General features: G+C 70.5%; 210 protein-coding genes, 1 tRNA gene and 1 pseudogene (2 of these 212 running past the window's edge). 125 read left to right on the plus strand and 87 right to left on the minus strand.

All coding sequences use genetic code 11. The features are described 5' to 3' along the window. From OG885_RS32930 to OG885_RS32945, 4 genes are all read left to right on the plus strand, one after another. A protein-coding gene (locus OG885_RS32930) for a YggS family pyridoxal phosphate-dependent enzyme (protein ID WP_405737879.1) crosses the window boundary here: on the plus strand, positions 1-50 show its final stretch. Its footprint begins 670 nt before the window's first position; only the last 50 of its 720 coding nucleotides appear in the window; the start codon falls outside the window, past its left edge; the stop codon is at positions 48-50. 129 nt (positions 51-179) lie between these two features. Next, the gene (locus OG885_RS32935) at positions 180-821 is read left to right on the plus strand and encodes a cell division protein SepF (protein WP_329340175.1); all 642 of its coding nucleotides are present in this window, start codon (positions 180-182) and stop codon (positions 819-821) included. A 50-nt stretch (positions 822-871) separates the two neighbouring features. After that, positions 872-1,162 (plus strand): YggT family protein, encoded by a 291-nt coding sequence (locus OG885_RS32940; RefSeq protein WP_004932337.1) that lies wholly within the window; start codon positions 872-874, stop codon positions 1,160-1,162. A gap of 52 nt (positions 1,163-1,214) precedes the next feature. Then, complete coding sequence (locus OG885_RS32945) at positions 1,215-2,438, plus strand: DivIVA domain-containing protein (RefSeq protein WP_405737880.1); 1,224 nt, start codon at positions 1,215-1,217, stop codon at positions 2,436-2,438. 246 nt (positions 2,439-2,684) lie between these two features. Here the strand turns inward: OG885_RS32945 and ileS are convergent, their stop codons facing one another. After that, positions 2,685-5,828, minus strand: a complete 3,144-nt coding sequence (ileS, locus tag OG885_RS32950) for an isoleucine--tRNA ligase (protein ID WP_405737881.1) — start codon at positions 5,826-5,828, stop codon at positions 2,685-2,687. 593 nt (positions 5,829-6,421) lie between these two features. On the opposite strand from ileS, the gene OG885_RS32955 reads away from it, so the two are divergent. The 6 genes from OG885_RS32955 to OG885_RS32980 all read left to right on the plus strand — a co-directional run bounded on the left by OG885_RS32955 (position 6,422) and on the right by OG885_RS32980 (position 11,892). Continuing rightward, positions 6,422-7,294, plus strand: coding sequence for a TraR/DksA family transcriptional regulator (locus OG885_RS32955; protein ID WP_405737882.1), 873 nt, complete (start codon positions 6,422-6,424; stop codon positions 7,292-7,294). 61 nt (positions 7,295-7,355) lie between these two features. After that, the gene (lspA, locus tag OG885_RS32960) at positions 7,356-7,952 is read left to right on the plus strand and encodes a signal peptidase II (protein WP_405737883.1); all 597 of its coding nucleotides are present in this window, start codon (positions 7,356-7,358) and stop codon (positions 7,950-7,952) included. Between the two features lie 58 nt (positions 7,953-8,010). Continuing rightward, a complete protein-coding gene (locus OG885_RS32965; RefSeq protein WP_399959262.1) occupies positions 8,011-8,955 on the plus strand; it encodes an RluA family pseudouridine synthase in 945 nt (314 codons plus the stop codon). Further along, positions 8,952-9,422, plus strand: a complete 471-nt coding sequence (locus tag OG885_RS32970; RefSeq protein ID WP_405737884.1) for a GNAT family N-acetyltransferase — start codon at positions 8,952-8,954, stop codon at positions 9,420-9,422. Before OG885_RS32965 ends, OG885_RS32970 begins: the two co-directional genes overlap by 4 nt. A 73-nt stretch (positions 9,423-9,495) precedes the next feature. Next, positions 9,496-11,082: a Na+/H+ antiporter gene (locus tag OG885_RS32975; RefSeq protein WP_405737885.1), complete on the plus strand. Its 1,587-nt coding sequence runs from the start codon at positions 9,496-9,498 to the stop codon at positions 11,080-11,082. A gap of 69 nt (positions 11,083-11,151) precedes the next feature. After that, entirely contained in the window at positions 11,152-11,892 is a 741-nt protein-coding gene (locus OG885_RS32980; RefSeq protein ID WP_405737886.1) for an SDR family NAD(P)-dependent oxidoreductase, read from the plus strand. Positions 11,893-11,993: 101 nt separating this feature from the next. Here OG885_RS32980 and OG885_RS32985 read toward each other — a convergent pair whose 3' ends face one another. Continuing rightward, complete coding sequence (locus tag OG885_RS32985) at positions 11,994-13,109, minus strand: mechanosensitive ion channel family protein (RefSeq protein ID WP_399959254.1); 1,116 nt, start codon at positions 13,107-13,109, stop codon at positions 11,994-11,996. 30 nt (positions 13,110-13,139) lie between these two features. Between OG885_RS32985 and OG885_RS32990 the strand changes: the two genes are divergently transcribed. Then, positions 13,140-13,709 carry a dienelactone hydrolase family protein gene (locus OG885_RS32990; RefSeq protein WP_405737887.1) on the plus strand — a complete coding sequence of 190 codons (570 nt, stop codon included), beginning with the start codon at positions 13,140-13,142 and terminating at the stop codon, positions 13,707-13,709. 10 nt (positions 13,710-13,719) lie between these two features. Here the strand turns inward: OG885_RS32990 and OG885_RS32995 are convergent, their stop codons facing one another. From OG885_RS32995 to OG885_RS33015, 5 genes are all read right to left on the minus strand, one after another. Continuing rightward, positions 13,720-14,709: a zinc metalloprotease gene (locus tag OG885_RS32995; protein WP_405737888.1), complete on the minus strand. Its 990-nt coding sequence runs from the start codon at positions 14,707-14,709 to the stop codon at positions 13,720-13,722. Positions 14,710-14,885: 176 nt separating this feature from the next. Then, on the minus strand, positions 14,886-16,544 hold the full coding sequence (locus OG885_RS33000; RefSeq protein WP_405737889.1) for an alkaline phosphatase D family protein: 1,659 nt from the start codon (positions 16,542-16,544) through the stop codon (positions 14,886-14,888). 81 nt (positions 16,545-16,625) lie between these two features. Continuing rightward, the gene (locus OG885_RS33005; protein ID WP_405737890.1) at positions 16,626-17,438 is read right to left on the minus strand and encodes a DsbA family protein; all 813 of its coding nucleotides are present in this window, start codon (positions 17,436-17,438) and stop codon (positions 16,626-16,628) included. A gap of 83 nt (positions 17,439-17,521) precedes the next feature. Next, the gene (locus tag OG885_RS33010) at positions 17,522-18,214 is read right to left on the minus strand and encodes a hypothetical protein (protein ID WP_399959244.1); all 693 of its coding nucleotides are present in this window, start codon (positions 18,212-18,214) and stop codon (positions 17,522-17,524) included. Between the two features lie 103 nt (positions 18,215-18,317). Continuing rightward, positions 18,318-19,643: a DUF2252 domain-containing protein gene (locus OG885_RS33015; protein WP_405737891.1), complete on the minus strand. Its 1,326-nt coding sequence runs from the start codon at positions 19,641-19,643 to the stop codon at positions 18,318-18,320. A gap of 202 nt (positions 19,644-19,845) precedes the next feature. Between OG885_RS33015 and dnaE the strand changes: the two genes are divergently transcribed. After that, positions 19,846-23,385: a DNA polymerase III subunit alpha gene (gene dnaE, locus OG885_RS33020; protein ID WP_405737892.1), complete on the plus strand. Its 3,540-nt coding sequence runs from the start codon at positions 19,846-19,848 to the stop codon at positions 23,383-23,385. A 104-nt stretch (positions 23,386-23,489) separates the two neighbouring features. Here dnaE and OG885_RS33025 read toward each other — a convergent pair whose 3' ends face one another. Then, on the minus strand, positions 23,490-23,654 hold the full coding sequence (locus tag OG885_RS33025; protein WP_165951132.1) for a hypothetical protein: 165 nt from the start codon (positions 23,652-23,654) through the stop codon (positions 23,490-23,492). A gap of 224 nt (positions 23,655-23,878) precedes the next feature. On the opposite strand from OG885_RS33025, the gene OG885_RS33030 reads away from it, so the two are divergent. The 4 genes from OG885_RS33030 to OG885_RS33045 all read left to right on the plus strand — a co-directional run bounded on the left by OG885_RS33030 (position 23,879) and on the right by OG885_RS33045 (position 27,836). Further along, positions 23,879-25,087 carry an NYN domain-containing protein gene (locus OG885_RS33030; RefSeq protein ID WP_405737893.1) on the plus strand — a complete coding sequence of 403 codons (1,209 nt, stop codon included), beginning with the start codon at positions 23,879-23,881 and terminating at the stop codon, positions 25,085-25,087. A gap of 107 nt (positions 25,088-25,194) precedes the next feature. Beyond that, positions 25,195-26,169: an ABC transporter ATP-binding protein gene (locus OG885_RS33035; RefSeq protein ID WP_405742982.1), complete on the plus strand. Its 975-nt coding sequence runs from the start codon at positions 25,195-25,197 to the stop codon at positions 26,167-26,169. Positions 26,170-26,314: 145 nt separating this feature from the next. Next, a complete protein-coding gene (locus tag OG885_RS33040; protein ID WP_399959237.1) occupies positions 26,315-27,136 on the plus strand; it encodes an ABC transporter permease in 822 nt (273 codons plus the stop codon). Positions 27,137-27,170: 34 nt separating this feature from the next. Further along, positions 27,171-27,836, plus strand: coding sequence for an AAA family ATPase (locus tag OG885_RS33045; RefSeq protein ID WP_405737894.1), 666 nt, complete (start codon positions 27,171-27,173; stop codon positions 27,834-27,836). Positions 27,837-28,535: 699 nt separating this feature from the next. Here OG885_RS33045 and ybaK read toward each other — a convergent pair. The 4 genes from ybaK to OG885_RS33065 all read right to left on the minus strand — a co-directional run bounded on the left by ybaK (position 28,536) and on the right by OG885_RS33065 (position 32,541). Then, positions 28,536-29,042: a Cys-tRNA(Pro) deacylase gene (gene ybaK / locus OG885_RS33050; protein ID WP_405737895.1), complete on the minus strand. Its 507-nt coding sequence runs from the start codon at positions 29,040-29,042 to the stop codon at positions 28,536-28,538. Between the two features lie 19 nt (positions 29,043-29,061). Continuing rightward, positions 29,062-29,802, minus strand: coding sequence for an LON peptidase substrate-binding domain-containing protein (locus tag OG885_RS33055; protein WP_405737896.1), 741 nt, complete (start codon positions 29,800-29,802; stop codon positions 29,062-29,064). Positions 29,803-29,813: 11 nt separating this feature from the next. After that, positions 29,814-30,836, minus strand: a complete 1,023-nt coding sequence (locus OG885_RS33060) for a hypothetical protein (RefSeq protein WP_405737897.1) — start codon at positions 30,834-30,836, stop codon at positions 29,814-29,816. 142 nt (positions 30,837-30,978) lie between these two features. Beyond that, positions 30,979-32,541, minus strand: a complete 1,563-nt coding sequence (locus OG885_RS33065) for an oxidoreductase (protein ID WP_405737898.1) — start codon at positions 32,539-32,541, stop codon at positions 30,979-30,981. A gap of 140 nt (positions 32,542-32,681) precedes the next feature. Here OG885_RS33065 and hisD point away from each other — a divergent pair, with 140 nt between their 5' ends. The 10 genes from hisD to OG885_RS33115 all read left to right on the plus strand — a co-directional run bounded on the left by hisD (position 32,682) and on the right by OG885_RS33115 (position 40,379). Further along, positions 32,682-34,007, plus strand: coding sequence for a histidinol dehydrogenase (gene hisD, locus OG885_RS33070; RefSeq protein WP_405737899.1), 1,326 nt, complete (start codon positions 32,682-32,684; stop codon positions 34,005-34,007). Then, positions 34,004-35,113 (plus strand): histidinol-phosphate transaminase, encoded by a 1,110-nt coding sequence (locus OG885_RS33075; protein WP_405737900.1) that lies wholly within the window; start codon positions 34,004-34,006, stop codon positions 35,111-35,113. Before hisD ends, OG885_RS33075 begins: the two co-directional genes overlap by 4 nt. After that, complete coding sequence (hisB, locus tag OG885_RS33080) at positions 35,110-35,703, plus strand: imidazoleglycerol-phosphate dehydratase HisB (RefSeq protein WP_405737901.1); 594 nt, start codon at positions 35,110-35,112, stop codon at positions 35,701-35,703. Before OG885_RS33075 ends, hisB begins: the two co-directional genes overlap by 4 nt. Further along, entirely contained in the window at positions 35,700-35,864 is a 165-nt protein-coding gene (locus OG885_RS33085; protein ID WP_399959221.1) for a hypothetical protein, read from the plus strand. Before hisB ends, OG885_RS33085 begins: the two co-directional genes overlap by 4 nt. Then, positions 35,861-36,508, plus strand: a complete 648-nt coding sequence (gene hisH / locus OG885_RS33090; protein WP_405737902.1) for an imidazole glycerol phosphate synthase subunit HisH — start codon at positions 35,861-35,863, stop codon at positions 36,506-36,508. The genes OG885_RS33085 and hisH overlap by 4 nt, the downstream gene beginning before the upstream one ends. Further along, positions 36,508-37,236, plus strand: coding sequence for a bifunctional 1-(5-phosphoribosyl)-5-((5-phosphoribosylamino)methylideneamino)imidazole-4-carboxamide isomerase/phosphoribosylanthranilate isomerase PriA (gene priA, locus OG885_RS33095; RefSeq protein WP_405737903.1), 729 nt, complete (start codon positions 36,508-36,510; stop codon positions 37,234-37,236). Before hisH ends, priA begins: the two co-directional genes overlap by 1 nt. Further along, the gene (locus OG885_RS33100; RefSeq protein WP_405737904.1) at positions 37,233-37,634 is read left to right on the plus strand and encodes a RidA family protein; all 402 of its coding nucleotides are present in this window, start codon (positions 37,233-37,235) and stop codon (positions 37,632-37,634) included. Before priA ends, OG885_RS33100 begins: the two co-directional genes overlap by 4 nt. Then, positions 37,631-38,386, plus strand: a complete 756-nt coding sequence (gene hisF, locus OG885_RS33105; RefSeq protein WP_194080134.1) for an imidazole glycerol phosphate synthase subunit HisF — start codon at positions 37,631-37,633, stop codon at positions 38,384-38,386. Before OG885_RS33100 ends, hisF begins: the two co-directional genes overlap by 4 nt. A gap of 125 nt (positions 38,387-38,511) precedes the next feature. After that, positions 38,512-39,102, plus strand: coding sequence for an ArsR/SmtB family transcription factor (locus tag OG885_RS33110; protein WP_405737905.1), 591 nt, complete (start codon positions 38,512-38,514; stop codon positions 39,100-39,102). A gap of 23 nt (positions 39,103-39,125) precedes the next feature. Further along, positions 39,126-40,379: an MFS transporter gene (locus OG885_RS33115; RefSeq protein ID WP_405737906.1), complete on the plus strand. Its 1,254-nt coding sequence runs from the start codon at positions 39,126-39,128 to the stop codon at positions 40,377-40,379. A 13-nt stretch (positions 40,380-40,392) separates the two neighbouring features. Here the strand turns inward: OG885_RS33115 and OG885_RS33120 are convergent, their stop codons facing one another. Beyond that, positions 40,393-41,028, minus strand: coding sequence for a TIGR03085 family metal-binding protein (locus tag OG885_RS33120; RefSeq protein WP_405737907.1), 636 nt, complete (start codon positions 41,026-41,028; stop codon positions 40,393-40,395). Positions 41,029-41,111: 83 nt separating this feature from the next. On the opposite strand from OG885_RS33120, the gene hisI reads away from it, so the two are divergent. From hisI to lgt, 11 genes are all read left to right on the plus strand, one after another. After that, positions 41,112-41,537 carry a phosphoribosyl-AMP cyclohydrolase gene (hisI, locus tag OG885_RS33125; protein WP_405737908.1) on the plus strand — a complete coding sequence of 142 codons (426 nt, stop codon included), beginning with the start codon at positions 41,112-41,114 and terminating at the stop codon, positions 41,535-41,537. Positions 41,538-41,548: 11 nt separating this feature from the next. Continuing rightward, positions 41,549-43,024 carry an anthranilate synthase component I gene (locus OG885_RS33130; RefSeq protein ID WP_405737909.1) on the plus strand — a complete coding sequence of 492 codons (1,476 nt, stop codon included), beginning with the start codon at positions 41,549-41,551 and terminating at the stop codon, positions 43,022-43,024. A gap of 98 nt (positions 43,025-43,122) precedes the next feature. Continuing rightward, the gene (locus OG885_RS33135) at positions 43,123-43,764 is read left to right on the plus strand and encodes a TIGR02234 family membrane protein (RefSeq protein ID WP_405737910.1); all 642 of its coding nucleotides are present in this window, start codon (positions 43,123-43,125) and stop codon (positions 43,762-43,764) included. Positions 43,765-43,942: 178 nt separating this feature from the next. Then, positions 43,943-44,191 (plus strand): HGxxPAAW family protein, encoded by a 249-nt coding sequence (locus tag OG885_RS33140; RefSeq protein WP_405737911.1) that lies wholly within the window; start codon positions 43,943-43,945, stop codon positions 44,189-44,191. Between the two features lie 89 nt (positions 44,192-44,280). After that, complete coding sequence (locus OG885_RS33145; protein ID WP_405737912.1) at positions 44,281-44,721, plus strand: DUF2752 domain-containing protein; 441 nt, start codon at positions 44,281-44,283, stop codon at positions 44,719-44,721. 138 nt (positions 44,722-44,859) lie between these two features. Further along, complete coding sequence (gene trpC, locus OG885_RS33150) at positions 44,860-45,669, plus strand: indole-3-glycerol phosphate synthase TrpC (protein WP_405737913.1); 810 nt, start codon at positions 44,860-44,862, stop codon at positions 45,667-45,669. A 34-nt stretch (positions 45,670-45,703) separates the two neighbouring features. Beyond that, positions 45,704-45,943 carry a tryptophan biosynthesis modulator TrpM gene (gene trpM / locus OG885_RS33155; RefSeq protein WP_405742984.1) on the plus strand — a complete coding sequence of 80 codons (240 nt, stop codon included), beginning with the start codon at positions 45,704-45,706 and terminating at the stop codon, positions 45,941-45,943. 56 nt (positions 45,944-45,999) lie between these two features. After that, on the plus strand, positions 46,000-47,283 hold the full coding sequence (gene trpB, locus OG885_RS33160) for a tryptophan synthase subunit beta (protein WP_405737914.1): 1,284 nt from the start codon (positions 46,000-46,002) through the stop codon (positions 47,281-47,283). Then, positions 47,280-48,098 (plus strand): tryptophan synthase subunit alpha, encoded by an 819-nt coding sequence (gene trpA / locus OG885_RS33165; RefSeq protein WP_399959194.1) that lies wholly within the window; start codon positions 47,280-47,282, stop codon positions 48,096-48,098. Before trpB ends, trpA begins: the two co-directional genes overlap by 4 nt. A gap of 88 nt (positions 48,099-48,186) precedes the next feature. Beyond that, complete coding sequence (locus OG885_RS33170; protein WP_405737915.1) at positions 48,187-48,963, plus strand: DsbA family protein; 777 nt, start codon at positions 48,187-48,189, stop codon at positions 48,961-48,963. Positions 48,964-49,056: 93 nt separating this feature from the next. Beyond that, complete coding sequence (lgt, locus tag OG885_RS33175; RefSeq protein ID WP_405737916.1) at positions 49,057-50,034, plus strand: prolipoprotein diacylglyceryl transferase; 978 nt, start codon at positions 49,057-49,059, stop codon at positions 50,032-50,034. 64 nt (positions 50,035-50,098) lie between these two features. On the opposite strand, the gene OG885_RS33180 is transcribed toward lgt, so the two are convergent. From OG885_RS33180 to OG885_RS33210, 7 genes are all read right to left on the minus strand, one after another. Next, positions 50,099-50,926, minus strand: a complete 828-nt coding sequence (locus OG885_RS33180) for an HpcH/HpaI aldolase/citrate lyase family protein (protein WP_405737917.1) — start codon at positions 50,924-50,926, stop codon at positions 50,099-50,101. After that, positions 50,923-52,128, minus strand: a complete 1,206-nt coding sequence (locus tag OG885_RS33185) for a CaiB/BaiF CoA transferase family protein (protein WP_405737918.1) — start codon at positions 52,126-52,128, stop codon at positions 50,923-50,925. The genes OG885_RS33180 and OG885_RS33185 overlap by 4 nt, the downstream gene beginning before the upstream one ends. Continuing rightward, positions 52,125-53,021: a ribokinase gene (gene rbsK, locus OG885_RS33190; RefSeq protein WP_405737919.1), complete on the minus strand. Its 897-nt coding sequence runs from the start codon at positions 53,019-53,021 to the stop codon at positions 52,125-52,127. Before rbsK ends, OG885_RS33185 begins: the two co-directional genes overlap by 4 nt. Beyond that, positions 53,018-54,484, minus strand: a complete 1,467-nt coding sequence (locus OG885_RS33195) for an ADP-ribosylglycohydrolase family protein (protein WP_405737920.1) — start codon at positions 54,482-54,484, stop codon at positions 53,018-53,020. Before OG885_RS33195 ends, rbsK begins: the two co-directional genes overlap by 4 nt. Beyond that, positions 54,472-55,671 (minus strand): ADP-ribosylglycohydrolase family protein, encoded by a 1,200-nt coding sequence (locus OG885_RS33200; RefSeq protein ID WP_405742985.1) that lies wholly within the window; start codon positions 55,669-55,671, stop codon positions 54,472-54,474. The genes OG885_RS33195 and OG885_RS33200 overlap by 13 nt, the downstream gene beginning before the upstream one ends. Before the next feature lie 17 nt (positions 55,672-55,688). After that, positions 55,689-56,837: an ADP-ribosylglycohydrolase family protein gene (locus OG885_RS33205; protein WP_405742987.1), complete on the minus strand. Its 1,149-nt coding sequence runs from the start codon at positions 56,835-56,837 to the stop codon at positions 55,689-55,691. A 143-nt stretch (positions 56,838-56,980) separates the two neighbouring features. After that, on the minus strand, positions 56,981-58,021 hold the full coding sequence (locus OG885_RS33210; protein ID WP_405737921.1) for an ADP-ribosylglycohydrolase family protein: 1,041 nt from the start codon (positions 58,019-58,021) through the stop codon (positions 56,981-56,983). A gap of 274 nt (positions 58,022-58,295) precedes the next feature. Between OG885_RS33210 and OG885_RS33215 the strand changes: the two genes are divergently transcribed. From OG885_RS33215 to OG885_RS33225, 3 genes are all read left to right on the plus strand, one after another. Continuing rightward, the gene (locus OG885_RS33215) at positions 58,296-59,027 is read left to right on the plus strand and encodes a VIT1/CCC1 transporter family protein (RefSeq protein ID WP_405737922.1); all 732 of its coding nucleotides are present in this window, start codon (positions 58,296-58,298) and stop codon (positions 59,025-59,027) included. A 371-nt stretch (positions 59,028-59,398) separates the two neighbouring features. Further along, entirely contained in the window at positions 59,399-63,997 is a 4,599-nt protein-coding gene (gene gltB / locus OG885_RS33220; protein ID WP_405737923.1) for a glutamate synthase large subunit, read from the plus strand. After that, positions 63,990-65,450: a glutamate synthase subunit beta gene (locus OG885_RS33225; protein ID WP_329340278.1), complete on the plus strand. Its 1,461-nt coding sequence runs from the start codon at positions 63,990-63,992 to the stop codon at positions 65,448-65,450. The genes gltB and OG885_RS33225 overlap by 8 nt, the downstream gene beginning before the upstream one ends. A 99-nt stretch (positions 65,451-65,549) precedes the next feature. Here OG885_RS33225 and OG885_RS33230 read toward each other — a convergent pair whose 3' ends face one another. The 3 genes from OG885_RS33230 to OG885_RS33240 all read right to left on the minus strand — a co-directional run bounded on the left by OG885_RS33230 (position 65,550) and on the right by OG885_RS33240 (position 68,743). Then, positions 65,550-66,212: a calcium-binding protein gene (locus OG885_RS33230; protein WP_405737924.1), complete on the minus strand. Its 663-nt coding sequence runs from the start codon at positions 66,210-66,212 to the stop codon at positions 65,550-65,552. After that, positions 66,209-67,372 carry a non-hydrolyzing UDP-N-acetylglucosamine 2-epimerase gene (gene wecB, locus OG885_RS33235; protein ID WP_405737925.1) on the minus strand — a complete coding sequence of 388 codons (1,164 nt, stop codon included), beginning with the start codon at positions 67,370-67,372 and terminating at the stop codon, positions 66,209-66,211. The genes OG885_RS33230 and wecB overlap by 4 nt, the downstream gene beginning before the upstream one ends. A 126-nt stretch (positions 67,373-67,498) precedes the next feature. Continuing rightward, positions 67,499-68,743, minus strand: coding sequence for a glycosyltransferase family 2 protein (locus OG885_RS33240; protein ID WP_405737926.1), 1,245 nt, complete (start codon positions 68,741-68,743; stop codon positions 67,499-67,501). Positions 68,744-69,165: 422 nt separating this feature from the next. Here OG885_RS33240 and OG885_RS33245 point away from each other — a divergent pair, with 422 nt between their 5' ends. Both OG885_RS33245 and OG885_RS33250 read left to right on the plus strand, forming a co-directional pair. Next, positions 69,166-70,983 carry a DUF2334 domain-containing protein gene (locus OG885_RS33245; protein WP_405737927.1) on the plus strand — a complete coding sequence of 606 codons (1,818 nt, stop codon included), beginning with the start codon at positions 69,166-69,168 and terminating at the stop codon, positions 70,981-70,983. Between the two features lie 11 nt (positions 70,984-70,994). Continuing rightward, the gene (locus OG885_RS33250) at positions 70,995-72,014 is read left to right on the plus strand and encodes a glycoside hydrolase family 113 (RefSeq protein WP_405737928.1); all 1,020 of its coding nucleotides are present in this window, start codon (positions 70,995-70,997) and stop codon (positions 72,012-72,014) included. A 111-nt stretch (positions 72,015-72,125) separates the two neighbouring features. On the opposite strand, the gene OG885_RS33255 is transcribed toward OG885_RS33250, so the two are convergent. Next, positions 72,126-73,001, minus strand: a complete 876-nt coding sequence (locus OG885_RS33255) for a chitosanase (protein WP_405737929.1) — start codon at positions 72,999-73,001, stop codon at positions 72,126-72,128. Continuing rightward, a complete protein-coding gene (locus tag OG885_RS33260; protein ID WP_405737930.1) occupies positions 72,998-73,921 on the minus strand; it encodes a rhomboid family intramembrane serine protease in 924 nt (307 codons plus the stop codon). Before OG885_RS33260 ends, OG885_RS33255 begins: the two co-directional genes overlap by 4 nt. Before the next feature lie 97 nt (positions 73,922-74,018). Between OG885_RS33260 and OG885_RS33265 the strand changes: the two genes are divergently transcribed. After that, the gene (locus OG885_RS33265; RefSeq protein ID WP_405737931.1) at positions 74,019-74,747 is read left to right on the plus strand and encodes a vWA domain-containing protein; all 729 of its coding nucleotides are present in this window, start codon (positions 74,019-74,021) and stop codon (positions 74,745-74,747) included. Positions 74,748-74,822: 75 nt separating this feature from the next. Beyond that, positions 74,823-76,475 carry a cytochrome bc complex cytochrome b subunit gene (locus OG885_RS33270; protein WP_405737932.1) on the plus strand — a complete coding sequence of 551 codons (1,653 nt, stop codon included), beginning with the start codon at positions 74,823-74,825 and terminating at the stop codon, positions 76,473-76,475. On the opposite strand, the gene OG885_RS33275 is transcribed toward OG885_RS33270, so the two are convergent. Beyond that, a complete protein-coding gene (locus OG885_RS33275) occupies positions 76,447-77,394 on the minus strand; it encodes an acyl-CoA dehydrogenase family protein (RefSeq protein ID WP_405737933.1) in 948 nt (315 codons plus the stop codon). The two genes, OG885_RS33270 and OG885_RS33275, sit on opposite strands and share 29 nt — an antisense overlap. Continuing rightward, positions 77,394-78,533: an acyl-CoA dehydrogenase family protein gene (locus OG885_RS33280; protein WP_405737934.1), complete on the minus strand. Its 1,140-nt coding sequence runs from the start codon at positions 78,531-78,533 to the stop codon at positions 77,394-77,396. The genes OG885_RS33275 and OG885_RS33280 overlap by 1 nt, the downstream gene beginning before the upstream one ends. Before the next feature lie 72 nt (positions 78,534-78,605). On the opposite strand from OG885_RS33280, the gene OG885_RS33285 reads away from it, so the two are divergent. The 3 genes from OG885_RS33285 to OG885_RS33295 are packed head-to-tail and all read left to right on the plus strand — an operon-like array spanning position 78,606 to position 81,202. Beyond that, on the plus strand, positions 78,606-79,391 hold the full coding sequence (locus OG885_RS33285) for an SDR family oxidoreductase (protein WP_405737935.1): 786 nt from the start codon (positions 78,606-78,608) through the stop codon (positions 79,389-79,391). Between the two features lie 15 nt (positions 79,392-79,406). Further along, entirely contained in the window at positions 79,407-80,021 is a 615-nt protein-coding gene (locus OG885_RS33290) for a TetR/AcrR family transcriptional regulator (protein ID WP_405737936.1), read from the plus strand. 23 nt (positions 80,022-80,044) lie between these two features. Next, the gene (locus OG885_RS33295) at positions 80,045-81,202 is read left to right on the plus strand and encodes an acetyl-CoA C-acetyltransferase (protein ID WP_405737937.1); all 1,158 of its coding nucleotides are present in this window, start codon (positions 80,045-80,047) and stop codon (positions 81,200-81,202) included. Here the strand turns inward: OG885_RS33295 and OG885_RS33300 are convergent. From OG885_RS33300 to OG885_RS33315, 4 genes are read right to left on the minus strand one after another with little or no spacing between them, the layout of a single operon-like run. Further along, positions 81,186-82,235, minus strand: coding sequence for an NAD(P)H-dependent flavin oxidoreductase (locus OG885_RS33300; RefSeq protein ID WP_405737938.1), 1,050 nt, complete (start codon positions 82,233-82,235; stop codon positions 81,186-81,188). The two genes, OG885_RS33295 and OG885_RS33300, sit on opposite strands and share 17 nt — an antisense overlap. After that, positions 82,235-82,966 carry a CoA-transferase subunit beta gene (locus tag OG885_RS33305; protein WP_405737939.1) on the minus strand — a complete coding sequence of 244 codons (732 nt, stop codon included), beginning with the start codon at positions 82,964-82,966 and terminating at the stop codon, positions 82,235-82,237. Before OG885_RS33305 ends, OG885_RS33300 begins: the two co-directional genes overlap by 1 nt. Continuing rightward, positions 82,963-83,769, minus strand: a complete 807-nt coding sequence (locus OG885_RS33310) for a CoA transferase subunit A (protein ID WP_405737940.1) — start codon at positions 83,767-83,769, stop codon at positions 82,963-82,965. The genes OG885_RS33305 and OG885_RS33310 overlap by 4 nt, the downstream gene beginning before the upstream one ends. Then, complete coding sequence (locus tag OG885_RS33315) at positions 83,770-84,528, minus strand: enoyl-CoA hydratase family protein (RefSeq protein WP_405737941.1); 759 nt, start codon at positions 84,526-84,528, stop codon at positions 83,770-83,772. A 54-nt stretch (positions 84,529-84,582) separates the two neighbouring features. Between OG885_RS33315 and OG885_RS33320 the strand changes: the two genes are divergently transcribed. Further along, complete coding sequence (locus OG885_RS33320; protein WP_405737942.1) at positions 84,583-85,323, plus strand: SDR family oxidoreductase; 741 nt, start codon at positions 84,583-84,585, stop codon at positions 85,321-85,323. Position 85,324: 1 nt separating this feature from the next. Then, positions 85,325-86,230: an SDR family oxidoreductase gene (locus OG885_RS33325; protein ID WP_405737943.1), complete on the plus strand. Its 906-nt coding sequence runs from the start codon at positions 85,325-85,327 to the stop codon at positions 86,228-86,230. A gap of 49 nt (positions 86,231-86,279) precedes the next feature. Here the strand turns inward: OG885_RS33325 and OG885_RS33330 are convergent, their stop codons facing one another. Both OG885_RS33330 and OG885_RS33335 read right to left on the minus strand, forming a co-directional pair. Then, a complete protein-coding gene (locus tag OG885_RS33330) occupies positions 86,280-87,158 on the minus strand; it encodes a hypothetical protein (RefSeq protein ID WP_405737944.1) in 879 nt (292 codons plus the stop codon). A gap of 45 nt (positions 87,159-87,203) precedes the next feature. Then, complete coding sequence (locus tag OG885_RS33335) at positions 87,204-88,937, minus strand: glycoside hydrolase family 35 protein (protein ID WP_405737945.1); 1,734 nt, start codon at positions 88,935-88,937, stop codon at positions 87,204-87,206. A gap of 125 nt (positions 88,938-89,062) precedes the next feature. Here OG885_RS33335 and OG885_RS33340 point away from each other — a divergent pair, with 125 nt between their 5' ends. The 6 genes from OG885_RS33340 (at position 89,063) to OG885_RS33365 (ending at position 96,545) form a co-directional block, all read left to right on the plus strand. Next, positions 89,063-89,956, plus strand: coding sequence for a helix-turn-helix domain-containing protein (locus tag OG885_RS33340; RefSeq protein ID WP_405737946.1), 894 nt, complete (start codon positions 89,063-89,065; stop codon positions 89,954-89,956). Between the two features lie 11 nt (positions 89,957-89,967). After that, entirely contained in the window at positions 89,968-90,318 is a 351-nt protein-coding gene (locus tag OG885_RS33345) for a chorismate mutase (RefSeq protein WP_405737947.1), read from the plus strand. A gap of 141 nt (positions 90,319-90,459) precedes the next feature. Then, positions 90,460-91,011, plus strand: coding sequence for a two-component system response regulator (locus tag OG885_RS33350; RefSeq protein ID WP_405737948.1), 552 nt, complete (start codon positions 90,460-90,462; stop codon positions 91,009-91,011). 56 nt (positions 91,012-91,067) lie between these two features. Continuing rightward, a complete protein-coding gene (gene pepN, locus OG885_RS33355; RefSeq protein ID WP_405737949.1) occupies positions 91,068-93,563 on the plus strand; it encodes an aminopeptidase N in 2,496 nt (831 codons plus the stop codon). A 145-nt stretch (positions 93,564-93,708) separates the two neighbouring features. Beyond that, positions 93,709-95,115 (plus strand): pyridoxal phosphate-dependent decarboxylase family protein, encoded by a 1,407-nt coding sequence (locus OG885_RS33360; protein WP_405737950.1) that lies wholly within the window; start codon positions 93,709-93,711, stop codon positions 95,113-95,115. Then, positions 95,112-96,545, plus strand: a complete 1,434-nt coding sequence (locus tag OG885_RS33365; protein ID WP_405737951.1) for a lysine N(6)-hydroxylase/L-ornithine N(5)-oxygenase family protein — start codon at positions 95,112-95,114, stop codon at positions 96,543-96,545. Before OG885_RS33360 ends, OG885_RS33365 begins: the two co-directional genes overlap by 4 nt. Before the next feature lie 65 nt (positions 96,546-96,610). On the opposite strand, the gene OG885_RS33370 is transcribed toward OG885_RS33365, so the two are convergent. Beyond that, positions 96,611-98,416, minus strand: a complete 1,806-nt coding sequence (locus OG885_RS33370; RefSeq protein WP_405737952.1) for a bifunctional metallophosphatase/5'-nucleotidase — start codon at positions 98,414-98,416, stop codon at positions 96,611-96,613. Positions 98,417-98,566: 150 nt separating this feature from the next. Between OG885_RS33370 and OG885_RS33375 the strand changes: the two genes are divergently transcribed. Together OG885_RS33375 and pyk are read left to right on the plus strand one after the other, a co-directional pair. Next, positions 98,567-99,283, plus strand: a complete 717-nt coding sequence (locus OG885_RS33375; RefSeq protein WP_405737953.1) for an SIMPL domain-containing protein — start codon at positions 98,567-98,569, stop codon at positions 99,281-99,283. 101 nt (positions 99,284-99,384) lie between these two features. Continuing rightward, a complete protein-coding gene (gene pyk, locus OG885_RS33380; protein ID WP_405737954.1) occupies positions 99,385-100,821 on the plus strand; it encodes a pyruvate kinase in 1,437 nt (478 codons plus the stop codon). Between the two features lie 10 nt (positions 100,822-100,831). Here the strand turns inward: pyk and OG885_RS33385 are convergent, their stop codons facing one another. Together OG885_RS33385 and OG885_RS33390 are read right to left on the minus strand one after the other, a co-directional pair. Continuing rightward, positions 100,832-101,596: a transcriptional regulator gene (locus OG885_RS33385; RefSeq protein WP_405737955.1), complete on the minus strand. Its 765-nt coding sequence runs from the start codon at positions 101,594-101,596 to the stop codon at positions 100,832-100,834. 105 nt (positions 101,597-101,701) lie between these two features. Next, positions 101,702-101,774 (minus strand) — tRNA-Leu (locus tag OG885_RS33390). 103 nt (positions 101,775-101,877) lie between these two features. On the opposite strand from OG885_RS33390, the gene OG885_RS33395 reads away from it, so the two are divergent. After that, positions 101,878-102,534 carry an ANTAR domain-containing response regulator gene (locus OG885_RS33395; protein ID WP_059197437.1) on the plus strand — a complete coding sequence of 219 codons (657 nt, stop codon included), beginning with the start codon at positions 101,878-101,880 and terminating at the stop codon, positions 102,532-102,534. Positions 102,535-102,615: 81 nt separating this feature from the next. Here the strand turns inward: OG885_RS33395 and OG885_RS33400 are convergent, their stop codons facing one another. From OG885_RS33400 to OG885_RS33440, 9 genes are all read right to left on the minus strand, one after another. Next, positions 102,616-103,332, minus strand: a complete 717-nt coding sequence (locus OG885_RS33400; protein ID WP_405737956.1) for an ABC transporter ATP-binding protein — start codon at positions 103,330-103,332, stop codon at positions 102,616-102,618. Then, positions 103,329-104,216, minus strand: coding sequence for an ABC transporter ATP-binding protein (locus tag OG885_RS33405; RefSeq protein ID WP_405737957.1), 888 nt, complete (start codon positions 104,214-104,216; stop codon positions 103,329-103,331). The genes OG885_RS33400 and OG885_RS33405 overlap by 4 nt, the downstream gene beginning before the upstream one ends. A gap of 3 nt (positions 104,217-104,219) precedes the next feature. Continuing rightward, positions 104,220-106,046, minus strand: a complete 1,827-nt coding sequence (locus OG885_RS33410; RefSeq protein ID WP_405737958.1) for a branched-chain amino acid ABC transporter permease — start codon at positions 106,044-106,046, stop codon at positions 104,220-104,222. Between the two features lie 5 nt (positions 106,047-106,051). Then, on the minus strand, positions 106,052-106,984 hold the full coding sequence (locus tag OG885_RS33415; RefSeq protein WP_194080193.1) for a branched-chain amino acid ABC transporter permease: 933 nt from the start codon (positions 106,982-106,984) through the stop codon (positions 106,052-106,054). Positions 106,985-107,114: 130 nt separating this feature from the next. Further along, positions 107,115-108,344, minus strand: a complete 1,230-nt coding sequence (locus tag OG885_RS33420) for a branched-chain amino acid ABC transporter substrate-binding protein (protein WP_405737959.1) — start codon at positions 108,342-108,344, stop codon at positions 107,115-107,117. Positions 108,345-108,631: 287 nt separating this feature from the next. Then, a complete protein-coding gene (locus tag OG885_RS33425; RefSeq protein ID WP_405737960.1) occupies positions 108,632-109,240 on the minus strand; it encodes a Tat pathway signal sequence domain protein in 609 nt (202 codons plus the stop codon). Next, positions 109,237-109,638, minus strand: coding sequence for a hypothetical protein (locus tag OG885_RS33430; protein ID WP_405737961.1), 402 nt, complete (start codon positions 109,636-109,638; stop codon positions 109,237-109,239). The genes OG885_RS33425 and OG885_RS33430 overlap by 4 nt, the downstream gene beginning before the upstream one ends. Before the next feature lie 56 nt (positions 109,639-109,694). Beyond that, positions 109,695-110,183 carry a PaaI family thioesterase gene (locus OG885_RS33435; RefSeq protein WP_399959099.1) on the minus strand — a complete coding sequence of 163 codons (489 nt, stop codon included), beginning with the start codon at positions 110,181-110,183 and terminating at the stop codon, positions 109,695-109,697. Positions 110,184-110,238: 55 nt separating this feature from the next. After that, complete coding sequence (locus tag OG885_RS33440; RefSeq protein WP_405737962.1) at positions 110,239-112,518, minus strand: FdhF/YdeP family oxidoreductase; 2,280 nt, start codon at positions 112,516-112,518, stop codon at positions 110,239-110,241. A 769-nt stretch (positions 112,519-113,287) separates the two neighbouring features. Between OG885_RS33440 and polA the strand changes: the two genes are divergently transcribed. Continuing rightward, positions 113,288-116,014, plus strand: coding sequence for a DNA polymerase I (polA, locus tag OG885_RS33445; RefSeq protein ID WP_405737963.1), 2,727 nt, complete (start codon positions 113,288-113,290; stop codon positions 116,012-116,014). A gap of 179 nt (positions 116,015-116,193) precedes the next feature. Beyond that, positions 116,194-117,003, plus strand: coding sequence for a hypothetical protein (locus tag OG885_RS33450; protein ID WP_405737964.1), 810 nt, complete (start codon positions 116,194-116,196; stop codon positions 117,001-117,003). Here the strand turns inward: OG885_RS33450 and OG885_RS33455 are convergent. Continuing rightward, positions 116,924-117,778 (minus strand): DUF4184 family protein, encoded by an 855-nt coding sequence (locus OG885_RS33455; protein ID WP_405737965.1) that lies wholly within the window; start codon positions 117,776-117,778, stop codon positions 116,924-116,926. The two genes, OG885_RS33450 and OG885_RS33455, sit on opposite strands and share 80 nt — an antisense overlap. 265 nt (positions 117,779-118,043) lie before the next feature. Between OG885_RS33455 and OG885_RS33460 the strand changes: the two genes are divergently transcribed. The 3 genes from OG885_RS33460 to OG885_RS33470 all read left to right on the plus strand — a co-directional run bounded on the left by OG885_RS33460 (position 118,044) and on the right by OG885_RS33470 (position 121,039). After that, on the plus strand, positions 118,044-119,756 hold the full coding sequence (locus tag OG885_RS33460) for a lytic murein transglycosylase (protein ID WP_405737966.1): 1,713 nt from the start codon (positions 118,044-118,046) through the stop codon (positions 119,754-119,756). A gap of 137 nt (positions 119,757-119,893) precedes the next feature. Continuing rightward, on the plus strand, positions 119,894-120,028 hold the full coding sequence (locus tag OG885_RS33465; RefSeq protein ID WP_405737967.1) for an SPW_0924 family protein: 135 nt from the start codon (positions 119,894-119,896) through the stop codon (positions 120,026-120,028). Between the two features lie 21 nt (positions 120,029-120,049). After that, positions 120,050-121,039: a DUF3068 domain-containing protein gene (locus tag OG885_RS33470; protein ID WP_405737968.1), complete on the plus strand. Its 990-nt coding sequence runs from the start codon at positions 120,050-120,052 to the stop codon at positions 121,037-121,039. On the opposite strand, the gene OG885_RS33475 is transcribed toward OG885_RS33470, so the two are convergent. Then, on the minus strand, positions 121,029-123,734 hold the full coding sequence (locus OG885_RS33475) for an ATP-dependent RNA helicase (protein WP_405742989.1): 2,706 nt from the start codon (positions 123,732-123,734) through the stop codon (positions 121,029-121,031). The genes OG885_RS33470 and OG885_RS33475 overlap by 11 nt on opposite strands. Positions 123,735-123,775: 41 nt before the next feature. Between OG885_RS33475 and OG885_RS33480 the strand changes: the two genes are divergently transcribed. Continuing rightward, the gene (locus OG885_RS33480; RefSeq protein ID WP_405737969.1) at positions 123,776-124,252 is read left to right on the plus strand and encodes a hypothetical protein; all 477 of its coding nucleotides are present in this window, start codon (positions 123,776-123,778) and stop codon (positions 124,250-124,252) included. 22 nt (positions 124,253-124,274) lie between these two features. Here OG885_RS33480 and OG885_RS33485 read toward each other — a convergent pair whose 3' ends face one another. Beyond that, positions 124,275-125,108 carry a class I SAM-dependent methyltransferase gene (locus OG885_RS33485; RefSeq protein ID WP_405742991.1) on the minus strand — a complete coding sequence of 278 codons (834 nt, stop codon included), beginning with the start codon at positions 125,106-125,108 and terminating at the stop codon, positions 124,275-124,277. Positions 125,109-125,475: 367 nt separating this feature from the next. Between OG885_RS33485 and rpsA the strand changes: the two genes are divergently transcribed. From rpsA to OG885_RS33505, 4 genes are all read left to right on the plus strand, one after another. Beyond that, positions 125,476-126,981, plus strand: a complete 1,506-nt coding sequence (rpsA, locus tag OG885_RS33490; protein WP_405737970.1) for a 30S ribosomal protein S1 — start codon at positions 125,476-125,478, stop codon at positions 126,979-126,981. Between the two features lie 166 nt (positions 126,982-127,147). After that, positions 127,148-128,086, plus strand: coding sequence for a PAC2 family protein (locus OG885_RS33495; RefSeq protein ID WP_405737971.1), 939 nt, complete (start codon positions 127,148-127,150; stop codon positions 128,084-128,086). Positions 128,087-128,131: 45 nt separating this feature from the next. Then, the gene (gene coaE / locus OG885_RS33500) at positions 128,132-128,770 is read left to right on the plus strand and encodes a dephospho-CoA kinase (RefSeq protein ID WP_405737972.1); all 639 of its coding nucleotides are present in this window, start codon (positions 128,132-128,134) and stop codon (positions 128,768-128,770) included. A gap of 50 nt (positions 128,771-128,820) precedes the next feature. Continuing rightward, entirely contained in the window at positions 128,821-129,201 is a 381-nt protein-coding gene (locus OG885_RS33505; RefSeq protein ID WP_399959078.1) for a tetratricopeptide repeat protein, read from the plus strand. A gap of 6 nt (positions 129,202-129,207) precedes the next feature. On the opposite strand, the gene OG885_RS33510 is transcribed toward OG885_RS33505, so the two are convergent. Continuing rightward, positions 129,208-129,486 (minus strand): DUF6343 family protein, encoded by a 279-nt coding sequence (locus tag OG885_RS33510; protein WP_405737973.1) that lies wholly within the window; start codon positions 129,484-129,486, stop codon positions 129,208-129,210. A 129-nt stretch (positions 129,487-129,615) separates the two neighbouring features. On the opposite strand from OG885_RS33510, the gene OG885_RS33515 reads away from it, so the two are divergent. The 3 genes from OG885_RS33515 (at position 129,616) to OG885_RS33525 (ending at position 131,948) form a co-directional block, all read left to right on the plus strand. Further along, a complete protein-coding gene (locus OG885_RS33515; RefSeq protein WP_405737974.1) occupies positions 129,616-130,590 on the plus strand; it encodes an acyltransferase domain-containing protein in 975 nt (324 codons plus the stop codon). A gap of 61 nt (positions 130,591-130,651) precedes the next feature. Continuing rightward, positions 130,652-131,347 (plus strand): class I SAM-dependent methyltransferase, encoded by a 696-nt coding sequence (locus OG885_RS33520; RefSeq protein ID WP_405737975.1) that lies wholly within the window; start codon positions 130,652-130,654, stop codon positions 131,345-131,347. 124 nt (positions 131,348-131,471) lie between these two features. After that, on the plus strand, positions 131,472-131,948 hold the full coding sequence (locus OG885_RS33525; protein ID WP_405737976.1) for a DoxX family protein: 477 nt from the start codon (positions 131,472-131,474) through the stop codon (positions 131,946-131,948). Between the two features lie 96 nt (positions 131,949-132,044). Here OG885_RS33525 and OG885_RS33530 read toward each other — a convergent pair whose 3' ends face one another. Beyond that, a complete protein-coding gene (locus OG885_RS33530) occupies positions 132,045-132,695 on the minus strand; it encodes an RNA-binding S4 domain-containing protein (protein WP_405737977.1) in 651 nt (216 codons plus the stop codon). Positions 132,696-132,908: 213 nt separating this feature from the next. Here OG885_RS33530 and OG885_RS33535 point away from each other — a divergent pair, with 213 nt between their 5' ends. Next, the gene (locus OG885_RS33535; RefSeq protein ID WP_405737978.1) at positions 132,909-133,586 is read left to right on the plus strand and encodes a uracil-DNA glycosylase; all 678 of its coding nucleotides are present in this window, start codon (positions 132,909-132,911) and stop codon (positions 133,584-133,586) included. A 37-nt stretch (positions 133,587-133,623) separates the two neighbouring features. Then, positions 133,624-134,577 (plus strand): prolyl aminopeptidase, encoded by a 954-nt coding sequence (pip, locus tag OG885_RS33540; protein WP_405737979.1) that lies wholly within the window; start codon positions 133,624-133,626, stop codon positions 134,575-134,577. Here pip and OG885_RS33545 read toward each other — a convergent pair. Then, positions 134,571-135,242, minus strand: a complete 672-nt coding sequence (locus OG885_RS33545; protein WP_405737980.1) for a GntR family transcriptional regulator — start codon at positions 135,240-135,242, stop codon at positions 134,571-134,573. The two genes, pip and OG885_RS33545, sit on opposite strands and share 7 nt — an antisense overlap. Positions 135,243-135,407: 165 nt before the next feature. On the opposite strand from OG885_RS33545, the gene OG885_RS33550 reads away from it, so the two are divergent. Both OG885_RS33550 and OG885_RS33555 read left to right on the plus strand, forming a co-directional pair. Beyond that, on the plus strand, positions 135,408-136,880 hold the full coding sequence (locus tag OG885_RS33550) for an NCS1 family nucleobase:cation symporter-1 (protein ID WP_405737981.1): 1,473 nt from the start codon (positions 135,408-135,410) through the stop codon (positions 136,878-136,880). A gap of 5 nt (positions 136,881-136,885) precedes the next feature. Then, entirely contained in the window at positions 136,886-137,608 is a 723-nt protein-coding gene (locus OG885_RS33555) for an aspartate/glutamate racemase family protein (protein WP_405737982.1), read from the plus strand. Positions 137,609-137,787: 179 nt separating this feature from the next. Here the strand turns inward: OG885_RS33555 and OG885_RS33560 are convergent, their stop codons facing one another. Further along, complete coding sequence (locus OG885_RS33560; protein WP_405737983.1) at positions 137,788-138,258, minus strand: GNAT family N-acetyltransferase; 471 nt, start codon at positions 138,256-138,258, stop codon at positions 137,788-137,790. Further along, positions 138,255-138,665 (minus strand): RidA family protein, encoded by a 411-nt coding sequence (locus OG885_RS33565; RefSeq protein ID WP_405737984.1) that lies wholly within the window; start codon positions 138,663-138,665, stop codon positions 138,255-138,257. The genes OG885_RS33560 and OG885_RS33565 overlap by 4 nt, the downstream gene beginning before the upstream one ends. A gap of 253 nt (positions 138,666-138,918) precedes the next feature. On the opposite strand from OG885_RS33565, the gene OG885_RS33570 reads away from it, so the two are divergent. Further along, positions 138,919-139,362: a hypothetical protein gene (locus OG885_RS33570; protein ID WP_405737985.1), complete on the plus strand. Its 444-nt coding sequence runs from the start codon at positions 138,919-138,921 to the stop codon at positions 139,360-139,362. 34 nt (positions 139,363-139,396) lie between these two features. Here OG885_RS33570 and OG885_RS33575 read toward each other — a convergent pair whose 3' ends face one another. Continuing rightward, a complete protein-coding gene (locus OG885_RS33575; RefSeq protein ID WP_405737986.1) occupies positions 139,397-140,008 on the minus strand; it encodes a hypothetical protein in 612 nt (203 codons plus the stop codon). Positions 140,009-140,197: 189 nt separating this feature from the next. On the opposite strand from OG885_RS33575, the gene OG885_RS33580 reads away from it, so the two are divergent. From OG885_RS33580 to OG885_RS33615, 8 genes are all read left to right on the plus strand, one after another. Continuing rightward, positions 140,198-140,968, plus strand: coding sequence for a nucleotidyltransferase domain-containing protein (locus OG885_RS33580; protein WP_405737987.1), 771 nt, complete (start codon positions 140,198-140,200; stop codon positions 140,966-140,968). A gap of 275 nt (positions 140,969-141,243) precedes the next feature. Then, positions 141,244-141,432: a hypothetical protein gene (locus OG885_RS33585; RefSeq protein ID WP_405737988.1), complete on the plus strand. Its 189-nt coding sequence runs from the start codon at positions 141,244-141,246 to the stop codon at positions 141,430-141,432. A 38-nt stretch (positions 141,433-141,470) separates the two neighbouring features. Then, on the plus strand, positions 141,471-141,707 hold the full coding sequence (locus tag OG885_RS33590; protein WP_405737989.1) for a hypothetical protein: 237 nt from the start codon (positions 141,471-141,473) through the stop codon (positions 141,705-141,707). 196 nt (positions 141,708-141,903) lie between these two features. Beyond that, on the plus strand, positions 141,904-143,334 hold the full coding sequence (locus OG885_RS33595) for a hypothetical protein (RefSeq protein ID WP_405737990.1): 1,431 nt from the start codon (positions 141,904-141,906) through the stop codon (positions 143,332-143,334). A 27-nt stretch (positions 143,335-143,361) separates the two neighbouring features. Continuing rightward, on the plus strand, positions 143,362-144,084 hold the full coding sequence (locus OG885_RS33600) for an ABC transporter ATP-binding protein (protein WP_405737991.1): 723 nt from the start codon (positions 143,362-143,364) through the stop codon (positions 144,082-144,084). Continuing rightward, entirely contained in the window at positions 144,081-145,277 is a 1,197-nt protein-coding gene (locus OG885_RS33605; RefSeq protein WP_405737992.1) for an FtsX-like permease family protein, read from the plus strand. The genes OG885_RS33600 and OG885_RS33605 overlap by 4 nt, the downstream gene beginning before the upstream one ends. A gap of 82 nt (positions 145,278-145,359) precedes the next feature. Further along, on the plus strand, positions 145,360-146,091 hold the full coding sequence (locus tag OG885_RS33610) for a hypothetical protein (RefSeq protein ID WP_405737993.1): 732 nt from the start codon (positions 145,360-145,362) through the stop codon (positions 146,089-146,091). A gap of 589 nt (positions 146,092-146,680) precedes the next feature. After that, positions 146,681-148,561, plus strand: coding sequence for an FUSC family protein (locus OG885_RS33615; protein WP_405737994.1), 1,881 nt, complete (start codon positions 146,681-146,683; stop codon positions 148,559-148,561). Here the strand turns inward: OG885_RS33615 and OG885_RS33620 are convergent. Continuing rightward, entirely contained in the window at positions 148,558-149,535 is a 978-nt protein-coding gene (locus tag OG885_RS33620; RefSeq protein WP_405737995.1) for an endonuclease/exonuclease/phosphatase family protein, read from the minus strand. The two genes, OG885_RS33615 and OG885_RS33620, sit on opposite strands and share 4 nt — an antisense overlap. A 125-nt stretch (positions 149,536-149,660) precedes the next feature. Here OG885_RS33620 and OG885_RS33625 point away from each other — a divergent pair, with 125 nt between their 5' ends. The 3 genes from OG885_RS33625 to OG885_RS33635 all read left to right on the plus strand — a co-directional run bounded on the left by OG885_RS33625 (position 149,661) and on the right by OG885_RS33635 (position 152,174). Beyond that, positions 149,661-151,043, plus strand: coding sequence for an amidohydrolase (locus tag OG885_RS33625; protein ID WP_405737996.1), 1,383 nt, complete (start codon positions 149,661-149,663; stop codon positions 151,041-151,043). Positions 151,044-151,137: 94 nt separating this feature from the next. After that, positions 151,138-151,827 carry a DUF899 domain-containing protein gene (locus OG885_RS33630; RefSeq protein WP_405737997.1) on the plus strand — a complete coding sequence of 230 codons (690 nt, stop codon included), beginning with the start codon at positions 151,138-151,140 and terminating at the stop codon, positions 151,825-151,827. Positions 151,828-151,982: 155 nt separating this feature from the next. Further along, the gene (locus tag OG885_RS33635) at positions 151,983-152,174 is read left to right on the plus strand and encodes a hypothetical protein (protein WP_405737998.1); all 192 of its coding nucleotides are present in this window, start codon (positions 151,983-151,985) and stop codon (positions 152,172-152,174) included. Here OG885_RS33635 and OG885_RS33640 read toward each other — a convergent pair. The 3 genes and pseudogenes from OG885_RS33640 to OG885_RS33650 form a co-directional block, all read right to left on the minus strand. Further along, positions 152,152-154,083 carry an ABC transporter ATP-binding protein gene (locus tag OG885_RS33640; RefSeq protein ID WP_405737999.1) on the minus strand — a complete coding sequence of 644 codons (1,932 nt, stop codon included), beginning with the start codon at positions 154,081-154,083 and terminating at the stop codon, positions 152,152-152,154. The two genes, OG885_RS33635 and OG885_RS33640, sit on opposite strands and share 23 nt — an antisense overlap. 129 nt (positions 154,084-154,212) lie before the next feature. Continuing rightward, positions 154,213-154,653, minus strand: coding sequence for a hypothetical protein (locus tag OG885_RS33645; RefSeq protein ID WP_399959042.1), 441 nt, complete (start codon positions 154,651-154,653; stop codon positions 154,213-154,215). 569 nt (positions 154,654-155,222) lie between these two features. Further along, positions 155,223-155,909 (minus strand): annotated as a pseudogene (locus tag OG885_RS33650) (ATP-binding protein); the annotation flags it as partial. A gap of 227 nt (positions 155,910-156,136) precedes the next feature. Here OG885_RS33650 and OG885_RS33655 point away from each other — a divergent pair. After that, complete coding sequence (locus tag OG885_RS33655) at positions 156,137-156,997, plus strand: helix-turn-helix transcriptional regulator (protein ID WP_329340393.1); 861 nt, start codon at positions 156,137-156,139, stop codon at positions 156,995-156,997. After that, positions 156,998-157,252: a DUF397 domain-containing protein gene (locus tag OG885_RS33660; RefSeq protein WP_266828603.1), complete on the plus strand. Its 255-nt coding sequence runs from the start codon at positions 156,998-157,000 to the stop codon at positions 157,250-157,252. It abuts the gene before it with no gap. Between the two features lie 122 nt (positions 157,253-157,374). Here OG885_RS33660 and OG885_RS33665 read toward each other — a convergent pair whose 3' ends face one another. After that, a complete protein-coding gene (locus OG885_RS33665; RefSeq protein WP_405738000.1) occupies positions 157,375-158,838 on the minus strand; it encodes a PLP-dependent aminotransferase family protein in 1,464 nt (487 codons plus the stop codon). Between the two features lie 47 nt (positions 158,839-158,885). Between OG885_RS33665 and OG885_RS33670 the strand changes: the two genes are divergently transcribed. Beyond that, a complete protein-coding gene (locus tag OG885_RS33670; protein ID WP_405738001.1) occupies positions 158,886-159,365 on the plus strand; it encodes a carboxymuconolactone decarboxylase family protein in 480 nt (159 codons plus the stop codon). Positions 159,366-159,441: 76 nt separating this feature from the next. Here OG885_RS33670 and OG885_RS33675 read toward each other — a convergent pair whose 3' ends face one another. The 4 genes from OG885_RS33675 to OG885_RS33690 form a co-directional block, all read right to left on the minus strand. Further along, on the minus strand, positions 159,442-160,929 hold the full coding sequence (locus OG885_RS33675; RefSeq protein ID WP_405738002.1) for a glutamate synthase subunit beta: 1,488 nt from the start codon (positions 160,927-160,929) through the stop codon (positions 159,442-159,444). A gap of 137 nt (positions 160,930-161,066) precedes the next feature. After that, a complete protein-coding gene (locus tag OG885_RS33680) occupies positions 161,067-161,546 on the minus strand; it encodes a DUF1772 domain-containing protein (protein WP_405738003.1) in 480 nt (159 codons plus the stop codon). 177 nt (positions 161,547-161,723) lie between these two features. Next, positions 161,724-162,425 carry a DUF2293 domain-containing protein gene (locus OG885_RS33685; RefSeq protein WP_405738004.1) on the minus strand — a complete coding sequence of 234 codons (702 nt, stop codon included), beginning with the start codon at positions 162,423-162,425 and terminating at the stop codon, positions 161,724-161,726. 45 nt (positions 162,426-162,470) lie between these two features. Then, positions 162,471-162,767: a hypothetical protein gene (locus tag OG885_RS33690; protein ID WP_405738005.1), complete on the minus strand. Its 297-nt coding sequence runs from the start codon at positions 162,765-162,767 to the stop codon at positions 162,471-162,473. 200 nt (positions 162,768-162,967) lie between these two features. Here OG885_RS33690 and OG885_RS33695 point away from each other — a divergent pair, with 200 nt between their 5' ends. The 3 genes from OG885_RS33695 to OG885_RS33705 all read left to right on the plus strand — a co-directional run bounded on the left by OG885_RS33695 (position 162,968) and on the right by OG885_RS33705 (position 164,710). Next, a complete protein-coding gene (locus tag OG885_RS33695; RefSeq protein WP_405738006.1) occupies positions 162,968-163,609 on the plus strand; it encodes a uridine kinase in 642 nt (213 codons plus the stop codon). 79 nt (positions 163,610-163,688) lie between these two features. Beyond that, positions 163,689-164,102 (plus strand): PPOX class F420-dependent oxidoreductase, encoded by a 414-nt coding sequence (locus tag OG885_RS33700; RefSeq protein ID WP_405738007.1) that lies wholly within the window; start codon positions 163,689-163,691, stop codon positions 164,100-164,102. Positions 164,103-164,281: 179 nt separating this feature from the next. Continuing rightward, positions 164,282-164,710 (plus strand): CBS domain-containing protein, encoded by a 429-nt coding sequence (locus OG885_RS33705; protein WP_399959027.1) that lies wholly within the window; start codon positions 164,282-164,284, stop codon positions 164,708-164,710. Positions 164,711-164,728: 18 nt separating this feature from the next. On the opposite strand, the gene corA is transcribed toward OG885_RS33705, so the two are convergent. Further along, positions 164,729-165,856, minus strand: a complete 1,128-nt coding sequence (gene corA, locus OG885_RS33710; RefSeq protein ID WP_405738008.1) for a magnesium/cobalt transporter CorA — start codon at positions 165,854-165,856, stop codon at positions 164,729-164,731. Between the two features lie 294 nt (positions 165,857-166,150). Between corA and OG885_RS33715 the strand changes: the two genes are divergently transcribed. Then, entirely contained in the window at positions 166,151-166,945 is a 795-nt protein-coding gene (locus tag OG885_RS33715; protein WP_405738009.1) for a methyltransferase domain-containing protein, read from the plus strand. 122 nt (positions 166,946-167,067) lie between these two features. Here OG885_RS33715 and OG885_RS33720 read toward each other — a convergent pair whose 3' ends face one another. Both OG885_RS33720 and OG885_RS33725 read right to left on the minus strand, forming a co-directional pair. Continuing rightward, entirely contained in the window at positions 167,068-168,015 is a 948-nt protein-coding gene (locus tag OG885_RS33720) for a carbohydrate kinase family protein (RefSeq protein WP_405738010.1), read from the minus strand. A gap of 2 nt (positions 168,016-168,017) precedes the next feature. Beyond that, positions 168,018-168,926, minus strand: a complete 909-nt coding sequence (locus tag OG885_RS33725; RefSeq protein ID WP_405738011.1) for a pseudouridine-5'-phosphate glycosidase — start codon at positions 168,924-168,926, stop codon at positions 168,018-168,020. 99 nt (positions 168,927-169,025) lie between these two features. Between OG885_RS33725 and OG885_RS33730 the strand changes: the two genes are divergently transcribed. After that, positions 169,026-169,454, plus strand: coding sequence for a VOC family protein (locus tag OG885_RS33730; RefSeq protein ID WP_405738012.1), 429 nt, complete (start codon positions 169,026-169,028; stop codon positions 169,452-169,454). Positions 169,455-169,478: 24 nt separating this feature from the next. Here the strand turns inward: OG885_RS33730 and OG885_RS33735 are convergent, their stop codons facing one another. Both OG885_RS33735 and OG885_RS33740 read right to left on the minus strand, forming a co-directional pair. Further along, on the minus strand, positions 169,479-170,033 hold the full coding sequence (locus tag OG885_RS33735; protein ID WP_405738013.1) for a methylated-DNA--[protein]-cysteine S-methyltransferase: 555 nt from the start codon (positions 170,031-170,033) through the stop codon (positions 169,479-169,481). Between the two features lie 54 nt (positions 170,034-170,087). Continuing rightward, a complete protein-coding gene (locus OG885_RS33740) occupies positions 170,088-170,963 on the minus strand; it encodes a glycerophosphodiester phosphodiesterase (protein ID WP_405738014.1) in 876 nt (291 codons plus the stop codon). Positions 170,964-171,254: 291 nt separating this feature from the next. Here OG885_RS33740 and OG885_RS33745 point away from each other — a divergent pair, with 291 nt between their 5' ends. The 7 genes from OG885_RS33745 (at position 171,255) to OG885_RS33775 (ending at position 180,016) form a co-directional block, all read left to right on the plus strand. After that, entirely contained in the window at positions 171,255-172,124 is an 870-nt protein-coding gene (locus OG885_RS33745; protein WP_405738015.1) for an MHYT domain-containing protein, read from the plus strand. Positions 172,125-172,164: 40 nt separating this feature from the next. Continuing rightward, positions 172,165-174,300, plus strand: coding sequence for an excinuclease ABC subunit UvrB (gene uvrB / locus OG885_RS33750; protein ID WP_405738016.1), 2,136 nt, complete (start codon positions 172,165-172,167; stop codon positions 174,298-174,300). Positions 174,301-174,451: 151 nt separating this feature from the next. Beyond that, positions 174,452-175,030, plus strand: coding sequence for a TerD family protein (locus tag OG885_RS33755; protein WP_329340429.1), 579 nt, complete (start codon positions 174,452-174,454; stop codon positions 175,028-175,030). A gap of 91 nt (positions 175,031-175,121) precedes the next feature. Then, the gene (locus OG885_RS33760) at positions 175,122-177,176 is read left to right on the plus strand and encodes a TerD family protein (RefSeq protein WP_405738017.1); all 2,055 of its coding nucleotides are present in this window, start codon (positions 175,122-175,124) and stop codon (positions 177,174-177,176) included. 233 nt (positions 177,177-177,409) lie between these two features. Then, positions 177,410-178,411: a TerC/Alx family metal homeostasis membrane protein gene (locus OG885_RS33765; protein ID WP_329340433.1), complete on the plus strand. Its 1,002-nt coding sequence runs from the start codon at positions 177,410-177,412 to the stop codon at positions 178,409-178,411. Between the two features lie 128 nt (positions 178,412-178,539). Beyond that, a complete protein-coding gene (locus OG885_RS33770) occupies positions 178,540-178,854 on the plus strand; it encodes a hypothetical protein (RefSeq protein WP_405738018.1) in 315 nt (104 codons plus the stop codon). Between the two features lie 61 nt (positions 178,855-178,915). Continuing rightward, positions 178,916-180,016 (plus strand): calcium:proton antiporter, encoded by a 1,101-nt coding sequence (locus OG885_RS33775; RefSeq protein WP_405738019.1) that lies wholly within the window; start codon positions 178,916-178,918, stop codon positions 180,014-180,016. Between the two features lie 41 nt (positions 180,017-180,057). On the opposite strand, the gene OG885_RS33780 is transcribed toward OG885_RS33775, so the two are convergent. Continuing rightward, positions 180,058-181,371 carry an MFS transporter gene (locus OG885_RS33780; protein ID WP_405738020.1) on the minus strand — a complete coding sequence of 438 codons (1,314 nt, stop codon included), beginning with the start codon at positions 181,369-181,371 and terminating at the stop codon, positions 180,058-180,060. A gap of 62 nt (positions 181,372-181,433) precedes the next feature. After that, complete coding sequence (locus tag OG885_RS33785; protein ID WP_405738021.1) at positions 181,434-182,480, minus strand: S66 peptidase family protein; 1,047 nt, start codon at positions 182,478-182,480, stop codon at positions 181,434-181,436. 103 nt (positions 182,481-182,583) lie between these two features. Between OG885_RS33785 and aroQ the strand changes: the two genes are divergently transcribed. Then, on the plus strand, positions 182,584-183,039 hold the full coding sequence (aroQ, locus tag OG885_RS33790; protein ID WP_405738022.1) for a type II 3-dehydroquinate dehydratase: 456 nt from the start codon (positions 182,584-182,586) through the stop codon (positions 183,037-183,039). On the opposite strand, the gene OG885_RS33795 is transcribed toward aroQ, so the two are convergent. The 5 genes from OG885_RS33795 to OG885_RS33815 all read right to left on the minus strand — a co-directional run bounded on the left by OG885_RS33795 (position 183,036) and on the right by OG885_RS33815 (position 187,232). Continuing rightward, positions 183,036-183,794, minus strand: coding sequence for an amino acid ABC transporter ATP-binding protein (locus OG885_RS33795; RefSeq protein ID WP_405738023.1), 759 nt, complete (start codon positions 183,792-183,794; stop codon positions 183,036-183,038). The two genes, aroQ and OG885_RS33795, sit on opposite strands and share 4 nt — an antisense overlap. Further along, the gene (locus tag OG885_RS33800) at positions 183,791-184,687 is read right to left on the minus strand and encodes an amino acid ABC transporter permease (protein WP_405738024.1); all 897 of its coding nucleotides are present in this window, start codon (positions 184,685-184,687) and stop codon (positions 183,791-183,793) included. The genes OG885_RS33795 and OG885_RS33800 overlap by 4 nt, the downstream gene beginning before the upstream one ends. Beyond that, positions 184,684-185,571, minus strand: a complete 888-nt coding sequence (locus OG885_RS33805) for an ABC transporter substrate-binding protein (RefSeq protein WP_405738025.1) — start codon at positions 185,569-185,571, stop codon at positions 184,684-184,686. Before OG885_RS33805 ends, OG885_RS33800 begins: the two co-directional genes overlap by 4 nt. Before the next feature lie 296 nt (positions 185,572-185,867). After that, positions 185,868-186,524, minus strand: a complete 657-nt coding sequence (locus tag OG885_RS33810; protein ID WP_405738026.1) for an MBL fold metallo-hydrolase — start codon at positions 186,522-186,524, stop codon at positions 185,868-185,870. 21 nt (positions 186,525-186,545) lie between these two features. Further along, positions 186,546-187,232, minus strand: coding sequence for a maleylpyruvate isomerase family mycothiol-dependent enzyme (locus tag OG885_RS33815; protein WP_405738027.1), 687 nt, complete (start codon positions 187,230-187,232; stop codon positions 186,546-186,548). A gap of 224 nt (positions 187,233-187,456) precedes the next feature. Between OG885_RS33815 and uvrA the strand changes: the two genes are divergently transcribed. Together uvrA and OG885_RS33825 are read left to right on the plus strand one after the other, a co-directional pair. Further along, positions 187,457-190,516: an excinuclease ABC subunit UvrA gene (gene uvrA, locus OG885_RS33820; RefSeq protein WP_405738028.1), complete on the plus strand. Its 3,060-nt coding sequence runs from the start codon at positions 187,457-187,459 to the stop codon at positions 190,514-190,516. Positions 190,517-190,673: 157 nt separating this feature from the next. Then, positions 190,674-191,135 carry a DUF4231 domain-containing protein gene (locus OG885_RS33825; protein ID WP_405738029.1) on the plus strand — a complete coding sequence of 154 codons (462 nt, stop codon included), beginning with the start codon at positions 190,674-190,676 and terminating at the stop codon, positions 191,133-191,135. Between the two features lie 55 nt (positions 191,136-191,190). On the opposite strand, the gene OG885_RS33830 is transcribed toward OG885_RS33825, so the two are convergent. From OG885_RS33830 to OG885_RS33840, 3 genes are all read right to left on the minus strand, one after another. Further along, positions 191,191-192,111, minus strand: coding sequence for a carbohydrate kinase (locus OG885_RS33830; RefSeq protein WP_405738030.1), 921 nt, complete (start codon positions 192,109-192,111; stop codon positions 191,191-191,193). Then, a complete protein-coding gene (locus OG885_RS33835; protein ID WP_405738031.1) occupies positions 192,108-193,208 on the minus strand; it encodes a LacI family DNA-binding transcriptional regulator in 1,101 nt (366 codons plus the stop codon). The genes OG885_RS33830 and OG885_RS33835 overlap by 4 nt, the downstream gene beginning before the upstream one ends. A gap of 164 nt (positions 193,209-193,372) precedes the next feature. Next, the gene (locus tag OG885_RS33840) at positions 193,373-194,332 is read right to left on the minus strand and encodes a hypothetical protein (protein ID WP_405738032.1); all 960 of its coding nucleotides are present in this window, start codon (positions 194,330-194,332) and stop codon (positions 193,373-193,375) included. A gap of 449 nt (positions 194,333-194,781) precedes the next feature. Here OG885_RS33840 and uvrC point away from each other — a divergent pair, with 449 nt between their 5' ends. From uvrC to OG885_RS33905, 13 genes are all read left to right on the plus strand, one after another. Then, positions 194,782-196,872 carry an excinuclease ABC subunit UvrC gene (gene uvrC, locus OG885_RS33845; RefSeq protein ID WP_405738033.1) on the plus strand — a complete coding sequence of 697 codons (2,091 nt, stop codon included), beginning with the start codon at positions 194,782-194,784 and terminating at the stop codon, positions 196,870-196,872. Then, the gene (rapZ, locus tag OG885_RS33850; protein WP_405738034.1) at positions 196,869-197,804 is read left to right on the plus strand and encodes an RNase adapter RapZ; all 936 of its coding nucleotides are present in this window, start codon (positions 196,869-196,871) and stop codon (positions 197,802-197,804) included. Before uvrC ends, rapZ begins: the two co-directional genes overlap by 4 nt. Next, complete coding sequence (gene yvcK, locus OG885_RS33855; RefSeq protein ID WP_405738035.1) at positions 197,801-198,877, plus strand: uridine diphosphate-N-acetylglucosamine-binding protein YvcK; 1,077 nt, start codon at positions 197,801-197,803, stop codon at positions 198,875-198,877. The genes rapZ and yvcK overlap by 4 nt, the downstream gene beginning before the upstream one ends. Beyond that, positions 198,868-199,857 carry a DNA-binding protein WhiA gene (gene whiA / locus OG885_RS33860; RefSeq protein WP_329340465.1) on the plus strand — a complete coding sequence of 330 codons (990 nt, stop codon included), beginning with the start codon at positions 198,868-198,870 and terminating at the stop codon, positions 199,855-199,857. The genes yvcK and whiA overlap by 10 nt, the downstream gene beginning before the upstream one ends. A 146-nt stretch (positions 199,858-200,003) precedes the next feature. Beyond that, positions 200,004-202,955: a M14 family zinc carboxypeptidase gene (locus OG885_RS33865; protein WP_405738036.1), complete on the plus strand. Its 2,952-nt coding sequence runs from the start codon at positions 200,004-200,006 to the stop codon at positions 202,953-202,955. Positions 202,956-203,210: 255 nt separating this feature from the next. Next, entirely contained in the window at positions 203,211-204,221 is a 1,011-nt protein-coding gene (gap, locus tag OG885_RS33870) for a type I glyceraldehyde-3-phosphate dehydrogenase (RefSeq protein WP_361526855.1), read from the plus strand. Positions 204,222-204,343: 122 nt separating this feature from the next. Further along, positions 204,344-205,555, plus strand: a complete 1,212-nt coding sequence (locus OG885_RS33875) for a phosphoglycerate kinase (protein ID WP_405738037.1) — start codon at positions 204,344-204,346, stop codon at positions 205,553-205,555. 6 nt (positions 205,556-205,561) lie between these two features. Continuing rightward, positions 205,562-206,338 (plus strand): triose-phosphate isomerase, encoded by a 777-nt coding sequence (gene tpiA / locus OG885_RS33880; RefSeq protein WP_405738038.1) that lies wholly within the window; start codon positions 205,562-205,564, stop codon positions 206,336-206,338. 102 nt (positions 206,339-206,440) lie between these two features. After that, a complete protein-coding gene (secG, locus tag OG885_RS33885) occupies positions 206,441-206,671 on the plus strand; it encodes a preprotein translocase subunit SecG (RefSeq protein ID WP_059197350.1) in 231 nt (76 codons plus the stop codon). 199 nt (positions 206,672-206,870) lie between these two features. Further along, complete coding sequence (locus tag OG885_RS33890; protein ID WP_003957010.1) at positions 206,871-207,206, plus strand: RNA polymerase-binding protein RbpA; 336 nt, start codon at positions 206,871-206,873, stop codon at positions 207,204-207,206. A gap of 138 nt (positions 207,207-207,344) precedes the next feature. Further along, positions 207,345-208,613, plus strand: a complete 1,269-nt coding sequence (locus OG885_RS33895; protein WP_405742993.1) for an MFS transporter — start codon at positions 207,345-207,347, stop codon at positions 208,611-208,613. A gap of 52 nt (positions 208,614-208,665) precedes the next feature. After that, positions 208,666-210,318, plus strand: coding sequence for a glucose-6-phosphate isomerase (gene pgi, locus OG885_RS33900; protein ID WP_405738039.1), 1,653 nt, complete (start codon positions 208,666-208,668; stop codon positions 210,316-210,318). 103 nt (positions 210,319-210,421) lie between these two features. Continuing rightward, a complete protein-coding gene (locus OG885_RS33905; RefSeq protein WP_405738040.1) occupies positions 210,422-211,405 on the plus strand; it encodes a hypothetical protein in 984 nt (327 codons plus the stop codon). A gap of 30 nt (positions 211,406-211,435) precedes the next feature. Here OG885_RS33905 and pgl read toward each other — a convergent pair whose 3' ends face one another. The 5 genes from pgl to tkt are packed head-to-tail and all read right to left on the minus strand — an operon-like array spanning position 211,436 to position 218,003. Then, on the minus strand, positions 211,436-212,218 hold the full coding sequence (gene pgl / locus OG885_RS33910; RefSeq protein WP_405738041.1) for a 6-phosphogluconolactonase: 783 nt from the start codon (positions 212,216-212,218) through the stop codon (positions 211,436-211,438). Further along, entirely contained in the window at positions 212,215-213,240 is a 1,026-nt protein-coding gene (opcA, locus tag OG885_RS33915) for a glucose-6-phosphate dehydrogenase assembly protein OpcA (protein WP_405738042.1), read from the minus strand. Before opcA ends, pgl begins: the two co-directional genes overlap by 4 nt. Continuing rightward, positions 213,237-214,760 carry a glucose-6-phosphate dehydrogenase gene (zwf, locus tag OG885_RS33920; protein WP_399958958.1) on the minus strand — a complete coding sequence of 508 codons (1,524 nt, stop codon included), beginning with the start codon at positions 214,758-214,760 and terminating at the stop codon, positions 213,237-213,239. Before zwf ends, opcA begins: the two co-directional genes overlap by 4 nt. 3 nt (positions 214,761-214,763) lie before the next feature. Beyond that, entirely contained in the window at positions 214,764-215,882 is a 1,119-nt protein-coding gene (gene tal, locus OG885_RS33925; protein ID WP_405738043.1) for a transaldolase, read from the minus strand. A 33-nt stretch (positions 215,883-215,915) separates the two neighbouring features. Further along, the gene (tkt, locus tag OG885_RS33930) at positions 215,916-218,003 is read right to left on the minus strand and encodes a transketolase (protein ID WP_405738044.1); all 2,088 of its coding nucleotides are present in this window, start codon (positions 218,001-218,003) and stop codon (positions 215,916-215,918) included. 388 nt (positions 218,004-218,391) lie between these two features. Between tkt and OG885_RS33935 the strand changes: the two genes are divergently transcribed. The 4 genes from OG885_RS33935 (at position 218,392) to OG885_RS33950 (ending at position 221,741) form a co-directional block, all read left to right on the plus strand. After that, the gene (locus OG885_RS33935; protein WP_405738045.1) at positions 218,392-219,345 is read left to right on the plus strand and encodes a heme o synthase; all 954 of its coding nucleotides are present in this window, start codon (positions 218,392-218,394) and stop codon (positions 219,343-219,345) included. A 60-nt stretch (positions 219,346-219,405) separates the two neighbouring features. After that, positions 219,406-219,738, plus strand: coding sequence for a hypothetical protein (locus OG885_RS33940; RefSeq protein WP_405738046.1), 333 nt, complete (start codon positions 219,406-219,408; stop codon positions 219,736-219,738). Positions 219,739-219,837: 99 nt separating this feature from the next. Next, complete coding sequence (locus OG885_RS33945; RefSeq protein WP_405738047.1) at positions 219,838-220,944, plus strand: amidohydrolase family protein; 1,107 nt, start codon at positions 219,838-219,840, stop codon at positions 220,942-220,944. A 56-nt stretch (positions 220,945-221,000) separates the two neighbouring features. Further along, entirely contained in the window at positions 221,001-221,741 is a 741-nt protein-coding gene (locus OG885_RS33950) for a nucleotidyltransferase (RefSeq protein WP_405738048.1), read from the plus strand. On the opposite strand, the gene OG885_RS33955 is transcribed toward OG885_RS33950, so the two are convergent. The 4 genes from OG885_RS33955 to OG885_RS33970 are packed head-to-tail and all read right to left on the minus strand — an operon-like array spanning position 221,696 to position 225,285. After that, positions 221,696-222,697 carry a COX15/CtaA family protein gene (locus OG885_RS33955; RefSeq protein ID WP_405742995.1) on the minus strand — a complete coding sequence of 334 codons (1,002 nt, stop codon included), beginning with the start codon at positions 222,695-222,697 and terminating at the stop codon, positions 221,696-221,698. The two genes, OG885_RS33950 and OG885_RS33955, sit on opposite strands and share 46 nt — an antisense overlap. 54 nt (positions 222,698-222,751) lie before the next feature. Next, entirely contained in the window at positions 222,752-223,468 is a 717-nt protein-coding gene (locus OG885_RS33960) for an ABC transporter permease (RefSeq protein WP_405742997.1), read from the minus strand. Between the two features lie 50 nt (positions 223,469-223,518). After that, positions 223,519-224,442, minus strand: a complete 924-nt coding sequence (locus OG885_RS33965) for an ABC transporter ATP-binding protein (protein ID WP_405738049.1) — start codon at positions 224,440-224,442, stop codon at positions 223,519-223,521. A gap of 45 nt (positions 224,443-224,487) precedes the next feature. Continuing rightward, positions 224,488-225,285 (minus strand): aminoglycoside N(3)-acetyltransferase, encoded by a 798-nt coding sequence (locus OG885_RS33970; protein ID WP_405738050.1) that lies wholly within the window; start codon positions 225,283-225,285, stop codon positions 224,488-224,490. A gap of 161 nt (positions 225,286-225,446) precedes the next feature. On the opposite strand from OG885_RS33970, the gene OG885_RS33975 reads away from it, so the two are divergent. The 3 genes in view from OG885_RS33975 to sufD are tightly spaced (at most 60 nt apart) and all read left to right on the plus strand, a layout consistent with a single transcriptional unit that may run on beyond the window. Beyond that, the gene (locus OG885_RS33975) at positions 225,447-226,190 is read left to right on the plus strand and encodes a helix-turn-helix transcriptional regulator (RefSeq protein ID WP_405738051.1); all 744 of its coding nucleotides are present in this window, start codon (positions 225,447-225,449) and stop codon (positions 226,188-226,190) included. Then, positions 226,187-227,611 (plus strand): Fe-S cluster assembly protein SufB, encoded by a 1,425-nt coding sequence (gene sufB, locus OG885_RS33980; protein ID WP_405738052.1) that lies wholly within the window; start codon positions 226,187-226,189, stop codon positions 227,609-227,611. Before OG885_RS33975 ends, sufB begins: the two co-directional genes overlap by 4 nt. A gap of 60 nt (positions 227,612-227,671) precedes the next feature. Further along, positions 227,672-228,744, plus strand: the 5' portion of a protein-coding gene (gene sufD / locus OG885_RS33985) for a Fe-S cluster assembly protein SufD (protein WP_405738053.1). Its footprint extends 109 nt past the window's final position; the window shows 1,073 of its 1,182 coding nt (coding positions 1-1,073); it begins with the start codon at positions 227,672-227,674; its stop codon lies off the right edge, out of view.

A 228,744-nucleotide genomic window follows, 5' to 3' on the forward strand; every position in this document is an offset into this window, starting at 1 on the left:
ATGTACGCGTCGGTACCGCGGTACTCGGAGTCCGCGCGAGGCTCGGGTAACGTCGCCAAGAAGTCGGACCACAGCAGAAAATATGGTCATTACCGCCGGAAGGCGGGCGTAACGACCTCGTGGATCGCAGGCACTTGGCAGTCGTCAGCAGATCCACCACAGAGCGGAGGACTCAGAGCATGGCCGGCGCGATGCGCAAGATGGCGGTCTACCTCGGCCTCGTGGAGGACGATGGGTACGACGGCCGCGGTTTCGACCCCGACGACGACTTCGAACCCGAACTGGACCCGGAGCCCGAGCGGGACCACCGGCGGCACGAGCCGGTGCACCAGTCGCACAGTGCACATCAGTCCCAAAGGGACGAAGAGGTGCGAATCGTACAACCCTCCACCCCTCGTGAGCCGCTCGCCCGTTCCGCTTCGCTAGCCGCGGAATCCGGACGTCCGGCGCGCATCGCGCCCGTGGCGTCCATCACACAAGAACGCCAGAGCCTGGAGAAGAACGCACCGGTGATCATGCCCAAGGTCGTGTCCGAACGAGAGCCTTACCGGATCACCACGCTTCACCCGCGGACCTACAACGAGGCCCGTACCATCGGGGAACACTTCCGTGAGGGCACCCCGGTGATCATGAATCTCACTGAGATGGATGACACAGACGCGAAGCGACTTGTCGACTTTGCGGCCGGTTTGGTGTTTGGTCTTCACGGCAGCATCGAGCGGGTGACGCAGAAGGTGTTCCTGTTGTCGCCTGCTAACGTCGATGTCACGGCGGAGGACAAGGCCCGTATCGCAGAGGGCGGGTTCTTCAACCAGAGCTGAGACAGACAGACCGGCAACAGCACGAAACAGGGGAGAGGGAAAGAAAGACCATGAGCGTGTTCGCGCAGGTGATCTACATCGCGCTGATGGTGTTCCTCATCGTGCTCATCTTCCGGTTGGTCATGGACTACGTCTTCCAGTTCGCCCGCTCGTGGCAACCTGGCAAGGCGATGGTGGTCGTCCTGGAGGCCACCTACACTGTCACCGATCCACCGCTGAAGCTTCTGCGGCGGTTCATTCCGCCGCTGCGTCTCGGGGGCGTGGCGCTCGACCTGTCCTTCTTCGTACTGATGATCATCGTCTACATCTTGATCTCTATCGTGGGCAATCTCGCGAGGTGACAGTGGACGATACGGTCTTGCCGACTGCCGATGACTACGTTGAGGTGAAGAGATGCCGTTGACCCCCGAGGACGTGCGGAACAAGCAGTTCACGACCGTCCGCCTCCGAGAAGGCTATGACGAGGACGAGGTCGATGCCTTCCTCGATGAGGTCGAAGCCGAACTGACGCGCCTGCTGCGCGAGAACGAGGACCTGCGCGCCAAGTTGGCCGCGGCGACGCGTGCCGCTGCTCAGAACCAGCAGAACATGCGCAAGCCCCCCGAGGGTCCTGGTGGTCCCGGTCCGCAGGACCAGCAGCAGGGCATGCCCCAGCAGGGGATGCCCGGGCAGGGCATGCAGCAGCAGGGGATGCCGCAGCAGGGCATGCGTGGGCCCGGCGGCCCCGTGCCCGCCGGCATATCTGGCCCGCCGCAGCAGCAGATGGGTGGCCCCATGGGCGGCCCGCCCCAGCTGCCGAGCGGTGCGCCGCAGCTGCCTGCCGGCCCGAGCGGCGGCCAGGGTGGCCCGCAGGGTCCCGGTCCGATGGGCCAGGGTCCGATGGGCCAGGGCCCCATGGGCCAGGGTCAGATGGGTCAGGGCCCCATGGGTGGTCAGCCGCCCATGCAGCAGCAGATGGGTGGCCCGATGGGCGGCCCCATGGGCGGTCCGATGGGCGGCCCCGGTCAGGGCCCCGGTGGCGACAGCGCCGCCCGTGTCCTCTCGCTGGCCCAGCAGACCGCCGACCAGGCGATCGCCGAGGCCCGTTCCGAGGCCAACAAGATCGTCGGCGAGGCCCGTTCGCGTGCCGAGGGTCTGGAGCGTGACGCCCGTGCCAAGGCCGACGCCCTGGAGCGGGACGCGCAGGAGAAGCACCGCGTCGCGATGGGCTCCCTGGAGTCCGCCCGCGCCACGCTGGAGCGCAAGGTCGAGGACCTGCGCGGCTTCGAGCGCGAGTACCGCACGCGTCTGAAGTCCTACCTGGAGTCGCAGCTGCGTCAGTTGGAGACCCAGGCCGACGACTCGCTGGCTCCGCCGCGTACCCCGGCGACCGCGTCGCTGCCGCCGTCCCCGGCGCCCTCGATGGCTCCGGCCGGTGCGAGCGCCCCGTCGTACGGTGGCAACCCGGGCGGCATGGGCGGTGCTCCGGCGCCGGCCGCTCCGTCCTACGGCGGTCAGCAGCAGATGTCGCCCGCGATGACCCAGCCGATGGCTCCGGTCCGGCCGCAGGGTCCGTCGCCGATGGGGCAGGCTCCCTCGCCGATGCGTGGGTTCCTGATCGACGAGGACGACAACTGACGAGTTGTAGTACGCCTTAGGCGTCGGCAGCGTTCAAAGGGGCGAGCCCTGGACTCCGGTCCGGGGCTCGCCCCTTTTACGCGAGTTGCTCCGCAGGGTGCGGGGTCAGGTCGGCTGGCGGCTGCGGGTTCGATGTGGCTGGTCGCGCAGTTCCCCGCGCCCCTAGGTTGGTGCAGCTGGCGGCCGTTTCATGGCGAAGGCCCGGTCTCCCCACGCGGGGAGACCGGGCCTTCATAAGCCGCGCGCTTACGCCTTGCGCAGGCGGAACGTCAGGGACAGGCCCTCGTCGGTGAAGGTCTCGCCGTATGTGGCGTCTGCCTCGCCCTGGTTGAAGTCCGTCGACAGGACCTCGTCGGCGATCAGGCCTGCGTGTTCCGTCAGGGCCGCGATGACCGCCGGGTCCGTGGACGTCCAGCGCAGCGCGATGCGGTCGGCTACGTCCAGGCCGCTGTTCTTGCGGGCCTCCTGGATCAGGCGGATCGCGTCACGGGCGAGGCCCGCCTGGCGGAGCTCCTCCGTGATCTCCAGGTCCAGGGCGACCGTCGCACCGGAGTCGGAGGCGACCGACCAGCCCTCGCGCGGGGTCTCCGTGATGATGACCTCGTCGGGAGCGAGCGTGATGGTCTCGCCGTCGACCTCGACCGAGGCCGTGCCCTCGCGAAGGGCGAGGGAGAGGACCGCCGCGTCCGCGTTGGCCACCGCCTTCGCCACGTCCTGGACCCGCTTGCCGAACCGCTTGCCCAGGGCGCGGAAGTTGGCCTTGGCGGTGGTGTCGACCAGGCTGCCGCCGACCTCGGAGAGGGACGCCAGGGACTCGACGTTCAGCTCTTCCGTGATCTGTGCGTGCAGTTCGGGGTTGAGAGTGTCGAAGCCGGTCACCGCGACCAGCGCGCGCCTCAGCGGCTGACGGGTCTTCACGCCCGACTCCGCGCGCGTGGCTCGGCCCAGCTCGACGAGCCGGCGGACGAGGACCATCTGCCGCGACAACTCCGGGTCGATGGCGGCGAGATCGGCCTCCGGCCACTCGGCCAGGTGGACCGACTCGGGCGCGCCCGGGGTCACCGGGACGACCAGGTCCTGCCAGACCCGCTCGGTGATGAACGGGGTCAGCGGGGCCATCAGCCTCGTCACCGTCTCGACGACCTCGTGCAGCGTGCGCAGCGCGGCCTTGTCGCCCTGCCAGAAGCGGCGACGCGAGCGGCGGACGTACCAGTTGGACAGGTCGTCGACGAACGCCGAGAGGAGCTTGCCGGCGCGCTGGGTGTCGTACGCCTCCAGAGCCTGCGTCACCTGGTCGGTGAGCGCGTGGAGTTCGGACAGCAGCCAGCGGTCGAGGACCGGGCGGTCGGCCGGGGCCGGGTCGGCCGCGGACGGGGCCCAGTTGGACGTACGGGCGTACAGGGCCTGGAAGGCGACCGTGTTCCAGTACGTGAGGAGCGTCTTGCGGACGACCTCCTGGATGGTGCCGTGGCCCACGCGGCGGGCCGCCCACGGGGAGCCGCCGGCCGCCATGAACCAGCGGACCGCGTCGGCGCCGTGCTGGTCCATCAGCGGGATCGGCTGAAGGATGTTGCCCAGGTGCTTGGACATCTTGCGGCCGTCCTCGGCGAGGATGTGGCCGAGGCAGACGACGTTCTCGTACGACGACTTGTCGAAGACCAGGGTGCCGACGGCCATCAGGGTGTAGAACCAGCCGCGGGTCTGGTCGATGGCCTCGCTGATGAACTGGGCCGGGTAGCGGGACTCGAAGAGTTCCTTGTTCTTGTACGGGTAGCCCCACTGCGCGAACGGCATCGAACCCGAGTCGTACCAGGCGTCGATGACCTCGGGCACGCGCGTGGCCGTCCTGCCGCAGGCGTCCTTGGGGCAGGCGAAGGTGACGTCGTCGATGAACGGGCGGTGCGGGTCCAGGTTCGACTGGTCCGTGCCCGTCAGCTCGGTGAGCTCCGCGCGGGAGCCGACGCAGGTGAGGTGGTCGTCCTCGCAGCGCCAGATCGGCAGCGGGGTGCCCCAGTAGCGGTTGCGGGACAGCGCCCAGTCGATGTTGTTGTTCAGCCAGTCGCCGTACCGGCCGTGCTTGACCGTGTCCGGGAACCAGTTGGTGTTCTCGTTCTCCTGGAGGAGACGGTCCTTGATGGCCGTGGTGCGGATGTACCAGGACGGCTGCGCGTAGTAGAGCAGCGCGGTGTGGCAGCGCCAGCAGTGGGGGTAGCTGTGCTCGTACGGGATGTGCTTGAAGAGGAGGCCGCGGTCGTGGAGGTCTTCCGTGAGCTTCTCGTCGGCCTTCTTGAAGAAGACGCCGCCTACGAGGGGGACGTCCTCCTCGAAGGTGCCGTCGGGGCGGACCGGGTTCACGACCGGGAGGCCGTAGGCGCGGCAGACCTTGAGGTCGTCCTCACCGAAGGCGGGGGACTGGTGGACCAGACCCGTGCCGTCCTCGGTCGTGACGTACTCCGCGTTCACCACGTAGTGGGCGGGCTCGGGGAACTCCACGAGCTCGAACGGACGCTGATACGTCCAGCGCTCCATCTCGGTGCCCGTGAAGGACCGGCCGGTGGTCTCCCAGCCCTCGCCGAGCGCCTTGCCGACGAGCGGCTCGGCGACGACGACCTTCTCCTCGCCGTTCGTGGCGACGACGTAGGTGACGTCGGGGTGGGCGGCGACCGCCGTGTTGGACACCAGCGTCCAGGGGGTCGTCGTCCAGACCAGGAGCGCGGCCTCGCCGGCGAGCGGGCCGGAGGTGAGCGGGAAGCGGACGTACACGGACGGGTCGACGACCGTCTCGTAGCCCTGCGCCAGCTCGTGGTCCGAGAGGCCGGTGCCGCAGCGGGGGCACCACGGGGCGACGCGGTGGTCCTGGACCAGCAGGTCCTTGTTGAAGATCTCCTTGAGCGACCACCAGACCGATTCGATGTACTCGGGGTCCATCGTGACGTAGGCGTCGTCCAGGTCGACCCAGTAGCCCATGCGGGTCGTCAGCTCGGAGAACGCGTCGGTGTGGCGCAAGACGGAGTCGCGGCAGCGGGCGTTGAACTCGGCGATGCCATACGCCTCGATGTCCTGCTTGCCGCTGAAGCCGAGCTCCTTCTCCACCGCGAGCTCGACCGGGAGGCCGTGGCAGTCCCAGCCGGCCTTGCGGGCCACGTGGTAGCCGCGCATGGTGCGGAAGCGGGGGAAGACGTCCTTGAAGACGCGGGCCTCGATGTGGTGGGCGCCGGGCATGCCGTTGGCGGTGGGCGGGCCCTCGTAGAACACCCATTCGGGGCGGCCCTCGGACTGCTCCAGGGACTTGGCGAAGATCTTCTGCTCGCGCCAGAAGTCGAGCACGGCGTGCTCGAGGGCGGGCAGGTCGACCTGGGCGGGCACCTGGCGGTACTGCGGCGTTGTCATCAGCGAGCTTCCTCCGGCGGACTTGCTGCCTTCCGTCCGGAGGGACGAGAGCTTGTCTTTCCGTACGCCGGTGTCGGCGCGCTCCCGCGGTACCACCCTCCTTGGCTCCCCTGTGCGCCGTACACACCGGTGAGCCCCCTCATTGGGGTCGCGATGCCGGGTCTACTGGCCCTGGAGGGCTTTCTTCCGGCGGCTCCGGGGTGATCTTCACGTCGCGCTCGCCCCCGGGCTTCCACCGTCCCCGGGTCGCTCTGGGCTGCGTACGCCGCTACTCGTCCCCATCCACGCTTTTCGCTCCGCCCAGTGTACGGCGCCGCGCGGACAGCGGCCGACCGGATTTTCCGGGCCCGGGAGCGGGGGCGTCGAGGGCCTCGGGGTGACCCGAATGGAGCGGTACGCGTGTTCGGATTCCGGGACGTGCGATCCGGCGGATTACCCGGCGGGGAGCTGGGCACAACGCTTGCATGCCTGGCGTGCTCTCTGCGTGAGGCGGGCGAATCGGGCGGTGCGCCCCGTTGCCGCGGGACTCAAGTCGATTTATCGTCCCAGCACGATTCGCGTGCAAGATCACAATATGTGAAGGGGCCGCGGCCATGGTGGCGAAGAAGACCGCCGATCAGAAGTCGGCGTCGGGCAGATCCACACATGCCTCCGGCGGTGCGGCCAAGGACGTGGACGGGAAGAAGGCGGTGGGGGCGGCCGCCAAGAAGCCGACGGCCAAGAAGGCCGTGAGCAAGAAGGCAACGGCCAGGAAGACCGCCGCGACGAAGGCGGCGGAGACGGCGGAGACGCCGGGGGAGAAGGCGGCGGTGAAGAAGACGGCCGCCAGGAAGACCGCTGCCGCGAAGAGCACCACCTCGAAGACCACGAAGAGCACGAAAAGCACGAAGAGCACCTCCACGAAGAGTGCGGCCGACGAGAGCGCGGCCGGGAAGACGGCCAAGAAGGCGGGCGCGGCGCAGGCCGCGAAGCAGACGGGAGCCACGACAGTGGTTGCGAAGAAGACTCCTGGCACGGCCACGGCGGCGAAGACGGCCGTCCCCAAGGCACGCCTCGCCGCGGCGGAGCCGGGTGAGCTCGCGGTCCGCCCCGGCGAGGACCCCTGGACCCCGGAGGAGGTCGCGGAGGCGCGCGCCGAGCTGCAGTCCGAGGCGCTGCGGCTGGGCGCCGAGATCACGACGTCCGAGGAGTCCCTGGCGGGCCTGATGCGGGACTCCGGGGACGGCGCGGGCGACGACGAGGCCGACACCGGCACCAAGAACATCACGCGCGAGCACGAGATGGCCCTCGCGGCCAACGCGCGCGAGATGCTCGAACAGACCGAGCGGGCACTGGACCGGCTCGACGCGGGTACCTACGGGCTGTGCGAGAACTGCGGCAACCCGATCGGCAAGGCGCGGATGCAGGCGTTCCCGCGCGCGACCCTGTGCGTCGAGTGCAAGCAGAAGCAGGAACGCCGGTACTGAGGGCCCGCAGGGGTGTGCCGTACCCTCGTCCTCAGTCAGGCACCTAGGTTGAGGGACTCACGTGACCGAAGCGGAGCGCATGATCGGTACGCCGGACACCCCTGAGGGGGGCGGGGCCGAGCCGGAGCGGGCAGTCGGGCAGGAGGGCGTCGAGGAGCGGCCCCGGCCCAGGGGCAAGCGCCGGATCGCCGTGCTGTTCGCCGTCGCCGCTTTCGCGTACCTCCTCGACCTCGGCAGCAAGCTGCTCGTCGTGGCCAAGCTGGAGCACCACGCGCCGATCGAGATCATCGGGGACTGGCTGAAGTTCGAGGCGATCCGCAACGCGGGCGCCGCCTTCGGCTTCGGCGAGGCCTTCACCGTGATCTTCACGGTGATCGCGGCGGCCGTGATCGTGGTCATCGCCCGCCTCGCCCGCAAGCTCTACAGCCTGCCCTGGGCGATCGCCCTCGGCCTGCTGCTGGGCGGAGCGCTCGGCAACCTCACCGACCGGATCTTCCGCTCGCCCGGCGTCTTCGAGGGCGCGGTCGTCGACTTCATCGCGCCGAAGCACTTCGCGGTGTTCAACCTGGCCGACTCGGCGATCGTGTGCGGCGGCATCCTGATCGTGCTGCTGTCCTTCAAGGGCCTCGACCCGGACGGCACCGTCCACAAGGACTGAGCCCCGGTTTTCCACAGGCTCGTGCGGGGTGCCGGATCCGGTCCGGCATACTCGACGGGTGAGCACGATTCCCGAGATCCGAACCCTGCCCGTGCCGGACGGCCTGGAGGGCGAGCGCGTCGACGCCGCCATCTCCCGGATGTTCGGCTTCTCCCGCACCAAGGCGGCCGAGCTGGCGGCGGCGGGCAAGGTCCAGGTCGACGGGGCCGTGGTCGGCAAGTCCGAGCGCGTGCACGGCGGTGCCTGGCTGGAGGTCGAGATGCCCGGCGCGCCCGCGCCCGTTCAGATCGTCGCCGAGCCGGTCGAGGGCATGGAGATCATCCATGACGACGACGACGTGGTCGTCATCGTCAAGCCCGTAGGGGTCGCCGCCCATCCGTCGCCCGGCTGGACAGGACCGACCGTCATCGGCGGCCTCGCCGCTGCCGGGTACCGCATCTCGACCTCCGGCGCCGCTGAGCGCCAGGGCATCGTGCACCGCCTCGACGTCGGCACCTCGGGCCTGATGGTGGTCGCCAAGTCCGAGCGCGCGTACACCTCGCTCAAGCGCCAGTTCAAGGAGCGCACGGTCGACAAGCGCTACCACACCCTCGTCCAGGGCCACCCGGACCCGACGAGCGGCACCATCGACGCCCCCATCGGCCGCCACCCGAACCACGACTACAAGTGGGCGGTCACCGCCGAGGGCAAGGCGTCGATCACGCACTACGACCTCATCGAGGCGTTCCGCGCGGCCTCCCTGCTCGACGTGAAGCTGGAGACGGGCCGCACCCACCAGATCCGCGTCCACATGGCCGCCCACCGCCACCCCTGCGTCGGCGACCTCACCTACGGCGCCGACCCGACCCTCGCCAAGCGGCTGCGTCTGACCCGGCAGTGGCTGCACGCGGTCCGCCTGGGCTTCGAGCACCCCGGGGACGGGCAGTGGGTCGAGTTCGCCAGCGACTACCCGGAGGACCTCCAGCAGGCCCTCGACCAGGTCCGCGAGGAGACGTACGCGTGAGCCGGCCGTCGTACACCGTGCGGGTCGCCGAGGACCCCGCCGACCGGGAGATGTGCTTCGCCGTGCGCAAGCAGGTCTTCGTCGTCGAGCAGGGCGTCCCCGAGGACCTGGAGTACGACGCGTACGACGCCGTGGCGGTGCATGTGCTGGCCGTGCGGGACGACGGGATGGCGCTGGGCACCGGGCGGCTGCTGTTCGGTCCCCGGGCCGCCGAGAAGGTCGGCGGCGATCTCACCCTGGGTTCGCTGGGACGGCTCGCGGTCGCCGAGGAGGCGCGCGGTCTCGGCGTCGGCGTGGCGCTCGTACGGGCCATCGAGGACGCGGCACGCGCGCGGGGGCTCGCGGCGGTGGATCTGCACGCGCAGACGCACGCGCTGGGGTTCTACGAGCGGCTCGGGTACGAGGCGTACGGGCCCGAGTACCTGGAGGCGGAGATTCCGCACCAGGGGATGCGGCGCGCGCTGTAACTGATCGGCGTGGCCGTCATGGCAGGCTGGATGGCTGGAGATTCCTGCTCGTCCGACCCGCCGGAGCCTGACCGTGGATCAGTTGGCCCTGCTGTTCATGCTGTTGCTCGGGGCCGTGGTGAGCGTCCCGGTGGGGGACCGGTTCAAATTGCCGGCGCCGGTGCTCATGACGCTCCTCGGCATCGTCCTCGCGCTGCTCGACTTCGTGCCCAACGTCGACGTCGCGCCCGATCTCATCCTGCCGCTCCTGCTGCCGCCGCTGCTCTACGCGGCCGTACGCCGCACCTCCTGGCGGCAGTTCGCGGCCAACGTACGGCCGATCCTGCTGCTGGCCGTGGCGCTGGTGTTCGTCACCACCCTGTGCGTGGCCGCCGTCGCCCAGGCGATCGTGCCGGGGCTGCCGATCGCCGCCGCCGTGGCGCTCGGCGCGCTGGTCGCGCCGCCCGACCCGGTCGCGGCGACCGCCGTAGCCGGACAACTGGGGCTGCCGCGGCGGCTGGTGTCGATCCTGGAGGGCGAGGGGCTCTTCAACGACGTCACGGCGATCGTGCTGTACCACGTGGCGATTGCCGCGGCCGTCAGTGGCTCCTTCCACGTCGGCGAGGCCGCGCTTGAGCTGGTGCTGTCCGCGGTCGTCGCTCTCGTCGTGGGGGTGGTCCTCGGCTGGTGCGCCAACAAGCTGATGGACCTGCTCGACGACACGACCCTCCAGATCGGCCTCACGCTCCTGGTGCCGTACGCCTCCTACGTCATGGCCGAGGAACTGCACGGCTCCGGGGTGCTCGCGGTGCTCACCACCGCGCTGTTCCTCGCCGAGTACGCCACCGACCCCGACGACGTGGCCACCCGGCTGGCCGGGCACACCTTCTGGGACATCGTCGACACGCTCGTCACCGGCGTCGCCTTCGGGCTGATCGGCCTCGAACTGCACAACGCCGTCCGTACCGCGTCCGGGCGGTGGGGCGAGATGCTCGGCTGGGCCGCCACGATCGTCGCGGTCGTCGTCCTCGTACGCCTGCTGTGGCTGCTGCCCGCGACCTGGGTCGCCAAGCGGCTGCACGCGAAGCAGGACTACGACGAGGAGATCCCGATGACCTGGCGGGAGACCGTCGTCATGTGGTGGTCGGGGATGCGGGGAGTGGCGTCCGTGGCCTTGGCGCTGGCGATCCCGCTGAAGACCGACGACGGGGGCGCCTTCCCCGACCGGGACGAGATCGTGTTCATCGCGTTCGGCGTCATCATGGCCACCCTCGTGCTCCAGGGGCTGACCCTGCCGTGGCTGGTCAAGAAGCTCGGCGTGAAGGCTGACACCGCGCGGGAGAAGGAGTTCGAGAAGACCCTCGCCATCCGCGCCGCCAAGGCCGCCAAGCGGCGGCTGAAGGAGATCGAGGACGTCGAGGAGCTGCCGGAGGAGCTGTCCGAGCAGATGCTGCGGCGGGCCTTCGACATCGGCGTGCGGATCAGTCCCGACATGGGGGACGAGGAGCGGCGCGAGGCGCATCAGCAGCGGGTGAAGCGGTTGAAGCGGGTGCGGCGTATCCAGGGCGAGATGATGAGCGCGGCGCGGCACGAGGTGATGGCGGCGCGCAGTGAGCCGGGGGCGGATCCGGAGGTGGTGGACCGGGTGTTGAGGCACCTCGACGTGCGCAGTCTGCGCTGACCTGGCAGTCGTATGACCTTCGTGTGAACACGGATGACGGGAGCCACCGCCCCTTTTTAGGGTGGGTTCATGGCTCGCAACGTGGTGATCAGTGGTGGTGGAACGGGAATCGGGCTCGCCGCGGCCCGTGTCTTCGCGGCGGACGGGGATCGAGTGCTGCTCCTCGGGCGGCGCAAGGAAGTGCTGGAGCAGGCCGGGGTGCCCGGGGCGCTGACGTATGCCGCCGATCTCAGTGACACGGCCGATGTGCGCGGGGTGGCCGAGTTCGTCGGGCGGGAGCTCGGGGCCGTGGATGTCCTGGTCCACAGTGCCGGCGGGACCGGACAGCTCGAACCCGCCGTCACCGGTGACGATCCGCTGGACGCCGTCGCGCACAACTGGACCGTCAACTTCCGGCTCAATCTGCTGACCGCCGCGCTGCTCACCGAGGCCCTCAAGGACCGGCTCGCCTCGCCGGGCGGGCGGGTGCTGTTCGTCAGCTCCATCGCCGCCTACCGGGGGTCGGGGAGCGGGGCGTACGCGGCGGCCAAGGCCGGGCTCCATCCGTACGCCCATGATCTGGCGCGGGATCTCGGCCCGCGCGGCATCACCGTGAACGTCGTCGCGCCCGGCTACATCGAGGACACCGAGTTCTTCGGCGGTGCCATCGACCCCGCCCGGCGCGAGCGGCTCATCGACGACACCGCCAACGGCCGCGCCGGGAACCCCGGGGACATCGCGGAGACGCTGCACTGGCTGGCCTCGCCCGGCGCCGGCCATGTGACCTCGCAGGTCTTGCAGGTCAACGGGGGCGCCGAGCGGGGGCGTTGAGGCGTCTGTTCTGCTGGGGGCCCGGGGGTCGCCCCCCGGGTGGGTGCAGCACGTCGCAGATCTTGCAGGTCAACGGGCGCGCCGAGCGGGGCAATCGATGGTCAGCGGCTCTGCCTCGGGGGCTCGTGCATCCGGCGGGGCGCGCCGTCCGGGGAGGCGGACGGGCGGGCGCCGTTGGAGCCCGGGGGCAGGGCCGAGTCGGCCGTGTTGACGCGGGGCAGGGCGTAGGGGTGGCGGGCGGTCAGCCAGCGGATCATCTGCTCGCGGACCGTGACCCGCACCTTCCAGATGTCGTCGGCGTCCTTGGCGGTCACCAGGGCCCGCACCTGCATGGTGTTGGGCGTCGAGTCCGTGACCGTCAGATCACAGGCGCGGCCGTCCCACGCCGGGCACTCGCGGAGGATGTCGCGGAGCTTCTCGCGCATCGCCTCCATCGGCGCCGAGTGGTCCAGATGCCAGTAGACGATGCCGGTCATCTGGGCCCCGCCGCGCGACCAGTTCTCGAAGGGCTTCGAGGTGAAGTACGACACAGGCATGGTGATCCGGCGCTCGTCCCAGGTCCTGACCGTCAGGAACGTGAGGGTGATCTCCTCGACCGTGCCCCATTCGCCGTCCACCACGACCGTGTCCCCTATGCGGACCATGTCGCCGAACGCGATCTGCAGCCCCGCGAACATGTTGCTCAGCGTGGACTGCGCCGCGACACCGGCGACGATGCCGAGAATGCCGGCCGAGGCCAGCAGTGAGGCACCGGCCGCGCGCATCGCCGGGAACGTCAGCAGCATCGCGGCGGTTGCCACGACGGCGACGACCGCGGTGACCACCCGTGTGATGAGAGTCACCTGGGTACGGACCCGGCGGACCCGCGCGGGATCGCGCTGGGCGCGGGAGTAGCGCGTGTACGTCGTCTCGACGACCGCCGCCGCGATCCGGATCATCAGCCATGCCGTCGCCCCGATGAGGACCAGCGTCAGGGTCCGGCCGATACCGACCCGGTGCTCCACCAGCACCCGTGCCTCGTCGTACGACCCTCTGAGCAGGGCCGCGAAGATGACGAGCTGGTAGGGGATGCGGCCGCGGCGCAGCAGACCCCACAGGGGGGTCTCGCTCTGCCGTTGGTCGGCCTTGCGCATCAGCAGATCGGTGGCCCAGCCGATGAGAAGCGTGAGCACGACCGAGCCACCGACGACGATCAGCGGGCGCAGTACGTTCTCCATGCCTCCGACCGTACTGGCACGATGGGGCTCATGAACATCATGCTCTTTCACTCGACGTACGGTCTGCGGCCCGCGGTGCGCGCGGCGGCGGACCGGCTGCGCGCCGCCGGACACCAGGTCTGGACGCCGGACCTCTTCGAGGGCAGCACGTTCGAGACGGTCGAGGAGGGCATGGAGTTCAAGGACAGCATCGGCAAGGACGAGCTGCTGAAGCGTGCCGTGCTGGCCGCCGCGCCCTATTCGGAGCGGGGGCTCGTCTACGCCGGGTTCTCGTTCGGCGCTTCCGTCGCGCAGACCCTCGCCCTCGGCGACGACAAGGCGCGCGGGCTGCTGCTTCTGCACGGCACCTCGGACATCGCGGCCAACGCGGCCGTGGACGAGCTGCCGGTCCAGCTGCATGTCGCCGAGCCGGACCAGTTCGAGACGGACGACTGGCTGAGTTCCTGGTATCTCCAGATGGGCCGTGCGGGCGCGGACGTGGAGATCTACCGGTACGCCGGGGCCGGCCACCTCTACACCGACCCCGACCTGCCCGACTACGACGAGGAGGCCGCCGAGGCCACCTGGCGGGTGGCGCTCGGCTTCCTGGAGACCCTCTAGGTCAGCCGGCTCAGCCCGCGGCGCGGTAGGCCGCGAAGCTCTGCTGCATGCGCGTCACCTGGCCCGAGGTGAACTGGTACATGCAGTTGTCGTACGTGTAGTCCATGAAGTTGTGGATCGGGTCGACGCCGGTCTTGTTGGTGCAGCTGTCGCGGCCGGTCGGGCACTCGTAGGCCGCGCTCTTCTCGGCCGGGGTGTCGCTGACGTAGTCGCCGTTGCCGTTACAGCCGCCCTGGAAGGTGTGGTACAGCCCCATCCAGTGGCCGACCTCGTGGGTGGCGGTGTCGCCCTCGTTGTAGTTGGTCGCCGAGCCGCCGGGCAGGGACGTGTCGAGGATGACGACACCGTCCATGGACGGGCTGGACTTGTAGGAGCTGGGGAAGGTGGCCCAGCCGAGGAGGCCGCCGCCGAGGTTGGCGGTGTAGATGTTGAGGGCGTTCGCGCCGCCCTTGCGCAGGGCGGTCTTCATCGCCTTCTCCGCCGCGGAGCCGGAACCGACGTTGTACCAGGTGGCGTTGTCGGTGTAGTCCGTGCCGGCCAGCGTGAACTGGTAGCCGGAGTCGACGTTTCCGGTGCCCTGGCCGGCGTAGGCCGCGTTCAGGACGTTCAGCTGGGCGGTGATGGCGGACGAGCTGAGGTTGCCGGCGGCGCCGTCGTGGATGACGTGGAAGTACACCGGGATGCTGGTGGAGGCCGCGGCGGCGAGGCTGCGGCTGCCGGACGAGGGCAGCTTGTCGAGCTTGGCGCGCAGATCGGCGTCCATCGCCTGGGCCTTGGCGGTGCTGACCTCGTTGGGCTCGGCGACGTTCTTGCCGCTGCCCGGGCGGGACTCGCGGGCCGCCGCGTGAGTGTCGGTGTCGGCGCAGTCGGCGGCCGGAGTCTGGGCCGCGGCGATTCCGGTGGGTGCCGACAACGGGGTGAGCATCAGGGTTCCGGCCATCACGGCCGTGCCGAGAAGGCGTCTGCGCATAACAGGGGATATCCGGGCAAGCGCACGCATGCTGACTCCTAGCTGATGCGTTGGGGAGAGCGGACGCAGGGGTCTTCCTGGCCGCCGCCCGGAGATTACGTGTACATGCCCAGCCTGTAAATGCCTCTCGATCACCTTCTGACCGGCCAAGGGGCGCGGCCGTATACGAACGCAGGCCGCGCCCCTCGCCGTTGGCCGGAACCTGACTACACGGGGTCGTAAGTCCGTTCGACCTTCTGGGTGCCGGACTTCGTGCGGTAGGAACGGGCCCAGGACGAGGTCGCGTTGGCCTTCGTCTTGTCGGAGACGACGTAGTAATCCATCTGCGCGCGGTCGGCGGTGATGTCCAGGACGCCGTAGCCGTGGCGGTCGGTGTCGACCCAGTGGACATGCCGGTTGGCCAGCTTGATGATCGGCGCGGCGACCGCGGAGACCGTACCCTCGGGGACCTTCACGAGGTCGTCGAGGTTGTCCGAGGTCACCGAGGTGACGACGAACTCGGTCGCGGCCGAGGCCGACAGCGGGTACGTACCGGCGTCCACCGGCACGTCGTTGGCCCACGCCATGTGGATGTCACCGGTCAGGAACACGGTGTTGCGGATGGCGTTCGCGCGCAGATGGGCCAGGAGTTCACGGCGGTCGTCCGTGTAGCCGTCCCACTGGTCGGTATTGAGGGCGAGGCCCTCCTGCGGCAGGCCCAGCAGCTTGGCGAGCGGCTTGAGCAGGTCGGCGGAGAGCGAACCGATCGCGAACGGCGAGATCATCACCGAGTTGCCGACCAGCCGCCAGGTGGTGTCGGAGGACTTCAGGCCCGCCTTCAGCCAGTCCAGTTGGGCCCGCCCGGTGAGGGTGCGGTCCGGGTCGTCGACCGAGCCGTTCCCGACGGAGACCTGCTGCGAGCGGAAGGACCGCAGGTCGAGAAGGGACAGGTCGACCAACTTGCCGAAGCGCAGCCGACGGTAGGTCGTCCCCGCGATCGCCGGGCGCACCGGCATCCACTCGAAGTACGCCTGCTTGGCGGCCGCCTGGCGCGCGGCCCAGGCGCCCTCCGTGCCCTCGGTGTGGTTCTCGGCCCCGCCCGACCAGGCGTCGTTGGCGAACTCGTGGTCGTCCCAGATCGCGACGACCGGGGCCACCGCGTGCAGCGCCTGAAGGTCGGCGTCGGTCTTGTACTTCCCGTGCCGGACGCGGTAGTCGGCGAGGCTGAGGATCTCGTGGGTCGGCGCGTGCTGCCGTACGACGGTGTCGCGCGTCCCGTACTCGCCGGTGCCGTACTCGTAGATGTAGTCGCCCAGATGGAGCCAGGCGTCCAGGTCGCCGCGGGCCGCGAGATGGCGGTACGACGCGAAGTAGCCGGCTTCCCAGTTGGCGCAGGAGACCACGCCGAAGCGGAGGCCCGTGACGGCCGCGTCCGCCGCCGGCGCGGTGCGGGTACGCGCCGCCGGGGAGTCGGTGCCGCCCGCGGAGAAACGGAACCAGTAGTTCGTGGCGGGGGCGAGGCCGCGCACGTCGGCCTTGACGGTGTGGTCGGAGGCGGCGGTCGCGGTGACCGAGCCCTTGGCGACGATGTTCGTGAACGCCTTGTCCAGGGCGACGATCCAGCTCACCTCGGTGTCCGGGCCGAGCCCGGAGCCGGGTATCGCCGCGGCCACGGGGGTCACCCGGGTCCACAGCAGGATGCCGTCGGGAAGCGGGTCGCCGGAGGCGACGCCGTGCAGGAAGGCGGGGGCCTCGTCGGCGGCGCCGGCGGGGAAGGGGGTCGCGACGAGGACGGCGCCCGCGGTGGCGGCGGCGGCCTTGACGACCGTACGGCGGCGTGGCGCCAGGGAGTTGAGGCGCTCGGATGCTCTGTGTCTACTGGTCACGACCGATCAGGTTACTGATCGGTATGAACGAGAGCGGGCGAACCGGTGAAAGTTCGCCCGCTCTTTGATCGAAGGCCTGGGTCAGGCCTTCAGGGCCGCCTCGATCGCGGTGTTGAACTCGGCCACCGTCATCGGCGCGTTCTCGCCGTCGGAGCCGGTCAGGTTCTTGCCGTCCATCTGCAGGGTCGGGGTGCCGCCCACGCCGGCCTTGTCGAAGAGCTTGGACTCCTCCAGCGCCCACTTGTCGTAGGTGCCGTCCTTCACGTCCTTCTGGAACTGCTTGTTGTTCTTCAGGGCGTCGACCGTGTTGGCAACCTTGATGAGGTAGGCGTCGTCCTTGAACTTGTCGTCGGTCTCCTCGGGGTGCCACTTCGTCGAGTACATCGCGGTCTTGTACTCGAGGAAGGCCTCGGGGCTGACGTTGAGCGCGGCGCCGAGCGCGCTGAGGGCGTTCTTGGAGCCCTCGCCGGTCAGCTTGTCGTCCAGGAAGGTGGCGCCGACGTACTGGATCTTGAACTTGCCGGCGTCGAGGTCCTTCTTCACGGTCGGGCCGACCGTCTGCTCGAACTGGGCGCAGACCGGGCAGCGCGAGTCCTCGTACATGACGAGGGTCTTCTTGGCGCTGCTCTTGCCGATGACGACGGTCGTGCCGTTCGTGCCGGTGGTGTTGGCCGGCTTGACGAGCTTGTCGTTCTTGGCGTCTTCCCAGTAGCCGGGCTTGTTGTTCTGGACGACGGCGTAGCCGATGCCTCCGGCTATCGCGAGGACGCCCACTATGGAGCAGGCGACGATGACCTGCCGCTTGATCTTGTCGCGCTTGGCCTGGCGCTCGCGTTCCTGACGCAGACGCTCGCGCGCCGCCGTCTTCGCCGCCTGGCTGTTCCGCTTGCTCATGGGTGATCTCCGTAAGGGGACGCGCACACGTCGTGTGCGGATACGTAAGAGGGAGTGGTGGTGCTCGGTGCTGTTCGGGTGGGTCAGGCGAAAGCGACCGAGCACGGCGGTCCACGCCGTCCCAGGGAGTGCACGAGGATCCGGTCGCGCGCGGTGGCCGTACGGCGACCGGGGTGTCGCGGGCGGCGCGGCGCCGGGGTGCGGCGGACCGCGACCGCGGCGACCGCCAGCAGCAGCGGGCGGAACGTCGTCGCCGTCACCGCGCCGAGCAGCTGGGCCAGCGCGCGCTCGCCGCGGCGCAGCCAGCCGGCGGCCAGCAGACCGACGCCGATGTGCGCGCCGAGCAGCAGCCAGGCGGCCTGCGGGTCGGCGTGGGCGAGAAGGGTCGCGAGACGGTCGGTGTCGGTGCCCGTGACGCGGGCCAGGGGGCTGCCGACGCTGGTGCCGTCACCGCAGAACACGTCCCAGCCGACCGAGCGCAGCGGTCCGGCGACGGGGCCGCCCGCGGCGCCGTAACAGACGTGCTGCCCGGTGGTGAGGGCCGTGTCCGCGGCCAGCTCCAGCGGGACCAGCAGGGCGGCGATCCGCCCGAAGCTCCGCTCCCGGCCGGCCAGCGCGTACGCCACGGCGAACACGGCGGCCGCGACCAGGGCCACCGTGTTCAGCGGGAGCGGGGCCCGGGACAGCAGCACGTGCGACGCGGTGCTGAGCGTCACGACGAGTGCCGTGAACAGCGCCGCGCGGAGCGCTCGTAGCTGGGTCCCGGATATGTCCATAGCGGAGAGAGTGTGTCACGCGGGCCCGTAAGGGAGCCCTAAAAAGTCCCTGTGAGCCGTCCTATCGTTATCGATCCCACAGGGATGCGGCCGGTGGGCCTTTCTACAGGCCCGGGATCCGGCCGTTGCGGAACAGGTCGACGAAGATCTGGTGGTCGGTACGCGCGCGTGCGCCGTAGTCGTGCGCGAAGGAGACCAGGAGCTCCGCGAAGCCGTCCTCGTCCGCCGCGATCGCCGCGTCGATGGCCCGCTCGGTGGAGAACGGCACCAGGGACTCGCCGGACTGGTCGTCCGCCGCCGCGTGCATGGTGGCCGTCGCCCGGCCGAGGTCGGCGACGACCGCCGCGATCTCCTCCGTGTCGTCGATGTCGCCCCAGTCCAGGTCCACCGCGTACGGCGAGACCTCGGCGACCAGCTGCCCCGCCCCGTCCAGCTCGGTCCAGCCCAGCCACGGGTCGGCGTGCGCCTGGAGGGCGCGCTGGGAGATCACCGTGCGGTGGCCCTCGTGCTGGAAGTAGCCGCGGATCGCCGGGTCGGTGATGTGCCGGGAGACGGCCGGGGTCTGGGCCTGCTTGATGTAGATCACGACGTCGTTCTCCAACGCGTCGCTGTGGCCCTCCAGGAGGATGTTGTACGACGGGAGCCCCGCCGAGCCGATGCCGATCCCGCGCCGGCCGACCACGTCCTTCACCCGGTAGGAGTCCGGGCGGGCCAGCGAGGTCTCCGGCAGGGTCTCCAGGTAGCCGTCGAAGGCCGCCAGCACCTTGTAGCGGGTGGCCGCGTCCAGCTCGATGGAGCCGCCGCCCGGGGCGAAGCGGCGCTCGAAGTCGCGGATCTCCGTCATCGACTCCAGGAGCCCGAAGCGGGTCAGCGAGCGGGCGTCGCGCAGCGCGTCCAGGAGCGGGCCCTCGGCGGTGTCCAGGGTGAAGGGCGGCACCTCGTCGCTCTTGGCGCCGGTCGCCAGCGCGTGGATGCGCTCGCGGTACGCGCCCGCGTACACCCGCACCAGCTCGGTGATCTGCTCGTCGCTGAGGGCCTTCGCGTACCCGATGAGGGCGATGGAGGCGGAGAAGCGCTTGAGGTCCCAGGTAAAGGGGCCGACGTAGGCCTCGTCGAAGTCGTTGACGTTGAAGATCAGCCGGCCGTTGGCGTCCATGTACGTGCCGAAGTTCTCGGCGTGCAGGTCGCCGTGGATCCACACACGCGAGGTGCGCTCGTCCAGGTACGGGCCGCCTCGCTTGTCCGCTTCGAGGTCGTTGTAGAACAGGCACGCCGTACCCCGGTAGAACGCGAACGCCGAGGCCGCCATCTTGCGGAACTTCACGCGGAACGCGGCCGGGTCGGCGGCCAGGAGCTCGCCGAACGCGGTGTCGAAGACGGCGAGGATCTCCTCGCCGCGAGGCTCGTCGTTGAGCTGCGGTACCGACATCGCTGGGTGCCTCCTGGTGCATGTGTACGACAGCGTTTCTGTCGTCTCAACGGGCGGGAGCGGACGAAAGTGCCCACGGAATCCCTCGCTGTGAAGGTACGCGGGGCGGGCCCCGGAGTGTCAGTGCCGAGGCATAGACTTCCGAGCTGTCCCCCGAACTGTGCGCCAGCCGTCGCCGACTGTTTTCCCTGGAGGCCAAACCGTGTCGAAGCCGCCGTTCACGCACCTGCACGTCCACACCCAGTACTCCCTGCTGGACGGTGCCGCGCGGCTGAAGGACATGTTCGACGCGTGCAACGAGATGGGCATGACCCATATCGCCATGTCCGACCACGGCAACCTCCATGGGGCGTACGACTTCTTCCACACCGCGAAGAAGGCCGGGGTCACGCCGATCATCGGCATCGAGGCCTATGTCGCCCCCGAGTCCCGGCGCAACAAGCGCAAGATCCAGTGGGGCCAGCCCCACCAGAAGCGGGACGACGTCTCCGGTTCGGGTGGTTACACCCACAAGACGATCTGGGCGGCGAACGCGACGGGCCTGCACAACCTCTTCAAGCTCTCCTCGGACGCCTACGCCGAGGGCTGGCTCCAGAAGTGGCCCCGGATGGACAAGGAGACCATCTCCCAGTGGTCCGAGGGCCTCATCGCCTCCACCGGCTGCCCCTCCGGCGAGCTCCAGACCCGGCTGCGCCTCGGCCAGTTCGACGAGGCCCTGAAGTCGGCCGCCGAGTACCAGGACATCTTCGGCAAGGACCGCTACTTCCTGGAGCTGATGGACCACGGCATCGAGATCGAGCACCGGGTCCGTGACGGCCTGCTGGAGATCGGCAAGAAGCTCGGCATCCCGCCGCTGGTGACCAACGACTCGCACTACACGTACGCGCACGAGGCGACGGCCCACGACGCGCTGCTGTGCATCCAGACCGGCAAGAACCTCTCCGACCCGGACCGCTTCAAGTTCGACGGCACCGGCTACTACCTGAAGTCCACGGACGAGATGTACGCCGTCGACTCCTCCGACGCCTGGCAGGAGGGCTGCCGCAACACCCTCCTGGTCGCCGAGCAGGTCGACACCGCCGGCATGTTCGAGGCCAAGAACCTCATGCCGAAGTTCGACATCCCCGAGGGCTACACCGAGGTCACCTGGTTCCGCGAGGAGACCATGCGCGGCATGGCCCGCCGCTTCCCGGACGGCATCCCGGACGACCGCATGAGGCAGGTCGAGTACGAGATGGACACCATCATCTCGATGGGCTTCCCGGGCTACTTCCTCGTGGTCGCCGACTTCATCATGTGGGCCAAGAAGCAGGGCATCGCGGTCGGCCCGGGCCGAGGCTCCGCGGCCGGTTCGATCGTCGCCTACGCCATGGGCATCACCGACCTCGACCCGATCCCGCACGGCCTGATCTTCGAGCGGTTCCTCAACCCCGAGCGCATCTCCATGCCCGACGTCGACATCGACTTCGACGAGCGTCGGCGCGTCGAGGTGATCAGGTACGTGACGGAGAAGTACGGCTCCGACAAGGTCGCCATGATCGGCACCTACGGCAAGATCAAGGCCAAGAACGCGATCAAGGACTCCGCGCGCGTACTGGGCTACCCGTACGCGATGGGCGACCGCCTCACCAAGGCCATGCCCGCCGACGTCCTCGGCAAGGGCATCGACCTCGACGGCATCACCAACCCCTCGCACCCGCGCTACAGCGAGGCCGGCGAGATCCGCGCGATGTACGAGAACGAACCGGACGTGAAGAAGGTCATCGACACCGCCAAGGGCGTCGAGGGCCTGGTCCGGCAGATGGGTGTGCACGCGGCCGGCGTGATCATGTCCAGCGAGCCCATCGTCGACCACGCCCCGATCTGGGTGCGGCACACCGACGGCGTGACCATCACACAGTGGGACTATCCGCAGTGCGAGTCGCTCGGCCTGCTGAAGATGGACTTCCTCGGCCTGCGGAACCTGACGATCATGGACGACGCCGTCAAGATGGTGAAGTCCAACAAGGGCATCGACCTCGACCTGCTGGCCCTGCCGCTGGACGACCCCAAGACCTTCGAACTCCTCCAGCGCGGTGAGACGCTCGGCGTCTTCCAGTTCGACGGCGGCCCCATGCGCTCCCTGCTGCGCCTGATGAAGCCCGACAACTTCGAGGACATCTCCGCCGTCTCGGCCCTGTACCGGCCGGGCCCGATGGGCATGGACTCGCACACCAACTACGCGCTGCGCAAGAACAAGCTCCAGGAGATCACCCCGATCCACCCCGAGCTGGAGGAGCCGCTCAGGGAGGTCCTGGACGTCACCTACGGCCTGATCGTCTACCAGGAGCAGGTGCAGAAGGCCGCCCAGATCATCGCCGGTTACTCGCTCGGCGAGGCCGACATCCTGCGCCGCGTGATGGGCAAGAAGAAGCCCGAGGAACTGGCCAAGAACTTCACCATCTTCCAGGCCGGCGCCCAGAAGAACGGCTACAGCGACGAGGCCATCCAGGCCCTGTGGGACGTCCTGGTCCCGTTCGCCGGCTACGCGTTCAACAAGGCGCACTCCGCCGCGTACGGCCTGGTCTCGTACTGGACCGCCTACCTCAAGGCGAACCACCCCGCCGAGTACATGGCCGGACTGCTCACCTCGGTCAAGGACGACAAGGACAAGTCCGCGATCTACCTCAACGAGTGCCGGCGCATGGGCATCAAGGTGCTCCCGCCGAACGTGAACGAGTCGGTGCACAACTTCGCCGCCCAGGGCGACGACGTGATCCTCTTCGGCCTCGAAGCGGTGCGCAACGTCGGTACCAACGTGGTCGAGTCGATCATCAGGAGCCGCAAGGCCAAGGGGAAGTACGCCTCCTTCCCCGACTACCTCGACAAGGTCGAGGCGGTCGCCTGCAACAAGCGCACCACGGAGTCGCTGATCAAGGCGGGCGCCTTCGACACCATGGGGCACACCCGCAAGGGCCTCACCGCGCACTTCGAGCCGATGATCGACAACGTGGTGCAGGTCAAGCGCAAGGAGGCCGAGGGCCAGTTCGACCTCTTCGGCGGCATGGGCGAGGAGGAGACCAGCGAGCCCGGCTTCGGACTCGACGTCGAGTTCACCACCGACGAGTGGGACAAGGCCTATCTGCTCGCCCAGGAGCGGGAGATGCTCGGTCTCTACGTCTCCGACCACCCGCTCTTCGGCCTGGAGCACGTGCTGTCCGACAAGGCCGACGCGGGCATCGCCCAGCTCACCGGAGGTGAGCACGCGGACGGCGCGGTCGTCACCATCGGCGGCATCATCTCGGGCCTCCAGCGCAAGATGACCAAGCAGGGCAACGCCTGGGCGATCGCCACCGTCGAGGACCTCGCCGGCTCCATCGAGTGCATGTTCTTCCCGGCGACCTACCAGCTGGTGTCGACCCAACTCGTCGAGGACGCCGTGGTGTTCGTCAAGGGCCGCCTCGACAAGCGCGAGGACGTCCCCCGCCTCGTCGCGATGGAGCTCCAGGTCCCCGACCTGTCCAACGCGGGCACCAACGCGCCCGTGATCCTCACCATCCCGGCGACCCGGGTCACCCCGCCGATGATCAGCCGCCTCGGCGAGATCCTCACCCACCACAAGGGCGAGAGCGAGGTCCGGATCAAGCTCCAGGGCCCGACCAAGACCACGGTGTTGCGCCTCGACCGGCACCGGGTCAAGCCGGACCCGGCGCTCTTCGGCGACCTGAAGGTCCTGCTCGGCCCGTCCTGCCTGGCCGGTTAGCCGTACGCGTACGTCGAGAGGGCGCATCCGGGGGTCCGGACGCGCCCTCTCTGTGTGCCTGGGTCTCAAGGACCCGTGGGTCTCAACAACCCGTTATGCAGATGTCAGTTGTGACCGAAGCGCTTCTGCTTGCCCTTGCGGGCCATGTCACCCGGAGTCACCTGGGTCATGCGCTGCTCGGCCTGCGCCTCCATCGAGGACTGCTGGGCCTGCTGCTGACCACGCTCGGACTGCGGCTGCTTACGGTCACGGTTCTTGTTCTTGGCCATGGTGATCTGCCTCCTGAGGGGGATCTAGGGGCCAGGGCCGCGACCAGATTCACATAGGCTGACAAAGAACGCATTTCGGATAATTACCGTGTGTGACAAGGGCTGTCGCTCGGCGATGCCTCGAAACGCCACGCCGAAGATCGAGTTCCGGCCGTTAACCTCCGCGCGGTCGGGCAGACTCGAAGGAAGCCCGAAGCAAACCTCCCGGGAAGAGGGTGAGTCGCGTGGACCGCTGCATCGTCCTGGTGGACGCCGGGTATCTGCTGGGGGCGGCGGCCAGTCTCCTCGCCGGAGAGCCCTCCCGCTCCCGCATCACCGTGGATCACGCCGCCCTCATCCAGGGCCTGCGCGAACGCGCGGAGTCGGACACGGAACGGCCGCTGCTGCGCATCTACTGGTTCGACGGCGCCCCCGACCGCGTCCCCCAGCCCGAACACCGCCGCCTGCGGGTCATGCCCCGCGTCACCGTCCGGCTCGGCGCCCTGACCCGCAGCGACGGACGCTGGGCGCAGAAGGGCGTCGACGCGGCCATGCACGCCGAGCTCACCGAGCTGGCCCGCAACCGCGCCTGCTCCGACATCGTCCTCGTCACCGGCGACGGCGACCTGCTGCCCGGCATGATGGCCGCCAAGGAGCACGGCGTCGCCGTACACCTGTGGGCCGTGCAGGCCGCCGACGGCGACTACAACCAGTCCGAGGACCTGGTCGCCGAGGCCGACGAACGGCGCGTCCTGGACCGGATCTGGATCACCAAGGCCGTCCGCGCCAAGGATCTCGGCGGGATCTGCGCACCGCCGCCGGCGCCCCGCCCCGAGATCGCCGCGATCCTGTCCGCGCCGCTGCCCGAGTCCGCGCACGCCGCCGCCGCGGAGCGCTCCGCCGAGGAGGGCGAGCACGCCGCCGCCTCGGAGAACGGCACCCAGGAGCGGGTGCCCGCGCCCAAGGGCGTGCCCACGCCCAAGGACCTCGCCGCCCTGCGCGCCCCCGGCGTCCAGCCCCAGCAGCCCGCCAACGCGACCCTGCGCTGGTCCTCCGACAAGGGCTGGGTCGACCGGCCCGGCGGCGCCGCCGAACCGCCCGAGGTCGCCTCCATGCCCACGCTCGCCCAGCTCACCACCGCCGAGCAGCGCTGGGCCGACCGCGAGGAGGACATCACGACCGTCGGCGGCGACCCCTACGAGGTGGGGCAGGTCTTCGCCCGGCGCTGGATGGAGCGGCTCGGCGACCAGGGCCAGCTACAGAAGCTGTCGGGCATGTACCCGCGCGTCCCGCACCGCATCGACGGTGAGCTGCTGCGCTACGCCGCCCGCTTCGGACTGCTCGCCCACAAGGACGACCAGATCGACGAACACGACCGGTATGCCATCCGGGCCGGGTTCTGGCGCGAGATCGACGTCCGCACCTCCGCCGAGCACGCGCCCGCGGGGGAGTGAAACGGCACATACCCCGCCCCCGAGGGCGGGCGGAGCCTGTCGACCCCGTAGTCTCGTCCCTTGTGAGTACGCGCGCGGGACAGGCACTTCGGCAGGGCGGCGACGTCGTGTGCGCCGTGCGCGGACTGACCAAGACCTATCCCGCGGTACGCGGCAGACGCGGCGTTCCCGCGACCCCCGAGGTGCGGGCCACCGACGACGTACGGCTCGACATCCGCCGCGGTGAGATCTTCGGGCTGCTCGGCCCGAACGGCGCCGGCAAGTCCACCCTCGTACGGCAGCTGACCGGTCTGATGCGGCCCGACAGCGGCAGCGTGGAGATCCTCGGGCACGACATCGTGCGCCACCCGGAGCGGGCCGCGCGCATTCTCGCCTACCTCGGCCAGGAGTCCACCGCCCTCGACGAACTCACCGTGTCGCTGGCCGCCGAGACCACCGGACGGCTGCGCGGCCTGGAAGCGCGCGCGGCGCGCGCCGAGCGGGACGCCGTACTCGACGAACTCGGGCTCACACCGCTCGCCGGGCGGGCGATCAGGAAACTGTCCGGCGGGCAGCGGCGGCTCGCGTGCTTCGCCGCCGCGCTGGTCGGGGAGCGGTCGCTGCTGGTGCTCGACGAGCCGACCACCGGCATGGACCCGGTGGCCCGGCGGGCCGTGTGGGCGGCCGTGGACCGGCGGCGGGCCGAGCGCGGGACGACCGTGCTGCTCGTCACCCACAACGTCATCGAGGCCGAGACCGTGCTCGACCGGGTCGCGGTCCTCGACCGCGGGCGGGTGATCGCCTGTGACACCCCCGTCGGGCTCAAGGAGCAGGTCGCCGGGGAGGTCCGGGTCGACCTCGTGTGGCGCGAGGCCGCCCCGCTGCACGTCCCCGAGGTCGCCGCACTGCACGACCGGGCCGTCGAGGCCGGACGGCGCTGGACGCTCCGGCTCGCCCCCGAGGAGGCCCGTGCGGTCGTCGCCACCGTCACCGGCGGGGCCGCCTTCGCCGCCCTCGACGACTTCACGCTGGCCACGCCCAGCCTGGAGGACGTCTATCTGGCGCTGGGCGGCGCGGCCCGGCAGGGGCTGGTGAAGGCGTGAACGCTTGGAACGCTCTTGAGTCGGGCTTGAGCGAGCGGGCCGTAGCATCCGTACGGAGAGGGAACGGGGCGAACGCGTTCGCCGTCGGATCCCCTTCCGTCGGATCCCCCTCAGTGACCCCGTTGGTGAAAGGGAGCAGCGCCACGTGAGTGTCGTACCCGCCGAGGTGCTGCCGGGCGGCGCCCTGGCCGTCGAGGAGACGGACCGGGACGTGGCCGAGCTCGGGCCGCGTGCGCGGCTGTGGCCGGCGCTCGTGGCCGTCTACCGGGCCCAGCTGTCCCGGGCCCGGGTCGCGCGCATCCCGCTGCTGTTCGTGGCGACCTTCCAGTCCGTCGGGATCATGATCCTGATGCGCGGGGTCGTGGACGGCGGGGCCGAGGCGCAGGCCGTGGTCGCGGGCTCGGCGGTGCTCGTCGTGGCCTTCGTCGCGCTCAACCTGCTCGCCCAGTACTTCGGGCAGCTGCGGGCGAGCGGGGGGCTGGACCACTACGCCACCCTGCCGGTGCCGCCGGCCGCCGTGGTGCTCGGGGCGGCCGGGGCGTACGCCTCTTTCACCGTGCCGGGGACCGTCGTGACGGCCGTGTTCGGCTGCGTGCTGTTCGGGCTGCCGATGGCGCATCTGTGGGTGCTCGTCGCGGTGATCCCGCTCGCCGGGGCCGCGCTGGCCGGGCTCGGGGCGGCCTTCGGGCTGCTCGCGCCGCGGCCGGAACTGGCGACGGTGCTCGGCCAGTTGGGCATGTCCGCGGCGCTGCTGCTGGGTGTGCTGCCGGCCGACCGGATGCCGGAGGGGGTGCGGTTCCTGCGGGATCTGCTGCCCTCGACGTACGGCGTCGAAGCCTTCGCGCGGACCTTCGGGCCGCATCCCGACTGGGCGTTCGTCCTCGGTGACCTGGCCGTCTGCGGGGCGGTCGGGGTCTTCTCGCTGGGCGTCGCCACCTGGGCGTATCGTCGGGCGGCCGTCCGGTGACGCGCCGCACAGACGGGCCTGGCACGATGTCAGGGTGACCGCACCGCTGACTCCTCCTCCGCCGCCGAGCGACCCGTCTCCGCACCAGGCCTGGCAGGCGCCGCCGCCGTACGGTGCCGGTGGGCCCGGAAGCCTGTACGAACAGGACGGCCCTGGAATGAAGACCGAACTGCGGGAAGCCGCCGTGATCGCGGTGGCGTCGGCGCTGGGTGGGCTGCTGCTGGGTGTGCTGTGGTGGTGGCTGGCGCCGCATGTGCCGCTGGTCGGGGACATCGTCGAGAAGCGCTGGGTCGTCTACCTCAAGGACACCGAGGGGGAGCAGGCGATCGGCGTCGACGGAACGTTCACGCTGCTCGGGCTCGCGTTCGGCGTCGTCAGCGCGTTCGCGGTGTTCCTGCTGCGGCGGCGTGGGGGCGTGCCGCTGGTGGTGGCGCTCGGGGTCGGGGGGCTGCTCGGGTCGCTGCTGGCGTGGCGGGTCGGGATCTGGCTCGGGCCCGCGCAGGATGTGCTGGCCCATGCGAAGTCCGTGGGCAAGGGGGTGACGTTCTCGGCGCCGTTGAAGTTGGGCGCGAAGGGGGCGTTGCTGGCGTGGTCGTTGGGTGCGCTGGTCGTGCACCTCGGGCTTACGGGGCTCTTCGGGCCGCGGGACCCTGAGGTGCCGTACGGGTCGGGGCCGTACGGGGCGAAGCCGCAGGCGTAGCTCGTCGGGTGCCCTGGGTTGGGGCCGGCCGGGGGTGGGTCTCGCTCGCCCGCGCTTGCGGGGTGCCGCTGCGCCCACCCGTGCCGCCCCAGCGGCACGACTGCCCGCAGCTACGCAGGGATGCGGGTGCCGCTGCATGGGTGGGCGCCGCCCCGGCGGCACGACTGCCCGCAGTTACGCAGGGATGCGGGTGCCGCTGCATGGGTGGGCGCCGCCCCGGCGGCATGACTGCCCGCAGTTGCGCAGGGATGCGGGTGCCGCTGTATGGGTGGGCGCCGCCCCGGCGGCATGACTGCCCGCAGTTGCGCAGGGATGCGGGTGCCGCTGTATGGGTGGGCGCCGCCCCGGCGGCATGACTGCCCGCAGTTATGCAGGGATGCGGGTGCTGCTGCATGGGTGGGCGCCGTCCCGGCGGCATGACTGTCCGCAGTTGCGCAGGGATGCGGGTGCTGCTGCATGGGTGGGCGCCGTCCCGGCGGCATGACTGTCCGCAGTTATGCAGGGATGCGGGTGACGCTGCATGGGTGGGCGCCGCCCCGGCGGCACGACTGTCCGCAGCTGGGGCGGAAGGGCAGGGAGATACCTACGCCGGGCGCCTGCCGTGATTCGAGCGGCCCTTCTTGATGCGCCACTTTCGCTTTCGCGTTTTTTTCGACATGTTCCTCGTACTTAACCGAGGAACGGACCCGCGTCGAGAGGTCAGGCGCGGCCGATGGGGGCCAGTACCGCTTCCGTGAGCTTCGTCAGGTCCTCGGGGGACAGCTCGACCTCCAGGCCTCTGCGGCCCGCCGAGACACAGATGGTGGGGTGGGCGGAGGCCGAGGCGTCCAGGACCGTGGGGAGCTTCTTGCGCTGGCCGAGGGGGGAGATGCCGCCCCGGACGTAGCCCGTCGTGCGCTCGGCGAGGGTCGGGTCGGCCATCGCCGCCCGCTTGCCGTTGACCGCCGCCGCCAGGGCCTTCAGGTCCAGCTGGCCCGCCACCGGGACCACGGCCACCGTCAGCGTGCCGTCCACGTCCGCCACGAGGGTCTTGAAGACGCGCTCGGGGGACACGCCCATCGCCTCGGCCGCCTCCTCGCCGTAGGAGGGGTGGTTCGGGTCGTGGTCGTAGGCGTGGACGGTGTACTCCACTCCCGCCGCCGTCAGCGCCACCGTCGCGGGTGTGCCGCCCGGCTGCTGTGCCTGCTTCTTCGACTTCTTCGCCATCGGTCGTCGTCCCCCGGCCTCAGTTCAGACTCGTCGGGCCGCGCGTCAGATCGGACGCGGGCAGCGACGGCAGGTTACGGATGATCGCCGTCTCGGTGCGAAGGAGTTTCAGCTCGTCGCGCAGCCGGGACGCGGTGTCCGGGGCCTGGAGCAGGCGCTGTTTGGTGGGGATGTCGAGCATCATCGCCGCCGCCACCAGATAGGAGACGACCGCCGGTTCGTCCGGCAGCTCCGAGCCGGAGGTGAGCGAGCGTTCGCGGGCGCCCGCGAGGCGTTTCTGATACCCGCGGAAGGCCCTCAGGACGCCTTCGGCCAGGGCGCCGGCCTCCTCGCCCCGTTCCTCCGGGAGCTCCTCCAGCTCCGCGACGAGATAGGGGCCCGACGCGTCGACGGACACCAGCTTCACGCGGGTCGTGCCGGTCGCCAGGACCTCGAACGTGCCGTCGGCCCGCTCCCTGATCGTCGCCGCGTCCGCGATGCAGCCGGTGCCGTGGAACGCCTTGAGCGGCTCGGTGCCGAAGCCCGCCGCCGGGCCGCGCTCGGGCACGGACGTGGGATCGGGCATGCCCGGTTCACTCGCCGCCACCTCATGGCCGTCGCGGATGGCGACGACGGCGAAGCGGCGCGGTTCGTCCTCGGGGGTTTTCAGAAGGTCGCGCATCATGGCGCGATAGCGCTCCTCGAAGACATTCAACGGGAGCACCAACCCCGGGAACAGAACCGAGTTCAGGGGGAAGAGCGGGAGCCGGACGGTGGTCACGGCGCAAAAGCCTAATGGTCGCGGGAGTGTGCACGTCCTCGGTGCCCACTCCGTGGATGCCCGGAGGCCGAGCTGAGGCGGATCTCCTCGCGCAGTTCCAGGAACCGGCCCAGCGGGTCGTCGGAGACCAGCTCCCAGGGGAACGAGGTCGCGTACGGGCCGATCCGGCGCAGTTGCTCCAGGGCCTCCGGCCGGCGGTCCAGGAGCGCGAGGACGTACGTCAGCTTGTTGCGCATCTCGGCCGGCCACGGGTCCGCCGCCGGGAACCGCGCCGACAGCGCGATCGCCCGGTCGGCCGCCGCGTCAAGGCGGGCCCGGGGTATGTCCGGGCCGCAGCCGTCGGTCAGATAGGCGAGCACCGCCCGGGTCGGCAGGGCCTGGACGAGGGAGTCGGCGGGGGCGTCCTGCGCGGCGGTCTCCGCGAAGTCGAGGCACTCGTGGTGCGAGCCGTGCCAGGAGTCGGCGAGGTAGCGCAGGGCGGCGGCGTGGCAGCCGTAGTGGTGGGGCGCGCGGCGGATCGCCGCCTCCCACAGCTCCTCGAAGTACTTGTGCCCGGCATTCGAGCCGTGCGCGTGGTCCAGCGCTATCCGCCACGGCACTGGATCCCGGTCGTCCCCGCGGGCCGCGGCCGTGATCAGCGGGCTCACCTCGCGCAGCAGCTCCGCCCGGGCGGGCGAGAGCCAGGCGCGGGTCACGGCGAGCTGGGCGCCGACCACCAGCAGGTCCGGGTCGTGCGGGGCGGCCGTACGCCAGGCGTCGAACCACTCGGAGCGCGCGCACGCGAAGGACGCCAGGCGTACGACGTACCGGTCGCGGTTCTCCCAGGCGCCGCTCGCGCGGGTCGTGGCGAGCAGGGTGGCCGCGACCTCGTACGATCCCTGCCCCGCGGCCACGAGGGCGGGGCCGAGCAGGTCGTCGGGCGCGTCGAGGAGCACCTCGTCGTCGGCCGGCAGCGCGACTGGCGGGTGCTCGACGGTCCTGGCCGTCCGGGAGGCGCGGACGAACGGGGGCAGCAGAGCCATGGTGTCGACCATTGAAAAGCCGCAGGTCGGGGAAGCGCCAGAGGTTCTCGGCAATGTGAGGAAAGTTGTACGCCGTACGGTCAAGAGCCGGTAAAAAGGTTACTGTTCAACAACTGTTCGATCGCTGTGCACCCGCCACTCGCGGCACACCGGCCTAGTTGCGTCTCAGCAGCCTCGTCGCCCCCGCCGCCACGGTCGTCGCGAGGATCCAGCCCAGCAGGATCATCGCCGCCGCCAGCCACTGCCAGCCGCCGCGCAGCTGCCAGAAGCCGACCTGGCCCAGGTCGATGACCGGCAGGAGCAGGTCGAGGGCGAACAGGGTCGCGTTCCAGTGCGGGACCTCGCCGCCCTTGAGCGGCGGATGGGCGGCGTGCGCGAAGGCCAGCGAGCCCGCCGCCCAGAGCAGCGCCATCCACACCAGGGCGCGTCCCGGCCGGTAGCCGTAGGCGACCGTCCAGTCCTGGGCGTACCCCCACAGCTTGGCGGCCGGCGGCAGGGTCTCGCGGCGGCGGCGCTGCTTGGCGAGCAGCACCTCGCGCGCGTCCTCGTCCTCGCCGCCGGCCCGCAGCACGGTCGCGAGGCGCTCGTAGGGCTCCGGGTTGTACTCGGCGGTCGCCGCGGCCACCCACGCCAGTCGCTCCTCCAGCGGGAACGGGCCCCTCGGCACCAGGTTCTCGTAGCCGAAGCCGCCCATGTGGAGACGGCCCGGGCCCGGCCAGCTGTCCGTGCGGTCCATCAGGTTCACCACCCGCGCCCCCGACAGCACGACCATGCCGCGCGCCGGAGCCTTCCCGAGGAAGCGCAGCTCGGGCGTCTGGACGCGGCGCAGCGACACCTCCTGGTCGTCGGTGAGGGTGAACCGGGCCTGCTCGAAGTCGATCGCGTCCCCGAACCGCCCGTCGTCCAGGCGCAGCCCGCCCTCGCAGGTGAAGCGCTGGATGCGGGTGCCCTGCGCCGGGGTCGCCCCGCTCAGCAGCGGGCTGCCGATGCCCGCCGGGGTCAGGTACATCGAGCGCCCGACGGTCAGCTGCGGGGCGTTGAGCGCGAGGCGCGTGTACGGGTTGGCCAGCCTCGCGCCGCGCAGGCTCAGCGAGACGCCGACCTTGGCGCTGCGCAGACTCAGCTCGCCGTGCGACTCGAGGAGCTCGGCCTGGAGGTCCTGGCCCACGGTCATGCCGTCGGCGGCGATCGAACGGCCGCTGCGGTCCCGGTAGACGATCGCCTGGTTGAGCAGCAGATCGGTGCCGATGTGGGCGTCGGTGAGCCGTACGCCGTTGTGGAACCGGCAGCGCGGCAGATGCAGATCGCCCTCGGTGTGGACGCGGGCCGCCTCCAGGCGTGGCACCGAGCAGTCCACCATCCGCATGGTCGTGAAGCGGGCCTCCGGCAGCAGGACGTCCCGCTCGAACCGGCAGCCCTTCAGCTCCACGTACGGCACCACGATGCCGCCCGCCAGGTCCAGCGGGCCGCTGATCTGCACGCCGGCCAGCTTCAGCGACGACACCCGGCCGGCCAGCGCGGGCGGCCCGTCCAGCAGCAGCCAGCACACGATGCGGGCCCGCACGGTCCGCTCGGGCCCCCAGGGGTGCCCGCCGTGCGGATCGTCGACGACCGCGTCGCCGCTGCTCAGGTCGTACACGCTGCCGTTGCGGAACGCCTGCCACATACCGGCCTCGGCGGGCGTCAGATCGTCCGGCAGCTCCCCCTCGGTCACCACTCCTCCAATCGCGTACGCATCCCCGTCATGCCCGCTCAGTGAGGCCCCGAACGCTAGACGTGAAGGCGATCTTCCGGGTTGCGTATCAGCCACTGGAATGCCCGAACGACGCCGAACCGTGGTCTGAGAGAATTGACCCCGTGATCTCCCGAATCGATCTGCGCGGCGACGCCCTCCCCGAGGGTCCCGCCCTGCGCGACCTGCTGCCCCGAGCCGACTTCGACGTTCAGGCCGCCCTGGAGAAGGTGCGTCCGATCTGCGAGGCCGTGCATCATCGGGGCGACGCGGCGCTGATCGACTTCGCGGAGAAGTTCGACGGGGTGCGGCTGGAATCCGTACGGGTGCCGGCGGAGGCGCTGGACAAGGCCCTCGCCGAACTCGACCCGGCCGTGCGCGCGGCCCTGGAGGAGTCCATCCGCCGCGCCCGGCTCGTCCACCGCGCCCAGCGCCGCAGCACCCACACGACCCAGGTCGTGCCCGGCGGCTCCGTCACCGAGAAATGGGTGCCCGTCGACCGTGTCGGGCTCTACGCGCCGGGCGGCCGGTCGGTCTACCCGTCCTCCGTGATCATGAACGTGGTGCCCGCGCAGGAGGCCGGTGTCGCGTCCATCGCGCTCGCCTCGCCCGCCCAGGCCGAGTTCGACGGCCTGCCGCACCCGACGATCCTCGCCGCCTGCGCGCTGCTCGGCGTCGACGAGGTGTACGCGGCCGGTGGCGCCACCGCCGTCGCGATGTTCGCGTACGGCACCGAGTCCTGCCCGCCCGCCAACATGGTCACCGGCCCCGGCAACATCTGGGTCGCCGCCGCCAAGCGCTACTTCACCGGCAAGATCGGCATCGACGCGGAGGCCGGCCCGACCGAGATCGCGGTCCTCGCGGACGCCACCGCCGACCCGGTGCACGTGGCGTCCGACCTGATCAGCCAGGCCGAGCACGACCCGCTGGCCGCCGCCGTCCTGGTCACCGACTCCGTCGAGCTGGCGGACGCGGTGGAGAAGGAGCTGGCCCCGCAGGTCGCCGCCAGCAAGCACGTCGAGGACCGGATCGCCCCGGCCCTCGCAGGCAAGCAGTCCGCGATCGTCCTCGTCGACGGCGTCGAGGAGGGCCTGCGGGTCGTCAACGCGTACGGCGCCGAGCACCTGGAGATCCAGACGGCCGACGCCACCGCGCTCGCCGAGCGGGTGACCAACGCCGGCGCGATCTTCATCGGCCCCTGGGCGCCCGTGTCGCTCGGCGACTACGCCGCCGGGTCCAACCACGTGCTGCCCACCGGCGGGTGCGCCTGCCACTCCTCCGGGCTCTCCGTCCAGTCCTTCCTGCGCGGCATCCACATCGTCGACTACACGAAGGACGCGCTCGCGGACGTGGCGCACCACGTGGTCACGCTGGCGGAGGCGGAGGACCTGCCCGCGCACGGCGCGGCGATCAAGGCAAGGTTCGGTTGGAAGGTGCCTGAGAGCAAGTGAGCTTCGGAATCGACGATCTCCCCGTACGGGACGAGCTGCGCGGCAAGTCCCCCTACGGCGCGCCCCAGTTGGACGTGCCGGTACGGCTGAACACCAACGAGAACCCGTACCAGCTGCCCGAGCCGCTGGTCGAGCGCATCGCCGAGCGGGTCCGTGCGGCCGCCCGCGACCTCAACCGCTACCCGGACCGGGACGCGGTCGAGCTGCGCACCCAGCTCGCCAAGTACCTGACGGACACGTCCGGTCACCAGGTGGGCCTGGCCAACGTGTGGGCGGCGAACGGCTCCAACGAGGTCATCCAGCAGCTGCTCCAGACCTTCGGCGGCCCCGGCCGGACGGCGATCGGCTTCGAGCCGTCGTACTCGATGCACGCTCTCATCGCGCGCGGGACCGGCACGGGCTGGATCTCCGGCCCGCGCAACGAGGACTTCACGATCGACCTCGCGGCGGCCGAGAAGGCCATCGCCGCGCACAAGCCGGACGTCGTCTTCATCACCACCCCCAACAACCCGACGGGCAACGCGGTCCCGCCCGAGACGGTCCTCGCGCTCTACGAGGCCGCGCAGGCGGCGAAGCCGTCGATGGTCGTCGTCGACGAGGCGTACATCGAGTTCAGCCACGGCGACTCGCTGCTGCCGCTCATCGAGGGCCGGCCTCAGCTGGTCGTCTCGCGGACCATGTCGAAGGCCTTCGGCGCGGCGGGCCTGCGCCTCGGCTACCTCGCCGCGCACCCGGCGGTCGTGGACGCCGTACAGCTCGTACGGCTGCCCTACCACCTGTCGGCCGTCACCCAGGCGACCGCCCTGGCCGCCCTGGAGCACACCGACACGCTCCTGAAGTACGTCGAGCAGTTGAAGGCCGAGCGGGACCGGCTGGTCAGCGAGTTGCGGGCGACCGGGTACGAGGTCGTGGAGTCCGACGCGAACTTCGTGCAGTTCGGCCTCTTCGACGATTCCCACGTCGCCTGGCAGAAGATCCTCGACCGGGGTGTCCTGGTCCGGGACAACGGCATTCCGGGGTGGCTGCGGGTGTCCGCCGGAACCCCCGAAGAGAACGACGCGTTCCTCGACGCGGTCCGTGAAGTGAAGAAGGAGCTGAACGCATGAGCCGCGTAGGACGGGTGGAAAGGGTCACCAAGGAGACCTCCGTGCTCGTCGAGATCGATCTCGACGGGTCCGGCAAGGTGGATGTGGCGACCGGGGTCGGTTTCTACGACCACATGCTCGACCAGCTCGGCCGGCACGGTCTGTTCGACCTGACCGTGAAGACCGAGGGCGACCTGCACATCGACTCGCACCACACCATCGAGGACACCGCCCTCGCCCTCGGCGCCGCCTTCAAGCAGGCGCTCGGCGACAAGGTGGGGATCTATCGGTTCGGCAACTGCACGGTTCCCCTGGACGAGTCCCTCGCCCAGGTGACCGTCGACCTGTCCGGCCGCCCCTACCTCGTGCACACCGAGCCCGAGAAGATGGCGCCGATGATCGGCGAGTACGACACCACGATGACCCGGCACATCCTGGAGTCCTTCGTCGCCCAGGCCCAGATCGCCCTGCACGTGCACGTGCCCTACGGGCGCAACGCGCACCACATCGTGGAGTGCCAGTTCAAGGCGCTCGCGCGGGCGCTGCGGTACGCGTCCGAGCGGGACCCGCGCGCGGCCGGCATCCTCCCCTCCACGAAGGGCGCGCTGTGAACGGGCTGTCCACCGTCCTGATCGTCGTCGGCCTCTTCCTGGTCGGCGGGATCATCTCCTTCGCCAAGCAGGAGATGCCGAAGCAGCTCATCGTGCTGCTCTCCGTCGCCGCCGCGATGTGTCTCGTCGCCGGTGTCATGAGGCTGGAGGTGTGGAGTTGAGCGCGGCCACAGGCAAGAAGGTCGTCGTCTTCGACTACGGCTTCGGAAACGTCCGCTCCGCCGAGCGCGCCCTCGCGCGCACCGGGGCCGACGTCGAGATAACGCGTGACTTCGACAAGGCCATGAACGCCGACGGGCTGCTGGTGCCGGGCGTCGGTGCCTTCGAGGCCTGCATGAAGGGCCTCAAGGAGGCGCGCGGCGACTGGATCATCGACCGCCGGCTGTCCGGCGGGCGCCCGGTCATGGGCATCTGCGTCGGCATGCAGATCCTCTTCGCGCGCGGCATCGAGCACGGCGTGGAGACCGAGGGCCTCGACGAGTGGCCCGGCTCGGTCGAGCCGTTGCAGGCCGACATCGTGCCCCACATGGGCTGGAACACCGTGGACCGCCCGGCCGGCTCCCAGCTGTTCGCCGGCCTGGACGCGGACGCGCGCTTCTACTTCGTGCACTCCTACGCCGTCCACGACTGGTCCCTGGAGATCACGAACCCGGCGATGAAGGCTCCCCTGGTCACCTGGTCGACGCACGGCAAGCCCTTCGTGGCCGCCGTGGAGAACGGCGCCCTGTGGGCCACCCAGTTCCACCCCGAGAAGTCCGGCGACGCCGGAGCGCAGCTGCTGAACAACTGGATCGGAACCCTCTGATGCCCGCCAAGCTTGAGCTTCTTCCCGCCGTCGACGTCCGGGACGGCCAGGCCGTGCGCCTCGTGCACGGTGAGTCCGGCACGGAGACCTCCTACGGCTCCCCCCTCGAGGCCGCCCTCGCCTGGCAGGCGGCGGGCGCCGAGTGGCTGCACCTGGTCGACCTGGACGCCGCCTTCGGCACCGGCGACAACCGCGCCCTGGTCCGTCAGGTCACCGAGGCCATGGACATCAAGGTCGAGCTGTCCGGCGGCATCCGGGACGACGCCTCCCTGGCGGCGGCCCTCGCCACCGGCTGCACCCGCGTCAACCTCGGCACGGCCGCCCTGGAGACCCCCGAGTGGGTCGCCAAGGTCATCGCCGAGCACGGCGACAGGATCGCGGTCGGCCTGGACGTGCGCGGCACGACGCTCAAGGGCCGCGGCTGGACCAGCGAGGGCGGCGACCTCTACGAGGCCCTGGAGCGGCTCGACAAGGAGGGCTGCGCCCGGTACGTCGTCACCGACATCGCCAAGGACGGCACCCTCCAGGGCCCCAACCTGGAGCTGCTGCGCAACGTCTGCGCGGCCACCGACCGGCCGGTCGTGGCCTCCGGCGGCGTGTCGTCGCTGGACGACCTCCGTGCCATCGCCGAGCTGGTACCCCTCGGAGTCGAGGGCTCCATCGTCGGGAAGGCCCTGTACGCGAAGGCGTTCACGCTGGAAGAGGCCTTGGAGGCTGTGTCGTCATGACGGATGCCGTACGGCGGGTGCAGAGCGGGAGCCCCTGGGAAGAGTCCTTCGGTTTCGCACGCGCCGTCGCGGCGGGCGACCGGGTGCTGGTCGGCGGCACGACGTCCTTCAAGGGCTCCGTGCTGTACGGCGAGGGCGATCCCTACGAGCAGGCCAAGGTCGCCTTCACCGCGGCGATCGAGGCCCTCGGCGAGTTCGGCCTCGGCGTCGAGTCCGTGATCCGTACGCGGATGTACCTGACCCATGCGCGGGACGTGGACGACGTGGGCCGCGCGCACAAGGAGCTCTTCGACGCGGTGCGTCCGGTCTCGACCCTTCTCGTCGTGGAAGGCTTCGTCGACCCGCGCATCCTGGTCGAAGTCGAAGTAGAGGCATTCAGAGGAGCCGTGAACTCATGACCCTGGCGGTCCGAGTCATCCCCTGCCTGGACGTGGACAACGGCCGGGTCGTCAAGGGCGTCAACTTCCAGAACCTGCGCGACGCGGGCGACCCCGTCGAGATGGCCAAGGTGTACGACGCGGAGGGCGCCGACGAGCTGACGTTCCTGGACATCACCGCGTCGTCCGGCAACCGCGAGACGACGTACGACGTCGTGCGCCGCACGGCGGAGCAGGTCTTCATCCCGCTGACGGTCGGCGGCGGCGTGCGGACCGCCGAGGACGTGGACAAGCTGCTGCGGGCCGGTGCGGACAAGGTCGGCGTGAACACCGCCGCCATCGCGCGCCCGGATCTCATCCGCGAGATCGCCGAGCGGTTCGGGCGGCAGGTGCTGGTGCTCTCGGTGGACGCGCGGCGTACTCCCGAAGGCACCTTCGAGGTCACCACCCATGGTGGCCGCAAGGGCACCGGCATCGACGCCGTCGAGTGGGCGCACCGGGCCGCCGAGCTGGGGGCGGGGGAGATCCTGCTCAACTCGATGGACGCGGACGGGACGAAGGACGGCTACGACCTGGAGATGATCGCCGCCGTCCGCAAGCACGTGACGGTTCCGGTGATCGCCTCGGGTGGCGCCGGCAAGCTGGCCGACTTCGCCCCGGCGATCGAGTCGGGAGCGGACGCGGTGCTTGCGGCCTCGGTGTTCCACTTCGGTGATCTGCGGATCGGTGAGGTGAAGGACGCGCTGCGGGGGGCCGGGCACCCCGTGCGGTGACGGTCCTCAAGGGTTGAAGTAAGCCCCGCCCACCTGGTGGTCGGGGCTTACTTGTGGAGAGATACGAAAGGGAAGTTGCGCAAAATCTATTGCGCAACTTTTCTTTCGTATCTACGGTGGGGCACATGACAGGCAAGGAGAGAGACCGCAGGATCACGGACGTGGGCACGCTCAAGGCACTCGCCCACCCGCTGCGGATGCGGCTGTACCGGAACCTGACCCTGGCCCGTGTCGCCACCGCCTCACAGTTGGCCGAGGCGGTCGACGAGGCCGTCTCTCTGGTCAGCTACCACCTGCGCAAGCTCGCCGAGCACGGGCTGATCGAGGAGGCCGAACCGCAGAGCGCGGACGGCCGGGAGCGGTGGTGGAAGCCGGCCTCCGAGGGCGTCAGCATCCGCGACGAGGACTTCCAGGACGCCCCCCAGGTAGCGGCCGCACACGCGGCGGCCACCAGGATCTTCGCCGACCAGCGCATCGACATGTACCGCCGCTGGCTCGACGAACGGTCCACCTGGAACCCCGAGTGGAACCGGACGGCCACGTCCACCGAGTCGGCGGTCCGCCTGACGGTGGAGGAGACGGCCGAACTGAACAAGGAACTGCTCGCGCTGCTCCATAAGTACGACGAGCTGGGCCGGGACGCCGACGCCGCCGGTGACACCGAGGGCCGCGAGAACGTCGCGGTGCACACGTACACCTTTCCGTTCCGCGCCTGAGACGTCCCGAGAGGACCCCGCCCATGACCGCCACGCTCATAGCCCCGACGGACGTCACCTCCCGCCCCGCTCACCGCGACGGCAACGTCCTGCGCTGGCTCGCCGCCTACACCTCCTCGATGGTCGGCGACAGCGTCTACTACATCGCCCTGTCCTGGGCCGCCGTACAGGCGGGCAGCCCTTCCCAGGCCGGTGTCGTGATGTCCGTGAGCGCGCTGCCGCGGGCGATCCTGATGCTGGGCGGGGGAGTCATCGCCGACCGGCTCGGACCGCGCCGGGTCGTCATCGCGAGCGACGTCGTGCGCTGCGCGGCCGTCCTCGCGGTGGCGGCGCTGCTGTTCCTCACCAGCCCCGGGCTGTGGCCGCTGGCCGCGCTGGCGTTCGTCTTCGGCACCGTCGACGCCGTGTTCATGCCGGCCGTGGGTGCCCTCCCCGCGCGCGTGACGTCACGCGACCAGCTCGCGCGCGTGCAGGGCATGCGGGGGCTCGCGATCCGGTTCGCGAGCGTGGTCGGCGGACCGCTGGGAGGCCTCGGGGTCGCGGTGGGCGGGGCGGCGGCCGCGTTCGGGCTCGCCGGGCTGCTGATCGCGGTGTCGGTGCCGCTGCTGGTCAGCGTGCGCATGGGGGAGCTCCCCGCCGACGACACGTCCGGTGACGCCCCTCGCGGCACCGCCTGGAACGACCTGGTGAGCGGCCTGCGCTACATCCGCCGGCACCGCGTCCTCGCCCCGCTGATGCTGGCCATCGCCCTCGGCGACCTCGGTTTCGTCGGCCCGCTCAACGTCGGTCTGACCCTGCTCGCCGACGAACGCGGCTGGGGCGCCTCCGGCATGGGGGCGGTGCTCGCCGGGTTCGGTGTCGGCGCGGGGCTGGCCTCGCTGCTGCTGACGGTGCGCGGGCGGCTGCCGCACGCCGGGCAGGTCGCGGCGTACGCCATCCTCGCGGGCTCCGTCGCGATCGGGGCGCTGGCCTTCGCGCCGAGTCTGGTCGCCGCCGTCGGCACCGCCCTGTTGGTCGGGCTGCTCGCCGGGCTCAGCGGCGCGATGTGCGGCGCCCTGCTCCAGACCCAGGCCGACGCCGCCTACCTGGGCCGCGTCAGCGCCGTCGCCGGCCTGGTCAGCCTGGGCTTCGCGCCGCTGAGCATGCCACTGTCCGCCGCGGCCGTCGGGGCGTGGGGGACGGGCCCGGTGTTCGTCGTCAGCGCGGCGGTGTGCGGGCTCGGCGGGGTCGTGGCCCTGTGCGTACGGGACCTGCGCCGCGCCGAGCTGCCGAAATAGCTGGAGTCTGCGCTCAGATCCCCAGCTGCTTGCCCTCGTGCAGCTTCGTGATGGCGTCCTTGTCGCCGTCCAGGTCCACCTTGGCGGCGCTCTGGCGGCCGTAGAGGAACAGCAGCAGTTCCGACGGCTCGCCCGTCACCGTCACCACCGGTGTGCCGCGGTGGGCGACCGCCGTCTGGCCGTCGGGGCGGCGCAGCACCAGACCGGTCGGGACACCGCGGCCCATCAGCCGGGCGGTGCGTTCCAGGCGGGACCACAGGGCGTCCTGGAAGACGGAGTCGAGCTCGCGGGGCGTCCAGTCCTCCTGGGCCCGGCGGACGTCCTCGGTGTGGACGTAGAACTCGATCGTGTTGGACGCCTCGTCGAGCTGCTTGAGCTGGAACGGCGAGAAGCGCGGCGGGCCGGTACGGATCAGCTGGATCAGCTCCTCGTACGGCTTGGCCGCGAACTCCTCCATCGCCTTGTCCAGGCGGGCGGAGAGCTGCTTGATGAGGAGGCCGGCCGAGGCGTCGGGGCGGCGCTCGCGCACCACCACGTGCGCGGCGAGGTCCCGGGTCTGCCAGCCCTCGCACAGGGTTGGGGCCTCGGGACCGGCGGTTTCCAGGAGATCGGCGAGCAGAAGTCGTTCACGCTTGGCGAAAGTCGACATGCCGTCAGCCTACGACCGGCCCGGGGGTCCGCACAGTGGACACCACGCCGTCACTGTCAGTGCGGCGCGGCACAATGGCACCCATGACCAGCACGACCGGAGACCCCCGGCCCAGCAGCCTCGACCCCGAGATCGCCGCGCGTCTCAAGCGCAGCGCCGACGGGCTCGTCCCCGCCATCGCCCAGCAGTACGACACCGGTGAGGTGCTGATGCTCGGCTGGATGGACGACGAGGCGCTGCATCGCACGCTGACCACCGGCCGCTGCACCTACTGGTCGCGCAGCCGCCAGGAGTACTGGGTCAAGGGCGACACCTCCGGCCACTTCCAGTGGGTCAGGTCGGTCGCGCTGGACTGCGACGCCGACACCGTGCTGGTCAAGGTCGACCAGGTCGGCGCGGCCTGCCACACCGGAGCGCGTACCTGCTTCGACGTCGACGTGCTCCTCAAGGACGGCGACGGCCCGGACCGGGGCGGCGCCGATTCCGGCTCGCCCGCCTCGGATCAGTAAGGTCAGCCGCCATGGACCTCGAGACCTTCCGCAAGCTCGCCACCGACCGGCGCGTCATCCCGGTCACGCGCAAGCTCCTCGCCGACGGCGACACCCCGGTCGCGCTCTACCGCAAGCTCGCCGCCGAGCGCCCCGGCACCTTCCTGCTGGAGTCCGCCGAGAACGGCCGCTCCTGGTCCCGCTACTCCTTCGTCGGCGTCCGCTCCTCCGCGACGCTCACCGCGCGCGACGGCCAGGCCCACTGGCTCGGCGCCCCGCCGGTCGGCGTCCCCGTCGACGGCGACCCCCTCGCCGCCCTGCGCGCCACCATCGAGGCCCTGCACACCCCGCACCAGGAGGGCCTGCCGCCCTTCACCGGCGGCATGGTCGGCTACCTGGGCTACGACATCGTCCGCCGCCTGGAGAAGATCGGCCCCGGTGAGCGCGACGACCTTCAGCTGCCCGAGCTGACCATGCTCCTCACCAGCGACCTCGCCGTGATGGACCACTGGGAGGGCTCGGTCCTGCTGATCGCCAACGCGATCAACCACAACGACCTCGACACCGGCGTCGACGAGGCGTACGCGGACGCGGTGGCCCGTCTGGACGCCATGCAGGCGGACCTGTCCCGCGCGGTGGCCCAGCCGCCCGCCGTGCTGCCGCCCTCCGAACTCCCCGAGTACACCGCCCTGTGGGGCGGCGAGGACTTCCAGGCGGCCGTCGAGGACATCAAGGAGCGCATCCGCGCGGGCGAGGCCTTCCAGGTCGTCCCCTCCCAGCGCTTCGAAACGCCGTGCACGGCAAGCGCGTTGGACGTCTACCGGGTCCTGCGGGCGACCAACCCCTCCCCGTACATGTACCTGTTCCGCTTCGACGGCTTCGACGTCGTCGGCTCGTCCCCCGAAGCGCTCGTCAAGGTCGAGGACGGGCGGGCCATGGTCCACCCCATCGCCGGCACCCGCTGGCGCGGGGCCACCCCGCAGGAGGACCAGGCCCTCGCCGACGAACTGCTCGCCGACCCCAAGGAGCGCGCCGAGCACCTCATGCTGGTCGACCTCGGCCGCAACGACCTGGGGCGGGTCTGCGAACCGGGCTCGGTCGAGGTCGTCGACTTCATGTCCATCGAGCGGTACTCGCACGTGATGCACATCGTCTCGACGGTCACCGGAAAGGTGGCGGAGGGCCGTACCGCCTTCGACGTCCTCACCGCCTGCTTCCCGGCCGGCACCCTCTCCGGCGCCCCGAAGCCCCGCGCGATGCAGATCATCGACGAACTCGAGCCGTCCCGGCGCGGTCTGTACGGCGGCTGCGTCGGCTACCTCGACTTCGCGGGCGACTCCGACACGGCCATCGCCATCCGAACGGCCCTGCTCAGGGACGGTACGGCGTACGTCCAGGCGGGCGCCGGGGTCGTCGCCGACTCCGACCCGGTCGCCGAGGACCAGGAGTGCCGCAACAAGGCGGCGGCGGTGCTGCGCGCGGTCCACACGGCCAACCGGCTCGGGTGATAGGGCGAGTCAGAGCGAGTCAGGACGGTGCTCGTCCGGAAAGTAGGACGAGGCTCATACGAACCCCGGGTGACGGTTCGCCCGGGGTTCGGGCGATAGTGGAGTACGTGACTGCTGTTCCTCACCCCCGTTCCGAAGCCGCAGGACCCGCCAGGGCCGGCCGCCTCAGCCTCGCCGTGGCCCTGCTGGCCGGCGCCCTCGGCGCGGCACTGGCGCTGCTCGCCACCCGCCAGCAGTGGTCGTCGGGCACCGCCACGGTGGCCGGCGGCGACTTCCCGCTCACCGCGAAGGGCAGCGACGTCACGGGCGTCCCCGCGGCCCTCGCCATAGTGGGCCTCGCCGCGCTCGTCGCCGTCTTCGCCGTCCGCAAGGTCGGCCGCTTCGCGGTCGCCGCGCTGCTCGCGCTCTCCGGGGTCGGCATCGTCGTCTCGGCGCTGCTCGGCGCGTCCGACAGTTCCGCGCTCGATGATCAGGCGGCGTCCGCTTCCGGCGACGCGGCCGCCACCGTTGATGGGCTCAGCCATACCGCGTGGCCGTACCTCGCCGTGGCCGGCGGGGCGTTGATTCTGCTGGCCGGGTTGTTGGCGCTGCGGTACGGGCGGCTGTGGCCTGCGATGTCGGGGCGGTATGAGCGGAACGGGGTGCCTCCGGCGGTTCGGCGGAGGAAGGCCGCCGATCCTGATCGGCCGGAGGAGATGTGGAAGGCGTTGGATCGGGGCGAGGATCCGACGGGGGCGTAGTTTCCTGGCTGCGGGCCGGTGGGGGCTTGTCGCGCAGTTCCCCGCGCCCCTGAAGGTCGGCTGCACCACCCGGCATTGACCCGCTAGGCCTACCCCTGCTCACCGCTCACCTACGCGTGCGGAACAATGGTCTCCGAGCGTCCGGCTCAGACACGTTTACAGCAACGAGGAGCAAGTCATGGCGGGCAGCAGCCACGGTCACACCCCGGCCGCCTGGACCGGTGTCACGATCGCCTTCATCGGTTTCTGCGTCTCGGGCGCCTTCATGGTGATGGCCCAGCCCGCGGGCTTCTGGGCCGGCATGGCGATCGTGGTCATCGGCGGCATCGTCGGCTGGATCATGAGCGCGATGGGCATGGGCCAGCCGAAGGACACCCACAAGGATCTCCTCGCCGCGCAGCCGGAGCCGGCGAGCGCCAAGGGCTGAGAGCAGCACGTACGTACCTCGTGGAGGGGCGGACCGGCGGAGGTGCCGGGGCCGCCCCTCACGCGCGTCCGGGCCCGTGCGGGGGCACAATGCGAGGCGTGAACGCCGACAGCCAGAGGGTGATGACACATACGGCCGTGCTGGGGCGGGTGGCCGTACCGGCCGGCGTCCTCGCGGCCGTGGCCGGGGCCTTCGCCTACGTGGGGGCGGTCGACCCCAACGAGCCAGGGCACTACCCCGTCTGTCCGCTGCTGCGGTACACCGGCCTGTACTGCCCCGGCTGCGGCGGACTGCGCAGCGCGCACGCCTTCGTCCACGGAGACCTCCTGACGGCCCTCCAGGCCAACGCCCCGGCCGTCCTCGGCTATCTGGGCCTCGCCGTGCTGTGGACCGTCTGGGTGGTCCGCTCGGCGCGCGGACGGCCCCTGCGGATCGACCTCGGCCCGGTCCACCTGTGGACGCTGGGGACGTTGCTGCTGGTCTTCACGGTTGTCCGGAACCTGCCGTTCGGTGGCTGGCTGCATCCTTGATCAATCGGTGAACGTCCAGGTAGTGGGACCGGCGTCAACCGGATGCGAGGGCTACGCCCTCCTGCGGATACCATCGCAGTGACCACCTGTTTTCACCGGTCGCTGGAACTGTCAACCGTCTGGAAGGGGGCCGCTCGCGTGAGTGTGCTCGACGAGATCATCGACGGAGTCCGTGCCGACCTCGCGGAGCGGCAGGCGCGCGTCAGCCTCGACGAGCTCAAGGAGCGCGCGGCGCAGGCTCCCGCGGCCAAGGACGGCGTGGCCGCCCTGCGCGGCGACGGCGTCAAGGTCATCTGCGAGGTCAAGCGCTCCAGCCCCTCCAAGGGCGCGCTGGCCGCGATCGCCGACCCGGCGGGCCTCGCCGCCGACTACGAGGCGGGCGGCGCCGCCGTCATCTCCGTCCTCACCGAACAGCGCCGCTTCGGCGGCTCGCTGGCCGACCTGGAGGCCGTCCGCGCGCGCGTGGACATCCCGGTCCTGCGCAAGGACTTCATCGTCACGTCGTACCAGCTGTGGGAGGCCCGGGCCTACGGCGCCGATCTCGCGCTGCTGATCGTGGCCGCCCTGGAGCAGCCCGCCCTGGAGTCCCTCATCGAGCGCGCGGTGTCCATCGGACTCACCCCGCTCGTCGAGGTCCACGACGAGGACGAGGTCGAGCGCGCGGTGGACGCCGGCGCGAAGATCATCGGCGTCAACGCCCGCAACCTCAAGACCCTTGAGGTCGACCGCGGCACCTTCGAGCGCGTCGCCCCCGAGATCCCCGACACCATCGTCAAGATCGCCGAGTCCGGCGTCCGCGGCCCGCACGACCTCATCGCTTACGCCAACGCCGGCGCCGACGCGGTCCTGGTCGGCGAGTCCCTGGTCACGGGCAAGGACCCCAAGACGGCGGTGGCGGACCTGGTGGCAGCGGGCGCACATCCCGCACTCCGCCACGGCCGCGGTTGATCATTCGCTAGGCTTGGGCTCGATGACCGTCCTGATGACCGTGACGACCGCGGACCGCTATGCACGCCTCGCGCGTGGCTGCCGTCCGCGTGGTTGCCGTGCGCCCGCGCGAAGGGTGCACGGTCGCCGGGTCCGGTATGTCATCGGTGACGAGCCGGGTCAGGTCAATGGCATGCGATGGCATCAGCGCCCCTTCAGGGGCGCGGGGCTGTATTTGATCTGCGACTACCGTCGCGTGGGCGCGACCAGCCACGACGGGCCCGCAGCCAACTGACATTCCCCGCCCCCACGGCGATTAGGTATTTCCCCAACTCACCGTGAGGTTTCCGCATGCCCAGCGAGTTCTTCATCCCCGACCCCGAGGGGCAAGTCCCCAGCCCTGAAGGCTACTTCGGGGCGTTCGGCGGCAAGTTCATCCCGGAGGCCCTCGTCGCCGCCGTGGACGAGGTCGCCGTCGAGTACGACAAGGCCAAGCACGACCCCGAGTTCGCCAAGGAACTCGACGACCTGCTGGTCCACTACACCGGCCGCCCCAGCTCCCTCACCGAGGTGCCGAGGTTCGCCGAACACGCCGGTGGCGCCCGGATCTTCCTCAAGCGGGAAGACCTCAACCACACCGGCTCCCACAAGATCAACAACGTGCTCGGCCAGGCCCTGCTCACCAAGCGCATGGGCAAGACGAGGGTCATCGCCGAGACCGGCGCAGGCCAGCACGGTGTCGCCACCGCCACCGCCTGTGCCCTCTTCGGCCTCGAGTGCACGATCTACATGGGCGAGATCGACACCCAGCGCCAGGCCCTCAACGTGGCCCGGATGCGCATGCTCGGCGCCGAGGTCATCGCCGTGAAGTCCGGCAGCCGCACGCTGAAGGACGCGATCAACGAGGCGTTCCGCGACTGGGTCGCCAACGTCGACCACACCCACTACCTCTTCGGCACGGTCGCCGGCCCGCACCCCTTCCCGGCGATGGTCCGCGACTTCCACCGCGTCATCGGCGTCGAGGCCCGCCGCCAGATCCTGGAGCGGGCCGGCCGGCTCCCCGACGCGGCGATCGCCTGCGTCGGCGGCGGCTCCAACGCCATCGGTCTGTTCCACGCCTTCATCCCGGACGCCGACGTACGCCTCATCGGCTGCGAGCCCGCCGGGCACGGCGTGGAGACCGGCGAGCACGCGGCCACCCTGACCGCGGGCGAGCCCGGCATCCTGCACGGCTCCCGCTCCTACGTCCTCCAGGACGAGGAGGGCCAGATCACCGAGCCGTACTCCATCTCCGCCGGTCTGGACTACCCGGGCATCGGCCCCGAGCACTCCTACCTCAAGGACTCCGGCCGCGGCGAGTACCGCGCGGTCACCGACGACGCGGCCATGCAGGCGCTGCGTCTGCTCTCCCGCACCGAGGGGATCATCCCGGCCATCGAGAGCGCCCACGCGCTGGCCGGCGCCCTGGAGGTCGGCAAGGAACTGGGCAAGGACGGGCTGATCATCGTCAACCTGTCCGGGCGCGGTGACAAGGACATGGACACGGCCGCGCGCTACTTCGGCCTGTACGACACCGACGCCGAGGTCGCGGCCGACGCCGCCGACCTGGCCGAGATCGAGGGGGACGCCAAGTGAGCGGGAACATCCAGCTGCTGACCGACACCCTCGCGGCCGCCAAGGCCGAGGGCCGCTCCGCGCTCATCGCCTACCTCCCGGCCGGGTTCCCGACCGTGGACGGTGGCATCGAGGCGATCAAGGCCGTCTTCGACGGCGGTGCCGATGTCGTCGAGGTGGGGCTGCCGCACAGCGACCCGGTCCTCGACGGTCCCGTCATCCAGACCGCCGACGACATCGCCCTGCGCGGCGGAGTCAAGATCGCCGATGTCATGCGGACGGTGAAGGAGGCGTACGAGGCCACCGGGAAGCCGGTGCTCGTGATGACGTACTGGAACCCCATCGACCGCTACGGCGTCGAGCGCTTCACGGCGGAGCTCGCCGAAGCGGGTGGCGCCGGGTGCATCCTGCCCGACCTGCCTGTGCAGGAGTCGGCGCTGTGGAGGGAGCACGCCGAGAAGCACGGTCTCGCGACGGTCTTCGTCGTGGCGCCGAGCAGCAAGGACGAGCGGCTCGCCCGGATCACCGCGGCGGGCAGCGGGTTCGTGTACGCCGCCTCGCTGATGGGCGTCACCGGCACTCGCGCGTCGGTCGGCGCGCAGGCGCAGAACCTGGTCGAGCGCACCCGGGCCGCCGGCGGCGACCTGCCGGTCTGCGTCGGGCTCGGTGTCTCCGACGCGGCGCAGGCCGCCGAGGTGGCCGGCTTCGCCGACGGGGTGATCGTCGGCTCGGCCTTCGTGAAGCGGATGCTGGACGCGCCGGACGACAAGGCCGGCGTCGAGGCCGTCCGCGAGCTCGCCGCTGATCTGGCGAAGGGCGTGCGCGGACAGGCGTAACAAGTCAGGACGTTTCGTACAGGTCACTCGAACGGGTGGACCTGGGGCCGGGGAGGCGCTCAGCGCCTCCCCGGTTCGTTCTGCGGGTGTGAGCGAGAAGAACCGTGAGGGAAAGCGCACCGCCCGCGAGCGGCTGGCGGTCGAGCGTGAGAAGCAGAAGGCCGCGGAGAGGCGACGGCGGACGCTGATCGTGAGCGCGAGCGTCCTGTGCGTCCTGGGCCTCGCGGCGGTGATCGGAATCGTCGCCGCCAACGCGGGCAAGGACGACGACAGCGATGCCGCGGGCCCGGTCGTGGCGCCCTCGGGCGCCAATGGCGACGACAACCTCGCCATCCCGGTGGGCAAGACCGACGCCAAGTCCACGCTCACGGTGTGGGAGGACTTCCGCTGCCCCGCCTGCAAGTCCTTCGAGGACGCCTACCGCTCCACGATCCATGAGCTGACGGACTCGGGCGAGCTGAAGGTCGAGTACCACCTCGCGACGATCATCGACGGAAACATGGGCGGCAGCGGCTCCCGCACCGCGGCCAACGCCGCGGCCTGCGCCCAGGACGCCGGCAAGTTCACCGCGTACCACGACGTGCTGTACGAGAACCAGCCGTCCGAGACGGACGACGCCTTCGCCGAGACCAGCAAGCTCATCGAGCTGGCGAAGAAGGTCGACGGCCTGGACACCGCCACGTTCCGGACGTGTGTCGAGAAGGGCACTCACGACAGCTGGGTCAGCAAGTCCGCGGCGGCCTTCCGCAACGGCGGATTCAGCGGCACTCCGACCGTCATCCTCAACGGCAAGAACATCTACCAGGACCAGACGATGACCCCGGCGAAGCTGAAGGAGCAGGTGCAGAAGGCGGCCAAAGGGTAAGGAGGGACTGGAGAATTCCGACCCTCCCGTTATGGAGCCGTAGCCGGGCTGCCCGCCGTCGGCGGCGCCCGGCACGGTAGCGTCGGTTCTGCCATGGAACTTGCCTACATTCCCAGCCCGTCGCACGGGGTGTACCACCTCGGTCCCATCCCGCTGCGCGGCTACGCGTTCTGCATCATCATCGGCGTCTTCGTCGCGGTCTGGCTCGGCAACAAGCGCTGGCTCGCCCGCGGTGGCCGCGCCGGCACGGTGGCCGACATCGCGGTCTGGGCGGTGCCGTTCGGTCTGATCGGCGGCCGGCTCTACCACGTGATCACGGACTACGAGCTGTACTTCAGCGAGGGTCGTGACTGGGTGGACTCCTTCAAGATCTGGGAGGGCGGCCTCGGTATCTGGGGCGCGATCGCGCTCGGCGCGGTGGGCGCCTGGATCGGCTGCCGCCGCCGGGGCATCCCGTTGCCGGCCTACGCCGACGCCATCGCCCCCGGTATCGCCCTCGCACAGGCGATCGGCCGCTGGGGCAACTGGTTCAACCAGGAGCTGTACGGCCGGGCGACCGACCTCCCCTGGGCCCTGAAGATCACGTCCTCCACGGACGGCCGGGTGCCGGGCACCTACCACCCGACGTTCCTCTACGAGTCCCTGTGGTGCATCGGCGTCGCGCTGCTCGTCATCTGGGCCGACCGCCGCTTCAAGCTCGGCCACGGACGGGCGTTCGCGCTGTACGTCGCGGCGTACTGCGTGGGCCGGTTCTGGATCGAGTACCTCCGGGTCGACGACGCCCACCACATCCTGGGCCTGCGCCTGAACAACTGGACCGCGCTCATCGTGTTCCTGCTGGCGGTCGTCTACATCGTGCTCTCGGCGAAGAAGCGCCCGGGCCGCGAAGAGGTCGTCGAGCCGGGTGCCGCCGACGGTGACGCCGAGGCCGGTGAGACCGAGGCGGATGAGAAGGCCGAGGCCGACTCCTCCGAGGAGGCCACCGAATCCACGGAATCCACCGAATCCACGGAGTCCACCGAGTCCACGGAGGACGTCAAGGACGAGGCCGAGTCGGCGAAGAAGGGCTGACGGCCGGTCGTACGACGATGAGGGCGCCCGGCGGATGCCGGGCGCCCTCTGTCCTGTGCGGAGGTCAGCGGCGGCGGGCGAGCGACAGCGTGCGTCGTGCCGCCGCGACCACCGCCGCGTCGACGAAGCTGCCGTCCGGCAGCGCCTGAGCTCCCTGCTCCCTGGTCGCCGCCTTCACGATCGTCTCCGCCTTCTCGATCTCCTGCGGGGCCGGGAGGTAGGCCCTTTCGATGACCGGGAGCTGGCGGGGATGGATGGCCGCCCGGCCCAGGAAGCCCAGGGTGCGGCCGTGGGCGCAGGAGGCGGCCAGGCCCGCCAGGTCGCGGATGTCGGGGTGGACCGACTGGGGCGGCGGCGGGAGGTTCGCGGCCCGCGCCGCCACGATCACCCGGGAGCGGGACCAGTCGAGACCCGCGTCGTCCCGTACGCCCAGGTCGGCCCGTAGATCGGACTCACCGAGGGAGATGCCGCGCAGGGACGGGTGGGCCGTGGCGATCGCGTAGGCGTGCTCGATGCCGAGGGCGCACTCCAGGAGGGCGTGGAGGGCCGGGGCGCCGCCGGCGGCGGGGGCGGTGCGCTCGGCGATGGCGGTGATCTGCCCCGGTCCTGCCACCTTGGGCAGACGCAGTCCTGACAGGCCCGGGAGGGCCGCCACCGCTCTCAGGTCGGCTCCCGCGAACGGGCCGTCGAGGGCGTTCACGCGGACGTGCACCGGGACGGGGTGCCGTGTGGTGAGGAGTTCGGCGGTGGCGTCGCGGGCGTACGCCTTGCGGTCCGGGGCGACCGCGTCCTCCAGGTCGACCACGACGACATCCGCGCCGGCCGCCAGGGCCTTCGCCACGACGTGGGGCCGGTCGCCGGGAGCGTACAACCAGGTCAGCGGTGTGGTCATACGGCTCCCTCCGCGCGCAGGGCCGCCAACTCGGCTTCGGTCAGGCCCAGTTCGGTGAGGACCGGGTCCGTGTCGGCGCCGTGCGGACGGCCCGCCCAGTGGATCGCGCCCGGGGTGGCGGAGAGACGGAAGAGGACGTTCTGCATCCGGAGGGGGCCGAGTTCGGGGTCGGGCAGGGTGGTGATGGTGTCGAGGGCCGTGTACTGCGGGTCCGCCATCACGTCCTGGACGTCCTGGACCGGGGCCACGGCGGCCTCCGCCTTCTCGAAGGCCGCCAGCACCTCCGTACGACTGCGCTCGGCGATCCAGTCGCCCACCGCCTTGTCCAGGACGTCGGCGTGCCGGGCCCGGTCGGCGCCGGTCGCGAACCAGGGTTCGTCGATCAGGTCCGGGCGGCCGACCAGGCGCATCACGCGTTCCGCGATCGACTGGGCGGAGGTGGAGACGGCGACCCAGCCGCCGTCCGCGGTGCGGTAGGTGTTGCGGGGGGCGTTGTTGGCGGACCGGTTGCCGGTGCGCTGCTGGACGTAGCCGAGCTGGTCGTACCAGGTCGGCTGGGGGCCGAGGACGGTGAGGATCGGCTCGATGATCGCCATGTCCACGACCTGGCCCTCGCCGGTGCGGTCGCGGGCCGCGAGGGCCGTCATGACGGCGTACGCGGTCGCGAGCCCGGCGATGGAGTCGGCGAGGCCGAACGGCGGCAGCGTCGGGGGCGCGTCCGGTTCGCCGGTGATCGCGGCGAAGCCGCTCAGCGCCTCGGCGAGGGTGCCGAAGCCGGGCCGGTGGGCGTGCGGGCCGAACTGGCCGAAGGCGGTCACCCGGGTGAGGATCAGCCGGGGGTTGGCCGCGGACAGTGCGTCCCAGCCCAGGTCCCATTTCTCCAGGGTGCCCGGGCGGAAGTTCTCGATGACCACGTCCGCGGTGGCCGCCAGGCGCAGCAGGGTGGTCCGGCCGCCCGGCTTGGAGAGGTCGAGGGTGATCGTGCGCTTGTTGCGGCCCAGCACCTTCCACCACAGGCCGACGCCGTCCTTGGACGGTCCGTGGCCGCGGGAGGGGTCCGGCTTGGTGGGGTGCTCGACCTTGACGACCTCCGCGCCGAAGTCACCGAGGAACGTGGCGGCGAGGGGGCCGGCGAAGAGGGTGGCGAGGTCGAGGACGCGCAGGCCGGACAGCGGGGCGGCGGGGGGCGGGGTGTCGGTCATGCGTGGTGCTGCTTGTCGATCTCGGAGCGGTACGGCATCGACGCCGACGCACCCGGCCGCTGCACCGACAGGGCCGCCGCCGCTGCCGCCCAGTGCAGGGCCTCGCGGATGGGGCGTTCCTCGCTGAGCGCGACCGCGAGGGCGCCGGCGAAGGTGTCGCCCGCGCCGGTCGAGTCCACGGCGGTGACCAGGGGGGCGGGCACGGCGAGGGGCTCGGCGGTGTCCCGGGTCACATAGAGGCTGCCCGCCGCGCCGAGCGTCACGACGACCGCCGGTACCCGGTCGAGCAGGGCGCGGGCCGCGGCGATCGGGTCGGACAGGCCGGTGAGGGTGGTCGCCTCGTACTCGTTGGGGAGCAACAGGTCGGTGGCGGCGAGGAGTTCGGGCGGGAGGGGCTGCGCGGGGGCGGGGGTGAGGATCGTCCGGACGCCGTGGGCGCGGGCCGCCTCGGCGCCGGCCACGACGGCCTTCAGAGGGATCTCCAACTGGAGCAGCAGGGCGTCGGCGGACGCGATCAGGCTCTCGTCGCCGGGGGCGAGATGGTCGACGGTGCCGTTCGCGGCGGGGATCACGACGATCGCGTTGCCGCCCTCGTCGTCGACGACGATGTGCGCGGTGCCGGACGGGCCCTCGACGGTGCGCAGATGGTCGGTGTCGACGCCGGAGTGCTCAAGGGTGGAGCGGAGTCGGGTGCCGTAGGGGTCGTTGCCGACCGCGCCGATCATCGACACGGTGGCGCCGGCGCGGGCGGCGGCGATCGCCTGGTTGGCGCCCTTGCCACCGGGGATCGTACGGAACTCGCGCCCGGTGACCGTCTCGCCGCGCTGCGGGGCCTTCTCGACGTAGGCGACGAGGTCCATGTTCGTGCTGCCGAGTACGGCGATGTGCGTCATGGGCGGGGTGCCTCCACGGGGGTCGGAGCGAGGGCATGGGTCAGATGGGCCAGGGTGTCGAAGCCGGTGCCGTCGAAGTCGCCCACGGACGTGGCGAGTCGGTTCTTCAACGGGGTCGTCCAGCGGTCGGGGAGGGCGTCGGGGCTGCCGGTGAGAAGGCCTGCGATGCTGCCCGCCGTCGCGCCGTTGGAGTCGGTGTCCCAACCGCCGCTCACCGCCTTGCAGATGGAGGCGGTGAAGTCGCCGTTCGCGTGCGTGAGGGCGGCGGCGGTCAGGGCGGTGTTGGGGATCGCGTGGACCCAGTGGTGGGTGGGGGCGTGGGTGGCGTGGAGTTCGTCCACGATCGTGTCGAAGTCGGGTGCTGTTCGGGCGAGTTGGATCGCGTGCCGGATCGCCTTCGCCAGGCGGGAGTCGGGGGGTACGACCGTCAGGCCGGTGCGCAGACAGGTGTGGATGTCGTGGGCCCCGGTGGCCGCGGTGGCGATCGTCGCCGCCGTGAACATCGCCGCGTAGACGCCGTTGGCGGTGTGGGTGAGCGTGGCGTCCCGGTGGGCCTGTTCCGCCGCGGCCGCCGGGTCGCCGGGGTTGGTCCAGCCGTGGACGTCGGCGCGGATCAACGCGCCGATCCATTCGCGGAAGGGGTTGCGGTGGCGGGCGGTGTGCGGGGGTTCCAGGCCGAGGAGGAGGTTGCGGTAGGCGATGCGCTCGGCGGTGAAGGTGCGGCCCGCGGGGAGTTCGTCCAGCCAGAGGGCGGCGACGTCGGTGGTGGTGAAGCCGCTGCCGTGGCGTTGGAGCAGGAGGAGGTTGAGGAGGGGGTAGTTGAGGTCGTCGTCCTCGGGCATGCCGTCGATGTTCTCGGCGAGGGAGGTGGGGGCCGAGCGGCGGTTCCAGGGGTGGGCGGCGAGGAGGGCCGGGGGGACGCCCTTCGCGGTGAAGTAGGTGGTGAGGGGCCAGTTGCCGGTCGACCTGGCCAGTTGGCGGATGGCGTCGAGGGGGAGCTTCTCCACCGGCTTGCCCAGGAGGCAGCCGATGGAGCGGCCCAGCCAGGCCGCTTCGTAGGCCGCTGGGGGTGGGGGCTGGCGTGGGGGCGTTTCGCTTGCCCGCGCTTGCGGGGTGCCGCTGCGCCCACCCGTGCCGCCCAAGCGGCACGACTGCCCGCAGCCAAGCGGCTGAGAGTCGTCCGGCCACTCTGGGCAGAGCGCCTTGATTCTGGCCAGGTCCGTGGGCTCCTGGTCCGCCAACCTGCTGGGCAGGTCCGCCAGTTCGTCCAGCAGGTCCTTCGCCAGGAGACGGAGGTAGCGGGACGGCGGGTGCGGGGAGGCACCTGCTCTGAGGGGGGCCTCCTGGCCGCCTGCCGCCTTCCAGCGCGCCGCGATCACCGACGCCTCGCGGCCGTCCAGTGCCGCCTGGCGGAGTTCATGTCCCAGCAGGTCCTCCGGTTGGACCCAGGTCAGCCGGAGCATCTGAGGCCTCCGATCTCCGTGAACGCGGCCTCGTGGGCGCGGCGGCGGTGGAGATCCCGGTCGTGGATCTCACGGGTCACCCGGGTGAGCGTCGTCGCCGGTTCCCAGAGGTCCAGGCGGCTGGCCTCCGAGACCGTCTTGGACCAGGCCTCCGGCACCGGGGAGCCCAGGGCGCCCGCGATGGCGCCGGCCATCGTCGCGATGGAGTCGCAGTCGCGGCCGTAGTTCACGGCGCCCAGGACCGCGGCGCGGTAGTCGCCCCCGGCCACGATCAACATGCCCAGGGCGACGGGGAGTTCCTCGATCGCGTGGAGGCGGGACGGGCGACGGGCGCCGAGGGAGGGGCTGCGGTAGTCGGGGCCCACCGTGTCGTAGGGGGCCACCGCCTCGCGCAGGGGGGCCAGGGCCGACTCGAAGGTGGTGTGGTGCGTCGCGGCTTCGCAGACCTTCTCGATCGCCGTCCTTGTGCCGTCCTTCGCGAGGGAAAGGCAATGGGCGACGACGGTCTCCGGCGTCGCGTCCGGTTCGCAGGCCGCCGCCACGGCCGCCGCGAAGACACCGGCCGCCTCGCGGCCGTACGACGACTGGTGGGCGCCCGCGATGTCCAGCGCCTCGGCGTAGGCGGCCCTCGGGTTCGCCGCGTTCACGAGACCCACCGGGGCCATGTACATCGCCGCGCCGCAGTTGACGATGTTGCCGACGCCTGCCTCGCGGGGGTCGGCATGGCCGTAGTGGAGGCGGGTCACCAGCCATTTCTCCGCCAGGAAGATCCGGTGGAGGGGGAGGGCCTCCTGTTCGAGTTCCGGGATCCAGCGGGGAGTTGTCATCAGGTCGGGGACCAGGTGGTCGGCGACCGCGTAGGCGTCGAGGTGGTCGCGGACCTCGGCGTAGACCCTGACCAGGGCGTGCGTCATCAAGGTGTCGTCGGTGACGTGGCCGTCGCCCTTGTGGTACGGGGCGATCGGGCGGGCCGTGCGCCAGGCGTCGCCGTTCCAGGGGCCGACGATGCCGTGGACGCGGCCCGCGTGGCGGTCGAGGATCTGGTCGGGGGAGTAGCCCTCCACCGGGCCGCCCAGGGCGTCGCCCACCGCGGCGCCCACCAGGGCGCCGGTGACGCGGTCCTCCAGGGTGGGGGTGGAGACGGGGGTGGTCGCGGTAGGGGTGTGTTGTGGGGGTTTGGGTGACATTGGTGGCATGGACCGAATCATCCTCCTGGCGGGGGCGGTTGCGTGGCTTCCAGGAGTTCGGCGAGTTCCACCAGGTCGGTGCCGGTGAGGCGGGGGAGGGCACAGCCGGAGAGGGTGCGGCAGGCGGCCCGCCAGGAGGGCGGGAGTGCGGCGCCGCCGGTGAGGGCTCCGGTGAGGGCTCCGGTCAGGGCGGGGGCCGAGTCCGCGACACGCGACAGACAGGCGGCGGCGGGGACCGCTTCCGTGATGTCGCCGTTCGCCGCTGTGGCCAGGGCCAGGGCGACCGGGACGGTTTCCGCGGCCGCGATGCCGTAGCTGTAGACGTGGTCGACGATCTGGTGTTCCAGGAGGGGGATCAGGGCGAACGCGGTGGGGGTGGTGCGGGCGAGGTGCAGGGCGTGGCGGGCGTTGCGGCCGATCTCGGTCTCTTCCGGGAGTTCGGTGAGGGCGGCCGTGGTGCAGGTGTGGATGTCCGCGCCGGTGAGGGCGAGGGAGAGGGCGGCCGCCATCGCTCTCGCGCCGTGTACGCCGTCTCCGTCCTGGGTGTAGCGGGCGTCGAACTCGGCCAGGTCCGCGGCGAGTCGGGGGTCGCCGGGGTGGGCCACGGCCAGGACGCAGGCCCTGACGCAGGCCGCGTCGTCGAAGTAGTGGGGGTTGTCGTGGCCGGTCGCGGGTGGGCGCAGGCCGGTGGCGAGGTTGCCGAGGCCGGCTCTCACCGAGATGCGGGCGCGTAGGGGGAGTACGGCGGACTCGACTTCCGGGGCGCGGTGCGCGGCGGCGGCGACCTCGCCGGCGAGGGTGGTCCAGGTGAGGTCGATGGCCGCTCTGGTACGGCGGTCTCGGCTGAGGTCGGGGAGGGTGGTGTCGTCGCCTGCGCGGAGGATCGACTCCGCGGTGAAGGCCGCCCATTCGGCGTCGTCGGAGGGGCCGAGGCGGAGGGGCTCGGGGGGTTGGTTGAGGGCGATGGGGACGGGGAGGGTGGTGGTGGCGTTCTGTTCGGCGAAGGTGTCGAGTTCGCGGGTGAGGCGGCGGGTCCAGTCGGGCATGCGGGCGGCTCTGTGGCGGGCGGCGGGCCATCCGGCGGCGTCGCCTGCGGCTAGGCCGAGCAGGAGGCCTTCGATGCGTTGAGGGGCGTTTTTCGCCCCCGCCGCCCCTACCCGTCCCATCACCAGGGGCGCTGCCCCTTCGACCCCGCCAGGGGGCTCCGCCCCCTGGGCCCCCGTCGGCCCCGAAAGGGCCTCGTCCTCAAACGCCGGACGGGCTGAGAGATGCGCCGGGTCCTCTTCGGGAGCCGGACGGGTCGGGGCGGTCATCGTGTGCCCTCCAGCTCGTCGCCGTCCGCCGCCAGTACGTACTCGGGCGGGGTCAGCAGGTCTGCCACGTCCAGTACGTGGTGGCCTGCCATGGAGGGGAGGCAGGTGCCTCTTGCCGGGGTGATGGCCGCTGCCCAGTCCGCCGGGATCGCCGAGACTCCTCGGGTCGCGCCGGCCAGGGCGCCGGCCACCGCCGCCGTCGTGTCCGCGTCGCGGCCCATGTTGACGGCCGTCAGTACCGCCTCCACGAAGTCGCCGTCCGCCGCCGCGTACGCGCCGAAGGCGAGGGCGACGGCCTCGGGGGCGAGGTCGGTCCAGGGGTAGCCGCCGATCACGACCGCGGAGCGGACCGCGCGTTCGCCTCGGTGGGCCACCGCCACCGCGCGGCGCAGGGAGCGGGCCGTCCAGGAGTCGTCCGGGATGACCGCCAGGGCCGAGGCGACCACCGCGACGGTGGGGGCGCCCGCCATCGCCGCCGCCACGCCCGCGGCCACCGCCTGGCCGCCGTAGATGCCCTCTCCGTCGTGGCTCACCGAGCCGTCGATCGCCGCCAGGCGGGCCGCCTCGGCGGGGCGGCCCGACGCGTAGACGCCGAAGGGGGCCGCGCGCATCGCCAGACCGTCGCTCCAGGCGTGGCGGTGCTGGGCGGAGATGGGGGCCGCGAGGCCCCGGCGCAGGTTCTCCAGGGTTCCTCGTTCGCTGAAGCCCGCTCCTCGGAACGGGCCCTCGTCGCGGTCCGCGATCCACTCGTGCCAGGCCGCCTCCACGTGGGCCGGGGTGAGGGCCGAGCCGTGGCGGGCCAGGAGGAGCCCGGAGAAGATCGCGTACTCCGTGTCGTCCGTGCCGGCGGGGTTCTGCGCCACATAGCCCGTGATGCGGCCCCAGCGGGCTCGGATCTCGGAGGGTTTGAGGTTCTCGGCGGGGGCGCCGAGGGCGTCTCCGACGGCCAGGCCCAGCAGGGCTCCACGCCCTCGTTCGCGGAGTTCGGCGGCGTCCCCGGGCGCCGGTGCCGACGGGATGCAGGCGATCGATGCCATACGGCGGCCTCTCCTACGGGGGCTCCGCACAGGGCGCGGGGCCTTTGCGGATGTGTCCCACGGGAGGGTCGCGAGAAGAGCATCACCGGCCTCAGCATCACCCGGTCGACATCTGAGCGAACCATCGATCGTATGCGCATTCGGAGGTAAAGGCGCAGGTTAGCGCAGCCTTTCCTTCGTGGCGGGCGGGAATTTCTCGTCGTACAGTCGGGTTGTCGGTAATTAGAATCTGTCTAAAGTTAGCTTTGGCTTAGCTTCCCTGGGGGGACCCCTGATGGCCATCATCGAGACCGAGGCGCCGCTGCACGAGGCGCACCGTGACAACCACACCCACCGCGATGTGAACGGGGGATGGCTGCGGCCCGCGGTCTTCGGGGCCATGGACGGGCTGGTCTCCAACCTCGCCCTCATGACCGGCGTCGCCGGTGGGGCCGTCGGGCAGCAGGCCATCGTCGTCACCGGTCTCGCGGGGCTGGCCGCCGGCGCGTTCTCCATGGCCGCCGGTGAGTACACCTCCGTCGCCTCGCAGCGTGAGCTCGTCGAGGCCGAGCTGGATGTCGAGCGGCGGGAGCTGCGCAAGCATCCGGAGGACGAGGAGGCCGAGCTCGCCGCGCTGTACGAGGGCCGGGGGGTCGAGCCGGCGCTGGCGCGGGAGGTCGCCAAGCAGCTTTCCCGTGACCCTGAGCAGGCGCTGGAGATCCATGCCCGGGAGGAGCTCGGGATCGACCCCGGGGATCTGCCCTCGCCGCTCGTCGCCGCCGTGTCGTCCTTCGGGGCTTTCGCGCTCGGCGCGCTGCTGCCCGTACTGCCTTATCTGCTGGGGGCGAGCGCGCTGTGGCCCGCGGTTCTTCTCGCGCTCGTCGGGCTTTTCGGGTGCGGGGCGGTCGTGGCCAAGGTGACGGCGCGGAGCTGGTGGTTCAGCGGACTGCGGCAGCTCGCTCTCGGTGGCGCGGCGGCCGGTGTGACGTACGCCCTGGGCAGCTTGTTCGGATCGGCCGTAGGATAGGTAGGCCGCTACTTATGCGATGGGACGCATAAGTAGCCGTTACTCACTGGTTTCGAATGCTTAACCACTGGGCATGAGCCGTAAGCGCTGTGGGCAATGACGCCTGCCGCGCATCCGCGAGGTGGGCGACGCCGCTCGCCTCGCCCTGGAGCGACGGACATCGATCTGTCCCGTTCGGTCCCCACACACTTCCAGCCACGTGCGCGATACCCCCCTCGCCACCGCGTGGCGTCCGCATGTTGGAACGGAGTATCCGGTTCCCGAGATCCGCTCCATCATGTAACCTGCACGAAATTTTGCGCACACGCAGAGGGCCAACGTCGTCCCTCGGCACAGCACATATGCCACTTGAGACGACGACGGGAGAGCCGATGCGTACGCCGCGCCAGCCGTCCCAGCATTCCGCGAATGGCCAGAACTGGTCCTTCATGGATGCTCGCCCTGCTGCGCAGGGTATGTACGACCCCCGCAACGAAAAGGACGCCTGTGGCGTCGGTTTCGTGGCCACCCTCACCGGCGAGGCGAGCCATGCGCTGGTCGAGCAGGCGCTCACGGTTCTGCGCAACCTGGAGCACCGCGGTGCCACCGGCTCCGAGCCCGACTCGGGTGACGGCGCGGGCATCCTGACCCAGGTCCCGGACGCCTTCTTCCGTGAGGTCGCGGGATTCGAGCTGCCCGAGGCCGGCGGCTACGCCGTCGGTATCGCCTTCCTGCCCGAGGACGGGACCGCGGACGCCGTCTCGAAGATCGAGACGATCGCCGGCGAAGAGGGCCTCACCGTCCTCGGCTGGCGTGAGGTTCCGGTCGCGCCCGAGCTGCTCGGTGCCACCGCCCGGTCGACCATGCCCGTCTTCCGCGAGATCTTCGTCGCCGACGGCGCCAGCACCGGTATCGACCTCGACCGCAAGGCCTTCGTGCTGCGCAAGCGCGCCGAGCGCGAGGTCGACGTCTACTTCCCCTCGCTGTCCGCGCGGACGATCGTCCACAAGGGCATGCTGACCACCGGTCAGCTGGAGCCCTTCTTCCCGGACCTGTCCGACCGCCGCTTCGGCTCGGCCGTCGCCCTCGTCCACTCGCGCTTCTCCACGAACACCTTCCCGTCGTGGCCGCTCGCGCACCCCTACCGCTTCGTCGCGCACAACGGTGAGATCAACACCGTCAAGGGCAACCGCAACTGGATGGTGGCCCGCGAGTCGCAGCTCGTCTCCGACCTGTTCGGGACGGACGACAAGGCGCTCGACCGCGTCTTCCCCGTCTGTACGCCGGACGCCTCCGACTCGGCGTCCTTCGACGAGGTCCTCGAACTCCTCCACCTCGGTGGGCGTTCGCTGCCGCACTCCGTGCTGATGATGATCCCGGAGGCGTGGGAGAACCACGACTCCATGGACCCGGCCCGACGCGCCTTCTACCAGTTCCACTCCACGATGATGGAGCCCTGGGACGGCCCGGCCTGTGTCACCTTCACCGACGGCACGCAGGTGGGTGCGGTTCTCGACCGCAACGGTCTGCGCCCCGGCCGCTACTGGGTCACCGACGAGGGCCTCGTCGTCCTCGGCTCCGAGGTCGGCGTCCTCGACATCGACCCCGCCAAGGTCGTCCGCAAGGGCCGCCTCCAGCCCGGCAAGATGTTCCTCGTCGACACCGCCGAGCACCGCATCATCGAGGACGACGAGATCAAGGCCGCCCTCGCCGCCGAGCAGCCGTACGCGGAGTGGCTGGAAGCCGGCGAGATCGAGCTGTCCGACCTGCCCGAGCGCGAGCACATCGTGCACACGCACGCCTCGGTCACCCGCCGCCAGCAGACCTTCGGTTACACCGAGGAGGAGCTGCGCGTCCTGCTCGCCCCGATGGCCAAGGCCGGTGCCGAGCCCATCGGTTCGATGGGCACGGACTCGCCGATCGCCGCTCTCTCCGAGCGTCCGCGGCTGCTCTTCGACTACTTCACCCAGCTGTTCGCGCAGGTCACCAACCCGCCGCTGGACGCCATCCGCGAGGAGCTCGTCACCTCGCTGCGCTCCTCGCTGGGCCCGCAGGGCAACCTGCTCGAACCGACGGCCGCTTCCTGCCGTACGGTCACCCTGCCCTTCCCGGTGATCGACAACGACGAGCTGGCCAAGCTCATCCACATCAACGCCGACGGCGACATGCCCGGCTTCAAGGCCGCGACGCTGTCCGGTCTGTACCGGGTCTCCGGCGGTGGCGACTCCCTCGCCGCGCGCATCGAGGAGATCTGCGCCGAGGCGGACGCCGCGATCGAGAACGGCGCCCGGCTGATCGTCCTGTCGGACCGCCACTCCGACGCCGAGCACGCGCCGATCCCGTCGCTGCTGCTCACCGCGGCCGTGCACCACCACCTCATCCGCACCAAGCAGCGCACCGAGGTGGGCCTGCTGGTCGAGGCCGGTGACGTCCGCGAGGTCCACCACGTCGCCCTGCTGATCGGCTTCGGCGCCGCGGCGGTCAACCCGTACCTGGCGATGGAGTCCGTCGAGGACCTCGTCCGCGCGGGCACCTTCCTCTCCGACATCGAGGCCGAGCAGGCCATCCGCAACCTGATCTACGCCCTGGGCAAGGGTGTCCTGAAGGTCATGTCGAAGATGGGCATCTCGACCGTCGCCTCCTACCGCGGCGCCCAGGTCTTCGAGGCCGTCGGTCTCGAAGAGGGCTTCGTCGCGAAGTACTTCAACGGCACCGCCTCCAAGATCGGCGGCGTCGGTATCGACGTCATCGCCAAGGAGGTCGCCGCCCGGCACGCGAAGGCGTACCCCGCCTCCGGCATCGCTCCCGCGCACCGCGCGCTGGAGATAGGCGGCGAGTACCAGTGGCGCCGTGAGGGCGAGCCGCACCTGTTCGACCCGGAGACGGTCTTCCGCCTCCAGCACTCGACGCGCGCCAACCGCTACGACATCTTCAAGAAGTACACGGACCGCGTGAACGAGCAGTCCGAGCGGCTGATGACGCTCCGTGGACTCTTCGGCTTCAAGTCGGACCGCCCCTCGATCTCCATCGACGAGGTCGAGCCCGTCTCCGAGATCGTCAAGCGCTTCTCCACCGGCGCCATGTCCTACGGCTCCATCTCGCGTGAGGCCCACGAGACCCTCGCCATCGCGATGAACCAGCTGGGCGGCAAGTCCAACACCGGTGAGGGCGGCGAGGACCCGGACCGTCTCTACGACCCGGCCCGCCGGTCCGCCATCAAGCAGGTCGCCTCCGGCCGCTTCGGTGTGACCTCCGAGTACCTGGTCAACGCGGACGACATCCAGATCAAGATGGCCCAGGGCGCCAAGCCCGGCGAGGGCGGACAGCTGCCCGGCCACAAGGTCTACCCGTGGGTCGCCAAGACCCGTCACTCCACCCCGGGTGTCGGTCTGATCTCCCCGCCGCCGCACCACGACATCTACTCCATCGAGGACCTGGCCCAGCTGATCCACGACCTGAAGAACGCGAACCCGCAGGCGCGGATTCACGTGAAGCTGGTGTCGGAGGTCGGTGTCGGTACCGTCGCCGCGGGTGTCTCCAAGGCCCACGCGGACGTCGTACTGATCTCGGGTCACGACGGTGGCACGGGTGCGTCGCCGCTGACGTCCCTCAAGCATGCCGGTGGTCCTTGGGAGTTGGGCCTCGCCGAGACCCAGCAGACCCTGCTGCTCAACGGCCTGCGCGACCGCATCGTCGTGCAGACCGACGGTCAGCTCAAGACCGGCCGTGACGTCGTCATCGCCGCGCTGCTCGGTGCCGAGGAGTTCGGTTTCGCGACCGCGCCGCTCGTCGTCTCCGGCTGCGTCATGATGCGCGTCTGCCACCTGGACACCTGCCCGGTCGGCATCGCCACCCAGAACCCGACGCTGCGCGACCGGTTCTCCGGCAAGGCCGAGTACGTCGTGAACTTCTTCCAGTTCATCGCCCAAGAGGTCCGCGAGATCCTCGCCGAGCTGGGCTTCCGCACCATCGAGGAGGCCGTCGGCCACGCCGAGACCCTCGACGTGACCCGCGCGGTCAACCACTGGAAGGCGCAGGGCCTGGACCTGGCCCCGCTCTTCTACGTGCCCGAGCTGCCCGAGGGCGCGGTGCTGCACCAGGTCATCGAACAGGACCACGGCCTGGAGAAGGCGCTCGACAACGAGCTCATCAAGCTCGCCGCCGACGCGCTGTCCGCCGACTCGGCGACCGACGCCCAGCCGGTCCGCGCCCAGGTCGCGATCCGCAACATCAACCGCACGGTCGGCACCATGCTCGGCCACGAGGTGACGAAGAAGTTCGGTGGCGCGGGCCTGCCCGACGACACCGTCGACATCACCTTCACCGGTTCCGCGGGCCAGTCCTTCGGCGCCTTCCTCCCGCGCGGCATCACGCTGCGCCTGGAGGGCGACGCCAACGACTACGTCGGCAAGGGCCTCTCCGGCGGCCGGGTGATCGTCCGTCCCGACCGGGGCGCCGACCACCTCGCCGAGTACTCGACGATCGCGGGCAACACGATCGCGTACGGCGCGACCGGCGGCGAGCTCTTCCTGCGCGGCCGTACCGGCGAGCGGTTCTGCGTCCGCAACTCCGGTGCCACGGTCGTCTCGGAGGGCGTGGGCGACCACGGCTGCGAGTACATGACCGGTGGTCACGCGGTGGTCCTCGGCGAGACGGGCCGTAACTTCGCGGCCGGCATGTCCGGTGGCGTCGCGTACGTCATCGACCTCGTCAAGGACAACGTCAACGTCGGCAACGTGAACGCCGTGGAGGCGCTCGACGACGCGGACAAGCAGTGGCTGCACGACGTCGTGCGCCGCCACCAGGAGGAGACCGGCTCCACGGTCGCCGAGAAGCTCCTGGCCGAGTGGGACACCGCGGTGGACCGCTTCAGCAAGATCATCCCCAGCACGTACAAGGCTGTGCTCGCCGCCAAGGCCGCCGCCGAGCAGGCCGGACTCTCCGAGTCCGAGATCACCGAGAAGATGATGGAGGCGGCGACCAATGGCTGATCCCAAGGGCTTCCTGAACCACGGCCGTGAGGTCGCCAAGTCCCGTCCGGTCGACGTACGGCTGAAGGACTGGAACGAGGTCTACGTCCCCGGCTCCCTGCTGCCGATCATCAGCAAGCAGGCCAGCCGCTGCATGGACTGCGGTATCCCGTTCTGTCACAACGGCTGTCCGCTCGGGAACCTCATCCCCGAGTGGAACGACTACGCCTACCGCGAGGACTGGGCGGCCGCCAGCGAGCGGCTGCACGCGACCAACAACTTCCCGGAGTTCACCGGTCGCCTCTGCCCCGCGCCCTGTGAGTCGGCGTGTGTGCTCGGCATCAACCAGCCGGCCGTGACCATCAAGAACGTCGAGGTCTCGATCATCGACAAGGCGTGGGACAGCGGCGATGTCGACCCGCAGATCCCCGAGCGCCTGTCGGGCAAGACCGTCGCCGTCATCGGCTCGGGCCCGGCCGGCCTCGCCGCCGCCCAGCAGCTCACCCGGGCCGGTCACACGGTCGCGGTGTACGAGCGCGCCGACCGCATCGGCGGTCTGCTCCGCTACGGCATCCCCGAGTTCAAGATGGAGAAGCGGCACATCAACCGCCGCATCGAGCAGATGCGCGCGGAGGGCACCCGCTTCCGCACCGGCATCGAGATCGGCCGCGACCTCAAGGCGACCGACCTGAAGAAGCGGTACGACGCCGTCGTCATCGCCGCCGGTGCGACGACCGCCCGTGACCTGCCCGCCCCGGGCCGCGAGCTCAAGGGCATCCACCAGGCCATGGAGTACCTGCCGCTGGCGAACAAGGTGCAGGAGGGCGACTACGTCACCGCTCCCATCACCGCCGAGGGCAAGCACGTCGTGGTCATCGGCGGTGGCGACACCGGCGCCGACTGCGTGGGCACCGCCCACCGCCAGGGCGCGGCCTCGGTCACGCAGCTGGAGATCATGCCGAAGCCGGGCGAGGACCGCGCCCCGAACCAGCCCTGGCCGACCTTCCCGATGCTCTACAAGGTCACCTCGGCGCACGAGGAGGGCGGTGAGCGGGTCTACTCCGTCTCCACCACCCACTTCGAGGGCGACGAGGACGGCAACGTCCAGTGGCTGCACCTCGTCGAGGTCGAGTTCATCGACGGCAAGCTGACCCAGAAGCCGGGCACGGAGCGCAAGATCCCCGCCCAGCTGGTCACCCTCGCCATGGGCTTCACCGGCACCGACCGGGAGAACGGCCTGGTGGACCAGTTCGGTCTCGAACTCGACGAGCGCGGCAACATCGCCCGCGACGCCGACTTCCAGACCAACGTCCCCGGTGTCTTCGTCGCCGGTGACGCGGGCCGCGGTCAGTCGCTCATCGTGTGGGCGATCGCGGAGGGCCGCTCGGCCGCCCGCGGCACCGACCGGTTCCTGACCGGCGCCAGCGACCTGCCGGCCCCGATCCGGCCGACCGACCGCTCGCTGATGGTGTGATCACACCCGCATAGACGTCCCGTACAACGGCGTACGGAACACTGACGGCGCCTGCCCATCTCGTCCCCGACCGGACGATGGGCGGGCGCCGTCGCCCTTTCACCCGGCGGACGCCTTGAGGCCCTCGAACTCCACCGTCGCGTCCTCCGAGTACGCGCCCACCCGGCCCTGGTTGTACGGCAGTTCGGCGTCCGTGAACCGCACCAGTGGCTCGCCGTCCACCGACACGGACAGTGCCGTCCCGCGCTGCTCGACCCGGACGTCGTACCAGGGACCTACGGGGTACTCGGTCCGGCCGGTCGCCAGGAAGCGCTGGCCGCCCGGGTAGGCCGGGTCGCGTTTGCCGAGCTCCCAGCCGTTCGGCTTGAGGGTGATGTAGTAGAAGTGCTCCGGGTCGGTGTACGCCCAGACCAGCCACGGCACTTCCCACGGGTTCGGCTTCGGTGAGCGCAGCTGCTTCAGCGTCCGCATCCGTGCCTCGTAGCGCACGTCCGTGTAGACGGCGGTGCTCACCACCAGGCCCGCATGGGTGGTGCCCGGGTCCTCGGCGGCCATGGGGGAGAGGGTGAGCGAGGCGTTGTCGCCGTGGTTGGTGCCCATGCCGTTGAACACCGACAGCCAACGGCCGTGGGTGGTGCCGTCGATCCAGGGCCTGGGGGGCGGGGAGTCGTCGCCCCGGCACTGGCTCACGGTGATCGCGACGATCGCGGCCAGGGCGAGAGCCAGTGCCAGTCCGGTGACCCGACCACCCCTGCGTGTCATGCCGTCGAGTATGGCCCGGATGCCGTCAGGCCGACCGGGACATCGGCGGCGAAGTCCTCGGCCAGCTGGCCCAGGATGCGGTGCGCGGCCTCGCCGTCGCCGAACGGGTTGCCCGCGGTCGCCATCCGCCGGTACTCCGCCGGGTCGTCCAACAGCCGTTCCGCCCACGTCACGATGGCCTCCGGGTCGGTGCCGATCAGCCGGGCCGCCCCGGCCTCGACCGCCTCGGGCCGCTCGGTGGTGGTGCGCAGCACCAGCGAGGGCTTGGCGAGGCTCGGCGCCTCCTCCTGGATGCCGCCGGAGTCGGTGAGGACGAGGTCGCACTCGGCCAGCGTCGCCGCGAAGTCCAGGTAGTCCAGCGGCTCGACGAGCGAGATGCCTTGGTGGCCTTCGAGTTCGGGCAGCAGTGCCTCGCGGACGGCCGGGCTCTTGTGCAGCGGCAGCACGATCTCCAGGTCCCCGCGCCGGGCGAGCCGGGCCAGCGCCCGCCCCATGCCGCGCATCCGTTCGCCCTGGTTCTCGCGGCGGTGCAGGGTCACCAGGATGCGTTTGGCGTCGGTGCGGAACGCGGAGACCCCGGCGCCCTCGGTCAGCACCCACAGCAGGTTGTCGATGACGGTGTTGCCGGTGGTGAAGACCTGCTCGCCGGGGACGCCCTCGTCGGTGAGATGGCGGGCCGCGGCCGGGGTGGGGGCGAAGTGCCAGCGGGCGATACGGCCGATGAGGCTGCGGTTGAGCTCCTCGGGGAACGGGTTGTCGATGACGCCGGTGCGCAGGCCCGCCTCGACATGGGCGACCGGGATCTTCTCGTAGAAGGCGGCCAGGGCGCCGGCCAGCGCGGTGGTGGTGTCCCCCTGCACCACCACCAGGTCGGGACGCTGCTCGCGCAGCACCCCGCCGAGCTCCCGGACCAACCGGGCGGTCAGGTCGGAGAGTTGCTGCCGGGTGCGCATCACGTCGAGGGCGATGCGGGCGTCGACCCCCAGCATGCCGAGCATCTGGTGGAGCATCTCGCGGTGCTGGCCGGTGGTGACGACGAGCGGTTCGAACTGTGGCCCGGCGGCCATCGCCCGTGCCACGGGCGCCAGTTTGATCGCTTCCGGCCGGGTGCCGAGCACCAGCATGGCGCGAACGGGCAGGGCTGACGGAGGTGTGGACATGATGGGTGCCCCCCTTGGGCATGCGTGATCGGCGCAGCGACCACGTGAGGGTGATGAGAGGTGGTGCGAGGACCCGCGCGGGGATCGAGCGCGGCCTGAATGTCCTCGGTGAGCGGTTCTACGTCGTCATGTACGCGCGGTCTTGAGCCAGCCCCGCTGGCCGGTGAGCATCCGCCAGAAGCCCCACCAGCCGGCCGCGAACCAGATGTAGCCGTAGAAGACGAAGACGTGCGCGAGCAGGACCGAGCGCACCAGGCCCAACTCCCGCTCCCGCTTGGCGTACACGAAGCCGTACGCGTAGGCGGCGGTGAACGAGAGCAGATACGGGCCGAGCAACCACATCGGGGACACGAGCGGGTGTCCCACCTGCACGGAGGCCACGGTGGTGGCGCCGAAGGCGACGAGGAAGGACAGCGGCAGCAGCGAGGTGAGCAGGATCAGCACCGGGCTGGAGAGGTGGTACAGCAGATCGATGGCGGCTCTGGTGGGCACGTCCCTGAGGATGAGCGGGACGAGTCCGGCCGACTGCAAGTGGCCCTGGAACCAGCGGGACCGCTGCCGGATCAGGCGGCGCAGACTGAGCACGGCCTGCTGGGAGACGGCGGCGGTGGTGCAGTGCTGGTTGGTCCAGCCCTTGGCGATCAGCCGCACCCCGAGGTCGAGGTCCTCGGTGAGGCTGTCGCTCCAAGGCCCGTCCCCATCAAGGGTGTTGAGCGCGGACAGCCGCATGAACTGTCCGTTGCCGCCCATGCCGACGCTGCCGATGTAGCGGCGGGCGCTCTGGAAGACGTCGCCGTAGACGACGAACTCCATGTCCTGCATACGGGCGAGGAGTCCGAGGTGCCGGTTGTACATCCGCACGCAGACCTGGACCGCGCCGGTGCGCGGGTCGTCGAAGTACGGGTCGACCGACTGCACGACGTGCGGATCGAGCCGCCCGTCGGCGTCGACCACGCACAGGACGACGTCGGCGGGGTCGTGGCCGGCGAGGAGGCCGGACTCGCGCAGATGGCGGACCCCGTCGTTGAGGGCGGCGCCCTTGCCCTTGCGGCAGTTCGGCGGGGTGCGCCGGTGCACCCGGACCAGGGCCGGATCGGCGGCCCTGGCGACCTGGAAGGTGCGGTCGTCCGAGCCGTCGTCGATGACCAGGGCCATGAAATTCCGGGCGGGCAGCGAAGTGATGCGCGCCAGGCTTTCAGAAAGCACTTTCTCCTCGTTGAGACAGGCGAGCAGAAATACGTAGAACCGGTCTCTCCGGTCGGTTCGGGAACGGCGAATTCTGCGCCTCGACAACAGAAAGAGACTCGTGTTGTAGCACCCGGCCATAATGATCAGAGTGATGCTCGCCCACAGCAGCAGTTCAGTGATCATGAGTGCTCCCGGTACCGACCTGCGTCCTTTGTACTTGACGGCGCAGTCGTATCCGGGCCAGCAATATGAGACAGGCCGTCAGGCAATAGAACAGAAATCCGGCTCCCGCCGTTGCCTGTAGAGCTTTGGCCAAAGGTAGCCCCGGTACAGCTTCTGGCGCGGCCATCGCCCCTGCCAGGGGCAGCAGAGCCCCCAGGGCGGGTCGTCCGTACATTGTCCCCCCACATTTCACAGCGCGTCCCCATCGCGCGAAGGTGAACGTAGCAGAAGTCGAGGGCGACTCGGCAGACTATTCGGAAAGAGGACAATGTGCGATCTTCCGGTAGGGTCTCCTGGCGCTCACAAAATTCATGCAAAGTGGGGGGGGAATGATCGTGAGACCGATGGTCCGTCCTCGGCGACGAGGAATCTCGAAGTTTTCCGTGCTCCTGTTGCTGATCGCCGCCCTGTTGAGCGGCACTTTCCTGGCCGCCGGTGCCCAGGCCGCACCGAAAGGTCATGGACATGGCCATGAAAACACCGGTGGGAAATCCGGACTGAATCGCGTCGACCTCAAAGGGTGGGCGAAGGCCCAGCTCAAGGCCGACGACGCACGCCACGACAAGAAACGCCGGAAGACCTCCGCGACCACGCTGTCGAGCACCGCGGTCCTCCCGGCCCGCACCGCCTCGACGGTCACTCGGCAGGCCACCCTGCTCCAGGCCGCCGACGTCGCCGCCGCGGCCGACCCCAGCACCCTCGTGCTCTACGACACGGCGGGCCCCTACGGGCAGTTGGGCGAGCTGTACGCCATGGCCGCGGCCAACCTCGCGGGCCACTTCGGCACGGTGACCGCCAAGCCGGTCCAGCAGTACACGGCCGGCCTCGTCGAGTCGTACTCGGCCGTGATCTACATCGGCTCGACCTACTACTGCTGCGACGTCCCGGACGCCGTCCCGGCCGCCTTCTACCAGGACGCCTCCACCACCACCAAGCCGGTGCTGTGGATGGGCGCCAACATCTGGAACATGGCGAACTCGGTGGGCGTAGCCCAGTTCACCCAGAAGTACGGCTGGGATCCGACGACGTCGTACTACGAGGACGGCGGTTCGATCGGGGCCGTGACGCAGGTGACGTACAAGAACCAGGCCCTCACCCGGAAGATCCCGGCGGGCCAGGACGGCGGTGTGCTGCGCCCCAACGTCCTCACCGGCCCCGGCTATCCCGCGGTCACCCGGCTCGCGGAGGGACTCGACACCTCCAACGGGCACACCTTCGGATGGGCGGTCCGCTCCTCGAACCTCACCTACATCGGTGAGATCCCGTTCGCCTACGTCTCCGAGAACGACCGCGTCATCGCCCTGGAGGACCTCCTCTTCGACGCCCTCGCGCCGGCCACCACCGAACGGCACCGCGCGCTGCTGCGCCTGGAGGACATCAGCCCCGACTCCGACCCGGCCGAACTGCGCGCGATGGCCGACTACCTCAAGTCGCAGAACATCGCGTACGGCATCAACGTGATCCCCGTCTACACGGACCCCAACGGCACCTACAACAACGGTGTCCCGCAGACGCTCACGCTCGCCCAGCGGCCGCAGGTGGTCAGCGCCCTGAAGTACATGCTGGCCAGGGGCGCGGTCCTGATGGACCACGGCTACACCCACCAGTACGGCAATGTCGCCAACCCCTACAACGGGGTCACCGGCGACGACTTCGAGTTCTACCGGGCGCATGTCGACGCCTCGGACAACGTGGTCTACGACGGCCCCGTCGCCGGGGACTCCACCCTCTGGGCGCAGGGCCGGGTGACCAGCGCGCTGGCCGCGTTCGCCGCCGTCGGGCTGCCCAGGCCGACGCTGTGGACCACCCCGCACTACGCGGCCTCGGCCACCGACTACAAGGCCGTCAGCGCCAACTTCTCGGCCCGCCTGGAGCGTTCGCTCTACTTCTCCGGGACGCTCAGCGGCAACTCCGCCGGGCCCAACGTGTTCATCGGCCAGTTCTTCCCGTACGTCGTCAAGGACGTGTACGGCACCAAGGTGCTGCCCGAGAACATCGGCAACTACGAACCCGACGCCTACAACAACCACCCGGCGAGGCTGCCGGCCGACCTGATCGCCTCGGCCAAGGCCAACCTGGCCGTCCGCGACGGCTTCGCCAGCTTCTTCTACCACCCGTACTACCCGACCCAGCCGCTCAAGGACACGATCGACGGCATCAAGGCCCTGGGCTACACCTTCGTCAGCCCGACCAGCCTGTGAGGGCCACCACCGTGAAGAGGAGGGTCGTCGCCGCTGCCGCGGTGGCGGCCCTCCTCGCCGCCGCGGGCTGCACCACCACCGGCACCGCGGACCACAAGCGACCGGGGGCCACCCTGCGCGGCATCACCCTGCCCTCCTGGTACCGCACCGACTACGACAGCCCCGCCGCCCCCCGCTATCTGCGGGACATCAAGGCCACCGGGGCCCGCTGGGTCACCTTCACGCCCACCTGGTACCAGCGGCATCGCACCGACACGGAGATGCACCCCACCGAGGAGACCGCGAGCGACGCGAGCCTGCGCCGGATCGTGCGCCGCGCGCACCGGGCCGGCCTCCAGGTGATGATCAAGCCGCACGTGGATCTGCCCGGCGACGGCGACCGCGCCGAGATCCGCCCCCGTGACCGGGCCGCCTGGTTCACCTCGTACCGCCGTTTCATCACCCACTACGCCGACCTCGCGGCGGACACGGGCGTCGAGCAGTTCGCGGTCGGCACCGAACTCGCCGGGGTCTCCGGCGACCGCGAGGCGTGGACCCGGGTCATCGCGGCGGTCCGGGACCGCTACGACGGCACCCTGACCTACGCCGCCAACTACGACGAGTACACGCAGGTCCGCTTCTGGAAGGAGCTCGACGTCATCGGCATCGACGCCTACTGGCCGCTCGCGGAGAAGCCCACGACCGACGTCACTCAACTGCGGCGCGCCTGGCGGCCGATCGCCGAGGAGCTCGCCGCGTTCGCCGAACGGCACGACCGGCGCGTGCTGTTCACCGAGGCCGGGTACGTCAGCCAGCGCGGCGCGACCACCGCGCCGTACGCCTGGGACCTCAGCGAACGCGCCGGGGACGCCGAACAGGCCGCCGCCTACCGGGCGTTGCTGGACACCTTCACCGGCCGCCGCTGGTGGGCCGGGGTCTGCTGGTGGATGTGGGACGACTGGCCGGACAGCGGGGAGACGCCGGCGAGGCTGGCGTATTCGCCGCATGGGAAGCCGGCGGAGGGGGTGTTGAAGGACGCATGGGGCGACTGAGGGCCATCGTTCGTCTGCGGGTCCGTTGTGGCTGGTCGCGCAGTTCCCCGCGCCCCTTTGGCCGTGGGCGGACTCGGCAGAGCAAAGCGCGGCCCCTCTCGCACCTGTCGTCTACGGCACCTTGTACGTCTCCCCGTACACCGCCCACGTCAACGGCGTCTCCAGTTCCAGCTTGCCCTCGCGCAGGAAGCGGCGCTGGGCCGTGTCGACGCGGGAGGTGTCGATGTCGGCGCTGCGGGTGCGCATCGCGGCCTCGCGGACGTCGAGGAAGGCGCTGAGATAGGCCTTCTCGGAGCCTCCCTCGGAGGGCAGGTCGGCCTTCTTCATGGCGCTCTCGCGCAGGCCGTAGAAGCTGGTGGCGTTGGTGCCGGGGCCGTGGAAGACCATGGCGTCGTAGTAGACGAACTGGCCCAGGGCGCCGAGCCCGTCGAGCTTGGCGAGGCGGACCGCGGGGTCGAAGTAGACGCGGTCGCGTTCCGCGTCCTGGGCCTCGCGGAACGCCTCGACCTTCGCCTCCGCCTTCCACGCCGCGGTGAAACCGGGGTCCAGGCCCTCGTGCGAGTCCGAGCCGTCGACCTCGCGCAGGGCGGGGAGGTAGCGGGCGAGACCGTTGTCCGGGTGGTCCTTCGTGTAGCGCTCGACGAGGGTGAGCAGGTCGTGGGTGCCGGTGCAGAAGCCGATGATGCCGGCCGTGTAGCCCTGGCCGTCGCCGATGTCCTCGACGTAGGCGTAGGCGGTGCGCCAGTCGAGGGTGGAGTTCTCGGCGCTCGCCACGAGCTGCTGGGCCAGCTCCTTCTTGGCGGGGGCGGCGAGGCCCGCGGGGAGCGAGGCGAGGGCCTTGTCGTCGTCCGAGCGATTGTTCGAGGGGGAGGTGGCGGCCGGTGCCTCGGACTCGGACTCGGAGGAGTCCGAGGGGGAGAGGAAGAAGATTCCCGCCGCGATGGCTACGGGAACGGCCGCGAGCAGCGGGACACCCACTCGTCTCACTGGGTCAACTCCGAGATCTTCACGAGCGTCAGGACCACGAGCAGCGCGAGGAGCGCCACGCAGGCGGCCGTCTGGATGAGGGCGCGCCGCGGCCCTCGGGGAGCGTACGCGTAGGCGAGCGCGACGGCACCGCCGGTGAGCAGGCCGCCGAGGTGGCCCTGCCAGGACGTGACGAAGGCCGAGCCGGCCAGCCAGACCAGCATGTAGACCATGAAGCGGTTCACCCCGCGCATGTCCGCGCCGCCCCGGCGGGCCAGCACGTAGTAGGCCGCGGCGAGGCCGAAGATCGCCCCCGAGGCGCCCAGCGACTCCGTGCCGGGGTCGGCGAGCAGGGCCTCACCGACGGAACCGCCCACCGTCGCGAGGAGGTAGAGCGCGAGGTAGCGGGCCCGGCCCAGCGCCGGTTCCACGGCCCGGCCCAGCTGCCACAGCGAGAGCATGTTCATCACGATGTGCAGCAGCCCGAAGGTCCCCTCGGTGGGCTCCAGGTGCAGGAAGCCACTGGTCAGCAGCCGTTCCCACTGGCCGGCCACCAGACCCTCGGCGTGGTAGTCGGAGGGGTATGAGGACTCGTAGAGGTAGTGACCGCCGTCCGGGCCGACCAGGCCCGCGGTGAGCATCGCGAAACGGTCCACGATCTGCGGGCGGACCACCTCGCCGACGTACGCGAGCACGTTCAGCCCGATCAGTACGTACGTCACCAGCGGCACCGCCGACACCCGGCCGCCGACGACCGTGCGGGCCTGCCGCACCGACCGGGCGCCTTCCTTCACGCACTCCACGCACTGGTGACCGACCGCCGCCTCGCGCATGCAGTCCGGGCAGATGTACCGGTCGCAGCGGGTGCAGCGGACGTGGGACTCCACCTTGGGATGGCGGAAGCAGGTGGTGACGGCGGACTCGGTGGCCTCGGGTTCCACGGCCGGCTCCTCGGAGATGGGACGATCTGTGAGCCGGTGGGGACGGCGGCGAACAAAATATCGAATGCCTGTGATGAGAGAGACAGTGGGGGAACGAATGGCGGCGATCAGCCTCAGCAAGGTCGAGGAGACGGCACCCGCGCTGGTGAACCTGTACAAGAGCGCGGGGGTCTCGCTGCGCAAGCACGGCCTGGACGGGCTACGGGCCGCCGTCTACCTCGTGGTCGACTACTCCGGGTCCATGAAGCCGTACTACGCCGACGGCAGTGTCCAGGCCCTCGCCGACCGGGTGCTCGGGCTCTCCGCGCACCTCGACGACGACGGCACCGTCCCGGTCGTCTTCTTCTCGACCGACGTCGACGCCGAGACGGAGATCGCCCTCGCCGACCACGAGGGGCGCATCGACCGGATCGTGGCCGGGCTCGGGCACATGGGCAAGACCAGCTACCACCTGGCGATGGACGCGGTCATCGACCACTACCTCGACAGCGGCTCCCGGGAACCCGCCCTCGTCGTGTTCCAGACCGACGGCGGCCCCATCAACAAGCTCGCCGCGGAACGCTATCTGTGCAAGGCGGCCCGGCTGCCGCTGTTCTGGCAGTTCATCGGCTTCGGGGACGCGAAGAGCAAGCAGTTCGACTACCTGCGCAAACTCGACGAGCTCGCCGTCCCCGACAAGCGCGCCGTCGACAACGCCGGCTTCTTCCACGCCGGTGCGGAGCCGCGCAAGGTCTCCGACACCGAGTTGTACGACCGACTCGTCGGCGAGTTCCCGAAGTGGCTGGTGGCCGCGCGGGCGCAGGGCATCATCCCGCCGCGCGCGTGAACGCCGCTGACGACCCGTTGGCTTAGCCGGGCGACCGTGCCACCCTGAAGTTGATCCGACGGGAGGCGGCGACGTATGGACGGCGCGCGATCGGTCAACGGACGGGCGGACAGGCGTACTTCGGGTCCGCCCGGCGGCGGTGAGAAGCTCGCCGACTGGGCGGACGGGCGGCTCGGTCTGTACGGGCTGGCCAAGGCCAACATGCGCAAGGTCTTTCCGGACCATCCGTCCTTCATGCTCGGTGAGATCTGTCTCTACAGCTTCATCGTGATCATCCTCACCGGCATCTACCTCACCCTGTTCTTCGAACCGAGCGGCGTCGAGGTCGTCTACAACGGCTCCTACGAGCCCCTCAACGGCATCGTGATGACCAGGGCGTTCGAGTCCACGCTCGACATCAGCTTCGATGTGCGCGGCGGGCTGCTGATCCGGCAGATCCACCACTGGGCGGCCCTGGTCTTCGTCACCGGCATGCTCGTGCACATGATGCGGGTGTTCTTCACCGGCGCCTTCCGCAAGCCGCGGGAGGTCAACTGGGTCTTCGGCTGGACCCTGTTGATGCTCGGCATCCTCACCGGTCTGACCGGCTACTCGCTCCCCGACGACCTGCTGTCCGGCACCGGTATCCGCTTCGCGCAGGGCGCCATCCTGTCCGTGCCGATCATCGGCACGTATCTGTCGTTCTTCCTGTTCGGCGGGGAGTTCCCGGGCCACGACATCATCCCGCGGCTGTTCCCCATCCATGTCCTGCTGCTGCCCGGGATCATGCTGGGCCTGGTCACCGCGCATCTGATCCTGGTCTTCTACCACAAGCACACCCAGTTCCCGGGGCCCGGCCGGAACGAGAAGTCGGTCGTCGGCATGCCCTTCCTCCCGGTCTACACCGCGAAGGCCGGCGGCTTCTTCTTCCTGGTCTTCGGCATGCTCGCGCTCATGGGCGGCATCGCCCAGATCAACCCCGTGTGGGCCTTCGGGCCGTACCGCCCCGACCTGGTCACCACCGGCGCCCAGCCCGACTGGTACCTCGGCTTCTCCGAGGGGCTGATCCGGGTGATGCCGGGATGGGAGATCAACGCCTGGGGCCACACCCTCCAGTTGGGCGTCTTCATCCCCTTCTCGCTCTTCCCGCTGATCCTGGCCGCCATCGGCGCCTATCCGTTCATCGAGGCGTGGATCACCGGTGACAGACGCGAGCACCACATCCTGGACCGGCCGCGCAACGTCCCCGTACGCACCGGCCTCGGTGTGGCCTGGCTGAGCCTGTACGTGGTCCTGCTGATCGGCGGCGGCAACGACGTGGTGGCCACGCATCTGCATCTGTCCATCAACGCGATCACCTGGTTCGTGCGGATCTCCGTCTTCGTGGTGCCGGTGCTCGCCTTCGTCGTCACCAAGCGGGTCTGCCTCGGGCTCCAGCGCCGCGACCGGGACAAGGTGCTGCACGGCAGGGAGTCGGGCGTCATCCGGCGGCTGCCGCACGGGGAGTACGTCGAGGTCCACGAGCCCCTCGCCCAGGCGCAGCTGCACACCCTCACCCAGCACGAGCAGAACGGCCACTACGAGATCGGCCCGCTCGTCGACGCCCACGGCGTCCGCCGCCCGGTCACCGCCTCCATGCGGGTGCGGGCGCGGCTGGCCCGGGCGATGTTCGGGCCGGAGACCCAAATCCCGAAGCCGACGCCGGAGGAGTACCGGGAGCTCACCAGCGGGGACCATCAGCAGCATTGAGGACCGCGTCCCGGCACGCCTCGGGGCTGCCCCAGGCCGTGTGCAGGGCGCGGGCCTTGGTGAGCCAGAGGGACAGGTCGTACTCCGCCGTGTAGCCGATCGCGCCGTGCAGCTGGAGCGCGGTGCGGGCGGTGGCGTACGCCGCCTCGCACGCCGTGACCTTGGCGGCGGCGACGTCGGCGGGGTCCAGGGTCAGCGCGGCCGCGAACACGAGGGGGCGGGCGAACTCCAAGGCGACCTTCGCGTCGGCCAGTTGATGCTTGACCGCTTGGAAAGCGCCTATGGGGGCGCCGAACTGAGTCCGCTGCCCGACGTAGGAGACGGTCCGGTCGAGGAGTGCGAGTCCGACGCCGAGGGCCTGGGCGGCGGTGGTGAGGCGGGCGAGCAGGAGGGCCTGCTCGATGGGCGGGGTGGCGGTGAGGAGTTCGTCGGGGGCCAGGGCCGTGAGGCGCCGGGCCGGGTCCAGGGACGGGCGTACGGGGCCGTGGCCGGTGGCGTGGTGCAGGCCCTCGGCGGTGAGGACGAGGCGGAGACCGGCCGCGTCACCGTCCAGGGCGTACGGGCTGTCGTACGCCACCGTCGCCATGACCTCGCCCGACACGAGCCGCTTGACGAGGTCCGGTACGGGGAGGAGCACGGCCGCGGTGACCGTCTCGACGAGTGGGCCGGGGACGGCGTGGCGCCCCAACGCCAGGAAGGCGACGGCGAGTTCGACCGGGCGGACGCCGACCCCGTCGTACTCCTCCGGGGCGGCCAGCGCGAACACGCCGGCCGCCGCTAGCCGTCCCCAGAGTGCGCGCCCGCTTCCGTGCTGGCCCAGGCTCCACTCCCGTACGACGGAAGGCGTGTCCGCTCCGGCCAGCAGGGCCTCCAACGAGTCGGCGAACGCCCGCTGTTCGCGGTCGAGCACGAGTCGCATCAGCGTCGCCCCTTCGGCAGGCCCAGCAGGCGTTCGGCGATGATGTCGCGCTGGATCTCGTTGGTGCCCGCGTAGAGGGGGCCGGCGAGGGCGAAGACATACCGCTCGGACCACTCGGTGTCCGCCAACTCGCCTTCCGCGCCCAGCAGATCGAGGGCCGTTTCCGTGAGCGCGATGTCGTACTGCGACCAGAAGACCTTGTTCAGGCTGGACTCCGGGCCGAGGGACTCGCCGTCGAGGAAACGCGAGGCGGCGGCGCAGGTGAAGAGCTGGTAGGCGCGGGCGCCGATCAGCGCGTCGGCGACCCGGGCCCTGGCCCCGTCCGGGCTGCCCTGCTCGCGCCACAGGGCGTGGAGGCGGTTGGCCGCCGCCAGATAGCGGCCGGGGGAGCGGAGCGTGAGCCCGCGTTCGTTGCCCGTCGCCGCCATCGCGATCCGCCAGCCCTGACCCGGCTCCCCGATCACGTCCGCGTCCGGCACGAACACCTCGTCCAGGAACAGCTCGGCGAAGGCCGGCTTGCCGTCGAGACGGGCGATCGGGCGGACCGTGACGCCGGGCGCCCGCAGGTCGAACATGAGGTAGGTCAGGCCCTGATGGGGCTTCGGGGCGTCAGGGTCGCTGCGGAACAGACCGAAGGCGCGGTCCGCGAACGCGGCCCGGGACGACCAGGTCTTCTGCCCGCTCAGCAGCCAACCCCCGTGCGTCCGCACCGCCTTGGAGCGCAGCGACGCCAGATCCGAACCCGCCTCAGGCTCGGACCACGCCTGCGCCCAGACCACCTCGCCCCGGGCCATCGGCGGCAGCACCCGCGCCCGCTGCTCCCGCGTACCGTGGTCGAAGAGGGTCGGCGCGAGGAGGCTGACACCGTTCTGGTTGACGCGGCCGGGGGCGCCCGCGGCGTAGTACTCCTCCTCGAAGAGCAGCCAGCGGACGAGCCCCGCGTCCCGGCCGCCGTACTCCGTCGGCCAGTCGACCACCGACCAGCGGTCCGCGGCCAGTTCGGCCTCCCAGGCGCGATGGGCCGCGAAGCCCTCCGCCGTCTCCAGCGAGGGGAGGGGAGCCGCCGGGACGTGCGCCAGGAGCCATGCCCTGGCCTCCTCGCGGAACGCCTCGTCCTCCGGCGTGAAGGCGAGATCCATCGGCGAACCCTCCCCTGGTGTCCTTCTCCACCGACCTTCCCTAACAAGTGTTTGGTAGGTTAGCGTGCCCCTATGACAGGCGTCGAGAGTCCGGCCTACGAGCCGGGGCACGGGCTGCTGGCAGGGCGCACCGCCGTCATCACCGCCGCCGCGGGCGCGGGCATCGGCGGGGCGACCACGCGGCGCTTCCTGGAGGAAGGCGCGCGCGTGATCGTCAGCGACACCCATGTGCGCCGGCTCAAGGAGTACGAGGCCCGGCTGGCCGGTGAGTTCCCGGGTGCCGTGGCCTCCGTACCGTGCGATGTCACCGACGAGACGCAGGTGACGGCGTTGTTCGAGGCCGCGGTGCGGGAGCACGGCCGGCTCGATGTGGTGGTCAACAACGCGGGGCTCGGCGGGACTTCGGACCTTGTCGACATGTCCGACGAGCAGTGGTCCCGGGTCCTCGACGTCACCCTCAACGGCACCTTCCGGTGCACCCGGGCCGCCCTGCGGCGGATGCGGGAGAGCGGGGGCGGTGTCATCGTCAACAACTCCTCCGTCGTGGGCTGGCGGGCCCAGGCAGGGCAGGCGCACTACGCGGCGGCGAAGGCGGGGGTCATGGCGCTGACCCGGTGCGCGGCGATCGAGGCGGCCGAGTTCGGGGTGCGCGTCAACGCGGTGGCCCCGAGTCTCGCCATGCATCCGCACCTGGCGAAGGTGACCACCCCCGAGCTGTTGCGGGAGCTGACCGCGCGGGAGGCGTTCGGGCGGTACGCGGAGCCCTGGGAGGTGGCCAACGTGATCGTGTTCCTGGCGTCCGGCTACTCGTCGTACATGACGGGCGAGGTCGTCGCCGTCAGCAGCCGGCACCCCTAGGGCCAGAATGATGTCGTGCCGACCAAGAAAAAGCCCCAGGTGACCCCCGCCGCGCCCGCCCGGCGCCGCGAACTCCTCGACACCGCCGCCGAGGTCTTCGCCGAGCAGGGCTACAACGCCACCACCGTCCGCAAGATCGCGGACCACGCGGGCATGCTCGCGGGCAGCCTCTACTACCACTTCGACTCCAAGGAGTCGATGCTGGAGGAGATCCTGCGGACCTTCCTCGACGAGCTCTGGGCCGGTTACGACACCGTCCTGGAGGCCGAGCTGGACCCGCGCGAGACGCTTGAGGCCCTCGTCACCGAGTCGTTCCGGGAGATCGACCGGCACCGCGCCGCCGTCGCGATCTACCAGAAGGAGAGCAAGCAGCTCGTCGCACAGGAGCGGTTCGGCTTCCTCGCCGCGTCGCAGCGCAGGTTCGAGAAGGCGTGGCTGTCCACGCTGGAGCGCGGGGTCGCCGCCGGGGTCTTCCGGGCCGACCTCGACATGCGGCTCGCCTACCGCTTCGTCCGCGACACCGTCTGGGTCGCCGCGTCCTGGTACCGGCCCGGCGGACAGCACAGCCCGGAGGAGATCGCCCGGCAGTACCTGTCGATGGTGCTGGACGGGATCGCCGTACGCGAATAACCCCTATCTGGCAGGGAGTTGTCATGGCCGAGGCCTACATCGTCGAAGCGGTGCGGACGCCCGTCGGGCGGCGCGGGGGAGGACTGAGCGCGGTCCACCCGGCCGACCTGGGAGCGCATGTCCTGAAGGAGCTCGTCGCGCGGGCGGGGGTGGACCCGGGGGCCGTCGAGGACGTCGTCTTCGGCTGCCTGGACGCGGTGGGGCCGCAGGCCGGGGACATCGCGCGGACCGCGTGGCTGGCCGCCGGGCTGCCCGAGGAGGTGCCGGGCGTGACCGTGGACCGCCAGTGCGGCTCCTCCCAGCAGGCCGTGCACTTCGCGGCGCAGGGCGTGCTGTCCGGGACGCAGGACCTGGTCGTCGCCGGCGGGGTGCAGAACATGTCGATGATCCCGATCGCCTTCGCCACCCGCCAGGCCGCCGAGCCCCTCGGCCTCACCCAGGGGCCCTTCGCGGGCAGCGTGGGCTGGCAGGCGCGGTATCCGGGCAAGCCGGTGAACCAGTTCGCCGGCGCCGAGATGATCGCCGCCAAGTGGGGGATCAGCCGGCAGGACCAGGAGGAGTTCGCGCTGCGCTCCCACCAGCGGGCGGTACGGGCGATCGACGAGGGCCGCTTCGCGCGGGAGACCGTGGCCCACGGGGACGTGGGCGTAGACGAGGGGCCGCGCCGGGACACCTCACTGGAGAAGATGGCCGGGCTGAAGCCGGTCATCGACGGCGGCACCGTCACCGCCGCCTGCTCCTCCCAGGTCTCCGACGGCGCCGCCGCCATGCTGCTGGCCTCCGAGCGGGCGGTACGGGAACACGGGCTCACGCCCCGCGCGCGCGTGCACCACCTCTCCGTGCGCGGCGAGGACCCCATCCGCATGCTCACCGCGCCCATCCCGGCCACCGCCCACGCCCTGAAGAAGACGGGCCTGTCCATCGGCGCCATCGACCTCGTCGAGATCAACGAGGCCTTCGCGCCGGTGGTGCTGGCCTGGCTGAAGGAGACGGGGGCCGATCCGGAGAAGGTCAACGTCAACGGCGGCGCGATCGCGCTGGGGCATCCGCTGGGGGCCACGGGGGTGAAGCTGATGACGACCCTGCTGCATGAACTGGAGCGCACCGGCGGGCGGTTCGGACTCCAGACGATGTGCGAGGGCGGCGGACAGGCGAACGTGACGATCATCGAGCGGCTCTGAGGGCCTGAAGGGTCTCGTCGGCCTCCTTCATGATCCGTTCCACCAGCTCCGCGCACGACGGCAGGTCGTCGATCACCCCGGCGACCTGCCCCGAGGCCATCACGCCGAGATCCGTACGCCCGTCCACCATCGCCGACCTGAGCAGCATCGGCGTGTTGGCGGCGAGCAGCACCTGGCTCCAGGTGAGGTCCTTGCCGTGCTTCATGGCGAGGCCGTCGCGCAGCATCCGGCGCCAGGTGAGCCCGGACAGCGCGCGGAAGCCGGCCGCCCTGCGCACCGCGTGCAGCAGCCGCCGTGAACGGCCCGACCGCTCCAGGGAGTCCACCAGCTCCGTGCGGAGCATCCGGTGCGGCAGCCCGTCCACCGCGCGGGTCACCGTCACATCCCTGACGGTCGCCGCGAGATAGCGCCGCTTCACCGCGTCCGGCACCGTCGAGTCCGACGTCAGCAGGAACCGCGTGCCCATCGCCACGCCCGCCGCCCCGTACGACAGGGCCGCGACCAGCCCCCGCCCGTCGAAGAAGCCGCCCGCCGCCACGACCGGGATGTCCACCGCGTCGACCACCTGGGGCAGCAGCACGGTCGTCGCCACCTCGCCGGTGTGGCCGCCGCCCTCCCCGCCCTGCACGATCACCGCGTCCGCGCCCCAGGCCGCGACCTTCTCGGCATGGCGGCGGGCCCCGACGGAGGGGATGACCACGACGTCCGCCGCCTTGAGCCGGGCGATCAGCTCGGGGGAGGGGGCCAGCGCGAACGACGCCACCCGCACGCCCTCTTCGAGCATGATCGACACCCGCTCCCCGGCGTCCGCCGCGTCCGCCCGCAGATTCACGCCGAAGGGGGCGTCCGTACGGGACCTGACCTCGCGGATCGCCCGGCGCAGCCGGTCCGGGGTCATCGTCGCCGAGGCCAGGATGCCGAGCGCGCCCGCGTTCGCCGCGGCCGACACCAGACGGGGGCCCGCCACCCAGCCCATCCCGGTCTGCACGACCGGGTGGCGGATGCCGACGAGCCGGGTGAGTGCCGTGTCCATCAGGCGGCGACCTCTCTGGCGCGGGCGCCGGCGGGGTCGAGCACCTCACGGATCAACGTCAGTTCCTGAGCGGTCGGTTCGCGGGTGTACGGCACGTCGGCCGGGACGCTCAGCGGGAAGCCGGTGGCCTCGGCCACCTCCTCGACGCTCACCCCGGGATGCAGCGACGCCAGCCGCATCGAGTGGTCCGGCGTCGCGAAGTCGAGGACGCCGAGGTCGGAGACGACCCGGGGGATGCGGTGGAAGCGGGCCCCGGCGCCATGGTCGTACCCGATGTGGTCGTACCCCACCCCGCACACCATGTCGACCTTCTCCACGAAGACCCGCCGGGAGTGCCGGGGCACCCAGTAACTGGTCGGGTTGTTCAGGGTGTTGACCGGTGCGCCCCGCACCCCGAGGAGCTGCCGTCTGGGCTGCTCCCAGTCACCGATGCAGGAGATGTTCTGGTTGCCGTACCGGTCGATCTGGCTCGCGCCCATCATCACGTGCCGTCGCCCGCCGGTGACCAGGGCCAGATGCTGCCGGTACGGCAGCCAGCCCTCGACGGTGCCGTCCGGGCGGACCAGCATCGCCTCGCCGTCGGTCAGCAGCAGGTCGGGTGCGAAGGTGAGGCGGGCCAGCCGGGCGCCCAGGGAGGGGATCAGGCCCATGGGGCTGGCGAGGATCTCGCCCGCGTCACGCCAGGCCTCGGCGCAGGCGATCACGCAGTACTCGGCGCGGGTCGCGGTCATGTCGTCCTCCCGTCGAGGTACCGCTCGGCGAACTCCGGCCAGGGTGTGGTCGCGTACTCCCGCTGGGCCACCTCGTCGCGGCCGTAGTCGGGGGCGCAGGAGGTGAAGTGGGCTCCGCCCGGTGCCTCGACGACTCCGGTCACCGTGTGCCGTTTGAGGAGCAGCGACTGGGGCGGCCCCTCCTTCGTCAACTCGGCCGTGTCCACGACCCGTTCGCACGAGACGTACGCCTTCTCCGCCGCCTCGCAGAACAGGTCGTCGAAGTACGGGTCGGGGCCCAGGCACTGTCCGTTGCCCAGCCGGTCGGCGCGGTTGACGTGGACCAGGGCCGCGTCCAGGCGCAGGGCGGGCATGGCGACGAAGGTCTCGCCGTCGTCGTACGGCGAAGTCACCGTCCGCAGACCGGGGTTGACCCGCATGACGTCCGAGCCGAGGCCGGCCCGCACCGGCAGGAACGGCAGGCGGTTGGCGGCCGCGCGCAGACCCCACATGAACATCGCCTCGTCGATCTCCGTCAGCGTGAGGGCGCCGCGCTCGCGGGCCGCGCGGTAGTGGGGTTCGAGGGGGATCGAGTCGAGGGTGACGAAGGGGGCGACGAGTGCGCGCAGGCGTCCGGCGGCGGCGAGCATGCCGACGTCGGGGCCGCCGTAGGAGACGACGGTGAGATCGGTGATCTCCGTGCGGAGCAGTGCTCTCACCAGCGCCATCGGCTTGCGGCGCGAACCCCAGCCGCCGATGCCGAGGGTCATGCCGCTCTCCAGCCGGGAGACGGCCTCGTCGGCGGTCATGGTCTTGTCGGTCACCTAGGAACCACCCTTCCCGAAGCTGCTCCGCACCCGGTCGGCGACCCCGCTCACGCTCGCCTCGAAGGTGAACCCCTGCTCGAAGCGGTAGCTGCGGCGCACGTCGACCGGGTCGATGCCGTTGATGGCGGCCTTCGCCAGCCGCAGCAGCTCCCCGTCCTTGGCGGCGATCTCGCCCGCCAACTCCAGGGCGGCGTCGAGCAGTTCCGTGCGCGGTACGACCGCCCACACCGAGCCGTGCGCGTGCAGCTCGGCCGCGGTGATCGTGCGGGAGGTGAAGTACAGGGCGCGCATCAGGTGCTGGGGGACGAGGCGGGCCAGATGCGTGGCGGCGCCCAGGGCTCCCCGGTCCAGCTCGGGCAGCCCGAAGGAGGCGTCCTCACTCGCCACGATCACGTCCGCGTTGCCCACCAGCCCGATCCCGCCCCCGAGGCAGAACCCCTGCACGGCCGCCACCACCGGCACCGCGCACTCGTACACCGCCGAGAACGCCTCGAAACAGCCGCGGTTGACCCCGACCAGGGCGTCCGGGCCCCGCGCCTGGAGCTCCTTGATGTCGACGCCCGCGTTGAACCCCCGCCCCTCGGCGGCCAGCACCACACAGCGCGTGGCCGGATCACGCCCCGCGGCGCGCACGGCGTCGGCCAGCGCGTACCAGCCGTCCACCGGAAGGGCGTTCACCGGCGGGAAGTCGACCGTGACGACCCGAATCCCTCTTTCTCGCATCCCTTTTTCCTGGGACGAGGTGGAGACACCCATGGAAGCATCAGCTACCTTTCCACCAAACGTTTGTTAGGTGGAGGGTAGCGGCGAATGGAGCTGAAGGGGAGGGTCGCCGTCGTCACGGGCGGCACCCGGGGCGTGGGCGCCGGCATCGCACGCTCCTTCGCCGAGGCGGGCGCCGAGGTCGTGGTCTGCGCCCGCCGCCCGCCCGAAGTGCCTCTCAAGGGGGCCGAGTTCAGGCCCCTCGACGTCCGTGACCACGACGCCGTGCACGCCTTCTTCACCGGGCTGCCCCGCGTCGACGTCCTCGTCAACAACGCGGGCGGCGGCCCCTACCGGCTGCTGGCCGACGCGGACACGGCACGGCACGCGCGCGTGATCGAGCTCAACCTCCTCGCCCCGCTGACCGTCTCCCTCGCCGCCTACGACCACCTCAAGCGCGCCAAGGGCTCCGTCGTCATGGTCGGCAGCGTCAGCGGCAGCCGCCCCTCGCCCGGCTCGGCGGCGTACGGGGCGGCGAAGGCGGGACTGGAGAACCTCGCCCGCTCGATGGCCGTGGAGTGGGCGCCGGACGTCCGGGTCAACACCCTGGTCGTCGGCATGGTCCGCACCGAACTCGCCCATCTGCACTACGGCGGCGAGGAGGCGATCACCGCGGTCGCGCGCACGGTCCCGCTGGGCCGCCTGGCCGAGCCGTCCGACGTCGGCGGCGCGGCCGTCTTCCTCGCCTCCGACGCTGCCGGCTACCTCAGCGGGGCCTCGCTCCTGGTCCACGGGGGCGGGGAGCGGCCGCTGTTCCTGGACGCCGCAACTGCCAACAGGGAGACGTGAGATGAGCGGTATCTGTGCGGGGCGCGTGGTCGTCGTCACCGGAGCGGGCCGTGGGCTCGGCCGCGCGCACGCCCTCGCCTTCGCGGCCCAGGGGGCGCGGGTCGTCGTCAACGACCTCGGGGTCGGCCTCGACGGCAGGCCCGCCGCCGACAGCCCGGCCGCGCAGGTCGTGGACGAGATCCGGGGCGCGGGCGGTCAGGCGGTCGCGCACGGGGGAGACATCGCGACGACCGAGGGGGCGGCCTCCCTGATCGCGGCCGCCCTCGACATGTACGGCCGCCTCGACACCCTGGTCAACAACGCGGGTTTCCTGCGTGACCGGATGCTGGTGAACCTCGACGAGGACGACTGGGACGCGGTGCTGCGCGTCCACCTCAAGGGCCACTTCCTCCCGCTGAAGCACGCGGCGGCGCACTGGCGGGCCGAGACGAAAGCGGGTCGTACGCCGGCCGCCCGGGTCGTCAACACCAGCAGCGGGGCAGGCCTGTTGGGCTCACTGGGGCAGGGCAACTACAGCGCCGCCAAGGCCGGGATCGTGGGGCTGACGCTGGTCGCCGCCGCCGAACTCGCCCGCTACGGCGTCCAGGTCAACGCCATCGCGCCCGCGGCCCGGACCCGGATGACGGAACGCACGTTCGCCGAGACGATGGCGGCGCCCGCCGCCGGGTTCGACGCGATGGCGCCCGGGAACGTCTCGCCGCTCGTCGTCTGGCTGGGCTCGGCGGCGAGCGAGGGCGTGACCGGGCGGGTCTTCGAGACGGAGGGCGGCCGGGTCACCGTCATGGAAGGGTGGCGCCCCGGCCCGAGCGCCGACAAGGGAGAGCGCTGGGCTCCGGACGAAGTCGGGGACACCGTACGGAAGTTGCTGGCGCGCGCGGAGGAACCCGGAGCCGTCTACGGAGCGTAGGACGCGGATTCGTGCGCTGCGGCCGGCGCTGCCCCGGCGGGCGGTACGGTCACGTGTCGCACTCCAGCACCGTCCGGCACACCCCGCACCGCGCCCGCATCCGCCCCCGCACCGGCACCCGGATCTTCTGGTGGCAGGTCGGACAGGGGAAGGACACCCGCAGCCCGCCCCCGTCCGCACTGAACGCGTACGGCACCCCGGCCGGAGCGGTGGCCGCCTGCTTCCGCTCGCGCGCGTACCGCCGTCGCCCCGCCCACCCCGCCGCGGTCAACGGCGGCTGCTGCTCGTCCTCCCGCGCCCGGGCCATCCCCTTGCCGTACGCGGTGTAGCCCTGCGGGCTGGTGAACCAGACCGACGGATCCTCGCCGAACACCAGCGACCGCTTGGCCAGCACGTACCCGAACTCCTCCGGCGTCAGATACCCGAGCTTCTGCGAGGACGCGGAGTCCTCCCGATAGGCGTCAAGGAGCAGCCACCCCGCACCCAGGTACGTCGCCGCCGTGTCCGTGAGGATCTCGTTGTCCCGCGTGCCCGGGAAGGACAGCCCGAGACGGTGCAGATACACATGCATCACCTCGTGCGCCAGCGCCGCCCCGATGTCCCGCCGATGCGTCCGGAACCGGTCGTTGAGCTCGATGAAGTACTCGGGCCCGGCGGCGAGTTCCACGTTCGCCGCATGGGTCATCTCGCGGAAGCCGACGATCATCCGGGCGTCGGGCAGCCGATAGTGCCGCACCATCTCACGCGCCACCCGCTGCGCGCCCAGATGGAGATCGTCCGTGTCGCAGAACGCCACGTCGGCCGGGGCCACGCTGGTCGCGAAGGTCTGGACGGTGTCGTACGACAGCCGTTTCCACAGCGCGGTGATCGCGGCCCGCACCGTCTCCAGATGCGGATACCCGTGCTCGACCGGCCCGTCGTTCGCCACGCCCTTACCCCCAAGACGCCGAGAACCCGCTTCCACTCTACGAGGTCATCGCCGCCTGACGTACGGCGCCGACGCCGCCCGCTCCAGTTCGAGGACCCACACGTCGTTGACCCCTTCCCGCAGTACCGGGCCGGGCACGTAGAGCGACCGCTGCGGGCCCACGGACCAGTAGCGGCCCAGATTGAACCCGTTGATCCACACGAAGCCGCGGACCCAGCCCGGCAGCTCCAGCAGCGCGTCCCCGGGCCCGCTGACGTCGAGCGTCCCTCGGTAGAGGCCGGGGGAGCCGTCCGCGGGTCGGTTCCGCAGCGGTACGTCCCCGATGTCGTCCAGCGCGTCCAGCCGCAGCCCACGCGCGCGTACCCCGTGCAGATACTGCCGCTCGTGCAGCAGCCCGCCGGTGATCCCCTTGGCCTCCCCGCCGCGCGGACCGTAGTTGACCCGGCCCAGGGACTCCACCCACAGCTCCACGCGCGCGTGCCCGGCGACCGGCTCCCTCAGCCGCTCGTCCTGCTCCGTCAGCACCCCGGCCCGCTCCCCGTCGACGTACACCACCGCCAGGTCCCGCAGCCCGCGCGCCAGGAACGGGTACGGCTGCCGCGGCCCCGGCACGGTCACCTCGTAACGCACCAGCCCCCGGTCCACGTCCAGTTCCTCGAAGGTGGGCGGGACCGCGGTCACCGACTCCGGCCCGCCCAGCGTCTCCAGCACCTCCGTCAGGGGCGCCCACGCCGTGAGGTCCGCCTCCGCCCGCTCGGCCAACTGCGGGGGCAGCGAAGGAAGTTCGGGCAGGGGGCCGTCCGCGTACCGCGCCAGCACCTCACGGAAGAGCCAGAACTTCTCCGTCGGGTGCCCGAACTCGTCGATCGGGGCGTCGTAGTCGTACGACGTCACATCCGGCTCCAGCACACCGTCGTGCAGGTCGCCGCCACCCCGGTTCGCACCCGCCCAGCCCGCGAAACTCGTGCCGCCGTGCGCCATGTACAGGTTCACGGACGCGCCGCACTCCAGGATCTCCCGCAGCGCCGCCGCCGCGTCCGCCGGATCCCGTACGACATGTTCGGCGCCCCAGTGGTCGAACCAGCCGCACCAGAACTCCATGCACATCAGCGGCCCGGAGGGACGATGCCGGCGCAGGGTCGCGAAGGCCTCGCGGGCCTGGGAGCCGAAGTTGACCGTGGCCAGGACCCCGGGGACCGAGCCGCCCGTCAGCATGTGGTCCTCGGGACCGTCCGAGGTGAACAGCGGGACGGTGACGCCCTGGGTGCGCAGGAGAGCCGCCAGCCGGCGCAGATACTCCGCGTCCGAGCCGTAGCTGCCGTACTCGTTCTCCACCTGCACCATGATCACCGGGCCGCCCCGGTCGGCCTGCCGCGTCACGATCTCCGGCAGCAGCCGGCCGAACCAGCGCTCCACCTGCCCCAGATACACCGCCTCGCTCGTCCGCGCCCGCCCCGCCAGCCAGTGCGGCAGCCCGCCGTTCTCCCACTCGGCGCAGATGTACGGGCCAGGACGCACGATCGCCCACAGCCCCGCCTCCCGGGCCGCGTCCAGGAACCGGCCGAGGGCCGCCACATCCTCGTACACCCCGGGCCGCGGCTCGTGCAGGTTCCACGGGACGTACGTCTCCACACAGTTCAGGCCCATCGCCCGCAGCATCGCCAGCCGGTGCCCCCACTGCGCCTCGTGCACCCGGAAGTAGTGCAGCGCGCCGGACAGCAGCCGCACAGGCCGGCCGTCCAGCAGAAAGTCGTCGTCGCCGACCGTGAACTCGCTCATGCGCCCACCCTCACCTCTGGCGCCGATCACGGTCCATGGACAAAGATCGACGGGGCTTGGACCGAAGGACCGGCAGGGCAGGATCGAAGCACCGACGGGGGACTTGGACCGAAGGGAGGGACCCGATGACGTACCACACCTGGATGCGGTTCTTCACGCCCGGCCCCGCCCACCACCGCCTGGGCCTGGTCTGCCTCGGCGTCGGCCTCCAGTACGGAGCCCTGCCCACCGTCGGCCCCCGCGTCCTGGACCACCACGTCGCCGTCGTCATCAGCACCGGCCACGGCTGGTACGACCACCCCGACGGCCGCCGCACCACCGTCACCGCGCCCGCCCTGCTCTGGCTCACCCCCGGCGTCCCGCACCACTACGCACCCGACCCGGACACCGGCTGGGACGAGGGCTTCGTCGACTTCACCGGCCCCGCCACCGCCTCCTACACCGAACTCGGCTACATCGAACCCGACCGCCCCGTCGTCCCCCTCTCCGACGCCTCCGGACCACGCGCCGTCATCGGCCGCATGGCCCGCGCCGCCCGCCGCGACAACCCCCTCCTCGAAGTCGAGACCGGCGCCGCCGTCCACGAACTCCTCGTCGCCCTGCGCCGCGCCCGCGCCGACCTCACCCCCGACGGCGACCAGGTCCTCAAGAGCCTCGCCCGCGACGCCTTCAAGCCGATGACCGTCGCCGACCACGCCACCCGGCACGGCATGACCCCCGCCGAACTGCGCACCGCCGTCCGCCGCGGCGCCGGATGCAGCCCCAAGGACTACCTCCTCGGCATCCGCCTCGGCCACGCCAAGGAACTCCTCGCCACCACCGAACTCCCCGTCGCCGCCGTCGCCCGCCGCGTCGGCTACGACGACCCCGCCTACTTCTCCCGCCTGTTCACCCGCCGCGTCGGCACCCCGCCCGTCCGCTTCCGCGCCCAACAGGGCCGCGTCGTCCCCGGCGGCTGGAGCGACCAGGTACCCGACCCGGAGGATCCGCCGATCATCCCCGCCACCGGGGCACCGTAGGGTGGACGCTCATGACCACCAGCAACCCCGGTACCGGTGACGTCGACCCCGCCGTGCGCGAGGAACTCGCCCGGCTGCGCGACAGCATCGACAACATCGACGCGGCCGTCGTCCACATGCTCGCCGAACGCTTCAAGGCGACCCAGCAGGTCGGCCACCTCAAGGCCGAACACCAGCTGCCGCCCGCCGACCCGGCCCGCGAGGCCCGCCAGATCGAACGGCTGCGCAACCTCGCCGAGAACGCCAAACTCGACCCGGCCTTCGCTGAGAAGTTCCTCAATTTCATCATCGCCGAGGTGATCCGCCACCACGAGCGCATCGCCGACGACACCGTCAACGGCACCACGCCCACAGCGAACTGACCTCGCAAGACGCCTCCAGGGCGTGACAGAACACCCCCCGCGGGGGCATGCTGCGCTGTGCACTCCTCGTCAGCTGGCGGGCACACACGGTCAGCGCCTCGGACATAAGCTGGTTGTCCCATGCGGGAGGGACGTCGGGCCATGCCCTCGGATGCCAAGATCCTCATCGTCGACGACCACGAGGACACGCTGTACGCGCTGGAGAGCGCCCTGGCCCCGCTCGGCTACCGGCTCGGCCGGGCCACCAGCGGCGACGAGGCGCTCAAGCAGGTCCTTCGCGGCCAGGTCGGCCTGCTCCTCCTCGACGTCCGCATGCCCGGCGTCAGCGGCCTCGACGTCGTCCGCTACATGCGCCGCGTCGAACAGACCCAGCACATCCCCGTCGTCCTGCTCACCGGCTTCGGCCCCGACCAGGAACTCACCGCCACCGCCTTCGGCCTCGGCGTCGCCGACCTCATCATGAAACCCATCGACCCCTGGGCCCTGCGCACCAAGGTCCGCTACCTCTTCGACGCCCACCGCCGCCGCCTCGCCCTCGAAGAGGAGATCCGCGCCCTGCGCGCCCTCGTCAAGGACGGCCCCGAACCGGCCGGCCGCCTCTCCCGCCCCACCCTGTCCCACCCGGACCCCCGCGTCCCGCTGCAACGCGCACAAGGGGCGCACACCGGCAACCTCGAACAGGACCGGACATAGGGCGCGTACCGATCCGCCCCTGTGCCGTACCCGCACCATCAGGCAGCATGTCGTGCATGTCCGTACTGACGCGCGACGAAGCGCAGACCCGTGCCACCCTCCTCGACGTCCACCGGTACACGATCGACCTCGATCTCACCACCGGCGACGACACCTTCGACTCGAAGACCGTCATCCGCTTCACCGCGCGCACGGACGCGGACACCTTCATCGAGGTCAAGCCCGCCGAACTACGCTCCGTCACCCTCGACGGACAGCCCCTCGACCCCGAGACCCTCGACGGCAACCGCCTGCCCCTGACGAACCTCACCGCCGGCGACCACGAACTCCGCGTCGAGGCGAGCATGCGCTACTCCCGCACCGGCGAGGGCATGCACCGCTTCACCGACCCCACCGACGGCGAGACCTACGTCTACTCGAACCTGTGCATGGACGACGCCCAGCGCGTCTTCCCCGTCTTCGACCAGCCCGACCTCAAGGCCGTCTTCGAACTCACCGTCACGGCCCCCGCCGGCTGGAGCGTCCTCGCCAACGGCCGCACCGAACACCTCGGAGAGGGCCGCTGGCAGGCCACACCCACCCCGCTGATCTCCACCTACCTCGTCGCCGTCGCCGCCGGCCCCTACCACTCGGTCACCACCGAACACCGCGGCCTGCCCTTCGGCCTCCACTGCCGCCGCTCGCTCGCCCCCTACCTCGACGCGGACGCCGACGAACTCCTCGACATCACCAAGCAGTGCTTCGACCGCTACCACGAGAAGTTCGAGGAGCCCTACCCCTTCGACTCCTACGACCAGGCGTTCGTCCCCGAGTTCAACGCCGGCGCCATGGAGAACCCCGGACTCGTCACCTTCCGCGACGAGTTCATCTACCGGTCCGCCGTCACCGACACCGAACGCCAGACCCGCGCCATGGTCATCGCCCACGAGATGGCCCACATGTGGTTCGGCGACCTCGTCACCCTGCGCTGGTGGGACGACATCTGGCTCAACGAGTCCTTCGCCGAGTACATGGGCTACCAGACCCTCACCGAGGCCACCCGCTTCACCGACACCTGGACCGACTTCGGCGTCGTCCGCAAGGCCTGGGGCTACGACGCCGACCAGCGCCCCTCCACCCACCCCGTCGCCCCCGACCCCGAGCTCGTGCCCGACACCGCCTCCGCGATGCTCAACTTCGACGGCATCTCCTACGCCAAGGGCGCCTCCGCACTGCGGCAACTGGTGACCTGGCTCGGCGAGAAGGACTTCCTCGCCGGCATCAACACCCACTTCGCCCGGCACAAGTTCGCCAACGCCACCCTCGCCGACTTCATCGACTCCCTCGCCGGCGGCACCGAACGCGATGTCCACGCCTGGGCCGACACCTGGCTGCGCACCACCGGCGTCGACACCCTCACCGCTGTGGTCACCCCCGGCGACGAAGGCACCTACGCCCTCCGGGTCGAACACGACGGCAGCCGCCCCCACCGCATCGCCGTCGGCCTCTACGACCAGGACGTCGCCGACGAAGGCCGCCACCTCGTCCTGCGCGAGCGCCTCGACCTCGACGTCCCGCAGACCGACGGCCCGCTGCCCATCGGCAAGCGCCCCGCCCTCCTGCTCCTCAACGACAGCGACCTCACCTACGCCAAGGTCCGCTTCGACGCCGAGTCCTTCAAGACGGTCACCGCGAGCCTGTCCGGACTGCCCTCCCCGCTGACCCGGGCCGTCGTCTGGAACGCCCTGCGCGACTCCGTCCGCGACGGCGAACTCCCGCCCGCCGCCTACCTGGAAGCCGCCCGCGCCCACCTCCCGCACGAGACCGACCTCGCCCTCGTCCAGGGCGTCCTCGCCTTCGCCTCCGTCCAGATCGCCGACCGCTACGTCACCCCCGAGGAACGCCCGGCGGCCCTGGCCACCCTCACCTCCCTGTGCCGCGACCTCATCCGCCGCACCGAGGACGGCGACAACCCCGGCCTGCGCCTCATCGCCGTACGCCACTTCATCGACGTCGCCGCCCACCCCGACACCATCGCCGCCTGGCTCGCCGACGGCACCGTCCCCGGCGGCCCCGAACTCGACCCCGAACTGCGCTGGCGCGTCCTCGCCCGCCTCGCCGTGCTCGGCGCCACCGACGAGGCCGCCATCGCCGCCGAACTCGCCCGCGACCCCTCCGCCACCGGCCAGGAAGGCGCCACCCGCTGTCGCGCCGCCCTGCCCGACGCGGACGCCAAGGCCAAGGCATGGGAGGCGATGTTCACGCACGACGACCTCTCCAACTACCTCTTCATCGCCAACGCCCAGGGCTTCTGGCAGCCCGAACAGGCCGACCTCGTCCGCGACTACGTCCCCCGTTTCTTCGAGGACGCCGTCACCCTCGCCGCCCGCCGCGGCCCCGCCATCGCCGACGCCGCAGGCCGCTGGGCCTTCCCGGCCCACGCCGTCGACGCGGAGACGCTCCGTTTCGGAGAGCGGTGCCTGAGCGACGCCGAGCCCATTCCGGCACTGCGCCGCAAACTCGCCGACCAACTGGATGATCTGGGACGGGCGTTGCGGGTGAGGCAGGCGTAACCCACCGGGGTCCCCCAGCGGGCGGGACCCCACCCGTACGGACGTACCCCCTTTCGGGTTTCGATCGTTGGGCTTTTCGGGCGCGAGCACGCATCCGCGTACAAGCTGGAACTCCCTCAGCCGAGCGCGCCCGGGAGGACCCACCATGACCACCCCACCGCTCGCGTCAGCCCCCGACGCCCTGCGCCCCCTCCTCGACACGGTCCTGGACGCCCTGCGGGAGGGCACACGGGCGCGCGGGGGGCCGCTGCCCGGGGGAGGACCGGAGGCGGTCGCGACACGACTACGGGCGGCAGTGGGGGACGTACTCCCGCAGGAGGGCGACCCGGAGGCCCTACGACACCTCGTGCGAGCACTGACGGAGGGCTCGGCGGACCCGGCGGACCCACTGTGCGCGGCGCACCTGCACTGCCCGCCCTTGGCGGTGGCAGCGGCAGCAGACTTGGCGGTGTCGGTCCTCAACCCGTCCTTGGACTCATGGGACCAGGCGCCGGCAGCCTCCGAGCTTGAGGCACTGGTGACCAGGGCACTTGCCAACGAGGTTTACGGTCAGCTCCCCAGGGGCGCGGGGAACTGCGCGACCAGCCCCCACACACCCGCAGCCTTGGTCACAACAGGTGGCACCGAATCCAACCAAGTAGCTCTTCTCCTGGCCAGAGAGTCCCTGGGCGCCAACGTCCGCCTGATCTGCGGAACCAACGCCCACCACTCACTGCCCCGCAGCGCATGGCTCCTGGGCCTACCCGAACCAGTAACCGTCCCCGCCCCCGCAGGGACGATGGACCCCGCAGCCCTGGACGCCGCCCTCACCGAACTCCCCGGCCCCCACCTGGTCGCCGCCACCGCAGGCACCACAGACGCCGGCCTCATCGACCCCCTCCCCGAGATCGCCGCCGTCTGCGAAGCACACCGCGCCCGCCTCCACATCGACGCGGCATACGGCGGAGGCCTCCTCTTCAGCACCCGGCACCGAGCCAAGCTCACCGGCCTCAGCGCCGCCGGCACCGTCACCCTCGACCTGCACAAACTCGGCTGGCAGCCCGTCGCCGCCGGGATCCTCGCGGTCAAGGACCCCCAAGACCTCACCCCGCTCCACCACCACGCCGACTACCTCAACGCCGACGACGACACCGAAGCCGGCCTCCCCGACCTCCTCGGCCGCTCCCTGCGCACCAGCCGCCGCCCCGACGTCCTCAAGATCGCCGTGACCCTGAAGACCCTGGGACGGACAGGACTCGGCGCCCTCGTCGACCAAGTCTGCGACCGGGCACGCGAGTTCGCGGAACTCCTCGACACACACCCCGGCTTCGAGCTCTACGACCGCCCCACCATCAGCACGGTCCTGTTCCGCCCGGCACACGCGACCGACGACGCCATCGCCACCACCCGCCGACAGCTCCTCACCACCGGCCGCGCCGTCCTCGGCCGGACCCGCCTCGACGGCCGGCTCTGGCTCAAGGCCACCCTCCTCAACCCCCACACCCGGCCCGGCGACCTGGCCGCCCTGCTGAAACTCGTCGAACACCTCGTGGAAGGAACCACCCCCCGATGAGCGCCCCCACCCCCACCCCGCCCCACCCCCACGAGCCCGACGCACCCCGCGACCTGGTCGGCATCGGCATCGGCCCCTTCAACCTCTCCCTCGCCGCCCTCGCCCAGCCCCTCACCGAACTCGACACCGTCTTCTATGAACAGCACCCCGCCTTCGACTGGCATCCGGGTCTGCTCATCGACGGCGCCCGCATCCAAGTCCCCTTCCTCGCCGACCTGGTGACCCTCGCCGACCCCGCCAGCCCCTGGACCTTCCTCAACTACCTCAAGGCCCGCGACCGGCTCTTCCCGTTCTACTTCGCCGAGCGCTTCCACATCCAGCGCGCCGAGTACGACGCCTACTGCCGCTGGGTCGCCGGGAACCTCCCCGGACTCCACTTCGGCCACCAGGTCGACGCCGTCCGCTGGAACCCCGAACGCGACGTCTTCGAGGTCGACTTCACCCAGCTCGACGCGGACGGCGAGGCCGAGGCCCTCGGCCGCTCCTACACCAGGAACATCGTCCTCGGGGTCGGCACCGAGCCCTACATCCCCGAACCCCTCAAGCCCCTCGTCGAGGCCACCGGCGTGCCCGTCATCCACGCCGCCGACTACCTCGCCCACCGCGAGTCCCTCGCCTCAGCCGAACACGTCACCGTCATCGGCCTCGGACAGTCCGGCGCCGAGATCTTCCTCGACCTGCTGCGGGACCGCCCCACCGGCCGCGAGGGCCTGCACTGGCTCGGCCGCACCGAGGCGTTCGCGCCCATGGAGTACTCCAAGCTCGGCCTGGAACACTTCACCCCCGACTACACCCGCTACTTCCACGGCCTCGCCGAAGGCGTCCGCGACCGCCTCGTCACCTCGCAGTGGCAGCTCCACAAAGGCATCGACAGCGACACCATCGCCGCCATCCACGACGAGCTCTACCGGCGCACCCTGCACGGCGGCTGGCCCGACGCCGTCCTCACCCCCGGCGTCCGCGTCCGCACCGCCGGCCGCGTCGCCACCACCAAGGTCGAACTCCACCTCGAACACACCGAGCAGAACACCCGCTCCCGCCTCACCACCGACGCCGTCGTCCTCGCCACCGGCTACCGCGAACGCCCCCTCGACCGCATCCTCGCCGGCCTCGACCCCTATCTGCGCCGCGACAGCCGCGACCGCCCGCGCGTCGACGAACAGTTCAGGCTTGCCATGGACCCCGCCGTCACCGGCTCCCTCTACGTCCAGAACGCCGAACGCCACACCCACGGCGTCGGCACCCCCGACCTCGGCCTCGCCGCCTGGCGCAGCGCCACCATCCTCAACACCGTGACCGGCAAGGACCCCTACCCCCTGCCCACCCGAACCGCCTTCACCACCTTCGGACTTGAGCAGACGGCCCAGATCCCCCAGGCCCGCCAGGCCCCGGTCGCCACCCGCCTCACCCCCCTGACGGACGCCCGATAAAAGACGTCGCGGACCCGTACCGCCTCAAGGCCGGGTCCGCGACGAGTCCAACGCGCCAGTACCGGCTAGAACACCGGCGTACCGTTCCGCGTCAACTTCCAGTCCACCGACGCGAAATCGGCCGGGTCCAGCACACCCTTCGCCGTCACCCACTCCGCGATCCGCGTACGGATCTCCGTCGACTCCGACCACACCTCCGTCGCCGACGCCACATGCGGGAACGCACCGCCGCCATTGGCACGGTAGTTGTTCACCGCGAACACGAACCGCTGCGCGTCGTCCAACGCCGCACCGTTGTACGTGAGGTTCTTGATCCGCGAACCCGCCGCCTGCGCGATGTCGATGTCGTACGAAAGACCCGACACATAGTCGTAGTTGTAGTCCGGCCGGTTGTTGGCGTTCGTCAGCTTCTCGACATCCACCACCGCGTCCGCCGCCGTCTGCACGAAGTACTCCGCCGAATACTCCAGGTACGCCTTGAGCTGCGCACCCGTCAGCAACTTCGCGACCAGCGTGTTGTCGTACACGTACAGGCTCGACAGATCCCGGATCGTCACCTCCCCCGCGGGAATCTCCGACGTCCGCGAGAACGGCGACGCCTGCGCGATGACCGGCAGCGAGGCGTACTCGGTGGAGGCCAGCGCCGCCTTGACGACATCCTCCTGGACCTTCGTGATCAGATCGATGATCGGAGCGTCCTTGTACCGCGCCTCGACCGTCGTCAACGTCTGCGTCGCCGTACCGACGACCTGGTTGACGTACTCCACGACGACGTCGTGATCGTCCTTCAGCAGCTTCGTGATCTTCGGGTCGTCCGCGACGGAGGCCGAGTTGAGCACCGAGGCGGCCACCGACTCGACCGTCCACTTCCCCTTCTCGAAGACCAACTCGATGTCGAACAGCGACAGCCGCTCCGCATACGCCAACGGCTCCGACAGGACAACGGTCTTACCCGTCGCCGTGTTCGTGACCTTCAGCTCCGGAATCTCCACATGCGCGTGCCCGACGAGAATCGCGTCGATACCGGGCACCTGCTGCGCGACGAGCGCGGCCGAGTTCTCCACGTAGGGAAGCTGGTCGCCGTAGGAGGACGTACCGGACGACCCGGAGTGCGCCGACACGATCACCACGTCCGCACCCATCGACCGCACCTTCGGCACCCACTTCGCCGCCTGCTCCTCCAGACCCGGGAACGTCAACTTGCCCTCGACATACGCCTTGTCCCAGATCGCGATACCAGGGTTGGTGAGCCCGAGGACCGCCACCTTGACCGGCGGCCCACCCGCCACATGGAACTTCTTGATGAAGTACGGCGGGAAGGCCGGCTTGAGGGTCTTCGCGTCCAGCGCGTTCGCACCGAGCAGCGGGAAGTGACACTGCGACTCGAACTTCCGCAGCGTCTCGATGCCGTAGTTGAACTCGTGGTTGCCCAGCGCGACGGCGTCATACCCGATGGCGTTCATGGCGGCGGCCATCGGGTGAACAGGACCACCGGGCGCCGTGATCGGGTCGACCTTCGCGTAGTAGTACGTCAGCGGAGTGCCCTGGATCGTGTCGCCCGCGTCGAGCAGCAGCGTGTTGCACCGCCCCTTCTCCGCACGGACCTGGTTCACCAGCGTCGAGATACGCGACAGGCCCTGCGCGTTGCCCTTGGCGTCCGTGTACTCGGCGTTCTTGAAGTAGTCCCAGTTGAAGACGTGCCCGTGCAGGTCCGTCGTGCCCATCACCGTCAGGGAGTACCGCTTCGCCGGCTTCTTCCCCTTCCCGGCCTCCGACGCCTGCGCCGCAGGAGCCCCCACGGCACTCGCCAGCGCGACCCCGGCCCCGGTCACGGCGGACTTCTCCAGGAACTTCCTGCGGTTCAACGGCATGTCTCGATCTCCTCGGGGAACGGTCAACAACGCGCGTAGATTCTGACCCGCGCATGCCGAACGGCAATAGACCCCAGAGGTTTCGATCTGGTGACCGAAGCCGTCACTTCAACCCCCGCCAACCAGTCAAGAAGTGACAGAGTGGGTCGTATGACCACACCCACCGCCGACTCCTCACCGGCCGTGCCCTACGGCACCCCCGACGCCCCCCGCATCGCCGTCCGCGGCGAAGCCCACCTCGAAGTCGACCCCGAGATCGCCCGCATCGGCGTCACCGTCGCCGCCCGCGGCAAAGACCGCCGCACCGCCCTCGACGACCTCACCCGCCGCAACACCACCGTCCTCGACCTCATCAAGACCTACGGCGACGCGGTGGAAAAGCTGGAGACGGGATCCTTCTCCATCACCCCCGAACTCAAGGAGAAGGGCCGAGGAGAGCGCATCCACGCCTACCACGGCCGCGTCCGCATCACCGCGGAACTGACGGACTTCACAGCCCTGGGTGAACTCACCACCCGCATCGCCGACTTGGACCTCACCCACGTGGACGGCCCCTGGTGGGCCCTGCGCCTCAACTCACCCGCCTACCGCAACGCACGCCAACAGGCGGTACGAGAAGCGGTACAGCGGGCACAGGAGTACGCGGAAGCACTGGGTACGACGCTCGCGGCCCTGGTGGAGCTCGCCGACATCGGCGCGGAGAACGCCCAGCCCCTCACCCCCGCCGCACCCGGCGGCCGCATGCGCTCCATGTCCTACGCCGCCGCGGAAGACACCGCCGCAGCCCCCCTCGACCTCGAACCCCAACGCCAACGCGTCTACGCCCAGGTCAACGCCCGCTTCACCATGCACCCGCCACGGCTATGAGCCGCACACTTCAAAACTTGTCAACACCCCTTCACCGAAAGGTTGTTGGGCGGTCATGCCTCGCCAATTCTCTACCCGCCGGTAAGCCCTAAGGTCGAACCATGCGCCGAGCCAAAATCGTCTGCACCCTGGGCCCCGCCACCGACACATACGACCAGATCAAAGCCCTGGTCGACGCCGGAATGGACGTAGCCCGCTTCAACCTCAGCCACGGCGGCCACGCCGAACACGAGGAGCGCTACCAGCGCGTCCGCAAGGCCTCCGACGAAACCGGCCACAGCGTCGGCCTCCTCGCCGACCTTCAGGGCCCGAAGATCCGCCTCGGCCGCTTCGCCGAAGGCCCCGTACTCCTTGAACGCGGCGACGCCTTCACCATCACGGTGGAGGAGGGTGCGGAGGGCAACCAGGGGCAGTGCGGGACGACGTACGCCGGCCTCGCGGAGGACGTGACACCGGGGGAGCGCATCCTCGTCGACGACGGCAAGGTGTGCCTGGAGGTCACGGAGGTCGACGGCCCGCTCGTCCACACCACCGTCATCGAAGGCGGCATGGTCTCCGACCACAAGGGCCTGAACCTCCCGGGCGTGGCGGTCTCGGTCCCCGCGCTCTCGGAGAAGGACGAAGCGGACCTGCGCTGGGCGCTGCGCACCGGCTTCGACGTCATCGCCCTCTCCTTCGTCCGCTCCGGCCGGGACATCGAGGACGTCCACCGCATCATGGACGAGGAGGGCCGCCGGCTGCCCGTCATCGCCAAGGTGGAGAAGCCGCAGGCGGTGGACGCGATCGACGACATCGTGGCCGCCTTCGACGGGATCATGGTGGCGCGGGGTGACCTGGGCGTCGAAATGCCCCTGGAACAGGTCCCGATCGTCCAGAAGCGCGCGATCAAGCTGGCGAAGCGCAACGCCAAGCCGGTGATCGTCGCCACGCAGATGCTGGACTCGATGATCGACAATTCGCGTCCGACGAGGGCGGAGGCGTCCGATGTCGCCAACGCGGTCATCGACGGCACGGACGCGGTGATGCTGTCGGGCGAGACGAGCGTCGGCAAGTACGCGGTGGAGACGGTCCGGACGATGGCACGGATCGTGGAGGCGGCGGAGGAGGACATCCTCGCGAAGGGCCTGCCGCCGCTGACTGAGCGGAACAAGCCCCGTACGCAGGGCGGAGCGGTGGCCCGGGCGGCGGCGGAGATGGGCGACTTCCTGGGCGCCAAGTTCTTGGTGGCGTTCACTCAATCCGGGGACACGGCGCGGCGGTTGTCCCGGTACCGGTCGCCGATCCCGCTGTTGGCGTTTACTCCGGAGGCGGCTACTCGGTCGCAGTTGAGTCTGACGTGGGGTGTGGAGACGTTTCTGGGGCCGCGGGTTGAGTCGACGGATGCGATGGTCGATCAGGTGGATGAGCTGCTGCTGAAGTATGGGCGGTGCGCGAAGGGGGACGTGGTGGTGATCACGGCTGGTTCGCCGCCGGGGGTTGCGGGGTCGACGAACCTGGTCCGGGTGCATCATGTGGGGGAGGATGACAGTCCCAAGTAGGGCTGGGTTGCTAGTGCTTGGGGCCTACGTGGGTGTCCATGAGAGCTACTGAGGCTTTGCGGGCGATGGAGATGTTGCGGGGGTTCGCTTGTCGCCATTCGATGCCCACGTGGTCGAGGGTGGCGGTGAAGAGGCGGATGATGTCGCCCGACAGGTTGGTGAAGAAGTACCGGGGGTATTCGTAGCGTTTGCGCTCACCGGCGATGAGGCGAGTCGTCCAGTTGGTGATGCGGCAGCCGTCGGAGTGAATGAGACCCCGGATGAATTCCCAGGGGTGAGCGTCAACGATGGCCTGCTGCCAGGGTTCGAGGGTGATGGGGCGTTCGTGCTTCTTGCCGGGGCCGTGCTGGGGGAAGAGGCAAGGCCAGTGTCTGCTGTAGCCGACGACAGAGGTGTATCCCACGGCTTGGACTCGGTAGGCCTTGCCGCTGGGATTGACCGATTCGACGGCGGCAACGCAAGCATCGATGAGACCGGGCCACGCGTCGGCGCACGCGATGCGAAGGAAGTAGCCCGATTTCATGCCAGGGCTGATGCAGCCGTCGCCGAGGTAGAGGCCGAGGAGATAGCTGTAGGACGCCGTGTCTGTGGGTGCCTTCGCCGTCGGGCCGCAGCGTGAACAGGGCGTCCACCGAATGCGGGGCAGTGGCTCGATGCGCGTCTGCCACGAGCGGATGGCGGCGCGAGATACGCCGGTCTCTTTGCTGACGTAGTTCAGGCTGCGTCCTTGTGCCACCAGGGCTAATGCCCGTTTGCGTGTGCTGATGTCGTACATCTGATCAGGGTGTGTGAGTGATCGCGACGACACGCAGCAAAAAGCGGATGTTCACGGGAACGTGGACATCCGCTTGAAAAGGTGACCTTTGATCTGAAGGAAAAGTACCCCGGGTCGGATTCGAACCGACGCTGGATGGTGTTTGAGACCATTGCCTCTACCGCTGGGCTACCGGGGCGCCCTGTAAAACAAAGGTTGGCGGTCACCCGCCGTGTCCCTACCTTATCGCAGCTAGGTACGCTCTTGGGAGCAGCACCCCTGCCCCTGAACGAGGAGCCCCCGTGACCGCCCCCGAGTCGCCCCAGCCCGTAGACGCGCCCGACGACGACAAGTCGCACGTGCCTCCGCTGACGACCCGTGTCGTCATTGCCGAGGACGAGGCCCTGATCCGGCTCGACCTCAAAGAGATGCTGGAGGAAGAGGGCTACAGCGTCGTAGGTGAGGCCGGTGACGGTGAGCAGGCCATCGAGCTCGCCCGTGAGCACCAGCCGGACCTCGTCATCCTCGACGTGAAGATGCCGAAGATGGACGGTATCTCCGCCGCCGAGAAGATCGCCGAAGAGCGCATCGCGCCCGTGCTGATGCTCACCGCCTTCTCGCAGCGCGACCTCGTGGAGCGCGCCCGCGACGCCGGTGCGATGGCGTACCTCGTGAAGCCGTTCAGCAAGAGTGATGTCGTGCCGGCCATCGAGATGGCCGTGTCCCGGTTCACCGAGCTGAAGGAGCTGGAGAAGGAGGTCGCCGACCTCACTCTGCGGCTTGAGACGCGCAAGCTGGTCGACCGCGCCAAGTCCATCCTCCAGACCGAGTACGGGCTGACCGAGCCCGCCGCGTTCCGGTGGATTCAGAAGACGTCGATGGACCGGCGTATGTCGATGCAGCAGGTCGCGGAGGCGGTTATCCAGGACGCCGACGAGAAGAAGGCGTCGAAGGGCTGACGCCGGAGCGGTACGCGTACCGAGGCCCGCGTCCCCAGCAGGGGGCGCGGGCCTCGTCGTATCGCAATTAAGGCAAAGACCCTAGTCCTCGCCCAGGTACGCCTTGCGGACCGACTCGTCGTGCAGGAGGTCCTGGCCCGTGCCGGACAGGACGATCTTGCCGATTTCCATGACGTGGCCGTGGTCGGCCAGGGACAGGGCCGCCTGGGCGTTCTGCTCGACGAGGAGGATCGTCGTGCCCTGGGACTTCAGCTCGGCGATCGTCGCCATGATCTTCTGCATCATGATCGGGGACAGGCCCATGGAGGGCTCGTCCAGCATGAGCAGCTTCGGCTGGGACATGAGCGCGCGGCCCATGGCCAGCATCTGCTGCTCGCCGCCGGACAGGGTGCCCGCGGCCTGCTTGCGGCGCTCTCCCAGGATCGGGAAGAGGTCGTAAGCCCGCTGGATGTCCTTCTCGATGCCGGCCTTGTCGTTCCTCAGGAACGCCCCCAGCCGCAGATTGTCCTCGATCGTCATGCGAGGGAAGATGTGCCGGCCCTCGGGGGAGTGGGCCAGTCCCAGCGCGACGATGTCGTGGGCGGGGACCTTCTTCAGCGATTTGCCGCCGAACTTGATCTGGCCGCCGACCGGCTTGAGGAGACCCGACAGGGTGCGCAGGGTCGTGGTCTTGCCGGCGCCGTTGGTGCCGATGAGGGTGACGACCTCGCCGGCGTCGACCTTGAAGGAGATGCCCTTGACGGCTTCGATCTTGCCGTAGGCGACGCGGAGGTCCTCGACCTCGAGGAGTGCGGTCATCGGTCGTTCTCCTTGCCGGGCGTGGCGTCCGACGGGGCGCTTGCTTCGGCTGCTTCCGCTGCTTCGACTTCGGCCACTTCTTCGTCGCCGGGGGTGCCTTCGAAGGGTTCGCCGAGGTAGGCGGCGACGACGCGTTCGTCGCCCTGGACGGTGGCACTGTCGCCCTCGACGAGCTTCTCGCCCTGGACGAGGACGGCTACGCGGTCGCAGAGGTTGAAGATGAAGCGCATGTCGTGCTCGATGACGAGTACGGCGATGCCCTTGTCGCGGATGGCGAAGACGAGCTCCTCGGTGGCGCGGGTCTCCTGGGGGTTCATGCCGGCCGTGGGCTCGTCGAGCAGGAGCAGGCCCGGCTCGCTTGCGAGCGCCCGTGCGATCTCCAGCTTGCGCTGTTCGCCGTAGGGGAGGTTGCGGGCGAGGTGCTCGGCCTTGCTCGCCAGGCCCACGAACTCCAGGAGTTCCATGGCGCGTTCGCGGGAGGCCTTCTCGGCCTTGTGGAATCCGGGGCCGCGGAGCAGGGCGCTCCACAGGCCTTCCTTCGTGCGGGTGTGGCGGCCGACGAGCACGTTCTCCAGGACCGTCATGTTGGCGAACAGGCGGATGTTCTGGAAGGTGCGGGCGATGCCGGCTGCGGTGACCTTGAAGGACTTGGGGGGCAGGACGGTGCCCTTGTAGCGGACTTCGCCCTCCGTCGGGATGTACAGCCCCGTCAGGCAGTTGAAGAAGGTGGTCTTGCCGGCGCCGTTGGGGCCGATGAGGCCGACGATCTCGCCGCTGTTGACCTGGAGGTCGACGTTGCGTACGGCGGTGAGGCCGCCGAAGCGCATGGTGACGCCGCGGGCGTCGAGGACGGTGGTCCCGGTGACGGTGGTGGTGTCGGTCATGTGTCAGACCCCTGTCTTGCTGAGGACTGCGGGGGCTTCGGCCTCTTCGTGGAATTCGAGTTGGCGGCGCCGGTTGGGGATGAGGCCCTCGGGGCGGAAGCGCATCAGGAGGACGAGCGCGAGTCCGAAGGCGAAGAGCTGGTAGTCGCCGAGGAACTGGAGCTTGGCCGGGATGAGGTAGAGCAGCGCGGCGCCGACGAGGGGTCCGGCGATGGTGCCCATGCCGCCGAGGACGACCGCGGCGAGCAGGAAGGCCGAGTTGGGCGGGACCACGTGGGCGAACTGGTACTGCTCCGGCGTCACGGTGTAGGTGACGTGGGCCTGGACCGAGCCGGCGAGGCCGGCCAGGGAGGCGCCGAGGGCGAAGGCGATCAGCTTGACGCGGAAGCCGTTGATGCCCATGGCGAGGGCGGCGGTCTCGTCCTCGCGGATGGCGATCCAGGCGCGGCCGATGCGCGAGTCGCTGCTGCGCTGGAAGACCACCACGACGATGAGCGTGATGAACAGCATCAGCAGGAAGTAGTTGGCGAAGCGCGCGATGGTGAAGCCGAGGATGTCGTGCGACTTGCCGAAGTCGAACCCAAGGATGTCGAGGTTCGGGATCGAGGAGATGCCGTTGGAGCCGTTGGTGATGTCGGGTCCGGAGGTGCCGTCCATGTTGAGGACGGTGATGCGGAAGATCTCACCGAAGCCGAGGGTCACGATGGCGAGGTAGTCGCCGCGCAGTCGCAGGGTGGGGGCGCCGATGAGGACGCCGAAGACCATGGCGACGGCGGCGCCGAGCAGCGCCGAGAGCCAGAACGGCAGGTGCACGTCGAACGGCGAGGCGGGGGAGCCGGAGACCATGGCCGCGGTGTAGGCGCCGACGCCGAGGAAGGCGACGTATCCGAGGTCGAGGAGGCCGGCGAGGCCGACGACGATGTTCAGGCCGAGGGCGACGGTGGCGAAGATCAGGATGTAGACGCCGATGGTCGCGTACTGGTCGTCGGACTGGGTGAAGGGGAAGAGCGCGGCGGCGATGAACGCGCCGAACATGGTGATGGTGCGGTGCTTGCCGGTGATGGCCGAGACCCGGGCCACGAGCCCGGCCTTGGCCAGGGCGGAGAAGCCGAAGCCGACCGTGATGAGGAAGCCGACGAAGAGTTCGTCGTACTCGGTGCCGATGCCGTAGGTGAAGACGGTCAGGCCGACGGCCATGGCGGCGACGATGACCAGGATCTCGGCGTAGGTGGGGAGGGTCGGGGCCTTGCGGGGCGTGCCGGAGGCGATGGCGGCCTTGAAGACGGACCAGTTGTGGCGCACGCCGTGCTTGAACTGCTCCCAGCCGGTGTCGTCGGGGTCGACGGGGTCGGGCTCGGGGCGTTCGAAGGGCAGGGAGAAGGCGCCGAGGAGTGCGGCCAGGGTGACGATCGCGACGATGTAGCCGCCGGGTTCGAGGTTGACGACGCCGCCGAGCTGGGCGCTGATCGCGATGACCGTGTACCAGGCGGTGGCGAAGGTGCCGAGTGCGGCGAGCTTGATGGAGCTGTCCGCACCGGCCGGGGTGAGCCAGCGCAGGCCCTTGATGCCGTACGACGCGAGGCCGAACAGCGCGGTGAGGGCGCCGCCGATGAGGACGAGGACCTGGAGGCCGCCGGGGTAGCCGTAGTAGGTGAGGTCGCCGGGGAACTCGGAGGTCCAGGTCCAGGCGAGGAAGGTGGAGACGACGGCGAGGGCGCCTCCGATGGTGGCGAGGGCGCGGCCGACGTTCTCGGGGAGGCCGACGAGGCCCTTGGTGGCGCCGTCCTTGTTGGCGGGGGCGCTGGGGGACTGGGTGGTCTGTGTCGTCATCGGTGTCACGCCCTGTCCGCGACGCGCTCGCCGAGCAGGCCCTGTGGCCTGACGAGGAGTACGAGGATGAGGAGTACGAAGGCCCAGACGTTGGCCCAGGACTGGCCGCCGAGCAGGTCGAAGCCGGGGACGTCGGCGATGTAGGCGGTGGCCATGGTCTCGGCGAGGCCGAGGACGAGGCCGCCGAGCATGGCGCCGTAGATGTTGCCGATGCCGCCGAGGACTGCGGCGGTGAAGGCCTTGAGGCCGAGGATGAAGCCCATGCGGAACTGGACCTGGCCGTACTTGAGGCCGTAGGCGACGGCTCCGACGGCGGCGAAGAGGGCGCCGAGGGCGAAGGCGACCACGATGATGCGGTCGGTGTTGATGCCCATGAGCTTGGCGGTGTCGGGGTCCTGTGCGGTGGCCTGCATGCCGCGGCCGGTGCGGGTCTTCATGACGAAGTAGGCGAGGATCGCCATGCTGACGGGTGCGGCGATGAACAGGAAGATGTCACCGGTCTGGATGGTGACGCTGCCGATCTCGAAGGGTCCGCCCGGGATCTCGGGGAAGTTGATGGACTCCTTTGCGCCGGGGTACCAGGCCCATACCGCCTGCTGGAGGGCGAGGGAGAGGCCGATGGCGGTGATAAGGGGCGCGAGGCGTGGGGCGGTGCGCAGGGGGCGGTAGGCGAACCGTTCGGCTCCGACGGCGACGAGGACGGCTGCGATGACGGCTCCCACGAGCATCAGTGGCAGTGCGACCCACATGGTGGTGCCGTCGGGCAGTACGTACAGATAGACCGTGAGGGCTCCGAACCCTCCGATCATGAAGATCTCGCCGTGGGCGAAGTTGATGAGCTGGACAATGCCATAGACCATTGTGTAGCCGATGGCGACCAGCCCGTACATTGCTCCTAGTAGCAGGCCGTTGACCAGCTGCTGCGGCAGTTCGTTCACCGCATGTCCTCCGAGGTTTCGGATGTTCGACGGATGTGACCGGAAGTGTGTCCGGGGCCGGATGTGAGTCCGCGCGGGGCGCCTGTGGAACAGCGCCCCGCGCGGCTCAGGTGGTGCGGGTGGGGATGGGTCAGCCGGTGTAGGTGCCGGACTTGACGGCCTTCCAGGCACCGTTCTCGACGGCGTACACGGTGAGCTGCTTGTTGGTGGCGTCACCGTACTCGTCGAAGGAGACCTTGCCGGTCACACCGTCGAAGGAGACGTTCTGCGTGGCGGCGGTGATCTTCGCGCGGGCGTCGGACGGCAGCTTGCCGTCGTTGTCGTCGACGACCTTCTTGACGGCGAGGATGATCGCCCAGGCGGCGTCGTAGGAGTAACCGCCGTAGGCCGCGTACTCGTCCTTGTAGCCGGCCTTCTTGTAGTCGGCGACGAACTGCTTGGCGGAGGCCAGCGTCTCGACGGGGGCGCCGACGGAGGTGGCGAGGTCACCGGTGCTGTTGGCGCCGGCCAGCTCGACGAAGGTCGGGTCGTAGATGCCGTCGCCGCCGACCAGCGGGATCTTGGCGCCTGCGGCCTTGATCTGCTTGCTGAGCGGGCCGGCCTGCGGGTACTCGCCGCCGTAGTAGACGACGTCGGCGCCGGAGTTCTTGACCTTGGTGGCGACCGCGGAGAAGTCCTTGGTGTCCGGGTCGATGTGGTCGGTGCCGACGACCTTGCCGCCGAGCTTCTTGAACTCGTCGGTGAAGGTGGCAGCGAGACCGGCGCCGTAGGTCTTCTTGTCGTCGATGACGAAGACCTTCTTCTTCTTGGCGTCGTTGTAGACGTACTGCGCGGCGAACGGGCCCTGGATGGCGTCCGTGGTCGCGGTGCGGAAGTACGACTTGTAGGTGCGGACCTTCTTGGTCTGCCAGTCGACACCCTGGGTGAGGGCCGGGCCGGTGTTGGCCGGGGAGATCTGGACCAGGCCGGCGTCGTCGAAGACCTTCTGCATCGACTCGGCGACGGAGGAGTTCAGCGGACCGACGACGCCCATGACGGACTTGTCGGACTGGAGGGTGACGGCGTTGGCCTGGCCCGAGGAGGGCTGGGCCTGGTCGTCGAGGGCCTTGATCTCGAAGGTGACACCGTCGACGAGCTTCTGCTTGTTGGCGGTCTTCGCGGCGAGGTCGACGGAGTTCTTGATGCCGAGACCCAGGGCGGAGAGGTCACCCGTCAGCGGGGCGTCGACACCGATGACGACCTTGGTGCCGCCGCTGCCGGAGTCCGAGCCGCCGTCGTCGTCGCGCGAGCCGCAGGCGGTGAGGGTGAGTGCTCCCGCCGCCAGCGCGGCGGTGATGGTGATGAGCGAACGTTGACGCACGATTCGTCCTTTCACTGGCGCGGCGCTCCCCCCTGGAAGCGACCGAGTCTCTGCGCTGGTCTGTTGTGAGAATCCATGGCGCGGTGACTGGGCGTGACTCTAAGCGTGTGCGGGGAGGGTGGAGGAGGGTCTGACGGAGGCTGTGACGCTCTTGTTATGACACGTCGTAATGCAGAGCGGTACTGAGTGGGTGGAACAGCGGAATTCAGGCCGATTCGCCCTGTCCGCATTCTGAGAACCCGCAGGACTCGATACAACTTGTTCAGGCGTCTCGGCGGTTTTGGTAATTACTCAGAACCGTTGCTGCAGGCGACTTGTAGGGCCTCCGAGAGGTGCTGGGCATAGCGCTGCCCGAGGATGAAGCTGTGAACTTCTATTGCGCGCGTATTACGTAGAGTTACGTCAAGGAAAGGGAGCCCGGCGTTCCATGGCACTTTCCTGCACTGCGCCACATGCATGGTGATGACGATCTTGCGGCTGGTGCCCGCTCTCGTCCCGAAGGGGGCTTTTGGTGTGGAGGTCACCGACATGCCGGCGTACGGCTGGGAGATCCGGACCACGGTGACGGGCGGGCCGGAGAGCACGCTCAGTTCCACCCCGAAGCTGAAGCTCCGCGGCCCGGCGCCCGCGGAGGTGGGCTCTCCGCTGAGGTAGTGCAGGTCCGTCACCTGAGACGGGTACGGCGGGTCGGGGGGTTCCGGCGGCTGTGGCCGGGTCGCGTAGAGATAGCCGCCGCCCACGAGGAGCGCCAGGGTCGTCGCGGTGCCGAGGACGGCACGCCGGTGCCGGTCGTAGAGCCCGGCGAGGCGGCCGCGGGGCGGGGCGGAGGCGGGGGAGTCGGGGGTCTTCCAGGCGTGCGTGCCCTCGCCCGGCTCGACCGGCCCGGTGCCGCTCAACTCCAGGGCCCCTCGCCGGGACCGCCGTCGCGGTACCAGCGCACACAGCCGCTGCGGGCCTGACGGTCGATCAACCGGTCGGCAGCCGCGGCGCCTTGGCGCTTCTTCTCGGCGCGGGCGGCGTCGACGACCTTGATGAGGATGTCGTACTGGCCGTTGGACAGGCCCATCGACTGGTAGTCGCCGTAGGTGTTCCGGTCCAGTACCTCGCGGGACCAGTGGGCGACGAGGCGGGTGCAGAGGTCCTCGGGGGGTGTGGGGGCCGCGGTGGGTGCCGCGGCGGCTGTGGCGTTCTGCGGGGTGGCGGCGGACCCGGATCCTCCGCATCCGCCGAGGGTCAGCAGGACCGCCATGAACCCCACCCCGGCCCCGAGCACCGGGACTCCTGCCGTTCGCATGCCCCGACGCTAGGCCCTGCGGCACGGTCGGGGCCAGGCCCGAAAGGACTTCGGCGTCAGGCGGTGGCCCCGACATGGGCGCCGTCGCCAGGGTTCACGTCCCGCAGCAGACAGGTCAGCCGCGCGGTGCACACGCGCCGCCCGTCCTCGTCGCTGATCACGATCTCGTACGTCGCCGTCGAGCGCCCCCGGTGCACGGGCGTGGCCACGCCGGTCACCAGGCCCGAGCGCGCGCCCCGGTGGTGCGTGCAGTTCAGGTCCACGCCGACGGCGATCTTCGAGCTGCCGCCGTGCAGCATCGAGCCGACCGAGCCGAGGGTCTCGGCAAGGACGGCGGAGGCGCCGCCGTGCAGCAGCCCGTACGGCTGGGTGTTGCCCTCCACCGGCATCGTCCCGACGACCCGGTCCGCGGAGGCCTCGACGATCTCGACGCCCATGCGGGTGCCGAGGTGCCCGGCGGAGAACAGGGCCAGCAGGTCCACGCCGAGCGCGGCGTACTCGTCGATAACCTCTTGCGGGAACTTCACATGCTGCTGCTCGCCCATGGGGCCCGGCTCCGTTCGTCGGGAACACTCACAACTCGGTCCGCTGAGCAAACGCTCAGTCGGTGGCCGATTGTTCCAGACGCACCACGACGGACTTGCTGGCCGGGGTGTTGCTGGTGTCCGCGGTGGCGCCCAGCGGGACGAGGACGTTGGTCTCGGGGTAGTAGGCGGCGGCGCAGCCGCGCGCGGTCGGGTAGTGCACGACCCGGAAGCCGGCCGCCCGGCGCTCGACGCCGTCCTTCCACTCACTGACGAGGTCCACGTAAGAGCCGTCCGCCAGCTTCAGCCTCGCCGCGTCCTCGGGATTGACCAGGACGACCCGGCGGCCGTTCCTGATGCCCCGATAGCGGTCGTCCAGGCCGTAGATCGTGGTGTTGTACTGATCGTGCGAACGCAGGGTCTGGAGCAGCAGGCGGCCCTCGGGAAGCGCCGGGTACTCGACGGGGGCGGCGGTGAAGTTGGCCTTGCCGGTGGCCGTCGGGAAGCGGCGCTCGTCGCGCGGGGCGTGCGGGAGGGCGAAGCCGCCGGGCTCCGCCACGCGCGCGTTGAAGTCCTCGAAACCGGGGATCACGCGTGCGATGCGGTCCCGGATCGTCGCGTAGTCCTTCTCGAACTCCTCCCAGGGGGTGCGAGAGGCGTCGCCGAGGACGCGGCGGGCGAGGCGGGCGACGATGGCCGGCTCGGACAGCAGGTGGCCGCTCGCGGGCTCCAGACGGCCCTGGGAGGCGTGCACCATGCCCATGGAGTCCTCGACGGTCACGAACTGCTCGCCGCTGCCCTGGAGGTCGCGCTCGGTGCGGCCGAGGGTGGGCAGGATCAGGGCGCGCGCGCCCGTGACGGCGTGCGAGCGGTTGAGCTTGGTCGACACGTGCACGGTCAGCCGGGCGCGCCGCATGGCGGCCTCGGTGACGTCGGTGTCGGGGGAGGCGGAGACGAAGTTGCCGCCCATGGCGAAGAAGACCTTCGCCCGGCCGTCGCGCAGCGCCTCGATGGCCCGTACGACGTCGTAGCCGTGCTCGCGCGGGGGCGCGAAGCCGAACTCCTTCTCCAGGGCGTCCAGGAAGGCCGGGGCGGGGCGTTCGAAGATGCCCATGGTGCGGTCGCCCTGCACGTTGGAGTGACCGCGCACCGGGCACACGCCCGCGCCCGGGCGGCCGATGTTGCCGCGCAGGAGCAGGAAGTTGACCACCTCGCGGATGGTCGGCACGGAGTGCTTGTGCTGGGTCAGGCCCATCGCCCAGCAGACGATGGTGCGCTGCGAGGCGAGCACCAGGGAGAGGGCTTCCTCGATCTCCGCGCGCGTGAGGCCGGTCGCGGCGAGCGTCTCGTCCCAGTCGGCGGCGCGGGCGGCCGCGACGAACTCCTCGTAGCCGTGGGTGTGTTCGTCGACGAAAGCCTGGTCGACGGCGCCCTCGGTCTCCAGGATCAGCTTGTTGAGGAGGCGGAAGAGGGCCTGGTCGCCACCGATGCGGATCTGGAGGAACAGATCGGTGAGGGCGGCGCCCTTGAGCATGCCCTGGGGGGTCTGCGGGTTCTTGAACCGCTCCAGGCCGGCTTCCGGCAGCGGGTTGACGCTGACGACCTTCGCGCCGTTCGCCTTGGCCTTCTCCAGTGCGGAGAGCATGCGCGGGTGGTTGGTGCCGGGGTTCTGGCCGGCGACGATGATCAGGTCGGCCTTGTAGAGGTCCTCCAGCAGGACGCTGCCCTTGCCGATGCCGATGGTCTCCGTGAGGGCCGAGCCCGAGGACTCGTGGCACATGTTGGAGCAGTCCGGCAGGTTGTTGGTGCCGAGCTCGCGCGCGAACAGCTGATACAGGAACGCGGCTTCGTTGCTGGTGCGCCCCGAGGTGTAGAAGAGGGCCTCGTCGGGGGAGTCGAGGGCGGCGATCTCCTCGGCGACGATGTCGAAGGCGCGCTCCCAGGTGACCGGCTCGTATTGCGTGCCTCCTTCGGGGAGATACACGGGGTGGGTCAACCGCCCCTGCTGGCCCAGCCAGTAGCCGCTGCGCGTCGCGAGGTCGGTGACCGGGTGCGCGGCGAAGAACTCCGGGGTGACCCGGCGCAGGGTGGCCTCCTCGGCCACGGCCTTCGCGCCGTTCTCACAGAACTCGAAGGTGTGCCGGTGCTCGGGCTCCGGCCAGGCGCAGCCAGGGCAGTCGAAGCCCTCTTTCTGGTTCACCCGCAGCAGCGTCAGCGCGGTCCGCTTCACGCCCATCTGCTGCTGGGCGATCCGCAGGGTGTGCCCGATGGCTGGCAGCCCCGCCGCCGCGTGCTTCGGCTCGGCGACCTGCGGAGCGTCCTGGACCGGATCCCCCTTGGGCGGCTTCGTTGCCATCGCGGCGATCTCCTTCGCGTGCACATGTGAGGTACGTCTCCGATCCTCGCACGCAACGCCGACAACGGGGGTGGCCGGGGTGGGTGGAGGGCTGGGGCAATGGTTGCGTATCAGGCAATGGTTGCGGAAGAGGGAACGGGGTGGAGGGGTGGTGGGGAGTGGGCGGTCAGCGGGGGGCGACTGAGGGGGGCCGGGTCGGAGCGGTGCTCGGCCCTCGCAGCCGCAGTAGCGCACGAGCCTCGACGCCAGGGCCCGGCCGACCCGTTGCTGCGGACCAGCGGCCCGAGGGGTCGGCTCTCTGAGGCGGTGCGGCGGTGCGGCGGTGCGGCGGTGGGGCGGCGGTGCGGCGGTGGGGTGGCGCGGCTGGGCGGAGGTGCGAACGGGCGCGGTGGTGCGAGGGTTCGGTGGCCCGACGACTTGGCGGGGCCTTGGTGGGTCCGCTTCCGGTGTGGCCGTACGTCTGGCGTCGCTGCCCCGTGGGGGCCGGTCGCTGAGGCGCATCGTTCGCCCGGTACGGCCCGACCGCGGCGGCTGCCGCTCCCGGGGCCCGGACATGGCGGCCCTACACCCCTGTCGTCGTCCGCGGGCATGCTCCGGGCCCCTCGCTGTCGGCTCCGGCATGGTCCGGGACACCCCCACCGTCGCCCCCGCGCGTGGGCACGCGGTTCCCCCGTTGCCGCCCCGATCCACCCAACCTGTACGCCCGCCCCCCACGGCTGCCTTTCGTGGTGTGGTCCGAGTGTCAGTGGGGCGTGGCAGGATCGGGGGCGTGGCAGAGACAGCATCGAAGACGACCGACAACAGCCCCGGCGGCAGCCGCCCGCGCCTGATGCTCATGGACGGGCACTCACTGGCGTACCGCGCGTTCTTCGCGCTGCCCGCGGAGAACTTCACGACCGCGACGGGCCAGCCGACGAACGCGATCTACGGCTTCGCCTCGATGCTGGCCAACACCCTGCGCGACGAGGCGCCGACGCACTTCGCGGTGGCCTTCGACGTGTCGCGCAAGACCTGGCGCTCCGAGGAGTACACGGAGTACAAGGCCAACCGCTCGAAGACCCCGGACGAGTTCAAGGGCCAGGTCGAGCTGATCGGCGAACTCCTCGACGCGATGCACGTCTCGCGCTTCGCGGTCGACGGCTTCGAGGCCGACGACGTCATCGCCACGCTCGCCACCCAGGCCGAGGCCGCCGGCTTCGACGTGCTGATCGTCACCGGCGACCGCGACTCCTTCCAGCTGGTGAGTGAGCACACCACCGTGCTCTACCCGACGAAGGGTGTCTCCGAGCTGACCCGGTTCACCCCGGAGAAGGTGTTCGAGAAGTACGGCCTGACGCCCGCCCAGTACCCCGACTTCGCGGCCCTGCGCGGCGACCCGTCCGACAACCTGCCGGGCATCCCGGGCGTCGGCGAGAAGACGGCCGCGAAATGGATCAACCAGTTCGGGTCGTTCGCGGACCTCGTCGAGCGCGTCGAGGAGGTCAAGGGCAAGGCCGGGCAGAACCTGCGCGAGCACCTGGAGGCGGTCAAGCTCAACCGCCGCCTCACCGAGATGGTCCGCACCGTCGAGCTGTCGAAGACGGTCACGGACCTGGAGCGCGCGCCGTACGACCGCAAGACGCTCGCGATGATCCTCGACACCCTCGAGATCCGTAACCCCTCGCTGCGCGAGCGCCTGCTCGCCGTCGACCCGGGCGCCGAGGAGGCCGAGCCGGCTCCGGCCGCGGCGGCCGGCGTGGAACTCGACGGCACCGTCCTCGGCACCGGCGAGGTCTCCGCCTGGCTCACCGAGCACGCCACCGAGACGCTGGGCGTCGCCACGGTCGACACCTGGGGCCTGGGCACCGGCTCGGTCGCCGAGATCGCCCTCGCGGCCGCCGGCGGAGCGGCCGCCTGGCTCGACCCGACCCAGCTCGACGAGGCCGACGAGAAGGCCCTCGCCGGCTGGCTGGCCGACGCGGGCCGGCCCAAGGTCTTCCACAACGCCAAGGGCGCGATGCGCGTCTTCGCCGAGCACGGCTGGAGCATCGACGGCGTCGCCATGGACACCGCGCTGGCCGCCTACCTCGTCAAGCCGGGCCGCCGCTCCTTCGACCTGGACGCCCTGTCCCTGGAGTACCTCGGCCGGGAGCTCGCGCCCGCCGCCGCGGCCGACGGCCAGCTCGCCTTCGGCGCGGACGACGGCGCCGAGGCCGAGGCCCTCATGGTGCAGGCCCGCGCCATCCTCGACCTCGGCGACGCCTTCGAGACCAAGCTGACCGAGGTAGGCGCCGCGGACCTCCTGCGCGACATGGAACTGCCCACCTCCGCCCTGCTGGCCCGCATGGAGCGGCATGGCATCGCCGCCGACCGGGCCCATCTGGAGGCCATGGAGCAGATGTTCGCCGGCGCCGTCCAGCAGGCCGTCAAGGAGGCCCACGCCGCCGCCGGGCACGAGTTCAACCTGGGCTCGCCCAAGCAGCTCCAGGAAGTCCTCTTCGGTGAACTGGGCCTGCCCAAGACGAAGAAGACCAAGACCGGTTACACCACGGACGCCGACGCGCTCGCCTGGCTCGCGACCCAGACCGACAACGAACTGCCGGTGATCATGCTCCGCCACCGTGAGCAGGCGAAGCTGCGCGTGACGGTCGAGGGCCTGATCAAGACGATCGCCGCGGACGGCCGTATCCACACCACGTTCAACCAGACGGTCGCGGCCACGGGCCGGCTCTCCTCCACCGACCCGAACCTCCAGAACATCCCCGTCCGCACGGACGAGGGCCGGGCCATCCGCCGCGGGTTCGTGGTCGGCGAGGGCTTCGAGTCGCTGATGACCGCCGACTACAGCCAGATCGAACTGCGTGTGATGGCCCACCTGTCCGAGGACGAGGGCCTCATCGAGGCGTTCACCTCCGGTGAGGACCTGCACACCACGGTTGCCTCGCAGGTCTTCGCCGTCGAGCGCGACGCCGTCGACGCGGAGATGCGCCGCAAGATCAAGGCCATGTCGTACGGCCTCGCCTACGGCCTGTCCGCCTTCGGTCTCTCCCAGCAGCTGAACATCGAAGCGGGCGAGGCGCGTGCCCTGATGGACACGTACTTCGAGCGCTTCGGCGGCGTCCAGGACTATCTGCGTCGAGCGGTGGACGAGGCGCGGGCGACGGGGTACACGGCGACCCTCTTCGGCCGCCGCCGCTACCTGCCCGACCTCAACAGCGACAACCGCCAGCGTCGCGAGGCCGCCGAGCGGATGGCCCTCAACGCGCCGATCCAGGGCACCGCGGCCGACATCGTCAAGATCGCCATGCTCAACGTCGGCAAGGCCCTCAGCGAGGCGGAGCTCACCTCCCGGATGCTGCTCCAGGTCCACGACGAAATCGTCCTGGAGATCGCCCCGGGCGAGCGCGACCGGGTCGAGGAACTCCTCCGCCGTGAGATGGCGAACGCGGTCCAGCTGCGCGCGCCTCTGGACGTCTCGGTGGGCGTGGGCCCGGACTGGGAGTCGGCGGCGCACTAGCGTCCAGCGCCGGGAGCTGCGGCGGAGAGGGCCACTGCGGTCCCTTCTCCGCCGCGACGGCGAACACCGACGGCGGCGCACCCCGGGGGTGCCGAACCCACCCGGCACCCCGAAAAGCCGTCACTCAGGTGGCCCCCGCGAAAACGCCCCCACCCACCCCCGCCCGTAAAGATGCGGTCATGGGTATACGCACGCTCCACCGCCAGACGGCTCCGGCGCAGGCGAACACCGATGCGACCGCGTCCACCCCAGCCGTGCACGTCCCGCCCTACTCCGCAGCGGCCAGCACGCCCCGCCTGCCTAGGGACCTCGCCATCACCCTCCGCCGGGCGGCCACAGACGTCCGCCACCGGCTCACCCGCAGGTACCGGCGCAAGGACCTGCGCCTCTGGGCCGACCAGGCCCGCGGCTACCTGGCGCTGCTCCTCAGCGCCGTCCCCCGCTCCCGCCCGATGCGGACCATGACCGTGTTCATCACGACCGTCGGCACGGTCACCGACGCCTCACCAGGCTCGGCTCTTGCCAGGACCGTCGCGGATGTCTCACCCGGCTCGCCTGCTCCCGGGACGGTCGCCGATGCCGCTCCCGGCTCAACCCCCGCCGGGACGGTCGTCGATGCCTCGCCCGGTTCGGCTCTTGCCGGGACGGTGGTCGATGCCTCGCCCGGTTCGGCTCTTGCCGGGACGGTGGTCGATGCCTCGCCCGGTTCGGCTCTTGCCGGGACGGTGGTCGATGCCTCGCCCGGTTCGGCTCTTGCCGGGACGGTGGTCGATGCCTCGCCCGGTTCGGCTCTTGCCGGGACGGTGGTCGATGCCTCGCCCGGTTCGGCTCCTGCCGGGACGGTCGTCGACGCCGCCCCCGGCTCGGCCCCCGCCGATGCCGCTCCCGGCTCAACCCCCGCCAGGACCGTCACCGACGCCCCTGACGGCTCGGCTCCCGCCCCGTCCGGTCGGGCTCGTCGGGCGCCCGAACCGGGCGCCACGCCCTGACCCCCACGGCGTACCCCAGCACCCCCAGCACCAGCCCCGCGCCCACGCCGAAGCACAGCGTCGGGATCAGTTCCCAGGGCTTCGCGGTGGACCCCCAGTAGGCCCACCACCGCGAGGCCCGCTGCACCGCCGCGACCAGCACACAGCCGCCGATGACGACCCCGGCCCACCACCGGTCGCGCGGCGAGAGCGCCGGCACCCCCGAAGGCTCGGCCGCCGGCAGTCGCCGTACCGCTCGCACCAGGAACAGGGCGATCACGACCGCCGCCACCGCCGAACTGCCGTACTGCAGATACCAGTACAGCGGCGACCCCGCGATCGTCTCGCCGAGCACGGGGAACAACCGCATCCCCCACCGGTCGTGGTGTGTGAACGCGTCCCACACGACATGCGTCAACGCCCCCAGTGCCGCCGACCCGTACCACCGCGCCACCAACGCCGGCCGTACACGCGCGCGTGGCGCCCCGCAGCGCAGCAGCGCCGCCACCCGCCCCTGCCGCGTCCTCGGCAGCAGCGCCACCAGCGGCTCCCGCACGAGCAGCCACAGCCCCACCAACGCCCACGCGACGAGTACGTCGACGGTGAAGACGCCCGGGAAGGAATGCGTGACGCTCCCGAACTCCATCGCCTCGGAGAACGCGCTCGCCGCGAAGTACGTCATGTCGGGAGCGAAGGAACCCGCCACGAGAACGGCCGGAATCAACCGCCCCCGCCCGGTTCCGTCGGCACGCACGGCCGGTAACACGGCCGCCGCGTGGCTGAGGGTGAACGGCAAGAGGCCTCCCAAGGCAGGAAGTGGATCGGCCCAGTATGGCCAACTGGTGAAAACCGGGCGCGAACGGGTGCCCGAGCAAAGGAAGTTGTCGTAGGGTCGCCTGGGTCCCTCCGCCGGGGAGCGGGGAGGGTCAGAAGGACCGAACAGAAGAACGACGCACCGAAAGGCTCCACGAGGGCAACCCGCGGCGCGGGTCGATCGTCACACCATGACGAGCACGTCGGACGGAGACGGGCGCTCGGCGTCCACGGGAGGGGTTCACTTTATGTCGGCGCAATTCGGCAGGAGGCTGCGCAAGGGGGCGGTGGCCACCACCGTCGCCGCCGCGGCGGTCGCGGCACTGTCAGCGTCCCAGGCACCCGGTGTCTCGGTGGACGACAACGGCAGATCGACCACCGCCGACGCCCAGCCCACTCCCGACGCGAGCGACGACGACGGCGCGACCGGCGGCTCGCCGTTCTACATGGACCTCCCGCCCCTCAACAGCCCGAGCCCCGCGCCGAGCACGAGCAGCGGCACCGCCGCCACGGGCACCGGCGAGGCGGGCATCCCCGCGACCGTCCTCGACGCCTACAAGAAGGCCGCGGCGGCCCTCCAGGAGTCCAAGCCCGGCTGCAACCTGCCCTGGCAGCTCCTCGCCGCCATCGGCAAGGTCGAGTCCGGCCAGGCCCGCGGCGGCCGCGTCACCGCCGACGGCACCACGATCGACCCGATCCTCGGCCCCCAGCTGGACGGCAACGGCTTCGCCCTCATCCCGGACACCGACAACGGCGTCTACGACGGCAACAGCACGTACGACGCGGCCGTCGGCCCCATGCAGTTCATCCCCTCCACCTGGGAGTGGGCCGCCCGCGACGGGAACGGCGACGGCAAGAAGGACCCCAACAACATCTACGACGCGGCCCTCGCCGCCGGCCACTACCTGTGCCGCAACGGCTGGGACCTGTCCGCGCAGGCCGACATGAACCGCGCGATCCTCAGCTACAACAACTCGCAGGACTACCTGAACACGGTCCTGTCGTGGCTGGAGTACTACCGCAAGGGCACCCACGAGATCCCCGACGGCACCGGCTCGCTGCCCGGCAACCGCAGCGACGACAACGACACCGTGAGCCCTTCCCCGTCGCCCGTCTCACCGTCGACGCCCAGCACTCCGAGTACGCCGAGCACGCCCAGTACGCCCACCTCCCCGAGCACGCCGTCGACGCCCAGCACACCCACCCCCACACCCACGCCCACCCCGACCGACACGGTGGACCACCTGGAGGACGCGGGTACCGCCAAGCTCACCGCGCAGGCCGGCGACGCGTTCACCAAGCGGATCAGCACCCGCGCCGAGACCTCGGCCGGCAAGGCCGTCGGCAAGGTCCGTATCCGCTTCACGATCGTCGGCGACACCGACACCACCTTCACCGGTGGCGAGAGCGTCGCCACGATCGTCACCAACAGCTCCGGCGTCGCCGTCGCGCCCGCCCTGAAGGCCGGCGAGAAGACGGGCGGCTTCACCGTCCGCGCCACCGTCGTGGGCCGCGCGGTCGCCGGCCTCGACTACAAGGCCACCGTGACCGAGCGCGTCGCCGACACCCTCGTCCGCACCAGCGACACCGCGCTGACCTGCACCCCGGGCGGCGAGTTCGCCGACCAGGTCGAGGTCAAGGCGACGTACGACGGCGCCGTCGCGGACGGCGTCGCCGCCACCGCCACCCTGATCACCTCGGCGGACGACGCCACCGAGAACACCAAGGGCCCCTACTTCAAGGACGCGGACGGCAAGACCGTACGCACCCTGACCGGCCTGGAGACGGACGCCAACGGTCTGCTGAAGCTGCCGAAGCTGTACTCCGACGACACCACCGGCACGTTCCTGCTCCGCATCAACACCGCGGGCGGCGCGGTCCTGACCGTCGAACTGACGGTGGCGGCGGCAGCAGCCGAGCCGACCGAGTCGCCGAGCCCCTCGGCCAGCCCCAGCGCATAGTTCGCATACGACCAGGACGGCGCCCTTCTTCGGAGGGGCGCCGTCGTCGTGTGCAACGTGTTCTCATCTCGGCCGCCCGTTGCTACGGTGCCGGATCTGACGATGTATCAGCTCCAGGTGTCTGTCGGGAGGCTGTCATGCGTGCCCTGATCGCCGCCGCGATCGGCCTGGCCGTCGCGCTCGCCCTGGTGTTCACGATCACCGCGATGGGCTCGCCGGCCGGTAGGACCTCGCCCAAGCCGCTGCTCACCACCGTGCCGTCACACCCGTAACCGCCCGGGAGGGAGGCCGAGATGCGCCGCAAGGCCAGCCTGATCCTGCTCGCCCTCGCCGTGTTCTTCGCGGCGCTGTCCCCGATGCTGCGCTGGTACGCCTTCCCGCGGCTGGCCAAGATCCCGGCCGACCAGTACCAGGACATGGTCCTGGAGGCGAAGGACGCCACCCTCGTCGACAACGCCTTGCAGGAGAAGAAGGTCTCCAAGATCACCATCGTGCAGACCCTCAAGGGCAACGTGGAGGCCTCGGAGAAGATCGAGAAGACGCTGGGCCGGGACGTCGTCGTCTGGGACAGCCTGTCCTACGCCCAGGACCCCGACGGCAAGATGGTCGCCTACATCCCCGAGCGTTACATCTTCGACGCCCACAGCCAGGCCCCCGTCCACGCCACCGGCGAGATGGTCGACGGCGATCCGGTCAAACGCGAGGGCATCGAGTTCAAGTGGCCCTTCCTGACCGAGAAGCGGGACTACGAGTACTTCGACGCCCAGACCCGCACCAGCAGCCCCATCCACTACAAGGGGACGCGGAACTTCCGCGGGCTGGACGTCTACTACTTCGAGCAGACCATCCCCTGGACCCAGGTGACGTTCCCCAAGAAGCTGCCGGTCGCGGGCATCACCCCCGAACAGATCGCCAAGACGGGCATGACCCGCTGGTACACCACGGTCCGCAAGTTCTGGGTCGAGCCCGTCACCGGCGCCCCCGTCTACGGCGAGGAGATCCACAAGGAGGAACTCCGCGGCGGCACCCTCCTCGGCGACCGCCAGAAGGTCACCGCGTTCGACGGCCACGTGAAGATGCGCGAGGACTACATCGAGCACACGGTCGCCATGGTCAAGTCCAACCGGCTGCTGGTCCTGATGATGACGACGTACCTCCCCTGGGGCTTTCTGACTCTCGCGGTCCTGCTCCTCGCCCTCTCCCTGTGGCTGGAGGCCCGCAGCCGCCGCCCGGACGACCCCGTGCCCACGACCGCCGACGAACCGGAACCGGTCACCGCCTGAGACGCGCGTTCGTGTGCCGCGTGGGCTCGGCGGACGCCGGGTCCTCCGGCCACGGGTGCTTCGGATACCGGCCGCGCAGCTCCGCCCGCACGTTCTTGTAGCCGTCCTTCCAGAAGGAGGCGAGATCCGCGGTGACGGCCGCGGGCCGCCCGGCGGGGGAGAGGAGATGGACGAGCAGCGGCACCCCGGCGATCCGCGGCGACTCCTGCAACCCGAACATCTCCTGCAACTTGACGGCGAGAACCGGCTGTTCCGGCTCCGCGTAGTCGATCCGGATCCTGGACCCGCTCGGCACCGCGATCCGCTCGGGCGCGAGCTCGTCGAGCCGCCCCGCCTCACCCGACGCCCACGGAAGCAGCCGGTTGAGCCCCTCCCCGGCGTCGATCCGCGCCAGATCGCCCCGCCGCCGCGCACGGCTCAGCTCCGGCTCCAACCACTCGTCCACGCGCGCGTGGAGGGCGTCGTCGGACACGTCGGGCCAGGGGGCGCCGAGGTGCAGCCGCAGAAAGGCGAGCCGCTGCCGCAGTACGCCGGCCTCCGGCGACCAGCGCAACAACCCCAGCCCGTCCTGCCGCAGCCCTTCAAGAAGCGCCTCGCGTACGAGGCCGGCGTCGGCGTTCTTCAACGGCCGTGCGGTCAGCTCGATCGCCCCGAGCCGCTCGACGTGCCGCGCGACGACGTCCCCGCCGGCCCAGTGGACCTCCTGAGCCTCGGAGTACATCGACGCGCAGGCCGCCCGCGCCGTCTCCTCGTCCACGCCCGCGGCGAGCTGCACCCGCGCGTGCCCTTTCCCGACGGGCCGATCAGCGACGGCCACCGCGATCCAGGGGGCACTGCGCAACGCGGAACCGTCCGACAGCTCGGCACGGGTACCGGACGCCATGAGATAGGACCCACCGTCGGCCTTGGCGACCCGCTCGGGGAAGGCGAGGGCGGCGACGAGTCCGGCGAGGCGGTCATCGCCGGAGACATCCGGCCCGTGCCCGGCGGCGCCGTGCCTATCGTCGTCCCGCCCGGCGTCATTTTGGCCGTCGCCCCGCCCGGTGTCGTTTCGGCGGTCGTCGCCCCGCCGGGCGTCGACTCGGGCGACGGCGCCTTGCCGAGCGTCGCCTTGCCCGGCGGGGACCTGTCTCGCGCCGCTCGGCCGGTCGCCCTCTGGGTTCACCCCTACCGGAAGAGAGTCACGGGTGGGCTGGTGGGAAAACCCCGTAGTGACGGCCCGCAGCCGCCGTACCTCCGTCCGCCACCGTCCCGCATAGGCGTCACCCCCACGCCGAGCGGCCCGAAGAGCGCCCGCGAGATCATCGCCGTACCCCCGGGGAACGTCCTCCGACAGCAGCGCGACCACTTCAGCCGCATCCCCAGGCGCATCCAGCAGTGCCCTCCCCAGCCGGGGATGCAATCCCAACCGGGCCAGCGTCACACCCCGTTCCGTGGCCCGCCCGGCGGAGTCCACCGCGTTCACCGCCGCGAGAGCGCCCCGCGCCGCCGCCATCGCCCCGCCCGGCGGCGGATCCAGCAGCGCAAGGCCGGACGCGTCGGGATCGCCCCAGCAGGCCGCCTGGAGCGCGAACGCCGTCAGGTCGGCCACCTTGATCTCAGGTGCCGGGAACAGCGGCAGACGCGCGTCCTCGGCCTCGGCCCAGCACCGGTACACCGTCCCCGGCGCCTCACGCCCGGCCCGGCCCGCCCGCTGCCGCCCGGCCGCCCGCGAGGCCCGTACGGTCGTCAGCGCGCTCAGCCCGCGCGCGTGATCGACCCGCGGCTCCCGGGCCAGCCCGGAGTCCACGACCACCCGCACCCCGGGAACCGTCAGCGAGGACTCGGCGACGGACGTCGCCAGCACCACCCGGCGCCGCTCCGCCGGAGCCAGCACCGCGTCCTGCACGGCCGCCGGAGCACGCCCGTGCACCTGGAGCACCTCGACGTCCCCGAGGCCGCCCAGCTGTCCGGCGACCCTCGCGATCTCGCCGACGCCCGGCAGGAAGCACAGCACGTCCCCCGTCCGCTCGACCAGCGCCCGCCGCACCACCGACGCCACGTGCGCGAGCAGCGCCGGATCGACCCGCATCCCGTGCGGCGGCCGGACCGGCCTGACCGGCGGCGCCCACACCACGTCCACCGGATACGACACCCCCGCAGCCGCCACGACCGGCGCCCCGCCCAGCAGCCGCGCCCAGCCCTCCGCGTCGGTCGTCGCCGACGCGGCCACCAGCCGCAGCTCCGGCCGCAGCGCCTGCCGTACGTCCCACAGGAACGCGGCGGACGTGTCCGCGTCCAGATGCCGTTCGTGGCACTCGTCCAGCACCACCACGTCGACGCCCGTGAGCTCCTGGTCCCGCTGGAGCCGCTGGAGCAGCACACCGGTCGTGACGACCTCCACGCGCGTGTGCCGCCCGACGACCCGTTCCCCGCGCACGGTGTAGCCGACGCTGTCACCGGCCTTCTCGCCCAGCAGCCACGCCATCCGCCGGGCGGCGGCACGGGCGGCGATACGACGGGGCTCGGCCACGACCACCCGCCGCGCGGGAGCGCCGGCGTCCAGGAGACCCGCCAGGACCAGCGGCACGAGGGTGGTCTTGCCGGTGCCGGGCGGCGCGACGAGGACGGCGGTGCCGTGGTCGTCCAGCGCCGTACGCAGGGCGGGCAGGGCGGAACGTACGGGCAGCCGGTCGAGGGCGTCGCTGCGGATCACCTCACCAGTCTCGGGCACGTCGCTGTCGCTATCGTCACCGCATGCCACTGCCTGGAGACATGCCACTGCCCGACGAGGACATGACGCTCGACCACCACCTGGGTGGCGTCGCCCAGTCCGTGGGCGCACAGGGGAAGCTCACCCGCCTCGTGGCCCGACGGCTGAAGAAGGACGTACAGGAGATCCGCCTCGACACCGACCTGGCGCCGGAGGCGGCGCTGGCACTGGCGGAGCGGGTGGTGGCGGACTGTGTGCCGCCGCTTGCCGTCGTGGCCCTCCCCAGCGGCGGCCACGCCGTCCGCGCGGTCATGGGGACCGGGTTCGGCGGGCTCAACCCGGCCGTCGTCACGCTCGTCGTCACCGCGGCCGACGGCGCGGGCAGCACGGTCCTCGTCCGGGGCGCCGCCAAGGAGGGGCTGATCAAGCAGCGCGGTGGTCAGCGGGCCGTCGAGGGGATCGTGTCCCGCTGGCTGGCCGAGGACCCCACCGCCGGCCCCGAGACCGACCTGCCGGGCTGAGGGCCCCGGACACCGCCGCGGGTCAGCTCCTGGCGTCCCGCTCGCACACGAAGATCGCCGTTCCCGGGATCAGATTCCCGCGCAGCGGCGACCAGCCGCCCCACTCCGAGGTGTTCCAGACCGGCCACTCCGGCTCCACCAGGTCCACGAGACGGAATCCCGACGCCACGATGTCCCGCACGCGGTCGCCGATCGTGCGGTGATGCTCGACGTACACCGCGCGGCCCTGCTCGTCCTGCTCGACGTACGGCGTGCGGTCGAAGTAGGAGGCGGAGACGCTCAGCCCCTCGGGGCCGGGCTCGTCCGGGAACGCCCAGCGGATCGGGTGCGTCACCGAGAACACGAAACGGCCGCCCGGGCGCAGCACCCGCCGCATCTCCGCCAGGACCCGCATCGGGTCGGCGACGAAGGGCAGCGCCCCGTACGCCGAGCACGCCAGGTCGAAGGAGGCGTCCGCGAAGGGGAGGGCGCCGGCGTCGGCGCAGACCAGGGGGAAGGCGCCGCCGATGCGCAGGGCGTGCTGGAGCTGGCGGTGCGAGATGTCGAGCGCGACCGGGCGGGCGCCCTGCGCGGCGAGCCAGCGCGAGCACTGGGCCGCGCCGGCGCCGATCTCCAGGACCCGCTTGTCCTTGAGGTCCTCCGCCGGGCCGAGCAGCTCGACCTCCACCTCGTCCACGCCCTCGGGGCCCCACACGAAGCGGTCGTCGCCGAGGAACGTGCCGTGTTCCACCTGGTACTCGTCGGCGTTCCGGTCCCACCAGCCGCGGTTGGCCCGGGAACTCTCGGCGGCTCCGGCGTCCCGCCGCGTGGCCTCCGGCTCGAACTCGGACTCGGAAGAAGTGGGCTCTTGGATGATCGGCTCCCTCGTCGTACTCTTCCCTCCAACCCGTCCCCACGGGTGTCACGGAAGAGGTGTCTCAGGCCTGCGTGGCCTCCAGAGACAGTTCTTGTGCCGGGAATGCGGCGATCCGCCCCGGGTGTGCGCCTTCGCGCATTGACCCTGCCCGGCTGCCCCCGTATGCTACAAGTTGCGCTGCGGGCCTGCGCACCTCAGACGTAGCAGGCTGCGCTCGCATCTGTTGTATGTCCCCTCGGTTTTCGAGGCGCCATCACCAGTTCACTGGTGGGGCGCTTCCTTGGCTGTCCGGCTTCATCAGAGCGATACGGGCTCCCGGCGTAGCAGTACCTACGACTTTCTGTCCGTAACCGGAGCCCTTTCCCACATGACGAGCAGCACCGAGACCACCGCCACCACCCCGCAGGTTGCGGTCAACGACATCGGTAACGAGGAAGCCTTCCTCGCCGCGATCGACGAAACGATCAAGTACTTCAACGACGGCGACATCGTCGACGGCGTCATCGTGAAGGTCGACCGGGACGAGGTCCTGCTCGACATCGGTTACAAGACCGAAGGCGTTATCCCGAGCCGCGAGCTCTCCATCAAGCACGACGTCGACCCCAACGAGGTCGTCGCCGTGGGCGATGAGATCGAGGCCCTGGTCCTCCAGAAGGAGGACAAGGAAGGCCGCCTGATCCTCTCGAAGAAGCGCGCCCAGTACGAGCGCGCCTGGGGCACCATCGAGAAGATCAAGGAAGAGGACGGGATCGTCACCGGTACCGTCATCGAGGTCGTCAAGGGTGGTCTCATCCTCGACATCGGCCTCCGTGGCTTCCTCCCGGCCTCCCTGGTCGAGATGCGCCGCGTCCGCGACCTCCAGCCCTACGTGGGCAAGGAGCTCGAGGCGAAGATCATCGAGCTGGACAAGAACCGCAACAACGTGGTCCTGTCCCGCCGTGCCTGGCTGGAGCAGACCCAGTCCGAGGTCCGCCAGACGTTCCTCACGACCCTCCAGAAGGGTCAGGTCCGTTCCGGTGTGGTCTCCTCGATCGTCAACTTCGGTGCCTTCGTGGACCTGGGTGGCGTCGACGGTCTGGTCCACGTCTCCGAGCTGTCCTGGAAGCACATCGACCACCCCTCCGAGGTTGTCGAGGTCGGCCAGGAAGTCACCGTCGAGGTCCTCGACGTCGACATGGACCGCGAGCGTGTCTCCCTGTCGCTGAAGGCGACGCAGGAAGACCCGTGGCAGCAGTTCGCCCGTACCCACCAGATCGGCCAGGTCGTTCCGGGTAAGGTCACGAAGCTGGTTCCGTTCGGTGCGTTCGTCCGCGTGGACGAGGGCATCGAGGGTCTGGTCCACATCTCCGAGCTGGCCGAGCGCCACGTGGAGATCCCGGAGCAGGTCGTCCAGGTCAACGACGAGATCTTCGTCAAGGTCATCGACATCGACCTCGAGCGTCGTCGCATCAGCCTCTCGCTGAAGCAGGCCAACGAGTCCTTCGGTGCCGACCCGGCCTCGGTCGAGTTCGACCCGACGCTGTACGGCATGGCCGCGTCGTACGACGACCAGGGCAACTACATCTACCCCGAGGGCTTCGACCCCGAGACCAACGACTGGCTCGAGGGCTTCGAGTCGCAGCGTGAGGTCTGGGAGAACCAGTACGCCGAGGCGCAGTCCCGCTTCGAGCAGCACCAGCAGCAGGTCATCAAGAGCCGCGAGGCCGACGAGGCCGCCGCTGCCGAGGGTGGCGACGCCGCCGGTGCGGCTCCGGCCGCGGGTGGTGGCGGCGGCGGTTCGTACTCCTCCGAGGGTGCGGACACCTCCGGTGCGCTGGCTTCCGACGAGGCGCTCGCCGCGCTTCGTGAGAAGCTCGCGGGTGGCCAGAGCTGAACGCTGGCTCGCTGAGGCTTAGCAGCTAACTGAGGGGCCGTACCTTTCGAGGTGCGGCCCTTCAGTCATGAAAAGGGCCTAAGAGGCGGCTGATCAGAGGTCCTCGTGGGAATGCCCCTGCTCCAGGGGGCGTTGAAGCGTATGAACACGAGGAGGAGCGGTCACTGTGCTTGATCCGCAGGGTTTGTACGCATGGGAGCCGAAGGGCCTGGCTGTCGTCGACATGGCGCTCGCCCAGGAGTCGGCCGGTCTTGTCATGCTCTACCACTTCGACGGATACATCGACGCGGGTGAGACCGGCGACCAGATCGTCGACCGTGTGCTCGACTCGCTGCCCCACCAGGTCGTGGCCCGCTTCGACCACGACCGGCTCGTGGACTACCGCGCCCGCCGTCCGCTGCTCACCTTCAAGCGCGACCGCTGGACGGAGTACGAGGTCCCCTCGATCGAGGTGCGACTCGTCCAGGACGCCACCGGGGCGCCCTTCCTGCTGCTGTCGGGTCCCGAGCCGGACGTGGAATGGGAGCGCTTCGCGGCGGCCGTCCAGCAGATCGTGGAGCGGCTCGGCGTCCGGCTGTCCGTGAACTTCCACGGCATCCCCATGGGCGTCCCGCACACCCGCCCCGTCGGCCTCACCCCGCACGGCAACCGCAACGACCTGGTGCCGGGCCACCGCAGCCCCTTCGACGAGGCGCAGGTTCCCGGCAGCGCCGAGTCGCTCGTCGAGTACCGCCTCATGGAGGCCGGACACGACGTCCTGGGCGTCGCCGCGCACGTCCCGCACTACATCGCGCGTTCCCCCTACCCGGACGCGGCCCTGACCGTCCTGGAGTCCATCACCGCCGCCACCGGTCTGGTCCTGCCGGGCATCGCGCACGCGCTGCGTACCGACGCCCACCGCACCCAGACCGAGATCGACCGCCAGATCCAGGAGGGGGACGAGGACCTCGTGGCCCTCGTCCAGGGCCTTGAGCACCAGTACGACGCGGCGGCGGGCGCCGAGACCCGCGGCAACATGCTCGCCGAGTCGACCGACATCCCCTCCGCCGACGAGATCGGGCTCGAGTTCGAGCGGTTCCTGGCCGAGCGGGAGGGCGACAACTGAACCCTGCGGGGTGCGCTGTCAGCGGCACCGCCTAAGCTGCGGCTCATGCTGAAGGTAGGCCTGACCGGTGGGATCGGTGCCGGCAAGAGTGAGGTGTCGCGGCTGCTCGTCGAGCGGGGCGCCGTGCTGATCGACGCGGACCGTATCGCACGCGAGGTCGTCGCGCCGGGCACGGACGGGCTGGCGGCGGTCGTGGAGGCCTTCGGAGCCGAGGTGCTCGCCGCCGACGGCAGCCTGGACCGACCGAAGCTGGGGTCGATCGTGTTCGCCGACCCCGAGAAGCTCGCCGTGCTGAACGCGATCGTGCACCCGCTGGTCGGCGCCCGCTCCCGCGCCCTGGAGTCGGCCGCCGCCGAGGACGCGGTCGTCGTCCATGACGTCCCGCTCCTCACCGAGAACGGCTTGGCCGCGCTCTACGACCTCGTGATCGTCGTCGACGCGAGCCCGCAGACCCAGCTCGACCGCCTCGTCCGGCTGCGCGGCATGACCGAGGACGACGCACGCGCGCGGATGGCCGTCCAGGCGACGCGCGAGAAGCGCCTGGAGATCGCGGACATCGTCATCGCCAACGACGTACCCCTGGAGGACCTGCGGCGACGCGTGGCGGACGTGTGGGACGAACTCGTACGAAGGGCCCACGCGCCCCACCCGTCCCAGGGCTCGCCCCGGACGGCCCAGGAATAGCGGGCCCCTGTCCGGGCGTTGAACCCTTCCAGTGAGGGAAGGACTCTGCCGTGCCCGAGACCAGCGGTTCGACCGGACGTACTCCGGAGACGCATGTCATCGACTTCCGTGCCGCCGAGCAGTTGCTCGCCGCGCGGGACCCGCAGGGCGCGGTGAAACTGCTCGACCAGGTGATCGCCGCGCATCCCGAGAACACCGCCGCCCGTTTGCTGCGCGCGCGTGCCTTCTTCGCGGCCGCGCAACTGCGGCCCGCGGAGCTGGAGTTCACCATCGTCCTGGAGCGCGAGCCGGACAACGCGTTCGCGCACTTCGCGCTCGCCCGCACCTATGAGCGTCAGGCCCGACCTGACCAGGCCAAACGCCATTTCCGGCTGGCCGCCGCGCTGGACCCGAACCCGCAGTACCTGAAGGCGGCACGGTTCGAGTCGTGAGGCTCCCTAGGGGCGCCGGTTCGGGTACCGGTTCTCCGGTGGCCGGTACGGCGGGATGTCGGGGCCCGGCTGGTAGTGCGGGCCCTGGCGGATGTGCCGCAGGATCAGGGTCAGATCGACGGTGACCACCAGCCACAGCACCCCGCAGGCCGCGGCCCACCCGGGACGGCCGGCGAGGGCGAACGCGGCCGTACCGAAGATCGCCCAGACCAGCCCCCACACGCTCAGCCAGAACCGGGCCCGCAGCGCACTGCGCGCGGTCGTCGGCTCACTGCCCGTACGCATCGGGACCACGACTCCTCTCTGCCAAGGTACTCCTGGTACTCCTGGTACTCCTGGTACTCCGGGCACTCCTGTGTACTGCTCGTAGCCTTCGTATCCCTTGTACCCCTCGTACCCCTTGCCGGAGGGCATGTGCTGCCGGACACCGATGAGCTCGCCGAGGTGCTGCTCGACCTCGCGGTACCGCACGAGGACATCAACGCCCTCGTCGCGCTGCGCCGGACGGTGGTGGCCGACGCCGGAGTGCTGCGGCTCCTTGAGGAGTGCGTCGAGGCGCTGGTACGCGACATGGGGGAGATCGTCGAGTACGGCGACGGGCTGCAGCTGGGGCATCGGGTCGCCGAGGTGCCGGCGGCGCTGCGCCGGTCCTTCGCCGCGTACGTGTGCGTCGCCGCCCTTCCGCACACGCGCGCGTACCACCGCGCACGCGGTGTCCCCGCCGACGTCTCCCGGCGCACCCTCACCGACCTCGGCCGGAACATGGCCGTTCACCGCAGACGGCACGGGACGTGCGGGGTCCAGTCCCCGCAGTGGCTGGTCCTCCACTTCCGCGGTGAGCTCTACCAGCTGGGGCGACTGCACTTCCAGCGGACACGGCTCTGGCAGCGGGCGGCGCGCGAACTCACCGCGGCCGGGATGGAGGCGGCTGCCGGGACGCTCTGTCTGGACCTGCACATCCCCGACTACCTCGGCCCGCTGACCCCGGCCGCGTGCGGCCGTGCGGTGGCGCTGGCGGGCGCGTTCTTCCAGGCGCACTACCCGGAGGAGGAGTACCGGGTGGCGATGTGCCACTCCTGGCTGCTGGACCCGCAGTTGAAGCGGTATCTGCCCGCGGACTCCAACATCGTCCGCTTCCAGGAGCGGTTCCGGCTCACCGCGAAGGACACCGAGCCGGCCGACACCGAGCCGGTCCAGTTCGTGTTCGGGGACCCCGAGCTGCCGGTGGAGACGCTGCCGCGGCGCACGTCGGTGGAGCGGGCGGTGGGGGACCATCTGCGATCGGGTGGGCACTGGTATGTCGGGCACGGGTGGTTCCCGATGCCGACGGGGGCGGGGGCGGGGGCTGGCGCGGAGACGGGGGCGCTCAGGGGTCGCTCTGACGGGTGAAAGTGTTCGGCCGGGGAACGGGCGTGCGGGTGCGGGCCGTTGGGCGGGCATGGAGCTGAAAATGCGTGAGGGGTATGAGGGCACCGGTCCAGGGGCGATCACTCCGGACGGCTGCGCGGTGGAGCTGTACGCGCGGCTTCCGGTGTACGACGAGCCGGACATCATCGCCGCGGCCGTACCGGCGGGGGCACACATCCTGGAACTCGGCTGCGGTGTCGGGCGGGTGACCCACCCGCTGCTGGAACGGGGCTTCAGGGTCACGGCGGTGGACGAGTCCCCGCAGATGCTGGCCCGCGTCCAGGGGGCGCGCACGATATGCGGCACGGTCGAGGACCTGGACCTGGCCGAGACCTTCGACGTGGTGATGCTCGCGTCGTTCCTCGTGCACGCCGGCGACGCCGAGGTGCGGCGCGGGATGCTGCGCGCCTGCGCCCGGCATGTGGCGGAGGGCGGGTGCGTGCTGATCCAGCGGGAGGGCGAGGACTACCACACCAACCTGCCGCGCGAGCGGGTCGACCCCAGTGGCTTCACCCTCCGGATGGTGTCGGCGGAGCCGGTCGGGGACGGGGTGAACGCGGTGCGCGCGGAGTATGAGTTCCCGGACGCGGTCTGGACCCAGACGTTTCTGGCGCGGCCGTTGACGAAGGAGCAGTTCGAGGAGGCGCTGCGGGAGGCGGGGCTGAGGGTGGACAAGTATCTGACGGAGGACCGGATTTGGGTGCGGGCGGTGCGCGCGGAGGGGGCGGGGGCCGCCTAGAGGGGGAGCGGGGTGCGGGCGGAGACCGGAGGTGAAGTCGCCGGCCGGGTGGCGATGAGTTTCGGTGCGGGGGTCGGTCTATCTCTGTGACAGCACAACGGACCGCTTCCCACAGGAGACCCCGATGTCCGAGACCACCGCCCCCGTCACCACCGCCGCGTCCCTCAACTCCGCTTCCGCTTCCGGTGCCGTTGTCGCCGAGTCCGCGACCGCCCGCGGCCGTCGCGCCCGGATTGCCCTGCGCACCATTCAGGTGCTGCTCGCCCTGTTCTACGCGTTCGCGAGCGCGCTGCCCAAGCTGATCGCGCACCCCTCTGCCGCCGACGCCTTCGCGGAGATGGGCTGGGGCGACGCGGGGATGTTCACCATCGGCGCGCTCGAACTCGCCGGTGCGGTCGCGCTGTTGATCCCGGTGCTCCAGTCCGTGGCGGCGGTGGCGTTGAGCGGGCTGATGGTGGGCGCCTTCGTGGTCCAGGTCTCCTACTTCGACGGGGAGAACGCCGCGACACCACTCATTCTGATCATCCCCCTGGCCCTCATCGCCTGGGCCCGCCGCGGCCACAACGCGCAGCTGCTGCGGCTGATCCGACGAGGGGCGTGACGGGTGCCTCCGGCCCTGCCGGGCCTCGCCTTCGATCGCCGGACGGACTGGTCGACCCAGCCCGTCCGGCGATCGAAGGCGAGGCCCTTCCGGCGGTCAGCGTCCCCCGGCGCGCCCGTCCGGCGCTCCCGTAGGCCCGCCCATGCCCCGCAGGCGCTCCATGTCCCGACGGTCCCGCTTGGTGGGCCGACCCGCGCCCCGGTCGCGGATTCCGGCCGGTGCGACGGCCTCGCGCGGCGGAGGCGGCGGGCTGTTGTCGACGTAGCACTGCACGGCGACCGGGGCCCCGACCCGCTTTCGGATGAGGCGCTTGACGACGACGATCCGTTCACGGCCTTCGTGCACCAGACGTACCTCGTCGCCGACGCGGACGGAGTGGGCGGGCTTGACCCGGTCACCGTTCACCCGGACATGTCCGCCCTTGCAGGCGGCGGCACCGGCGGACCGGGTCTTGATCAGGCGGACGGACCAGATCCAGCTGTCGACGCGCACCGTCTCGCCCTGCTGCGGCCCGGCAGCCTCGGCGGCGGCCACCGCGGCGGCGACCTGCGGGTCCGTAGCCGTTTTGGCGGGGACCTGCGGACCGGTATCCGTCCCGGCGGCGACCTGTGGATCCCCGCCCGCTCCGGCGCCGGTCGTGACCGGCTTGTCCCTGGCCGAGGTCGGCCCCACCCCGGTACGGCCCCGGGAGTCCTCGTCGGTGCTCACGGCGTCGCCCGCACCGTCCTCCACACGCTCAGCAGCCATGCCCCGACCTTAGCCGCCCGGCCCCATCCACCCCGACGGGATTTTCCCGCCGAGCCCTGCCGACTTCCGAGCCCTGCCGACCTCCGAGCCCCGGCGAGCCTCCGAGCCCCGGCGGGCCTCCGCCTGCCTACCCCGCCGACCACCGCCGAGCCTCGCCGCGCCCCGTCCGGCCGCGATTCCGGGGTGGCCCGGCGGTGGTCGTACGGTGGTGGCGTGGATGCTCTTGGCGATCTCGACCGGCGTATCGCGGGCTGCCGGGCCTGTCCTCGCCTGGTCGACTGGCGTGAGGACGTGGCTCGTACGAAACGGGCCGCCTTCGCCGACCAGACGTACTGGGGCCGGCCGGTGCCGGGGTTCGGGCCCGCAGACGCCCGGATGCTGATCGTCGGCCTCGCGCCCGCCGCGCACGGCGGCAACCGCACCGGCCGGATGTTCACCGGCGACCGTTCCGGTGACGTGCTGTACCAGGCGCTGTACGACATCGGCCTCGCCTCGCAGCCCACGTCGGTCGGCATCGACGACGGGCTCGAACTGCGCGGCGTCCGTGTCACCTCGCCCGTGCACTGCGCCCCGCCCGCCAACAAGCCCACGCCGGGGGAGCGGGACACCTGCCGCCCCTGGCTCGTGCAGGAACTGAACCTGCTGCGGCCCACCCTGCGGAGCGTCGTCGTGCTCGGCGCCTTCGGCTGGCAGGCCACGCTGCCCGCGCTGGCGGAGGCGGGGTGGGACGTGCCCCGGCCGCGGCCCGTCTTCGGGCACGGGGCGCGGGTGCCGCTCGACGGGATCGACCTGTTCGGCTGCTTCCACGTCAGCCAGCGCAACACCTTCACCGGCCGGCTGACCCCGCAGATGCTGCGGGACGTGCTGCGCACGGCGGCGGCGGTTTATTGAGGGGACCTGGTCGCCGTACGAGAGCTAGGGTCGCCGGATGCCTCTCTACCCGGAGATCGAACCGTACGACCACGGAATGCTCGATGTCGGAGACGGCAACCGCGTCTACTGGGAGACCTGCGGCAACCCGCGAGGCAAGCCCGCCGTGGTGCTGCACGGGGGGCCGGGGTCCGGCAGCGGGCCGTACTTCAGGCGGCTCTTCGATCCGGCGGCGTACCGGATCGTGTTGCTCGACCAGCGCGGTGCCGGTCGGTCGACGCCGGCGGCGAGCGCGTACGGCACCGACATGAGCGTCAACACGATGCCGCACCTCATCGCCGACCTGGAGCTGCTGCGGGAGCACCTCGGGATCGGGCGATGGCTGGTGTGGGGGGTGTCGTTCGGTTCGGTGCTGGGGCTGCGGTACGCGCAGACGCACCCGGCGGCCGTGAGCGAGGTGGTGCTGACGGGCGTCGCGACCGGGTCCGACGCCGAGGTCGCCCTGCTCACCAGGGGACTCGGACAGATCTTCCCGGAGGCGTTCGCACGGTTTCTGGCGGAGCTGCCCGCCGACGAGCGGGACGGTGATCTCGCCGCCGCGTACAACCGGCTCATCGAGTCGTCCGATCCCGAGGTGCGGGCCCGGGCGGCGCGGGCCTGGACGGACTGGGAGACGGCGACCATTCCGGCACCGCCCAGGTCGGTCGAGCGCTTCGAGGACGCGGAGTTCCGTCTCGGCTTCGCCCGTACCGTCACGCACTACTGGGGCAACGGGCACTTCCTGGGGGAGGACGGCGTCGTCCTGCGCGACGCGCCCCTGCTGAAGGGCGTCCCCGGCACCCTCGTGCAGGGCAGCCTCGACTTCGGCAACCTCGCCGGGATCGTCTGGCGGCTCCATCACGCCTGGCCGGGCAGCGAGCTGGTGGTGATCGACGAAGTCGGGCACAACGCCGGTGCGCCGGGGGTCGCCGACGCGATGGTGGCGGCGACGGACAAGTACGCGCGTCAGTAGGTTGGTTCGGGGTCCTCTCCGAACAACTGCCGTACCGTCGACTCGTAGTTGGTGCGCACGTGGGCGAGGGCGTGCGCGCGGGCCCGCTCCGGGTCGCCGGAGGCGATTGCCTCGTACAACTCGCGGTGTTCCACGAGGAGTTGGGGCCATTCCTCGTTCCGCCGGGTCATCCAGCGCAGACGTCCCGCGACCGGTTCCAGGGCTTCGATCAGCAGGGCGTTGCCGGCCATGGCCACGATCCGGTCGTGCAGCAGGCTGTTGACGTCCGTGATCGCCTCCGCGTCGCCCGCCTCGGTCGCGGCGGCCGCCCGGTCGAGGAGCTGCTCGACCTCCGCCAGGTCCTCGGGGGTCGCGCGGGACGCGGCCAGTCCGGCCGCGTAGACCTCCAGCGCCTCGCGCAGTTCGAAGAGCTCCTGGACGTCCTGCGGGGTCAGTCGCCGTACGACGATCCGGCGCGGTGTCTCGAAATGGACGAAGCCCTCGGCGACCAGGGCGCGGATCGCCTCACGCACCGGCACCCGGGAGACCCCGAAGCGCTCGGCGAGCTCCCGTTCGACCAGTCGGTCGCCGGGGCGCAGACCGCCCGCGATGATCTCCTGCCGTAGTGCGGCCAGGACGCGTTCGCGGACGGCACCGAGGGGTTCGATCTTCGTCGTGGAGCTCATGGAGCCATCTTCGCCGACTCCGGAGGTGTTTTACGGAGCGTTAACAGAGACGACATCGGTCAGAACGCTTGACGGGAGGACCATGACCGCAGTTTGGTATACCAAACGGCGTTCCAGGCGGTCGTTTTCCGCCACCCTCCTCCGTCCCCGGCTCATGGAGGCCCCGTGTCCCTCGCCGACCGCACCACAGCCACCGGCGCCCCGGCGTTCGTCCCCGACCCCCGTCTGACCAACGAAGACCTCGCGCCCGCCGAGAAGCGCAACTGGAAGGTCTTCGACCTCTTCGCCATGTGGATGTCCGACGTCCACAACCTGGGCAACTACACCTTCGCCGCCGGACTGCTCGTCCTCGGCATGAACGTGTGGCAGGTCTTCACCTCGCTCCTCGTCGGCTTCGTGCTCATCTACATCGGCATGAACTGGATGGGGAAGATCGGCCAGCGCCACGGGGTCCCCTTCCCGGTCGTCAGCCGCATCAGCTTCGGGGTGTGGGGCGCCAACATCCCGGCCCTCATCCGGGCCGTGATCGCCATCATGTGGTACGGCATCCAGACCTATCTGGCCTCGGTCGCGGTGAACGTGATGCTGCTGGCCGCCTGGCCGGGCCTGGAGTCCTGGACGCACAGCTCCTTCCTCGGACTTGACGCGCTGGGCTGGGTCTCCTTCCTCTCCCTGTGGCTGATCCAGGCGCTGATCATCAGTCAGGGCATGGAATCGGTGCGGAAGTTCCAGGACTTCTGCGGTCCCGCGATCTGGATCGTCATGATCGCGCTCGCGGTCTGGGTGCTCGCCAAGGCCGACTGGACCATCTCCCTCACCACCACCCCGCACCCGGTGTCGGTCGGCGAGCAGTGGCGCCAGTGGTTCGGCGCGATCGGTCTGATCCTCGCCACCTACGGCACGCTGATGCTCAACTTCTGCGACTTCTCCCGCTTCGCGCCGGACTACAAGACCGTCCGCCGCGGCAACTTCTGGGGCCTGCCCATCAACTCCACGGCCTTCGTGGTGGTTTCGGTGATTGTCACGGCCGGTTCGCTGGAGGTGTTCGGCGAGGCCATCACCGACCCGGCCGAGCTGGTGGCCAAGGTCGGCAACACCTGGGTCCTGGTCGTGGCGGCGCTCACCTTCGCCATCGCCACCATGGGCGTCAACATCGTCGCCAACTTCGTCTCACCGGCGTACGACCTCGCCAACGTCTGGCCGCAGAAGATCAGTTTCAAGATCGGCGGCATGATCAGCACGGTCGCCGCGCTGGTCGTGACCCCCTGGAACCTCTTCTCCAACCCGACCGTCGTCAACTACTTCCTGGGCGGCCTCGGCGCCTTCCTGGGCCCGCTGTTCGGCGTGATCATGCTCGACTACTACTGGATCAAGAAGGGTCGCGTGGACGCGAACGCCCTGTTCGACGGCGCCCCCGGCTCCCGCTACTACTACAAGAAGGGCGTCAACCCCAAGGCGCTGTGGGCGTTCCTGCCGTCGGCGGGTGTCGCGGCCGTCCTCGCCCTGGTGAAGACGTTCAGCGACGTGGCCCCGTACTCCTGGTTCATCGGCACGGCCCTGGCGGCCGGACTGTACGCGCTGCTGTGCCGGAACGAGCGCGCGGCTGTGTCCACGTCTACCGAGGCTGTGGAGGTCTGACGGACGTGCGGATCGTCGTCACCAACTGCAACACCACGCAGGAGATGACCGAGGAGATCGTACGAGGTGCCCGGGCCGCGGCAGGTCCGGGCACCGCCGTGACCGGGCTGACCCCGCGGTGGGGGCCCGAGTCGGCTGAGGGCTGGCTCGACAGCTACCTGTCGGCGGCCGCGGTCATCGATCTCCTGCGGGCTTACGAAGGCCCCGCCTACGACGCGGTCGTCATGGCCGGCTTCGGAGAGCACGGGCGGGAAGGCGTCCGGGAGTTGGTCGACGTCCCCGTCGTCGACATCACGGAGGCGGCGGCGCATCTGGCCTGTCTGCTCGGCCGGCGGTACGGGGTGGTCACCACCCTGGAACGCTCCTGCGGCCAGATCGAGGACAGCCTGGAACTCGCGGGCGTGGGCCGCAACTGCGCCGCGGTGGTGGGAACGGGGCTCAGCGTCCTGGAACTCGGCGACGCGGAACGTACGGAGGCGGCGTTTCTGGCCGCTGCGGAGAGGGCGTGCGCCTCGGGTGCCGAGGTGCTGGTGCTGGGCTGCGCCGGCATGACCGGGCTGCAACGGGCGGTGGGGGAGAAGCTGGGGCTGCCGGTGGTCGACGGGGTGGGGGCCGCGGTGAAACTGGCGGAGTCGCTGGTGGGGCTGGGGTTGGGGACGAGCAAGGTGGGGGGGTATGCGCGGCCGTTGCCCAAGGGGCGGGTCTGGGGGAGGCCGTCGGTGGGGTGAGGGGCGCGCGGCGACGGGGAGTTGGTGGCCGGAGTACGTGCCGGTGGACGGCCAGGAACGCCCGTCGCTGGCGGCCGTCAGGTCGTCCCTTGGGGCTGCCACACGTACTGGACGCCTGAAGGCCGTCAGGTCCCTTAGGGCTGCCACACGTACCGGACGTCTGAAGGTTGGCAGGCCCCTCAGGGCTGCCACACGTACCGGACGTCCGGTTCCCGCTCCTCGTTCCCGCTGCCGTCCGTGTACTCGGCGGCGACGAAACCGTGTCGCTCGTAGAAGCGGTGGGCGGACTTGTTGACCTGGAAGGTCCACAGGTGCAGCCCCTGCGGAGCACGTTCCTTGGCGAGCGCGACGAACCGGTCCCCGATGCCGTGCCCGCGCCGGTCGGGGGCGAGATAGAGCTGGGAGAGGAGGTCGCCGTTGAGCACCATGACCCCCACGATCCTCAGCCCCTGCGGTCCCGTCTCCTCCGCGACCCAGGTCTCCCGCAGCGGCACGACGACGTCCCGGAAGTAGTCCCGAACCTCGTCGTCGGACCGGGGCCGCACGACCGTCGGCAGCGCGGCAGCGAACGACCGCAGCCAGACGTCGGCCGCCGCGGCGGCGTCGGAGGCGGTGGCACGCCGAAGGGTGACGTCCGGTTCGTCGCTCATCGCGCCTCCTCCGGGATCGCGGCCGTCGCGGTGATCTCCACCAACTGCCCGCTGTACCCGAGACAGGCCACACCGATCAGCGTCGACGCGTGCGGCCCGGTGCTGAGCCCGGACGCCTCCACGACCTCCCAGACGGCGGAGAGCACCGAGGTCTCACCGCTCACCACATACACGTCGGTGTACAGCACGTGCGCCAAGTCGCTGCCGATCGCGCGCAGTTGCTCCTCCAGGTTCGCGATCACCTGCTCGGCCTGCCGTACGGGGTCGCCCTCGCCGACGATCCTGCCCTCGGCGTCGAGCGGCACGGACCCGGCGAGAAACGCGAGCTTCGTGCCGGCCTCCACGACGGAGGCGTGGGAATAGGTGGGCGGCGGGAAGAGGGCGGGGGCGGTGACGCGCCGGATCACAAGGGCTCCAGGGCTGGGTGGAAGGCGGACGACCTCGCGATCATCCAAGCCGCGGGGGCGAGCCGCATCCGATTTTCGTGCGGCGCGGAGGGCGCGACTCCCGGGCCGGGCGCCGCCGGGTTCCGGAAAACCAGTCGACACCCCGACGCCCAGGTGTCAGCCTTCCGGCATGCGCGACAAGCATCTGGGACGGTTCACGGCGGCCGACTTCTAGCGGTCCACCGGAGGTTCCGGTGGACCCGGGAGGTCCGCCATGTCACGCACCGTTCACCATGTCCCCAGCAGGCACCGCACCCTGCCCGCCTTCTGGCCGCTCGGCCGGCCGGGGCCGTGGACCGGCAACGAGGTTGCCGAACTCCGCTACTCGCACGCGGAGTTCAGCCGCGCCCGACGCGAGGGGCGACGCCCCGTACCGGTCCTCGTCTTGCGGAGCTTCACTTCGTACACCTACTCCCGCGCCATGAACGAGCGCCGGTACTCCCCGTACGAACGCCGGGCCCGCGCGGCGCTCCAGGTCTTCCGCAGCGCCGCCCGCACGCGGCTGCGGGCGGCGCCGGGGGGCGCGCTGTCGCGGTGGGCCGAAACCCAGGAGCTGGACCTGGACCTGGATCAGAACGTGGATGTGGACCTGGTCGCAGACCTGGACCTGGACCACCCGCCGACTCGCCACCGCCACCGCGACCTGTGGGAGGCGTGAGCGGAGCAAAGGCCGGGCCCGCGCCCCCGGTATGTCATGCCGGGGGCGGACCGAACTCCCCCTCCCGCAGCTGCCGTTCACACTCCCGCACGAGATCCGGGTACGCCTCGGCGATGGCGGCAAACACCTTGCGCCGCAGCAGTTCCTCCGCGACCGCGCGGCCCGTGCTTGCGTACAGTCCGTCGAGGAGTTCGTCGTAGCGAGTCAGACCGTGCCGGAGGTAGTTCACCTTCCACCGGGCGAGCGCGCCGGGCTCGGCGTGCTCGACCTTGGCGGGGTCCGGCACCTCGTCGGACGCTCCGTACGCCCGCTCCCGGTCCCTGCGGCTGCGATGATGCTCGACGGCTGCCGCCGCGAGCCGTTCTGGCGTCAGGCGGGGTACGTCGACCGGTTCCGCCGCGATCCGTGCCAGTACCTCCCGGCGTCTGCGCGCCGCGGCGGCCCGAGCGGCGACGGACTGCCGCAGCGCGGTCGCCGCGGCGATGCGGAATTCATCGCTCCGCTCGGCTGCCGCGATCCGCTCCACGCGGTAGAGCCGGGTCCGTGGCGCGGTCCGGAAGTACGGATTGGTACGCAACAGATCCGGCTTGCCCAGCAGTTGGCGCACCATCCCGGCGGTCCAGCCCCTGGCTCGCAGCCCGGCCACGGACAGATGGGTACGGTTTCGGCCAGAGGGCGTGGCAGCGCCACCGCCCTGTCCATGATTCCTGGCGTGCGTCGCCATGTCTGTTTCCCCCGTCGATGTGACACTGAGTGACGGGTTCATTGATAACGCGCACCACTGACAACGGGTATTCGCGTGGCAGTGCGTCACCGGGATCCATACCCTGCCCCCATGTCGCCCCTCACCGACGCCGCCTTCCTCGAAACCGTCGCCGACCGCCTCGCCACGCTCCCCACCGTTTCCGCCGTGGCCCTCGGAGGCTCCCGCGCCCAGGGCACCCATCGCCCCGACAGCGACTGGGACTTGGCCGTGTACTACCGCGGCCCCTTCAACGCCGCCGACCTGCGTGCCGTCGGCTGGGAAGGGGAGGTGTCGGAGGTCGGCGGCTGGGGCGGCGGCGTCTTCAACGGCGGCGCGTGGCTGACCGTCGAGGGGCGTCGGGTCGACGTCCACTACCGCGATCTCGACGTCGTCGAGCACGAGCTGGCGGAGGCGCGGGAAGGCCGTTTCCATGTCGAGCCGCTGCTCTTCCATCTCGCGGGAATCCCGAGCTACTTGGTGGTGGCCGAGCTGGCGATCAACCGGGTGCTCCGAGGGGAGCTTCCGCACCCGGACGGCTACCCCGAGAAGCTCCGCCGTACGGCGAGCGAGCGCTGGCACGGCACGGCTCAAGCAACGCTCTCGTATGCCCGCGTGAACCACGTGCCCGCAACCCGCCTCACTGAAGTCGCCGGTGCCATCGCCACGGCCGCCGCACAGGCCGGGCATGGGGTGTTGGCTGGTCGCGGGGAGTGGGTGACCAATGAGAAGCGGCTGTTGGAGCGGGCTGGGCTGCGCGGCGTGGACGACATCGTCGCCTCGCTCCCTGTGAGGGCAGACGCGGATGCGTTGAGCCATGCGATCGACCAAGTTCGGGCGCTGTGTGTGAAGGCGGCAACCTGAGGCTCTTCCTGGAGCGGGAGCATCATGCTTTGGTGTGAACTGCGGCCTGCTCCGCTTGGCTGGATCGGTTCCCCATTTCTCTTGCCGATGCCCCACTCACCTCAAGGCGGCCCGGACGGGGCCGTCCGGGCAGCGGGATTCGGTACGTTGCCGACAGCGCAGGGATCCGTCCATTTTTGGCCGCCTTCGCATATTTCCCCAGCATGTACAGTCCGATCCCCACTTGAGGGGATATGCGACCGGCGCGGACGCGCCGTGAACACGGGGAGAGACAAGTGAAGAAGACCCTGCTGACCACAGGGATCGTTGGCGTCCTGATCGCGGGGACGGCAGCACCGACCGGCGCCATCTCCGACACTGGCTCGACGGCGCTGCCCGGCACGGGCGCGAAGGTGGTCGCCAGCGCGTGGCACTGCAACGTCTACGCGGACAAGTGCTCCTTCAAGACATCACCAAGGCAATGAAGGGGCGCCACAAATACCGGGTCAGCAAGATCACAAACGTGGCGACGGTGAAGGCCAACGGCTGGCAGGCCACCCTTTCGCTCAGTCCTAGCGGCACGATGGTGAGTGAGAACACCCGGCAGGTCAGCTGGACGAACAAGAACTCTTGGATCGCCGATATCACTGGGATCGCCGATCCCGGTGGCTCGCTCAACACGAGCATCACCACCTGCTCCGACGGCGGTGCCTTCAAAGCCGGTGTCAAGGCGTTCGCCTCGGCATGTGCCAACGACTGACCGACGCACCGCCGTGAAGAGCAGCCTTCTTTCGAACCACACAGGACGCCGCGGCCGGACGATCACCACCGTGGTGGTGGCCTGCGCCGCGGCTGTCCTGGGGATCTCCATGTGCGGGGGCGGGGCGGTGGACCGGCCCTCCCGTCCTGGCAGCGAGCTGGCCGAGCACCTCGATGCCCTCCGCGGAGCGAATGGCTTGGTCCGTGCCACCCGGGCCGATGTCGGACGGGACCCCGCGCTGTACCCGACGGCGTACGGCCGTCTGGAGGCCGAAGTGCGCACGGCCGGACGGACCGGCAAACCGGTGCCCGAGGTTCGTTCAAGTGCCCTCGCAGAACTCCTGCGCACCGACATCCTGGACACCCCTGCCTGGCGGGCGCACTACGTCTGTCTGTCGCTGGCCGGCTCCAGGACGGGCGACGCGGTGGCGGTCCTGGAACGGGCCGGGCTCTGGAAGCGTGCAGAGAAGGAGGCGTTTGCTTATCTGCGTTCACCGGACCCTGAAGACGATGCCCTGACCTCGCTCGCAACGCGGGCCGCCTTCCTGGAGACGCTGAGCTGCACGGGGCGCGACGGTGACGTACCCCGTGCCGCCGTGGACCGTCTCGCCACGGACACGGCTCGCGCGCGGCAGCCTGTTCCGGCGCTCTACGCCGTGGAGGCGTTGCGGTCGATTGGCGTGCGTGTCCGTCCTGTACGGGCTTTGCGGGACGCAGATGTGCTGCTGGAGGGCGGCTGCACCGCTCTCGACCCCATCCAGCGAGCGGCTCTGGCGTTGCTGCGGCAGCGGGCGACACCGCAGACGCGTGACTGTCTGATGCCCGCGCTGCACAACCCCGATCCCCAGACCCGGTGGTTGGCCCGGCGCGCACTCACGATCGACGCCAACCGTGACGCATCGTCACTTCCCCCTCCGTCAGGGCTCATCCGTGCTGACGGCCTCGTCGCGAAGACACCGGCTCAGCTCGGCACCCTCACCGCCACGTACGACGCCGCCCGGGCCCTCACCGCCGGTGCGCAACAAGGGCGAGTACCAGACTGGTTGACGCAGCAGCTGAGACAGCTGGGCTCCGACCCTGCCCTCGAACCCTCCGACCGCGTCCTGCTCGCCATGACGTGCCACCGGTTGTCCTTGGCGTGTGGCCCGCAGGCAGAGAAAGGGGCCAAGGAGGTCGGCGAGCTTTCAGTACCTCGCCGGTTGACTCAGGAGAACCAGCGTCGCTGGTACGCCGCCACGGTGGCTCGCGCGGAGTTCGGTCTGCCCTGTCGTCACGCGGCCATCGAGCTTTCGCAGGGTGAGGGCTCCGGGCTGTCCGCACGGTCGCTGCGCATTGTCGTGGCCCTCGCGGACGCGGGTTGTTCCGGTGAGGCTGAACGGCTCACCGAGAAGGCTGATCTCGTTGCCCAGGCCCGCCGGAGCCTACGTGAAGGTGATCTGCTGAGCGCTTCGGACGCGGTCCAAGCGGCTCTCGCTTCCGACCAGAGCATCCCGCAGACCTTCTGGGACGACCTGCCCGCACTGGTGAAGCGATACCGCGACACCAAGTACCCGAGCCTGTACGCCGATTCACCGGGCGGCACTGCTTCGGCGGACGCCACGCGAGCCGCGTATTACCTCCTCGCCTGACCCCCACGTCCTAAGGAACCCCGCGATATGAACACAGGCTCCCCACCCGCGGTCATGGCCGAGGGCCTGGCCTTCACCTACGCATCCGGCGGCGGACTGGTCCGCGCCGACCACGTACTGGAGGCGGGCGCGACGGCCGCCGTCGAAGGCCCCTCAGGCTCCGGCAAGAGCACCCTGCTCGCCCTTCTCGGTCTGATCCTCACGCCGACCGCCGGCTCCCTGTGCATCGGCGGGACGGACACCAACTCGCTCACACCGAGCGAGCGGGATCTGTTGCGGCGGCAGGAGATCGGGATCGTTCTTCAGGATCTCGGGCTCCTGAGTTTCCTCAACGCCTGGGAGAACGTCGCCGCCGCCTTCGGGCCGCGGTTCGGTCGGCATCGTGGTGTGGCACGGGATCTGCTCGGCGACCTTGGAATGGCGGAACTGGTCGACCGTCCCGTCGCCGAGCTCTCCGGTGGGCAGCGGCAGCGCGTCGCCGTTGCTCGGGCCGCCGTGAAGCAACCCGTCCTCGTCCTGGCCGACGAGCCGACCTCCGGGCTCGACCCGAAGAACGCCGACCTCGTGATGGGCGCCCTGCGTTCGTGCGCCGCGCAGGGCGCCGCCGTACTGCTCGTCACCCACGATCGCGGCGTCGCCGAGACCTGCGATCGGCGATACGCGCTCGACCAGGGAGTGCTGTCCCCTGTCTCCATCGTCTCCATGGAGAACGCCCGCACCGGCAACGCCCGCAAGGAGAACCTGGCATGAGCCTCTGGAGCCTCCACACCTGGAAGCGGGACCGGCGTTCCCTGCGCAGGGCGTTGCCCACCCTCGCCGTCATGGCCGCCCTGCTCACCACCGCCGCGGGCGTGGCCGCCGGCGCCGCCGGGGCCGTGGAGCGGGACGTGCTTGGCTCGGGTGGGCTCACCCAGGTCGAGTTGTCGTCGTTCGAGGGGGACGACTCCGTACGGCCGCTCACCGACTCCGCTCTACGCCACGCAGACCAGACGCCCGGCGTCCGTCAGGTCGTCGCCGACTACCCCGCCACCCTGTACGCGGAGGACGAGGGAACGTACGACCTCACCAGTCACACCCTCACGCCGGGTGACGACCTGCCCGTCACGAAAGGAGCCCTTCCCGCCGAACTCGGCCGGGGTCAGGTCGTGTTGCCCGCCTCCGCCCAGGGCACCGACTTCGCTCCGCTCCTCGGTCGTACCGTCGCCTTCGGGTACACCAAGGCGACCGGGGCCGGGTCCGGCACGACTACCCGCGTCGAGTTGACGATCGTCGCGTTGTACGACCCGAGTTGGCAGGCCGACGGACCGGGCGTCGCGTATCTCTCCGAGGAGACCGCCGCATTGCTCGCCGCGGCACGTGCCGGGCAGACCGTGGAAGCCTTCCGGGAGAAGGAGGGTGCCCAGTCCGCCGTGGTCGTGGTCGGGCATCAGGAGCAGGTCGCCGGCGTCGTCAAGGCCCTTCAGGGCGACGGGTTCTCAGCTTCCGCCGTGTCCGACCGTGTCCGGAACCTTCCTGGTCTCTTCGGTGCCGCAGACCTCGCGACGCGGGTCGGGGTCCTGGTGCTCGCACTCGGTGCTCTGTGGCTCGGGGCCGTTCGGGCCGCGGACAGTGCGCGGGCGCGGGTCGGGCAGTTCGCGGTCCTGCGGATTCTCGGGTCCGGGCGGGCCGAGTTGCGGCGGATTCTGCTCGGTGAGGCAGCGTTGTCCGGGGGAGTGGCGGGGATCGGCGGAGCGGTCGTCGGTGTGGGGGTGTCCGTCGCCCTTGCCGGTCCGCTCAGTGGTGTCCTCGGTCTGCCCATCACCGTTGCGGACGCGTTGCCCGGTCCCGGCTGGGTCGTTGCGGCGCTCCTGCTGCCCGGCGTCGGACTGGCCGCCGGAACCCTTCTCGGGAGTCGTGAGGTCCTGCGCCGGGACCCGTATCTCACCGCCCGCGCCCACAGCTGACCTCGTCGACTGGGCCCGCGCGCCGAATGGCCTCCGAATAACCCTTCGAAATAAGGCCGTTGGCGCTGCTAACGTCCCCCTCGTGGCAAAACTCAACCAGATCATCGCAGTGGAGAAAGGCGTCAAGTCCAAGGCGCATCAGGACCTGACGGCCGCTCATCACGGGCTGCAGAAGCCCGCGTTGCTGGCCGGTATCTCGCGTACGTATCAGCCGAAGGACGAAGAGGGCGAGCAGTTGCCGCCCGAGTCGACGCGGGTGCAGGTGAAGGCCGAGGACGTGCTGCGGGACACCGCGGCCACCTTGACGCGGCTGTTCGATGTGACCGCCACCAAGGACTGGGCCAATTGTGAGGCGCGGGCGGATGTCTCCGTGGACGGGCGCGTGCTGGTCGCCGAGGTGCCTGTCTCCTATCTGCTCTTTCTTGAGAAGCAGCTCGTCGATCTGAATACCTTTGTGCGGAAGTTGCCCGTGCTCGACGCTTCCGAGGCCTGGGTGCAGGACCCGTCGACCGACTCCTGGAAGACCGAGCCGGTGCGGACGCTGCGGACCAAGAAGGTGCCCCGGAATCATGTGAAGGCCGAGGCCACCGAGAAGCATCCGGCCCAGGTCGAGGTCTACTACGAGGACATTCCGATCGGGTACTGGACCACCGTGAAGTTCTCCGGTGCCCTTCCCGCCCGGCGCGTCAATGAACTCCTCGACCGTGTCGAGAAGTTGCAGCAGGCCGTGAAGTTCGCCCGAGAAGAGGCCAATGGCGCGGATGTCGTCGACCGCCGGGTCGGGGACGCCGTGTTCGGTTACCTTTTCGGATAACACATCCACAAGTAACACATCCACAAGTAACACATCCACAGACCCCCCGGTCCTTGCGGCCGGGGTGCGCGAGGAGCGCAAGCTGAAACTGAAGCTTGTCGTGATGAAGCGGTGTCAGGTCCAAGAACCGGCCGCGGTCAATCTCAGACTCTCGCTCCAGATTCAGTATTCGCCGTCGATCGCCGGATCGACCGGGCCCAGACCCAGGGCGTCGAGATGCTGGTTCAAGTCCAGTCCGCACAGCTCGATGTGCGGTGGTCCAAAGGCAGGACGCGACGACATGATGACTGATCTGGGTTCTCAAGCGTGCCGGCGTGCGCAATGGACGGCATCACTCAGGGCCCGGGGGCAGGCTACGCCCTCGGGCCCGCTCCCGTTTTCCGATGTCCGAGCACTGCGGGTACCGCCGGTGCCGCCCGCCCCGTGACAGTTGCGTTCATAAAGAAACCGGCCTCCCGGCCAACCGTCACATCTCCGAAATACGACCGTCCCATTTCCTCCCCGCACGCGATCTACCGTGGACACCGACAGCCCGGCCACCGTCGCCCGAAGGCACCCACCCCGCCCTCGACCAGCCGACAGGAGCCCAGTGTCACGTCCGTTCGCCCTCCCGCCCTGGCTCGCCCACACCCTGCGCACCCAGCGCGGCCCCGTCCCCTGGAACGCCGTCCTGCGCGGCGCCCTCTCCGCCGGGCCCCTGCTGCTCGCCGCCGTGCTCACCGACCGCACCTCCCTCGGTGTCGTCGCCGCCATCGCCGCGATGCTCGCCGGGATCAACGACCGGCCCGGCAGCAGGCGCGCCGCCGTGCCGCGGATCGGGGTCCCGGCGCTGGCCGGGGCGCTGGGGATGCTCGTCGGGACGTACGCCGGACAGCAGGTCCCCGCCCTGCCGCTCACCCTCCTCCTCACCGGGCTCGGGCTGGTCGCGGGCGGCATGAGTGCCGTCGGACCCGTCGCCTCCGGTGCGGGGACGCAGCTGCTGGTCGCCTCCGCCATCGGGGCCGGCATGCCGCTGCCGGAGGCCGGCTGGCAGCGGGCGCTCGGCTATCTCGCCGGTGCCGCCTGGCTGCTCGGGCTGCGGCTGGCGCTGCCCACGCCAGGATCCCCGGGTGACTTCCGGTTCGACGGGGAGCGGGCGGCGGTAGCGGGGGTGTACGACGCCGTCGCCGACCTTCTCGACGCTGTCGGCGCGGAGCACGCCACCGCCCGGCGGGCCGCCCTCACCGCTGCCCTCGACCACGCGCAGGACGCCCTCGCCGGACCCCGGCTGCGGCAGCACGCCAGCTCCGCCGCCGAGCGCCGGCTGCACGCGCAGTACGCCGCCGCCCTTCCGCTCGCCGAGGCCACGACCGCGCTCGCCTGGGCGGGCGAACCCCTCACCGGGCGGGCCTCGACCGGGCCCCGACGGCTCGCCACCGCCGTACGCGAGAGCACGCACACCGGGCCGTTGCCCGCGCCCAGCCGGTCCGCCCCCGCGCTGCGTGCGCTCGACGACGCCCTGCTGCACGCCGCCGAGGCCTTCGACCGGGGCAAGGGCGGGGATCTGCACACCCGGCGGCGGGCGGCCGGGGACCTGCTGCGGACCGCGTTCGGCAGCGGCGGGCGGGAGTACGGGCTCCGGGTCGCCCTCTGCTTCGGGGCCAGCGCCGCCATCGCCCAGGCCCTGCACCACTCCCACTGGTACGGGGAGCACGAGCACTGGTACTGGCTGCCCGCGACCTCCGTCTTCCTCGTCAAGCCGGATCTGGGGCCGCTGGTCTCGCGGGTGCTGTGCCGGGCCGCGGGGACCGTCCTCGGCGCGCTCGTCTTCGCCGCCTTCGCCCTCGTACTGCCCCGGCCGGAGGGGCTCATCGCGCTCGTCGCCGTGAGCGGGGCCCTCATCCCCGTCGCCACCCGGCACTTCGCCGCCCAGACCGCCGTGGTCACCGTTCTCGTGCTCGCGTTGGTCATGGTCGGCGGCGAACCTCAGGCCTCGGTGAGCCGGATCGGCGAGACCCTGCTGGCCTGCGCCCTGGTGCTGGTCGTCGGACATCTGCCGATGCCGGGGCAGCGCGGCGGGGGAGTACGGGCCCGGGTCGGGGTGGCGAGCGAGGCCGCCCAGGCGTATCTCGCCCACGTCCTGCACGAGACGGACCCGGACAGTCGTGCCGTCGAAGCAGGCGCCGACAGTCGTGCCGTTCGCTGGACCCTCCGCCGCGAGGCATACCGCGCGCTCGCCGAAGCCCGAACCGCCATCGCCCTCGCCGCCGCCGAACTCCCGCCGCTCGCCCGGCACTCGGAGGGATCGGGCGATGTGGTCGCCGTACTCGAGGAGCTCGTCGACACGACCACCGCGTGCGCCGTCCACCTCGACGACACGGGCCGGCTCGCCCCCCTGCACACCGAGCGTCTCGCCGAGCTGGTGCGCGAACTCGCCGATGACCGCGCTCACTTGGGTGTACGGGTTTCAGAACTCCCGTTGGCCGGTTAGCCGATCCGCACCCACACCGGCGCGTGGTCCGAGCCCGGCGCCCCCTGCCGTGCCGCCGGACGATGCGGGTCCACGGACGGAAGGTCGAGCGGCGCTTCGTCGGGCAGGCCGGTGCCCGCCGCCGTCACCCGGTGGACGAGGTGGTGGCTGAGCAGGATGTGGTCGATCAGTTCGCGGCGCCCGGAGTTGACGCGGGAGAAGCGCCGCTCGGCCGGGATCAGCGGGGCAACGTCCCACAGCCGTAGCGCGTCGCCCCCGTCCGGTCGGTCGAAGCCGGGTGTGCCGATCTCCGAGCCGGGCGGGCCGAGCAGGATCTGTGTGGTCGCAGCCTGCACCTCGTCGTTGAGATCGCCCAGGACCACCACGTCCCGCTGTCGACCGTCGCCCGCCAGCAGGACGTCGGCCAGGGCGCGCAGCGCCGTCGCCTCGGCCGCTCGCCGGTACAGCGCGTACGCCCCGTAGCGCGCCCGTTCGCCCTCGTCGCGCGGCTGGAAGCGGCCGTCCGGATACGACAGCAGCTTCGATTTGAGATGGCAGACCGCCGCCCGCAGGGGGCCTGCGCCCGTTCCCGGCCGGGGGCCGGCGTCCGTCGCCGTCTCCACCGCCAGGAAGCCGCGGCCCGCCTCGGCGACCGCGCCACCCTCGTCGTCCGCCTGGACCGGGCGCAGGCGCGGCGGGAACGCGGCGGTGTCGGACAGGACCGTCAGCGGCGTGCGGCTGAGGAAGCCGACCCGGATGCCCCGGCTGTCGGGGTGCTGGGAGAGCGCGGCGTGCCAGCCGCCGCCCACCATGCCGGCCAGGTCCCGCAGCGCCTCCGGATCTCCGACCTCCTGCACGCCCAGCAGCGTGGGGTCGAGCTCCGTGATCGTGGTGGCGAGGGCGGCCAGCTTCGTCTCGTACGCGGTCTTGTCGGCCGGGCCGAACGGGCCGCCGGGACGGTAGAGGTTCTCCAGGTTCCAGGTGCCGATGAGCATGCCGGTCCCCCTTCCGGGCACGGTGGTCAGGCCAGGGTGCTCGTCCGGGCGGCGCCGCGACAGAGCCGCGACCGGATGCGCGGTTCGGCTCACCCGACCCGAGGACCACGCCGTACGTTGGCGGGATGACCGACTCTCCCGTCGATGCCGATCCGCCCGCCGACACCGACTCTCCCGCCGACCTCGTCATCACCGGATGCACCGTCCTCGTCCACGACGACCAGGAGCGCGTCGGGTTCGAGGAGAACGCCACCATCGTCGTACGAGAGGGAGTCATCGAGTCCGTCGGCACGGGCCGTGAACCGCCGTCGGCCGCCGAACACATCGACGCCCGTGGGCAGGTGGCCATGCCGGGGCTGGTCAACTGCCACACCCACGCCCCCATGGTCGCGCTGCGTGGTGTCGCCGAGGATCTGCCGACCGAGGAGTGGTTCAACGACGTCGTGTGGCCGATCGAGTCCAACCTCACCGAGCGGGACGTGGAGTTGGGGGCCCGGCTCGCCTGCGCGGAGATGATCCGCGGGGGCGTCACCTGCTTCGCCGACCACTACTTCTCGATGGACGCCGTCGCCGCCGTCGTCGAGGAGTGCGGCATCCGGGCCCATCTCGGTGAGGCCTACTTCTCCTCCCAGGGTCCTCAAGGGCGGGAGAGATCACTGGAGTTCGCGCTCCGGCACCGCGGCGGCGCCGCCGGTCGCATCACCACCGCCCTCGCCCCGCACGCCCCCTACACCGTGGGCGACGCCGACCTCGCCGCCACCGCCGACCTCGCCCGCGCCCACGGCCTGCCCGTCCATCTCCACGCCGCCGAGAACGTCGACCAGGCGGAAGCGAGCCTGGAACGCCACGGCGCCACCCCCATCGAGGTCCTGGCCCGCACCGGCATCCTCGACACCGACGTCCTCATCGCCCACGGCACCGGCATCCTCGACCGCGACCTGCCACTCCTCGCCGCGGCGACCGGCCGGGTCTCCGTCGCCACCGCACCCCGCGGCTACCTCAAGTTCGCCTGGCCCACCACCACACCGGTCCGCGCCCTGCACGACCTCGGCATCCCCGTCGGCCTCGCCACGGACGGCGCCGCCTCCAACAACTCCCTCGACGTGTGGGAGTCGATGGCGCTCACCGCGCTCGTCCAGAAGTCCACGACCGGTGACCCGCGGTGGCTGACATCCCGCCAGGCCCTGCACCACGCCACCCTCCAGAGCGCCCGCGCGATCGGGCTGGGCGACACCCTCGGCACCCTCGCCCCCGGCTGCCGCGCCGACCTCGTCCTCGTCGACCTCACCGGGCCGCACACCCAGCCCGTCCACGACCTGCCCGCCACCCTCGTGCACAGCGCCCGCTCCTCCGACGTCCGCACGACGATCGTCGACGGACGGGTCGTGATGCGCGACCGCGAGCTGCTGACCATCGATGTGGCGTCGGTGGTGCGGGAGTTGGGGGAGCGGTTGCCGACTCTTCTGGACCGGAGTCACGGCAGGCGGATCCAGGAGTACGACACCTGAGAGCCCGCCGGGAAAAAGAATCTTCCGGCACAGCGATGAGTTCTGTCCCCGCCTTCGGTCACCACCCCGAACGGACCGTTGCACAGGAGGGGTCATGTCGCTTCCGGAGGTCGTCTCGCGTGCGGAGTGGCGCGCGGCGCGCGGGGAATTGCTGGGCAGGGAGAAGGCCGCCACGCGGGCGCGGGACGCGCTCAACGCCGAGCGGCGTCGGCTGCCCATGGTGGAGATCGAGGAGGAGTACCTCTTCGAGGGCGGCGACGGGAAGGCGACGCTGCTCGATCTCTTCGAAGGACGCTCCCAACTCGTCGTCTACCACTTCATGTTCGCGCCGGAGTGGGACGCGGGCTGCCGCAGCTGCTCGGCGTTCCTGGACCAGATCGGGCATCTGGCGCATCTGAGGGCGCGGGGGACGACGTTCGCGGCGGTGTCCCGGGCGCCGTACACCAGGATCCTGCCGTTCAAGGCGCGGATGGGCTGGACCGTGCCCTGGTACTCGTCGTACGGCGGTGACTTCAACCGTGACTTCGAGGTCACCCTGGAGCGGGACGGGGAGCTGGTCGAGCGGCCCGGCCTCAGCTGCTTCCTGCGGGAGCGCGACCGCGTCTTCCACACCTACTCGACCTTCGAGCGCGGCCTCGACGGGCTCGGCTCCACCACCAGCCTCCTGGACCTGACCGCACTGGGCCGGCAGGAGGAGTGGGAGGAACCCGAGGGGCGTGCTTCGGCGCTGGGGGCGCCCGCGGGGAGCGAGCGCGTTCGCTATCACGATGAGTACGAGGAATGACGCGGACGGTTACGGAAGTGACCGTTCGGTAACCGAATTCTCACACTGCGCGTTGAACCGGTGTCAACTACGTCTCAGTCCCGCAACTCAGCGAGCCGTTCCGCCTCTCCAGAGCGTTAACTCCTACAAGAAGGACGCTTGATCGGAGGTGCAGGATGGTGAACGGGCGATTGGTGCTCGAGCGCTTTCCCGCCGGTGGGCCGCGTGGCTCCTGGCCTGCTGAGGAGTTCGCGCACGCGCGGCGGATGGAGGGCATGCCCGCCGAGGTCGTGATGGACCTCGCGACGGACGCGTTCCTCGTCGTGGTCCCCGGGGACACGGCGGTCAGCTTGCCTTCGGTGCCGTGAACTGGTCCGCCTGGAGCGAGTACAGCTCCGCGTAGACCCCACCGGTCGCCAGCAGCTCCTCCGGTGTGCCGGACTCCACCAGGCGGCCCTGCTCCAGCACGTGCACCAGATCGGCGTGGCGCACGGACGCCAGCCGGTGGGTGATCAGGACGACCGTCTGGCCGGTGCCCGCCAGAGCCCGGATCTTCTCGAAGACCTCCAGCTCGGCCCGCGCGTCCAGAGCCGCCGTCGGCTCGTCCACGATCAGGATGCGGCCGCGCCGGTAGGCCGCCCGCGCGATGCCGAGGCGCTGCCACTGCCCGCCCGAGAGCTCGTGCCCGCCACTGAAATGGCGGGCCAGCAGGGTGTCCAGGCCGCGCGGAAGATCCGCCACCACCTCCTCGGCCCCGGCCTCGGCGATCGAGTCGGCCATCCGCTCCTCGGTCAGTGGCGCCGCCGACCGGCCGACCGCCACATTGACCCGGGCCGTGAACGGCCAGCGCTTGAAATCCTGCGCCACCATCGCGATCCGCTCGGCGAGCAGACGTCGGTCCGCGTCCGCCGTGTCCGTGCCGTCCCACAGGATGCGGCCCCGGTCCGGCTTGTACAGCCCGGCCAGCAGTTTCACCAGGGTCGTCTTGCCCGAGCCGTTCTCGCCGACCAGCGCCACGATCCGGCCGAGGGGCAGGGTGAGGGTGACGTCGTCCAGCGCCGGGCGCGTGGACTCGCCCGGATAGCTGAACGTGACGTTCTCGAAGCGGATCTCCCTCGGGTCCTCGGGCAGCTCCCGTCCGCCGACCGGGATGGCCCGCTGCTCGGCCTCGACGTACAGCCGCTGCAGGTCGCCGACGAAGAGGGCCTCCTGGTGGAGCTGGTTCACCTCAAGGACCAGGCTGTCCAGGCTGGCCGAGCCGGAGCGGATCGCGATCACGGCCGTACCGGCCACCGACAGCGCCATCGCGCCCGCGAGCAGCAGTCCGCCGAGGGTCGCGTACGTCGCCACCGTCGCGAGGCCCGTCCAGAACGCCGCGATCAGCCCGGTACGGGCCGCGAGCCGCGCCAGCCGGGCCTGCTCCGCCTCCGCCGCCTCCGACATCGCCCGGTAGTGGTGCAGCAGGAAGGGGCCGACGCCGTGCACCCGGATCTCCGGTGCCGCGGTCGGTTCGGTGAGCAGCTCGCTGAGCAGATGACCGGCGCGGGCATGCTGCACCCAGGTGTGGAAGGACTCGTACCGGCGCCGGGCGATCGTCAGGGCGCTCCACGCACTCGGCAGGGTCATCGTCATCAGCAGCGGCAGCAGGGCCGGGTGCAGCACGGTCAGCACGCCGGCCGCCGCGATCAGCGAGATGCCCGCGTTCATGACCCGGGTGGCGTAGCCGATCATGCGGCGTGCGGAGGACGCGCCGTACTGGGCGGTGTCCAGCAGTTTGTGGAAGGCGTGGTCCTCGATCGCGGCCAGTTCCACCGCCGCGGCCCGCTCCAGATACCGCTCGGTCGCCACCCGCTCCACCTTGGGTTCCAGGCGGCCGGTGGCGTACGTCGACGCGGCCCGCAGCAGCGCCGCCACGAGCATCACCGCGGCCATGGTGACCAGGGCGGGCACGGCACCCCGTAACCGGTCCTCGATGGCGCCGCCGCGGATCAGCCGGCCCAGCACGCTGTTCACGGCCAGCAGACTCACCGCCTGTGCCGCACCCCGGCCCGCCTCGGCGCCGAGCACGATCTTCGCGGCCCGCCGGTCGGCCTGCCAGGCGAGCCGGAAACTGAGCGACAGCAGCGCGGGCAGCTGCCGCAGCATCTCCCGGAAGTTCAGCTGGAGCCGGGCGTCGGAGTGGCTGTTCCAGCCCGTGTCGTAGCGCAACGGCCCACCGAAGAGCAGCCGCTCCGACTCCGACACCTCGGCCTGCTCGGCGCCGCGCTTCTTGCCCACCGTCGACCTCCCCCGCTCCTGGACGGACGGCCACTATCGCGGGCGTGGGCCGTCAGGGGGCAGGGCGTGGAGGGGAGGAGCGGTCGCGCGCGGGCGTACGCCTGTGCGAGCCCGTGAGCAGGCGGAGGCTCAGGCGCTGACCGGGCGGGACCAGGCCGGTGTGGTCCCCGTCAGCCGGCACAGGGCCAGGTACAGGGGGATCGGCGGGGTGTACGGGACCGTGCCCTCCGGTTTGTGGATCAGATCCGGGACGCCCGGGGCGTCGGGGACGATCGCGCCGGTGGCGTAGCGCGCGGGCGCGGGCCACTCCAGGGCGTAGTCGGAGTCGGACGGAACGATCCACCACCAGTGCGCGTCATCGGCGTACACGCATCCGACGCGCGGCAGCCGGGGCATCACCAGCGGGCCGAAGCGGGCGGGTACGGCCACCGCGTCGCAGCCCAGCGGGGCCGTCATGCCGTCGGGTACGAGGAGCCGTCGGGGGGCGACCGGCGTGTGCAGTCCCCGCCGGAGGCGGACCAGCGTGTCCAGGGTCATGACCTGGCCACCGGTCGCAGCCCTCAGAGCCATGGGCCCCCCGTCCCGTGGTGCGGTGCCGATCCGTGGTGCCGGGATGTGCCGTGGTGGCGGGCTTCCGCCCCGTCGTAGCGGACTTCCGTGCCGTCGTGCCAGGGAGCTCCGTAGTGCAGGGTCTCGGAGCCGTCACGCCGTGGCCGACCGAGGTGCCAGATCTCGGGGGAGGGGTGGCGGGGGGTGCCGTCGTGGCGGGTCTCCGCGGTGGGGTGGCGGGGGACGTCGTCGTGCCGAGGGTCGGCGGTGGTGTGGTGCGGCGTGCCGTCGTGCCAGGTCTCGGCGGCGAGGTGACGGGGGGCGCTGTCGTGCCGGGGTTCCGAGGCGGAGTGCCGAGGTTCTGAGGCGGAGTGGCGGGGCTCCGAGGCGGAGTGGCGGGGCTCCGAGGCGAAGTGGCGAGGCGCGCCGTCATGGCGGGTCTCCGGCCCCTCGGGCCTCGGTATCCCGTCGAGGCGGGTTCGCATGCCGTCGTGTCGCGGGGTCGCGCTGCCGCGTCCGGGTATCGCGTCGCCGCTCCCGGGTATCGCGCGGTGGCGGGTGTCGCCCTCGTGGTCGGCCTCTGCCTCGCGGCCCTCGCGGCCCGCTGCCTCGTGCCGTGCTTCCGGCTCGTGCCGTGCTTCCGGCTCGTGCCGTGCCGCCGGCTCGTCGTCCTCGTCGCCCGTGCCGTCGGTGGGGCCGGGCTTGGGGCGGGCTCCCCAGCCCAGGTCGTTCCGGGGGCCGAGGTCGGTGTCCGGGGCATCCGCCTGGCGGGGCAGGTCCGCCCAGACCAGGAGGCCGGGGCCGTGCTCATGGGTGCCCCAGGAGTGACACAGGGCGTCGACGAGAAGCAGTCCCCTCCCGTGCTCCTCCTCGCCGCGCGGTGCGCAGGGGTGGGGCTCGCCCGGGGCGCAGCCCTCGTCGCGCACGGCTATGCGCACCAGGTCCTCGCCGTCGTGGAGCTCGCAGACTATGTGTCTGCTCGCCGTGTGCACGATGGCGTTGGTGACCAGCTCGGAGACGACCAGAGCGGCCGTGTCACAGGTGTCCTCGCAGACCGCCCAGCCGTTCAGCCGGGCGCGCGTCAGGCGTCTGGCCTGCGCGGCGGAACCCGGATGTGCGGCCAGCTCGAACCGGAACCGGCGCTCGGCAGCGGGCCCGGCAGAGCGGCCTGCTCCCGATGCGGCACCGAGGCTGTGGGGGCCTGCGGCGGCGTCTGTTCCTAAGGGCGCGGACGGAATCACGCTTGCCACTATCGCCCCGCCGTGAACACTTGGCAAGTGTCACTCTGAAAAGTGCAGAGTGCTGTGTGACGGTCTGGAAGGCCGTGGCACACTGCTCGCAACAAGCATGTCGAGCGGCGCCAGTTGAGATCACCGGAGATCCGACCAGGTCTTCGAATAGGTCTTCGAATGGCGCCGTCGGGCTGCCAGGATTCTTTTGGTCAGGTTTTTACGTCGGATTTTTACCGGGTCCCCGAGCCCCGGGGACGCATGGGAGGTGGAGGGTGAGCGAGCCGCGGTCCGCGCCGACGGTCGGCCAGGTCGTCCTCGGCCGGCGCCTGCTGGACCTGCGTGAGCGCGCCGGTCTCAAGCGCGAGGAGGCCGCCAAGGTCCTCCGCGTCGCCCCCGCCACCGTCCGCCGCATGGAGATGGCCGAGGTCGGCCTCAAGATCCCGTACCTCCAGCTGCTCCTGAAGTCCTACGGCGTCTCCGAGGAGGAGGCCGACGCCTTCGTGCAGCTGGCCGAGGAGGCCAACAAACCCGGCTGGTGGCAGCGGTACCACGACATCCTGCCCGGCTGGTTCTCGATGTACGTCAGCCTCGAGGGCGCCGCCAGCCTCATCCGGTCCTACGATCCGCACTTCGTGCCCGGGCTGCTCCAGACCGAGGACTACGCCCGCGGTGTCCTGAAGTCGGGGGCCATCGGCCAGACCCGGCCCGAGGACATCGAGCGGCATGTCGCACTGCGAGTACAACGCCAGGAACTGCTCACCCGTCCCGATGCCCCCCGTTTCTGGGCGGTCATCGACGAGACCGCGCTGCGCCGCCCGGTCGGCGGCCCGGAGGTGATGCGTGCCCAGATCGACAGGCTGCTCGAGGCCACGAAGCTGCCCAACGTGACGCTGCAGGTCGCCCCGTTCGCCAACGGGCCGCACCCCGGCACGTACGGGCCCTTCGTGCTGTTCCGATTCGCCGTGCCGGAGCTTCCGGACATGGTTTACAGCGAGTACCTGACCGGCGCCGTCTATCTCGACGCGCGCGCCGAGGTGGCGACCCACCTCGAGGTCATGGACCGCACGGCGGCGCAGGCCGCTACGGCACATCGCACGAAGGAGATCCTCCGGGATCTCCGCAAGGAGCTGTGAATGGATCGCATCAAGCCGCGCATACCGGTCTACAACGGCATGCCCGCGCGGGAGTTGGGCAGCGAGGGCTGGCACAAGCCGTGGAGCGGCGGCAACGGCGGCAACTGCCTGGAGGCGATGAAGCTGGCCGACGGCCGGATCGCCGTCCGCCAGTCGACCGACCCGGACGGCCCGGCGCTGATCTACACCAGCGACGAGATGACCGCGTTCATCGAGGGCGCCAAGGCCGGGGAGGCTGACTTCCTGCTGTCATGACGTGAGTTGACCTTGTTAAGCAGTGATTGACATTGACGTTCAGCGTGGTGGGTCTGCTCGATCGGCGACCTATAGGAGGGCCTCCGGCAGAGATCCGAACGGGGAGGCGTCGCGCGGCGGGCTCATCCGGACGCAGGGGCACCGCCCGGCTCACCCGGCGGCAGCGCCGCGCACAACGCCTCAAGCGCCGCGCCGTACGCATGCTCGGAGGGCGTCGCGTACCCGACCACCAGGCCGTCCTGGACCGGCGTGTCCCGTACCGACGCCGCCGGGTGCCGGAACTCCGCCAGCCCGTCGAGCGCGACGCCCTGCCAGACGGCGGCCTTGACCGCCGACCGCTCGGTGCCGTACGGCAGCCGCAGCACCGCGTGCAGCCCCGCGGCGACCCCGCTGACCTCGACGTGCGGCGCGTGCGCGGCGAGCGCCGCGACCAGCCGGTCCCGCCGGCTCCGGTACCGCTGCCGCATCCGCCGCACATGACGGTCGTACGCCCCGGAGACGAGGAAGTCGGCGAGGGCCAACTGGTCGAGGACGCTCGCCCACGCCTCCCGCTCGCCCTTGGCCGCGAGCACGTCGTCGACGTACCGCTCCGGCAGCACCATCCACCCCAGCCGCACCGCGGGTGACAGGCTCTTGCTCACCGAGCCGATGAGGATCACCCGCTCCGGATCGAGCCCCTGAACCGCCCCGACGGGCTTGCGGTCGTAGCGGAACTCACCGTCGTAGTCGTCCTCCAGCACCACCGCGCCCCGCGCGCGTGCCCAGTCGACGACGGCCGCCCGCCGCTCGGCGTGCAGCGGACCGCCGGTCGGGAACTGGTGCGCCGGCGTGAGCAGTACGGCCCGCTCACGCCCCAACCGCCCTACGTCGGCGCCGTGTTCGTCCAGCGGCAGCGGTACGGTCCGCACGCCGGCGCCCGCGAGCAGCTCCCGGTGGAAGGGCAGGCCGTACGCCTCCACGGCGAGGGGGCCCTTGAGGCATTGGGCGTTCTGGAAGAGCAGCCGCAGGGCGTGGGCGAAGCCGGAGCAGATCACGATCCGTCCCGGCTCGGTCCGCACGCCACGCGCGCGTGCCAGGTACTCCGCGAGTGCCTCCCGCAGCTCGACGCGCCCGGCGGGATCACCGGGTCCGAACACCTCGTTGGGCGCCTGCTGAAGGGCCCGCCGGTAGGAGGCCAGCCAGGCCGTCCGCGGGAACGCCGACGCGTCGGGGGTGCCCTGCCGCAGATCGTGCCGCGGTCCACGCGCGCGGGGCGGAGTCTTCCTGGGTACGCGCGCGTGCCCGGCCGCACGCAACGGCTCGGTCCGCTCCGCCACATGCGTCCCCGAACCCTGGCGGGCGGTGAGCCATCCCTCCGCGACGAGCTCGGCGTACGCGTCCGCCACCGTGTTGCGGGCCACGCCCAGGTCGGCGGCGAGCGAACGGTACGGCGGCAGCCGGGTACCGGGGGCGAGCCGACCACTGCGTACGGCCTCCCGCAGGGCGTCGCCGAGAGCGGCCCGCCTGCTGCCCGAACCGGTCAGCTCCAGTTCCAGGTGCAGATCGGAGCCGATCCGCTCCGCGGAATTGACCCATGATTCAGCCACGGAAATGCACCCTACCGCCGGTCTTTCCGGGCCGTAGATTCGAGGGCATGACGACGAACACGATCGCTTCCGCCGAGACGACCCGCCTGAACTTCGCCAAGGCCGCCCCGAAGGTCTTCCGCGCCCTCATCGGCTTCGACGCCGCCGCCCGCGCGGGCCTCGACCCGGCCCTGGTCGAGCTGATCCAGATCCGCGCCTCCCACCTCAACCACTGCGCCTACTGCCTCCACATGCACACCAACGACGCCCGCAAGGCAGGCGAGAGCGAGGACCGGCTCCACATGGTCGCGGTCTGGCGCGAGGCCCGGCACTTCTTCACGGAGCGGGAACAGGCCGCGCTGGCCCTGACCGAGGCGGTGACGCTGGTGGCCGACGCGGGAGTCCCGGACGCGGTGTACGCGCAGGCCGCGGCCCAGTTCGGCGAGGAGGAGCTGGCGCAGGTGCTGGCGCTGATCTTCGCGATCAACACGTGGAACCGGGTGGCCCTGGCGACGAAGAAGGTGGCGGGGACGGACGAACGGGCGTGAGCCGGGGGTGCGCCCCGTCGCACGGTCATCAACGGTCATCGGCCGGTCGTACGGTCATCGGCCGATTGCACGGTCATCAAACGGTCATCGGTCGGTCGTACGGTCCGATCGGCGCCGGCAGCTGCGAACTCCCCGTCAGATGGCGGTCGACGGCTGCCGCCACCGCCCGCCCCTCCGCGATCGCCCACACGATCAGCGACTGCCCCCGCGCGGCGTCCCCCGCGGCGAACACCCCGGGGGCGCTCGTCGCGAACCCGGCGTCCCGCGCGATCGTGCCGCGCGCCTCCATGGCCAGCCCGAACTGGTCGACGAGCCCGTCCGCGCGGTCGGGCCCGGAGAAACCGAGGGCGAGCAGGACGAGGTCGGCGGGGAGCGTCCGCCCGCTCCCCGGCACGGGCCGCCGCGCCGCGTCGACCTCGACCAGGTGCAGCGACCGCACACGGCCGTCGGCGTCACCGGTGAAACGGAGCGTCGACGCCGCGAACAGCCGTGCGTCCGCGTCCGCCGCCGGAGCGGTCCCCAGCGCACCGGCCTCCTCGTGCGCGGCCGACAGCCGGTAGATCTTCGGGTACGTCGGCCAGGGCTCGGCATCCTCGTCGCGCTCGGCGCCGGGCTGGGCGTAGATGTCCAACTGCGTGACGGACGCGGCGCCTTCACGCACCGCCGTACCCAGACAGTCGGCGCCCGTGTCACCGCCGCCGACGATGACGACATGCTTCCCGGCGGCGGACATCGGGGAGACGTCCAGATCTCCCTCGCCCACCCGGTTGGCCAGCGGCAGATACTCCATGGCCTGCTGGACTCCGGTCAACTCCCGCCCAGGCACGTCCAGTTCGCGCCAGGCGGTGGCGCCGGTGGCGATCACGACCGCGTCGTACCGGGCCCGTAGCTCCGCCGCCCCGATGTCCCGCCCGACCGCCGTCGACGTACGGAACTTCGTCCCCTCGGCCCGCATCTGCCCGATGCGGCGCTCCAGATGGTGCTTCTCCATCTTGAACGAGGGGATCCCGTACCGCATCAGCCCGCCCAGCCGGTCGTCCTTCTCGAACACGGCGACCGTGTGCCCCGCTCGCGTCAACTGCTGAGCCGCGGCCAGCCCGGTCGGCCCCGAGCCGATCACCGCGACCGTGCGCCCGGACAGTCGGTCCGGTGGCCGCGGTGGCGCGAAACCGAGCTCCCAGGCCCGGTCGGCGATGGCCGCCTCGACGTTCTTGATGGTGACGGCGGGCTGGTTGATGGCGAGGACGCAGCCCGCCTCGCACGGCGCCGGGCACAACCGGCCGGTGAACTCCGGGAAGTTGTTGGTGGCGTGCAGCCGGTCGGCGGCGGCCCGCCAGTCGTTCCGGGAGACGAGGTCGTTCCACTCGGGGATCAGGTTCCCGAGCGGACAGGCGTCGTGGCAGAACGGTATGCCGCAGTCCATGCAGCGGTCGGCCTGCCGGTCGATGATGGGCAGCAGCGCCCCGGGGACGTACACCTCGTCCCAGTCCCGGACCCGCTCCTCGACCGGCCGACGGGGCCAGTCCTGGCGAGGGGTGGTCATGAATCCCTTGGGATCGGCCATGGCCGTCTTCCTTGCGTTGGCGTGGACGGGCCGTGCGTCATCGGGCGGCACTCTTTCGGCCACGATACGTCGCCCGTGGACCACGCGCAGAGTGGGAGACAGCGCTTTCGGGAGGGGCGCCGAGAGGCGGGGGCGGGCTACGCCAGGGCCAACACGTACGCCACCGTCGCCGCGCCCGAGGCGATCATGCGGACGTGGTTCCACATCGTCCACTCGCGCACATACGTCGGCCAGTAGGCGGCCGCTTCGGGAGTGCCCGGATCGAGCTTCATCAGCGCCTCGTTGCGTGGCACGTTGGCGACCATGGTCACCCCGAACGACCCGACCAGATACAGCGCACTGCCCAGCAGCAACCCCACCGTGCCGTCGTCCGGCAACAGCACGAACGTCACCACCGCGAGCACGGTACTCAGCACCGCCGAGCCGAGGAACACGAGCATGAACGCCGGCCGCAGCGCGGTCACGTTGATCGCCTTCATCGCGGCGACCCCCTGCGCCGGCGGCAACGCGGCGAGTCCCCTCATCACGAAGGTCGAGAACGCGCAGAACACCCCGGCCACCAGCCCGGTCCCCAGCACACCCAGCACCGCCAGTACGAAATACGGTCCAGCGATCATCTCAACGTCAACTCCCGCATCGAGCCGAGATCCTGCCCGGCACCCACCGTCACCACAAGTGAATTCCCGTACGAGGACCGTCACCATGGCCGATCGGCGCGCGCGCATACGCAGGCGTCCAGGGACTGCCTCGCGGGATCCGGCCGACCCGCATCCGAACCCCGCGCCGCACCGCCGTCAGCAAGCCCCCGACTCCACCTCCACCTGGCGCCACCCACCCAGCACCCCCTCCACCGTCACCGCGATCCTCCGCCGCGCCTCATGCCGCGGCACCCCGCTCATCAGCAACTGGTCGTACGGCGTGTCCAGATGCCGTACGGACGCCACCACCGCCGAGACGACGGCCCCCTCCGACAACGCCCGTCCCGCCGCACTCCGCCCCACCCGCCCACTGCCGCGCACCGACGCGTGCGCGGCGATCCCCCGGGCCCGTTCGGCCGGGCAGCCGGGAAACAGCCGGCGGATCTCCGCCGCGAACACCTCCGTGAACCGCACGTCCTGCGCTGCCCGCCGCCGCGCGTCCCGCACCCGCCGCCGCCGTCGCGCCTCGGCGTCCACCAGACACCGTGCCTCCGCCCGGGCCAGCGCCGCCTCCTCGACGAGAACGCCCTGCCGCTCGTACCGCCCCTTGCGCCGGTTGAACCGTACGACCACCGCCGACAGCGCGCTCTCCTCCCTCGACCTGCGCGTCAGCGCGGTGTCGCCGCGCGGCAGGAACACCAGGTGACCGAGGTCGGCACAGTCCAGACACCGCGGCGCCCCGTCCTCCAGCACCACCATCGGCAGCGGCCCGCACCGGCACTCGGCGCACTGCCTCCGCCGGAGCGGCTGGACGGCGAGAAGCCCGGTGCGGTGCGGGGGAGTTGCCAGGTGAGCCATAGGGGGTTCATTCCCGTGCACGGGCCACGAACCACCCCGCCCGCCCTACTCCACACCCGTCACCGAGACCCGCGTCCGATGCCGCGTCGCCCGCGCCCCCTCTGCCGCCTGCTCGCCGCTGAACACATAAGGCCCGCTGAACACATAACGCCCGATGCTCGGCGCGCCCTGCTCCAGTCCTCGTCCCGGGGTGAGCATCACCCAGTCGACTCCTCCCGGGGTGAGCATCACCCAGCCGACCGTGTCCTCTTTGGCCGTGTGTGAGCGCAGCCGGTCCAGCCCCGCCGTGTCCGCCCGCGCGAACGGCAGTATCTCCGGCGGGAACACCGCGGGGCCGTCCATCACCGGCCGTCCGTCCGCCCCGAGCAGGACCCCGTGTGCCCTTCCTCCGCGATGCCCTTCAGGGTGGGGGACTTGGGGCACCTCCCACGCCCTCAAGGCAGTGGGGGAGGACCGGTATGGAGCGAGACCCATCTCCCGCACCTGCTCGCCGCCCGGCGGTCCCACCAGCGGAACGCGTCCTGACCGTCGACTGACGCATCATGGGCCCTGTGCGACTCGAAGCGATCACCTGGGACCGACTCGGCGACCTCCTCGCCGACCGCCTTCTCGACCTGAAGCCGGCCGACGGCAGCCCCTGGCCGCGCGTCGCCTTCGACGGTGCTCCGGCGGCCCGCCCCCAGGACCTCGCCGAACGCGTCGCCGAAGCGCTCCGCATACGAGGCCGCCGCTCTCTCGTCGTCGGCACCCAGGGCTTCCTGCGCCCCGCGTCGCTCCGTCTCGAGTACGGCCACCAGGACGTCGAGGCCTATTACGACGGCTGGTTCGACACCGGCGCCCTGTGGCGCGAGGTCTTCGGCCCTCTCGAACCGGGCGGCGACGGCCGCGTCCTGCCCGACCTCTGGGACCCTGCCACCGACCGCGCCACCCGCAGCCCCTACGTCCAACTCCCGCCCGGTGGCTTGCTGTTGCTGCACGGCCCCCTCCTGTTGCGGCACTGGTTCCCCTTCGACCTGTCCGTCCATGTCCTCCTCTCCCCGGGCGCCCTGCGCCGCCGCACCCCCGAGGCCGAGCACTGGACCCTGGAGGCTTTCGAGCGCTACGAGGGTGAGACCGACCCCGCGGGCACCGCCGACGTCCTGGTGCGCGCCGACGATCCCCGGCACCCGGCTTGGCGGGGCTGACCGGGCTCCCGGAGATTCACCTCCGAAAGATCCAGCAAACCACTTTTATATGCGCGTGCATGTAACTACGCTGAGCCCCATGACGACTTCCACGAGCGCTCACCCCTCCTTCGACGACTCCGTCCGCGCCCTCCTCGACGGCAGGAACTTCGCCAGCGTCGCCACCCTCGGCCCCGACGGCTCCCCGCAGAACTCCGTGGTCTGGATCAAACGCGAGGGCGACGCCGTCCTCTTCTCCTCCGTCGACAACCGGCAGAAAGTACGCAACCTCCGCCGCGACCCCCGCATCAGCGTCTCGGTCTACGACCTGGCCAACCCCTACACCTCGGTCGAGATCCGCGGCACCGCCGAGATCCTCCCGGACCCCGGCAAGCGCCTCCCGCACGACCTCTCGCACAAGTACCTCGGCATCGACCCGCCTGGCGAGAAGGACGACGAGACCCGCGTGATCATCCGTGTCGTCCCGCGGCGGATCGTGGGCTTCTCGGCCTGAACCGCCCCGGTTCCTGACCGCCCCGGTCCCCGCTCCCGCCTCCGGGTGCGACGGCGGCTCGGCGCGGCGAGAATGAACGACGCCGGGACCAGCGGTGCGCTCGTGCTCCGCGCCGGCCGTCCGGAACCGCGCGGTGCGCTTGTGCTCAGCACCGGCCGTCCGGAACCGGGAGGTATCTGATGACCACCGCCGGAGACATCATGCACCGCGGCGCCCAGTGGATCCCCGCCCACGAGACCCTCGACCGCGCCGCCCAGCTGATGCGCGAGCTCAACGTCGGAGCCCTGCCCATCAGCGACGCCAACGAACGGCTCTGCGGCATCCTCACCGACCGCGACATCGTCGTCGGCTGTGTGGCCATGGGGCACGACCCGGCCAAGGTCACCGCCGGTGAGATGGCCCAGGGCACACCTCGCTGGATCGACGCGGGTGCCGATGTCGGCGACGTGCTCCGGGAGATGCAGGACCACCAGATCCGTCGGCTCCCCGTCATCGAGAACAAGCGCCTCGTCGGCATGATCAGCGAGGCCGACCTGGCCCGGCATCTGACGGAGGACCAGATCGCGGCCTGGGCGGAGAGCGTCTACGCGAAGAGCGCGACGCGCTGACCTTCGCCCGGGGCCTGCTCAGAGCCAGCCGTTGCGCCGGAAGCCTCGGTAGAGGGCCAGACACGCCACGGATATGACGCCGAGGACCATGGGGTAGCCGAACGTCCAGTGCAGCTCCGGCATGTGCTTGAAGTTCATGCCGTACACCCCGCAGACCATCGTCGGCACGGCGACGATGGCCGCCCACGCGGTGATCTTCCGCATGTCCTCGTTCTGCGCGACCGTCACCTGGGCGAGGTGTGCCTGAAGGATCGAGTTGAGCAGTTCGTCGAACGCGGCGATCTGTTCCTTGGCGCGCAGCAGATGGTCGGAGACATCGCGGAAGTAGGCCTGTATCTCCGAACTGACCACCCGTATGGGACGCGTGGACAACTCCTCGATCGGCCGGGCCAGCGGCACCACGGCCCGCTTCAGTTCGAGGAGTTCACGCTTGAGCTGGTAGATGCGCCCCGGGTCGGTCCGCGCGCCGTCCGGGGAGAAGACGTCCGTCTCGACCTGGTCGATGTCCGCCTGGACCGCGTCCGTGACGTTCAGATAGTCGTCGACCACATGGTCCGCGATCGCGTGCAGCACCGCGGCCGGCCCCTTGGCCAGCTGCTGCTCGTCGGCCTCCAGCTCCTCGCGCAACGGGCCCAGCGAGCCGTGCATCCCGTGGCGCACGGTGATCACGAAGTCCTTGCCGACGAACACCATGATCTCGCCGGTGTTCACCACCTCGCTCGTGGCCGTGAGCTCCTCGTGCTCCACGTAGCAGACGGTCTTGAACACCGCGAACAGCGTCTCGTCGTACCGCTCCAGCTTCGGGCGCTGGTGTGCCTCGATCGCGTCCTCGACGGCCAGCGGGTGCAGTTCGAAGAGCTCCGCGATGCCGGCGAACTCCTGGTCCGTCGGCTCATGGAGACCGAGCCACACGAAACCGTCGCCGTGCTTGCGCACACGCTCCACGGTGTCGACCAGGTCGCCGCCGCCCGGGACCCGGGCCCCGTCCCGATAGGACACGCAGTTCACCACCGACGAGCCCAGGGGTGACCTGGCGGGATGGCTCAGGTCGACGCGCGGACGACGCCGCGCCAGCCGTGCCACCCTGCGAAGGCCGCCGACCCCGCCGAGGCTCGTGACCTTCCGCAGATTCCCTGCCATGGACATCTGGATCTCCTTGCGTGGATCCCCGCTCGCCGCATTGCTGCGCCCTGGCGTGCCAGTGTGCCAGCCCTGCGTGAAACGCGGGTAAGCCTGTGGGACCAGGGCGTTCCGCTTTGTTCCCGCCTGTGGACAAGGGCGTTGGGGGGCGTGTGGGGAGGGCGTTGGGCCGGCGCCTGGCGGAGGGATCTCAGGCACGGAGCGAGGGCTCGGGTACCCCCTCGTAGAGTTGCGTCGCCATGCCGTCGTATCGGAGCGTCGACCACTATGGACAACCAGGACAACTGGGATGATCGCGACATGATGCGAACCGACGGGTATCTCCTCGACAACCGGCAGACCGAGGCCGGAGAGCGCTTCGACGCCTTCGCCTCCCTCTTCGACCCCACGACCTTCCGCCACCTCGAAGGATTCGGTGTCGGCCCCGGCTGGCGCTGCTGGGAGGTCGGGGCCGGCGGCACGTCCGTCGTGTCCTGGCTGGCCAAGAAGGTGGGCCCGACCGGGCGGGTCGTCGCGACCGACATCGACACCTCCCGGGTCGCCCCGGCCGCCCGGCCACCGGTGGAGGTACGCGTCCACGACGTGGGCGCGGAGGAGCCGCCGGGGGAGGGCTTCGACCTCGTGCACGCGAGGCTCGTCCTCGTCCATGTGCCGGACCGGGAACGGGCGTTGCGGTCGATGATCGAGTCCCTGCGCCCCGGCGGACGGCTCCTGATCGAGGACGCCGACCCTGCCCTGCAGCCCCTGACCTGCCCCGACGAACACGGCCCCGCCGAGAAGCTGGCCAACCGGCTGCGCACCGGCTTCCGCCGCCTCCTCACCGACCGCGGCGCCGACCTCTCCTACGGCCGCCGCCTCCCGCGCCTGCTCCGCGAGGCCGGTCTGCGCCGCGTGCAGGCCGACGCCTACTTCCCGCTCACCTCACCGGCCTGCGCGGCCCTGGAGTCCGCCACGATCCGCCAGGTCCGCGCCGACCTCGTCACGGCGGGACTGGCCACGGACGAGGAGATCGACCGCCACCTGGCGAACGTCGAGTCGGGCACGATGGATCTGGCCACGGCACCGATGATCTCGGCGTGGGGGCGGAAGGGGTAGGGGAGAGCGGGAGAGGCGGGTGAGGGGCGGGGTGCCGCTCGCCTGCGGGCGTGCGGGTGCTTGTCCGGACCTGCCGCCGGATCGGTGCTGTCCGGAGCGTCGGGACGCCGCTGCTCTCGGAATCATCCGGACGCCGGTGGCCTGCCCCCCACTCTCTCGATCGACTTCGCCCCCGCCCGGCACCCCTCCCGCGCCGCGTCCTCCGGTTCGGCACCGGTGAGGAGGGTGGCGAGGAAGGCGCCGGTGAAGGCGTCGCCGGCGCCGGTCGTGTCCACCGGCGTGGCCGGAACCGCGGGGACGCGGGCGGTGACCGTGCCCCCACGGGCCACCAGCGCACCGTCCGCACCCTGCTTGGCGACCACCAGCGGTACCTGACGGCTGAGTTTGGCCGCCGCGTCCTCCACATCGGGCAAGCCGGTCAGCAGACAGGCCTCGTCACGGCTCGGCAGCAGGACGTCGACCCCTTCCACCAGCGCGAGAAAACGGTCGATCCCCAGCTTCCTCAGGAACCCGACCGATGCCGGATCCAGACTCACCGGCACCCCCCGCGCGCGTGCCGACGCCAGCGCCACCTCCACGAACGCGCGGCTCGGCGCGGAGAACAGCAGGTATCCCGACAGATGCAGCCGGGCCACCCCGTCCAGCAGCGCGTCCGACCAGTCGCCCGGGTCGAGCCGTACGGCCGCGCCACTGTCCGTGAGGAACGTCCGCTCGGCGACGGCAGCCGTGTCGACCAGGCAGATCACCGTGCCCGTCGGCGCCTCCGGGTCGACGACGAGACGGGGCCGTACCCCGCAGGCCGCCAGCTCCCGCTCGTGCCAGGCCACCGCGTCCGCGCCCACCCGGCCGAGCATCCGGACCTCGCTGCCACCCCAATGGGCCGCCCAGCAGGCCACGTTGGCGCCGGCCCCGCCGGGCAGGGTCCGGATCGCCGAGACCGTGTCCGTGCCCGCCGCGAGCGGCCCCCGATGCCGGGCGACGATGTCCGTGACGACGTCCCCGACGACCAGCAAGGCGCCCGGCGACGAACCGACCTCCGACACCTCGGCGTCGGCCCCCTCGGACCTCACCTCTACACCCCGGCCCAAGCCGCCGCGATCCGCCCCGCCAACCGCACATTGCCCCGTACCGCAGCCAGGTTGGCGCTGAGGGAGGCGCCGTCGGTGTGCCGTACCAGATAGTCCAGGAGGAACGGGGTGACACCTTGGCCCGTGACGCCCTGCTCCTCGCACGCGTGCAGCGCGTCGGCGAGTACGCGCGCGTGCAGATCCGGGTCCAACTGCTCGGCCTGCGGAACCGGGTTGGCGACGATCAGCGCCGACTCGGGCCCGTCCAGCGCGTCCTGGGCCTGCATCACGTCCGCGACCTGCCCCGGGGAGTCCAGCGTCCAGTCCACCGGGTGGCCCGAGTCCGACAGATAGAAGCCGGGGAAGTGGTCCGTGCCGTACCCGGCCACCGCGACGCCGAGCGTCTCCAGTCGTTGCAGGGTCGCGGGCACGTCCAGGATCGACTTCACGCCCGCGCACACCACCGTGATCCGCGTCCGCGCCAGCAGCCCGAGGTCGGCCGACTCGTCCTGCGTCACCGTCCACTCCCGGTGCACCCCGCCGAGCCCACCCGTCGCGAACACCCGGACGCCCGCCAGCGCCGCCAGCAGCGCGGTCCCCGACACCGTGGTCGCCCCGCTCACCCCGGCGGCCAGCGCGAGCGGCAGATCGCGATGGCCCAGTTTGCGGATCCCGTCCTCGTTCGCGACCCGCTCCAACTGCTCCTTGTCCAGGCCGACATGGGGCCGTCCGTCCAGCACCGCGATCGTCGCGGGAACCGCGCCCTGCTGCCGCACGACGTCCTCCAGCTCCAGCGCCACCTGGAGATTGCGCGGTCGCGGCAACCCGTGCGCGATGATCGTGGACTCCAGGGCCACCACGGGTCGACGCGCGTCGATCGCCTCGCGCACTTCTTCGGAAACCACCAGCACCACGCGCCCGCCTCCTGTCGATCGTCCTTCCCTCATCTCTGGCGGGCGGCGCACCCGGCCAAACCCTTGCGAGCGGTGGGAGACGACACCAGCCTGGGGTGCATGACGGACAACTCGACACGTCTCGACCATGTCGTCCTCTGGGTGCGGGACCCGACGGCGGCGGCCGACTTCTACGAGAAGGCGGTCGGCCTGCGCCCCCTGAGGGTGACCGACTTCGCCGCCGGGAAGGCGCCCTTCCCTTCCGTACGGCTCAACGACGAGACCATCCTCGACCTCGCGCCGAAGGCCGGGGCGGACCGCATGACGATGCTCCCGGGCGCCGCCGACAGCGCGGCCCATCCGGTCAACCACATCTGCCTGGCCCTGCCCCGCGACGACTTCGACGCACTGCGCACCCGCCTGGAGGCACACTCGGTGCCCGTCTCGGAGATCTTCCACGACTCCTACGGAGCCCGGGGTGCGGCCCCGCGCAGCTTCTACTTCCGCGATCCGGACGGGAACGTCTTCGAGGTACGGCACTACGACTGACCGGCGGACGGAGGCCGGCGCCTCTCAGAACAGTGGCTCGGGGAGCACCCCCTCCAGGGCGAGCAGCTTCCGCTTGGTCTCCAGCCCGCCCCCGAAACCGCCGATCCCGCCGTCGCTCTCGACGACCCGGTGGCAGGGCACGACCACGGGCAGCGGGTTGGATCCCATCGCCACCCCGACCGCCTGGGCCGCGCCCGGCTGGCCGACCCGCCCGGCCAGATCGCCGTACCCGATGACGCTGCCGTACGGCACTCCGGCCGCCAGCACGCGCAGCACCTGCCGGTTGAAACCGGAGATCAGCGACCAGTCCAGGGGCAGCTCGAAATCGCGCCGCCGACCCTCGAAGTACGCCTTCACCTGGCGTATCGGCTCGGCCAGCAGCGGTGAGCCGGGCGCCTCGACGGGCTCGCCGCCCAGTCGGGAGGCGAGCCGGTCCAGCGCCTTGTCGCGCACCGGTTCGGTGGCGTGGAACACGACGTTGACGAGTCCGTCGCGGGTCGCGGCCAGCAGCAGGGGGCCGATGTCGGTACCGACGACGGCCCAGACGACCTGCTGCGCGTTCTGCCCATGGCTGTCCATGCGCCCACCGTACGACCCGCCACTGACAATGCCCCGCGGGGCGAACCAGGGGCCTCAGGACCCGCCGGTCGCGTCCCGGACCACGTCGGGCTTGTTGCTGATGAGGCCGTCGACTCCGTACCCGGCGACCTGGCGGGCGGTCTCCGCGCTGTTGACGGTCCAGGCGAAGACCTCCAGCGGCTTGCCGTGCGCCCCGTCGAAGGCGTGGACGGTGGCCACGTAACCGGTGGTGATCGTGGTGTGGGAGGGGTTGATCTGGTCGGTGAACTGCGCGAGTGCGGGCAGGTCCGCCACGGACGGCGTGCCGAGGAGGCCGGTCTTGACGCCGGGCTTCAGCTGGTGGACGGTGCGCACGCTGTCCGCGCTGAAGCTCTGCACGATCAGCCGACTCGCGAGGTGCCCGCTGTCGAGCCAGCCCTCGTTGCTGAGGACCTTGAGGGTCTGCTGCTCGATGCCCGGGTAGAGGGTCGGGTTCTTGATCTCCAGGAGGAGCTTCTGGTGGTTGCGGTCGACCCGGTGCACGTACTGCTCCAGCGTCGGCACGTGCGTGCCCGCGTAGGAGGGGCCGAACCAGCTCCCCGCGTCGAGGCGCGCGATCTCGGCGGCGGTGAAGTCCTTCACCTTCCAGGGCGCCCGGCTGGGGAAGACCTGCTCGACGTCGGTGGTGCGCTGGAGGCTGTCGTCGTGGATGACGACGAGCTTGCCGTCCTTGGTGCGCTGGACGTCGTTCTCGACCCACTGGATGCCCAGCCGGGCCGCGGTGTCGACGGCGGCCAGGGTGTTCTCGGGTGCGTAGGCGGAGGCGCCGCGGTGGGCGATGACCGTGGGCCGTTCGCCGTCGTCGGCGGCCCGGACGTCGGAGGAGGGAAGCAGGAGGGCGGCGGTTCCCAGGAGCGCGGTGGTCGTGGCGGCAACTGCACGCGCGTGCATGCGTACTCCTTGCATCGGGCGTTCACGGACAGCTCCACTGTGACAGCAGAGGGTCAACAGCAGACGAAGTACAGAATGGCCACAGATTGAATGGAGTTGCCCAACTCCGCTCACCGGTGCCGCACAACTGCGGCAACGGCGTGGCAAGGGCGTGTTTCTTTGCCGGAAAATCGTTCGACCATTCCGGTGGGGGTCATACTCTTCGCCTCAACCCTGACCGCTCGGGCGGTCCTGGGAGGGGGCGCATTTCAGCACATTCCGGGACGCAAGAAGGCGGAAGGGTAGCCGCGCATGCAAGGCACGGTCGACGGATTCAGCTACGGACTCGTCACACCGCTGGTGGCCTACCTCATGGCTTGCCTGGGAGGCGCCCTCGGCCTGCGCTGCACCACCAGATCCATGCTGGTGTCGAACTCGTGGCGACCCGGCTGGCTGGCCCTGGGATCCGCCGCGATCGGCTCCGGCATATGGACCATGCATTTCGTGGCGATGATGGGCTTCACCGTCAGGGGCGCCCCGATCCACTACGACAAAACGATGACGTTCGCGAGCCTCGGCGTCGCGATTGTCATGGTGGGCGTCGGGATCTTCATAGTCGGTTACAAGGGCGCGAGCGGAACGGCGCTGTTCACCGGGGGCACCATTACGGGCCTGGGCGTCGCCTCGATGCACTATCTGGGCATGGCCGGGATGCGGCTGAACGGAAACCTGGAATACAACACGCTGACCGTCGCCGCCTCCGTCGTCATAGCCATGGCCGCCGCCACCGCCGCCTTGTGGGCGGCCGGCCAGGTCAGAGGGCTGATGTGGAGCGTGGGCGCGAGTCTCGTCATGGGCCTCGCCGTCAGCGGTATGCACTACACGGGCATGGCCGCCCTCAGCGTCCATCTGCACGGCAGCTCCGCCGCCCCGACCTCGGGCGACTCGCCCGCCGAACTGCTCGCACCGATGATGATCGGCCCGCTGGCCTTCCTGCTGATCGCCGGCGTCGTCGTGATGTTCGACCCGCTGATGGTCATGGGCAAGCCCGACTGGGCGCCCGTCGAGAACAAGCCAGGTATTCCGGCCCACGCCGACGCCCCGCACACGGTCCGCCGCCCCCCGGTCCGCCCCCGCCGACGGGTCGGCCAGCGCAGCTCACGGACCCCGCAGAACTGGTGACCGCACCGCGTTGTCAGTGGGGGGTCGTACGGTGGACTCCATGCGGCCCGTTTCCCACATCGAACGCACGGTGGCGCCTTTCGAGGTCGTCAGCCCCTACCAGCCCAGCGGCGACCAGCCGACGGCCATCGCCGACCTGGCCCGGCGCATCGAGGCCGGTGAGAAGGACGTCGTCCTCCTCGGCGCGACCGGCACCGGCAAGTCCGCCACCACCGCGTGGATGATCGAGAAGCTCCAGCGGCCCACCCTGGTGATGGCCCCGAACAAAACCCTGGCCGCCCAGCTGGCCAACGAGTTCCGGGAGCTCCTGCCGAACAACGCGGTCGAATACTTCGTCTCGTACTACGACTACTACCAGCCCGAGGCCTACGTCCCGCAGTCGGACACCTACATCGAGAAGGACTCCTCGATCAACGAGGAGGTCGAGCGGCTGCGCCACTCCGCGACCAACTCGCTGCTGACCCGCCGCGACGTCATCGTGGTCGCCTCGGTCTCCTGCATCTACGGCCTCGGTACTCCGCAGGAGTACGTGGACCGGATGGTCCCCCTCAGGGTCGGCGACGAACTCGACCGTGACGAGTTGCTGCGCCGCTTCGTCGACATCCAGTACACGCGCAACGACCTGGCCTTCACCCGGGGCACCTTCCGGGTCCGCGGCGACACCATCGAGATCTTCCCGGTCTACGAGGAGCTCGCCGTCCGCATCGAGATGTTCGGCGACGAGATCGAGGCGCTGTCCACGCTGCACCCGCTCACCGGCGAGATCATCAGCGACGACCAGCAGCTGTACGTCTTCCCGGCCTCCCACTACGTGGCAGGGCCGGAGCGCATGGAGCGGGCCGTCAACGACATCGAGAAGGAGCTCGGTGAGCGTCTGACCGAGCTGGAGAAGCAGGGCAAGCTCCTTGAGGCCCAGCGGCTGCGCATGCGGACCACGTACGACCTGGAGATGCTCCGTCAGATCGGCTCCTGCTCCGGTGTCGAGAACTACTCGATGCACTTCGACGGCCGTGAGCCCGGCTCCCCGCCGAATACCCTGCTGGACTACTTCCCGGACGACTTCCTGCTGGTCATCGACGAGTCGCATGTCACGGTCCCGCAGATCGGCGCCATGTACGAGGGCGACGCCTCCCGTAAGCGCACCCTCGTCGACCACGGTTTCCGGCTGCCCTCCGCTCTCGACAACCGCCCGCTGAAGTGGGAGGAGTTCCAGGAGCGCATCGGGCAGACCGTCTATCTGTCGGCCACCCCCGGCAACTACGAACTCTCCCGGGGCGACGGCGTCGTCGAGCAGATCATCCGCCCGACCGGACTGATCGACCCGGAGGTCGTGGTCAAGCCCACCGAGGGCCAGATCGACGACCTGGTGCACGAGATCCGCAAGCGCACCGAGAAGGACGAGCGCGTCCTGGTCACCACGCTCACCAAGAAGATGGCCGAGGACCTCACGGACTACTTCCTGGAGCTCGGCATCCAGGTCCGCTATCTGCACAGCGACGTCGACACCCTGCGCCGCGTCGAGCTGCTGCGTGAACTGCGCGCCGGTGAGTACGACGTCCTGGTCGGCATCAACCTCCTGCGCGAGGGCCTCGACCTCCCCGAGGTCTCCCTGGTGGCGATCCTCGACGCCGACAAGGAGGGCTTCCTGCGTTCCGGCACCTCCCTCATCCAGACCATCGGCCGCGCGGCGCGCAACGTCTCCGGCCAGGTCCACATGTACGCCGACAAGATCACCCCGGCGATGGCGAAGGCCATCGACGAGACCAACCGGCGCCGGGAGAAGCAGGTCGCCTACAACACGGCGAACGGCATCGACCCCCAGCCGCTGCGCAAGAAGATCAACGACATCGTGGCGCAGATCGCCCGCGAGGACGTCGACACCGAGCAGCTGCTCGGCTCCGGCTACCGCAAGCAGAAGGACGGCAAGAGCGCCAAGGCACCGGTGCCGTCCCTCGGCGGCAAGGCGGCGGGCGGCAAGGCCGCCAAGGGCAAGGCCAAGGACACCGTGCCGACCGACCGGCCCGCGGCCGAGCTGGCCGAGCAGATCGAGGAGATGACCGCGCGGATGCGCGCCGCCGCCGCCGATCTCCAGTTCGAGATCGCGGCCCGACTGCGCGACGAGGTCTCCGAGATGAAGAAGGAACTCCGGCAAATGCGGGAGGCGGGCATCGCCTGACGGACACGCGACGCCCCTGTTGTACGCGCTGTGTTGCAAGACCGACACAAATTGCGCCCCGGGTAGCGGCACTGTCAGTGCCCCTGCGTAGGGTTCTGGTCAACCGCGGACTCCGCGGCAACAGGGGACAGTTCGAGAGGGGAATCAGCGCGTGACCGTCAACATGACCAAGGGTCAGGCCATCAGTCTGCAGAAGAACGACGGCGGCAGCCTGACCGCGGTGCGCATGGGTCTCGGCTGGCAGGCGGCTCCCCGTCGCGGCCTGTTCGGCTCGCGCACCCGCGAGATCGACCTGGACGCCTCCGCCGTGCTGTTCGCGGACAAGCAGCCCGTCGACGTCGTCTTCTTCCGCCACCTGGTGAGCGACGACGGCTCGGTGCGCCACACCGGCGACAACCTCGTCGGCGGTGTCGGCCAGGGCGGCGACGACGAGGCGATCCTCGTCGACCTGGCGCGCGTCCCGGTCCACATCGACCAGATCGTCTTCACCGTGAACTCCTTCACGGGCCAGACCTTCCAGGAAGTGCAGAACGCGTTCTGCCGTCTCGTCGACGAGACCAACGGCCAGGAGCTGGCCCGCTACACGCTGGCGGGCGGCGGCGCCTACACGGCCCAGATCATGGCCAAGGTGCACCGCACCGGCCCCGGCTGGACGATGACGGCCCTCGGCACCCCGGCCAACGGCCGCACCTTCCAGGACCTGATGCCGGCGATCCTGCCGCACCTGTAGCCCGCCCGGCCAGGGCCCGCGACACCGGCATGATCCGTCCGCCGGGCCCTGGCGGCACCCGACACCGAAAGCGACACAGGGGGACGAAGGCATGACGGCCGAGCTGGTGCGGGGGCAGAACCACCCGCTCTCCCAGGCCCGTCTCGAGATCCGGGTCTCGGCCGGCAAGCCGATCGTGGCCGGCGTGACGCTCAGCGACGAGCACGGCAAGGTCCACGGCATCGAATGGGTGGCCCACCCCGGCGCACCCACCCTGCCGGGCCTGGAGGTCTCCCGCCAGGCCGCCGCCGACCACCGCCTCGCGGTGGACCTCGACGCCGTGCCGGAAGCCGTGCACCGGGTCAGCGTGCTGCTGGCCCTGCCCACCGGAGTGGGCGGCCCCGTCAGGTTCGGCGGTCTCGCCGCCCCCTTCCTCGCGGTCACCGGCCTCGACGGCTCCGAGGTCGCCAGCTACACCATCACCGGCCTGGAGGCCGAGTCCGCCGTCGTCGCCCTGGAGCTGTACCGCCGTCAGGGCGCCTGGAAGGTCCGCGCCGTCGGCCAGGGATACGCCGGTGGCCTCGCCGACCTCCTCGCCGACCAGGGCCTGCCCCAGGCCCACCAACTGGCCGGCAGCATCAACGACGCCGTGGCCCAGGGCCTCGCCCGCTCGGTCCAGGCCCCCCGCACCGACGGCGACCGCACCCGGCACGCGGCGACCCCGACCCTCGGCGCCGACCAGGGCGGCGCCGCAGCTCAGGGCGCCGCACCACCGCCCCCGCCCGCGTCGCCGTACGGCAACCAGGCATCGGGCGCGCCCGGGCAGCCCACTTCTCCCTACGGTGCCCAGGCACCCGGCACCCCCGCCCAGCCGCCGTCCTCGCCCTACGACCCTCCGGCCGCCACGGACCCGTCCTCCGGTGCCCAGCCGGGCGCCGGCGCGGGTGGCACCGTCAACTACAGCCATCCGCGCCGCCAGACCACCGCCCCGCCGCCGCCCCCGCCGACCGCGCCCCCGGCCCAGCCCGGACAGCCCCAGCAGCCCGTCGCGGGGGATGCGACCGGCTGGTCGATGGACGAGCGGCTCTACAACCAGGTGTGGGGCATGTTCGAGGACCTGGCCCGCACCATGGCCGCGTACCGCAGCGCGGTCGACTTCGCCGACTCCCGTATGGAGAAGGAGCTGGACCAGGCCCTGTCCGACCCGCGCAGCAGGATCGGCGGCCAGAGCGACGCCGCGCGCGAGGCGGCCCGCGCCCGGCACACCGAACTCGTCGACCAGGCACGCGCGGCCCTGGACCGCGACCTTGCCCAGCTCACCGCCGAGGCCGACGTCGTGGAGCCCGCGCTGCCCGCGGCCTACGCCCGCTGGGACAACCCCGTCTGGCACGGCCACCGGGTGCCGATGGAGATCCCCATGGCCCTGCGCCTGGGCGACCTGCATCTTCCCGAGGCCCCGCAGCTGCGCATCCCGATGCTGGTCCGACTGCCGCTGGAGCGCGGTCTGTGGATCGACAGCGGGCGCGCCGACTCGCTCGACGGCTCCTTCACCGACTCCCACGACCTCAGGCGTCTGGCGATGGAGACCGCGGTGGCGCACGCGGCCCGGCTGCTCGCCGTCTATCCGGCCGGCGAGTTCACCGTGCACGTCATCGACCCGGCGGGCTCCGGCGGGCAGGCGCTCGTACCGCTGGTGCAGACCGGTGTGCTCGCCGGGCCGCCCGCCCTGGGCGCGGCGGGCGTGGCGGACGTCCTGGCCCGGCTCACCCAGCGCGTCGACCTGGTGCAGATGGCGGTGCGCGGCGGCGCGCCCGACTCGCTCCCACCGGGCTTCGACACCTCCGAGCAGCTGCTGATCGTCAACGACTTCCCGCACGGCTTCGACGACCGTGCCGTGACTCAGCTGCGCTATCTCGCCGACGAGGGCCCGGCGGTCGGCGTCCATCTGATGATGGTGGCGGACCGCGAGGAGGCCTCCGCGTACGGCCCGTTGCTGGACCCGCTGTGGCGTTCGCTGCTGCGACTGAGTCCGGTGCCCGACGATCATCTCGCCGACCCGTGGGTGGGACATGCCTGGACGTACGAGCCCTCGCTCGTGCCGCCGGGCAGCCAGGTCCTCCAGCAGGTGCTGAGTCAGCTGACAGCGGCCCGTACCAAGTACACGTAAAGGCTCACGACCTGCGACTTTGACCTTTCTTTTGCCAATCGCTTTACCTTTCCTTGGTGATTGGGGTACCGTCTTCCTTGCGGAGGGGAGTACTCCCTGTCGATGCGGCGTACCCGTCAATACGGAACAGATCCCATGGATCTGCTCCCGGGGCGTCGGCCCACCTTGGGTGGAAGAGACCTCCGGCAGCGCGACGACGCTGACATTTGCCGTTACGTAATGCCGGAGGATCAGTGGATGTTTCCGTGACCCTGTGGGTCCTGACCATCGTGGGCCTCGCCGCCCTCATCGCGGTCGACTTCTTCATCGGCCGCAAGCCGCACGACGTGTCCATCAAGGAAGCCGGGATCTGGACGGTCGTCTGGATCGCCCTGGCCGGCCTCTTCGGCCTCGGCCTGCTGATCTTCGGCGGGGGCCAGGCCGGCGGAGAGTTCTTCGCGGGCTTCATCACCGAGAAGTCCCTGAGCGTCGACAACCTCTTCGTCTTCGTCCTGATCATGGCGAAGTTCGCGGTGCCCTCGCAGTACCAGCAGCGGGTGCTCCTCGTCGGTGTCCTCATAGCCCTGGTCCTGCGGGCCATCTTCATCGCCGCGGGCGCCGCCATCCTCGCCAGCTTCGCGTGGGTCTTCTACCTCTTCGGCGCCTTCCTGATCTGGACCGCCTGGAAGCTCATCCAGGAGGCCCGGGCCGACGAGGAGGACGAGGAGTTCGAGGAGAACAAGCTCCTCAAGGCCGCCGAGCGCCGCTTCGGAGTGGCCGACCGCTACCACGGCACCAAGCTCTGGATCGAGGAGAACGGCAAGCGGGTCATGACCCCGATGCTCGTCGTGATGCTGGCGATCGGCACCACCGACGTGCTCTTCGCCCTCGACTCCATCCCCGCGATCTTCGGCCTGACCCAGGACCCGTACATCGTCTTCACGGCCAACGCGTTCGCCCTGATGGGTCTGCGCCAGCTGTACTTCCTCATCGGCGGCCTGCTGAAGAAGCTGGTCCACCTCAGCTACGGCCTGTCGATCATCCTCGGCTTCATCGGCGTCAAGCTGGTGCTGCACGCGCTGCACGAGTCCGGGGTCCACGTCCCCGAGATCAGCATCCCGGTCTCCCTCGGCGTGATCTGCGGCGTCCTGGTCGTCACCACGATCACCAGCCTCCGCGCCACCAGGAAGCAGGCGGCGGCCGAGGCGGCGCAGACGCGGAGCGATGGCGCTCCGAAGGACAGCATCGACGCCTGACCACGTCGGACGTAGGAACAACCAGCACCGGGAGCGCCGCATGACCGATTGCCGCCCATCGCTCCCGGTGCTTCGGTTGTCTGCGGAGCGTCTCCGCGCCGGAGACGCCACGGCCGGGTGGAGGCACCGTGGACGCACCCATGAAGTTCGTACAGATTCTCGACTTCGAGACCGACCGCATCGACGAGATGCGCGAGCTGGCCCAGCAGCAGGAGGAGAGCATGGCGGCCCGCAGCGGCGGGCCCACGCACCGCCTCGTCCTGAAGGACCGCAACCAGCCCAACCGCTACTTCGTGGTGATCGAGTTCGACTCCTACGACGAGGCGATGGCCAACAGCGAGCACCCCGACACGACCAAGTTCGCCGAGCAGATGGCCGCGCTCTGTGCCAAGCCACCCACCTTCACCGACTGCGACGTCGTGGACGTCACCGAGTTCAAGTAGCGCCCGCCGGGCCCCGTACCGCCGGAGTGCGGGGCCCTTTCGCCTCTGCAAGGATCACCGCATGATCGCTCGGCTCCGGTCGCTCACCACCCAGTGGACGCTCCTCGTGCCGGTGCTCGCGGTCGTCCTGCTGGGCTTCACCTGGGGGCGTGATCTGCCGGGCGTGGTCGTCGGCCTGGTGACCGTGGTCCTCGCGGGCGCCGTCCTGGCCGCCGTGCACCATGCCGAGGTCGTCGCCCACCGGGTCGGCGAACCCTTCGGCTCGCTGGTCCTCGCGGTCGCCGTCACCATCATCGAGGTAGCGCTGATCGTCACCCTGATGGCCGACGGCGGCAGCAAGGGCTCGACCCTCGCCCGGGACACGGTCTTCGCGGCCGTGATGATCACCTGCAACGGCATCGTCGGCATCTGCCTCCTGGTCGCCTCCCTGCGCCACGGCATCGCGGTCTTCAACCCCGAGGGCACCGGCGCCGCCCTCGCGACCGTCGCCACCCTGGCCACCCTCAGCCTGGTGCTGCCGACGTTCACGACGAGCAAGCCGGGCCCGGAGTTCTCGGGCGTCCAACTGACCTTCGCCGCACTGTCCTCACTGATCCTGTACGGCCTGTTCGTCGCCACCCAGACCGTGCGGCACCGCGACTACTTCCTCCCCCTCACCCGCCAGGGCGAGGTCATCACCGTCGACGACCACGCCGACGCGCCCTCTACCCGCACCACCCTGATCAGCCTGGGCCTGCTGGGCCTCGCCCTGATCGGCGTCGTGGGACTGGCCAAGGGCGTGTCGCCCACCATCGAGTCAGGAGTGGAGGCCGCCGACCTCCCGCATGCCGTCGTCGGTGTGATCATCGCCCTGCTGGTCCTGCTCCCCGAGACCATCGCCGCGCTCCGCTCCGCCCGCCGCGACCGGGTGCAGACCAGCCTCAACCTCGCGCTGGGCTCGGCGATGGCCAGCATCGGCCTCACCATCCCCGCCGTCGCCCTGGCCACCGTCTGGCTCGACGGCCCGCTCGTCCTCGGCCTCGGCTCCACGCACATGGTCCTGCTCGCCCTGACCGTGGTCGTGAGCTCCCTGACGGTGGTGCCCGGCCGGGCCACCCCGCTCCAGGGCGGCGTACACCTGGTGGTGTTCGCGGCCTATCTGGAACTGGCGCTCAACCCCTAGACCGCGCGCCGCCGGAGCGCCCTGCAAGCCGCCCGCCCCGCTCATTCCATGACCGGCTCCGCCTTGACCGCCGCCGTCGCCCCCACCGGCCGCGTCTCCGGCAGCAGCGCGAAGCAGACCAGGCTGAGCAGCGCGATCCCCGTCAGATAGGCCCCCACCCCCCATGGCACCCGGCCGCCCCGCTCGGCCAGCGCCGTCGCCACGATCGGGGTGAGCGCGCCCCCGAGGACCCCGCCGAGGTTGTAGCCGACCGCGGCACCCGTGCAGCGCACCCGCGGCTCGTACAGCTCCGGCAGATACGCGGCGATCACCGCGAACATCGTGATGAACGCGAGCATCGCGCCCAGGAAGCCGAGGAACATCAGCAGCGGAGCCCCGGTCGCCAGGAGCGCGACCATCGGGAACATCCACAGCGCCGCCGCCGCGCACCCGGCCAGACACAGCGGCCGCCGCCCGTACCGGTCGCCGAGCAGCGCCACCACCGGCGTGAGCGAGCCCTTGACCACGACCGCGGCCATGATGCAGGCCAGCATCACCGTACGGCTCACGCCCAGCCGTTCGGTCCCGTAGGCGAGGGACCAGGTCGTCACGGCGTAGAAGATCGCGTACCCGACCGCGAGCCCGCCGGCCGTCAGCAGGACGAGCCGCCAGTGGTCGCGTGCCACCTCGGCGAGCGGCACGCGCGCGTGGTCGTCCAGTTCGAGGAAGGAAGGGCTCTCGACGAGCGACGACCGCAGCCACAGCCCCGCCAGGGCCAGCACGCCCGCCGCCCAGAACGGCACCCGCCACCCCCATGAAGCGAACTGCGCGTCCGTGAGCGTCGCCGACAGCACCAGCATCACGCCGTTGGCGAGCAGGAAGCCCAACGCGGGCCCGACCTGCGGAAAGCTCGACCACAGCCCGCGCCGCTCGGCCGGCGCGTGCTCCGCCGTCAGCAGCACCGCCCCGCCCCACTCCCCGCCGAGCCCCAGCCCTTGGAGGAAGCGCAGCCCGAGCAGCAGCAGGGGAGCGGCCACCCCGATCGAGTCGTAGGTCGGCACACAGCCGACCGCGACGGTGGCACCGCCGGTGAGCAGCAGCGACAGTACGAGGACCGGTCGCCGACCGCGCCGGTCGCCGATGTGCCCGAACAGCACCGACCCCAGCGGCCGGGCGACGAACCCCACCCCGAACGTGCCGAACGCGGCGAGCGTCCCCGCCAGCGGCGAGAACGTCGGGAAGAACAGCGGCCCCAGGACCAGCGCCGCCGCGGTCCCGTAGACGAAGAAGTCGTAGAACTCGATGGCCGTCCCGGCGAGGGAGGCGGCCGCGAGCCGCAGCATGGAGGGCGCCCTTACGGTGCGTACGTCGTGCATGCCGCGTCAACTACCCACGGTGACCATGGGTTACGGGGGCGCGCGGAGGCGCGGCCGCCGGGTCAGTAGGTGACCGTGATGCGCCGGGCGGGGCCGTCGACCCGTACGAGTCCGCCGTAGGGGATGGCCAGTTGGGGGTCCGTGTGGCCGAAGTCCACGTCGAAGACGATCGTGGTGTCGGGAGCGTACACACGCATCGCGCGGAGTACCGCTTCGCGCTGCTCGGCCGCGTAACGGTCGGCCTCCTCCGGGCTGTTGGGCCGCTCGAAGGACCAGGTCTTGGGACGGCCCATCAGGAGCGCGGAGAAGCGCCGGAGCAGGCCGCGCTCGCCCATGTTGCGCAGGGTGCGGAAGACCTCCTCGCCGCTCGGCAGTTCCTCGGACGTCTCCAGGAGCAGCACGCCGTCGTCGTATGCGCTCAGGTCGCGGGCGATCTCGCGGTCGGCCATCAGCAGCCATCCCAGGATCTCCAGGCAGCCGCCCCAACTACGGCCCTCGACCACCCGGTCGGGGTTCACCCAGGTCCAGCCGCCGCCCGGCCGGGTCGGCGGTGCCGTCTCGAAGGTCGCCGGGTCCGCCCAGTCCCGGTTGACGTCGTTCCAGCGTTCGGCGGGCGTGAGTTCGTACGCGCCGGAGGTGAACAGCGCCGCCCTGAGCGAGTCGGCGGTGAGCGTGTCCATGGCCACCGGGCGCCCGAGCGCGGTCATCACCGTCGCACCGTGGTAGCCGACGATGCCGGTGTTGTGGAGATAGGCCAGCAGGTTGGTGTTGTCGCTCATCCCGAAGAACGGCTTCGGGTTCGCCCGGATCAACTCCCGGTCCAGGAACGGCAGGACGGTGATCTGGTCGTCGCCCCCGATCGAGGCCATGATCACCTTGATCTCCGGGTCGGCGAAGGCGGCGTTGACGTCGGCGGCCCGCTCCTGCGGGGTCGCGCCCATCCTGCGCGTCGTCGGGTACTCGACGGGCACGAGGCCGAACTCCTCGCGCAGCCGCTCCAGCCCCAGTTCGTGCGGGCGCGGGAAGAGCCCGGGCAGCCCGGCGCCGGGCGAGATGACGGCTATACGGTCGCCGGGGGAGGGCTTGGGCGGGTACGAGATCGTCGTCATTCCGGGAGGGTACGGGCCACACCGCTCCCGGCGCACCGTGATAAACCGGGTCTGAGCAGCGGTCTTCAACGGGCCGCCCACCCTTCACCGGACCGGAGGAACCGTGCCCCGCACCCTGGCCAACGCCCCGATCATGATCCTCAACGGCCCCAATCTGAACCTGCTCGGGCAGCGTCAGCCGGAGATCTACGGCAAGGACACGCTGGCCGACGTCGAGTCCCTGTGCGCCAAGGCGGCGGCCGCGCACGGCGGCACGGTGGACTTCCGCCAGTCCAACCACGAGGGCGAGCTGGTCGACTGGATCCACGAGGCGCGGCTGAACCACTGCGGGATCGTCATCAACCCCGGCGCCTACTCGCACACCTCGGTCGCGATCCTGGACGCCCTCAACACCTGTGACGGACTGCCGGTGTTGGAGGTCCACATCTCCAACATCCACCAGCGCGAGACCTTCCGGCACCACTCGTACGTCTCCCTGCGCGCCGACGGGGTCATCGCGGGCTGCGGGGTGCAGGGGTACGTGTTCGGTGTGGAGCGGGTCGCGGCGCTGGTGGCTTAGAGCCGGCCCGCCTCCACGATCCGCCGCAGGAACCGCTGTGTGCGCTCCTGCTGCGGGTCGCCGAAGATCTGCTCGGCCGTCCCGCGCTCCAGGACCACGCCTCCGTCCAGAAAACAAACCTGGTCGGCGACGTCCCGCGCGAAGCCCATCTCATGCGTGGCCAGCACCATGGTCATGCCGTCGCCCTTGAGGTCACGGACGACGTTCAACACCTCGCCCACCAGCTCCGGGTCGAGGGCGGCGGTGACCTCGTCGAGCAGCAGCAGCCGGGGACGTACCGCCAGAGCCCGTACGATCGCCACCCGCTGCTGCTGACCGCCGCTCAGCCGGTCCGGGTACTCGCCCGCCTTCCCGCCGAGCCCGAGCCGCTCCAGCAGCTCCCTGCCACGCTCCTCGGCCTCCGCGCGGGACACCCCGTGCACCCGGCGCGGGGCGAGAGTGATGTTCTCCAGCACGGTCATGTGCGGGAAGAGGTTGTACGCCTGGAAGACCACGCCGATACGGCGGCGTACCGCGTCCTGGTCGACGCGCGGGTCGGTGATCTCCTCGCCGTCCAGCCAGATCGCGCCGTCGTCGATCTCCTCCAGGAGGTTGGCGCAGCGCAACAGCGTGGACTTGCCGGAACCGGAGGCGCCGATAAGCGCGGTCACGGTGTGCGGGGCGACCTCCAGGTCGACGTCCCGCAGCACGACCGAGTCACCGAAGGTCTTGCGGACGGACTCCATCCGCAGCACCGGTGCGTCCGCGTCGCTCATGCGATTCCTCCCTGGGCCCGCTGACGGTCCATCCGTGCCGTCACCCAGTCCGTGAAGCGGGTCATCGGGATGGTCAGCGCCACGAACACCAGGCCCGCGACGATGTACGGCGTGTAGTTGAGACTGCGGCCCACGATGATGTCGGCGGCCCGTACGGCGTCCACCGCGCCGCCGATCGACACGAGCCCGGTGTCCTTCTGCAGCGACACCAGGTCGTTGAGCAGCGGCGGCACCTGACGGCGTACCGCCTGCGGCAGCACCACGTACCGCAGCGCCTGCCGGTTGGAGAGTCCGAGGGAGCGGGCCGCGGCGCGCTGTGAGGGGTGGATGGACTCGATGCCGGCGCGGAACACCTCGGCGACGTACGCCGAGTACGTCAGCGTCAGCGCCGTGCCGCCCAGCCACACCGGGTCGACCGTCACGCCCTGGAGCCGCAGCGCGGGGACGCCGAGGACGACGATCATGAGGTTGATGATGAGGGGAAGCCCGCGGAAGAAGTCCGTGTAGGCCGCGGCCAGCACCCGCAGCGGGAAGAACACCGGGCCGCGCAGCGTACGGGCGACGGCGATGAGCATGCCGAGGACGAGCACGGCCGCGCCGCAGATCAGCAGCAGCCGGACGTTGAGCCAGAGCCCTTCGAGGATCTTGGGCAGCGCCTCGCGCGCGTACTGCCCGTTGAAGAAGGTCTCCTTGGTGCGCGGCCAGCCGGGCGCGTTGACGACGACCAGATAGAGGACGACCGCCGTCACGAGCGTCGAGACCGCGGCGATCGCGGTGGCGCGACGGGAGCGGGCGCGCTTGTGGCGCTCGCGTTCGAGCCGCCGCGCGGAGGGCGTGTACGCGTCGACCGGGTCCGGCGTCTGCGCGCCGGACTCGTCCTTGGTGAGCGTCACTTGAGCACCGGGGCGTCGACGGCGTCGGACAGCCACTGCTGCTCGATCTTCGCCAGCGTGCCGTCCTTGCGCAGGGCGTCCACGGCGCCGGTCACGCAGGAGGTGAGCGCGCTGCCCTTGTCGAGGACGAGACCGAACTGCTCCCGCGTGCCGCCCTGGTTCTCGAACTGGCCGACGATCTCGGCGTCCGTGACCTCGGCCGCGGTGATGTAGAAGGCGGTCGGCAGGTCGACGACGATGGCGTCCACCTGGCCGTTCTTCAGGGCGGACTTGGCCTGGTCGTTCTTGGCGTACGCGGCGGCCTGCCGCGTCGGCTTCACCACGTCCTCGATGTAGTTGAGGCTGGTGGTGCCGACCTGGGCGCCCAGCTTGAGGCCCTTGAGGTCCGCGATGCTCGTCGCCTTGGCGGCCTTGGTGCCCTTGAGGGCGATGACGGCCTGGCGGACGTCGTAGTAGCCGGACGAGAAGTCCACGGCCTTCTTGCGCTCGGCGCTGATCGACACCTGGTTGATGTCGAAGTCGAACGTCTTCTCCCCGGGCGCGAACGCCTTGTTGAAGGGGACGCTCTGCCAGACGACGGCGCTCTTGTCGTAGCCGAGCTGCTCGGCCACGGCGTAGGCGACCGCGGACTCGAAGCCCTTGCCGTTGGCGGGCTTGTCGTCCTTGAACCAGGGCTCGTACGCCGGTTCGTCGGTGGCGATCGTCAGCTTGCCGGACGTCTCGGTGGCGAGCTTGCCCTTGGCGCACGCGGCGCCCGTCGTCGACCCCGAGGGCTTCGCGGCCGAGTCGTCCTCGGGCTGCGGAGCACAGCCGACGGCGGTGGCGAGCAGGGCTATCGTTGCGGCGGCTACGGCGCGGCGCAGGGCGCTGGGGGCGAGGTGCATGGCGGGAGATTGACAGCACGTCGCCCCGTTTGTCGAGGTCACGTCGGCTTTTGTCCGCATACTGGGAACGGGTGTTGCGTTCTCGTGAACGGTCCCTGTGCGGGTGCGTCGCCGGGGCCGCCGGTCGAGGGCGGGGATCGGAAGACCGGCGGCCCGTACCGCGCAGGAGCCGTCATCCTGTGCGGGGCTGGCACCAGTTGACCGCGCAACAACGCGGGCCGGGAGCGTGCGGAGGACACCGGCGTGTGCGAAGGGTTCACACGGGGCGCGCGGACAGGCGTCGCGCGCCCCGGCGTTCACCACCCGCGCGCGTGCCACTCCGGCAGATGCGGTCGCTCCGCGCCCAGCGTCGTGTCGTTGCCGTGTCCCGGGTAGACCCATGTCTCGTCCGGCAGGACGTCGAAGATCTTCGTCTCCACGTCGTGGATCAGGCTGGCGAACGCCTCGGGGTCCTTCCACGTGTTGCCCACGCCGCCGGGGAACAGGCAGTCGCCGGTGAAGACATGGGGGTGGCCGTGCGGGTCGTCGTAGACGAGGGCGATCGAGCCCGGCGTGTGGCCGACCAGATGGCGGGCGGTGAGCTCGACGTGGCCCACCTGGAGGGTGTCTCCGTCGGCGAGGAGGACGTCGGTCGGCACGGGGATGCCGGCGGCGTCGTCCCGGCCCGCATAGGTGCGGGCGCCCGTGGCCTCGACGACCCGGGCGAGCGCCTGCCAGTGGTCGCCGTGCTGGTGCGTGGTGACGACGGAGGCGATGCCGTCGTCACCGATCGTGCCGAGCAGGGCGTCCGCGTCGTTGGCGGCGTCGATCAGCAGCTGCTCGTCCGTGGCCCGGCAGCGCAGCAGATAGGCGTTGTTGTTCATCGGGCCGACCGCGATCTTGGTGATCATCAGGTCCTTGAGCTCGTGCACGTCCGCCGGGCCACCGACGGTCACCTGTCCGCTGTACGTCATGGCGGTCAGTCTAGGACGCGCTCACAGCGCGGGAAGCTCCGGCAGCCGTCCGCCCTCCACCCGCAGCGTCGATCCGCCCCGGCGTCCGGCGAGCCAGCCGAGCAGGTCCGCGGGGGGTCCCGTGACCGTGGCCACGACCGCCTCGGCCACCCGACCCGTCGTCCACACGCGCGTGCCGTCCGTCAGTCGTGTCGGCGGTACCTCGGGGTGCCCGGTGAAGCGGTCGGCGAGGAACGCGATCTCTCTTCCCGTGAACTCCGCCGGCATGTCCTCCAGCTCGTACCCGATCCCCAGGTCGACGCGGTGCAGCTCCACCTCCACCCATCGCCGGAACGGCACCCGGGACGCCGAATCGGTGACCCCGTTGCGCAGCTGCACGATCCGCGACCAGTCGGCCGGCGCGGCCCCCGCCTCCTGGAAGCGGGTGGCGCTGTCGCGGACGTCCGCGAGCTGGACGTCGAGGGGGCGCGGGGCGTCCCGGTCGATGTCGGCGTCCCTGGCGTCGCCCGACGCGTACATGGGCCGGCCTTCGAGTACGTTCACGAGGGCGTCCGCGTTCCGGGCGAGGTGGGCGAGGACATGACCACGGGTCCACCCGGGAAGCCGTGACGGCTCGGTCACAGACGCGTTGTCCAGTTTGCCGACCGCGGTGAGCAGCCGGTCCGTAGCGTCACGTACAGACGCCAGGTCATGCGCGTGATCAATCATGGTGCTGACCCTAGCCCCGCCACACCTTTGGGTGAAGGTGGTGAAGCAGTGCCGTAAATCGAATGCGCGTGCTATATGGTCGGTCGTGGCGTCGGGCATGCTGGATGGTCCGGGATTGTTGTCCCATTCGGGAATCCGACCGGCGTTGTCAGTGGCTCCCCCTAGTGTGAGAAGACACGGGGGCCTCGCCCCTGTCACCACTCTCAAGAAAGGTGCGGACCGGCGTGGCCGACCGTCTCATCGTCCGTGGCGCGCGCGAGCACAACCTGAAGAACGTCTCGCTCGACCTGCCGCGTGACTCGCTCATCGTCTTCACGGGCCTGTCCGGGTCGGGCAAGTCCTCCCTGGCCTTCGACACCATCTTCGCCGAGGGCCAGCGCCGCTACGTGGAGTCGCTCTCCTCGTACGCCCGCCAGTTCCTCGGCCAGATGGACAAGCCGGACGTCGACTTCATCGAGGGCCTCTCCCCGGCGGTCTCGATCGACCAGAAGTCGACCTCCCGCAACCCGCGCTCGACGGTCGGCACCATCACCGAGGTCTACGACTACCTGCGGCTGCTCTTCGCCCGTATCGGCAAGCCGCACTGCCCCGAGTGCGGGCGGCCCATCGCCCGCCAGTCGCCGCAGGCCATCGTCGACAAGGTCCTGGAGCTGCCGGAGGGGAGCCGCTTCCAGGTCCTCTCGCCGCTCGTGCGCGAGCGCAAGGGCGAGTTCGTCGACCTCTTCGCCGACCTCCAGACCAAGGGCTACTCCCGCGCGCGGGTCGACGGCGAGACCATCCAGCTCTCCGAGCCGCCCACGCTGAAGAAGCAGGAGAAGCACACCATCGAGGTGGTCGTCGACCGGCTCACGGTGAAGGACTCCGCCAAGCGCCGGCTCACCGACTCGGTGGAGACCGCCCTCGGCCTGTCCGGCGGCATGGTCGTCCTCGACTTCGTCGACCTCCCCGCCGACGACCCCGAGCGCGAGCGCATGTACTCGGAGCACCTGTACTGCGCCTACGACGACCTGTCCTTCGAGGAGCTGGAGCCCCGTTCCTTCTCCTTCAACTCGCCCTTCGGCGCCTGCCCCGAGTGCACGGGCATCGGCACGCGGATGGAGGTCGACCCGGAGCTGATCGTCCCGGACGAGGACAAGTCCCTCGACGAGGGCGCCATCCACCCCTGGTCGCACGGCCACACCAAGGACTACTTCGGCCGTCTCATCGGCGCCCTCGCGGACGCCCTCGGCTTCCGCACGGACATCCCCTTCGCCGGGCTGCCGCAGCGCGCCAAGAAGGCCCTGCTCCACGGCCACAAGACGCAGATCGAGGTGCGCTACCGCAACCGGTACGGCCGTGAGCGCGTGTACACCACGCCGTTCGAAGGAGCCGTCCCCTTCGTCAAGCGCCGCCACAGCGAGTCGGAGAGCGACGCCAGCCGTGAGCGCTTCGAGGGCTACATGCGCGAGGTGCCCTGCCCCACCTGTGAGGGCACGCGCCTGAAGCCGATCGTCCTCGCGGTCACCGTCATGGGGAAGTCGATCGCCGAGGTCTCCGGCATGTCGATCAGCGACTGCGCGGACTTCCTGGGCGAGCTGAAGCTCAGCGCCCGCGACAAGAAGATCGCCGAGCGGGTGCTGAAGGAGGTCAACGAACGGCTGAAGTTCCTGGTCGACGTCGGCCTGGACTACCTCTCGCTGAACCGCGCGGCCGGCACCCTCTCCGGCGGCGAGGCCCAGCGCATCCGCCTGGCCACCCAGATCGGCTCCGGCCTCGTCGGCGTGCTCTACGTCCTCGACGAGCCGTCCATCGGTCTGCACCAGCGCGACAACCACCGGCTGATCGAGACCCTGGTCCGGCTGCGCGACATGGGCAACACGCTCATCGTCGTCGAGCACGACGAGGACACCATCAAGGTCGCCGACTGGGTGGTCGACATCGGCCCCGGCGCGGGCGAGCACGGCGGCAAGGTCGTGCACAGCGGCTCCATGAAGGAGCTGCTCGCCAACGACGAGTCGATGACCGGGCAGTACCTGTCCGGCAAGAAGGCGATCCCGCTCCCGGACATCCGCCGCCCGCACGACCCGTCCCGGCTGCTCACGGTGCACGGCGCCCGGGAGAACAACCTCCAGGACATCGACGTCTCGTTCCCGCTCGGTGTCTTCACCGCGGTCACCGGCGTCTCCGGCTCCGGCAAGTCCACACTGGTCAACGACATCCTCTACACGCACCTGGCGCGCGAGCTCAACGGCGCCCGCAGCGTCCCCGGGCGGCACACGCGCGTGGACGGCGACGACCTCGTCGACAAGGTCGTCCATGTCGACCAGTCGCCCATCGGCCGCACCCCGCGATCCAACCCGGCGACGTACACGGGTGTCTTCGACCACGTCCGCAAGCTGTTCGCCGAGACCACCGAGGCGAAGGTCCGCGGCTACATGCCGGGCCGTTTCTCCTTCAACGTCAAGGGCGGCCGCTGCGAGAACTGCGCGGGCGACGGCACCATCAAGATCGAGATGAACTTCCTCCCGGACGTCTACGTCCCGTGCGAGGTCTGCCACGGCGCCCGGTACAACCGGGAGACCCTGGAGGTCCACTACAAGGGCAAGTCCATCGCCGAGGTCCTGAACATGCCCATCGAGGAAGCCATGAACTTCTTCGAGGCCGTCCCGGCGATCAACCGCCACCTCAAGACGCTCAACGACGTCGGTCTCGGCTATGTCCGCCTCGGCCAGTCCGCGACGACCCTGTCCGGTGGTGAGGCCCAGCGCGTGAAGCTCGCCAGCGAGCTCCAGAAGCGGTCCACCGGTCGTACGGTCTACGTCCTCGACGAGCCGACCACCGGTCTGCACTTCGAGGACATCAGCAAGCTGCTGAAGGTCCTGGCCGGCCTGGTCGACAAGGGCAACACGGTCATCGTCATCGAGCACAACCTCGACGTGATCAAGACCGCCGACTGGATCGTCGACATGGGTCCTGAGGGCGGCGCGGGCGGCGGTCTCGTGGTCGCCGAGGGCACTCCCGAGGAGGTCGCAGGAGTCCCCGCCAGCCACACCGGCAAGTTCCTGCGCGAGATCCTCGGCGCCGACCGGGTCAGCGACGGGTCCGCGGTGAAGGCCCCGCGCAAGACGGCGACCAGGACCGCGGCGAAGACGGCGACCAGGACCGTGGCGAAGAAGACCGTCGCGGCCAGGTCGACGACGAAGAAGACGGCGACGGCCAAGACCACCGCCGCGACCGCCAAGAAGGCGGCCTCCGCGAAGAAGGCGGCCCCGGCCAAGAAGGCGACCAGGGCCCGCAAGGCCTGACAGGGCAGAACACCGGATCCCGGGAGGCGGCCGACCGACGGCCGCCTCCCGGAACCGTTTCCGGCCCCCGTCTCTTTGATCGACGGGCCCTGGGCTGTCATGCTGCGCCCAGCATCGAGCAGCGAGCACCAAGTGCCTTGCACAGCAGGGGGAATCCATGTCCGAACCCGCCGTCCCGGCCGCCAGAGGCACGTCACCGGACCGCCGTGAGGAAAAGCCCGCGGACGTCGTATGGCAGCGCCTGCAGGAACAGATCCGCTGGTTCGACAGGAAGAGCGAGTCCGCCCAACACCAGTTCAGGCGCCTGAAGATGGCGACGCTGGTGCTCGCGGCGGGCATCCCGGTGGCCGTGGCGGCCTCCGCGCCGAACTGGGTCGCGGCACTCATGGGCGCCCTGGTCGCGGTCGTCGAGGGAACCCAGCAGCTCTTCAAGTACCAGGAGAACTGGATCAGTTACCGCTCGGTCTGCGAGAACCTGCGCCGCGAGGAGCACCTGTACCTGGCCCACGCCGGCCCCTACGCCACCGCTCAGAACCCCGAACTGCTGCTCGCCGAACAGGTGGAGAAGCTCGGCAGCCAGGAAACGACCCAGTGGGCGGAGCGCGAGACGGCGCACTGACTTCCGCCGCCTACCGGCGCACTGACGTCCGCTGCCTGCGGCCGTCTCCCTCGGATCAGCTCTCCCGCAAGTCCCCCACCTCACCGGCGTACGGCGGTTCCGCCCCCGCCCGTGAGCAGGTGATCGCCGCCGCGCGCGCCGCGAACCGCAGCAGTCGGGTCCAGTCGTCGGGGCGCAGTGCCTCAAGGGCCTGCGCGGACAGGGCGTCGAGGGTGGCCAGGCCGTGCAGCAGGGCCGCGTTCACGGTGTCGCCGGCGCCGATCGTGTCGACCACGTCGACCTCCTCGCCCGGCACGGAGTGCACACCCCCGTCCCGGGTGAACGCGGTCAGTCCGGCACCGCCCTGGGTGACGACCACGGCCGAGGGGCCCGAGGCCAGCCACTCGCGCGGGGTCCCGCCGAGCCACAGCGCGTCCTCCTCCGAGAGCTTGAGCAGCGACACCGACGGCAGCCAGCTCTTGAACCGGGCCCGGTAGGCGTCCGCGTCCGGGATCAGCCCGGTGCGGATGTTGGGGTCGAGCGCGGTGAACACGCCCCGCGCGGCCGCGGCCCGCATCAGCTCCTCGTAGGCGCTCGCACCCGGCTCCAGCACCAGCGAACAGGTGCCGAACGACACCGCGCGCGTGCCGGCGGGGAGGTGGTCGGGGGCCGTGAACAGGCGGTCGGCGGTGCCGTCGACGTAGAAGGAGTAGGCGGCCGATCCGTGCGCGTCGATCGTCGCGACGGCCAGCGTGGTCGGCTCCGGGCCGCGCTGCACGCCCGACACGTCCACCGAGGCCTGCCGCAGCCCGTCGAGCAGGGCCTCGCCGAACGCGTCGGACGACGTACGCGAGCAGAAGGCGGTGGGGGAGCCGAGTCGGCCGAGGGCGACGGCCGTGTTGTACGGGCCGCCGCCGAGCGCCGGCGTCAGCGCCGCCAGGGCTCCCGTGCCCTGCGGTACCAGGTCGATGAGTGCCTCACCGGCGACGACGATCACGAGACGGTTCCTTTCTGAGGTTCTTCAGGGTTCCCGGACTTCGCAGACTGCCCGGGCTTCGCGGACTTCCCGGACTTCCCGGGCGGCAGGACGGTATCGGCGCAGCCGCACGAGCTGCGGTGGACGAACGTGCAGGGCAGACGCACGGTCCGGGCGGGCTCGTCCGGCGCGGCCAGCCGGGCCAGCAGCACCCGTACCGCCTCGGCGCCGATCTCCTTGCTGGGCTGGGCGATCGCCGTCAGCCGGGGGGAGAAGAGGTCGGCCCAGGCGAAGTCGTCGAAGCAGCACAGCGCGAGGTCGCCCGGCACCGACAGGCCGTGGTCGCGCAGGGCACGCAGGGCGCCGATGGTCATCGCGTTGTTGGCCGTGACGAGTGCCGTGGGCGGATCGGCGAGGGCCAGCAGGGCGGCGGTCGCCCGTTCGGCACCGGACGACGCGGAGTCGCCGTACGCGACGAGCTGCTCGTCGTACGGCAGTCCGGCGGTCGTGAGCCCGGACCGGTACCCGGCGATCCGCTCATCGCTGGTGCTGAGCCCGGGCAGCCCGGCGACCAGGCCGATCCGCCGGTGGCCCAGGTCGGCGAGGTGGCTGACCAGCCGGCCGGTCGGGCCGACGTTCTCGGCGCACACCTGGTCGAAACGAGGCGCGTCGCCGACCACCCGGTCCAGCAGCACCGTCGGCACCCGGTGGCGGTCGAGGTAGGCCAGCAGGTCACCGGGTTCCGGGGAGGGGGCGACGATCACGCCGTCCACCCGGCGTTCGTGCAGGAGCTGGGCGACCTTGCGCTCATGGACGGGGTCGTCGTGCGGGTCGGCGATGAGGAGGCTGTAGCCGTGTCGCAGAGCCTCGGCCTCGACGCCCTGGAGGATCTCCGTGAAGTACGGGTTGCTGATCGCCGACACCGCGAGCCCCAGGGAACGGGTGCGGGACGTCACCAGGGCGCGGGCGAGGGTGTTGGGGGTGTAGCCGAGCTCGTCCATGGCGTCGAGGACCGCCTGGCGGGTGTGGGGGAGGACCGGCCGGGTGCCGTTGAGCACATGCGAGACGGTCGCCACGGAGACGCCCGCGCTGCGCGCCACGTCGGTCATGGTCGGCATCGCGACCCCCGTTCCCTCCCAGAAACACCTTCCGGCCGGGAACGTATCCCATCCAGGGCCGCGCGTAAACGCTTGCGCAAGCGTTTACGCGCGGCCCGAGACCGCCGGAGAGGGGCGCTCCGCACCTCACAGGGGAGCGCCCCCCGCACCTCAGGTGGCGCGCTCTACTCCCAGTCCCACCCGATCCCCACGATCCCGCTCCGCACCCGCGGTTCCACGATGTGGACCGAGCGGTGGAGCCCGGTGAGGGCCAGTTCCTGGCGGCCGCTGCGCGGGGCCGCGGGCGAGTGCTGGGTGAAGCGGTGGCAGCGGGACGGCAGCGCGTTCTCGTCGAAGCGCACCTGGAGCGCGTACTGGCCGCCGGCCGGCCCGAACCCGCGGACGTACTCGCGGGAGACACCGGCCGTGCCGTCCTCGATGGCATAGCGGAAGAGGAACGTGTCGCCCGCGCGCAGCCGCGTGTCGAAGAGCAGCTCGGCCACCAGTACCCCGGTGTCGTGGTGCAGCCGGACGCGCCCCGTGCGGCAGTTCTCCAGCGCGTGCACCCGCATACGCTCCGGTATGCACCCCGGGTCGCCGTGGTGGACGGCCAGGAAGCGGTCGACGCCGTCCTTGTGGGCGCGCACGATGTGGTGCGACTCGCGCCCGAGGAGTTCGCGGCGCCCACCGATCCGTACCCGCTCGTGGTGCCCGAGGGTGTGCAGTCCGCCGTCCACGGGCGAGCCCAGGTCGGCCAGCAGCCGTTGCAGGGCGCCGGAGGCCTCGACGAGGGAGCGGTAGGAGCGGGCGGCGGGGCGCTGTCCGGCCGCGCTGTCCTCGGTCTCGGCGAGCAGCCTGATCAGCGACTCCTCGGGCAGCTGGAGGATCTCCTCCAGGGCACGGACCGCGCGCAGCGACTCGGGCCGCTGGGGCCGCCGGGCTCCCTGCTGCCAGTAGCTCAGGCTGGTGACACCGACTTTGACGCCGTGGCGGGAGAGGTGGTGCTGCACGCGCTGGAGAGGCAGACCGCGGGCGGCGATCGCGGCACGCAGGGCCACGTGGAAGGGGCCGCCTCGCAGGGCCGAGTCCAGTTCCGCGGTGGCGACGACGGCGGCGACGTCCGCGTGCTGTGTGGCGTGCGGCATGCAGGGGCCTTTCTGTGGGTGTTCGCAACGGCTGGTCAGACCGTGCGCGGGGACGTCCTCGGGGCCACCCCGTCGGCGCAGGGCGTCATCACACAGGTACGCCGTGGCTTCCGTGCGCCGTCGTTCACGGCCCCGAGTTCCCCCGCATTGAAGCGTGTTGACCTAGTCCCGACAACACCTCCCGCCCAACAGCGGCCGCTCTGCGGCTGATACGCGACCGGTCGAGTCAAGTCGGCGCGCCGAAGCGGTCGTTGTCGAATACGACGGTGATCGCGCCGATGGACAGCGACGCCCTGGAAGTTGCCGCAGGGCGAGGCCAGGCCGGACCGCCCGGCATGTGCCGCACCTCACACCGCCCCGGCGGCCCGGCGTGGTGCGGGTCGCGGAGCGCTGAAGGCTTCGTCCACAGCCTCGCCGGAGTGTCACCGCCCGCCAGTAGGGTGTGAAGCATGGCCGACCCCTCCAGCTACCGCCCCAGGCCGGGACAGATCCCGGACTCTCCCGGGGTCTACAGGTTCCGTGACGAGCACCGCCGGGTGATCTACGTCGGAAAGGCGAAAAGCCTGCGCCAGCGCCTGGCGAGCTACTTCCAGGACCTGGCGAACCTGCACCCCCGCACCCGCACGATGGTGACCACCGCCGCGTCCGTGGAGTGGACGGTGGTGTCCACGGAGGTCGAGGCCCTGCAGCTGGAGTACTCCTGGATCAAGGAGTACGACCCCCGGTTCAACGTCAAGTACCGCGACGACAAGAGCTACCCCTACCTCGCGGTGACGATGAACGAGGAGTTCCCGCGCGTGCAGGTGATGCGCGGTCACAAGAAGAAGGGCGTGCGCTATTTCGGGCCCTACGGACACGCGTGGGCGATCCGCGACACCGTGGACCTCCTGCTGCGCGTCTTCCCGGTCCGCACCTGCTCCGCCGGCGTCTTCAAGAACGCCGCCCGCACCGGCCGCCCCTGCCTCCTCGGCTACATCGGCAAGTGCTCCGCGCCCTGCGTCGGGCGGGTGTCCGCCGAGGAGCACCGCGAACTCGCCGAGGAGTTCAGCGACTTCATGGCCGGCCGCACCGGCACCTATCTCCGCCGCCTGGAGAAGCAGATGACGGAGGCGGCCGAGGAGATGGAGTACGAACGGGCGGCCCGTCTGCGCGACGACATCGGGGCCCTGCGCAAGGCCATGGAGAAGAGCGCGGTCGTGCTCGCCGACGCGACCGACGCCGACCTGATCGCGGTCGCCGAGGACGAGCTCGAAGCCGCCGTGCAGATCTTCCACGTCCGCGGCGGACGCGTGCGCGGCCAGCGCGGCTGGGTCACCGACAAGGTCGAGGAGATCACCACCGGCGCCCTCGTGGAGCACGCCCTCCAGCAGCTCTACGGCGAGGAGACCGGCGACTCCGTCCCCAAGGAGGTCCTCGTCCCGGCCCTGCCCGAGCCGGTCGAGCCTGTTCAGGAGTGGCTCACCGGGCGTCGCGGCTCGGGCGTCTCGCTGCGCATCCCGCAGCGCGGCGACAAGAAGGCCCTGATGGAGACCGTCGCCCGCAACGCCCAGCAGGCCCTCGCGCTGCACAAGACCAAGCGCGCATCCGACCTCACCACGCGCTCGCGTGCCCTGGAGGAGATCGCCGAGGCCCTCGACCTCGACAGCGCCCCGCTCAGGATCGAGTGCTTCGACATCTCCCATCTCCAGGGCGACGACGTCGTGGCCTCCATGGTCGTCTTCGAGGACGGCCTCCAGCGCAAGAGCGAGTACCGCCGCTTCCAGATCAAGGGCTTCGAGGGCCAGGACGACGTCCGCTCCATGCACGAGGTCATCACCCGCCGCTTCAAGCGGTACCTCGCCGAGAAGGAGAAGACCGGCGAGTGGGTGGACGAGAGCACCGGTGCCCAGGACACCGCCCAGGATGCCGCGGAGGACGACTTCCGGGACGCCTCCGGGAACACCCTCACCGAGGACAGCGGCCGCCCGAAGAAGTTCGCGTACCCGCCCCAGCTCCTCGTCGTCGACGGCGGTCAGCCGCAGGTGGCCGCCGCCAGGAGGGCCCTCGACGAGCTCGGTATCGACGACATCGCCGTCTGCGGTCTCGCCAAGCGCCTGGAGGAGGTCTGGCTCCCCGACGAGGACGACCCGATCGTCCTGCCGCGGACCAGCGAAGGCCTCTATCTCCTCCAGCGCGTCCGTGACGAGGCCCACCGCTTCGCGATCACCTACCAGCGCACCAAGCGGGCCAAGCGGTTCCGGTCCAGCCCCCTGGACGACGTACCGGGGCTCGGGGACACCCGTAAGCAGGCGCTTCTGAAACATTTCGGCTCGTTGAAGAAACTTCGATCTGCCACCATCGATCAGATCTGCGAGGTTCCCGGCATAGGCCGCAAAACGGCCGAGACCATTGCCGTGGCGCTCGCCCAGGCGGCACCGGCCGCGCCTGCCGTGAACACAGCTACTGGAGAGATCATGGAAGAGGAACCCGACATCATGGGTTCCGGTGGGGAGCCCGCGACGGCGGGCGCCCCGGACGAACGACGGGGGCAGGAGACATGAATGTGAACGAGCACGAAGGCCAAGAGAACCAAGGCCAGGAAACCCAGGACGCGGCCGGTATCCCCGACGTGGCCATCCCCGAGCTGGTGATCATCTCCGGCATGTCCGGAGCCGGCCGGTCGACCGCAGCCAAGTGTCTGGAGGACCTCGGCTGGTTCGTCGTCGACAACCTCCCGCCCGCGCTGATCCCCACCATGGTGGAACTCGGCGCCCGCTCGCAGGGCAATGTCGCCCGGATCGCCGTGGTCGTCGACGTCCGCGGCCGGCGTTTCTTCGACAACCTCCGCGAGTCCCTCGCCGACCTGGAGGCCAAGCACGTCACCCGGCGGATCGTCTTCCTGGAGTCCTCCGACGAGGCCCTGGTGCGCCGCTTCGAGTCCGTGCGCCGCCCGCACCCCCTCCAGGGCGACGGCCGCATCGTCGACGGCATCGACGCCGAGCGCGAGCTCCTGCGCGAGCTGCGCGGCGACGCCGACCTGGTCATCGACACCTCCAGCCTCAACGTGCACGAGCTGCGCGCCAAGATGGACGCCCAGTTCGCCGGCGAGGAGGAGCCCGAGCTGCGGGCCACCGTCATGTCCTTCGGCTTCAAGTACGGCCTCCCGGTCGACGCCGACCTGGTCGTGGACATGCGCTTCCTGCCCAACCCGCACTGGGTCCCGGAGCTGCGCCCGTACACCGGTCTGAACGAGGAGGTGTCGGCGTACGTCTTCAACCAGCCCGGCGCCAAGGAGTTCATCGACCGCTACAGCGAACTGCTCCAGCTGATCGCGGCCGGCTACCGCCGCGAGGGCAAGCGGTACGTGACCATTGCGGTCGGCTGCACCGGCGGCAAGCACCGCTCGGTCGCCACCTCCGAGAAGCTCGCCGCCCGCCTCGTCTCCCAGGGTGTGGAGACGGTGGTCGTACACCGGGACATGGGACGCGAATGACCGCACGTTCTCCGCGGCTGGGCCGGCTCGGCAGGCTGGGCCGGACGGTGCCCGAGTCCCGCGCGGGCCGGCCCGTCGAGACCCGGGGCGCGCGGCCCCGCCGCCGCGGCGCCCAGCCCAAGGTCGTCGCCCTCGGCGGCGGCATGGGCCTGTCCGCCTCGCTCGCCGCGCTGCGCCGGATCACCGGCGACCTCACCGCCGTCGTCACCGTCGCCGACGACGGCGGCTCCAGCGGCCGGCTCCGCGACGAGCTGGGTGTCCTGCCGCCCGGCGATCTGCGCAAGGCGCTGGCCGCGCTGTGCGGGGACGACGACTGGGGCCAGACCTGGGCCCGCGTCATCCAGCACCGCTTCCACTCCAAGGGCGACCTGCACGACCACGCGGTCGGCAATGTGCTGATCGTCGCCCTGTGGGAGCAGCTCGGCGACCATGTCCAGGCCCTGGACCTGGTCGGCAAGCTGCTCGGCGCGCACGGGCGCGTGCTGCCCATGTCCGCCGTCCCCCTGGAGCTCCAGGCCCTGGTCAAGGGACACGACCCGGAGCGGCCGGAGGACGTGGACACCGTCCGCGGCCAGGCCACCGTCGCCCTCACCCCGGGCGAGGTGCAGTCCGTGCACGTCGTGCCGCACGACCCGCCCGCGGTCCCCGAGGCGGTGGCCGCGGTCCTGGACGCGGACTGGGTGGTCCTCGGCCCCGGCTCGTGGTTCTCCTCGGTCATCCCGCACCTGCTGGTGCCGGAACTGCTGGACGCGCTCACGGAGACGAAGGCGCGCCGGGTACTCTCGCTGAACCTCGCGCCGCAGCCCGGAGAAACCGATGGCTTCTCCCCGCAGCGTCATTTGGAGGTTTTGGGACGACACGCCCCTAAACTCGCCCTGGACGTGGTGCTGGCCGACGAGGCCGCCGTGCCCGACCGTGACTCGCTCTCCGATGCCGCCAAGCGGTTCGGCGCCGCGGTCGAGCTGGCCCCGGTGGCCCGGCCCGACGGAACCCCGAGGCACGATCCGGAGCTGTTGGCCGCCGCGTACGACCGTATTTTTCGGATGCATGGAAGGATCGGCCCATGGCGATGACGGCAGCGGTGAAGGACGAGATCTCCCGGCTCCCCGTCACCCGGACCTGCTGCAGAAAGGCGGAGGTCTCCGCCATCCTGCGGTTCGCCGGCGGCCTTCACCTGGTGAGCGGGCGCATCGTGATCGAGGCGGAGCTGGACACCGCGATGGCGGCCCGTCGGCTCAAGCGGGACATCCTGGAGATCTTCGGCCACAGCTCGGAGCTGATCGTGATGGCGCCGGGCGGACTGCGCCGCGGCTCGCGTTACGTCGTCCGGGTCGTCGCCGGCGGTGACCAGCTGGCCCGTCAGACCGGCCTGGTCGACGGCCGGGGCCGCCCGATCCGCGGCCTGCCCCCGCAGGTCGTCTCCGGGGCCACCTGTGACGCGGAGGCGGCCTGGCGCGGGGCGTTCCTGGCGCACGGCTCGCTCACCGAGCCCGGCCGTTCGTCCTCCCTGGAGGTGACCTGCCCGGGCCCCGAGGCCGCGCTCGCCCTGGTCGGCGCCGCCCGGCGGCTGTCCATCGCCGCGAAGGCCCGCGAGGTGCGCGGCGTGGACCGCGTGGTCGTCCGGGACGGCGACGCGATCGGCGCGCTGCTCACCCGGCTCGGCGCGCACGAGTCGGTGCTGGCCTGGGAGGAGCGCCGGATGCGCCGCGAGGTGCGGGCGACGGCGAACCGTCTCGCCAACTTCGACGACGCCAACCTGCGCCGCTCGGCCCGCGCGGCCGTCGCCGCCGGTGCCCGCGTCCAGCGCGCGCTGGAGATCCTCGCCGACGACGTGCCCGAGCACCTCGCCGCCGCCGGGCGGCTGCGCATGGACCACAAGCAGGCCTCCCTGGAGGAGCTGGGCGCGCTCGCCGACCCGCCGCTGACCAAGGACGCCGTCGCGGGCCGTATCCGCCGACTGCTCGCCATGGCCGACAAGCGGGCCCAGGACCTCGGCATTCCGGGTACGGAGTCCAGCATCACCGAGGAGATGGCCGACAACCTGGCGGGCTGACCCCTCGTCAATGCGCCGGTGCCGTCGCCCGCTTGGGTGAACGGCACCGGCTTTCGCATGTCTGTGAGGCACCCTTGACTGGATCATGAAGTGTCATGAGCCTGGCATACGTTCGCTGCTGTGGCGGACCACCGCAAGGGGGGCACATGAGACGAAGAGCGAGACCGATCCTCGCCGTTGGCGCACTCCTGCTGGGCGGCGCGGGCCTCGCGCCCCTCGCCCAGGCCGCGGAGAGCGCCGGCTCTCCCGGTCCCGACGAGATCAAGGTCTTCCGGGCCGATGTCACCAGCGCGCAGGTACCCCTGCTGCTGGCGGCCGGTCAGGACGGCCACGAACTGAGTGAGCAGGTACCCGCCAAGGGCACCGCGACCGTCGAGGTCTACCTCACCGACAAACAGGCCGACAAGCTGGAGAAACAGGGCGTCGAGCTCACCGAGCACACCCTCTCCGCCAAGGCCGAGGCCCGCGTCGACGCCGCCGCCGACGGCGTGTACCGCCCCTACAGCGGCAGCGGCGGCCTCAAGCAGGAGATCCTCGCCACCGCCCAGGCCAACCCCGGCCTCACCAAGGCCGTCTCCATCGGCAAGACCGTCAACGGCCAGGACATCCTCGCGCTCAAACTGACCAAGAACGCGAAGAACACCAAGGACGGCGCCAAGCCCGCCGTCCTCTACATGTCCAACCAGCACGCGCGCGAGTGGATCACCCCGGAGATGACCCGGCGGCTGCTCCACTACTACCTGGACCACTACAAGACCGACCAGCGGATCAAGAAGATCGTCGACTCCACCGAACTGTGGTTCGTCGTCTCGGCCAACCCCGACGGCTACGACTACACGTTCTCCGGCACCGACCAGCGTCTGTGGCGCAAGAACCTGCACGACAACAACGGCGACGGCTCCATCGCCATTGGCGACGGCGTCGACCTCAACCGCAACTTCTCCTACAAGTGGGGCTACGACGACGAGGGTTCGTCCCCCAACCCCACCAGCGAGACCTACCGCGGCACCGGACCGGGCTCCGAGCCCGAGACCAAGGCGCTCGACGCGTTCGAGAAGCGGATCGGGTTCACGTACGGCATCAACTACCACTCCGCCGCCGAACTCCTCCTCTACGGAGTCGGCTGGCAGGTGGCCACCGACACCCCGGACGACGTCATGTACAAGGCGCTCGCCGGCACCCCCGACAACTCCGCGATCCCCGGTTACCGGCCGCAGGTCTCCTCGGAGCTCTACACCACCAACGGCGAGGCGGACGGCCACGCTTCGAACGTCAACGGCCTGGCGATGTACACGCCCGAGATGTCGACCTGCCAGACCGCCTCGGACCTGGACCCGAACGACCAGTGGAACGCGGCCGACTGCCAGTCGGTCTTCAACTTCCCGGACGACGAGAAGCTGATCCAGCAGGAGTTCGAGAAGAACATCCCGTTCGCGCTCTCCGTCGCCGAGTCGGCCAAGCAGCCCGACCAGCCGAAGTCCTCGCTCGGCCTGAAGGCCGCCGACTTCACCCCGAAGACGTTCAGCACGTCCTACGCGCGCGGCGCGAGCCAGGAAGTCTCCGTCGTCGTACGCAAGGCCGTGCACGACAAGGAGCTCAAGTACCGCGTCAACGGCGGCCGTACGCATGACGTGTCGCTTCGCGCGTGGAAGGGCGGCGAGACATACGGCGGTGAGGACAACCTCTACTTCGACGAGTACCGCGCCAAGGTCGCGGGCGCCGATCCGGGCGACAAGGTCGAGGTGTGGTTCACCGGCGAGACACGCGGCAAGAAGCGCACCTCCAGCGAGCACTTCACCTACACGGTCGCCGAACGGCCGCGCGCGGACACGCTCGTCGTCGCCGAGGAAGGCGCGACGGCGACCCAGGCGCAGACCTACGTCGACGCGCTGAAGGCCAACGGCCGCAAGGCGATCGTCTGGGACGTCGCCACCCAGGGCGCGCCCGACGCGCTCGGCGTCCTCGACCACTTCAAGACGGTCGTCCACTACACGGGCGCGAGCATCCCCGGCAACGCCACCCAGCTCCAGCTGCGCGCCTTCCTCAACGAGGGCGGCAAGCTGATCGAGGCCGGCGAGCGGGCCGGCGGCAGCGTCGACCTCGGCGGCGGCACCCTGTCGAACGACTTCAGCCAGTACTACCTGGGCGCCTACACCCGTACGTCGCTGCCGAACGCCACCGCGTTCCAGGGCAGCGGCAAGCTCGCCGGGGCCGGCGGAGCACTCGGCGCCGCCCCGGGCAACCCGCTCGACACGGCGGGGTCCTTCAGCGTCACCTCGGACAGCCTGCCGGTCGCGAAGTACCCGCAGTTCGCCAGCGCGGGCGCGGGCTCCTACCCCGGCACGATCAACCCGTACGGCCCCTACGAGGGCGCCTCCATGGCCGCCGTCACCCACAGCGACTACGCCTGGAACCGCCTCACCCGCACCATCGACCTCACGAACGTGACCGCCGCCCAGGCGCCCACGTTCCAGACCCGGATGCTGTGGAACACCGAGGAGGGCTACGACCACGCCGTCCTGGAGGCCCACACGACCGGGGCCGACGACTGGACCACGCTTCCCGACAAGAACGGCCAGACCAGCACCGCCGTACCCGTCGAGTGCGAGGCCGGCTACTTCATCGCGGCCCACCCCGCGCTCAAGCGGTATCTGACGCTCGGCTCGGGCGGCTGCACCAACACGGGCACCAGCGGCCAGTGGAACAGCTTCACCGGGGCGTCGGCCGGGTGGCAGCAGGTCGCCTTCGACCTCTCCGCCTACGCCGGCAAGAAGGTCGAGATCTCCCTCAGCTACATCACCGACCCCGGCAGCGGCGGTCGCGGCGTCCTCGTCGACAACGCCTCCGTCGTCATCGGCGGCCAGGCCACCGAGACCGAGGGCTTCGAGACCTCGCTGGGCGCCTGGAGCGTTCCCGGACCGCCCGCGGGCAGCCCGGCAGTCGTCAAGGACTGGGGGCTCGCCGGTGAACTCTTCAAGACGTACGGCGCCGTCACCACGGACGACACCGTGCTGCTGGGCTTCGGCCTGGAGCACGTCACCGCGGCGGCCGACCGCACGGCACTGCTCGGAAAGGCGCTCGCCGCGCTCGACGGATGAGCGCGGACAAACACGGACGAGCGGGGAGCCCACTGGTCAACACTGACTGACTCTCCGTAGTCAATTCGGGCCATAGAGCTTTTCGGCCCGGGCGGTCCGTACCCCTACTGGCGGGTACGGACCGCCTGCCCGTGTATGGGGCATCTCGATGTCACCGAGGAGGCCTCGGAGAGGTAGGGTCGTAGGCGGTCGGGGACATCCCAAACAGAGCTCGCCGGCACCGCATAGCCGGCGTACCAACGAGGAGATCGGTTCGTGACGATCCGCGTAGGCATCAACGGCTTCGGTCGTATTGGTCGCAACTACTTCCGCGCACTGCTGGAGCAGGGTGCTGACATCGAGATCGTGGCTGTCAACGACCTGGGTGACACCGCGACCACTGCTCACCTGCTGAAGTACGACACCATCCTGGGCCGCCTCAAGGCCGAGGTGACGCACACCGCCGACACGATCACGGTCGACGGCCACACCATCAAGGTGCTGTCGGAGCGCAACCCCGCCGACATCCCGTGGGGTCAGCTGGGCGTTGACATCGTCATCGAGTCGACCGGCATCTTCACCAAGAAGGCCGACGCCGAGAAGCACATCGCCGGTGGCGCGAAGAAGGTCCTCATCTCGGCTCCGGCCAAGGACGAGGACATCACCATCGTGATGGGCGTCAACCAGGACAAGTACGACGCGGCCAACCACCACGTCATCTCCAACGCCTCCTGCACCACCAACTGTGTGGCGCCGATGGCCAAGGTTCTGGACGAGAACTTCGGCATCGTCAAGGGCCTGATGACGACGGTCCACGCGTACACCAACGACCAGCGCATCCTGGACTTCCCGCACTCGGACCTGCGCCGCGCCCGCGCCGCCGCCGAGAACATCATCCCGACCACGACCGGTGCCGCGAAGGCCACCGCCCTGGTCCTCCCGCAGCTCAAGGGCAAGCTCGACGGCATCGCGATGCGCGTGCCGGTCCCGACCGGTTCGGCCACCGACCTGGTCGTCGAGCTCCAGCGCGAGGTCACCAAGGACGAGGTCAACGCCGCGTTCAAGAAGGCCGCCGACGACGGCGACCTCAAGGGCATCCTGTTCTACACCGAGGACCCGATCGTGTCCTCGGACATCGTCAGCGACCCGGCCTCCTGCACCTTCGACTCCTCCCTGACCATGGTCCAGGAGGGCAAGTCGGTGAAGATCCTCGGCTGGTACGACAACGAGTGGGGCTACTCCAACCGCCTCGTCGACCTGACGGTCTTCGTCGGCAACCAGCTCTGATCGACAGAGCAGGCAGCTTGATGTGAGTGCAGGGCTCGGGCAGCGCGAGGGCGCGTTGTCCGAGCCCTCGCTCATGTGATCAGCTTTCGTACGAGTCAGAGCCCTCCCCAGGAGTCCCCTATATGAAGACGATCGACGAACTTCTCGCCGAAGGCGTCGCAGGCAAGCGGGTCTTCGTCCGCGCCGACCTCAACGTGCCGCTGGACGGCACCACCATCACCGACGACGGCCGTATCCGCGCGGTGCTGCCCACCGTCAAGGCGCTGGCCGAGGCGGGCGCCCGGGTGGTCGTCGCCTCGCACCTGGGCCGCCCCAAGGGCGCCCCGGACCCGGTGTTCTCCCTCGCCCCCGCCGCCGCGCGCCTCGGTGAACTCCTCGGCGCCGACGTGGCCTTCGCGACCGACACCGTCGGCGAGTCCGCCACGTCGACCGTCGCCGGCCTCGCCGACGGCCAGGTCGCGGTCATCGAGAACCTGCGCTTCAACGCCGGCGAGACCTCCAAGGACGACGCCGAGCGCGCCGCCTTCGCCGACCAGTTGGCCGCCCTCGCGGACGTGTACGTCGGCGACGGCTTCGGCGCCGTGCACCGCAAGCACGCCTCGGTCTTCGACCTCCCGGCCAAGCTGCCCCACTACGCCGGCTACCTCATCGCCACCGAGGTCGGCGTCCTGAAGAAGCTCACCGAGGACGTCCAGCGGCCCTACGCCGTGGCGCTCGGCGGCTCCAAGGTCTCCGACAAGCTGGCCGTCATCGACCAGCTGCTCGGCAAGGCCGACCGCATCCTCATCGGCGGCGGCATGGCCTTCACCTTCCTCAAGGCCAAGGGCTACGAGGTCGGCGCCTCGCTGCTCCAGGAGGACCAGATCCCGGCCGTCCTCGAGTACCTGGAGCGCGCCGAGAAGCTCGGCGTCGAACTGGTGCTGCCGGTCGACGTCGTGGTCTCCGCGGGCTTCCCCGACCTGAAGGCCAAGGCGCCCACCGAGTACGCCGTCGTCGACGCGTCCGACATCCCCGAGGGATCCCTGGGCCTGGACGTCGGCCCGAAGACCGGCGAGTTGTACGCCGGCAAGCTCACCGACGCCAAGACCGTCTTCTGGAACGGTCCCATGGGCGTCTTCGAACACCCCGACTACGCCGAGGGCACCAAGGCGGTCGCCCAGGCCCTCATCGACTCGGACGGCTTCACGGTCGTCGGCGGCGGAGACTCCGCCGCCGCCGTGCGTACGCTCGGCTTCGACGAGAACGCGTTCGGCCACATCTCGACCGGCGGCGGCGCCTCCCTCGAATACCTCGAGGGCAAGACGCTCCCCGGCCTCGCCGCACTGGAGGACTGACCCCGCATGACCACTCGCACGCCGATCATGGCGGGTAACTGGAAGATGAACCTCAACCACCTCGAGGCCATCGCGCACGTCCAGAAGCTCGCTTTCGCCCTGGCCGACAAGGACTACGAGGCCGTCGAGGTCGCCGTCCTGCCGCCCTTCACCGACCTGCGCTCCGTGCAGACCCTGGTCGACGGCGACAAGCTCAAGATCAAGTACGGTGCCCAGGACATCTCGGCCCAGGACTCCGGCGCCTACACCGGCGAGATCTCCGGGGCGATGCTGGCCAAGCTGAAGTGCACGTACGTGGCCGTCGGCCACTCCGAGCGCCGTCAGTACCACGCCGAGACCGACGAGATCGTGAACGCCAAGGTCAAGGCCGCCTACAAGCACGGTCTGACCCCGATCCTGTGCGTCGGCGAGGAACTGGACGTCCGCGAGGCGGGCAACCACGTCTCCCACACCCTCGCCCAGGTCGAGGGCGGTCTGAAGGACCTCCCGGCCGAGCAGGCCGAGTCCGTCGTGATCGCCTACGAGCCCGTGTGGGCCATCGGCACCGGCAAGGTCTGCGGCGCCGAGGACGCCCAGGAGGTCTGCGCGGCCATCCGCGGCAAGGTCGCCGAGCTGTACTCGCAGGAGCTGGCCGACCAGGTCCGCATCCAGTACGGCGGCTCCGTGAAGTCGGGCAACGTCGCCGAGATCATGGCGCAGGCCGACATCGACGGCGCCCTCGTGGGCGGTGCGTCGCTCGATGCCGACGAGTTCGTCAAGATCGTGCGCTTCCGCGACCAGTAAGTATGCGGTAGCGGCGATCCGTCGTACCCTTGCGGGGGCACAGCCCGGCGGCTGTGCCCCCGTCGTCCGTCCAGATCCGAGGAAGTTGGTCCAGCCGTGGTTATGGGGTTCTCGATCGCCCTGATCGTCTTCAGCGCGCTGATGATGCTGCTGGTGCTGATGCACAAGGGCAAGGGTGGCGGCCTCTCCGACATGTTCGGCGGCGGCATGCAGTCCTCCGTCGGCGGTTCGTCCGTCGCCGAGCGCAACCTGGACCGGATCACCATCGTGGTCGGTCTGCTCTGGTTCGCGTGCATCATCGTGCTCGGTCTGCTGATGAAGACGAACAACTGACCGGCACAACCATTCCGTACGTAAGGCCCCATGTTCGGTACGCGCCCCTGAGCGCGGCCTATCATGGGGCTTGCGTCTAGATGTGGGGGCTGTAACTCCAATCACTGGACGCGCGTTGGGCCTTACGTAGACTGAGGCGCTCGCAACGAAGCGAAACGCCGACTCGCTTCGCGGCACCATCACGCAGGGAGTTACGACCGTGGCAAGTGGCAACGCGATCCGAGGAAGCCGGGTCGGGGCGGGGCCGATGGGCGAGGCCGAGCGGGGCGAGTCCGCGCCCCGACTGCGCATCTCCTTCTGGTGCTCCAACGGGCACGAGACGCAGCCCAGCTTCGCCAGCGACGCGCAGGTCCCCGACACCTGGGACTGCCCGCGCTGCGGCTTCCCCGCCGGACAGGACCGGGACAACCCGCCGGACCCCCCGCGCACCGAGCCGTACAAGACGCACCTCGCGTATGTACGGGAGCGGCGCAGCGACGCGGACGGCGAGGCGATCCTCGCCGAGGCACTCGCCAAACTGCGGGGCGAGATCTAGAAGTTGACGACCGGCCGGGTACCGAGAGGTGCCTGGCCGGAGCTGTTCTGTGAGTTATCCACAGGCCCACCACGTTGTCAGTGGTGGCCTCTACGGTTTGTGCATCGCTTCAAGGCGTGCGAAATCGTGGGGGGAACTGTGGTCACGGTCGAGGTGACGGGCGTGCGTGCGCCCGCGTGGCGTGGAGGGTTCGGGCGCCTGTGGGGCGCCGCGGTGCTCTCCAGTTTCGGAGACGCGCTGCGTACGGCGGCGCTGCCGCTGCTGGCCACCACCCTGACCGACGAGCCCCTGGCGATAGCGGCCGTCACCGCTTGCGGATATCTGCCCTGGCTGGTGTTCGGACTGCTCGGCGGCGCCGTCGCGGACCGCGTGGACCAGCGGCGCGCGATGTGGACGGTGGATGCCCTACGAGGTCTGCTCGTCGCCTGCTTCGCCGTCGCCGTCGGCCTGGGGCACGCCTCCATCGGCCTGCTCATCGCGCTCGCCTTCGCGCTGACCACGTTCCAGACCCTCTTCGACAACGCCTCCACCGCGTTGCTGCCGTCCCTGGTCGACAGCGACGCCCTCGGCAGCGCCAACGCCCGGCTGATGACCGGGCAGAAGATCGCGGGCGGGCTGCTGGGCGCCCCCGTCGTACCGCTGCTGCTGGCGGGCGGCGCCGCGCTGCCCTTCGCGGCCGACGCGGCGACCTTCCTGCTGGCCGCCGCACTGGTGGCCTCGCTGCGGCCCACCGCGCCCGCTCGTCAGCAGAGACCGGCCGGCAGCACCCTGCGCAGGGAGATCGGCGAGGGCCTGCGCACCCTCGCCCGCGACCGGGCCCTGCGCGGCCTGTGCGCCGCCACCGCCCTGTGCAACATCGGTGTGGGCGCCCTCATCGCCACCATGGTCCTCCTGGTGACCGGCTGGCTGGACGCCGGCCGCACCGGGTACGCGGCGGCGACCACGGCCTACACCCTCGGCTCGCTCGCCGGGGGAGCGGTCAACCGGCTGCTCGTCTCCCGCATGGGGCGGGTACGGGCGGTGCTGCTCGCCGGGAGCACGCAGATCGGCGCGCTCGTCATCATGGGAACCGTCCGCGACCTGGCCGCCATGGTCGCCGCGATGGCCCTCTTCGGGCTCATGGGCATGGTGTGGAACGTCAACACGACGACCCTCATGCAGCAGCGCAGCCCCGCCGAGATGCTGGGCCGGGTCAGCTCCGCCTTCCGGACCCTGGGTGTCGCCGGGGCACCCCTGGGTGCCCTGCTGGGCGGGGCCGTCGCCACCGCCTGGGGGCTCAACACCCCGGCCCTGCTCGCGGCCGTCTTCTTCACCCTGTCCGTCGCCTCGTTGATACCGGCGTTCAAGCGGGACGTACCTGTTGTTGCACCGCAGGACGGCGCCACGACAGCTCACGTCACCCGCTGATCAACTAGGTTGGACCGGCTGGGACAAGCACGAAAGAAGGCGGAAGTCGGACATGAACGCAGACGGCCGTACCAGGCTCAACCAGACGCCCGAGTGGACCGCTCTGGCCAAGCACCGTGAGGAACTCGGCGAGGTGCGGCTGCGCGAGCTGTTCGCCGCCGACCCCGGGCGCGGCGCCGGTTACACGCTCCAGGTCGGCGACCTGCACATCGACTACTCCAAGCACCTGGTCACCGACGAGACGCTGCGGTTGCTGCGGGAGCTGGCCGCCGCGACGGACGTGTTCGGGCTGCGGGACGCCATGTTCCGCGGCGAGCGGATCAACACCACCGAGGACCGGGCGGTCCTGCACACCGCGCTGCGGGCGGCGCCGGACGCGGTGGTCGAGGTCGACGGGGAGAACGTGGTGCCGCAGGTGCACGCCGTGCTCGACAGGATGAGCGCCTTCGCCGACCGGGTCCGCTCGGGCGAGTGGACCGGCCACACCGGCAAGCGGATCAGGAACGTCGTCAACATCGGCATCGGCGGCTCCGACCTCGGTCCGGCGATGGCGTACGAGGTGCTGCGCGCCTACACCGACCGCGACCTGACCGTTCGCTTCGTGTCGAACGTCGACGGTGCCGACCTGCACGAGGCCACCCGTGACCTGGACGCGGCGGAGACGCTGTTCGTCATCGCGTCCAAGACCTTCACCACCATCGAGACGATCACCAACGCGACCTCGGCGCGAAAGTGGCTGCTCGATGAGCTGAAGGCCGGTCAGGAAGCGGTGGCGAAGCACTTCGTGGCCCTGTCGACCAACGCCGAGAAGGTCGCCGACTTCGGTATCGACACGGCCAACATGTTCGAGTTCTGGGACTGGGTCGGCGGACGCTACTCCTACGACTCGGCGATCGGCCTCTCCCTGATGATCGCCATCGGCCCGGACCGCTTCCGGGAGATGCTCGACGGCTTCCGGCTCGTCGACGAGCACTTCCGCACCGCGCCCGCCGAGTCCAACGTGCCTTTGCTGCTGGGCCTGTTGGGCATCTGGTACGGCAACTTCCACGACGCCCAGTCACATGCGGTGCTGCCGTACAGCCACTACCTGTCCAAGTTCACCGCCTACTTGCAGCAGCTGGACATGGAGTCCAACGGCAAGTCGGTGCAGCGTGACGGACGGCCCGTGGACTGGCAGACCGGGCCGGTGGTGTGGGGCACGCCCGGCACCAACGGGCAGCACGCGTACTACCAGTTGATCCATCAGGGCACCAAGCTGATCCCGGCGGACTTCATCGGCTTCGCCGAGCCGGTGGCCGAGCTCAGCGAGGGGCTGAAGGCGCAGCACGACCTGCTGATGGCCAACTTCTTCGCGCAGACGCAGGCGCTGGCCTTCGGCAAGACGCCGGACGAGGTGCGGGGTGAGGGGGTACCGGAGGAGCTGGTGGCCCACAAGACCTTCCAGGGCAACCACCCGACGACGACGATCCTCGCCAAGGAGCTCACCCCGTCCGTGCTCGGGCAGCTCGTCGCGCTGTACGAGCACAAGGTGTTCGTGCAGGGCGCGGTGTGGAACATCGACTCCTTCGACCAGTGGGGCGTCGAACTGGGCAAGGTGCTCGCCAAGCGGGTCGAACCGGCGCTCACGGAGGGCGCGGACGTGCCGGGTCTGGATGCCTCGACCCGGGCCCTGGTCGCCAAGTACCGGGAGCTGCGCGGCCGGTAGCCGGCGCTGAGGGTCACGATGCGGGAAAGCGGGCGGCGCGGGACCGTCCGCTTCCCGTAGACTTCCCGGCGATCATGGAGGCCATGGCTCGGGGGAGTGCAAAGTGGCTGGTTCGCAAGGCAGTTGGACGGGTGGCTCGCTGACGGCGCGAGATCTGCTGAAGCCGAAGCACGCGGCACGGGCCGCGTTTCATCCGGCGTGGATCCCGGAGTCCATCGACCCGGCCGTGGAGCAGCTCAAGAAGATCCGTCTCATCGCCGGGACGATAGCGGCGGTCGGCGTCTACACCTTCGTGGAGGGCGGCTTCGCCTTCGACGAGATGCTGGAGAACATGCTGACGGCGTCCGTCGTCCTGCTGTTCATCACGCCGCTGACGGTCGGCGTCATGCTCCTGGTGTGGAAGCGGCACGGCGACATCCGGGCGCTGAAACCGCCGCTGTTCAACTCGCTGAAGCTGCTGCTGCTCTTCGTCGGGTCGATCGTGCTCACGGTCGTGCTGCTGCAGTCGACGACCGCCGCGGGGTTCTTCCTCCTGCTGCTCGCCCCGTTGGTGATCTGGCTGGCGGTCTTCGTCGGACGCGGTGCCTGGCACGTGGGCGCGAACTTCTTCGGCACCGCCGGTGTGCACCGCTGTCTGCCGCCGCTGCTGGCCACGGTGACCACCTGGCTGATGGCCCTGCCCGACCTCTTCACAGGCGATCTGCACGGCATGAGCCTCGGGATGGGCGTCCTGTTCATCCTGGGCGCGCCCCTGACGGTCACGGGCATCGCGCTGATGGAGATGCGACGACTGGACCAGCGCTACGGCATCCGCCTGACGTCCCACCCGGCCACCCAGGCTCCGTTCACCCCGCCGATGCCGCCGAACGCCCCGCCGATGCCGCCGGGCACCCCGCCGTACGTGCCGCCGCAGGGGAATCCGTACGGCAACCCGTACGGCCCGCAGCCCGGCAACGGCAACCCGTACGGACCGCCGCCCGGCAACCCGTACGGGCCCCCGCCCGCGCACCCGTACAACCAGGGCAACAACCCGTACGGCCCGCCCTCCGGGAGCCCTTACAACGGCGGGAACCCGTACGGAAGTTGACCGTACGGGTTCCTCGGGGTGCCGCAGGCGTCAGGACGACGCCGGCGGATACAGCGAGCGTGGCAGTTGGGAGGCGGCTGACGCGTCCAGGAGCCACAGGGTGCGGGAGCGGCCCTTCGCGCCCGCCGCCGGGGCCTGGATCTCGCCCGCGCCCGACAGGGTGATCGCCGCGGCCTGGGCCTTGTCCTCGCCGGCCGCCAGGAGCCAGACCTCGCGGGCGGCGCGGATGGCGGGCAGGGTGAGGGTGACCCGGGTCGGCGGGGGCTTCGGGGCGCCGTGCACACCGACCACCGTGCGGTCCGTCTCGCGTACCGCCGGGAGCTCGGGGAACAGCGACGCCACGTGCGTGTCCGGGCCGACGCCCAGCATCAGGACGTCGAAGGTCGGCACCGAACCGTGGTTCTCCGGGCCGGCCGCACGGGCGAGTTCCTCCGCGTACGCGGCGGCCGCCGCTTCCACGTCGGCGCCGTACGGGCCGTCCGAGGCGGGCATGGCGTGCACCCGCTTCGGGTCGAGCGGCACCGCGTCCAGCAGGGCCTCGCGGGCCTGCGTGACATTGCGGTCCGGGTCGCCCTCGGGCAGGAAGCGCTCGTCGCCCCACCACAGGTCGAGCCGGCCCCAGTCGACGGCGTCCCGGGCGGGCGCCGCCGCCAGCGCGGCCAGCAGACCGTTGCCGTTGCGTCCGCCGGTGAGGACCACGGACGCGTAGCCCCGGGAGGCCTGCGCGTCCACGATCTTCGTGATCAGGCGGGCCGCGGCGGCCTGCGCCATCAGCTCCTTGTCGCGGTGCACGACCAGCTGCGGAGTGCTCACTTGGCCGCCGCCTTCCGCGACGAAGCCGGGGCTCGCTTGGCGGCCGCCTTCTTCACCGGAGCGGGCGCCTCCGTAGGCGCTTCGGCGACCACCGGAGCCGGATTCAGCTTCTCCACCCCGAACCGCAGCGCGGACGCGTACGTGTCGTCGGGGTCGAGGCGCCGCAGCTCCTCCGCGATCAGCTCGGCCGTCTCACGCCGCTTGAGCGCCACCGCACGGTCCGGCTGGCCCTCGATGGACAGCGTCGCCAGGGCGCCGTCCGCGCGGTCGAGGACGATCGGGCCGTGGCTGGTGTCCATACGGACCGCGGTCAGGCCGGGGCCGTTCGACAGCGAGCGCTTCACCGGTACGTCCAGCCGGTCCGCGAGCCACATGGCGAGCAGCTCACAGCTCGGGTTGAACTCCTCGCCCTCCACCTCGACGCCCTTGACGTCCACGGTGACCTGGTCGAGGGCCGCGGCCAGCATCGACCGCCAGGGCGTGATGCGGGTCCAGGACAGGTCGGTGTCGCCGGGGGTGTAGGCGTCGGCACGGGCGCCGAGGTCCCGTACCGGCTGCTCGGAGGCGTAGGTGTCGGTGACCCGGCGCTGGGCGAGCGCGCCCAGCGGGTCCTTCGCCGGGTCGAGCGGCGCGTCCACCGGCCACCAGACGACCACCGGGGCGTCGGGCAGCAGCAGCGGCAGGACCACCGACTGGGCGTGGTGGACGACGTCGCCGTACAGCCGCAGGACGACCGTCTCGCCGGTGCCCGCGTCCGCGCCCACCCGCACCTCGGCGTCCAGACGGGACTGCGTACGGTCGCGGGGCGAGCGGGAGACGCGCTTGATGACCACCAGCGTGCGCGAGGGGTGCTCGCGCGACGCGTCGTTGGCGGCCCTCAGGGCGTCGTACGCGTTCTCCTCGTCCGTGACGATGACCAGCGTGAGCACCATGCCGACGGCCGGGGTGCCGATGGCCCGGCGGCCCTTGACCAGCGCCTTGTTGATCTTGCTGGCGGTGGTGTCCGTGAGGTCTATCTTCATGGCCGGCGCCAGCTCCGTCCCTCTCGTGCGAGCATTTCGTCCGCCTCGACCGGCCCCCAGGTGCCGGACGGGTACTGGGCCGGCTTGCCGTGCTTGTCCCAGTACTGCTCGATCGGGTCGAGGATCTTCCAGGACAGCTCGACCTCCTCCGTGCGCGGGAAGAGGTTCGAGTCGCCGAGCAGCACATCGAGGATCAGCCGCTCGTACGCCTCGGGCGAGGACTCCGTGAAGGACTCGCCGTAGGCGAAGTCCATCGACACGTCCCGGATCTCCATGGACGTACCGGGGACCTTGGAGCCGAAGCGGACCGTGATGCCCTCGTCCGGCTGGACGCGGATGACGATCGCGTTCTGGCCGAGCTCCTCGGTGGCCGTCGAGTCGAAGGGGGAGTGCGGAGCCCGCTGGAAGACGACCGCGATCTCCGTGACCCGGCGGCCGAGCCGCTTGCCGGTGCGCAGATAGAAGGGGACGCCCGCCCAGCGGCGGTTGTCGACCTCCAGCTTGATCGCGGCGTACGTGTCGGTCTTCGACTTGGGGTCGATGCCGTCTTCCTGGAGGTAGCCGACCGCCTGCTCGCCGCCCTGCCAGCCCTCGGCGTACTGACCGCGGACGGTGTCCCGGCCCAGGTCCTTCGGCAGCCGCACCGCGCCGAGCACCTTGGTCTTCTCGGCGGCCAGCGCGTCCGCGTCGAAGGACGAGGGCTCCTCCATGGCCGTGAGCGCCATGAGCTGGAGAAGGTGGTTCTGGATGACGTCACGGGCGGCGCCGATGCCGTCGTAGTACCCGGCGCGACCACCGATGCCGATGTCCTCGGCCATGGTGATCTGCACGTGGTCCACGAAGGACCGGTTCCAGATCGGCTCGAACATCTGGTTGGCGAAGCGGAGCGCCAGGATGTTCTGGACGGTCTCCTTGCCCAGGTAGTGGTCGATGCGGAAGACCTGGTCCGAGCCGAAGACCTCGTGGACGACCTTGTTGAGGTCCTCCGCCGACTTCAGGTCGTGGCCGAAGGGCTTCTCGATGACCGCGCGCCGCCAGGAACCGGAGGACTGGTCGGCGAGGCCGTGCTTCTTCAGCTGCTGGATGACCACCGGGAAGGAACGCGGCGGCACCGACAGGTAGAAGGCGAAGTTGCCGCCCGTGCCCTGTGCCTTGTCGAGCTCCTCGATGGTGCCGCGCAGCCGCTCGAACGCGTCGTCGTCGTCGAAGGTGCCCTGGACGAAGCGCATCCCCTGGATGAGCTGCTGCCAGACCTCCTCACGGAACGGCGTACGGGCGTGCGCCTTCACGGCGTCGTGGACCTCGGCGGCGAAGTCCTCGTGCTCCCACTCGCGGCGGGCGAAGCCGACCAGCGAGAAGCCCGGCGGCAACAGACCCCGGTTCGCGAGGTCGTACACGGCGGGCATGAGCTTCTTCCGGGACAAATCGCCCGTGACGCCGAAGATGACCAGGCCCGACGGCCCCGCGATACGCGGAAGCCGTCGGTCTGCGGGGTCACGCAGCGGATTGCTGCTCGACAAGGTTTAGCCCTCCGAGGGTGCGAGGCGCTCCAGCTCTGCCTCGGTCGACTTGAGCAGGTCGTTCCAGGACGCCTCGAACTTCTCGACGCCTTCGTCCTCCAGCAGCTGCACGACCTCGTTGTAGGAGATCCCGAGCTTCTCCACCGCGTCGATCTCGGCGCGGGACTGGTCATAGGTGCCGGCCACGGCGTTGCCGCGGATCTCGCCGCTCTCCTCGGTGGCCTGGAGGGTGGCCTCCGGCATGGTGTTCACCGTGTTGGGCGCGACGAGCTCGTCGACGTAGAGGGTCGCCTTGTAGGCGGGGTCCTTCACGCCGGTCGAGGCCCACAGCGGGCGCTGCTTGTTGGCCTGCGCCTTGTCGAGGGCCGCCCAGCGGTCGGAGGAGAAGACCTCCTCGTACGCCTCGTAGGCGAGCCGCGCGTTGGCGACACCGGCCTTGCCGCGGGCGGCCTTGGCCTCGTCGGTGCCGAGCGCGTCGAGCCGCTTGTCGATCTCGGTGTCCACGCGGGACACGAAGAAGGAGGCGACCGAGTGGATCAGAGACAGGTCGAGGCCCTTGGCCTTGGCCTTCTCCAGGCCCGCGAGGTAGGCGTCCATGACCTCGCGGTAGCGCTCAAGCGAGAAGATCAACGTGACGTTGACGCTGATGCCGTTGCCGATCACCTCGGTGATGGCCGGCAGGCCCGCCTTGGTGGCCGGGATCTTGATGAGCGTGTTGGGGCGGTCGACCAGCCAGGCCAGCTGCTTGGCCTCGGCGACCGTCGCCTTGGTGTGGTGGGCCAGGCGCGGGTCGACCTCGATCGACACGCGGCCGTCCTGGCCGCCGGTGGCGTCGAAGACCGGGCGCAGGATGTCGGCGGCGTCACGGACGTCCGCCGTCGTGATCATGCGGATGGCCTCTTCGACGGTGACCTTGCGGGCGGCGAGGTCGGACAGCTGCTGGTCGTAGCCGTCGCCCTGGGAGATCGCCTTCTGGAAGATCGACGGGTTGGTGGTGACGCCCACGACGTGCTGCTGGTCGATCAGTTCGGCGAGGTTGCCGGACGTGATCCGCTTGCGCGACAGGTCGTCCAGCCAGATCGCGACGCCTTCTTCGGAGAGGCGCTTGAGTGCGTCTGTCATGGAATTACATCTCCTACGTGTCGTATGTCAGCGTCAGCGCTGGGCGGCGGCCAGGGATTCCCGGGCCTTCGCGGCCACGTTCTCCGCAGTGAAGCCGAACTCCTGGAAAAGGACCTTGCCGTCGGCGGAAGCACCGAAGTGCTCCAGGGAAACGATGCGACCGGCGTCGCCGACGTACTTGTGCCAGGTCAGACCGATACCGGCCTCGACCGCGACACGCGCCTTGACGGCGGGCGGCAGGACGCTGTCCCGGTACCCCTGGTCCTGCTCCTCGAACCACTCCACGCACGGCATGGACACGACGCGCGTGGGCACACCGTCGGCCTCCAGCTGCTCGCGCGCCTCGACGGCGACGTGCACCTCGGAACCGGTGGCGATCAGGACGACCTCGGGAGCGCCGCCCGACGCCTCGAAGAGGACGTAGCCGCCCTTGACCGTGTCCTCGTTGGACTCGTACGTCGGCACGCCCTGGCGGGTCAGCGCGAGGCCGTGCGGGGCGCCCTTGCCGAAGACCTTCGTCCAGCGCTTGAGGATCTCGCGCCAGGCGATCGCGGTCTCGTTGGCGTCGGCCGGGCGGACCACGTTCAGACCCGGGATGGCGCGCAGCGAGGCGAGGTGCTCGACCGGCTGGTGCGTCGGGCCGTCCTCGCCGAGACCGATGGAGTCGTGCGTCCACACGTACGTCACCGGCAGGTGCATCAGCGCCGACAGCCGCACGGCGTTGCGCATGTAGTCGGAGAACACCAGGAAGGTGCCGCCGTAGATACGGGTGTTGCCGTGCAGCGCGATGCCGTTCATCTCCGCGGCCATGGAGTGCTCGCGGATGCCGAAGTGGATCGTGCGGCCGTACGGGCTCGCCTCCGGCAGCGGGTTGTCCGCCGGCAGGAAGGACGAGTCCTTGTCGATCGTGGTGTTGTTCGAGCCCGCGAGGTCGGCGGAGCCGCCCCACAGCTCGGGGATGACCGCGCCGAGGGCCTGGAGCACCTTGCCGGACGCGGCACGCGTGGCGACACCCTTGCCCGGCTCGAAGACGGGGAGCTTGTCCTCCCAGCCCTTGGGCAGCTCGCCGGCGGCGATGCGGTCGAACTCGGCGGCGCGCTCGACGTTGTTGTCGCGCCACTCCTGGAGCTGCTTCTCCCACCCCGCCTTGGCCTCGCGACCACGGTCGAGGGCCTGCCGGGTGTGGTCGATGACCGCGGCCGAGACCTCGAAGGACTGCTCCGGGTCGAAGCCGAGCACGCGCTTGGTGGCGGCCACCTCGTCGTCGCCGAGCGCCGAGCCGTGGGCGGCCTCGGTGTTCTGCGCGTTCGGGGCGGGCCAGGCGATGATCGAGCGCATCGCGATGAAGGACGGCTTGTCCGTCACCTGCTTCGCGGCCTCGATGGCGTTGTACAGGGCGTGCGGGTCGAGGTCGCCGTCCGGCTTCGGGGCGACGCGCTGCACGTGCCAGCCGTACGCCTCGTAGCGCTTGACGGTGTCCTCGGAGACGGCCGTCTCCGTGTCGCCCTCGATGGAGATGTGGTTGTCGTCCCACAGCAGCACCAGGTTGCCGAGCTTCTGGTGGCCGGCCAGCGAGGACGCCTCGGCGGAGATGCCCTCCTGGAGGCAGCCGTCACCGGCGATGGCGTACACGAAGTGGTCGAAGGGGGACTCGCCCGGGGCGGCCTCCGGGTCGAACAGACCGCGCTCGTAGCGGGCGGCCATGGCCATGCCCACCGCGTTGGCGACACCCTGGCCCAGCGGGCCGGTCGTCGTCTCGACGCCCTTGGTGTGGCCGTACTCCGGGTGACCGGGGGTCTTCGAGCCCCAGGTCCGGAACGCCTTCAGGTCGTCCAGCTCAAGGCCGAAACCGGCCAGGTAGAGCTGGGTGTAGAGGGTCAGGGACGAGTGGCCCGCGGACAGCACGAACCGGTCGCGTCCGACCCACTCCGGGTCGGCCGGGTCGTGCCGCATCACCTTCTGGAAGAGGGTGTACGCGGCAGGCGCCAGGCTCATCGCCGTACCGGGATGGCCGTTGCCGACCTTCTGTACGGCATCGGCGGCCAGGACGCGGGCGGTGTCGACGGCCCGCTGGTCCAACTCGGTCCACTCGAGGTCTGTGGTGGTCGGCTTGGTGCTCACCCTGTGTCAGGGCTCCTCTCCACATGTCAGGCATGTCGAATGCCGGTGCTCGGGCGCCCCGGCCGTTGTCGAGCCTACCCCCGTAAGTACGTGCGTTTTTTCGACTCAATCCAGACTGACGGGCCCTTCGAGGATCCGCCTCCCGACTGGCCGGAATCGCGTTCGGCAACTGAATACGGCGCCGCTCGTTCGAGTGCTCAACCGAGTGCCGATCGGCTCTTCCGGCGCGTGCTCGCGAAGGCGTCCTTCCACTCATCCGGGGGTGCCTGCCAACACGACCCCACCCCCGCGAATATCGGGGTATGGGCAACGTCTACAGTGGCGTGGTACGCGCGAGCCTTTACCGGGACTTCACACGGGAGGGGTTTGCTGGGATGTCTCTGTAGGGGTGTGCGTGACGGCCGTCGAATCCCGTCCAGCCGGTGTGCTGGGGGAGAGCAAGCGCTCGGTTCACCGGCCGTTCGGGGCCCGTGTCAAGGCATTCGTGGCGCTGACCAAGCCGCGGATCATCGAGCTCCTGCTCATCACCACCGTTCCGGTGATGTTCCTCGCCGAGCAGGGGGTGCCCGATCTGACGCTGGTGCTTCTCACCTGCCTCGGCGGCTACCTCTCGGCGGGCGGCGCCAACGCGCTGAACATGTACATCGACCGGGACATCGACGCCCTGATGGACCGCACCTCGCAGCGCCCGCTGGTCACCGGCATGGTGTCGCCGCGCGAGTGCCTGGCCTTCGGCATCAGCCTCGCGGTCGTCTCGACGCTGCTGTTCGGGCTGACCGTCAACTGGCTGTCGGCCTGGCTGTCCCTCGGCGCGCTCCTCTTCTACGTCGTCGTCTACACGATGATCCTCAAGCGCCGCACCTCGCAGAACATCGTGTGGGGTGGCATCGCCGGCTGTATGCCGGTCCTGATCGGCTGGTCCGCGGTGACGAACTCGCTCACCTGGGCGCCGGTCATCCTCTTCCTGGTCATCTTCTTCTGGACGCCGCCGCACTACTGGCCGCTGTCCATGAAGGTGAAGGAGGACTACGCGCGCGTGGGCGTGCCCATGCTGCCGGTCATCGCCTCCAACAAGACGGTCGCCAAGCAGATCGTCCTCTACAGCTGGGTGATGGTCGCCGTCTCCCTGCTCCTGACGCCCCTCGGTTACACCGGCTGGTTCTACACGCTGGTCGCCGTGGTCGCCGGCGGCTGGTGGCTGTGGGAGGCGCACGCGCTGCAGAACCGCGCGAAGGCGGAGGTGACGGGCGGGAAGCTCAAGGAGATGCGCCTGTTCCACTGGTCGATCACCTATGTCTCGCTGCTCTTCGTGGCGATCGCGGTCGACCCCTTCCTGCGCTGAGGCAAGGGTCACGCACCCCGCCCGTCGCCGATTGATCTACTCGTCGGTAGCATCCTGGCCATGGCAGACACGCAGCAGGTTGACGCGAAGGCGGACCGCAGGGCGGCCAAGCTCGCCAAGCAGATCACCGCCTTCTCCAAGGCACACGGCGGCGCCGAGGGCCAGGTGGCCTACCTGGGCCAGACCGGCGCCCGGATCGCCCTCGTCGGCGAGGACGGCAACTGGGGCAACCTGGTCGCCCCGACGTACGACATCGCCCGGCAGGCCGTCGAGAAGTCCGGCATCACCGTCCACGAGGACTTCGACGGCGAGTTCGCGGCGAAGGTGAAGACCGGCCGCTACGAGTGGACCCGCATGGCGGGCATCCAGGTGGGCGGACCGAGCAACGCCTGAGGCACGCCGGTTTCGCACGGGGTGTGTCCGAGCAACACCTGACACCCCGTTCACCCGTTAGGCCCCGTGAGAGGACATGGTCCAGTCACGGGAGCCCGGATGATCGAAACGCCGTCCCTCGTGGACCAGTACTGCCACGGCGTACTGAGAACCGAGCTGGGCCTCGGTACCTTCGAGGCCCAGTTGGCCCGTACCGAGGGCCCGCCCGCCCCCGGTACGACGCTCTTCGACACCCAGACCGGTTTCGCCGTACGCCGATGGTGTCCACCCCTGCTCGGTCTCGAACCGCACTGCCCGCCCGCCCGCTATCTCGCCCGGCGCCGTGAACTCGGCGTACTGGAAGCGGGCCGCAGGCTGCTGCGGGGCAGTGGCATCACGACGTATCTCGTCGACGCGGGCCTGCCCGGCGATCTGACCGGCCCCGACGAGATGGCGGTGGCGTCGGACGCCGAGGCCCGCGAGATCGTGCGGCTCGAACTCCTCGCCGAACAGGTCGCCGACACCTCCGGCACCGTCGAGTCCTTCCTCGCCAACCTCGCGGAATCCGTGCACGGGGCGGCCACCGGCGCGGTCGCCTTCACCTCGGTGGCGGGCGTACGGCACGGACTCGCCCTCGCCCCCGAGCCACCCGGCCCGGGTGAGGTGCGGGGCGCGGCCGGGCGGTGGCTCGCGGGCCGCCGGGTGGGCGGCCACCTGACCGATCCGGTGCTGCTACGGCACCTGCTGTGGATCGCCGTCGCCTCGGGACTGCCCCTCCAGCTGCACGCCGGCCTGGGTGAGCCCGGCCAGCGGATCGACCGCACGGACCCGGTCCTGCTCACCGACTTCGTCCGCGCCACGGCGGGCCTCGGCACCGACCTGGTCCTGCTGCACGGCTACCCGTACCATCGCCACGCCGCCCACCTCGCGGGCGTCTTCCCGCATGTCTACGCCGATTCCGGCGCGGCGCTCGTGCGTACGGGAGCCCGCGCGGCGACCGTCCTCGCCGAGATCCTCGAACTCGCCCCCTTCGGCAAGATCCTCTTCTCCAGCGGCGCCCAGGGCCTGCCGGAACTGCATGTCGTGGGTGCGCGGCTGTTCCGCGAGGCGCTCGGGCGGGTGCTCGGCACCTGGGTCGCCGAGGGCGCGTGGTCGCTCGCGGACGCCCAGCGGGTGGCGGGGCTGATCGCGGCGGGGAACGCCCGCAGGGTCTACGGGCTGGAGTGAGGCGTCCGGGGTGTTGCGGGGTGTACGGGCTCGTGCGGGCTGTACAGGATGGGGGGATGCAGACCGACGCGTTACTCGACCGCTTCCTGTCCGGCCTCGCCCCCGTCGACCCGATCGCCGTCTGGGCGCACGGATCGGTCGCCGGCGGCGACTACCAGGAGGGCCGCAGCGACCTGGACCTCATCGCCGTCCTGCACGCCCCGCTCACCCCGCGCACCGTCTGGCGGCTGGCGACGCTGCACGCCCGGCTGCGCGACGAGCCGCTCGCCGGACTCCTGCACTGCACCTATCTGACGCCGGACGTCGTCGAGGGCTCCGGGCGGTCCCATCTGACCTGGGCGCACGAGCAGCTGTTCAAGCGGCCCGTCACCCCGGTGACCCGGCGTGAACTGCACACCTTCGGGCGGGTGCTGCACGGGAAGGCGCCCGCCGAGCTGCTGCCGCCGGTGTCGGACCTGGAGCTCGACGAGTTCGTCGTACGCGACCAGCGTGACTTCTGGCGGCCCAAGCTCGGCAAGGCGGAGCGGTGGCGGCAGGCCCCCTGGGTCGACGTGGGCCTGACGACCTTCGCCCGCGCGACCGCCACCCTGCGCGACGGACGGCTGCTCTCCAAGCGGGAGGCGCTGGAGCTGCTGCCGGAACTCGGCGCACCCGTCGAGGTCGTCGAGGACATCCGCGAGCGGCGCTATGACAGGAGGCCGACGCCGACCACCGAGGAGTGGGCGGTGCGCCGGGGCGAAATGACCCGGAACTACCTGGGACCGGCGATCGACGAACTCGTGGCGGCGTACGGCTGACCCGGCAGCTGGAGCTCGATCTCCGGCCGCTCGCGCAGTGCCAGGAGCACCCGCAGGACCGCGATCCACACCAGGCAGGAACCGAACATGTGCACGCCGACGAGGATCTCGGGCAGATCGGTGAAGTACTGGACGTAACCGATGACACCCTGCGCGAGCAGGATCAGGAAGAGGTCGCGGGTGCGGTCCAGCGGGCCCTTGGGGGCGTCGACGGCCTTGAGGACGAACCACAGGGCGAACGTCAGCGTCACCACGATCCACGCCAGGACGGCGTGCAGCTTGCTGACCGTCTCCCAGTCCAGCGGCATCCGCTCGACCTCGCTGGAGTCGCCCGCGTGCGGGCCCGAGCCGGTCACGACCGTGCCCACCGCGATCAGCAGGACGGACGCGGCGACCAGGAACCACACCAGCTGCTGCACCGACGCGCCGACCAGCGGACGCGGTGCGTCGTCACCCTCACGGGTGCGCTGCCACATCACCGTGGCGACCGCGATCAGGGCGGTGGAGAGCAGGAAGTGCGCGGCGACCGTGTACGGGTTCAGACCGACCAGCACGACGATCCCGCCGAGGATCGCGTTGCCCATCACGACCCAGAACTGCGTCCAGCCCAGTCGGGTCAGGCTGCGGCGGTAGGGCTTCTGCGAGCGGGCGGCGATGATGGCCCAGCCGACGGCGGCGCACAGGACGTACGTCAGCATGCGGTTGCCGAACTCGATGTAGCCGTGCAGGCCCATCTCGCTGGTGGTGGTCAGCGAGTCCTCGGTGCACTTGGGCCAGGTCGGGCAGCCGAGGCCCGAGCCGGTGAGCCGCACGGCACCGCCGGTGACCACGATGACCACCGACATGACGAGCGCGGCGAGGGCCGCCCGCCGCACCGTCCGGGGTTCCGGGGTCCAGCGTGCGGCGATGAAGGCGAGGGGGTTGCGCGCGGCTGCTGTGGCGTCGGCGCGGGTCATCTTTGGCACGGGGTCCATCGTAGGGGGCCGCTTGTGCACGCTTTCACGAGGGGCCTATTCCCACCGGAAGAACCGGCCGGCCGCGGCGAGCCCGAGGACCGCCCACACCGCGAGAATCCCCAGGTCACCCCACGGCATCCCGGCCCCGTGCTGAAGCACGTCCCGCAGACCGTCCGACAGGGCCGAGATGGGCAGCAGCCCCAGCACGTCCTGCGCGCCGGAGGGGAACTTGTCCATCGGGACCATGACACCGCCGCCGACGAGGAACAGCAGGAAGACCAGGTTGGCCGCGGCGAGCGTCGCCTCTGCCTTGAGCGTGCCGGCCATCAGCAGACCCAGGCCCGAGAAGGCGGCCGTACCGAGGATCAGCAGGAGCAGCACGGCCAACGGATTGCCCTGCGGGTCCCAGCCCAGCGCGAAGGCGATCACCGTCAGCAGCACGATCTGCAGGATCTCCGTCACCAGCACCGACAGCGTCTTCGCCGTCATCAGACCCCAGCGGGGCAGCGGTGAGGCGGCCAGCCGCTTCAGGACGCCGTAGCGGCGCTCGAAGCCCGTCGCGATCGCCTGACCGGTGAAGGCCGTGGACATCACCGCGAGCGCGAGGATGCCGGGGGCGAGGAAGTCCACCGCCTCGCCCGCGCCCGTGTCGACGATGTCGACCGAGCTGAAGAGCACGAGCAGAAGGGTCGGGATCACGACCGTCAGCAGGAGCTGCTCGCCGTTGCGCAGCAGCATCCTGGTCTCGAGTGCCGCCTGCGCCGCGATCATGCGCCCCAGGGGGGCCGCACCCGGCTTCGGGGTGTACGTACCGGTCGCGGTCACGAGCGCAGCTCCTTGCCCGTAAGTTCCAGGAATACGTCTTCCAGCGTGTGCCGCTCGACCGAGATCCTCTCCGGCATCACGCCGTGCTGCGCGCACCAGGAGGTGACGGTGGCGAGCAGTTGCGGGTCGACCTTGCCGCCGACCCGGTACGAGCCCGGCGTCAGCTCGGCGGCCGTGCAGTCCGCCGGGAGCGCCTTCAGCAGGGAGCCGACGTCGAGGCCCGGACGGCCGGTGAAGCGGAGGGTGTTCTCGGCGCCGCCCTTGCACAGCTCCTCGGGGGAGCCCTGGGCGATGACCCGGCCCGCGTCGATGATCGCGACGTCGTCGGCGAGCTGTTCGGCCTCGTCCATGTAGTGCGTGGTGAGGATGACCGAGACGCCGTCCGCGCGCAGATCACGGACCAGGTCCCAGGTGGCGCGGCGGGCCTGCGGGTCGAGGCCCGCGGTCGGCTCGTCCAGGAACACCAGTTCCGGGCGGCCCACCACGGCCATGGCCAGCGCCAGCCGCTGCTGCTGGCCGCCCGAGAGGCGGCGGTACGTCGTACGGCCGCAACCGCCGAGTCCCAGGCGCTCGATGAGGGCGTCCACGTCCAGGGGGTTGGCGTGCAGCTTGGCGACATGGCGGAGCATTTCGTCCGCGCGGGCGCCCGAGTAGACGCCGCCGGACTGGAGCATCACGCCGATCCGGGTGTGCAGGTCGCGGGACTGCCGGACCGGGTCGAGACCCAGGACGCGCACGACGCCGGAGTCCGGCCTGCGGTACCCCTCGCAGGTCTCGACGGTCGTCGTCTTGCCCGCGCCGTTGGGTCCGAGTACGGCGGTCACGCCCGCCTTGGCCACCAGGTCGAGGCCGTCCACCGCGGTCTTCGTGCCGTACCGCTTCACCAGGGCCTGGACCTGGACCACGGGCTCACTTCGCATGGCTCAAGAGTCTAGGTACGACGGTGGCGGCTCCGGTCGCCGGGTTCAGATCTCCTCCGCACGGGGGCGGTGCAGCGCCAGCCAGCGCTCCGCGTACGCCACCGCGTCGGCCACGGGGAACAGCCGTGCGTCGGCGGCGCCCACCGTGCCGCGTACGACGGGGCGGTCCCGTTCGAAGTCGTGGCCGAGCTCGTCGAAACGGTCGGAGGTGATCGACACCTCGGTCACCGTCTCCCAGCCGGCCGGACCGGGGCGGCCGACCTTCACCAGCGGGGACGGTATGCGGTACTCGGCGAGGTGGAAGCTGGTGCAGGTGTCGTAGCCGGCGCCGAGGAGGAGCACGCGCGCGTGGAGCGCTTCGAGGCGGGCGAGGGGGCTGCGCTCGCCGAGCCGGCAGTCGGTGGCGTGGCCGTCGATCACCTCACGCGCGTGTGCGCCGAGCGCCGCGAACGACGTCTGCGGGTGTGCGCTGCGCAGGGCCCCCGGCCAGGTGCGCACGGTCTCCGGGAGCACGCCGACATGGCGGCAGGGGGTGACGAGTGGGTCGTACGGCGGCATGGACGCGCGGATCGGGTCCCACCACTCCTCGGGCACCGGCGGGTTTCTCCACAGGGCCGGGTCCGAGAGCTCGCCGGTCTGGGTGGGGACCACCAAGGTGCCCGTCGGGCCCAGGGCGTCGAGAAATCCCTGGACGACCGCGACGGGGCCTCCGCAGACCCAGCCGAGGGACTTCAGGGAGGAGTGCACGAGGAGGATCTCGCCGTCTCGGACTCCCAGCTCGCGCAGCTGCGCGGCCACGGTGCCGCGGGTGACAAGAGGGCCGGTCGGAGGGGGTGTGGGCATGGTTGTGGAGTGTCCCGGAAGGGCTCGGCGCATGCCACCGAATTGATCGATCAAAGATCGTTTCCGCAGGTCAGGTCAGCCTTACCTAAGTGATGCACTCCACCGTTGATCGACCAGGGCGCGGGTTGCCCGGCCCTGAGGAATTACGCAACAATGGCGTTGTGAAAAACGTCGGCGAGGCTCGGGAGACCCCCACGGGGGCCCCTCAGGAGGAGCTCGCGACCGGTGAGCGGTCCACCCGCAACCGAGTCGCGCGATCCATCCTGGACCACGGGCCGTCGACCGTCGCCGAGCTGGCCGGCCGGCTGGGCCTCACCCAGGCCGCCGTACGCCGGCATCTCGACGCGCTGGTCGCCGACGACGTCGTGGAGGCACGCGAGCAGAAGGTCTACGGCGCCCGCACGCGCGGGCGTCCCGCGAAGGTCTTCGCGCTCACCGACTGCGGCCGCGACGCCTTCGACCAGTCGTACGACAAGCTCGCCGCGGACGCCCTCAACTTCATCCGGGAGCGGTTCGGCGGGGACGAAGCCGTCGTCGCCTTCGCGCGCGCCAGGATCGCCGAGCAGGCCACCGCCTACCGGCGGGCCATCGAGGCCGCCGCCCCCGAGGAGCGCACCGAAGCCCTGGCCAAGGCCCTGAGCCTGGACGGGTACGCTGCTACGGCGCGCAGCGCACCGGTCGGCGAGCAGCTGTGCCAGCACCACTGCCCCGTCGCCCATGTCGCGGAAAAGTTCCCGCAGCTCTGCGAGGCGGAGACCGAGATCTTCTCCCAGCTGCTCGGAACGCACGTCCAGCGACTGGCGACCATCGCGCACGGTGACGGCGTCTGCACGACGTTCATCCCCAAGATTTCCCACACCACACACAACGCATCTGCAAGCACGGCCGGGAGGAACCCCGCATGACTCTCCCCATCGAGGAGACTGCCCACCCCGAGCTCGAGGGCCTGGGTAAGTACGAATACGGCTGGGCGGACTCCGACACGGCCGGTGCTTCGGCGCGACGCGGCATCAACGAGGACGTCGTCCGGGACATCTCCGCCAAGAAGTCCGAGCCGGAGTGGATGACCAAGCTCCGTCTGAAGGGCCTGCGCCTGTTCGACAAGAAGCCCATGCCGAACTGGGGCTCGGACCTGTCGGGCATCGACTTCGACAACATCAAGTACTTCGTGCGCTCCACGGAGAAGCAGGCGGAGTCCTGGGAGGACCTGCCCGAGGACATCAAGAACACGTACGACAAGCTCGGCATCCCCGAGGCGGAGAAGCAGCGCCTCGTCGCCGGTGTCGCCGCCCAGTACGAGTCCGAGGTCGTCTACCACCAGATCCGTGAGGACCTGGAGGAGCAGGGCGTCATCTTCCTCGACACCGACACCGCCCTGAAGGAGCACCCCGAGCTCTTCAAGGAGTACTTCGGCACGGTCATCCCGGTCGGCGACAACAAGTTCGCGTCGCTGAACACCGCGGTGTGGTCCGGTGGCTCCTTCATCTACGTGCCGAAGGGCGTGCACGTGGAGATCCCGCTCCAGGCCTACTTCCGGATCAACACGGAGAACATGGGCCAGTTCGAGCGGACGCTGATCATCGTCGACGAGGACGCCTACGTCCACTACGTCGAGGGTTGCACGGCCCCGATCTACAAGTCGGACTCCCTGCACTCCGCGGTCGTCGAGATCATCGTGAAGAAGGGCGCCCGCTGCCGTTACACGACCATCCAGAACTGGTCGAACAACGTCTACAACCTGGTCACCAAGCGCGCCGTGGCGTACGAGGGCGCGACCATGGAGTGGATCGACGGCAACATCGGCTCCAAGGTCACCATGAAGTACCCGGCCGTCTACCTGATGGGCGAGCACGCCAAGGGCGAGACCCTCTCCATCGCCTTCGCGGGCGAGGGCCAGCACCAGGACGCCGGCTCCAAGATGGTCCACATGGCGCCGAACACCTCCTCCAACATCGTGTCGAAGTCCGTGGCGCGTGGCGGTGGCCGTACCTCCTACCGCGGTCTCGTCGAGATCGGCGAGGGCGCCCACGGCTCCAAGTCCAACGTGCTGTGCGACGCGCTGCTGGTCGACACCATCTCCCGCTCCGACACGTACCCCTACGTGGACGTCCGCGAGGACGACGTGTCCATGGGCCACGAGGCGACCGTCTCCAAGGTCTCCGAGGACCAGCTCTTCTACCTCATGAGCCGTGGTCTCTCCGAGTTCGAGGCGATGGCCATGATCGTGCGCGGCTTCGTCGAGCCCATCGCGAAGGAGCTGCCGATGGAGTACGCGCTGGAACTCAACCGGCTGATCGAGCTCCAGATGGAGGGTGCGGTCGGTTAAGTCCGGCCCACTCACCGTCGTAAGTCTTATTAGCGTCAGAAAGCGAGCATGACGACAGCCATGGCTGAGGCTCAGAACATCCCGGTGGGGTCCACCACCGCCGGCGCGGTGGCCGTTGCCGCCGAGTCGACCGTCGCCACGCGCATGAGCGCGCCCCCGTCCTTCGACGTGGCGGACTTCCCGGTCCCGCACGGTCGCGAGGAGGAATGGCGGTTCACCCCGCTGGAGCGCCTGCGCGGGCTGCACGACGGCACCGCCGTCGCCACCGGCGAGGGCCTGAAGGTCGAGGTGCAGGCCCCCGAGGGCGTCACCGTCGAGACCGTCGGCCGCGACGACGCCCGGCTCGGCAAGGCGGGCACCCCGGTGGACCGCATCGCCGCCCAGGCGTACTCGGCCTTCGAGAAGGCCGGCGTGATCACCGTCCCCAAGGAGACGGTCCTCACCGAGCCGATCCGGATCGCCGTGCACGGCGAGGGCGGTACCGCCTTCGCCCACCAGGTGATCGAGCTGGGCGCCTTCGCCGAGGCCGTCGTCGTCATCGACCACACCGGTGACGCCGTGCTCGCCGCCAACGTCGACTACCTGCTGGGCGACGGCGCCAAGCTGACCGTCGTCTCCGTCCAGGACTGGGACGACAAGGCCGTGCACGTGGCGCAGCACAACGCGCTCATCGGCCGCGACGCCTCCTTCAAGTCGGTCGTCGTCACCTTCGGCGGCGACGTCGTACGCCTGCACCCGCGCGTGACCTACGCCGGCACCGGCGGCGAGGCCGAGTTGTTCGGGCTGTACTTCACGGACGCCGGCCAGCACCAGGAGCACCGCCTCCTGGTCGACCACAACGTCCCGCACTGCAAGTCCAACGTCGTCTACAAGGGCGCGCTCCAGGGCGACGGCGCCCACGCGGTGTGGATCGGCGACGTGCTCATCGAGGCCAAGGCCGAGGGCACGGACACCTACGAGATGAACCGGAACCTGGTCCTCACGGACGGCGCCCGGGTCGACTCGGTGCCGAACCTGGAGATCGAAACCGGCGAGATCGTCGGCGCCGGACACGCCTCCGCGACCGGCCGCTTCGACGACGAGCAGCTCTTCTACCTGATGGCCCGCGGCATCCCCGCCGACGAGGCCCGCCG

Source organism: Streptomyces sp. NBC_00028 (assembly GCF_045041065.1).
In the GTDB taxonomy this organism is placed as follows: domain Bacteria; phylum Actinomycetota; class Actinomycetes; order Streptomycetales; family Streptomycetaceae; genus Streptomyces.

What these genes read in the sequence shown, in the direction of transcription:
- OG885_RS32935 (WP_329340175.1), top strand. Translation starts at nt 180, where the DNA reads ATGGCCGGCGCGATGCGCAAGATGGCGGTCTACCTCGGCCTCGTGGAG.
- OG885_RS32940 (WP_004932337.1), top strand. Translation starts at nt 872, where the DNA reads ATGAGCGTGTTCGCGCAGGTGATCTACATCGCGCTGATGGTGTTCCTC.
- OG885_RS32945 (WP_405737880.1), top strand. Translation starts at nt 1,215, where the DNA reads ATGCCGTTGACCCCCGAGGACGTGCGGAACAAGCAGTTCACGACCGTC.
- ileS (WP_405737881.1), bottom strand. Translation starts at nt 5,828, where the DNA reads ATGACAACGCCGCAGTACCGCCAGGTGCCCGCCCAGGTCGACCTGCCC.
- OG885_RS32955 (WP_405737882.1), top strand. Translation starts at nt 6,422, where the DNA reads ATGGTGGCGAAGAAGACCGCCGATCAGAAGTCGGCGTCGGGCAGATCC.
- OG885_RS32980 (WP_405737886.1), top strand. Translation starts at nt 11,152, where the DNA reads ATGGCTCGCAACGTGGTGATCAGTGGTGGTGGAACGGGAATCGGGCTC.
- OG885_RS32985 (WP_399959254.1), bottom strand. Translation starts at nt 13,109, where the DNA reads ATGGAGAACGTACTGCGCCCGCTGATCGTCGTCGGTGGCTCGGTCGTG.
- OG885_RS32990 (WP_405737887.1), top strand. Translation starts at nt 13,140, where the DNA reads ATGAACATCATGCTCTTTCACTCGACGTACGGTCTGCGGCCCGCGGTG.
- OG885_RS32995 (WP_405737888.1), bottom strand. Translation starts at nt 14,709, where the DNA reads ATGCGTGCGCTTGCCCGGATATCCCCTGTTATGCGCAGACGCCTTCTC.
- OG885_RS33005 (WP_405737890.1), bottom strand. Translation starts at nt 17,438, where the DNA reads ATGAGCAAGCGGAACAGCCAGGCGGCGAAGACGGCGGCGCGCGAGCGT.
- OG885_RS33010 (WP_399959244.1), bottom strand. Translation starts at nt 18,214, where the DNA reads ATGGACATATCCGGGACCCAGCTACGAGCGCTCCGCGCGGCGCTGTTC.
- OG885_RS33015 (WP_405737891.1), bottom strand. Translation starts at nt 19,643, where the DNA reads ATGTCGGTACCGCAGCTCAACGACGAGCCTCGCGGCGAGGAGATCCTC.
- OG885_RS33025 (WP_165951132.1), bottom strand. Translation starts at nt 23,654, where the DNA reads ATGGCCAAGAACAAGAACCGTGACCGTAAGCAGCCGCAGTCCGAGCGT.
- ybaK (WP_405737895.1), bottom strand. Translation starts at nt 29,042, where the DNA reads ATGGCGAAGAAGTCGAAGAAGCAGGCACAGCAGCCGGGCGGCACACCC.
- OG885_RS33060 (WP_405737897.1), bottom strand. Translation starts at nt 30,836, where the DNA reads ATGGTCGACACCATGGCTCTGCTGCCCCCGTTCGTCCGCGCCTCCCGG.
- hisB (WP_405737901.1), top strand. Translation starts at nt 35,110, where the DNA reads ATGAGCCGCGTAGGACGGGTGGAAAGGGTCACCAAGGAGACCTCCGTG.
- priA (WP_405737903.1), top strand. Translation starts at nt 36,508, where the DNA reads ATGCCCGCCAAGCTTGAGCTTCTTCCCGCCGTCGACGTCCGGGACGGC.
- OG885_RS33100 (WP_405737904.1), top strand. Translation starts at nt 37,233, where the DNA reads ATGACGGATGCCGTACGGCGGGTGCAGAGCGGGAGCCCCTGGGAAGAG.
- hisF (WP_194080134.1), top strand. Translation starts at nt 37,631, where the DNA reads ATGACCCTGGCGGTCCGAGTCATCCCCTGCCTGGACGTGGACAACGGC.
- OG885_RS33110 (WP_405737905.1), top strand. Translation starts at nt 38,512, where the DNA reads ATGACAGGCAAGGAGAGAGACCGCAGGATCACGGACGTGGGCACGCTC.
- OG885_RS33115 (WP_405737906.1), top strand. Translation starts at nt 39,126, where the DNA reads ATGACCGCCACGCTCATAGCCCCGACGGACGTCACCTCCCGCCCCGCT.
- OG885_RS33120 (WP_405737907.1), bottom strand. Translation starts at nt 41,028, where the DNA reads ATGTCGACTTTCGCCAAGCGTGAACGACTTCTGCTCGCCGATCTCCTG.
- hisI (WP_405737908.1), top strand. Translation starts at nt 41,112, where the DNA reads ATGACCAGCACGACCGGAGACCCCCGGCCCAGCAGCCTCGACCCCGAG.
- OG885_RS33130 (WP_405737909.1), top strand. Translation starts at nt 41,549, where the DNA reads ATGGACCTCGAGACCTTCCGCAAGCTCGCCACCGACCGGCGCGTCATC.
- OG885_RS33140 (WP_405737911.1), top strand. Translation starts at nt 43,943, where the DNA reads ATGGCGGGCAGCAGCCACGGTCACACCCCGGCCGCCTGGACCGGTGTC.
- OG885_RS33145 (WP_405737912.1), top strand. Translation starts at nt 44,281, where the DNA reads ATGCGAGGCGTGAACGCCGACAGCCAGAGGGTGATGACACATACGGCC.
- trpM (WP_405742984.1), top strand. Translation starts at nt 45,704, where the DNA reads ATGACCGTGACGACCGCGGACCGCTATGCACGCCTCGCGCGTGGCTGC.
- trpB (WP_405737914.1), top strand. Translation starts at nt 46,000, where the DNA reads ATGCCCAGCGAGTTCTTCATCCCCGACCCCGAGGGGCAAGTCCCCAGC.
- lgt (WP_405737916.1), top strand. Translation starts at nt 49,057, where the DNA reads ATGGAACTTGCCTACATTCCCAGCCCGTCGCACGGGGTGTACCACCTC.
- OG885_RS33180 (WP_405737917.1), bottom strand. Translation starts at nt 50,926, where the DNA reads ATGACCACACCGCTGACCTGGTTGTACGCTCCCGGCGACCGGCCCCAC.
- OG885_RS33185 (WP_405737918.1), bottom strand. Translation starts at nt 52,128, where the DNA reads ATGACCGACACCCCGCCCCCCGCCGCCCCGCTGTCCGGCCTGCGCGTC.
- rbsK (WP_405737919.1), bottom strand. Translation starts at nt 53,021, where the DNA reads ATGACGCACATCGCCGTACTCGGCAGCACGAACATGGACCTCGTCGCC.
- OG885_RS33195 (WP_405737920.1), bottom strand. Translation starts at nt 54,484, where the DNA reads ATGCTCCGGCTGACCTGGGTCCAACCGGAGGACCTGCTGGGACATGAA.
- OG885_RS33200 (WP_405742985.1), bottom strand. Translation starts at nt 55,671, where the DNA reads ATGTCACCCAAACCCCCACAACACACCCCTACCGCGACCACCCCCGTC.
- OG885_RS33205 (WP_405742987.1), bottom strand. Translation starts at nt 56,837, where the DNA reads ATGGGACGGGTAGGGGCGGCGGGGGCGAAAAACGCCCCTCAACGCATC.
- OG885_RS33210 (WP_405737921.1), bottom strand. Translation starts at nt 58,021, where the DNA reads ATGGCATCGATCGCCTGCATCCCGTCGGCACCGGCGCCCGGGGACGCC.
- OG885_RS33215 (WP_405737922.1), top strand. Translation starts at nt 58,296, where the DNA reads ATGGCCATCATCGAGACCGAGGCGCCGCTGCACGAGGCGCACCGTGAC.
- gltB (WP_405737923.1), top strand. Translation starts at nt 59,399, where the DNA reads ATGCGTACGCCGCGCCAGCCGTCCCAGCATTCCGCGAATGGCCAGAAC.
- OG885_RS33225 (WP_329340278.1), top strand. Translation starts at nt 63,990, where the DNA reads ATGGCTGATCCCAAGGGCTTCCTGAACCACGGCCGTGAGGTCGCCAAG.
- OG885_RS33230 (WP_405737924.1), bottom strand. Translation starts at nt 66,212, where the DNA reads ATGACACGCAGGGGTGGTCGGGTCACCGGACTGGCACTGGCTCTCGCC.
- wecB (WP_405737925.1), bottom strand. Translation starts at nt 67,372, where the DNA reads ATGTCCACACCTCCGTCAGCCCTGCCCGTTCGCGCCATGCTGGTGCTC.
- OG885_RS33240 (WP_405737926.1), bottom strand. Translation starts at nt 68,743, where the DNA reads ATGATCACTGAACTGCTGCTGTGGGCGAGCATCACTCTGATCATTATG.
- OG885_RS33265 (WP_405737931.1), top strand. Translation starts at nt 74,019, where the DNA reads ATGGCGGCGATCAGCCTCAGCAAGGTCGAGGAGACGGCACCCGCGCTG.
- OG885_RS33270 (WP_405737932.1), top strand. Translation starts at nt 74,823, where the DNA reads ATGGACGGCGCGCGATCGGTCAACGGACGGGCGGACAGGCGTACTTCG.
- OG885_RS33275 (WP_405737933.1), bottom strand. Translation starts at nt 77,394, where the DNA reads ATGCGACTCGTGCTCGACCGCGAACAGCGGGCGTTCGCCGACTCGTTG.
- OG885_RS33280 (WP_405737934.1), bottom strand. Translation starts at nt 78,533, where the DNA reads ATGGATCTCGCCTTCACGCCGGAGGACGAGGCGTTCCGCGAGGAGGCC.
- OG885_RS33285 (WP_405737935.1), top strand. Translation starts at nt 78,606, where the DNA reads ATGACAGGCGTCGAGAGTCCGGCCTACGAGCCGGGGCACGGGCTGCTG.
- OG885_RS33295 (WP_405737937.1), top strand. Translation starts at nt 80,045, where the DNA reads ATGGCCGAGGCCTACATCGTCGAAGCGGTGCGGACGCCCGTCGGGCGG.
- OG885_RS33300 (WP_405737938.1), bottom strand. Translation starts at nt 82,235, where the DNA reads ATGGACACGGCACTCACCCGGCTCGTCGGCATCCGCCACCCGGTCGTG.
- OG885_RS33305 (WP_405737939.1), bottom strand. Translation starts at nt 82,966, where the DNA reads ATGACCGCGACCCGCGCCGAGTACTGCGTGATCGCCTGCGCCGAGGCC.
- OG885_RS33315 (WP_405737941.1), bottom strand. Translation starts at nt 84,528, where the DNA reads ATGGGTGTCTCCACCTCGTCCCAGGAAAAAGGGATGCGAGAAAGAGGG.
- OG885_RS33320 (WP_405737942.1), top strand. Translation starts at nt 84,583, where the DNA reads ATGGAGCTGAAGGGGAGGGTCGCCGTCGTCACGGGCGGCACCCGGGGC.
- OG885_RS33325 (WP_405737943.1), top strand. Translation starts at nt 85,325, where the DNA reads ATGAGCGGTATCTGTGCGGGGCGCGTGGTCGTCGTCACCGGAGCGGGC.
- OG885_RS33335 (WP_405737945.1), bottom strand. Translation starts at nt 88,937, where the DNA reads ATGAGCGAGTTCACGGTCGGCGACGACGACTTTCTGCTGGACGGCCGG.
- OG885_RS33340 (WP_405737946.1), top strand. Translation starts at nt 89,063, where the DNA reads ATGACGTACCACACCTGGATGCGGTTCTTCACGCCCGGCCCCGCCCAC.
- OG885_RS33345 (WP_405737947.1), top strand. Translation starts at nt 89,968, where the DNA reads ATGACCACCAGCAACCCCGGTACCGGTGACGTCGACCCCGCCGTGCGC.
- OG885_RS33350 (WP_405737948.1), top strand. Translation starts at nt 90,460, where the DNA reads ATGCCCTCGGATGCCAAGATCCTCATCGTCGACGACCACGAGGACACG.
- pepN (WP_405737949.1), top strand. Translation starts at nt 91,068, where the DNA reads ATGTCCGTACTGACGCGCGACGAAGCGCAGACCCGTGCCACCCTCCTC.
- OG885_RS33360 (WP_405737950.1), top strand. Translation starts at nt 93,709, where the DNA reads ATGACCACCCCACCGCTCGCGTCAGCCCCCGACGCCCTGCGCCCCCTC.
- OG885_RS33365 (WP_405737951.1), top strand. Translation starts at nt 95,112, where the DNA reads ATGAGCGCCCCCACCCCCACCCCGCCCCACCCCCACGAGCCCGACGCA.
- OG885_RS33370 (WP_405737952.1), bottom strand. Translation starts at nt 98,416, where the DNA reads ATGCCGTTGAACCGCAGGAAGTTCCTGGAGAAGTCCGCCGTGACCGGG.
- OG885_RS33375 (WP_405737953.1), top strand. Translation starts at nt 98,567, where the DNA reads ATGACCACACCCACCGCCGACTCCTCACCGGCCGTGCCCTACGGCACC.
- pyk (WP_405737954.1), top strand. Translation starts at nt 99,385, where the DNA reads ATGCGCCGAGCCAAAATCGTCTGCACCCTGGGCCCCGCCACCGACACA.
- OG885_RS33385 (WP_405737955.1), bottom strand. Translation starts at nt 101,596, where the DNA reads ATGTACGACATCAGCACACGCAAACGGGCATTAGCCCTGGTGGCACAA.
- OG885_RS33400 (WP_405737956.1), bottom strand. Translation starts at nt 103,332, where the DNA reads ATGACCGCACTCCTCGAGGTCGAGGACCTCCGCGTCGCCTACGGCAAG.
- OG885_RS33405 (WP_405737957.1), bottom strand. Translation starts at nt 104,216, where the DNA reads ATGACCGACACCACCACCGTCACCGGGACCACCGTCCTCGACGCCCGC.
- OG885_RS33410 (WP_405737958.1), bottom strand. Translation starts at nt 106,046, where the DNA reads ATGACGACACAGACCACCCAGTCCCCCAGCGCCCCCGCCAACAAGGAC.
- OG885_RS33430 (WP_405737961.1), bottom strand. Translation starts at nt 109,638, where the DNA reads ATGCGAACGGCAGGAGTCCCGGTGCTCGGGGCCGGGGTGGGGTTCATG.
- OG885_RS33435 (WP_399959099.1), bottom strand. Translation starts at nt 110,183, where the DNA reads ATGGGCGAGCAGCAGCATGTGAAGTTCCCGCAAGAGGTTATCGACGAG.
- OG885_RS33440 (WP_405737962.1), bottom strand. Translation starts at nt 112,518, where the DNA reads ATGGCAACGAAGCCGCCCAAGGGGGATCCGGTCCAGGACGCTCCGCAG.
- OG885_RS33450 (WP_405737964.1), top strand. Translation starts at nt 116,194, where the DNA reads ATGGGTATACGCACGCTCCACCGCCAGACGGCTCCGGCGCAGGCGAAC.
- OG885_RS33460 (WP_405737966.1), top strand. Translation starts at nt 118,044, where the DNA reads ATGTCGGCGCAATTCGGCAGGAGGCTGCGCAAGGGGGCGGTGGCCACC.
- OG885_RS33465 (WP_405737967.1), top strand. Translation starts at nt 119,894, where the DNA reads ATGCGTGCCCTGATCGCCGCCGCGATCGGCCTGGCCGTCGCGCTCGCC.
- OG885_RS33470 (WP_405737968.1), top strand. Translation starts at nt 120,050, where the DNA reads ATGCGCCGCAAGGCCAGCCTGATCCTGCTCGCCCTCGCCGTGTTCTTC.
- OG885_RS33480 (WP_405737969.1), top strand. Translation starts at nt 123,776, where the DNA reads ATGCCACTGCCTGGAGACATGCCACTGCCCGACGAGGACATGACGCTC.
- rpsA (WP_405737970.1), top strand. Translation starts at nt 125,476, where the DNA reads ATGACGAGCAGCACCGAGACCACCGCCACCACCCCGCAGGTTGCGGTC.
- coaE (WP_405737972.1), top strand. Translation starts at nt 128,132, where the DNA reads ATGCTGAAGGTAGGCCTGACCGGTGGGATCGGTGCCGGCAAGAGTGAG.
- OG885_RS33510 (WP_405737973.1), bottom strand. Translation starts at nt 129,486, where the DNA reads ATGCGTACGGGCAGTGAGCCGACGACCGCGCGCAGTGCGCTGCGGGCC.
- OG885_RS33520 (WP_405737975.1), top strand. Translation starts at nt 130,652, where the DNA reads ATGCGTGAGGGGTATGAGGGCACCGGTCCAGGGGCGATCACTCCGGAC.
- OG885_RS33525 (WP_405737976.1), top strand. Translation starts at nt 131,472, where the DNA reads ATGTCCGAGACCACCGCCCCCGTCACCACCGCCGCGTCCCTCAACTCC.
- OG885_RS33530 (WP_405737977.1), bottom strand. Translation starts at nt 132,695, where the DNA reads ATGGCTGCTGAGCGTGTGGAGGACGGTGCGGGCGACGCCGTGAGCACC.
- pip (WP_405737979.1), top strand. Translation starts at nt 133,624, where the DNA reads ATGCCTCTCTACCCGGAGATCGAACCGTACGACCACGGAATGCTCGAT.
- OG885_RS33545 (WP_405737980.1), bottom strand. Translation starts at nt 135,242, where the DNA reads ATGAGCTCCACGACGAAGATCGAACCCCTCGGTGCCGTCCGCGAACGC.
- OG885_RS33560 (WP_405737983.1), bottom strand. Translation starts at nt 138,258, where the DNA reads ATGAGCGACGAACCGGACGTCACCCTTCGGCGTGCCACCGCCTCCGAC.
- OG885_RS33570 (WP_405737985.1), top strand. Translation starts at nt 138,919, where the DNA reads ATGTCACGCACCGTTCACCATGTCCCCAGCAGGCACCGCACCCTGCCC.
- OG885_RS33580 (WP_405737987.1), top strand. Translation starts at nt 140,198, where the DNA reads ATGTCGCCCCTCACCGACGCCGCCTTCCTCGAAACCGTCGCCGACCGC.
- OG885_RS33600 (WP_405737991.1), top strand. Translation starts at nt 143,362, where the DNA reads ATGAACACAGGCTCCCCACCCGCGGTCATGGCCGAGGGCCTGGCCTTC.
- OG885_RS33605 (WP_405737992.1), top strand. Translation starts at nt 144,081, where the DNA reads ATGAGCCTCTGGAGCCTCCACACCTGGAAGCGGGACCGGCGTTCCCTG.
- OG885_RS33620 (WP_405737995.1), bottom strand. Translation starts at nt 149,535, where the DNA reads ATGCTCATCGGCACCTGGAACCTGGAGAACCTCTACCGTCCCGGCGGC.
- OG885_RS33625 (WP_405737996.1), top strand. Translation starts at nt 149,661, where the DNA reads ATGACCGACTCTCCCGTCGATGCCGATCCGCCCGCCGACACCGACTCT.
- OG885_RS33630 (WP_405737997.1), top strand. Translation starts at nt 151,138, where the DNA reads ATGTCGCTTCCGGAGGTCGTCTCGCGTGCGGAGTGGCGCGCGGCGCGC.
- OG885_RS33635 (WP_405737998.1), top strand. Translation starts at nt 151,983, where the DNA reads ATGGTGAACGGGCGATTGGTGCTCGAGCGCTTTCCCGCCGGTGGGCCG.
- OG885_RS33645 (WP_399959042.1), bottom strand. Translation starts at nt 154,653, where the DNA reads ATGGCTCTGAGGGCTGCGACCGGTGGCCAGGTCATGACCCTGGACACG.
- OG885_RS33660 (WP_266828603.1), top strand. Translation starts at nt 156,998, where the DNA reads ATGGATCGCATCAAGCCGCGCATACCGGTCTACAACGGCATGCCCGCG.
- OG885_RS33670 (WP_405738001.1), top strand. Translation starts at nt 158,886, where the DNA reads ATGACGACGAACACGATCGCTTCCGCCGAGACGACCCGCCTGAACTTC.
- OG885_RS33675 (WP_405738002.1), bottom strand. Translation starts at nt 160,929, where the DNA reads ATGGCCGATCCCAAGGGATTCATGACCACCCCTCGCCAGGACTGGCCC.
- OG885_RS33680 (WP_405738003.1), bottom strand. Translation starts at nt 161,546, where the DNA reads ATGATCGCTGGACCGTATTTCGTACTGGCGGTGCTGGGTGTGCTGGGG.
- OG885_RS33685 (WP_405738004.1), bottom strand. Translation starts at nt 162,425, where the DNA reads ATGGCTCACCTGGCAACTCCCCCGCACCGCACCGGGCTTCTCGCCGTC.
- OG885_RS33690 (WP_405738005.1), bottom strand. Translation starts at nt 162,767, where the DNA reads ATGGACGGCCCCGCGGTGTTCCCGCCGGAGATACTGCCGTTCGCGCGG.
- OG885_RS33695 (WP_405738006.1), top strand. Translation starts at nt 162,968, where the DNA reads ATGGGCCCTGTGCGACTCGAAGCGATCACCTGGGACCGACTCGGCGAC.
- OG885_RS33700 (WP_405738007.1), top strand. Translation starts at nt 163,689, where the DNA reads ATGACGACTTCCACGAGCGCTCACCCCTCCTTCGACGACTCCGTCCGC.
- OG885_RS33705 (WP_399959027.1), top strand. Translation starts at nt 164,282, where the DNA reads ATGACCACCGCCGGAGACATCATGCACCGCGGCGCCCAGTGGATCCCC.
- corA (WP_405738008.1), bottom strand. Translation starts at nt 165,856, where the DNA reads ATGTCCATGGCAGGGAATCTGCGGAAGGTCACGAGCCTCGGCGGGGTC.
- OG885_RS33715 (WP_405738009.1), top strand. Translation starts at nt 166,151, where the DNA reads ATGATGCGAACCGACGGGTATCTCCTCGACAACCGGCAGACCGAGGCC.
- OG885_RS33730 (WP_405738012.1), top strand. Translation starts at nt 169,026, where the DNA reads ATGACGGACAACTCGACACGTCTCGACCATGTCGTCCTCTGGGTGCGG.
- OG885_RS33735 (WP_405738013.1), bottom strand. Translation starts at nt 170,033, where the DNA reads ATGGACAGCCATGGGCAGAACGCGCAGCAGGTCGTCTGGGCCGTCGTC.
- OG885_RS33740 (WP_405738014.1), bottom strand. Translation starts at nt 170,963, where the DNA reads ATGCACGCGCGTGCAGTTGCCGCCACGACCACCGCGCTCCTGGGAACC.
- OG885_RS33745 (WP_405738015.1), top strand. Translation starts at nt 171,255, where the DNA reads ATGCAAGGCACGGTCGACGGATTCAGCTACGGACTCGTCACACCGCTG.
- uvrB (WP_405738016.1), top strand. Translation starts at nt 172,165, where the DNA reads ATGCGGCCCGTTTCCCACATCGAACGCACGGTGGCGCCTTTCGAGGTC.
- OG885_RS33760 (WP_405738017.1), top strand. Translation starts at nt 175,122, where the DNA reads ATGACGGCCGAGCTGGTGCGGGGGCAGAACCACCCGCTCTCCCAGGCC.
- OG885_RS33775 (WP_405738019.1), top strand. Translation starts at nt 178,916, where the DNA reads ATGATCGCTCGGCTCCGGTCGCTCACCACCCAGTGGACGCTCCTCGTG.
- OG885_RS33780 (WP_405738020.1), bottom strand. Translation starts at nt 181,371, where the DNA reads ATGCACGACGTACGCACCGTAAGGGCGCCCTCCATGCTGCGGCTCGCG.
- OG885_RS33785 (WP_405738021.1), bottom strand. Translation starts at nt 182,480, where the DNA reads ATGACGACGATCTCGTACCCGCCCAAGCCCTCCCCCGGCGACCGTATA.
- OG885_RS33795 (WP_405738023.1), bottom strand. Translation starts at nt 183,794, where the DNA reads ATGAGCGACGCGGACGCACCGGTGCTGCGGATGGAGTCCGTCCGCAAG.
- OG885_RS33805 (WP_405738025.1), bottom strand. Translation starts at nt 185,571, where the DNA reads ATGCACCTCGCCCCCAGCGCCCTGCGCCGCGCCGTAGCCGCCGCAACG.
- OG885_RS33810 (WP_405738026.1), bottom strand. Translation starts at nt 186,524, where the DNA reads ATGACGTACAGCGGACAGGTGACCGTCGGTGGCCCGGCGGACGTGCAC.
- OG885_RS33815 (WP_405738027.1), bottom strand. Translation starts at nt 187,232, where the DNA reads ATGATTGATCACGCGCATGACCTGGCGTCTGTACGTGACGCTACGGAC.
- OG885_RS33825 (WP_405738029.1), top strand. Translation starts at nt 190,674, where the DNA reads ATGTCCGAACCCGCCGTCCCGGCCGCCAGAGGCACGTCACCGGACCGC.
- OG885_RS33835 (WP_405738031.1), bottom strand. Translation starts at nt 193,208, where the DNA reads ATGCCGACCATGACCGACGTGGCGCGCAGCGCGGGCGTCTCCGTGGCG.
- OG885_RS33840 (WP_405738032.1), bottom strand. Translation starts at nt 194,332, where the DNA reads ATGCCGCACGCCACACAGCACGCGGACGTCGCCGCCGTCGTCGCCACC.
- uvrC (WP_405738033.1), top strand. Translation starts at nt 194,782, where the DNA reads ATGGCCGACCCCTCCAGCTACCGCCCCAGGCCGGGACAGATCCCGGAC.
- rapZ (WP_405738034.1), top strand. Translation starts at nt 196,869, where the DNA reads ATGAATGTGAACGAGCACGAAGGCCAAGAGAACCAAGGCCAGGAAACC.
- yvcK (WP_405738035.1), top strand. Translation starts at nt 197,801, where the DNA reads ATGACCGCACGTTCTCCGCGGCTGGGCCGGCTCGGCAGGCTGGGCCGG.
- whiA (WP_329340465.1), top strand. Translation starts at nt 198,868, where the DNA reads ATGGCGATGACGGCAGCGGTGAAGGACGAGATCTCCCGGCTCCCCGTC.
- OG885_RS33865 (WP_405738036.1), top strand. Translation starts at nt 200,004, where the DNA reads ATGAGACGAAGAGCGAGACCGATCCTCGCCGTTGGCGCACTCCTGCTG.
- OG885_RS33875 (WP_405738037.1), top strand. Translation starts at nt 204,344, where the DNA reads ATGAAGACGATCGACGAACTTCTCGCCGAAGGCGTCGCAGGCAAGCGG.
- tpiA (WP_405738038.1), top strand. Translation starts at nt 205,562, where the DNA reads ATGACCACTCGCACGCCGATCATGGCGGGTAACTGGAAGATGAACCTC.
- secG (WP_059197350.1), top strand. Translation starts at nt 206,441, where the DNA reads ATGGGGTTCTCGATCGCCCTGATCGTCTTCAGCGCGCTGATGATGCTG.
- pgi (WP_405738039.1), top strand. Translation starts at nt 208,666, where the DNA reads ATGAACGCAGACGGCCGTACCAGGCTCAACCAGACGCCCGAGTGGACC.
- opcA (WP_405738042.1), bottom strand. Translation starts at nt 213,240, where the DNA reads ATGAAGATAGACCTCACGGACACCACCGCCAGCAAGATCAACAAGGCG.
- tal (WP_405738043.1), bottom strand. Translation starts at nt 215,882, where the DNA reads ATGACAGACGCACTCAAGCGCCTCTCCGAAGAAGGCGTCGCGATCTGG.
- OG885_RS33940 (WP_405738046.1), top strand. Translation starts at nt 219,406, where the DNA reads ATGGCAGACACGCAGCAGGTTGACGCGAAGGCGGACCGCAGGGCGGCC.
- OG885_RS33945 (WP_405738047.1), top strand. Translation starts at nt 219,838, where the DNA reads ATGATCGAAACGCCGTCCCTCGTGGACCAGTACTGCCACGGCGTACTG.
- OG885_RS33950 (WP_405738048.1), top strand. Translation starts at nt 221,001, where the DNA reads ATGCAGACCGACGCGTTACTCGACCGCTTCCTGTCCGGCCTCGCCCCC.
- OG885_RS33955 (WP_405742995.1), bottom strand. Translation starts at nt 222,697, where the DNA reads ATGACCCGCGCCGACGCCACAGCAGCCGCGCGCAACCCCCTCGCCTTC.
- OG885_RS33960 (WP_405742997.1), bottom strand. Translation starts at nt 223,468, where the DNA reads ATGATCGCGGCGCAGGCGGCACTCGAGACCAGGATGCTGCTGCGCAAC.
- OG885_RS33965 (WP_405738049.1), bottom strand. Translation starts at nt 224,442, where the DNA reads ATGCGAAGTGAGCCCGTGGTCCAGGTCCAGGCCCTGGTGAAGCGGTAC.
- OG885_RS33970 (WP_405738050.1), bottom strand. Translation starts at nt 225,285, where the DNA reads ATGCCCACACCCCCTCCGACCGGCCCTCTTGTCACCCGCGGCACCGTG.
- sufB (WP_405738052.1), top strand. Translation starts at nt 226,187, where the DNA reads ATGACTCTCCCCATCGAGGAGACTGCCCACCCCGAGCTCGAGGGCCTG.